This window comes from Streptomyces natalensis ATCC 27448 (assembly GCF_000935125.1).
Taxonomy (GTDB): domain Bacteria; phylum Actinomycetota; class Actinomycetes; order Streptomycetales; family Streptomycetaceae; genus Streptomyces; species Streptomyces natalensis.
This window is the reverse complement of sequence record NZ_JRKI01000061.1, coordinates 57,502-288,187: the sequence shown is the minus strand read 5'-3', so window position 1 is coordinate 288,187 and position 230,686 is coordinate 57,502. Positions and strand designations below refer to the sequence as shown.

The window sequence follows — 230,686 nt, the reverse complement described above, 5'->3', positions numbered from 1 at the left end:
TGCTGCGCGCCGAGGCGGACCGCACCCCGGTCCTGATGCTCACCGCCCGCGTGGAGACCGCCGACCGGATCGCCGGTCTGGACGCCGGCGCGGACGACTATGTCGTCAAGCCCTTCGAGGTCGAGGAGGTCTTCGCCCGGCTGCGGGCGCTGCTGCGCCGCACCGCCCCGGTGGCCGGCGACGGCGGTGCGGAGGGCGACCGGGACGGTGAGGGGCAGCAGGACGCGACCGCGGACGCCGGCGTCGTCGAAGCGGCGGACCTGCGGATCGACGGCCCCTCACGGCGGGCCTGGCGCGGCGACCGCGAGCTGGAGCTGACCCGTACCGAGTTCGAACTGCTGGAGCTCCTTGCCCGCAATGCCGGAATCGTGCTGGATCACTCCACGATCTACGACCGCATCTGGGGCTACGACTTCGGCCCCGGCTCCAAGAACCTCGCGGTCTACGTCGGCTATCTGCGCCGCAAGGTCGATGTGCCCGGCAGCCGCCCGCTGATCCACACCGTGCGGGGCGTCGGCTACGTCCTCAGGGAGGACTGAGATGCCCGGGTCCGGCGGCCGCCGGACCGCCGCCGGTGTGCGCCGCCTGGTGGCCCGGCTGCGCGCCTGGCTGCGCACCCGTAAACCGGCCAGTCTGCGCACCACCTTCGCGCTCGCCTTCGCAGCCGGGGCCGCCGCGGTGACCGTCCTGGTCGGCTTCCTGAGCTACGACGCCGCGGCCCGGCTGGTGCGGGTGGACGAGAAGTCGGTGTTCTCCGGGGTCGTGGGGGATCTGCGGACCCAGGTCCAGGAGCGGCCGTTCGGGCCCCGCGACTACCTGACCGCCGACCCCGACCACGACGGACCGCGCGACGAACTCACCCGTCCCACCCGCGTCGGCGTCCAGGTGCTGGGCGCCGACGGCCGCATCGTGGACCCGGGCCATCCGGTGCTGCCCGTCGGCTCCGCGGAGCGCACGATCGCCGGATACGGCGGGGCCGGACGGTACGCCGAGCGGGAGGCGACCGTGGGCGACGACGAGTACCACGTGGCGACCGTCGCGCTCGGCGGCGGGCGTGGCGCGGTGCAGGTCGCGCAGAAGTTCAGCGGGACCGAGGACCTGCTCGCCGAGCTCCAGCAGCGCACCGCCCTGCTTGCCGCCGTGGTGATCGCCTGCTCCGGGGCGGCCGGCTGGTGGCTGGCCCGCCGGATCACCGGCCGGCTGGTCCGGCTCACCTCCGTCGCCGAGAGCGTGGCCGAGGACGGGCGCCTGGACGTCCCGGTCCCGGTGGCGGGCCGCGACGAGGTCGCCCGGCTGGGGCGGGCCTTCGACGACATGCTCGGGCGGCTGGCCAGCTCCGTCGAGGACCAGCAGCGGCTCGTCCAGGACGCGGGCCACGAACTGCGCACCCCGCTGACCTCGCTGCGTACCAACATCTCACTGCTGCGGCGGTTCGAGGACCTGCCGCCCGAGGCCCGCGAGGAACTCCTGGCCGACCTGGCGGGCGAGGCCCGCGAACTGTCCGACCTGGTCAACGAGCTGGTCGGGCTCGCGGCCGGCCGCCGGGACGACGATCCGCTCGCCGATGTGCGCCTGGCCGACGTCGCCGAGAAGGCCGCCGCCTCCGCCCGCCGCCGAACCGGCCGCGACATCACCGTCCACACCGTCCGGCCCGCCGAGGTCGAGGGCCGCCCTGACGCCCTCCACCGCGCCCTGACCAACCTCCTGGAGAACGCCGCCAAATTCGACGCCGGCGGCACCGAACCCATCGAGGTCCATGTCACCGGCACCCGCATCGAGGTCCTGGACCGCGGCCCCGGCCTCGCCGCCTCCGACCTCACCCGGGTCTTCGACCGTTTCTACCGCGCCCCGGCGGCCCGCGGACTGCCGGGCTCGGGCCTGGGCCTGGCCATCGTCCGCGAAATCGCCGCCGCCCACGGGGGCCACGCCTTCGCCGCCCATCGGGCCGGGGGCGGTGCGGTGCTCGGCTTCACCGTGGGCCGCGGGCCGGGCCACGATCCGGCCGGGGCCCGCTGACCCCGCTCACCAGCGACCCCGCTCACCAGCGCTTCTGCGCCTGCGCGGCCTCCACCGACTGATGCAGATCGGCCGCGGCGTCCAGTGCGGCCGCCGCCGAGAACGCCACACAGCACAGCAGTGCCGCACCGACCAGGCGGCGGCCGGCCCGCCGCGGACGGGCCGGCGGCCGCCCGGGGGTGAGCAGCGCGGCGACCCGGCGGGGGACCGGTCCGGCGGTGGCGGCGAGGGCGACGCCGGGACGGTGGGCCCCGGGGCGGGAGGCCAGGGCCGCGCGTCCGATGGCGCGGGCCGTCAGGGCCCGGTCGCCCACCTCGGCGGCGGCACATTCGTCGGCCCAGCGCTCCAGCGCGTACGCCAGGGGCGCGCGCAGCCCGCGCAGCAGCGGGTGGCAGGCCGCGGCCAGCGTGGCGGTGAGCAGGAAGAGGTGGTGGCGCCCGGCCAGATGGGCCCGCTCGTGCGCGAAGAGCGCCTCGCGTTCGGCCGGGGCCAGGGCGCGCAGCATCCCCGCGGTCACCACGATCCGGCCCGGCCGGCCCGGCCGGCCCGGCAGCGCGAAGGCGTCGGGCCCGGCATCGGGCAGGACGCACAGATCACCGGCCGCGGCATGGGCCGCGACGGCGCGGCGGGCGGTGCGCAGATCGGCGCGGTGGGCCAGCGCGCGGCGGCCGGCCACGAGCGCGCACCCGGCCAGCAGGGCGCCCGCGGCGCAGCCCACCGGGACGGTCACGTCCGGATCGGTGCCGGGCAGCGGCAGCACCAGATGCCCGAGCGCGGCGACGGCGGGCAGCCGCAGCGCCCCGGCGGCGGCCAGCACCCCCAGCGCCGCGGTCGCACAGGCGGCCAGCGCGGCGGCACAGCCGGCCAGCAGCCAGGCGGCGGCGCGCGGCGGCAGCCAGGCCGCGAGCCGCCGGGCGGCCGGTACGGCGAGCAGCGGCATCAGCAGCGGGATCCAGACGGCGACCATCACGGGGCGGCCCCGTCCCCGCCGTCCGCGGCGGCCCCGTCCCCGCCGTCCGCGGCGGCCCCGTCCCCGCCGTCCGCGGCGGCCCCGGAGCCGCTCTCCCTCCCCCAGCTAACGCTGGGAGGTGCCCCCAGCCCGTCCACCTCGTCCAGCAAGGAGCGCAGCAGCCGCTCGTCCTCGCTGGTCAGCTGCGAGACGAAACGGGCCAGCGCGGTACCCCGGTCGTCCTGCTTGTCCAGTTCGCTGCGCATCCGGCGCGCGGTCAGCCCGGCCGAGTCCTGTATCGGCGAGTACGCATAGCCCCGCCCCGCCCGGGTGCGCGTCACTGCCCCCTTGCCGTGCAGCCGGGTGAGGATCGTCGTGACGGTCGTACGGGCCAGCCGCCCGCCCAGTGCGCCCTGCACCTCGGCGGGGCTCAGCGGACCCGCGGCCGCCCACAGCGCGGCCAGTACACCGGCCTCCAGCTCGCCGGCGGGGCGCCGGGGCGCGGGTGGTGACCCGGGGGCCTGTGGTGTGTGAGGTGTCTCCGGCATGGAACGCCCTTCACCCTGTCGTCGTCTACAGTTTCGTAGACCGATACCGTCTACGTGACTGTAGTCGCTCGGTCCGGCCGCATGAGCCGCTCCCGTGAATCCACCCGCACCCGGTCCCGTGACCGCTGCCCGGTGCGCGCCCGTTCCGCCCTCCGCCGCCAAGGAGAATCCCCATGCACGACCTCGCCCTGGGCGGAGCCTCGATAGACGGCGGGCTGTACACCTGGATCACCGGACTGGCCCAGCGAGCCCCGCACGCGTGGAACACCGTCATCTCCTACGGGACCGACTACGGCCTGGGCCTCTTCGCCGTGCTGATGCTGCTCGCCTGGTGGCACGCCCGCCGCGGCGAGGCCCGCCGGATGGCCCTGGTGCTGGCCACCCCGGTGGTGGTGGTCGCCGCCTACCTGGCCAACGACGTGATCAAGTCCCTTTTCGACGAACAGCGCCCCTGCCGGACGCTGCACACCGTCACCGTCGAAGCCTGCCCCGGCATCGGTGACTGGTCCTTCCCCAGCAACCACTCCGCCGTCGCCGCGGCCGCCGCCGTCGCCCTGATCCTGTGCGGCAGCCGGCTCGGCCGGATCGCGGTCCCCGCCGCCCTCCTGATGGCGGCCTCCCGCGTCTGGGTCGGCGCCCACTACCCGCACGACGTCGTCGCCGGTCTGCTGACCGGAGCGCTGGTCGCCTGGGCGCTGATGCGCCTCGCCCACCGGGCGGCACCGGCCGTCGAACGGGTCCGTGCCACCCGGCTGCGCCCCCTGGTGGCAGTCCGGTGACCCCCGCGGGGCCGCACCGTCCGGGCCGCCTGCTCGCGCTGGCCGCCCTCACCGCAGCCCTGTTCGCCGCCGCGGCCGTCATCGTCGCCCTGCGCCACGGCACGCCCCTCGCCCCCGAACTCGCCGCCCACCACTGGGCCAGGACGCACCAGGGTGAACCGCTGCGTTCCCTCGCCCGCGCCCTCACCGCGACCGGCACCGGCCCCGTCCCGTACCTCATGGCGGTGCTCGCCGGTCTGCTGGCCGGATCCGACGTCTCCGGCCGGCTGCGCGCGGTGGCCGCCGCGGTGGCCGTCCTGGCCGTGGGCCAGTCGCTGCGCTACGGCCTGATGGAACTCCTCGCGCGCCCCCGCCCGCCCGTCGTCGACTGGGCCGGACACGCCTCCGACTACGCCTTCCCCTCGGGCCACGCCACCACCTCCGCCCTCGCGGCCGGCCTCCTGGCCTGGGGCATCGCCCGCCGCGCCCGCCCGGCGACGGCCCGCACCTGGTACGTCGTGCTCGCGCTGTGGGCCCTCGGCGTCGGCACCACCCGCGTCCTGCTGGGCGTCCACTGGCCCGGCGACGTCCTCGGCGGCTGGCTGCTGGCCGCCACCGTGCTGACCCTCGCCCTCCTGGCGGAGCCCGCCCTCCTCGGGCCCCCGGCCCGCCGCACGCCTCGCGACATCCACCACTCGCATGCCACGCGTCACGCACCACGCCATGACTAGCTGACGATAGGGCCAGTTCTTCGCCAAGCCGGCATGGACCGTCCCCCCGCCGAGCAGCACTGTCCTGGGCGCCGTCAGGCACCCGGCACAGCGATCACGGCACCACCAGGGGGACGCCATGAACCGACGACTCGATCACGCCCCGAACGCCGCGGCGGCCGCGGCCCCCAGGCCGCCCGCCCCCCGCCCCCGCTGCGCGGCCGCCGCCGCCGAGGACCCCACCCCGTGCGGGGGCCCGCACGACGCCGCCACCCTCATCGACCGCCACGGCCGCGAAATCCCGGGTTGCCTCCACCACTGCGCCCGCCTCCTGGCCACCCTCGACGGCGCCCGTGTCCACCCCTTCGTCCCCACGGCCCACGCCCTGGAGATCTACTACCGGGCCCGCGAACTCCCGCCGTTCGCCTGGGAGATCGGCCGATAGCGAGGGTCCGCCACGGCGCTCCTGCGCAGGCGCCCGACGAAACTGCCTAGCCGGAGGCCGAGGCCGAGGCCGAGGCCGGGGTGGCCGGGGATGTCCGGAACGCCACGGTCGGCCCGTAGGAGCCGTCCTCCTCGTCGCTCACCTCGACGGTGATGTCCCGGCCGGGGTAGCGCGCGGACAGGACTCCCTGCCAGCACTCCCCCAGAGCCAGCGCGAGGTGGGGCAGTTCCTCCCCGAGCCGATCGTCGCCCGTCAAAGGGGTGTTGCTGAAAACGTCCCACAACTCGACGTGGTTGACGACGAGTTCGATACGGCGCCGATCGTCCTCCAGGTTCGTGAACCAGTCGTCGACAGTGCCCTGATGGAAGCGCTCCTTGAGGAACACGCAACCGCGGTACTCGACCGTCTCGGGGCAGAACAGCCACGCCGCGGCCAGGACGAAACGCAGACCGCCCTCGAAGTCCAGGTAGTGGTACGGGGAGAGCTCCTCGTCCTTCCAGTCGTTTCGCCATTGCCTGAAGAACGCCGGCAGCTCGCGCCGGGACCACGCCGGTTCACTGCTGCTCACGAGAGCTCCCAGGGGATTGCAGGGACAGGCCACCCCGTGGGCAGGAAAGGCCCTGACCGCGCCGAAAGAATCGAACGCGCTGGTCAGGGCCTACCACAGGCCTACGCTCTCAGCACTCGATGATGTTGACCGCGAGCCCGCCGCGCGCCGTCTCCTTGTACTTGACGCTCATGTCGGCGCCGGTCTCCTTCATGGTCTTGATGACCTTGTCGAGGGAGACGTGGTGGCGGCCGTCGCCGCGCAGGGCCATGCGGGCGGCGGTGACGGCCTTGGCGGAGGCCATGCCGTTGCGTTCGATGCAGGGGATCTGGACGAGGCCGCCGACCGGGTCGCAGGTCAGGCCCAGGTTGTGTTCCATGCCGATCTCGGCGGCGTTCTCGACCTGCTCGGGGGAGCCGCCGAGCACCTCGGCCAGGCCGCCGGCGGCCATGGAGCAGGCCGAGCCGACCTCGCCCTGGCAGCCGACCTCGGCGCCGGAGATGGAGGCGTTCTCCTTGAAGAGCATGCCGATGGCGCCGGCGGCCAGCAGGAAGCGGACGACACCGTCCTCGTCGGCCCCGGGCACGAAGTTGACGTAGTAGTGCAGGACGGCGGGGATGATGCCGGCCGCGCCGTTGGTGGGGGCGGTCACCACCCGGCCGCCGGCCGCGTTCTCCTCGTTGACGGCCATGGCGTAGAGGGTGACCCATTCCATGGCGTGGGCGGCCGGGTTGCCCTCGGAGCGCAGGGCGCGGGCGGCGTTGGCGGCCCGGCGGCGGACCTTGAGCCCGCCCGGCAGGATGCCCTCGCGCGCCATCCCGCGCTCCACGCACCCCTGCATGACCCGCCAGATCTCCAGCAGCCCGGCCCGGATCTCCTCCTCCGTGCGCCACGCCTTCTCGTTCTCCAGCATCAGCGCGGAGATCGACAGGCCCGTCTCGTGGGACATGCGCAGCAGCTCGTCGCCGGTGCGGAAGGGGTGCGTCAGGACGGTGTCGTCGAGCTTGATGCGGTCCTCGCCCACCGCGTCCTCGTCGACGACGAAGCCGCCGCCGACGGAGTAGTAGGTCTTCTCCAGGAGGGGCGCGCCGTCGGCGTCGTAGGCGAAGAGGGTCATGCCGTTGGCGTGGTACGGCAGGGAGCGGCGGCGGTGCAGGATCAGCTCGCGGCTCTCGTCGAAGGCGATCTCGTGGGTGGCGCCTATTTCGGCGCCCAGCAGCCGCAGCCGGCCGGTGGTGCGGATGCGCTCGACCTCGTCGTCGGCGGTCTCCACGTCGACGGTGCGGGGGGAGTGGCCCTCCAGGCCGAGCAGTACGGCCTTGGGGGTGCCGTGGCCGTGGCCGGTGGCGCCGAGGGAGCCGAAGAGCTCGGCGCGTACCGAGGTCGTCTGGGCGAGCAGACCGTCCTTCTTCAGCCGGCCGACGAACATCCGGGCGGCGCGCATCGGGCCGACGGTGTGGGAGCTGGAGGGGCCGATGCCGATGGAGAAGAGGTCGAAGACGGAGATGGCCATGGCGGCGGACTCCCTTGTCTGCTCGGGGTGGGTGGTGGAGCGGTGAAGCGGGGGACGGGGCGGGGCGGGGTGGGCCCCGGTCGGCGGCAGGCACGTTTCTGCGTTTCTGTGCCGATTGTCGAGCGTAACCCGGATGGGGGCATGCGCCCATGGACGAGAGGCGTCGGGTGGCCGTCGTCACGGACAACGACGACGGTGACGGGCCAGGACGGCAGTCAGGACCACGGGGAGGGCGCGGAGGGCGGCACGCCAGGCGGCATACGGGCCGGGGCCGGGCCCGAGGGGGCCGGGAGGCCGGGAAGTGAGGCCGTCCCCGGGGCGCGCGGCGAGTGCGGTGCGGGTATCCGGGGCGCGTACGCGTACGGCCGCGGATACCCGCATCACGTCACAGCGACGGGTACAGCGGGTGCTTCTCGGCCAGGGCCGTCACACGGGCCTTGAGGGCGTCCGTGTCGTACGACGGCTTGAGGGCCTCGGCGATGATGTCGGCGACCTCGCGGAAGTCCTCGGCGGTGAAGCCGCGGGTGGCCAGGGCCGGGGTGCCGATGCGCAGACCCGAGGTGACCATCGGGGGCCGCGGGTCGTTCGGGATGGCGTTGCGGTTGACCGTGATGCCGACCTCGTGGAGGCGGTCCTCGGCCTGCTGCCCGTCCAGCTCGCTGTTGCGCAGGTCGACCAGGACGAGGTGGACGTCCGTGCCGCCGGACAGGACGGAGACGCCGACCTCGGTGACGTCCGGCTGGATCAGCCGCTCGGCGAGGATCCGGGCGCCGTCCAGGGTGCGCTGCTGGCGCTCCTTGAACTCCTCGGTCGCCGCGACCTTGAAGGAGACCGCCTTGGCCGCGATGACATGCTCCAGCGGGCCGCCCTGCTGACCCGGGAAGACCGCCGAGTTGATCTTCTTGGCGAGCTCCTGGGTGGAGAGGATGACGCCGCCGCGCGGGCCGCCCAGGGTCTTGTGGGTGGTGGTGGTCACCACGTGGGCGTGCGGGACGGGGGAGGGGTGCAGGCCCGCGGCCACCAGGCCGGCGAAGTGGGCCATGTCCACCATCAGGTACGCACCGACCTCGTCGGCGATCCGGCGGAAGGCGGCGAAGTCCAGCTGGCGCGGGTAGGCGGACCAGCCGGCCACGATCAGCTTGGGGCGGTGCTCCTTGGCCAGGCGCTCGACCTCTTCCATGTCGACCAGGTTGGTCTTCTCGTCGACGTGGTAGGGGACGACGTTGTACAGCTTGCCGCTGAAGTTGATCTTCATACCGTGGGTCAGGTGCCCGCCGTGCGCGAGGTTGAGACCCAGGATGGTGTCGCCCGGCTTGATCAGCGCGAACATCGCGGCGGCGTTGGCCTGCGCACCGGAGTGCGGCTGGACGTTGGCGGCCTCGGCGCCGAAGAGCGCCTTGATGCGGTCGATGGCGATCTGCTCGACGACGTCGACGTGCTCACAGCCGCCGTAGTAGCGGCGGCCGGGGTAGCCCTCGGCGTACTTGTTGGTCAGGACGGAGCCCTGGGCCTCCATGACGGCGACGGGGGCGAAGTTCTCCGACGCGATCATTTCGAGGGTGGACTGCTGGCGGTGGAGCTCGGCGTCGACGGCGGCGGCGACGTCGGGGTCGAGCTCATGGAGGGAGCTGTTGAGAAGAGACATGGAGTCTTCCTGGGGAGAGAGGTGCGGGCTTCAGCTCTGGATGAAGGCGGCGTACTCGTCGGCCGTCAGCAGCTCGCCCGGCTCGCCGCTGATCTTCACCTTGAACAGCCAACCGCCCTCGAAGGGGGCGGAGTTCACCAGCGAGGGGTCGGCCACGACGTCCTCGTTGACCGCGGTGATCTCGCCGTTGACGGGGGCGTAGAGATCGCTGACCGACTTGGTCGACTCCAGCTCACCGCAGGTCTCGCCCGCCGTGATCTCCGTGCCGACCTCGGGAAGGTCCACGTAGACCACGTCACCGAGCGCATTTGCGGCGTGCTCGGTGATACCGACCGTCGAGACGCCGTCCTCGGCGGCCGACAGCCACTCGTGCTCCTTGCTGTAGCGCAGCTGCTGGGGGTTGCTCATGGGTCGATTCTCCTGTACGCGAAAGGGTGATCGTGAAGGGGCCCCTGGAAGCCAAGGGGAGGGTCTTACGCAGTGAGACGGCGAGGGCGTGCGCCGCCGCCGGTCCGCCGCGGACGAACCGTTACTTCTGGCGCTTGTAGAAGGGCAGCGCGACGACCTCGTACGGCTCATGGGTTCCACGGATGTCCACCGCGACACCCTCGGTGCCCGGCGTGGCGTACGCCGCGTCCACATACGCGATGGCGATCGGCTTGCCGAGGGTGGGGGAGGGGGCCCCGGAGGTGACCTCGCCGATGACCGTGCCGTCGGCGGCGACGACCGGGTAGCCGGCCCGGGGGATCCGGCGGCCCTGGGCGATCAGGCCGACCAGCTTGCGCGGCGGGGCGGTCTCGGCGCGGGCGGCGGCCGCCTCCAGCGCGGTCCGGCCCACGAAGTCACCGTCGTTCGTCGTCTTCTCGAACTTCACGACCCGGCCCAGGCCCGCGTCGAACGGCGTGGTGGCGCGGGTCAGCTCGTGCCCGTACAGCGGCATCCCCGCCTCCAGGCGCAGCGTGTCGCGGCAGGAGAGGCCGCACGGGACCAGCCCGGCGTCCTTGCCGGCCTCGGTCAGCGCCTCCCAGAGGGTGACGGCGTGCTCGGGCCGGACGAACAGCTCGAAGCCGTCCTCGCCGGTGTAGCCGGTACGGGCGATCAGCGCGTCCACCCCGGCGACGGTGCCGGGCAGGCCCGCGTAGTACTTCAGGCCGTCCAGGTCGGCGTCCGTAAGGCGCTTGAGGATGCCGGGGGACTCCGGGCCCTGGACCGCGAGCAGTGCATAGGCGTCGCGGTCGTCGCGGACCGCGGCGTCGAAGCCCGCGGCGCGCTCGGTCAGCGCGTCCAGCACCACCTGGGCGTTGGAGGCATTGGCGACGACCATGTACTCCTGGTCGGCCAGACGGTAGACGATCAGGTCGTCGAGGATGCCGCCCTCGGCGTCGCAGATCATGGTGTAGCGGGCGCGGCCGGTCTTCACCCCGCCGATGTTGCCCACCAGCGCATGGTCGAGGAGGTCGGCGGCCTGCGCGCCGGTGACGGTGATCTCGCCCATGTGGGAGAGGTCGAAGAGGCCGGCACGGGTGCGGACCGCGACGTGCTCGTCGCGCTCGCTGCCGTAGCGCAGCGGCATGTCCCAGCCGGCGAAGTCGGTCATGGTCGCGCCGAGCGCGCGATGCGTGGCATCGAGTGCGGTGCGGCGGGGGGCATCAGTCATGGTTCTGGGCTCCCAGGCAGGGTGACAAAACTTGTCTCCCCATCTGTCATCGGAACCTGAGAGGTTCACCGGGATCCCGCGAACGGACCCGGTTTGCACCTTGGGTGGAGCCGCCCCTTCGGGCAGCGGCTCGCTTTTCAGATCTGCCTCGCCCGCGCGGTATAGGGGCCTGAGAGATTCAAGGGAGGACTTGCTCCTTCGGCGCCCCGCCGTGGCGGCCGGGGACTCTCCCGCGCGGATTCAAGCGGCCGGTATGCAGTTGGCCCGTGCGAGGACTGTGCCCGAGGGAACACAGGTGCGCACGTGGCGCCGACATCATTGCACGGGAATGCCGGATCGAGGAGGGGCGGCCGTCACGTGGTGCACGACCCGGGCGGATCCCACGAGCACCTTGATGCGCATTACCGTTTCTTGACACTCTGCGCGGGGGAGGGTGCCGCACCGGCGCCGAACCGGACCGGGAGGGGGCGATCACGGTGCACCGCGAAGCCGCAGGCATGACGACGACGGAGGTCGCCTCCCGGGAAACGGGAGTGGCCTCCCGTGACACCGGGGCCGCCTCCAGGGGAACGGGAGCCGCCGCCCGGCGCGCCGTACCGCGGACTTACGTACGGCCCGGCCGCGGCACCGATGTCGTCGACCTCAGGGACGGCGCCCGCCCCGCGGCCGGACTGCGCTTCCCGGCCGGCGATCTGGTGGTCGTCTCGGGGCTGCCCGGCGGCGGCAAGAGCACCCTGATGCACCGCATCGTGCCGGCGCTGGACGCCGGCGGCGGCGCGGTGCACCGCATCGACTCGCAGGACGTCCGCGAACGCTGGGAGCGCGGCAGGCTGCGCCGCCTGCCGTACGCCGTCTACCGGCCGCTGGTCCGCGTGGCCCACTATCTGGCGCTGCGCCGCGCGCTGCGCTCCGGCAGCAGCGTGGTGGTGCACGACTGCGGCACGCTCTCCTGGGTGCGGCGCTGGCTGGCGCTCTCGGCCCGGCGCGGCGGCCGCGGGCTGCATCTGGTGCTGCTGGACGTGCCGGCCGCGGTGGCGCGCTCGGGGCAGGCGGCGCGGGGGCGCGGGGTGTCGGAATACGCCTTCGCCCGGCACCGGCGTGCGGTCGGGCGGCTGGTCGGAGCGGCGGAAGCGGGGCGGCCGCCCCGGGGATTCGGCTCGGTGGTGCTGCTGGACCGCCGGTCGTCGGCGGCGCTGGAGACCCTCCGCTTCGGCTGACCGCCCGCAGCATCACCATCACGCCTGCCCCCGTAAGAAGCCCCAACCCACGGAAGGCGCCGGGTCGTAGCGGCGAAGCAGTGGAGACCCGGTGCTGCTGCCGTACGGCCCCGCGCGGCGGACGACAGCGCCGTGGCCGGCAAGGCGGGAAAGCCGACCACGTAGGGTTGAGGCCGAGCGCAGCGCACGGCGGAACGGGTGGATGCAGATGACTTTTCCGGAGCAGGGGAGCTACCCGCAGGGGGACATTCCGGGGCACGGGACCTATCCGGGGCATGGGGGCATTCCGGGGCACGGGGACTTCCCCGGCCAGGGGATACCCCAGCTGTCCTGGCCCGCGAACGAGCTCGAAGAGGTGCTTTCGGCCGCGGTCGGGCATCCGGGCGCGGGCGGCCGGATCGTGGAGGTCCTGGGCCGCAGCCGGCTGTGGGTCCCGCTGCCCAACGGCGGCGGACCGGACTCGGCGGGGCCCGGCACCCGCGGACTGGACCTGCCCACCGTCGACATCGAGGGCCTCGCCTACGTCCCCGTCTTCAGCTCCGAGCAGGAGTTCCTCCGGGTCGTCGGCTCGCATATGCCCTTCACCGTCGCCCCCGCCCGGGAGTTCGCCCGCGGACTGCCGCCGAACATGGGCATCGCGGTCAATCCGGACGGCGCCGTCGGCGTCCCGCTGCCGCCGCCCGCGGTGGCCGAACTGTGCCGGGCCGGGCGCGGGGAGGACGATGCCGCCCTGCCCAGCGGCGGCCGGGTGCGGCTGTTCGAACCGGACTGGCAGGACGAGCCGGTGGACTTTCTCGCCGCCGCCGGACTGGAGTTCTCCGCCGCCGGAATTGTCCTGACTGCCCGGCGTGCCCTGGCAAGTGTCGAGGGCGACACGCCCGCACTGTTCGTCGGTGTTCAGGTCGGGGCCGCGCCCGCCGCGCTCCAGGACGGCAGCGCCAGAGACGCGGTGCTCAACGCCCTGGGACGGGCGCTCGGTACGGTGCCGGTGCCCTGGCCCGTCCAGTTGGTGATGCTCGATATCGCCCAGGGTGACCCGGTCGCCGACTGGATGCTTGAGCGCGTGCGGCCCTTCTACGCGCGGGACCACTCGTAAGCTGGTGGGGCGACGGCGCGGGCGGACCCCCACGCGCCCGGCCACTAGGAAGGGACGGACCACGTGAGCGCGGGTGCGCATCAGGGAGCGGCGGCGGCCGGCCAGGTCGAGCAGATGCTGGCGCAGGTCTCGCCCGGTCGCTACGACGCCTACGAGGCGCTGCTGCACGCCCTGGCGGCCGGCCAGGTGTGGATGCTGCTGTGGCAGGGCCGCGCCGGCCTGCCCGATGCGCAGTACGGCAACATGGAGGTCGACGGCCTGGGCTATGCGCCCTGTGTGACCTCCGCGGCCGAACTCGCCGCCTCCGGCTGGAACCGCGACCACGAACTCGTCACCGGACCCGAGATCGCCGCCTCGCTCTTCCCGGACCGCTGGGGCCTGTGGCTCAACCCGCACGCCCCCGGCGGCGGCGTCGGCATCCCCTGGCTCGACCTGCGCCGGATCGCCGGCGGCCTGGAGCGGCTGCCCGCCGGACCGCTGCGGATCAGCGAACCGGTCATCGACATCCCGCAGTTCTACGCCCTGCTCGCCCAGAACGCCCACCGCACCCCCGCCGTACGGTCGTTGCGCCGCGCCTGGGTGCAACCCGCCCTCGGCGCGCCCTATCTGGCGATCGGCCTGGATCTGTACGACACCGGACAGCAGGCGGTGGACTCGGTGCGGATGATGATCCAGCAGTCCATCGGCGCCGTTCCCGACGGTCTGCCGGTCTCGACGGTCGCGATGAACGACGAGTACGACCCCGTCGGCATGTGGATGCGCGCCAGCGCCCGGCCCTTCTTCGACCGCGACGGCTACGGCCAGGTGCCCGGGCAGATGCCGGGCCAGTTGCCCGGTCAGCCGCCCGCCCCGGCGCCCGTGCAGGGCTACGGCTACCCGCGCCCGTACTGACATCCCCCTCGGCGGCGGACGTCGCCGCCGCCCGGCGCTCTTGCGGCGAATTCGCCCGGTGCGCCCCACGGAGTTACCTCCCTTTTCCCGGTATTCGCTCCGCTCAGCCACTTCTGGCGTCCGTATAACGGAACGCCGCGGACCACATCACAGTTGCGCATCCTTTCCCCGCCAGGTCTGGTGAGTGATCGCGAATCGGATGAAGACTCCCGCCACGGAGAGCACCGGCTCTTTGTACGAGGACCATCCCGACCGACGTCACGTGAATTCCCCCTGGTATTCCCCCGGGTGACCTACGGCGACGTCCGCTCGGTCTGTCGCGGCCGCACCGTTGCGGCTGTTGCACCAGTGAGGTGAACCGCGCCGCGCCCGCGGCGGGCATGGGCCGTCCACCAACGGCCGAGAGGGGGCAAAAGCACCGTGACCGCACCGATCGAGACCACCGGGGCCGCTGCCGAGGCGCAGCCGGAAGCGGTGCTCAAGGGCGTCCCGGCGCAGCGCATCGAAGGGCGCTCGCTCGGCCGGATCGCGCTGCTGCGTTTCCGCCGCGACAAGGTTGCGGTGGCGGGCGCCATCGTTGTCATCCTGCTCGTCGTCCTGGCGGCGTTCTCGCGTCCCCTCCAGGCCCTGCTCGGACTGGACCCGGACAGCCCCCACCAGGACCTGATCGACGCCAACACCACCCTGCCCAAGGCCGGTTTCGGCGGCATGAGCGCCGCACACCCCCTGGGCGTGGACCCCAAGTTCGGCCGGGACCTGCTCGCCCGCATCATCGAGGGCTCCTGGGTCTCGCTGCTGGTGGCCTTCGGCGCGACGATGCTGTCGGTCGCCATCGGCACCGTCCTCGGTGTGGTCGCCGGTTTCTACCGCGGCCGGGTGGACGCGTTCATCAGCCGCATGATGGATGTGTTCCTGGCTTTTCCGCTGCTGCTGTTCGCGATTGCCATCTCCGCCTCGCTTCAGGGCGGTGCATTCGGCATGGAAGGGCTGCCGCTGCACATCTGCGTCCTGATTTTCGTGATCGGCTTCTTCAACTGGCCGTATATGGGGCGGATTGTGCGCGCGCAGACGCTGTCGCTGCGGGAGCGGGAATTCGTGGACGCCGCCCGCGGTATGGGCGCCCGCGGCCCGTTCATCCTCTTCCGTGAACTGCTGCCCAATCTGGTGGGCCCGATCATCGTCTACTCGACGCTGCTGATCCCCTCCAACATCCTCTTCGAGGCGGCGCTGAGCTTCCTGGGCGTCGGCATCCAGCCGCCGCAGGCGTCCTGGGGCGGCATGCTCAACCAGGCGGTCAAGTACTACGAGGTCGACCCCCAGTACATGATCGTCCCCGGCCTCGCGATCTTCGTCACCGTGCTCGCGTTCAACCTGCTCGGCGACGGTCTGAGGGACGCGCTGGATCCGCGCAGCCGCTGATCCCCGCCCCCCATCCGGCCCCCCTCCCGCCCCTCCCGCCCATCCGGCCCGTCCGGCCCAGAATCCTCATCCGCGCTTTCGACGTCCGACGTTGCTGACGTTTCGACCTATCCGACGAACGAAGGGGACACCGACCACCATGAGAAGGTCACATCCGGTCGCCGCGATAGCGGCCCTCACCAGCGCGGGCCTGCTGCTCGCCGGCTGCGGCGGCGGCGCCTCCGACAGCGGCGACAGCAAGGCCAACGCCGCCACCACGGGCGTCGTCAACGCCTCGGACGCGAAGGGCGGCACGGTCACCTACGCGATGGCCGACGCCCCCGAGTCGTTCGACCCGGGCAACACCTACTACGCCTTCATCTGGAACTTCAGCCGCCTTTACGCCCGCCCGCTCACCACCTTCCAGCCGGGCCCCGGCAAGAAGGGCAACAAGCTGGTCCCGGACCTGGCCGCGTCGATGGGCAAGTCGTCCGACGGCGGCAAGACCTGGACGTACACGATCCGCAAGGGTCTGAAGTACGAGGACGGCTCCCCGATCACCTCGCAGGACGTCAAGTACGGCGTCGAGCGCAGCAACTTCGCACGCGACGTCCTCTCACTGGGCCCGAACTACTTCCAGCAGTTCCTCCAGGACAACGACGGCGGCTACAAGGGCCCCTACAAGGACAAGTCCAAGGCCGGGCTGAAGTCCATCGAGACCCCCGACGACAACACGATCGTCTTCCACCTCAAGAAGCCGTTCGCCGAGTTCGACTACCTGGTCAGCTCCCCGCAGACCGCCCCGGTCCCGCAGGCCAAGGACAAGGGCGCGGACTACACCAAGTCCGTGGTCTCCTCCGGCTCGTACAAGTTCCAGAGCTACCAGGAGGGCAAGCAGCTCACCCTGGTCCGCAACCCGCAGTGGTCCGCCAAGACCGACCCGCTGCGCAAGCAGCTGCCCGCCAAGATCGTCCTGAACCTCAAGGTCGCCCAGTCGACCATCGACAAGGACCTCCAGGCCGGCAACACCCAGATCGACCTGAACGGCCGGGGAGTCGACGGCCAGACCCAGGCCCAGCTGCTGACGGACCCCAAGCAGAAGGCCAACACCGACAACGCGCTCGGCCAGCGGCTCATCTACACGGCGATCAACACCAAGGTGAAGCCGTTCGACAACGTCGAGTGCCGCAAGGCCGTCGAGTACGCGCTCGACAAGAAGGCCGTCCAGGGCGCGCTCGGCGGCCCGATCCGCGGCGGCCTGGCCACCACGATCCTGCCGACCGACCTCAACGGCTACCAGAAGTACGACCTGTACCCGCAGAAGTACAAGGGCGACAAGCTGGATCTGACCCAGGCCAAGCAGCACTGGGACAAGTGCGGTGCGGGCAAGGTCAGCACCACCATTCTGGCGCGCAGCGACCGCCAGGAAGAGGTGGACGGCGCGACCTCGGTCATCGAATCGCTCAAGAAGATCGGCATCAACGCCAAGATCCAGACCTACCCGTCGAGCAAGTACTTCTCGGACTACGCCGGTGTGCCGAAGTTCACCGAGAAGAACAACGTCGGTCTGATGATGATGCAGTGGGGCGCGGACTTCCCCACCGGCTACGGCTATCTCCAGCAGATCCTGCACGGCAAGGCGATCAGCCAGTCCGGTAACTCCAACCTTTCCCAGCTGGACGACCCGGGGATCAACAACCTGCTCGACACGGCCATCGCCAACCCCGACCAGGCCGCCCGCGAAAAGGCGTACGCCCAGATCGACCGGAAGACGATGGAGCAGGCCGTGATCGTCCCGCTCACCTACTTCAAGGTCCTGAACTACCGCTCTCCCAAGGCCACCAACGTGGTGTCGACCTCGGCCTACAGCGGCGAATACGACTACCTCAACATCGGCGTCAAGCAGTAGCAGCCCTGGAAGGCAGGTGAAGGCATTGGTGTCCGCGGGCCGTCTCCGACCGGCCCGCGGCACCGACGCCGCATCCCGTGTTCTCGTACCTCATCCGCAGGTTGATCAGCGCAGTGATCCTGCTGCTGATCGTCAGCGCGGTCACCTTCGGCATCTTCTTCCTGCTGCCGAAGATGGCCGGGCAGACCACCGACCAGCTTGCCCAGCAGTACATCGGAAAGGCCCCCACGGCCGCGGACATCGTCGCGGTGAAGCGGAATCTCGGCCTGGACAAGCCCGTGTACGAGCAGTACTGGGACTTCCTCAAGGGCATTTTCGTCGGCGTCGACTACAAATTCGGACCGGACGCGGCCACCTGCCATGTGCCGTGCTTCGGCTATTCCTTCAAAACCCATATCGAGGTCTGGCCCGAAATCCAGGACCGCCTTCCGGTGACGGTCTCGCTGGCCGCCGGCGCGGCCGTGCTGTGGGTCGTCTCCGGTGTCGCCACCGGCGTGCTCTCCGCGCTGCGGCCCGGCTCGCTCTTCGACCGGATGGCCATGGGCGTGGCCCTGGCCGGTGTCTCGCTGCCCATGTTCTTCACCGGCGCCCTGGCGCTGGCCCTGTTCACCTACCAGTGGCCGATATTCGAGGCCCATGAGTATGTGAATCTGACGGACGACCCGGCGGGCTGGGCGAGCAACCTGGTCCTGCCCTGGGTGACACTGGCATTCCTCTACTCCGCGCTCTACGCCCGCCTGACCAGGGCGGGCATGCTCGAAACGCTGGGCGAGGACTACATCCGTACCGCCCGCGCCAAGGGCCTGCGCGAACGCAAGGTCGTGCTGCGGCACGGTCTGCGGGCCGCGCTCACCCCGATCATCACCGTCTTCGGCATGGACCTGGGCCTGCTGCTCGGCGGGGCGCTCATCACCGAACAGGTCTTCTCGCTCAAGGGAGTCGGCGCCTTCGCGGTGGAGGCGATCAACGCCAACGACCTGCCGAACATCCTCGGCGTCACCCTGCTCGCCGCGTTCTTCATCGTTCTGTGCAATCTGGTGGTGGACATCCTGTACGCCGCCGTCGACCCGCGGGTGAGGCTCTCGTGACCGACTCCTCCGACGACAAGGCCGGCGCGGCCGAGGCCGCCAAGGCGCCGTCCGCCTTCCTCGAAGTGCGCGATCTCAAGGTGCACTTCCCCACCGACGACGGCCTGGTCAAGTCCGTCGACGGGCTCACCTTCAGCCTGGAGAAGGGCAAAACGCTCGGCATCGTCGGCGAGTCCGGCTCCGGCAAGTCGGTGACCTCGCTCGCCGTCATGGGCCTGCACCGCGCCGCGCGCCGGGAGCGCAACAAGGTGCGGATGTCCGGTGAGATCTGGCTGGACGGCAAGGAGCTGGTGGGCGCCGATCCGGACGAGGTGCGCCGGCTGCGCGGCCGCCGGATGGCGATGATCTTCCAGGATCCGCTGTCCGCGCTGCACCCCTTCTACACGGTCGGCAACCAGATCGTGGAGGCCTACCGCGTCCACCACGACGTCAGCAGGAAGACCGCGCGCAAGCGGGCGGTCGAGATGCTCGACCGGGTCGGCATCCCGCAGCCCGACAAACGCGTCGACGACCATCCGCACCAGTTCTCCGGCGGCATGCGCCAGCGCGCGATGATCGCGATGGCGCTGGTCAACAACCCCGAACTGCTCATCGCGGACGAGCCGACCACCGCCCTGGACGTCACCGTCCAGGCGCAGATCCTGGACCTGATCCGCGATCTTCAGAAGGAGTTCGGCTCGGCGGTCATCCTCATCACCCACGACCTGGGCGTGGTCGCCGAGCTCGCCGACGACCTGCTGGTGATGTACGGCGGCCGGTGCGTGGAGCGCGGCCCCTCCGAGAAGGTCTTCTCCCGCCCCCAGCACCCCTACACCTGGGGCCTGCTCGGCTCCATGCCACGGATCGACCGTGACCAGACCGACCGGCTGATCCCCGTCAAGGGCTCGCCGCCCAGCCTGATCAACGTGCCGTCCGGCTGTGCCTTCAACCCCCGTTGCCCCTACGCGGACGTCCCCGCGGACGACCTCACCCGTACGGTGCGCCCCGAACTGCGCGAGGCCGCGGACGGGCACTTCTCCGCCTGCCACATGGCACCGGAGGAGCGGGAGCGTATCTGGACCGAAGAGATTGCGCCGAAGCTGTGACCGAGACGACCGAGACGACCAAGACGGCCGAGACGTCCGAGACGACCAAGACGACCAAGACGGCCGAGACGTCCGAGACGACAGAGACGACCGGGACCGCCGACGACACGACGCAGGTAGAGCCGTTGCTGCGGGTGCGCGGTCTGGTCCGCCACTTCCCGATCACCAAGGGCCTGCTCAAGCGCAAGGTCGGGGCCGTCCAGGCGGTCGACGGCATCGACTTCGACGTACGGCCCGGCGAAACCCTCGGCGTCGTCGGCGAGTCCGGCTGCGGCAAGTCCACGACGGGCCGGCTGATCACCCGGCTCGACGAGCCGACCGGCGGATCGATCGAGTTCCAGGGCACGGACATCACGCACCTTTCCCAGGGAAAGCTGCGGCCGATGCGCCGCGACATCCAGATGATCTTCCAGGATCCCTACGGTTCGCTGAACCCGCGGCACACCATCGGCGCCATCGTCTCCACCCCCTTCCGCCTCCAGGGCGTCGAGCCCGAGGGCGGGGTCAAGAAGGAGGTGCAGCGGCTGCTGGAGCTGGTGGGCCTGAGCCCGGAGCACTACAACCGCTATCCGCACGAATTCTCCGGCGGACAGCGCCAGCGCATCGGCATCGCCCGCGCGCTGGCCCTCAAACCCAAGCTGGTGGTCGCCGACGAGCCGGTCTCCGCGCTGGACGTCTCGATCCAGGCCCAGGTCGTCAACCTCATGGACGACCTCCAGGAGGAACTGGGCCTGACCTACGTCATCATCGCCCACGACCTGTCGGTCATCCGGCACGTCTCGGACCGGATCGCGGTGATGTACCTCGGCAAGATCGTGGAGCTGGCCGACCGTGCGTCGCTGTACGAGACGCCGATGCATCCGTACACCACGGCGCTGCTGTCCGCCGTGCCGGTGCCCGACCCCAGGCGGCGTACCCAGCGCGAGAGGATTCTGCTCAAGGGCGATGTGCCCTCCCCGATCAACCCGCCCTCCGGCTGCCGGTTCCGTACCCGCTGCTGGAAGGCGACCGAGGAGTGCGCCACCACCGAACCGCCGCTGGTCGCCCTGCGCACCGGCCACCAGGTGGCCTGCCACCACCCGGAGAACGCCCCGCAGGAGCGGCCCGTCGACGCGACCTGACGGAGGGCCTGTCCGAGGGGCCGGGGCGCCAACGGCCGGTAACGGCTGAGGAATTGGCAAAGTCCCGGGCAAAGCGGGGCGCTAGGGTGCAGAGTCTGCACGGTTGTTCGATACCTGTCGTGTGTTCCCCACGGTCCGAAAGGACGGCTCATGGCACTCTCCCGCTCTGCTCGTCGCACCTCCCGCTGGCTGGCCCTGGCCACCGCGGTCGCCTCCGCGGCCACCATCGCCGCCGCCCCCGCGGCCTCGCCCGGAGCCCCCGGCGTCGGCGACCCGTATTTCCCCGATATGGGCAACGGCGGTTTCGACGCGCTCCATTACGACCTGGGCGTCAGCTACCACCCCGACTCCGGCCGCCTCGACGGCCGTACGACCCTGACCGCCCGGGCCACCCAGAACCTGTCCGCCTTCGACCTCGATCTCCAGAAGCTGACGGTCGATGCGGTCCGTGTGAACGGCCGGCGGGCGCACTTCACCAGGTCCGGCGACGAACTCACCGTGACCCCCGACTTCAGCCTGTCCAAGGGGCACCGGTTCACCGTCACCGTCGCCTATCACGGCGTGCCCAAGCCGCTGAACGGCCCGATCGTCTTCGGCTCCGACTACGGCTGGATGAAGACCAAGGACGGCGTCTTCGTCGCCTGCGAGCCCAACGCCGCCTCGACGTGGTTCCCCTCCAGCGACCACCCCTCCGACAAGGCCACCTACGACATCCGCATCGACGCCCCCAAGGGGCTGACCGGCGTCTCCAACGGGCGGCTGATCGCCTCCGGCGAGAAGCACAACCGCTCCTACGCCCACTGGCGCGAGTCCCGCCCGATGGCGACGTATCTGGCCACCGCCACCATCGGGAAGTTCGACGTCCGCACCGGCACCACCCCCGGTGGCACCCCGATCTACGTCGCCACCGACCCGACCCTGCCCACCGGCAAGGTCGACGTCTACGGCGTCACCGCTGCGGCCACCGACTACTGGTCCCAGATCTTCGGGCCGTACCCCTTCGAGGAGACCGGCGCGGTCGTCGACGACATGCCGCAGGCCGGGTTCTCGCTGGAGGTGCAGTCCAAGCCGGTCTATTCGGCCGGCCGCAGCGAGTCCACCATCGTCCACGAGCTGGCCCACCAGTGGTTCGGCGACTCGGTCTCGGTCCGGCAGTGGAAGGACATCTGGCTCAACGAGGGCTTCGCCAGCTACGCGCAGTGGCTGTGGGACGAGCACAAGGGCACCCGCACCGCCCATGACGCCTTCCGCAAGGAGTATGCGTCCGTCCCTGAAAGCGACAACTTCTGGAAGATCACGGTCGCCGACCCGCAGCGCGACACCATGTTCTCCGACGCGGTCTACATGCGGGGTGCGATGACCCTCCAGGCGCTGCGCGAGCGGATCGGCGACAAGGCGTTCTTCGAGCTGCTGCCGGCCTGGACCGCCGCGCACCGCTACGGCAACGCCTCGACGTCCCAGTTCATCGCGCTCGCCGAGAAGATATCCGGGAAGCGGCTGGCCGGTCTGTTCAACACCTGGCTCTACACGGACCACCGGCCCGCCCTGTCCGGGAAGTGAGGCGCTAGCCGGCGTCCGGTCCGCCGCGGTCGGCCAGTTGGTGCGGCCGCGGCAGATGCACCCCGAAGTACACCGCGCCCATCCGCAGGGCGAAGACCACCCCCGCCGAGACCGCGGCGGCGGGGGTGGCCCCCACGCCGAGGTGGGACAGGGCCAGAAGGCAGCAGGCGCCCGCCAGGGCCGCAAGGGCGTAGACGTCCTCGCGCAGCAGCAGCGGAGGGAACTCCCCGCACAGCACATCGCGGATGACCTCGCCGGTGACCCCGGTCAGCACGGCGAGAATGATCACGGCCAGCGGTGTGACGCCCGCCTGAATGGCGGTCCGCGCTCCGATGACGGTGACCACGGAGAGCCCCACCGCGTCCACGACCAGCAGTGATTTCTGCGGGAGCTGCCAGAACCGCAGATAGATGATGGTGCCGACGCCGACGCAGATGATCAGTGTGAGCAGGACCCAGTCATGGGGCCAGTGCGGCGCCCGGTTGAGGATGGTGTCGCGCAGCGTGCCGCCGGAGACCGAGGCGGCGAAGGCGAGGACCAGGCCGCCGAAGGGGTCCATATTGGCCCGGTAGGCGGCCAGCACGCCGCTCGCGGCGAAGGCGGCGACGCCGACCAGGTAGAGCACATACAGCATGGCGGCATCATCGCAGGCCCGGAATGCGAGCCTCCGCCCGAGGTCGTCAAATCTGGCACTACCGGTCGGTAACTTTTCCGTGTAGCGTGCCGCCATGGCAACGGCGACCATCGGTAACAGCGAATTCGACCGCGATACGGCGGTCGTCCGCCGCGCCCCCGGCGTCTACGACGCCCACCTCTCGGCCGGCTGGACGATCATCCAGGCGGTCAACGGCGGCTATCTGCTGGCCCTGATGGGCCGCGCCCTGGGCGACGCCCTCCCGCACCCCGACCCCTTCTCGGTCACCGCCCACTACCTGACCGCCTCCGTCCCGGGCCCCGCCGTCATCCGCACCGAGGTGGTGCGCACCGGCCGCACCATGTCCACCGGCACCGCCCGCCTGATCCAGTTCGCCGAGGACGGCACCGAGATCGAGCGGCTGCGGGTGCTCGCCGCGTACGGCGACCTCGGCGCCCTCCCCGACGACGTCCGCACCGCCGCCAAACCGCCCGCCATCCCCCCGTACGAACACTGCCTGGGCCCCGAGGCCGCACCCGGCGGGCGCCCGGCGATCTCCGGCAGCACGGCCATCACCGAACGCCTCGCCCTCCGCCTCGACCCGGCGACCGCCGGCTGGGCCGTCGGCGCGCCCTCCGGCAAGGGCGAGATGCGCGCCTGGTTCGGCCTCGCCGACGGCCGCGAGCCCGACCCGCTCTCCCTCCTGCTGACGGTCGACGCCCTGCCGCCCACCGCCTTCGACCTGGGCCTGTCCGGCTGGGTCCCCACCGTCGAACTCACCGCCCACATCCGCCACCGCCCGGCCCCCGGCCCGCTCCGCGTCGCCATCACCACCCGCAACCTGGCGGGCGGCTTCCTGGAGGAGGACGCCGAGGTCTGGGACTCCCAGGACCGACTGGTCGCCCAGTCACGGCAGTTGGCGCGCACCGTGCTGCACGGCTGACCCACCCGCCGCACCCGTGCTGCGCGGCTGCCCCTTTGTGCAGGTGGCCCCCGGTACGCGAGCGGAAAATGTGAGGCGAAAGAGCGCGCGGTGCCGGTGCGGCTCATGTCAGACTGAGGGCCATGGGGGACCTGGCGCTGAAGATGGAAGACGGAACCGTCGTATGGCTGCGGGCCGAGGCACCGCCCGCCGACGGGCAGACGGGCACGGTCCCCGGCCAGGCTCCCGCCCCCGACGGTGAGTTGGAGCTGCCCGACGGCTACGGCAGCGCCGCGCCCGTCAGCGTCCCGGGCCGCATGAGCCGCGCGCTGACCCACGGTGGCGAGGCCCTGGAGGAGGCCCTGCGCCCGCTCGGCGGCGTCCTCGGCCAGATCCACCGCTCGATCTCCAGTGGCAGCCACCGCCCCGACGAGGTCACCGTCGAGTTCGGCGTCACCCTCGGCTCCGATCTGCGTCTGGGTGTCTTCGCCGGCAAGGGCGACGCCAGCTTCAAGGTCTCCGCGAAGTGGAACCTCTCCGGCGGCGCCGCCGAACCGGGCGGGACCACACCGTGAACCCCGCCGCCGGCCCCGACGCCCCGCTCCAGTCGGCCTTCGCCTCCCTCCGGGACGGCGAACGGCCCGTCGGAGCGGGTGTGCTGGTTGCCGAGCGGCTGGTGCTGACCTGCGCCCATGTCGTCAACAGCGCACTGGGGCGCGGCCGGTTCGAACAGTCCACCCCCGCCGGCGGCGACACCGTCACCCTCCGGCTGCCCCATATCGCGCCCGCCCGCGACCTGACCGCCCGGGTCCTGCGCGAGCTGTGGGTGCCGCCCCGGGCCCACGCCGCCGGATGCGTGCCGGTGGAGCCGGGGCGGGTGCCCTACCACGGAGATCTGGCCGTACTGGAACTGACCGACGCCCCGCCCGAGGGAGCCGAGCCCGCGCCGTTCCTCCAGCACTCCCACGCGGGCGAGGTCATCGCCTTATGGGCCAGCGGCAATCCGCTGCCCACCGTGCGGGCCGTGCCCCGCGTCTCGGCACCGCCCTGGATCGCCCTGGACGTGCTCGGCGGCGCCCAGGTCACCGAGGGTTTCAGCGGGGGACCGCTGTGGGACCGCGAACGCCAGGCCGTCGTCGGCCTGGTGGCGGCCGTGCACCGCGCCCCCGAGACGGCGCCGCCCGGCGCACAGCCCACCACGATGTACGCCATCAGCGTCCCCGCGATCGAAGCCGAACTCCCCGCCCTGCCGCCCTCGGCGGTGCCGACCGCCCGGCGCGGCGTACAGCAGCTGCTGACCGCACTGGAGCGCGTCCTCAAGGGCCGCGAGGCCGTCCTGGCCTGCGAGCAGCGCCTCGCCGCCCGGCTCGGCAGACCCTCGGCGGGCCCGGCCGCCGACCTCGACCGGCTGGTCGGCCTCGCCGTCGGCGTCCGCCGCGGACTGCCCGAACTCCTCGACCTGGTACGGGACTACGAACCCACGGCGGCCGCCGCCCCGTACGACCACCCCGCCCACTACGGCGCCCGCGAGGACTGGGAACGGCTGCGCCGCGCCGCGCGGACGGTCCGCCCCGGCGAATACCTGACCACCCGTCAGCGTCGCGATCTGGCCGGACTGCTGGCCCACTGCACCCGCACCGACCCCGGCACCCTTCTGGAACGCGTCCTGCCGCACGCCCCCGAACTCCCCGCCGTCACCGGCCTCGCCGACGCCGTCGACGCCCTGGAGGGCTTCGGCCCCGCGACCGCCGCACCGGTCCCGCCGCTGCTGCAAGGCGTGGTGCGCATCGCCGTGGAGGAGCGGGCGGGCGGGCCTTATCCGGCCGAGGACCTGGACGCCTGGGCCGAGCGGGTGGCCGCCCGCTCGGGGGTGGACGAGGCGGCGGTCAGCCAGTTCCGCGCCGACATCGAGGCGGCCGCCGCCCCCGCCCCGCCGCCGGGCGCCGGACCCCGCGCGGCCACCGCCCCGCGCGTCCAGGTCGAGCTGCTGCCCACCCCCACCGGACGCCGCTTCACCTACCAGATCTGGACCTTCGCCGACGGCCACGCCCACCGCCTCGCGCTGGTCCATGACGCGGAGGCAGGCAGCGAGCAGGTCGTCGACGACATCCGCCGGGTGCTGCGCACCGAGGTACGCGAGGACCCGGAGACCGCGCTGGTGGAGTACTTCCTGCCGGCCGCCTGGCTCGGCCTGGACGTCGACGCCTGGGAGTCACCCGACAGCGACGAGGACGGCCCGTTCGCCCCCGGCCTCACCCGCCGCGTGGTCGTCCGCACCACCGAACGCTCCCGGGAGAGCTACGCCGGCTGGAAACAGCGCACCGCCGCCCTGCCGCACGCCAAACGCCTCGTCCTCGACCACCGGCACACCGACCGCAAGGTCGCCCGCGCCCAGCTGGAGATCCACCGCGACGCCGGGACGGTGATCGTCTGCTGCGCACCGCACCACCACGGCACCCTGCTGCGCCAGTGCGTCCAGGCGGGCGTGCACACCGTGCTGTGGCACCGCGCCGACCACGGAGAGCATCTCGCCCAGGACCTGCTGGCGCTGGTGGACGGCACGGACCACACCGAGGTCCCCGAGGCGGTCCGCCTGGAGCGGGCCAAGGCGATGGCCGAGCCCGAGAGCGCCGGCCATCCCGGCCGCAAACTGTCCCTGCTCTACGACGCGCCTGACCACCGCCCCCCGCAACTGGCCCCCGACGCCTGGGTCCTGACCCAGCCCTGACCGCTCCCGTGCGGGCAGGCACTGCCCGTGCAGCATCGACCCCCTGATCGACCCCCTGATCGACCCCCTGATCAACCCCCGTGTGCAGCAAGGAACGAGGAGAAGCAGCGGTGACCGGACAGAGCACCGGACCAAGCGCGGCGGACGCCCCCACCAGCGACCCGGCGGCACGGCCCGAGGACTGGTGGGTCTTCCGCGGCCCGTCGGACCTGCCCGCCCCGCCGCCCTGGCGGCGCCTCCCGGCCGCCCGTGCCGCGGGCCCCCGCGCCCCCTACCTCCTGGAGCGCAACGAGATCTCCGTCGTCAACGCCGCCCTGCATCTGCACCGCCCGCTGCTGGTCACCGGCCGCCCCGGCGCCGGGAAGAGCTCCCTGGCCCGCGCCGTGGCCGAGGAGCTGGGCCTGGGCGACGTCCTGCGCTGGTCGGTCAACAGCCGCTCCACCCTCCAGGACGCCCTCTACCGCTACGACGCCGTGGGCCGGCTGCGCGAGGCGTCGCTGCGCCGCGAACACGAGACGCCGCGCGGCTCCGCCCGCCGCCCCCGGGCCCGGCACACCGCCGCGGCCGGCGACATCGGCCAGTATCTGCGCCTGGGCCCGCTCGGCAGCGCCCTGGCCGACGACCGCCCCCGGGTGCTGCTCGTCGACGAACTCGACAAGGCCGACATCGATCTGCCCAACGACCTCCTGGTCGTCCTGGAGGAGGGCGAGTTCGAGATCCCCGAGCTCGCCCGGCTGCCCGAACACCAGCAGGAGGTCCAGGTCCTGCTCAGCGGCAGCCGCGAGCGGGTCACCGTCCGCCGCGGCGTGGTCCGCTGCACCCACTTCCCGATCGTGGTCATGACCAGCAACGGCGAACGGGACTTCCCGCCCGCCTTCATGCGCCGCTGCGTACGGCTCGACCTGCCCGAACCGACCGGCGACCGGCTGCGGAAGATCATCGAACACAACCTGGGCGAGGAGGCCGTCGCGGCCGCCGAGGACCTCATCGAGGTCTTCCACCAGCGGGCGAAGACCCAGACCCTGGCCACCGACCAGCTGCTGGCCGCCGTCCATCTGCGCATCAGCGGCGCCGACCTGAGCAAGGAAGAGCTGCTCGCCGCCGTTCTGCACCGCCTCGACGAGCCCCTGTCGCCATGATCGAGCGACTGCGACAGGCGATCTCGGCGGCCGGCCACGAGCTGGGGGCCGCCGAACTCCTCGATGTGCTGTGGCTGGCGCGGGTGATGGAGGGGGAGACAGAGAAACGGCCGTCCCGTGAGGCCGACGGGGGCGGTGATGCCGCCGACGGTGCAGGGGACGGCGGGGTGACGGAGGCGGCCGAGGCGGCGGGGGCCCGGGAGGCGGAACAGCCGTCCGCTGATTCCCGGGAGGGCCCGGAGGCCGACGGGAGCGACGGGAACGGACCGTATGCCGATCCCGCCCGCGCCATCGACGGCACCGCCCCCGGCGACCACGTGGGCGAGGCCCCGGGCGACCCCGGTGACCCCAACAGCCCCGCCGGCCCCGAGGATCCCGACGCCCCCGCCGGTCCGCCCCGCCGCGCCCTGTACGCCATGGGCAGCCAGGGCGGCGGCCCGGCCGCCGACCGCGCCCGCCCCGCCCGGGTCCCCGGTGGCCGCGCGCTGCCCGACGCCCAGCAACTGGGCCGCGCACTGCGGCCGTTGCGCCGCTCCCGCGACCATCCGCACCGCACCGCCATCGACATCGAGTCCACCGTCCGGCTCGCCGCCGAGACCGGCTTCCTCGACGCCGTCTGCCGCCCCGAACAGGAACGCCGCTGGTCGGCCGTGCTCCTGGTGGACCGCTCCCCGTCCATGCAGGTGTGGGGGCCGCTCGCCGCCGAGCTGCGCGCCCTGCTCGCCCGCAGTACGGTCTTCCGCTCCGTCGAGGTCCACCTCCTCGACCCCGAGGACCCGGCCGGGCCCCTGTACGGACGGCAGCCCGCCAAGGCGGCGCTGACCTTCCTGCTGACCGACGGCACGAGCCCCGGCTGGCGCAGCCCGCAGGCCGTACGGGCGCTCGCCGCCTGGGCCCGCGGCGGCCCGGTGGCCGCACTGAACCCGCTGCCCCGGCGGCTGTGGCGCGGTACGGCCCTGGACGCCCGCCCCCGGCTGCTGGCCGCACCGGGTGCGTTCGACCCCGTGGGCCGCCTGAGCGTCTGCGACGGACTGAGCGGGGAGCGCGACCCGGACGCGGACGGCCTGCTCGCGCTGCCCGTCCTGCACCCCACCGCCTCCGCCCTGGAGCAGTGGGCCGGACTGCTCACCCGCCCCGGCGTCCCGCATCTGATCGACACGGCACTGCTCGACGACGCACCGGTCCACACCCCGCCGCCCCGGCCGCACGGCACCGCCGAGGAACTCCTCACCCACTTCCGCGGCGCCTTCTCGCCCGAGTCCTACCGCCTCGCCGTCCGCCTCTCCGCCATCCGCCCGCTGACCACCCCGCTGATGCAGCTGGTGCGCGCCGCCACGATGCGGCAGGCCGGGCCCACCCATGTCGCCGAGATCCTCCTCGGCGGCCTCCTGGAACGCACCGACCACGCCCCCGACGCGGCCGCCGCCCAGACCCTGGGCCGCGCCCTGGGCCCGCCGCCACCGGGCCAACGGGCCGAGCCCGTCTACGACTTCCGCCCCGGCGTGCGCGAACTGCTCTTCAGCGGCCTCGGCGCCGAAGCGGCCATGGAGGTCGTCGAGGCGGTCGGCCGCTCCCTGGAGCCGTACATGGGGCGGCTGCCGGACTTCCCCGTCCTGATGGGGGACGCCGCGGGGGAGCTGCGGCTGCACGCCTCGGCGCGGGCCTTCGCCGTCCTGGCCAGCCCGGTGCTGGAACGGATGGGGGGCACGGTGACGGAGCGGCCGGGGGGCAGTGCCCCGGAGGGCACCGGCGGCACGCTGCCCGAGCAGCGCACCGGCACGCTGCCGCAGCAGCGCCGTCCCGCAGCCACGCCCCCGTCGCGGGACGGCGCCCCGGCCCTGCCCCCGACCCCGTCCGCAGCTCTGCCCCCGCCCCCCGAGCCCTTCTTCGGCCGTACGGACGAGATCTCCCACCTGGTGGCGGAACTGACGCGGACGGACGGCCCGCCGCCCTGCTGGGCCGTCACGGGACCGCCCGGCGCCGGGAAGACGGCGCTGGCGCTGCACGTCGCGCACGCGGTGGCGGACCACTTCCCGGACGGGCAGGTCTTCGTGGACCTGAGCGAACGGCTCCCACCCGGCCAAGCCGCCGCCCACCGCGCGCTGTTGGCGCGGCGCCGCGTCCTGGTGGTCCTGGACGGCCTGCCCGACGACGTCACCACGGGCCGGGAGACGCTGGCCGCCCTGCTCCCCGGGCCGGGCGACCGGACCGGCGCCGTCCTGCTCACCGCCCGGCGCCCCCCGCACCTCGACGGGCCGGCCGGCCACACCGCGCTGACCCGGCTGCCCGCGACCGAGGCGCACGCCGCGCTGCCCGAGCACCGGCTGCTCCAGTGGCTCGACGCCCAGCTCACCCCGCCCGCGCGGCGCGCCTTCTGCCTCCTGGCCGTTCCGGAGGGCGACGGGCTCTCGCTCCCGGCCGTCTCCGCGCTGCTGGCCACGCCGCCGGACCGGGCCCGTGCGCATCTGGACGAGCTGGTGACGACCGGCGCACTGGAGCGGACGGCCGACGGCCGCTACCGCTACGCCGGCGACCTCGGGTCCGTCGCCCGGGGCATCGCCGAGGCCGAACTGCCCCGCGAGCGCCGCGAGGCCGCGCTGTCCCGGCTGCTGGACTTCTCCCTCGCCGCCGGCCGCCGCCTGCACGACGCCCGGTATCCGGGGGAGTGGTGGCCCGGCCGCCTCACCCGCGTGTCCTCACCCGCCGTTCCCGAGGTGCCGGACGCCACGGCGGCCCTCGCCGACTGGGCCGACGAGACACCCGCGCTCCTCGCGCTCGTCCGCCGGACGGCGCTACGGGCACCGCGGCTGCTGCGTCCGGCCGCCGACCTCCTCCTGTTCGCGCAGGTCACAGCGGATTCCGCGGCGCTCTCCGCCGCCTTCGAGGCGGCCGCGCGGACCGTGGCGGTGCGGGCGGCCGAGGAGGGCGACGACCGGGCGGAGGGCCGGGCGCGCGCCGCGCTCGCCGAGACCTACGCCGCCCTGGGCACGTTCGCCGTGGCCGAACCCGAGGCGCGGCGCGCGGACCGACTGGCCGAACGCTCCGGCGATCCCGTCACGCGCCTCCGCGCCCCGTACACGCGCGGCATCATCGCCCTCCACCAGGGGCGGCACGATACGGCGGAACGGCATCTCACCCTGGCCTGGGAGCGCTGCCGCGACCACAAGGACGGGCCGGGCGAGGCCGCCGCGCTCGCCGCGCTGGCACGGCTGTGGGCGGCGACCGGCAACGGCGCCGAGGCCGTGCTGTTCGCCGAGCGGAGCGTGAGCCTCTTCCGCCGGGCGGCCGACGGCTCCCCGCGCCGCGCGCTCGGCCTGTACGCCCTGTCCGAGGCCCTGTCGTCGGCCGGTCGGCACAACGAAGCGCTCCGCGTGGCCTACGAGGCACTGCCCCTCTTCGAGGAGGACCGGCAGCGCCTGTGGGCGGGCCGCGTCCGCTCCCGTGCGGCCGAGGCGATGGTCGGCCTGATCCGGCCCAACGAGGCCGCCTTGGCCGCCCAGGACGCGGCGCAGCGGCTGCTGGTGCCGGGCGGCGAGCGGTGGCGCGCCGATGCACTGACCGCACTGGGGCACGCCGAGACCGCCCTGGGCCGCAAACAGGGCGCACAGGCCCACTGGCGCGAAGCGCTCGCCGTCTACGAGGAGTTCGGCGCCCCGAAGGCGGCGGGGCTGCGCGCACTGCTGGGCGACGAGCCGGGCCCGCCGACGGCCGGTACGCACCCGTCGGGCGTCTCGCGTACGGGTGCCACCGCGGCCACCGGCACGGTGCTGCGCGACCTGACGGCGGCCGTCGCCGCCCTCCGCGACCGCCTGCGCCTCACCTCCGCCCCCGGGGACGCCCCTCTCGCCTCCCTGGAAGCCGAACTCACCGCCCTGCTGGGCGACTTCCCGCCCTGCGGCGGCCCCTCGCGCCGCGACTTCTTCCGCCTGGCCACCGCCTTGGACGAGGCGGTCGCACCGTACACGGCAGGGCGGCCGCCGGGCGACGTACACGAGGCGGCCCGCATCCGCCACCTCACCCGCCGCCTGGCGCCGTAGGGGCGGCGGTCCGGGGGCGGACCGGCCCCCGCCCCCCGCCCCTCACCCGCCCCCGCCCCTCACCCCTCATCCGTCACCCGCCCCCACGAACCGCGCCAGCTCCGCCGTCAGCTCCGCCGGTGCGTCCTCCTGCACCAGATGCCCCGCCCCCTCGACGACCGCCAGCCGCGCGCCCGGAATCCGGGAGACCAGCTCGCGGCCCTTGCCGACCGGGATCCAGGTGTCCTGCGCACCCCAGCACACCAGCGTCGGCACCCGGATCTCCCCGTACCGCCCCGCCACCTCGTCCGTGAACCGCTGGTCGTTCTGCTCGATCTGCCGGTAAAAGGCCGCCTGCCCCTCCGGCGTGCACCAGGGCGCGACCAGGCGGTCGAGGATGTCCGGGTGGAGGACTGGGTGGGCCTGCGGCCGGTCAGGCTGCCCGCCCGATGTGGATGACGATGACCGTGACCGTTGAGTCGCTGATCTCGTAGAGCGCGCGGTATCTGCCGCAATGGATGCGGCGGACATCCGGTGAACCGTAGGGAATGGAGCCCGCAGGGCGTGGGGAGTCCGCCAAGAGGTCAATGGACGCAAAAAGTTGACGTAAGCCCTCGGGGTCGTCTTTGAGGAACCGAGCCGCCGTGTCCAGGGCCGCCTCGTCCCAGATGATGGTGTGGCTCATTCAGGCTCCAGGCCAAGTCGCTCGCGTGCCACGTCGTGCGGGATGCCGTGGAACGATCCCGCGGCTTGGCGTGCGCGGTGCTCGTAGAGCGCCAGGGCGTCCTCCAAGTCCGCCAACTCCTGGGGGTTTATCAAGACGGCCGCGGCCTGGCCATGGTCGGTGATGGTGATGCGCTCTCGTGCGAGTGCGGTCCTTCGGACCAGTGATCCGAAGCGCGTTCTGGCCTCTGTCATGGACACCGTGTCACTCATGCAAAGAAGTGTACACTTCGCGCGCCTTGTGTTGACAGGGCACGGCGCCCAGCGGATGCGCCACCGCGCCCGACATGCGCCCCCAACCCCTCCCGCGCCTGCTCGTAGAATCGTGCGCACCATGGTTTACCTCGACCACGCCGCCACCACCCCGATGCTTCCGGAGGCGGTGCAGGCGATGACCGCCCAGCTGACCGTCACCGGCAACGCGTCCTCCCTGCACGCCGCCGGCCGGCGGGCCCGGCGTACCGTCGAGGAGGCGCGGGAATCGCTCGCCGCCTCGCTCGGCGCGCGCCCCAGTGAAGTCGTCTTCACGGCGGGCGGCACCGAGGCCGACAACCTCGCGGTCAAGGGCCTGTACTGGGCCCGCCGGGCCGCCGACCCGGCCCGCACCCGGGTCCTGGCCAGCCCCGTCGAGCACCACGCCGTCCTGGACGCCGTCGAGTGGCTCGCCGAGCACGAGGGCGCCACCGTCGAGTGGCTGCCGGTCGACAGCTACGGCCGGGTGCACCCCGACGCCCTGCGCGAGGCCATTGCCCGCAACCCCGGCGATGTCGCGCTGGCCACCGTCATGTGGGCCAACAACGAGATCGGCACCATCCAGCCGGTCCACGAACTGTCCGCGGTGGCAACGGAGTTCGACGTCCCGTTGCACGCCGACGCGGTCCAGGCGTTCGGCCAGCTCGACGTCGACTTCGGTGCCTCCGGCCTCGCCGCGATGACCGTCTCCGCGCACAAGATCGGCGGGCCCTACGGCATCGGCGCCCTGCTCCTGGGCCGCGCGTACGCGCCCGTGCCGGTGCTGCACGGCGGCGGCCAGGAGCGCCACGTCCGCTCCGGCACCCTCGACACCCCCGCCATCGCCGCCTTCGCCGCGGCGGGCCGGTACGCCGTCGCCCACCGCGAGGAATTCGACCGCGACATCGGAGCCCTGCGCGACGACCTGATAAAGGCCGTCCGAGCCGCCGCCCCCGACGCCGTCCTCGGCGGCGACCCGGACCCCGCGGGCCGCCTCCCCGCCAACGCCCACTTCTCCTTCCCCGGCTGCGAGGGCGACTCCCTCCTGCTCCTCCTGGACGCCCAGGGCATCGAATGCTCCACGGGCTCCGCCTGCACCGCCGGCGTCGCCCAGCCCAGCCACGTCCTCCTCGCCACCGGTATGTCCCCCGCCCTCGCCCGGGGCACCCTGCGCTTCTCCCTCGGCCACACCTCCACCGCCCAGGACGTGTCGGCCGTCGCCGACGCCATCGGCCCGGTGGTCGAACGGGCCCGCAGCGCGGGGCTGAGCTAGGTCCTGCCCTGCCCTGCCCTGCCCTGCCCTGGCGGGGCGGGGCAGGGGGCCCCTATGGGCCGGCGGGGGCCGGGCCGGGCGCCCGCGGTTTTCCACAGCTTTCCGCCCCGGCGGGACTTCCGCTTACCCTGGACGGGCTATGACTGATGACGCCCCCCGGACCGATGACGCCCCCCGCCGCCTCCGCGTACTCGCCGCCATGTCCGGCGGTGTCGACTCCGCCGTCGCCGCCGCCCGCGCCGCCGAGGCGGGCCACGATGTGACCGGCGTGCATCTCGCGCTCTCCGAGAACCCCAAATCGTTCCGTACGGGCGCGCGCGGCTGCTGCACCATCGAGGACTCCCACGACGCGCGCCGCGCCGCCGACGTCATCGGCATCCCCTTCTACGTCTGGGACCTGGCCGAACGCTTCCGCGAGGACGTCGTCGACGACTTCATCGCCGAGTACGAGGCCGGGCGCACCCCCAACCCCTGCCTGCGCTGCAACGAGAAGATCAAGTTCGCCGCCCTCCTGGACAAGGCCCTCGCCCTCGGCTTCGACGCCGTGTGCACCGGCCATTACGCCACGGTCGTGACGAACCCGGACGGAAGCCGCGAACTCCACCGCGCCTCCGACATGGCCAAGGACCAGTCCTACGTCCTCGGCGTCCTGGACGACCGCCAGCTGGCGCACGCCATGTTCCCGCTGGGCGACACCCGCACCACCAAGGCCGAAATCCGCGAAGAGGCCGCCCGCCGCGGCCTGTTCGTCGCCAAGAAGCCCGACAGTCACGACATCTGCTTCATCGCCGACGGCGACACCCAGGGCTTCCTCGCCAAGCGCCTGGGCGCCGCCGAGGGCGACATCGTCGACGAGTCCGGCACGGTCGTCGGCAGCCACGAGGGCGCGTACGGCTTCACCATCGGCCAGCGCAAGGGTCTGCGCATCGGCCGCCCCGCCCCGGACGGCAAACCGCGCTACGTCCTGGACATCTCCCCGGTCACCAACACCGTGACCGTCGGCCCCGCCGCCTCCCTCGACGTCACCGCCCTCACCGCCATCCGCCCCCGCTGGTGCGGCCGCCCCCCGACATCCGGCCCGGCCGCCTACACCGCCCAGCTCCGCGCCCACGGCGACGAAACCGAGGTCACCGCCGAGCTCGTCGACGGCACCGAACTGCGGGTCTCCTTCACCACCCCCGCCCGCGGCGTCGCCCCCGGCCAGGCCATCGTCCTCTACGACGGCACCCGCGTGGTCGGCTCGGCCACCATCGCGACGACGGAGCGGCGGGTGGGGGCGGGGGCGTAGCGCGCCGGTTCCTCTGCGCCGTCGGCGGCGGGCAGCCCGGCGCAGATCGGCTCATGCGGCATGGTGCCCCCTCTCCGGCGCCCGGCAGCTCAGGCAGCACCCGGGGCGATCGGCGCGGAAGGCGCGATCGCAGCCGTCGCAGTTCTGTAGCGGGACGACGGGCGAGCGGCCGGTCCCCGGCGGCGGGCCCATGGGGGCGGGTGGCCGCAGTACGGCCAGACGATGCGCGAGGAGCCGGGCCGGCCGGCGGTTGATACGGGGAGGGAGACCGTCGGTCAGGGCGGCGGTGATCGCCTGCGGGGCGATGCCCCGGTCGAGCCACTCCGCGACGGCCGGGGCCAGCGCGGCGATCTCCCGCTCGGAGAGAAGGAGCCGACGATCGCGGTGGCGGAGGCGCACGAGCAGGTCGGCGGCCGGGGGCGCGGGCGCGCCGGCCGGCTCCGCTTCTGTCGCCGTCTCCGTTTCCCGGCTGCCTGCCGCCTCTTGGACGTAGGCCGCTTCCTGGACCCCGGCCGTCTCCTCCGTCTCCTCCGTTTTCTCCGGCACGGCCCCCGGCAGGTCGTAGGCGAAGGTCCGCGTCACGATCCGCCCGCCCGGCCCCCGCTCGACGCGGCGCTCCAGCCATCCCCCGTCCTCCAGCTCCCGCAACGCCGCCGAGATCACGACCTTGCCCTCGGCGAAGTGCGCACAGAGCGCCTGAATGGTGACCGGCGACCCATCGGGCAGCGACAGGATGTACGCGGCGACGCCGACCGTGACCGCGCTACCGGCGCGCTGCGCAAGGCGGTTGGCGAGGACGGTGAAGTGCGAGGTCTGGCGGGCACGGATGTGTGTGACGCCGCCGGCGGCGCGCGACGGCGCGCTAGAATGACGTGAAGTCATCGGGAAGGTCTCCTCTTCCTCGTGATCAGGCCCTCGGGTCGGGATGGCAGTCCCGCCGGGGGCCGTTTCTGTGTCCGGTTGTGGTGGTCAGCAGCGCTGACGCGCTGTCGGGGCGAGCGTAACCGCATTCCGGACGCTTTCCTGCCCAAGTCACCCGATAGGGTGAGGAGTTGGGGCGGCGGTAGGTGAGTCGGGTTCTCTGCCCGGGTTCTTTGGTTGGTCGGCCGACGCACCGCCGTCCGGCGGGCCGGAACCTGGTACCGCCCCACCGGCTTCCGGCCGGACGGCTCCCGGCGCCACCGCTGACAAATGTCACCGATGTCTCGGGACAGGCGTGACTGTTGCGAAGCGCAGCCGTGACCGAAGATTTAGACGTCAGAAGAACGAAGAAGCAGCAGCAACCGTCCATGGCCCAACTCGGGGGAGTCCACAGTGAGCCGCACCCAGCCCCAGCCCAAGTCTGATCCCCAGCCCAAGTCTGATCCTCAGCCCAAGTCTCATCCCCAACCCCAGACCGACACCCATAGCCAGGCCCCCGCCGCCCCCGAACCCCCCAATCCGCTGCTGAAGAGCCTGGTGCCGCTGATCGTGGATGCCGGCATCCCGATGGCCTCGTACTACCTCCTCAGCAACGGCTTCGGGCTGAGCACGGTGGCCGCGCTGGGCTGGAGCAGTGTCGTGCCTGCGCTGCGCACGGTATGGGGACTGATCAGCAGCCGGACCGTCAACGGCCTGGCACTGCTGATACTGATCGTCAACGCCGTCGGGCTGGTGATGAGTACGGTGGCCGGCGATCCGCGCCTGATGCTCGCCAAGGACAGCGCCGTGAGCAGCGTGGTCGGGATAGCGATCCTGCTCTCCGTGCGGATGAAGCGTCCGCTGATGACCGCGGGGCTCAAGCCGTGGGTGACGAAGGGCAGCGCGGCCGGCGACGCCGCGTGGGACCGGCTGATAGCGGGATCCGAGCGGTTCCGGCGGGCCGAGCGGAGGTTCTCGGCGATATGGGGGAGTGCGCTGCTGACCGAGTGCGTACTCAAGGTGATCGGCGCCTACACCGTGCCGGTGGACACGATGGTCTGGCTGGGCACGGTGCTGACCGTGGTGGCCATCCTGGTGGCGATGGTCGTCGCGGGGGCAGGCGCCGCCGAGCCGATGGAGAAGATGGTCAAGGCCGAGATCGAGCGCACCGCCGATGAGGGCACCGCTGACACAAGCCACGCCGACACAAGCCACGCCGACACGGCAGCAGTTGCTTCCGCGACCCAGCCGACCGCAACCGCAAGCTGACATCGATGCCGAACGGCCGGGCCGCCGCACCGCACGGCCGTCACGGCTGCCACGAGGCCGTTACGGGCCGCCCTTCCGGTGATCCTCCGGTCAGCACAGCCAGGGCGTGTCCCACGGGTCGGTTCCGTTCCGGCGGACACGCCCCAAGGACCTCGGCCGTTCAGGTGTGGGCCGGCGGAACCCGGGCAGGGGGTGGTGAAGAACGGATCACGAACAAACGGGGTGAACACCATGCACGGCGGCGGAGGATTCAGCGGGGGCGGCCACCACGGGGGTGGATTCAGCGGGCACCATCACAGCGGTGGGTTGGGCCACCACGGCCACCACGGCAACCACCACCATCACACCGGGGATTCGCAGGGCTTCGTCTGGATCCCCGGCCTCCGGCGTCGTGGTTCTTCAGGCCATTCCACGGGAGTGGATCCCAAGCGCGTGACACTGGCCTTCGGTGTGGTGCTGGCCGTGTGCATCGTTGTGGGGCTGCTGACGGCCCACTAGCTGAGCCCTGTCGCGGAGGTGGCCGTGCTAGGCGACCTTGGGGCCGCAGCGCATGCCGATGTAGACGCAGGCCGTGCCGTCCTCCAGTGTGGAGAAGACCACGGGCATATAGTCCTCGCTGAACGCCGCGCCCACCCCGGTACCCGCGAAGACCGTTTCCGTCACCGGGACCAGGTCTATTTCCAGGGGCTCGGAGAAGTCCTTCATGCCGTCGACGAACTCGTACACCGCGTGGCCCGCACCGTCCCGCTCGGTCACGGTGATGACCACGCCCTCGCGCCGGTACGTGCCGACGAACGGTGCGAAGTCGACCACGGGCGGCTGGGCCGGCGGGGCGAAGGGCTCCGGCATCGTCACCCCGGCCAACTCGGCGAGGAGTTCCCGGTAGAGCGCCGCGTACAGCTCGCGCGCACCGCCGCCGTTGGTGAGCAGTGCGACCGCGACACCCGCCGACGGCACCACACGCAGATAGCCGTACTGCCCGATCGAGGCGCCGTCGTGTCCGTATCCCCGGACACCGTTCCAGTCGTACAGCGTCCAACCGAGGCCCCAACCGTCCGCACTGACGGTCCACTTGTCGGGGGAGTCGACCACGCGCTGCTGCATCAGTGCGACCGTCTCCTCGGAGAGCACGCGCGTGCCGTCCTGCGCCACACCGCCGTTGAGGTGCATCTGCGCGAGCCGCGCGACGTCCCCGGCCGTGGCGATGACCCTGCCGTACGGGCCCGCCGAGCGCGGCATCAGGTCCCAGGACGGTGCGGGGTCCGGGTCCTGACCCGCCTCGCCGAGGTGCCCCATCGCCGCGCGGAACCGTAGCGCCTCCTCGGGAAGCGTCATCGTGTGGGTGAGGCCGAGCGGGGTGAGGAGCAGGTCCTTGAGGGCCTCGTCCCAGACCTGGCCCGTGACCACCTCGATGATCCGGCCGAGCACGTTGTACCCGATGCCGCTGTAGGAAATCGCGGTGCCGGGCGGGCAGTCGAGCGCCACGTCCTTGGCGGCCTCGACGTACTTGGCGAGGCAGTCGTCGCCGCGCCCGCTGTCGTAGGTGAAGTCGCAGGTGAGACCGCTTGTGTGGCTGAGCAGTTGGCGCGTGGTGATGGTCCTGGTCGCCTCGGGGTCGGCGACCGAGAACTCCGGCAGCACGTCCACGACCGGTGCGTCCAGGTCCAGTCGGCCTGAATCGACGAGCCGCATGATCAGGGTGGAGGTGTAGATCTTGGCGATCGAGCCCATCTGGTAGACCGAGTCGGTCGTCGCCGTGACGCCCGTGCCGCGGTGGAGCACGCCGCTGGCCAACTCGTGGACGGTCCCGTCCACCAGGATCGCGAGAGAAGCGGCCGGAACGTGGTGCTCGGCGCGCAGTGCGTCGAGACGGCTCTGCCAGTGGGCGAGGTCCAGCTTCTTGCCCGCCGAATTCCTGGCCCCCCAGCCGCCCTTGGCCTCCCAGTTGCCCTGCTCGTCCCAGCTCACGTTCTCGGACATGTCAGCTCCCCTTCGATGCGTACGACGTTCTCTCGATGTGAACACTGTACGCACGACGTAACGCTGTACGCAAGGTGCGTACAGCGTGCGCTAACGTGAGGGGTGATGGGCGTGGGACGACGCGGGACGAACAGGGACGAGGGCCGCATGCCGAACGACGAGAAGCCGACCACCTCGGTGTGGACCCGGCCGCGCCCCCGGCAGCGGGAACACCTGACCCGCGAGCAGATCGTCGCCGAAGCGATCCGTCTGCTGGACGCGGAGGGCGTCGAGGAGCTCAGCATGCGCAAGCTCGGCACCCGCTTGGGGACGGCTGCCACCTCCTTGTACCGGCACGTGGCCAACAAGGACGAGCTGATCGAGCTGGTCGTGGACGACGTCTACGGCGAACCGGACGTACCGACGGTCGTCGACGGGACCCGGTGGCGGGCGGCCGTCACCCACACCGCCACCGAGCTGCGGGCAATGACCCTGCGCCACCCGTGGATCGCCCCCGCACTGGGCCAGGTCGGCCTCGTCCACATCGGCCCGAACGCCATGCGGATGTCGTCGGCGCTGCTCGCGCAGTTCGAGGCGGCGGGCTTCCCCGCGGACGAGATGGACCAGGCCATGGCCACGCTCATGGCGTACGTCATCGGGATCGCGACCGCCGAGGCCGCGTACCTCTCGCTGATCGCCCGCAGCGGCCAGACCGAGCAGGAGTGGGTGGCGGGCCTGCGACCGGCCTTCGACGAGGCCACTCGGGAGCACCCCCGGCTGCGCGCGGGAAGCTCCGCCCAGCAGGACGTGCATCCGCAGCGGATCCGTGACGACAACTTCGCGTACGGGCTCGACCGGGTCCTCGATGGTCTGGCGGCGCGACTCACGCCCTAGTTGTTGCGGTTGCAGTAACCAGGACGTGTCCCATAGGCCGAGTCGGCGTCAAGGGCCGCCACCGTCACTACTTCGACGACAGGACGATGACGGACTCTCGGAACCTCAACCTCCGGGGTTCTTCACCATCAGGACGATGAACACGATCAAGAGCAACGCCACACGGCCCAGGCCCTTCAGAACGCGGTGAGCCTCTTGGCCCGGCGCCTTCCTCCGCGCTGCGGCGCGCCGCGCGTCGTTACGGGGTACCTGGCGCACTCCGGCAGACACGGCTCAAGCCGCGCCCACCCGCCGGCGCACGGACCACCACGCCACCGGCTGGGCCCGGAACGAGTCAGACATGGCGGGTCAGCCGCACGACTCGTCGGCCACGCCCCGGTCCGCACCGCGCCGTAGTCCCTGGGCCGCGCCGGCGACCGCGAGTGCCGTTGTGACCAGCAAGGCGCTGACCCCGAGGGGCGCGCGGTAGTCGAGGCCGACGGTGAGGGGGAGGCCGCCGAGCCAGGGCCCGAGCGCGCCGCCGACATTGAAGGCGGCGGTGGCAAAGCCGCCGGCCAGGGTGGGGGCGTCGGCCGCCGTGTAGAGGACCTGAGAGATCAGTGTGGAGCCGACGGCGAAGGAGAGGGTGCCCTGGACAAGGGTGAGCGCGGCCGTCGCCGCCGGGACGGTGGCCGTGAGAGCGAACACGGCCCAGCCGACGAGTAGGGCCGGCCCGCCGGTGACGAGCAGGGCAAGCGGCCGCGCGTCGGCGAATCGGCCGCCGAGCGTGACGCCGAGAAACGAGCCCAGACCGAAGAGCGCCAGCACGGCGGGCACCCAGGCCGGGGCGAGGCCGGTGACGGTGGTGACCAGCGGGGCGAGATAGGTGTAGGCGCAGAAGGTAGCGCCGTTGACCAGAGCGCCCAGGGCCAGGGTGACGAGGAGGCGCGGGTTACGCAACGAGCGCAGTTCCGCACGGGCACCCGCCGCCAAGGAAGAGGCGCAAGGGGAAGAAGACGGGGAACTGAGGGAGGGGACGGAGGAGGCGGTGGGGGTGGCGGTGCGGGGGGAGGGGAGGGAGCGGAGGAGGGCGATCAGGGGCGGCAGGGACACGAGGGCCACGGCCCAGAACGCCGAGCGCCAGCCCCACAGTTGACCGAGCCAGGCGCCGGCCGGGACGCCCACGATGCAGGCGAGGGTGACGCCGCCCAGCAGGACGGAGGTGGCGCGGCCCTTGGTGTCCGGCGTGGCCATACCGGCCGCGGTCGCCACCGCCACCGCCAGGAACCCGGCGTTGGCCAATGCCGCCCCTACCCGGGTGACCAGCAGAAGCGCGAAGCTGGTGGTGACCGCGCCGACGACGTGAACGATCAGGAAAGCGGCCAGGAAGGTCAGCAGCGCGCGACGGCGTGGCCAGCGCAGGCTCAGGACAGCCATCAGCGGGGCGCCGATGACCATTCCGATGGCGAATGCCGAGGTCAGGGCGCCCGCGGTGGGGATGGACACATGGAGGTCATGGGCGATGTCCCAGACCAGGCCGGACAGCATGAACTCGGAGGTGCCCTGGGCGAACACCGCCAGGGCGAGCACATGGACGGTGAAGGGCACAGCACGGACGAAAGACATGGCGAGACTCCAAGACTCCGCAGCCACGGGAGGGACCGGTGAAAAGCGATCGGCTGATGCGATCGGCACGGCGGTCGGTGATCCGGCGGCGGCAGGTGCGCGGGCGCGCAGACGCAGGCATGGGGGCACTGCGGCGCGACGGCGCAGGAAGGCAGGCCACCGGACAACCGGTGGCTAGCGTCTTGAGGCCTCGGGGGTGGACACGGACGCACGGTAATCAGCCGGGCGCCGCCACGTCCACGGATTTACGACCCGGTTCACGGCCCGGCGGCAGACCGCCGAGCGCCACCAGGCCGCACAGCGGCACCGGACCACCCGGCGCCACAAGACCACCCCGCGCTACCCACCCAGCGCCAACCACCTCCCGCGCAGCGGGATCCGCCTCGCGCTGAGCGGCGCGTGGGCAACCAAATCCGCCCGGCCGGGGTTCCACTGAGTGAACGAACCGAGGCACGGAACCACCCCGGGTCGTGCGGTCGATCGGCCATGGTCGGCAAGTAAGGTCCCGAAGCGACGGGACGTCTACGGCCGATGCGCCCGAGGGTTCGTCAGAACCCTTACCACGGACGGCTTTTCGTGCGGCCATGAAGGGAACGCAAGTCATGTCGAGTGTTCACACCGAGGTCAGGCCCGGCGTCCATACGGCCGGGCCGGCCTCCCTGCACGCGGGGCTGGTACGGCGGAATCCCGGGGAGCCGGAATTCCACCAGGCCACCCTGGAGGTGCTGGAGACGCTGGCCCCGGTGCTGGCGGCCCGTCCCGAGTTCGTCGAGGCGAGGGTGCTGGAGCGGCTCTGCGAGCCGGAGCGCCAGATCATCTTCCGGGTGCCCTGGCAGGACGATTCCGGAGCGATTCACATCAACCGCGGCTTCCGCGTGGAGTTCAACAGCGCGCTCGGCCCGTACAAGGGGGGTCTGCGCTTCCATGCGTCGGTGAATCTGGGGATCGTGAAGTTCCTCGGCTTCGAGCAGATCTTCAAGAATTCCCTCACCGGTCTGAACATCGGCGGCGGCAAGGGCGGCAGCGACTTCGATCCGCACGGCAAGTCGGACGCCGAGGTGATGCGGTTCTGCCAGTCGTTCATGACCGAGTTGCACCGCCATCTCGGCGAGCACACCGATGTCCCGGCGGGCGACATCGGCGTCGGGGGCCGGGAGATCGGCTATCTCTTCGGCCAGTACCGGCGGATCACCAACCGCTGGGAGGCCGGCGTCCTGACCGGCAAGGGCCTCCAGTGGGGCGGCTCCAGGGCCCGTACGGAAGCCACCGGTTACGGCAATGTGCTCTTCACCCAGGAGATGCTCAAGCGGCGCGGCGAGGAGCTCGACGGGCAGCAGGTCGTGGTCTCCGGTTCCGGCAATGTCGCGATCCATACGATCGAGAAGGCGCAGGCGCTCGGCGCGCAGGTGCTGACCTGTTCCGACTCGGGCGGCTATGTCGTCGACGAGAAGGGCATCGACCTGGCCCTGCTCAGGCAGATCAAGGAGGTCGAGCGCGGGCGGGTCGGCGAGTACGCCGAGCGGCGCGGGCTGTCGGCCACTTATGTGCCCGGCGGACGGGTCTGGGACGTCGCCTGCGATGTGGCCCTGCCGTCGGCGACCCAGAACGAGCTGGACGCCGACGCCGCCCGGATCCTGATCCGTCATGGCGTCAAGGCGGTCTCCGAGGGCGCGAACATGCCGACGGCCCCGGAGGCGGTGGCGCTGCTGAAGGAGGCGGGCGTGGCCTTCGGGCCGGGGAAGGCGGCCAACGCCGGCGGGGTGGCGACCAGCGCGCTGGAGATGCGGCAGAACTCCTCCCGTGAGGCGTGGACATTCGAGCGGACCGAGGCGGAGCTTGCGGCCATCATGCGGGGGATCCATGACACCTGTGCCGAGACGGCGGAGCGGTTCGGAAGGCCCGGCGACTATGTCGCGGGCGCGAACATCGCCGGATTCGAACGAGTCGCGGAGGCGATGCTGGACCAGGGCCTGATCTGATGCCCGACCAGGGCCTGACCTGATGCCCGACCGGGGCCGGACCCGATGCGGGACCGGGGCCTGACCGGGGCCTGGACCGTACCCGTCGGGGCGAGACCGTCGGACCCGACCCGACCCGCCCCGCCCACCCGCGCCCCGGTCCGTATCGTGGCTCCATGAACATCTGCGTCTTCTGCTCCGCCGCCGACCTGGACGACCGCTATGTCGTCCCGGCCCGCCGGTTCGCCGAGCTGATCGGCAAGGGCGGCCATGCGCTGGTCTGGGGCGGCTCGGACGCCGGGCTGATGAAGGTCATGGCCGACGGCGTGCGCGGGGCCGGCGGGAAGCTGATCGGGATCTCGGTGGAGTTCCTGGAGCACGCGGCGTACGAGGGCGCTGACGAGATGGTCGTCACCAAGGACCTCGCCGAGCGCAAGGCGCAGCTGCTGGCGCGCGCCGACGCGATCGTCATCATGGTCGGCGGTACGGGCACCCTGGACGAGGCCACCGAGATTCTGGAGCTGCGCAAGCACGGACTGCACACCAAACCGGTGGTGCTGCTGAACACCGCTGGTTTCTATGACGGGTTGAAGGAGCAGTTCCTGCGGATGGAGGCGGAGGGATTCCTGCCGCTGCCGCTCGCCGAGCTGGTCTTCTTCGCGGAGGACGGTGTGGGCGCGCTCGCGTACCTGGAGGAGCAGGCGGGCATTCAGGGCTGACCGCACCGGCCCCTCCCGTACCAGCCCTCCCGCACCGGCCCTCTGGGCCTTTCCGCACGGGCCCTGCCCGGCCCTCGTTAGGATCGCCCCATGGGTACGCATGTGATCACGGGCGCAGGGTCGGGCATCGGAGCGGCGGTCGCGAGGCGGCTCGCGGAGCGCGGGGAGGACCTGTGGCTGCTGGCGCGGGACGCCGTACGGGCCAAGGAGCTGGCCGGGCAGTTCCCCGGTGCCCGCACGTTCGTCGGTGACCTCGCCAACCCCGAGAAGCTCGCCTGGGCCTTCGGCCACCAGCCGCTGCCGGACCGTATCGACTCCCTCCAGCACATCGCGGGCGTCGTGGAGCTGGGCGCGGTCGGCGACCTGCCGGCCAAGGCGTGGCAGCGTCAGCTCGCCGTCAACCTGGTCGCACCGGCCGAGATCACCCGGCTGCTGCTGCCGATGGTGCGGATCGCCAAGGGGCATGTGGTCTTCGTCAACTCCGGTGCGGGCCTCAACGCGCATGCCCAGTGGGGCGGGTACGCCGCCAGCAAGCACGGCCTCAAGGCGCTGGCCGATTCGCTGCGGGCGGAGGAGCACGGCAACGGCGTGCGGGTGACGTCGGTCTACCCGGGGCGTACGGCGACGCCCATGCAGGGCAGCGTCCACCAGCAGGAGGGCAAGGAGTACGACCCGTCCCGGTGGATCGACCCGGAGTCGGTGGCGTCGACCATCCTCACCGCCATCGATCTGCCGCGGGACGCGGAGATCAACGACGTATCGGTGCGGCCGGGCCGCTGAATCCCTTGGCCAAACCGCCCCATCCCTTGGCCAAACCGCCCCGGCCCGCTTTCCCACCGCCCGGCGTACGCTGCACGGGTGACCAAAGATGCGAAGGCGACCGCGGCGGCGGGGTGCGGGTTCCGGGAGATCCGGGGGCTCGTCACGGAACTGGGCCGCCGGCTGGATGCCCATCAGCGCAGCCGGATCGCCGAGCTGGATCTGACGCCGACGCAGGCCAAGGCGCTGGAGGAGCTCGGCGAGCCGCGGACCGCGCGGGAGCTGGCCGGGATGCTGTGCTGTGAGCCGCCCAATGTCACCTATGTCATCTCCAAGCTGGAGAAGCAGGGCATGGTGGAGCGCCGGCCGCATCCGCAGGACCGGCGGGCCAAGCAGCTCGTACTGACCGAGGCGGGGCGGGAGTTGCGGCTGGATCTGCTGCGGCGGATGGGTACGGAATCGCCGCTGGATCACCTCTCGCATGAGGAGCGGTTCGCGTTGCGCGAGGGTCTGCTGAAGGCGCTGGGGCGGGACGGCGCGGCGTAGCCCCCGATGGTGGAAGTGGGAGCCCCGGGATGTCCCCGGGGCTCCTTTCGTATGCGTTCGGTAAAGTTATAGCTGTAATCATTGCGCTGCCAATAGGTACAGCTTTAACTAAATCCATGATCACTCAGACAGCGGTGCCGCACGTGACGTCGAGTGCGGCACGCCCCGCAACGCGCCCCCCGGCGCAGCCCCGCGGCGGGCTCCAACTCCTCGTCCTGGCACTCGGGTTCGTGATGGCGAGCCTGGACACCGGCATCATGAACGTCGCCGCGAACGACCTGCGGGCCCGGCTCGGCCTGACCATGTCGGGCCTGACCTGGGTCGTCGACGGCTATGTGCTGGCCTTCGCCGCGCTGCTGCTGCTCGCCGGGTCGCTGGCCAAGCGGTACGGGGCCCGCCGGATCTATCTGATCGGGCTCGCGGTGTTCACCGGCGCGTCCCTGCTGGGGGCCGCCGCGCCGGACGGCGGCGCCCTGGTGGCGGCCCGCTTCGCCCAAGGGGCGGGCGCGGCGCTGTTCATGCCCAGTTCGCTGTCCCTGCTGATGAACGCGTTCCCCGAGCCGGCCCGCCGGGCGAAGATCCTCGGTATCTGGTCGGCGATCGTCTCGACGTCCATCGGGCTGGCCCCGTCCCTCGGCGGCCTCCTGGTCGGCACCCTCGGCTGGCGCAGCATCTTCCTGGTCAACCTCCCCATCGGCCTCGTCGCGCTGCTGCTCACCCCGCGCGTCATCGCGGCCGTACCGGGGCGCGGCTCCGCGCTCGGCGCCGGCGGGCACGTCCTGGGGCTGCTGGCGCTCGGCTCGCTCAGCTACGGGCTCATCGAGGGGCCCGCCAAGGGCTGGACCTCGGCCGCGGTCCTGGCGGCGTTCGCGGTGACCGTGCCGGCCGCGGCCGGATTCGCCGTACGGGAACGCCGGGCGCGCACCGCGATCCTGCCCGTCGCACTCTTCGCGGACGGCCGCTTCGCCGCCGCCAACGCCATCGGCTTCCTCTTCAACTTCGCTTTCTACGGGGCGCTGTTCGTCCTGGGGCTCTTCCTCCAGACCGCGCGCGGCGCCGGTCCGGTCGCGGCGGGACTCCAGATGTTGCCGGCCGTCCTGATCATCCCGCTCGGCAACATGCTCTACGCGCGGTTCGGTCCGCGCCTGGGCAACCGGGCGGCCCTCGCCGGCTCCCTTGCGCTGGCCGCGGTGGGCTATGCCGTCCTCTTCCTGATCCTGTCCCCGGCCCTGCCGTACGGGGTGATCGCGGTGGTCCTCGCCGTCACCAACATCGGCAGCGGGATCGCCTCCCCGGCGATGACCGGCGTCCTGATGGCCGCCGCGGGCCGAGAGCACGCCGATATCGCCGGTGCGACCCTGAACGCCAACCGCCAGGTGGGCTCCCTCGTCGGCATCGCCGGGATGGGTGCGGTCCTCACCGCGGCGGGCGGCGGCCACCAGGGCGCGACCGTCGCGTTCGGCCTGACCGCCCTCGCCCTGGCGGCCGCGGCGGTCATCGGGTGGGTGGGGGTGCGCGGGCGGGCGTGAGCGCCCCCGGCGCCGCCGCATACCCTCTCCGGGTGAGTACGAACAGCACGCACAAGTGGGCCGCGGGCGTGGCGACCGGCATCGGGTCGATGCCGGGCGGCGATGCGCGGGAAGCGGCCAAGACCGTCACCGGGTCGCTGGAGTCCTTCCCGTATCTGCCGGAGCTGCCGGCCCGGGGGCCCGGCGCCGACATGATCGGCCGGACCATCGGGATGCTGGTCGAGGTCTGGGCCCATGTGGAGCCCAGCGGCTGGCGGATCAGCGACCGGCCGGGGCGCGACACCCGGCGCGCCCGCGCCTGGCTGGGCGAGGACCTCGACGCCCTGGAGGAGTTCACCCAGGGGTACCAGGGGCCGCTGAAGGTCTCGGCGGTCGGGCCCTGGACCCTGGCGGCCGCCCTGGAACTGCGGGGCGGCGAGGCCGCGCTGAGCGACGCCGGGGCCTGCCGGGACCTGGCGGCGTCGCTCGCCGAGGGGCTGCGCGGGCATCTGGCGGACGTACGGCGGCGGGTGCCCGGCGCCGAGGTGGTGCTCCAGCTGGACGAGCCGTCGCTGACCGCGGTGCTCCAGGGGCGGGTGAAGACCGCCAGCGGCTACCGCACCCACCGGGCCGTGGACCGGGCGGTGGTCGAGGGCGCGCTGCGCGATCTCGTCGCGGTGGCGGACGGCGGGCCCGTGGTCGTCCACTCGTGCGCGCCCCAGGTGCCGTTCGGGCTGCTGAGGCGGGCCGGGGTCGCGGGCGTCTCGTTCGATTTCTCGCTGCTCACCGAGCGTGAGGAGGAGGCGATCGGGGAGGCCGTCGAGGGCGGTACGGCGCTGTTCGCGGGCGTGGTGCCGGGCGTGGACGGTCCATTGTCAGACCCTGCCGGTAGCGTCATGGGTGTCAGGACGCTGTGGCGCAGGCTGGGGCTGACACCGGGGATTCTCGCCGAGTCCGTGGTCGTCACTCCCTCGTGCGGACTGGCGGGCGCTTCGCCCGCATATGCCCGTACGGCCCTCGCCCACTGTGTCCGGGCGGCGAGATCGCTCGCAGACAACCCTGAGTGACCGCACTCACGGACCACGGGAGGACAAGACGGTGGCTGGCGAACAGCACGCAGCGGTATCCGATGTGCCCGCAGCGGCGCGGGAGCAGCATGCGCAGCTCGCTGAGCAGATCGAGGAGCACCGCTTCCGGTATTACGTGAAGGACGCCCCGGTCATCAGCGACGCGGAGTTCGACAAGCTGCTGCGCTCCCTGGAGGCCCTGGAGGACGAGCATCCGGCGCTGCGCACCCCGGATTCCCCGACGCAGAAGGTGGCCGGCCCCTACGCCACGGAGTTCACCGAGGTCGCGCACCGTGAGCGGATGCTCTCCCTGGACAACGCCTTCGACAACGACGAGTTGGCGGCCTGGGCCGAGCGGATCGCGACCGAGCTGGGCGGCGATCCCAAGAGCGCCGGCTACCACTTCCTGTGCGAGCTGAAGGTCGACGGCCTCGCCGTCAATCTCACCTACGAGCACGGCCGCCTCACCCGCGCCGCCACCCGGGGCGACGGCCGCACCGGCGAGGACATCACCCCCAACGTCCGCACCATCGCCGAGATCCCGCACCGCCTGGCGGGCGGGCGGATCCCCGAGCTGGTCGAGGTCCGCGGCGAGGTCTACTTCCCGATGGAGAAGTTCCTAGAGCTCAACGAACGCCTGGTGGCCGACGGCAAACCGCCGTTCGCCAACCCCCGTAACGCCGCGGCCGGTTCGCTGCGCCAGAAGGACCCCAAGGTCACCGCGACCCGCCCGCTGCACATGGTCGTGCACGGCGTCGGCGCCCGCGAGGGCTTCGCCATCGACCGTCAGTCGCAGGCCTACGACCTGCTGCACGAATGGGGTCTGCCGACGGCGGCGCACGCCCAGGTGGTCGACTCCCTGGAGGCGGTGCGCGCGTTCATCGCCCACTACGGCGACCCCGTCACCCGCCGCACGGCCGTCGAGCACGAGATCGACGGCGTGGTCGTCAAGCTGGACGAGACCCGGCTCCAGGGCCGCCTCGGCTCCACGGCGCGCGCGCCGCGCTGGGCGATCGCCTGGAAGTATCCGCCGGAGGAGGTCAACACCAAGCTGGTCGACATCAAGGTGGGGGTCGGCCGCACCGGCCGCGTGACGCCGTACGCACAGGTGGAACCGATCACCGTCGCCGGCTCCGAGGTCGAGTTCGCCACGCTGCACAACCAGGAGGTCGTCAAGGCCAAGGGCGTGCTCATCGGGGACACCGTGGTGCTGCGCAAGGCCGGTGACGTGATCCCGGAGATCCTCGGCCCGGTCGTCGACCTGCGGGACGGCAGCGAGCGCGAGTTCGTGATGCCCGCCGAATGCCCCGAGTGCGGTACGCCGCTGCGGGCCATGAAGGAGGGCGATATCGACCTGCGCTGCCCGAACGCGCGTACCTGTCCTGCCCAGTTGAGGGAGCGGGTCTCCTATCTGGCCGGCCGGGAGTGCCTGGACATCGAGAACTTCGGCGAGGTCGCCGCCGCGGCGCTCACCGGACCGCTGGAGCCCGCCACCCCTCCGCTGGCCGACGAGGGCGACCTGTTCGACCTGACCATCGAGGACCTGCTGCCCATCAAGGCGTACGTCCTCGACAAGGACAGCGGACTGCCCAAGCGCGACCCCAAGACGGGCAACGAGAAGGTCGTCACGGTCTTCGCCAACCAGAAGGGCGAACCGAAGAAGAACGCCCTCGCGATGCTGGAGAACATCGCGAAGGCCAAGGACAGGCCCCTGGCCCGGATCATCAACGGCCTGTCGATCCGTCATGTCGGCCCGGTCGCCGCCCAGGCCCTCGCCCGTGAATTCCGTTCCCTGGAACGGATCGAGCAGGCCACCGAGGAGGAGCTGGCCAACACCGAGGGCGTCGGGCCGACGATCGCGGCCGCGCTCAAGGAATGGTTCGCCGAGGAATGGCACCAGCAGATCATCGAGAAGTGGCGGGCGTCCGGCGTCCGGATGGAGGAGGAGCAAACGGGTGAGGAAGGCCCGCGTCCGCTCGAAGGCGTCACCGTCGTGGTGACGGGCACACTTCAGTCACACACCAGAGATGGCGCGAAAGAATCCCTCCAGACTCTCGGAGCGAAGGTGACCGGTTCCGTTTCGAAGAAGACCGGTTTCGTAGTGGTGGGGGATAACCCGGGTTCGAAGTACGACAAGGCCATGCAGCTGAAGGTGCCTGTCCTGGACGAGGACGGCTTCGCGGTGCTGCTGGAAAGGGGTCCCGAGGCGGCACGGGCGGTAGCGGTCACTCCGCCTGAGGGGGAGTGAGAATTCACCCAGCTGGCGCATACCAGATTGGCCAGGGACGCCAGGTCGCATTCGGGCAACCGCTGCGGATAGCTGCCCGTTGTGGCCCTGGGCGGCCTACTGTTGATGGTGTGCGCCTGCCGTGGCGCGGGCTCAGCCGGCTGTGAGAGGGATCGGAATGAAACCGACCGACAGCGCCGCTCCGGCGTCGCGGCTCCAGCGGTTCGCCGTGCCCGCGCTGCCCGCGACCATTCTGGCCGCGGCGGGCCTGGCGCTCGCCGCGGGCGTCGTCCACACCCTCGGCGACGGCGATGCGCTCTTTCCGGGAGGACCCGTCGGCTGGTCGCTGGCGATCCTCACCGGCATCATCGTCGGCCATCTCGTCGCCCTGGGCCGCGACCGCTGGTGGGGCGGCACGGGCTCGGGCGCCGCCCTCGCCCTCGCCGTCCTGCTCCTGTACGGCTGGGTGCCCGCCACCCTGGTCAGCCTCGCCGTCGTCGTCCTGGTGGGCGCCGCCCGCAGACACCGCTGGCGCCAGGCCGTCCTGCACGGCGCCGTCGACGTCCTCGGCATCGGCGCCGCCGCCCTGGGCCTGGCGTTCTTCGGCATCGACGCCTCCGTCCACCACCCCTGGACCCCGCAGGACTGGGACCTGGCCGTCCTGCCCGAAGTCCTCACCGCCGCCGGGGTCTATCTCGTCGTCAGCCGCGCCCTGCTGTGGTTGACGCTGGCCCCGCGCACCGGCCAGCTGCGCACCGTCGCCCGTACGGCCGTGGCGCGCCAGGTCCTCGTCGGCATCGCGCTGCTGGGCATCTCCCCGCTGATCGCCGTCTGCGCCGTCCACGCGCCGCTGCTGCTGCCGCTGTTCGCCGTCCCGCTCATCGCGCTGGACTCCACCTTGTGGATCGCCCGCGCCCGCGCCGAGGAGCAGCTGCGCGATCCGCTCACCGGACTGCCCAACCGCCAGTGGCTGCTGGAGCGCACCTGGAGCGCGCTGGACGACGCCGAGCGGGTCGGCGCCCGTTCCGCCCTGGTCCTGATCGACCTCGACCGTTTCCGTTCCGTCAACGACACCCTCGGCCATCTCGCCGGCGACCGCCTGCTGCTCCAGATCGCCGACCGGCTGCGGCACGCCCTGCCGCGCGGCGCCGAGGCGGCCCGCCTCGGCGGCGACGAATTCGCCGTCCTCCTGCCCACCACCGACTCCCTCACCAGCTCCCAGCGGGTGGCGCGCAACCTCGTCGCCGCCCTGGGCTCCCCGCTCGATCTCGACGGTCTGACCCTCGTCCTGGAAGCCAGCGCGGGGGTCGCCGTCTTCCCCGACCACGCCCTGGACGCCGAAGGGCTGCTGCGCCGCGCCGATGTGGCGATGTACCAGGCCAAGCGCGACCGCAGCGGCGTCGAGCTCTACGAGGCCAAGCGCGACGGCAACACCCCCGACCGGCTCGGCCTGCTGGGCGATCTGCGCCGCGCCCTGGACGCCGGCGACGTCGAACTGCACTACCAGCCCAAGGTCGGCTTCGACGGGCATGTGGCCGGGCTGGAGGCGCTGGTCCGCTGGGTACACCCGGACCGCGGCAGAGTCCCGCCGGACGAGTTCATCGCCATCGCCGAGTCCTCCGGGCTGATGCCGCGGCTGACGGAATACGTCCTGGAGACGGCCCTGGCCCAGGTGGCGCGCTGGCGCGCGATGGGACTGGAGGTGCCGGTCGCGGTCAATGTCTCCCCACGCGATGTGCACTCGCCCGGCTTCGCCGGCGCCGTCGCCGCCCGCCTGGCCCGACATCGCGTCCCACCGGGCGCCCTGCAACTGGAGATAACCGAACACGTCCTCCTGGAGGATCCGCAGCGCGCCGCCGACACCCTCGCCGGGCTCACCGCCCACGGCGTGAAGATGTCCCTCGACGACTTCGGTACCGGCTACTCCTCCCTCGTCCATCTGCGCCGCCTCCCGGTCAGCGAGCTCAAGATCGACCGTTCCTTCGTGGCCCGGCTGGCGGTGGACAACGAGGACGCCGAGATCGTGCGCTGCACGCTCGACCTCGCCCACTCCCTGGGCCTGCTGGTCGTCGCCGAGGGCGTCGAGGACGACGAGACCTGGGAGCGGCTGCGCGACCTGGGCTGCGACGCCGTACAGGGCTGGCTGGTGGCCGCCGCGATGCCACCGGACGAGACCACGGCTTGGTTGCGGGCCCGCGGCGAGCGCGGCTGGCAGCGCGAATCGGAGACGGCCGCCCTGCCGGCGGCGGAGAAGGCAGCCCCAAGCCCTTCGGGACAGGTCCTGAACTGACGACCCGGCCATCGGCCGTCCCGTGTCCCCGCTCCGAGGAAACATCGCCCGACCGGTCACCGCAGCCCTCGTCCGACCAGCCACCGCAGACCCCCGAGGACGCCCCCGCGCCCCCGGACACCCCGCCCCAGGACCCGCCCGGCGGATCCGGCACGCCCGCATCCGGGGCGCCCGGCCCCGGCACCGCCCCCGGACCCACCGCCCCCGGCCCCGCCACCGCCCCAGAGGCCGAGGACCCGCAGCCCGACTAGCCCGCACCGCCCCGCACCGCCCGTACCGCCCCGCTCCGTCCCGCACCCTCCTGCACCGCTTCGCGGAATGCGTTTCGGCCCGGTGTTCCGCACGCCATAGGATTGGGCCGGAAAACGTTCACAGGAGGTACGGAACACGGGAGCACTCGCCCGCACACTCCGTCATGCTCCGCCGGGAACACCCGCCCAGAAAACTCCGCCCAGAACACCAGAGGATCGCTGCATGCCTGGCATCACGCGCGAGGAGGTCGCCCACCTCGCCCGGCTGGCACGTCTGGAGCTGCAGGACGAAGAGCTCGACCACTTCGCCACGCAGCTCGACGACATCATCGGCGCGGTCGCCCGCGTCTCCGAGGTCGCCGACCAAGACGTTCCGCCGACCTCCCACCCGCTGCCGCTGACCAACGTCATGCGCCCGGACGAGGTCCGTCCGTCGCTGACCCCCGAGCAGGCGCTCTCCGGCGCCCCGGCCCAGGAGCAGCAGCGTTTCAAGGTGCCGCAGATCCTGGGCGAGGAGTGACCGACATGGCAGACCTGATCAAGCTCACCGCCGCCGAGATCGCGGCGAAGATCGCCTCCGGCGAGCTCACCGCCGTCGAGGTGACCGAGGCCCACCTGGCCCGCATCGAGGCCGTCGACGAGAAGGTGCACGCCTTCCTCCACATCGACCGCGAGGGCGCGCTGGCCCAGGCCCGCGCCGTGGACGAGAAGAAGGCCCGCGGCGAGAAGCTCGGCCCGCTGGCCGGCGTCCCGCTCGCGCTCAAGGACATCTTCACCACCCAGGGCGTGCCGACCACCGTCGGCTCCAAGATCCTCGAAGGCTGGCTGCCGCCGTACGACGCGACGGTGACCAAGAGGCTCAAGGACGCCGACGTCGTCATCCTCGGCAAGACCAACATGGACGAGTTCGCCATGGGGTCCTCCACCGAGAACAGCGCCTACGGCCCGACCGGCAACCCCTGGGACCTGACCAAGATCCCCGGCGGTTCGGGCGGCGGATCGAGCGCCGCGCTGGCCTCCTTCCAGGCCCCGCTCGCCATCGGCACGGACACCGGCGGCTCCATCCGCCAGCCCGCCGCCGTCACCGGCACCGTCGGCGTCAAGCCCACCTACGGCGGCGTCTCCCGCTACGGCATGGTCGCCTTCTCGTCCTCCCTCGACCAGGGCGGCCCCTGCGCCCGTACGGTCCTGGACGCGGCGCTGCTCCACGAGGCCATCGCCGGGCACGACCCGCTGGACTCCACCTCCATCGACGCGCCCGTCCCGCAGGTCGTCGAGGCGGCCCGCAACGGCAGCGTCGAGGGCATGCGCGTCGGCGTCGTCAAGCAGTTCCGCGGCGAGGGCTACCAGGCCGGTGTCCTCCAGCGCTTCGACGAGTCGGTCGCGCTGATGAAGGAGCTGGGCGCCGAGATCGTCGAACTGGACTGCCCGTCCTTCGACCTGGCGCTCGCGGCGTACTACCTGATCGCGCCGTCCGAGTGCTCCTCCAACCTCGCCCGCTTCGACGCCATGCGCTACGGCCTGCGGGTCGGCGACGACGGCACGAAGTCCGCCGAGGACGTCACCGCCCTGACCCGCGAGGCCGGCTTCGGCCCCGAGGTCAAGCGCCGCATCATGCTCGGTACGTACGCGCTCAGCTCCGGCTACTACGACGCGTACTACGGCAGCGCGCAGAAGGTCCGCACGCTGATCACCCGCGACTTCGAGAAGGCCTTTGAGCAGGTCGACGTGATCGTCTCCCCGACGACGCCGACCACCGCCTTCCCGATCGGTGAGCGTGCCGACGACCCGATGGCGATGTACCTCGCCGATGTGTGCACGCTCCCGATCAACCTTGCGGGCAACGCCGCCATGTCGCTGCCGTGCGGTCTGGCACCCGAGGACGGCCTGCCGGTCGGCCTCCAGATCGTCGCCCCCGCCATGAAGGACGACCGGCTCTACAAGGTCGGTGCCGCGGTCGAGGCCGCGTTCGCCGCCAAGTGGGGTCACCCGCTGCTCGAGGAGGCACCAGCACTGTGAGTGGAAAGCTTGCGAAGGCCAAGGGCTTCAAGAAGTCCAGGCCCGGCACGTACCTGTCCATCGGCACCACGCTGTTCGGCGCGGTGAGCATCGTCAAGCAGGCGAAGAAGGCCAAGACGGAGCAGGACACGCTCCAGATGATCGACGCCGTCGTCTCCGCCGCCGCCATCGTCACCGGTGTCGCCCTGCTCGTCCGCGAACTGCGCCGTCTCAACGACGACGACGTCCTCGCGGGCTGACCGGCGCCGGACTGAGAGGTTAGTTTCACCGTGACTGTCACCGACCTGGTGTCGTACGAGGACGCGCTGGCCGCCTACGACCCCGTCATGGGGCTCGAGGTGCACGTCGAACTCGGCACCAAGACCAAGATGTTCTGCGGGTGCTCGACCGCCCTGGGCGCCGACGCCAACTCGCAGACCTGCCCCACCTGCCTGGGCCTGCCCGGCTCGCTGCCGGTCGTCAACGCGACCGGCGTCGAGTCCGCCATCAAGATCGGCCTGGCCCTGAACTGCTCCATCGCCGAATGGTGCCGCTTCGCCCGGAAGAACTACTTCTATCCGGACATGCCGAAGAACTTCCAGACCTCCCAGTACGACGAGCCGATCGCCTTCGACGGCTACCTCGACGTACAGCTGGAGGACGGCGAGGTCTTCCGCGTCGAGATCGAGCGCGCCCACATGGAGGAGGACACCGGCAAGTCGACGCACGTCGGCGGCGCCACCGGCCGCATCCACGGCGCCCGGCACTCCCTCCTGGACTACAACCGCGCCGGCATCCCGCTCATCGAGATCGTCACCAAGCCCATCGAGGGCGCGGGCGAGCGGGCCCCCGAGGTCGCCAAGGCGTACGTCGCCGAGCTGCGCGAGCTCATCAAGGCGCTCGACGTCTCCGAGGCCCGCATGGAGCAGGGCCAGATGCGCTGCGACGTGAACCTCTCGCTGCGCCCCAACGGCACCGAGAAGTTCGGCACCCGTTCGGAGACCAAGAACGTCAACTCGCTGCGCTCCGTTGAGCGCGCGGTCCGCTTCGAGGTCCAGCGGCACGCCGCGGTGCTCTCCTCCGGCGGCACGATCCTCCAGGAGACCCGCCACTTCCACGAGGAGGACGGCTCCACGACCTCCGGCCGGATCAAGGAAGAGGCCGAGGACTACCGCTACTTCCCCGAGCCGGACCTGGTGCCGGTGGCCCCCTCCCGCGAGTGGGTCGAGGAACTGCGGGCGACCCTGCCCGAGCTGCCGCGGGTCCGCCGCAACCGCCTCCGCGAGGAGTGGGGGATCAGCGAGCACGACATGCAGTCCATCCTCAACGCCGGCGCGGTCGACCTGATCGTCGCCACCGTCGAGGCCGGTGCGGATGCCGCCGCGGCCCGTAAGTGGTGGATGGGCGAGCTGGCCCGCCGCGCCAACGAGGACGGCGTGGACCTGGTTGCCCTGCCGATCACCCCCGCCCAGGTCGCCCGGGTCACCGCCCTGGTCGCCGACGGCTCGCTCAACGACAAGCTGGCCCGCCAGACCATCGAGGGCGTCCTGGCCGGCGAGGGCGACCCGGACACCGTCGTCGACAAGCGCGGCCTGAAGGTCGTCTCCGACGAGGGCGCCCTGGGCACCGCCGTCGACGAGGCCATCGCCGCCAACGCCGCCATCGCCGACAAGATCCGCGGCGGCAAGGTGGCCGCGGCCGGTGCGCTGGTCGGCGCGGTCATGAAGGCCACGCGCGGCCAGGCGGACGCGGCGCGCGTGCGCGAGCTGATCCTGGAGAAGCTGGGCGTCGAGGGCTGACCCTCTTCCCCGTTGCCTCTTGCGCTGAGCGGCCGTCCCTCCTCGGAGGGGCGGCCGCTTCGGCGTACGGGAATGCCGCGGCCGCGGCCGACGCTGTGCCAGTCGTACGGATCTTCATCCCTGGGACAGTGGAGGAACGGTGCAGCAGCACGCTCTCGCTTTGCAGATCGGCCGGGTCGGCGTCTGGCACGGCGCACTCGGCCGGGCCTCGGCCGCCACGGCACGCCAAGCCGCCGCCGAGATCGAGCAGTTGGGCTACGGGGCGCTGTGGTTCGGCGAGGCGCAGTCCACCAAGGAGGCGTTCAGCCACGCCGGTCTGCTCCTGGCGGCCACCGAGCGGATCACCGTCGCCACGGGGATCGCCAACATCTGGGTACGGGACGCCACGGCGATGAACGCCGCCGCGCACACCCTGGCCGAGGCGTACGACGGCCGCTTCCTGCTCGGCCTCGGGGCCAGCCACGCCCCGCAGGTGAACGGACGCGGCCATACGTACACCAAGCCGCTCGCCGCGATGCGGGACTATCTCGATGCGATGGACGCGGCCCCGTACGACGCCCCCGTGGGCGAGCGGCCGTTCGCCCGGGTCCTGGCGGCGCTCGGCCCCAAGATGCTGGAACTGGCCGCCGAACGGGCCGCGGGCGTGCACCCGTACTTCGTGACCCCGGAGCACACCGCCAAGGCCCGCGAGACCCTCGGCGAGGGTCCGCTGCTCGCCCCCGAACAGGCCGTCCTGCTGGAGCCCGACCCGGCGGCCGCCCGTGCGCTGGCCCGGGAACACCACCTCGGCTTCTACCTCGCCCTGCCCAACTACGTGAACAGCTTGCGCCGACTCGGCTTCGAGGACGACGACTTCACCGGCGGCGGCAGCGACCGGCTGGTCGACGCGATCGTGGCCTGGGGTGACGCGGACGCGATCCGGCGACGGGTCCAGGAACACCACGATGCGGGCGCCGACCACGTGGCTATCCAGCCGGTGGCAGCGGACCGCGGCCTGGGCCTTGACCAACTGCGGGAGCTTGCACCGGCGTTGCTAGAGGGGTGACGGGCGCCCTCAGCCGACCACATCCGCGACGAAGGCGGCCCAGGCGGCGGCGCTCACGTTGAGCGCCGGGCCGCCGGGGGTCTTGGAGTCGCGGACGTGGACGGTGGCGTGGGGGGAGGCGGCGACCTCGATGCAGTCGCCCCCCTCGCTACCGCTGTAGCTGGACTTGCGCCAGTCGTAGGCGACTTCGATGCAGTTGCCGCCCTCGTCACCGCTGTAGCTGGACTTGAACCAGGCCAGGTTGCCGATTGCTGGGCTGCTCATGCCTCTCCTGCCAGTTGGTCAAGCAGTCTGATGCTGTCCTCGGGGGTGAGGGCCTGCGAGCGCAGCATCCCATATTTGAGTTGGAGGAGACTCACCTCCTCGGGGTCATCCACGAGGAAGCTCACTAGCTGGCCTTCGATATAGGCCAGTTGACCGTGATCCGGAGTTTCCAGCAGCACCAGGGGTCCGTTTAGCCCTGCGTGGTTCGTGCGGGAAGTCGGCATGATCTGGAACCCGACAAAGGGCAACTCTGCGCACCGTCGCAGATGCCTGATCTGCTGCCGCAACACCTCCGGGCTGCCGATCGGCCGGTGCAGGATCACCTCCTCCACGACGAAGTGCAAGACAGGCTGCGGATCACGCTGCAACAGCTGCTGTCGATCGAGGCGACCGGAGAGCCGGTCGGTGGCCTCGTCCTTGCTGATGGGCGGGAACAGGCACGAGAACACGGCCCGTGCGTAGTCCTCGGTCTGCAAAAGACCTGGCATGACGTGGTTCTCGTACGACAGCAGCGACAGCGCCTCCGCTTCGTACTCGACGAAGTCCTGCACGAAGGCGGGAAAACGCTCCTTGTCCGGCACGTTCGACACCGCAACCGCCAACACCCCTTTCGTGTCGAGGAGTTCATCGAGCGTCTCGGCCAGATCGATCTTCAGAGGTCTACGCCCCTGCTCGATCGAGCCAATGGTGTCCTCGTGCAGGCCCACCGCCTCGGCCAGCGCCGGTTGTGTCAGCCGGGCCGCCCTCCGGAAGTGACTCATCTGGGCTCCGATCACATGCCAGGACGTGATCCGCTTCGGTTTGCTCACCGGGTGCATGCGCGTTGCCTTCCCCCCGTCGCGACTGCCTGATGCGGCGTGAGGTCGTACAACGAATCTGTACGACTTCACGCTGTGGCTCAGTCTAGTAACGCACTGTGACAGTGACGTCATGCAAAGGGAGATTCAGGCCGTCCGGGTCCGTACCGCCGCCTACCGGCGCGAGCGCCGGTCCGTGCGGCTGGCCAGGGAGTTCGCCCGCAGTGCGCTCGCCGAGTGGGGCGTGCGGCGACGGGGGGACGACGTCGTGCTCTGCGTGAGCGAACTGGCGACCAATGCCGTGCTGCATGGTGTGCCTCCGGGGCGTGGCTACCGGCTGTGGCTGGCGCTGGGGGCGGAGGACGGAGTGCTGCGCGTCGAGGTGCACGACAGCGGTGACGGGGAGCCGAGGGTGCCGGAGCGGGGCGGTGCGGCCGACGAGGAGTCCGGGCGGGGGCTGTGGCTGGTGTCCGTGCTCGCGGACAAGTGGGGGGTCGACGAGCGTCGGCCGGGGAAGATCGTGTGGTGCGAGTGGTGGCCGGAAAGTGGCGAAAAGTTCGTTACGGCATGAAATAAAGGCAGTTCGCACGCGCGGCCGCTTTGTGGGGAAGTCCACAAAGCGGCCTATGGATCTTTTCGGGCTGCCACCCTGCACCACGGCATGCCCGCCGGAACCTGGCGGTCCGCCCGTACCCGTATATCCGCGCGCTCGGCACCACCCGTCACCCGGGAGTTATCGACGCCCAACCCGGGAAGCAGACGACGAAGTCCGTGACCGCTCTGGCTCGGTGGTGCCTGAGGCACCGCATCGTGGTGATCGTCCTCTGGCTCGCCGCCTTCGCGGGGGTTGCCACCGCGGCAGGGTCGATGGGCTCGGCGTACTCGACCGACTACGAGGTCCCGGGGACCGAGTCCGGGCAGGCCGCGGCCCTGCTGACGAAGGCGTTCCCCGGGCAGTCCGGGGACAGCGACACCCTCGTGTGGCACACGGATACGGGGTCGGTGCGGGCCAAGGCCGTCAAGAAGCGGATGACGCATGCGCTGCGGGAGGTCGCCCGGCTGCCGGGCGTCTCCGAGGTGCACGGCCCCTACGGGCGCACGGCCGACGCGGCGCACCATGAGCGGCAGATCAGCGCGGACGGGCACACCGCCTACGCCTCCCTCGTCTTCGACCGGCCGACGGACGAGCTGCACGCGGGCCAGGTCAAGAAGGTGGTGGAGACGGCGCAGGCCGCCGCACGGGACGGGCTCCACGTGGAGCTGGGCGGCGCCGGGATCGCGCTGACCGAGGCGCCCCGTGCGCAGCTGCCGGAAGTCATCGGGCTGGGGGTGGCGGCCGTGGTGCTCTTCCTCGCCTTCGGCTCGTTCGCCGCGACCCTTCTTCCGATCGTCACCGCGCTGGTCGCCGTCGGCACCGCCTCGGCCGGGATCAGCCTGCTCGGCCATGCCATGACCGTCGCCGACTTCGCCCCCATGCTGGGCATGCTCATCGGCCTCGGCGTCGGCATCGACTATGCGCTGTTCATCGTCACCCGCCACCGGAGGGGCCTGCGGGCGGGACTGTCCGTCGAGGAGGCCGCCGAGCGTGCCGTCTCGGTGTCCGGGCGGGCGGTCGTCTTCGCCGGTGCCACGGTGTGTATCGCGCTGCTGGGCATGCTGGTCCTGCGGCTGGGCTTCCTCAACGGTGTCGCCCTCGCCGCCTCGCTCACCGTCGTCCTGACCGTCGCCGCCTCCGTCACCCTGCTGCCCGCGCTGCTCGGGCTGATCAAGATGCGGGCGCTCGGCCGCCGCGAGCGCCGTCGGCTGGCCGAGGAGGGGCCGCGGCCCGAAGAGCCCGCCGGCCTCGCCGTGCGCTGGTCCTCCTTCGTCGAACGGCACCCCAAACTGCTGGGCCTGATCGCGGCCGTCGTCATGGCCGTCCTCGCGCTGCCCACCCTGGGGCTGCATCTGGGCACCTCCGACCAGGGCAACAATCCGGCCACGTCGACGACCCGTAAGGCATACGACCTCCTGGCGCGCGGCGGGCCAGGGGACGGCCACGGCGGCGGCTTCGGGCCCGGTTTCAACGGCCCGCTCACCCTCGTCGGCAGCCTGGACGGCCCCGAGGACCGGATCGCCTTCGAGAAGCTGCCGCACCGGCTGCGCGAGACCCCCGGCGTCGCCCAGGCCGGCGCTCCCGAGTTCGACGGCAGCCGCAGCACCGGCGTGATCACCGTGGTACCGGACGGCTCCCCGCAGTCCCGGCAGACCTCCGACCTGGTGCAGCGGCTGCGCGGCAAGGTCCTGCCGCGCGCCGAGGCGGGCACGACGATGAGGGTGCACATCGGCGGCATCACCGCGAGCTACGACGACTTCGCCTCCGTCATCATCGGCAAACTGCCGCTGTTCGTCGGCACCGTCATCGCGCTCGGCTCGCTCCTCCTGTTGCTGGCCTTCCGCAGCATCGGCATCCCGCTCAAGGCCGCCCTGATGAACGTCGCGGCCGTCGCCTCGTCCTTCGGGATCGTCGTCGCGGTCTTCCAGTGGGGGTGGGGGAGCGAGCTGCTGGGGCTGGGCAGCGCCGGGCCGATCGAGCCGTTCCTGCCGGTGATCATGGTCTCGGTGCTCTTCGGGCTGTCCATGGACTACCAGGTCTTCCTGGTGTCCCGGATGTACGAGGAATGGCAGCTCACCGGTGACAACCGGCGGGCCGTACGGGTCGGCCTGGCCGAAACCAGCCGGGTGATCAACTCCGCGGCGGTCATCATGATCGCGGTGTTCGCGGCGTTCATCCTCAGCGGCGACCGGATCATCGCGATGTTCGGCATCGGGCTGGCCTCGGCCGTCGCCCTGGACGCCTTCGTACTCCGTACGCTGCTGGTCCCCGCCCTGATGCACATGCTCGGCGGCGCCAACTGGTGGCTGCCCTCCTGGCTGGAGCGCCGGCTGCCCCGGCTCAGTATCGAACCGCCTGTGGAGGAGCATCCGCCGGTCACCCTGCCCGGTCCGCGGGACGGGGAGAGTCCGCTGGTCAGGGCGTAGGGCGGGGACCGGCCCGCGCCCCGGGCCGCGGCTCCCGCCGGACGCTCTCAGCTGCGCTCATCCGACGCTCTCATCTGACTCTCAGACGCGGCACCTACGGTCGCGCCCATGGGAACGAGGACCACGGACACCACGGCCACGGACACGACGACCCCGGAGGCGGAGGCCCCGGACAAGACGACCCCGGAGGCGAAGGCTCCGGATGTGACGGCCCCGGACACGACGAGCAAGGACGCGACGGCCCCGGACGACGCGGCGGCCACGGACGATGCGGCTGCCACGGACCTCATGGAGGGCCTGCCCGAGGAGGACGCACCCGGGTCCGCCAACGGCGTCGCCACCGGTGCCGGGGCCGTGGTGGCCGCGGGGCTGGGCCTCGCCTCCGTCACCGGGACCTGGCTGGGCACCCTGATGGCCGAGCGGCAGACCCTGCTGGGCCAGATCAAGCTCCAGACGGGCAAGACGAGCGACCAGATCGCCGCCGTTTACGGCACCCCCTGGCACACCACCGCCCTGGTCAACGGCGTCTTCGCGGCGCTCGGCATGCTCGTGGCCGCGGTCACGCTGACCCGGGCGCGCGCCACCTGGGCACGGGCCCTGGCCTGGGGCGGACTGGCCCTCGGCGTGCTCGGCCTCCTCATCGCGGCGGGCATGTACCTCGACCTGTTCGCGGCCATGCCGAGCATGCCCAGCACGCCCCAGCCCGGCGGGCAGCCCCCGATGGGGCACTGAGGCGTACGGCGCCGGTTCCTGAGTTCCTTACGGACGGATCCGGCGGTTTCTAAGGCCCCTACGAGGCGTCCCGCGGGTTTCTAAGGCCCCCGCGGGACGCCCCGCGCATTTCTGAGGCCCGTAGGGGGGTGGAGATCAGGAACTCTCCCGATGTGGTGGACCCCCCTCGGGGACGAAGGTGGAGGACGTCAGCACATCGTTCCCCATCCTCATCAGGAGAGACGCCATGTACCACTCCGAGCTGGAGCTCCGGGTCCGTTACGAGGAACTGCGCCGCGAGGCCGACCGCGAGCGCCTGGTACGCCAGGCCGTCGAGGGCCGGCTCGGCGCGGGCCGGTCCGGGGAGCACGATCCCGAAGGGCGGGTGAGCACGCGGCGGGGCCGGTGGGCGCGCTTTCGGCGCGCCGCCGCCTGACCGGCCGTTCGTGCCCGGCCCGGTCCGGACCCCGAAGTGGAGATCCGCACTGCCGGACTGTCAGACCTCTGTGCGATGCTCGGCAGCGTGGAGACCAGGTCCGTCAGTCCCGTGTTCGTCGGCCGCGCGGCCGAGCTGGCCGCGCTGCGCGAGGCGCTCGCCCGTATCGAGAAGTCCGGTGAGCCGCAGGCGATCCTCATCGGCGGTGAGGCCGGGGTCGGCAAGACCCGGCTGATCGAGGAGTTCACCGAATCCGCCCGTGCCCAGGGGGCGTTGGTCGCGCTCGGCGGCTGCATCGAGATCGGCTCCGAGGGCCTGCCCTACGCCCCCTTCTCCGCGGTGCTGCACACCCTCAACGCGCGGCTGCCGGAGGATCTGGCGGCCGCCGTCGCCGGCCAGGAAGGGGAACTCGCCCGCATTCTGCCCGAATTGGGCGAGACCGCCGGCGAGAGCCATGACGAGGAGGTGGGCCGCGCCCGCCTCTTCGAGCTCACCGCCCGCCTCCTGGAGCGGATCGCCGCGCACCGCAGCCTCGTCCTGGTCATCGAGGACCTCCACTGGGCCGACCGCTCCACCCGAGAACTGCTCGCCTACCTCCTGCGGGCGCTGCACGACGCCAACGTCCTCCTGGTGGCCACCTACCGCTCCGACGACATCCACCGCCGCCATCCGCTGCGCCCGTTCCTGGCGGAGATCGACCGCACGCGGACGGTCCACAGGGTGGAACTGGCCCGCTTCACCCGCGCCGAGGTCCGCTCCCAGCTCGCCGGGATCACCGGCAGCGAGCCCGAAGAGACCACCGTCGACCGGGTCTTCAAGCGTTCCGAGGGCAATGCCTTCTTCGTCGAGGAGCTGGCCCGCAGCCTCGCCGACGGCTGTCTGCACGGCCTGAGCGACCCCCTGCGCGATCTGCTGCTGGTGCGCGTCGAGGCGCTGCCCGAGGACGCCCAGCGGGTGGTGCGCATCGCCTCCGAGGGCGGCTCCACGGTCGAGTACGAACTCCTCGCCGCCGTCAGCCAGATGCCCGAGGACACCCTCTTCGAGGCGCTGCGCGCGGCCGTCGGCAGCAACACCCTGGTGCCCACCATGGACGGCACGGGCTACCGCTTCCGCCACGCCCTGGTCCGCGAGGCCGTCGTCGACGATCTGCTGCCCGGTGAGCGCACCCGCCTCAACCGCCGCTACGCCCAGGCCCTGGAGGCCGACCGCTCCCTGGTCCCCGCCGACGCCTGCACCACCCGCCTGGCCAGCTACTGGTACAAGGCCCACGACGCCGCCAAGGCGCTGCCCGCGGTCCTCGCCGCCTCCGTCGAGGCCCGCCGCCGCCATGCCTACGCCGAGCAGCTGCGGCTGCTGGACCGCGCCCTGGAGCTGTGGGACGACGCGCCCGTGGAGGTGCGCCACGGGGTCCGCCCGGTGGACTACGCCGAGGCGTACCCGGCCTGCGGCTGCGACGACGAGGCGCTGCGCTTCCTCGATCTGCTCGCCGAGATCGCGGTGGCCGCCCGGCTCTCCGGCGACGCCGAGCGGGCCTTCACCATCACCAAGCGCGCCCTGCGGACCCTGCGCGACGGAAACGACCCTCCCCCAAGCTCTCAACACAGTTCGAGCAGCGGGGACCCCCACCGCGAGGCATGGTTCCTGCTCCAGCGCTCCAAGCTCGTCCAGCGCACCGGCCGCGGCGACGGATGGGCGGAGCTGGGCAGGGCGGAGGAGCTGATGCGCGGGCTGCCGCCGTCCTCGGTGCACGCCGCGGTGATGGCCGCCGTCGCCAGCTGGCAGATCCTGCACGAACCGGGTCCGGGCACCTTCGAGACGGCCGAACGGGCCGTGGAGATGGCCCGGTTGGTCGGCGACGAAGAGGCCGAGCTGAACTCCCGGCTGACGCTGGCCGGACTGCGGGTCGACGCGGGCGAGGTCGAGGGCGGCCTCGCCGACTTCCGCAGCGCCCTCGAACAGTCCGTGGACCGCAAGCACTTCTCCGTCATCGGCCGCGGCCACATCAACCTCTCCTCCACCCTGGAGGGCGTCGGCCGCTCCCGTGAGGCCGCCGAGGTCGCCGCCCGGGGCGTCGAACTGAACCTGCGCTACGGCCTGAAGGACACCGCCAGCTGGGTCTCGGGCAACCTCGCCGAAGCGCTGCACGCGCTGGGCCGCTGGGAGGAGGCCGCCGAGGCCGCCGAGAAGGCCGCCTGCCTGTCCCAGAGCCCGCGGCCCCGGGCGCTGGCCGTCCACCGCCGCGCCGACCTCGCCCTGGACCGCGGCGATCTCGACGTCGCCGCACGCGAACTGGCCCTCGCCCGGGAGAACTACGGCACCCACGACCCCCAGCCGCAGCACGCCATCCCGATGGCGCGGCAGGCCCTGCGCCTCGCCGCGGGCCGCGGCCGGGCCCTCGACGCCCGGAGCATCCTCGAAGGGGCCCTGGACGCCGGTTTCCCGCCCGGCACCGCCCGCTACGCCTGGCCGCTGCTGTGGTCGGCCACCGCCGTCGAGTCCGACGCCCGCGGGCTGCCCGCCGCCGAGCCCGGCCGTCCGGCGCTCCTCGCCCGTATCCGGGACGCCGCCAAGGCGCTGCCCCGGCTCTCCCCGGTCTGGGCCGCCCACGCCCTCGCCGTCGAGGCCGAACTACGCCGCGCCGAGGGCCGGGAGGCGCCCGACGCCTGGGCCGCGGCGGTCGATGCCTTCGCCCCTCTGGAGCGCCCGCACCAACTGGCCCGCGCCTGCTACCGCTGGGCCGAATCGCTGCTGCACGGCACGGCCGCCCGCGCCACCGCCGGCCTGGACGGCCGCACCCCGCGCGAGGCCGCCGCCGAGCTCCTCGCCCGCTCCCACATCGCCGCCGCCTCCATGGGCGCCCGCCCCCTCGCCGACGAGATCGCCCTCCTCGCCCAGCGCGCCCGCATCCCCCTGCACGGCCTGAACGGCACCGCCATGGCGGCACCGGAGCCCGCCCCGTCCGGCGCCGATGCCGCCCCCGTGGCGTCTCTGGGCCTCACCCCGCGTGAACGGGACGTCCTGCGGCTGGTGGCCGACGGCCGCAGCAACCGCCAGATAGCCGACGCCCTGTTCATCTCGCCGAAGACCGCCAGCGTCCATGTCTCCAACATCCTCGCCAAGCTGGGCGTCTCCGGCCGAGGCGAGGCGGGCGCCGTCGCCCACCGGCTCCGGCTCTTCGGCGAACCATCGGTCAGCTGACGCCCCCGGCCGACCGCCCCCGGCTGCGCACCCCGCCCCCGAGTCCAGGCAGGCCGTTCGAAAAGGGGATCAGTATTCCCGGACGGGAGCCAGATCGCGCTAGCTCACCTTCAGCCGGAGAATCCGGTCATCTCCCTTACGGGGCTTGCCCCGCCCGTCGGTGTTGCTCGTGACCAGCCACAACGACCCGTCCCCGGCTGCCACGACGGTGCGCAGCCGCCCGTAGGTGCCCTTGAGGAACGCCTGCGGGGCCGCCACCGGCTCGGTGCCGTTCAGGGCGATCCGCCACAGCCGTTCGCCGCGCAGCGACGCCATCCAGATCGAGCCCTTGGCGTAGGCGATCCCGCTGGGCGAGGCGTCCTTCGTCTTCCACTGCTCGACCGGATCGGTGTACCCGGAGCCGCTCTGCGCGCCCTTGGCCTTGCCCTCCACCTCGGGCCAGCCGTAGTTCTTGCCCGGCTCGACGAGGTTGAGCTCGTCCCAGGTGTTCTGCCCGAACTCCGAGGCCCACAGCCGTTTGCCGTCGTCCCAGGCCAGGCCCTGGACATTGCGGTGACCGTAGTCGTAGATCACCGAATCGGCCCGGGGGTTGCCGTGCACCGGCTCGCCGTCCGGCGTCATCCGCAGGATCTTGCCGCCCAGCGACTCCTTGTCCTGCGCGAGCCCGGTGTCGCCGGTCTCGCCCGTACCGGCGTAGAGCATCTTGTCCGGGCCGAAGGCGATCCGCCCGCCGTTGTGGATCTCCCCCTTGGGGATGCCCCGCAGAATCGTGTCGGGGGCGCCGAGCTGGTCGCCCGGGGCGCGCTTCTCGTCGTAGATCATGCGCGCGATGCGGTTGTCGGAGGCGGTGGTGAAGTACGCGTACACCTCGCGGTCGGCGCCGAACGTCGGGGACACCGCGAGCCCCAGCATCCCGCCCTCACCGCCCGGGTCCACGCCCGGCACCGACCCCACCTTCGTGGTCTTCCCGTTCTCCGCCGACACCCGCACGATCGTCCCGGTGTCGCGCGAGGCGACCAGCAGATCGCCGCCCGGCAGGACGGCCACGCCCCAGGGTGACTTCAGCCCGGTGGTCAGCGTGCCGACCACCTTGACCGAGCCCTTGGCGGGCGGTGCGGTGGCGGAGGGAGCGGCGCTCGGCGACGCCGTCGCGCCGGGGGCCGTGCCCTTCGGTGCGGCCGAGCCGCCCCCCGTGGCGGCCGGCCCGCCACCGGAGGAACAGCCGGCCGCCAGGAGCAGCGAGGCGGCGGCCAACACGGCGGTACGGGAACGGCGTTGCACGGCAGGGGTCCTCTCGTCGGCGGGGCGCCACAAGGAGACCACATTGAGGTGGCGGGACGGGGCGGCGGCGCGCCTGAGGTGCCGCGGCGCGGCCCACCGCGCGCCAGCGGGTCACGCCGTCAGTACCACGACTCCCGCGCCGGCGGCAGCGCCGCGATCTCCGCCAGGTCCTCCCGGTCCAGGACCAGGTCCGCCGCCTTCGCGTTCTGCGCCGCCCAGCGCTCCTTCTTCGTCCCCGGTACGGGAACCACATGGCGCCCCTGGGCCAGCACCCACGCCAGCGCCACCTGTCCGGGCGTCGCGCCGTGGCGGGCGCCGATCCGCCGCAGCCCCGCGACCACCGGCTGGTTGGCCGCCATCATCTCGGCGGTGAACCGCGGGTGACGGGCCCGCAGGTCCTCCGGTTCGAAGCCCTGGCCCGGGGTGAGGGTGCCGGTCAGATAGCCGTTGCCCAGCGGCATCGCCGCCAGGAAGCCCACGCCCCGGGACTCGCACCACGGCAGCAGCTCCTCCAGGGCCTGTCGCGACCACACCGACAGCTCGGCCTGCACACTGCTGACCGGGAACACCTGCTGGATGCGCTCCAGTTGGCGCAGTGTGCCGTCGTGCATCCGGGACCCGGGGCGGCGCCCGGTGCCCGTACGGCGCACGGAACGGGCCGCGCGGGGCGGCCGTACCGCCCGCGCCCCCACCGCGCACAGCCCCAGGGACCGCACCTTCCCCGCGGCCACCAGCTCCGCCATCGCGCCCCAGGTCTCCTCGATGGGCACCTCGGGGTCGGCGCGGTGCAACTGGTAGAGGTCGATGCGGTCGGTCCCCAGCCGGCGCAGCGAGGCGTCACAGGCGCGTTTGACATAGCCGGGGCGCCCGTTGGCGACGACATGCTGCTCGCCGACCAGCAGCCCGCATTTGGTCGACACGAACGCGTCCTCGCGCCGCTCCTTGAGCGCCCGGCCGACCAGGAGTTCATTGGTGAAGGGCCCGTACATATCGGCGGTGTCCAGCAGGCTGCACCCCCGGTCGAGCGCGGTGTGCACGGCCCGCAGCGAACCCTCCCCGCTGCGCTGCGAGGCGGTGTACCCCCAGCTCATCGGCATACAGCCCAGTCCGACGGCGCCCACTTCGAGGGCCGCCGCACCGATTGTCCTGCGCTCCACCTGGTCGTGCCTCCGTCCCCTCGCCCCCGATCAAGGGCCCTTAGGGCGCTTCTGATGGATCTCCGTGGCGTCGCGGCGCCTGGCACGCACGCTCGCGGCGTTGCCGAAAGATCCCCATAGCTCCGCTATGAAGACATCCCGGCGCCTTGCGATCGCACGCACCAGGCGCCGCTCCTTCCTCCACGGAGATCCGTCAGAAGCGCCCTGACCAAACTAACGTCTGTACCAAACGCCTTTTCGCATAGCCTGCGGCCATGGCATCAACGCACCACCGCGCCGGCACCGGGGACGTCTGGCTCCCCCTCGCGCCCGACCTGATCGAGGGCCTGCCCGAGGGTCCGCGCTACCTCCACTGGGATGCCGGCCCGGCCTACCCCGGCGATCCCGCCGACTGCGTCTTCTACGTCGTGCCCTACATGAAGGACGCCGCGGTCTGCCTGCGGCCGCTGCCGCTGATGCGCCGGGTCGAGGCCGTGCAGACCCTGACCGCCGGGGTCGACGCCGTGCTGCCGGGCCTGCCCTCGATGCCGCCCGGCGCCCGGCTGTGCAACGCCCGCGGGCTGCACGACGCCAGTACGGCCGAGCTGGCACTCACCCTGACGCTCGCCTCGCTGCGCGGAATTCCCGAGTTCGTACGGGGCCAGGACGCCGAGGAATGGCGGGCGGGCTTCCAGCCGGCGCTGGCCGACAAGTCCGTCCTCATTGTGGGCTATGGTTCGATCGGCAGTGCCATCGAAGACCGGCTCACGCCCTTTGAGTGCGCGCGGGTTTCGCGCATCGCGCGCACCGCACGTGAGACCGTGCGCGGCCCCGTGCATCCACTCTCCGCGCTGTCCGCCCTCGTGCCCTCCGCGGACGTCGTCATCCTCGCCACTCCGCTCACCGACGAGACCCGTGGCCTGGTCGGACGCGATGTCCTGGCACGGATGAAGGACGGCGCACTTCTGGTGAACGTCGCCCGCGGCCCGATCGTCGACACCGCCGCGCTGCTGCCCGAAGTGACGTCCGGACGGTTGCGCGCGGCACTCGATGTGACGGATCCGGAACCCCTGCCCGCCGGGCATCCGCTGTGGCACGCTCCCGGCGTGCTCATCACTCCACACGTCGGGGGCCCCAGCTCTGCCTTTCTGCCCCGTGCGAAGCGGCTTCTGCGCGAGCAGTTGACGCTTTTCGCGGCCGGGAAGCCGCTGCGCAATGTGGTCGCCACCGCCGGCGAGGACGCTTGCGCGTAGCACTACGAGGCCGTACGACTGCACAGTGTGTCGACCACCCCCGGGCCAGTCACACTCCGTAGATACCCTATGTCCCTGAGTGACGGATCTGGTGTATCGTCCGGATCGGGGACAGCGCCCAACTGAACGGCGCGAGCGAAGGATCCGGAACTCGAGGGGGGCGACGGGCGATGCACGGTCGATGGATGAATCGCGTCACGCGCGATCCACGAGCGCCCGAGGCGATACTGCACGATCTGCGGGCACCCCGGTCGCGGCGGCGCCGCGCACGGGCCGGCAGGAGGCCGCGGTGAGCGCCCCGGGGGCGGTGCTCTCCCGGCCGTCGGCCCCCGCCGGCGGCCCGCCGAGCGTGGTACCGCAAGTTGCCTTGGCCGTGGTCTGCGGCGGCTACGCGCTCGGCGCGGCCCTGGGCTGGGGGTCGCACGAAATCGCGCTGTTCATGGGCGACTTCGGCCTCAGCGCCGCCGCCCTGGTGGCCGCCGTCTCCTGCGGTCTGTACGCCCGCCGCCACCGCACCAGCCGCTTCCGCCCCGCCTGGATGCTCTTCGCCGCCTCCTCCGCGATGGCCGGCCTCGGCAACGGCGTATGGGGCTGGTACGAAGTCGTGCTGCGCGCCCAGGTGCCCAGCCCCTCCCTCGCCGACTTCTGCTTCCTGCTGTTCGCCCCGCCGGCCATCGTCGGCCTGCTGGTGCTCGCCAAGAGACCGGTCAGCCGCGCCGGCTGGGTCTGCCTGGGCCTGGACGCCTGGCTGATCGCCGGCTCCCTGGTCACCCTCTCCTGGAGCCTCGCCCTCGCCCACACCACCCGCTTCGAGGGCACCAGCGTCGCCCAGAGCGCGCTCTCGCTGGCCTATCCGCTGCTGGACATCGTGCTGGTGAGCATGGTGCTGGTGCTGCACTTCCGGCGCTCCTCGGTGCACCGCTCGGCCATCAACACCGCGGTGGCCGCCCTGGCGCTCACGGTGCTGTGCGACGCCCTGTTCAGCTCGCCGCTGCTGCGCGACCACTACCGCTCCGGCCAGATCCTGGACGCCGGCTGGTTCGCCGGGTCGATACTGCTCGCCTACGCGCCCTGGGTCGCCCGCCGTACGCCCGGGGAGCCGGCCGTCGACGACCTCCAGCGCACCGCCCGCCGCCCCCAGCCGCCCGGCAGCCGCCCCATCGCCGGCTCGCTCGCCGCCCTGACCCCGTATCTGGCCGCCGCCGTCTGCACGTTGGGCATCCTCACCAACGTCCTGGACGGGCGGCGGATCGACAAGGTGGTGCTCTTCACCGGCTGCACGGTCGTCCTGGCGCTCGTCGTGCGCCAGGGCATCATGCTGCTCGACAACATCACCCTCACCCAGGAACTGGCCCAGAAGGAGAACCACTTCCGCTCCCTGGTGCAGGGCTCCAGCGACGTCATCATGATCGCCGCCCCGACCGGCGTCCTGCGCTACGTCAGCCCCGCAGCGGCCGGGGTCTACGGCCGCGACGCCGAGGAGCTGGTCGGCTCCGAACTGGCCTCGCTGATCCACCCCGAGGACCTGGGGCGCGTGGTGCACGAGGTCCGCCGGTTCCTCGCCGCCCCGCCCGAGAAGGAGCCCACCACCCGTATCGAATGCCGCTTCCGGGCCGGGGACCGGCGGGTGGGCGGCGACGGCTGGCTGAACGTCGAGTCCACCGTCAACCGCCACCACGGCGGCCTGATCTTCAACTCCCGCGACGTCACCGAACGGGTCCGTCTCCAGGCCCAGCTCCAGCACAACGCCTCCCACGACGCCCTCACCGACCTGCCCAACCGCGCGCTGTTCACCGAACGGGTCAGCCAGGCCGTCACCGGCCGCCGCGCCAGCGATCACGACACCGCCGTGCTCTACATCGACCTCGACGGCTTCAAACAGGTCAACGACACCATCGGCCACCAGGCGGGCGACGAACTGCTGGTGCAGGCCGCCCGCAGGCTGGGCGAATCGGTGCGCTCGGGGGACATAGCGGCGCGGCTCGGCGGCGACGAGTTCGCCGCGCTGATCACCGGCGACGGCACCCGCGACCACACCGCCCGTGAACTGCGCGTCCACGAGATCGCCGACCGGCTGCGCATCAAACTCTCCGAGCCGTACCGCATCGACGGCCGCGACGTCCGCGTCGCCGCCAGCATCGGCGTCGCCTTCGCCGACCCGGGCGTCACCCCGTCCGCGCTGCTGCGCAACGCCGATATGGCGATGTACCGCGCCAAACAGGCCGGCAAGGGCCGGGTGGAGATGTACGCCCCGCAGATGCAGGCCGAGGTGGTGCAGCGCGCCGAGCTCGTCGGCAAACTGCGCACCGCCCTGCACGACGGCGAGTTCACGCTGCTGCACCAGCCGGTGGTCGAGCTCTCCAGCGGCAAGGTCACCGCCCTCGCCGCCCACGCCCGCTGGCGCTCCGCCGAGGGCATCCTGTTCACCCCCCACGAATTCCTGCGGGTCGGCGACCGCGGCCGGCGTACCGAGGACGGCGCCCGGGCCGCGGAGCTCAGCCGCTGGCAGCTGGAGGAGGCCCTGGAGCAGGCCGGGGCCCGGCACCGCGCCGGCCACCCGGTCCCCGTCGCCGTCCGCCTCTCCGCCCGCCGTCTGATGGACCGCGCGATGCCGCCCAGGACCGTCGAGACGCTGCTGGACCGGCACGGCCTGCCGCCCGGTTCGCTGGTGCTGGAACTGTCCGACAGCGACCCGCGCATCCCCCTGGACGAACTGGAGCGCCGCCTGGTCGCCCTGCGCCGGCTGGGCGTGCGGATCGCCCTGGACGGCTTCGGCAGCGGATACGCCGCGATGGCGCTGCGCCGCCTGCCCGTCGACGTCCTGCGCCTGGACCGCGGCATGATCGACGGCGTCGTGGAGTCCCCCCGGCTGCACAAGATCACCGCCGGCCTGTTGCGGATCGCCGCCGACCTGGGCATGCAGTCCGTCGCGGACGGCGTCGATCTGCCCGAACAGGTCCTGGCGCTGCACTCCATGGGCTGCACCCACGGCCAGGGCCTGGCGTTCTCCGGACCGCTGGACGAGCACCGGCTGCGGTGCGCGCTGGCCCGCGGCGCCTACCCGGTGCCCGACCTGGCCGGGGAGGGCCGCGCGGTGGTGCTCAGCGGCAGTGCGGTGCCCGCGCGGCGGGGGGCCGCCGCGGCCCCGGAATCGCTCGTGCATCCGCCATTGCGCTCAAATAGTGAGACCTCCGTCCCACCCACTTGACACTCGGTGCACGACAGGGGGAGGGTCAGTGCCATGCGCACCCGAATTCTCGTACTTGGACAGCGCGTCGGCTGAAGCCAGGGCCCGAAGATGCCCGGCGAACCGCTCCGACGCGCTCCCCTCGCTTGCCACTAGGCACGGGGGGTTTTTTGTTGCACCGCAACCGCACAAATCCCGCCAAATCCCGTCAAAACCCTCAGCTTCGAGAAGAGACGCAGATGACCGAGCAGGCCTCCGGGGCCCACCATCCGCAGCCGCGGGCCCGTAACGCCGGCGGACCGCAGCAGCCCGCCACCGTTGAGCACGTCACGGGCGCGCAGTCCCTCATCCGTTCGCTTGAGGAGGTCGGGGCCGACACCGTGTTCGGCATTCCCGGCGGTGCGATCCTGCCTGCGTACGACCCGATGATGGACTCCTCGAAGGTCCGGCACATCCTGGTCCGGCACGAGCAGGGCGCCGGACACGCCGCCACGGGATACGCCCAGGCCACCGGCAAGGTCGGCGTGTGCATGGCGACCTCGGGGCCGGGCGCGACCAACCTCGTCACCCCGATCGCCGACGCCCACATGGACTCCGTCCCGCTGGTCGCGATCACCGGTCAGGTCGCCTCCAAGGCGATCGGCACGGACGCCTTCCAGGAGGCGGACATCTGCGGCATCACCATGCCGATCACCAAGCACAACTTCCTGGTCACCGACCCCGCCGACATCCCCCGCACGATCGCCGAGGCGTTCCACATCGCCTCCACCGGCCGCCCCGGCCCGGTCCTGGTCGACATCGCCAAGGACGCCCTGCAGGCGCAGACCGTCTTCAGCTGGCCGCCGCACACCGAGCTGCCCGGCTACCGCCCGGTGACCAAGCCGCACGCCAAGCAGATCCGCGAGGCCGCCCGGCTGATCGCCGAGTCCAAGCGCCCGGTGCTCTACGTCGGCGGCGGCGTCCTCAAGGCCGGCGCCACCGCCGAACTGAAGGTCCTCGCCGAGCTGACCGGCGCGCCCGTCACCACCACCCTGATGGCGCTGGGCGCCTTCCCCGACAGCCACCCCCAGCACGTCGGCATGCCTGGTATGCACGGCGCGGTCACCGCCGTCACCGCCCTCCAGAAGTCCGACCTGCTGATCACCCTCGGCGCCCGCTTCGACGACCGCGTCACCGGCAAGCTGGACTCCTTCGCCCCGTACGCCAAGGTCGTCCACGCCGACATCGACCCGGCCGAGATCGGCAAGAACCGCGCCGCGGACGTGCCGATCGTGGGCGACGCCCGCGAGGTCATCGCCGATCTGATCGTCGCCGTCCAGGCCGAGCACGCGGCCGGGCACAAGGGCGACTACAGCGCCTGGTGGAAGGACCTCAACCGCTGGCGCGAGACCTACCCGCTCGGCTACGACCTGCCGGAGGACGGCACCCTCTCCCCGCAGCAGGTCATCGAGCGGATCGGCAGGCTCGCCCCCGCCGACACCATCTACGCCGCGGGCGTCGGCCAGCACCAGATGTGGGCCGCCCACTTCATCAACTACGAGCAGCCCGCCACCTGGCTGAACTCCGGCGGCGCCGGGACGATGGGCTACGCCGTCCCCGCCGCGATGGGCGCCAAGGCCGGACAGCCCGGCCGTACGGTCTGGGCGATCGACGGCGACGGCTGCTTCCAGATGACCAATCAGGAGCTGGTCACCTGCGCGCTGAACAACATCCCGATCAAGGTCGCGATCATCAACAACGGCGCGCTGGGCATGGTCCGTCAGTGGCAGACCCTCTTCTACAACCAGCGCTACTCCAACACCGTGCTGCACTCCGGCCCCGCTGAGTCGACCAGCGGCTCCGCCGCGGGGGCCGGCAAGCAGCCCTCGACGGGCACCCGTGTCCCGGACTTCGTCAAGCTGTCCGAGGCGATGGGCTGTGTCGCGATGCGCTGTGAGAGCGCGGACGAACTCGACGCGGTCATCGCCAAGGCCAATGCCATCAACGACCGCCCGGTCGTGATCGACTTCATCGTCCACGAGGACGCCCAGGTGTGGCCGATGGTCGCCGCAGGCACCTCCAACGACGAGGTCATGGCCGCCCGGGGCGTGCGTCCGGACTTCGGCGACAGCGAAGACGACTGAGCCCGCCGCGACACGGACGCACGGAAGAAGAGAGAAGACGAATGTCCAAGCACACGCTCTCCGTCCTGGTGGAGAACACCCCCGGCATCCTCGCCCGGATCGCCGCCCTGTTCTCCCGCCGCGGCTTCAACATCGACTCCCTCGCGGTCGGTGTCACCGAGCACCCCGACATCTCCCGCATCACCATCGTCGTCAGCGTCGAATCGCTGCCGCTGGAGCAGGTCACCAAGCAGCTCAACAAGCTCGTCAACGTCCTCAAGATCGTCGAGCTGGAGCCGGGCACCGCCGTCCAGCGCGAACTGGTCCTGGTCAAGGTCCGCGCCGACAACGAGACCCGCTCGCAGATCGTCGAGATCGTCCAGCTCTTCCGCGCCAAGACCGTGGACGTCTCCCCGGAGGCCGTCACCATCGAGGCCACCGGATCCAGCGACAAGCTGGAAGCGATGCTCAAGATGCTCGAACCGTTCGGCATCAAGGAACTGGTCCAGTCCGGCACCATCGCCATAGGCCGCGGCGCCCGCTCCATCACGGACCGTTCGCTGCGCGCCCTGGACCGTACGGCCTGACACCGCGGTCCGGCCGGTCCGTACACCGGACCGGACCGTATGGCGAGACCCCCGAACCTTCCCCACCCCGCCCGCGTACTGTGTGGGCAACCAGCTAGATCCAAGGAGATACCCGAAGTGGCCGAGCTGTTCTACGACGACGACGCCGACCTGTCCCTCATCCAGAACCGCAAGGTCGCGGTGATCGGATACGGAAGCCAGGGCCACGCCCATGCGCTGTCCCTGCGCGACTCGGGCGTCGACGTGCGCGTCGGTCTGCACGAGGGCTCCAAGTCCAAGGCCAAGGCCGAGGAGCAGGGCCTGCGCGTGGTCACGCCCGCCGAGGCGGCCGAAGAGGCCGACGTCATCATGATCCTGGTGCCGGACCCGATCCAGGCCAAGGTCTACGAGGAGTCCATCAAGGACCACCTCAAGGACGGCGACGCGCTGTTCTTCGGCCACGGTCTGAACATCCGTTACGGCTTCATCAAGGCCCCGGCCGGCGTCGACGTCTGCATGGTCGCCCCCAAGGGCCCGGGCCACCTGGTGCGCCGCCAGTACGAGGAGGGCCGCGGCGTGCCGTGCATCGCGGCCGTCGAGCAGGACGCCACCGGAGGCGCCTTCGACCTGGCGCTGTCGTACGCCAAGGGCATCGGCGGTACCCGCGCCGGCGTCATCAAGACCACCTTCACCGAGGAGACCGAGACCGACCTCTTCGGCGAGCAGGCCGTGCTCTGCGGCGGCACCGCCGCCCTGGTCAAGGCCGGCTTCGAGACCCTGGTCGAGGCGGGCTACCAGCCGGAGATCGCCTACTTCGAGTGCCTCCACGAGCTGAAGCTGATCGTGGACCTGATGTACGAGGGCGGCCTGGAGAAGATGCGCTGGTCGGTCTCCGAGACCGCCGAGTGGGGCGACTACATCACCGGCCCCCGCATCATCACCGACGTCACCAAGGCCGAGATGAAGAAGGTCCTCGCCGAGATCCAGGACGGCACCTTCGCCAACAACTGGATGGCGGAGTACGAGGCCGGTCTGCCGAAGTACAACGAGTACAAGAAGGCCGACGAGGACCACCTGCTGGAGACCACCGGCAAGAAGCTGCGCAAGCTGATGAGCTGGGTGGACGACCAGGCGTGAGCCCACCGGACAAGGGGTCGCGGCGAAGGCCGCGGCCCCTTCGTCCGTACCCGGCGCGGCGCCTGCGCAAGGACGGCGGCGCCGCATTGTCCACCGCGTAGAACCCCGCACGGGTGATCCTTACGCTTCGGCGCGAGCCGTATCCCCCCGCGCCACTACACTCAAACCCAATAAGCGCGTCAGGCTCACAACGTCGTGCGTCTTCCACGCGGCTTTCCCCCTTCACCGCCTTCGGCCGTCGGGACGGCCGTCCGCGAAGGACTAGTGAGGACTGAAGACCACGTGAGCACTGCCTCAGCCAGCAAACCCGTCGTACTCATCGCCGAAGAGCTGTCGCCCGCCACCGTCGACGCCCTCGGCCCGGACTTCGAGATCCGCCACTGCAACGGTGCGGACCGCGCCGAGCTGCTGCCCGCCATCGCCGATGTCGACGCCATCCTCGTGCGCAGCGCGACGAAGGTGGATGCCGAGGCGATCGCCGCCGCCCGGAAGCTGAAGGTCGTCGCCCGCGCCGGTGTGGGCCTGGACAACGTCGATGTCTCCGCCGCCACCAAGGCCGGCGTGATGGTCGTCAACGCGCCGACCTCCAACATCGTCACCGCCGCCGAGCTCGCCTGCGGTCTGCTGGTCGCCACGGCCCGCAACATCCCCCAGGCCAACACCGCCCTGAAGAACGGCGAGTGGAAGCGCAGCAAGTACACCGGCGTCGAGCTCAGCGAGAAGACGCTCGGTGTGGTCGGCCTCGGCCGGATCGGCGTGCTGGTGGCCCAGCGGATGTCGGCGTTCGGCATGAAGGTCGTCGCCTACGACCCCTACGTCCAGCCGGCCCGCGCCGCGCAGATGGGTGTGAAGCTGCTGACGCTGGACGAGCTGCTGGAGGTCTCCGACTTCATCACCGTCCACCTCCCCAAGACTCCCGAGACGGTCGGCCTGATCGGCGACGACGCGCTGCACAAGGTCAAGCCCTCCGTCCGGATCGTCAACGCCGCACGCGGCGGGATCGTCGACGAGGCGGCGCTGGCCAGCGCCCTCAAGGAGGGCCGGGTCGCGGGCGCCGGCCTGGACGTCTACGCCGTCGAGCCGTGCACCGACTCCCCGCTGTTCGAGTACGACCAGGTCGTCGCCACCCCGCACCTGGGCGCCTCCACGGGCGAGGCGCAGGAGAAGGCCGGTATCGCGGTCGCCAAGTCGGTGCGCCTGGCGCTCGCCGGTGAGCTGGTGCCGGACGCGGTCAACGTGCAGGGCGGCGTGATCGCCGAGGACGTCAAGCCGGGGCTGCCGCTGGCCGAGCGGCTGGGCCGGATCTTCACCGCGCTGGCCGGCGAGGTCGCGCTGCGGCTCGACGTCGAGGTGTACGGCGAGATCACCCAGCACGATGTCAAGGTGCTCGAACTCTCCGCGCTCAAGGGCGTGTTCGAGGACGTCGTGGACGAGACGGTCTCGTACGTCAACGCCCCGCTGTTCGCGCAGGAGCGCGGCGTGGAGGTGCGGCTGACGACCAGCAGCGAATCGCCCGAGCACCGCAATGTGGTCACCGTGCGCGGCACCCTCGCGGGCGGCGACGAGGTGTCCATCTCCGGCACCCTCTCCGGCCACAAGAACGTCCAGAAGGTCGTGGCGGTCGGTGAGCACGCCATAGACCTCACGCTCGCCGACCACATGGCGTTCCTGCGCTACACCGACCGCCCCGGCGTCGTCGGCACGGTCGGCAAGATCCTGGGCGAGGCGGGCATCAACATCGGCAACATGCAGGTCTCCCGCGAGACCGTCGGCGGCGAGGCGCTGGTCGCGCTGACCGTCGACGACACCATCCCCGCCTCCGTGCTCGCCGAGATCGGGCAGGAGATCGGCGCGACGTCCGTGCGCGCGGTCAACCTCGGCTGAGCCACCGGGCCACGCCGGGCGAGGGGCCGGGTTCCGCTGCGGCGGGCCCGGCCCCTTCGTATGCACCGATTCGTATGCACCGACCCCTTCGTTTTCACTCGAATGGCGCAGTGCGGCTCTCCTGACTCGCTGCCGGAGTCCTCGCGGCGCGCAATGGGAACTGCGCGTGCCCCCGGCGGCGCGTGCGGAAGGAGAGGAGGCGCCATGAACGCACCGCTGGGTGAGACCCCGCAGCATCTGACCGGTCTGACCGTGGTCGACAGCCAGGGCTCCAAGGTGGGCACCGTCCAGCAGGTCTACCGTGACGACGCCACCAACGCCCCCGAGTGGATCACCGTGCGCACCGGGCTGTTCGGCATGAAGGAGACCTTCGTCCCGCTGGCCGGGGCCCGGCGGACCGGCGGCGAACTGCACGTGCCGTACGCCAAGGACACCATCAAGCACGCCCCGCGGATCGACGCCAACGGCCATCTCGACCCCTCCGAGGAAGCGGTCCTCTACCGCCACTACGGCCTGGTCCGGCCCCCTGACCCGGCGCCGCCGGTCCCGCCTCCGCCCCCGGACCCGCCGGCCGCGTAGCCGGCGGGGGAGGGGTGACGGAGAGCGGCGGACCGGTAGGGATCACAGCCGCGCCGCCTTGAGCGCGATGTGCAGCAGCAGCCGGTCCTCGCCCTCGTCCAGGTCCAGGCCGGTCAGTTTCTCCACCCGGCCCAGGCGGTAGTAGAGGGTCTGCCGGTGGATGCCCAGGGCTTGGGCGGCGCGCCCGGCCTGGCCCGCGCAGTCCAGGAACACCTCGGCGGTACGGGCGAGTTCGGTGTGCGCGGGGGCCAGCAGCGCCGCGACGGCCGGGTCCGGGCCGGGGGCGGGCAGCGCGGTCAGCAGCCGGTAGGCGCCGATGGCGTCCCACTGGCCGACCGGGCCCAGCCGGGGTTCGGCGCGGGCGGCGCGGGCCGCGGCCAGGGCCTGCCGCCAGGCGGCCGGGAGTTCGGACAGCTCCTCGGTGCCGGTGGCGATACCGGCGGCGCGGGGGCGGGGCGCGCGCGTACGGCCCCCGGCGGCCCCGCCTGCTCCTCCGGCCCCGGCCGCCCCTCCGGCCCCGGCCGCCCCTCCGGCCCCGCCCGCCCCTCCGGCTCCGGCGCGCGGCGAGCGCAGCAGATGCTCGGCCACCGTACGGGCCGGGGTGAGCGCGCCCGGTGAGCGCAGCCGTACCAGGCCCGCCAGGGCGCCGTCCGCCGGGAGCGTGCACGCCGCCAGCAGCCCCGGCAGGCTCGGCAGCGGCGCCCCGTCGGCCTCCGTCGCCGCCCACGGCAGCACCGCCACCAGCGTCAGCGGCGACCCCGGCGGGAAGCGCAGGGTCTCGCGCAGCGCCTCGCGCAGCGCGGCCCCGGCGGCCCGCCGCTCATCGGCCGGGCAGGTCAGCAACTCCCGCAGCAGATCGCCCAGTTCGGCCCCGGCGCGGGCCTCGTCGGCCAGCAGGGCGCCGATCCGGGCGGCGGTCTCCATGGCCTGGGCGATCCGCGGATCCGGGGGATTGCCCCGGCCGCCCAGCTCCAGATCCGTCAGATGCCCGTCGTCCAGCAGCCAGACGTAGCCGTGCACGATCCCGCCATGGCGGACCGGCAGACAGATCCGGCCGCGGAAGACACCGGCCGCCGGGTCCGGCGGAATGCGCAGCGGCGTGGTGGCGCGGGTGATCCCGAACGCCTCGAACCAGGTCCGTACGGCCGCCGACGACCGCCGCTGGAGGATCGACCGGGTCCGCACCGGGTCCATGACCTCGTCGTCCTCGCCCTCGTGCGCGCCGAACGCGATCAGCCCGAAGTCCCGGTCCTCCAGTGTCGCCGGTGCGCCGAGCGCCGCCGAGATCTCGTCCACGAGCTGCTGGTAATCGCCCCGCATCCGCCGCCCGGCCCCTTTCACCGCATCCGCCGTCACTGCTGCCACTCACCCCCCATTCTCATACATCTGTCTGAGATCCCGGCCACGAAGGCGTGACAGCTGTCGATGGCCGGAAGATGGCGCGATCCTTAAGTTTCAGGTGGCTCATGTTGCTGCCGCGCGCTGCCGCCAAGGCGTCCGCCCCGGCATTTGTCATCCTGAACGTGGAGGTGCCCCATGCTGGGTCCCGTGCTTCTCGCCGCCTCGCGCAGCGACAGCATCCGCCGCCTCGTCGCGGCCGCTCCGGTCACCCGCCCTGTGGTGGACCGCTTCGTCGCAGGTGAGCGGCTGGCCGAGTCCATGACGGTGGTCCGGTCGCTGGCCGCCCGCGGCCTGGAGGTCACCCTGGACTTCCTCGGCGAGGACATCACCGACCCGGCCGAGGCGCTGCGCAACCGCGACGCCTACCTCCAGCTGGCCGAGGCCCTCAAGGAGCAGGGGCTCGGCACCAAGGCCGAGATGTCCGTCAAGCTGTCCGCCTTCGGCCAGGCCCTGCCCGGCGGCCACGAGCTGGCGCTGAAGAACATCACTCCGGTGGTCGAAGCCGCCGCCGAGGCAGGTACGACGGTGACCCTCGACATGGAGGACCACACCACCGTCGACTCCACCCTCGCCATCCTCGCCGAGCTGCGTGAGCGCTTCCCCCAGACGGGCGCCGTGGTGCAGTCCTATCTCTTCCGCACCGAGGACGACTGCCACGCCCTCGCCGGGGAAGGCTCCCGGGTGCGGCTGGTCAAGGGCGCGTACAAGGAGCCCGCGACCGTCGCCTACCAGGACAAACGCGAGGTCGACAAGGCGTATGTCCGCTGCCTGAAGATCCTGATGGCGGGCCAGGGCTACCCCATGATCGGCTCGCACGACCCGCGGATGGTCGCCATCGGCCAGGAGCTGGCGCTCCGCAACGGCCGCAAGCCCGGCGACTTCGAATTCCAGATGCTCTACGGCATCCGCGAGGCCGAGCAGCAGCGGCTGGTCGCCGAGGACCACCGCATGCGGGTCTACATCCCCTACGGCACCGACTGGTACGGCTACTTCATGCGCCGTCTGGCCGAGCGCCCCGCGAACCTGGCGTTCTTCTTGCGGTCCCTGGCGACCCGCGGCTGAACCGCCCCGAAACGTCCGGTCCGGGTGGATCCTGGAACCCCGGGCCGCACCACAGACCCCCCGTACGACGCCGTACGGAAACCGCCGATCGCTACAGCGAACGACCGCGAACTACAGCGAACGACTGCGAAGGAGACATGGCCGCCATGGACGCTGTGACCCAGGTCCCCGTGCCGGTGAACGAGCCGGTGCACACCTACGCCCCCGGCAGCCCCGAGCGGCAGCGGCTGGAGGCCAAGCTCAAGGAGCTGGCCGACAACCCGATCGAGCTGCCCATGACCATCGGCGGCGAGCGGCGGATGGGTGGCGGCGAGCGCTTCGACGTCGTCCAGCCGCACAACCACTCCGCCCGGCTCGGCACGTACGCCAACGCCACCGTCCAGGACGCCCAGGACGCGGTCGACGCCGCGCTGGCCGCCGCCCCCGCATGGCGTGCGCTGTCCTTCGACGACCGCGCCGCGATCATCCTGCGGGCCGCCGATCTGCTCTCCGGCCCCTGGCGCGAGACGATGGCCGCCGCCACCATGCTGGGTCAGTCCAAGACCGCCCAGCAGGCCGAGATCGACACCCCCTGCGAGCTGATCGACTTCTGGCGCTTCAATGTGCACTTCGCGCGCCAGATCCTCGCCGAGCAGCCGATGACCAACTCTCCCGGCGTGTGGAACCGCTCCGACCACCGCCCCCTGGAGGGCTTCGTCTACGCGATCACGCCCTTCAACTTCACTGCGATCGCCGGCAACCTCCCCACCGCCCCCGCCCTGATGGGCAACGTCGTGGTGTGGAAGCCCTCCCCGACCCAGACCTTCGCCGCGGTCCTGCTCATGCAGCTGCTGGAGGAGGCCGGGCTCCCCAAGGGCGTCATCAACCTCGTCACCGGTGACGGCAAGGACGTCTCCGAGGTGGCCCTGACCCACCCCGACCTGGCGGGCATCCACTTCACCGGTTCGACCAGGACCTTCCAGTACCTGTGGAAAACGGTCGGCACCCACATCGAGAACTACAAGACCTACCCGCGCCTCGTCGGCGAGACCGGCGGCAAGGACTTCATCGTCGCCCACCCGAGCGCCGACCGCGCCGTGCTCAAGACCGCCATGACCCGTGGCGCCTTCGAGTTCCAGGGCCAGAAGTGTTCCGCGGCCTCCCGCGCCTACGTCCCGGCCTCCCTGTGGAACGCGGGCTTCAAGGAGGAGTTCGCCGCCGAGGTCAACTCCCTGACCATGGGCGACGTCTCGGACCTGGCGAACTTCATGGGCGCCGTCATCGACGACCGCTCGTTCGCCAAGAACAAGGCGGCGATCGACCGGGCCCAGGCCGACCCGACCATCGAGGTCGTGGCCGGCGGCACCTACGACGACTCCGAGGGCTACTTCGTCCGCCCGACGGTCCTGGTCTCCACCGACCCGGAGAACGAGATCTTCAAGGACGAGTACTTCGGCCCGATCCTGGGCGTCTACGTCTACGACGACGCCGACTACGACGCCATGCTGGAGCAGATGGAGTCCGCCTCGGCCTACGGCCTGACCGGCTGCGTCATCGCCCAGGACCGCGCCGCGGCCGCCGCCACCTGCGAAAAGCTCCGCTTCGCGGCCGGCAACTTCTACATCAACGACAAGCCCACCGGCGCCGTCGTCGGCCAGCAGCCCTTCGGCGGCGGCCGCGCCTCCGGCACCAACGACAAGGCCGGCGCCAAGCAGAACCTGATGCGCTGGACGTCCACCCGCTCCATCAAGGAGACGCTGGTGCCGCCGACGGACTACCGCTACCCGCACATGGGCTGACGGCCCGTAGGCCCATGGCGGCCGGTGGCCCGGCACCTCACGGGGGTGCCGGGCCACCGGCTTTCGCGTCAGCGGGCGTGGCGGGGCAGGCCGGTGATGGACTCGCCGATGGTGAAGCCCTTGGCGGGGCCTTCGGGGATGGTGATGTCGGTGCCGTACGGCCGCCGCATCGAGTCGCCGTAGGTAGCTACTTCAGGCAAGGGGGAGGTGAGCACGGTGACGTGGCCATGGTCGTCGTAGTCGTCGATGATGACGTAGACGGGGATGCCGGCGCGGGCGTAGGCGCTGCGCTTGCGGACACGGTCGCGCAGCTTGTCGTCGTTACCGGGTGAGACGACCTCGACGATGAGCGGTACGGCGGATGCCTTGACTCCGATGCCGTCGTCGTTCATGTGCTCATCTGCACCTTCGAGCGTGATGAAAAGATCGGGGATCCAGATCTTGCGCTCGTGGACGACGTTCATGTCCTGGCGCGCGACGTACTCACTGTCGGCGAGGAACACCACCAGCCTGTCCCGCAGCAGGTTGGCGATCTGGCCGCGCGCATAGCGACCTGTGGGCGACACCTCGATGGACCCCTCGATGATCTCGGCGTGAAGGCCCTCGGGGAGTTCCATGGCTTTCCATGTCTCCCACAGATACTCGTCCCGGTCAGATTCAGGCATCGTGGCCTCCGGCGCCTCGTATGCGAGAGCGGTCATGGTGCAGCACCTCCTCCTTAAGTGTGGGCGGGCTCGGCCCCGTGGCACAAGCGACGCCGCCACGCTAGAGCCGGCATATGCCGCCAGCCTGCGAAAGCTCGACCGTTCACCCGTTCGTATGACGATTAGCTCCAGCTCGCAACGATCACTCCCAGCCCCACCGCGAACCCACCCCCCAACAGCGCCAGATACCCCGCGTACCACCGCCGCCACGGCCGCCCCACCGCTCCCAGTGCCGCGAACGCGAGGCCCACCGTCAGCGTCCGGCTGCCGCGGGCCTCGGCGGAGGCCAGGAACCAGTCGGGGGCGGGGACGTGGGCGCGGCCCGCCTCTGCCGCGTACACCTTGTACGGGATGCCGTCCCACGGCTGGTGGCTCACGGCCGAGGCGCCCTCGTGCGCGAGCTGACGGGTGACCTCGGCGCGCATCCGGTCCGTGGTGAGCGGGGCGGGCAAGTGGGTCCCGGTGGCGGCGAGTTGGAGGGCCAGGAGGCCGCCCGCGAGGCTGCCGGCCAGGGCTGTGAGGGTGAGGCGCAGCCCGGTGCGGGGTGCCGCCACGCAGGCGACGGCGAGGAAGAGTTCGGGCATCAGCGGCCAGCTGAGCGCCTCGGCGAAGGCCCAGGCGAAGGCGAGGGGGAGGCCGCATCGAGAGGCGACGACGGCGGCGGTGCGGCGGCGGAGACGGGAGTCGGGCAGCGGAGCGGCGGCCGCGCGGGAGGCCAGTAACCGGACGGCGTCGCGGGCGGCGGCCGGAGTGACCGGGCCGTACTGGGGCGCGCCGATGTGGACGCGCAGGTGGGTGCGGCGGAGCCTGCCGTGTTTGGGCAGGAGGCGGTCGGTGCCCGCCAGGCCCACCGGGACGACCGGGACGCCGGCCCGTTCGGCCAGCAGCAGGGCGCCCCGGCGGAAGTCGCCCACCGCGCCCTCGCGGCCGCGGGTGCCCTCGGGGAAGAGGACCACCGCGTGGCCCGCCCGCAGCGCGTCGGCCGTGCCCAGCAGGTCGTCGAACCCGCCGCCGGTACGCCGTACGGGAAAGCCCGCGGCCAGGCGGCGGCAGATGCGGCTGCGCCACGGGGTGGCGAACCAGTAGTCGGCGGCCGCGCCGATCAGCGGGGCGTGCCGGGCGTCGAGGGCGGCGAGCAGGGCCGCGGTGTCGCCGTGGGAGGAGTGGTTGGCGACGACCACGCAGCCGCCGCGGGGCAGTTGGCCGTGCCGGGTGACGCCGCCGGTGAGGGTGAGCGCGACGGTCCACAGGGCGCGGCGCAGCCAGGCGGCGGAGGTGGCGCGGCTTCCCGGGCCGCCCGGGTGCAGTCCTGCGCGGACGTCGGCGCGGACCGCGGCGCGGGCCCGGCGTCCCGTAGGCAGCGGGCGGCGACCGGTGAGCAGCGCGCGTCGCCCCGTGCGCACCTCACGGCGCCCGGCTCGCAGTCCGCGCCCGGCCCGCACCCCCTGGCGGCGGCCGCGGCCGAGCGGGCGCGTGGTGCGCCGCGCGCGCCGTCGGGACGTGCGGTGCGTCGGTCCGGTCATCAAAGCGTCACCACCATCGCCAGCGGCACCGCCACCAGCAGCGAGTCGATACGGTCCAGCAGCCCGCCGAAGCCGGGCAGCCAGCTGCCCGCGTCCTTCACCCCGGCCTCCCGCTTGACCATGGATTCGAGGAGATCGCCCAGGACGCAGCCGGCCAGCACGGCGCCCCACAGGGCGGGGGTGAACGCGCCGACGGCGGCCAGCGCACCGGCCGTTGCCGCCGCGGAGCCGAGCACCCCGGCCCAGGTCTTGTTCGGGGAGAGCGGCGAGAGCGGGCGGGCCAGGGCGCCGCGGCGGCCGAGCGCCGTACCGCCGCACCAGGCGCCCACATCGCCGAGCGCCACCGCGACGCCGACCGCGACGGCGGTGCCGCCGAGCAGGACGAGGCCGGTGAGGGCGAGCGGGATCCACAGCAGGCCGAAGGCGGCGCGGGCGGCACGGGCCGCGCCCGCGGTGTGGTCGCCGGAGAGCAGCGCGGGAAGCGCGGCGGCGAGCAGCAGCACCGGCATCAGCCGCAGATCCAGCGACTGCGGGCGCAGCCAGGCCAGCAGCGGGAGGGCGACGGCCGCGGCGGCGAGCACCCGGCGCTCGGCGCCCGCCGTGCCGCCGGGGGCCATCCGCCCGTACTCGGTCACGGCGACCAGCCCCAGCCCGGCCGCCAGCATCGCCGCGCCGGCCTCGCCGAAGAACAGCGGGCCCAGGAAGACGGGGGCGGCCAGCGCCCAGGTGCGCCAGCGGCGGCGCAGTTCGCGGCGCATCCGTACCCGGGCGGGCAGCGCGGCGACGGCCACCCCGCCCAGCCCCAGCACCCCGCCGACCACGGGCGCAACCCGGCCGACGGCCTCGCCGCCGGTCAGCAGGAGGCCGGGGGCCGGGCCGCCGAACGGGCCCAGGAGCGCGCTCATCGTCCGGCCCCGGCGGTGTCCCGGGCGCCCAACTCGCGCCACAGCCAGGCCAGTCGGAGGGCGGCCGTCAGGGCCGAACCGGCCGCGACGACGACCAGGACCGGGACCGCCCAGCCGGTCGCGGCGGCCACCGCCGCGAGCAGACAGCGTTCGGTCTTGCCCACCGGTCCGCCGTTACGGCGCGGCGCACCGGCCGCCGCGCCCGCCAGCGCCACCCAGGACGGCAGCGTCGCGGCGAGCGCGGCGAGCGCCACCAGCCACAGGGGGGCCAGGGGCAGAAAGCCGGCGAGGACCAGGAGGTCGGCGGCGCGGTCGCCGAGTTCGTTGAGGACCGTGCCGCGGCGGGTGCAGCGGCCGGTGTCGCGGGCCAGCGCGCCGTCGAGGTTCGCGAAGGCGAGCCGGGCCGCCAGCAGGGCGGTGACCGGGAGCGCGGCGAGCGGGGCCGGCAGCCAGGCGAGGGCCGCGGCGGCGCCGGCGGCGGCGAGGACACCGGCGGCCGTCAGCGCGTCGGGCGAGATCTCCCGGCGGGCCAGCGCGCCGCGGATGCCGCCGAGCCGGGCCGCGTACCAGGGCTTGAGTGCGTACAGGCCGTTCATGCCGCCACTTTGGCCGTGCAACCTCCGGCCGCGGGACGGTGTTCGTACTTATGTGCGGCACCTGGTGGTACTCAAACGGCGTAGACGGCGGCTGAGTATCCCTCAGCTCGTCCGCGCCGCCCCGTCGCCGCCCGCTCGCTGCGGGGCCGCGGCGTGGCGTCCGTCTCAGATAGTAGGAAGGCCAAGTAATTGTGCAGACATCACCGCCGAGCTGTCCTAGCTTTGTAGAAGCCGAACGTAGCGCTCCATCGAGCGCGGCGGATGCGGCCCGGTGCGTTCGTGCAGGTGACCCCTGCCGCGCCGCGGCCCCCGCCCCTTCCGGCCGTGTCTGCTTCGACGCACCCCTCAGGGCGCCGCGCGTGCCCATGGGGCCTTGGTATGGGAGACGTGAATCATGGCCGAGACCGCCGTCCGCAGGACCCGCCGCTCTGCCCGTACGACCAATGACGCCGACCGCCGCAACGCCGCGGCCGCCCTCCAGCGCGCCCTCGACCGCCGCGACAACGGCGGCGCCACCGGCCACTGAGCCCCCGGGCGCGCCTGGGCGCGCCCGGGGCCCGGCTCGCCGCTCAGGCCCGGCCGGCCGGGCGGGTGACCTCGAAGTGGTCGATGCGCTCGCCCGATTCGGCGAGCGCGCTGACCTTCATCCGGGGGCGGTGCCCCGGCTCCACCTCGACCGCGAGGAAGGAGAAGCCGGTGTAGCGCACCCGCGACCACTCCACCGTGTCCACGGCCTTGGTGCGGTCCTTGGTCCAGTGGTACGTCGTCACCTCGTCGAGGTCCTTGACGTGGCCCTCGTAGCTGTCCGGCGCGGGGAAGTCGTACAGCGCCTTGCCCGCGCCGCCGGCGGTGACGTAGACGATGCCGTCGCGCGAGGAGTCCACCCGCTCGCCGATGGGGACCTTCTTGGCCACCCGGCCGCCCTTGAGGGCGTCGGTGCGCTCATAGATGTGGTTGTGGCCGTTGATCACCAGGTCCACCTGGTGCTTGTCGAACAGCGGCAGCCAGGCGTCGCGCACCCCGCCGTCCGAGGCATGGGCGTTGGTGGTGGAGAAGGCGCAGTGGTGGAAGAAGACGACGAGGAAGTCGATGCCGTCCGTGGCGCGCAGTTCGCCCAGGCGGCGGTCCAGCCAGCGGGTCTGCCGGCCGCCGGTGTAGCCCTGGTTGGCCGGGATCTCGTAGGAGACGTCATTGGCGTCGAGGGCGATCACCGCGACATTGCCGTAGGTGAAGGAGTAGACCCCGGGGGCGTTCTCGGCGTCGGGGCCGTTGCCCGGCAGCGTCCAGCGGGCGTTCTGGCCGCCGTAGCCGTTGGGGGAGTACCACGCCTCCATGTCGTGGTTGCCGGTCGTCACCATCCACGGGACGGACTTGGCCACCGATTCGGTCTGCGCCAGGAACTGGTCCCAGACCCGGGCGTCATAGGTGTCGTGTTCGGTGCCCGAGCCGTCCGGGTCGGCGTAGCAGATGTCGCCCGCGTGCAGGTGGAAGGAGGGGTCCTGGCCGAGGATCAGCTGGTCGTTGGCGAGCGCGTGATAGCTGACGCCCTGATCGCCGAAGGCGGTGAAGACGAACGTCCCGGCGCGGGCCGGGGCCGTACGGAAGGTGCCGACGGTGCCGAAGTGGCGCGGGTCGGCCGGGTCGAAGCCGTCGTGGCCGACGCCGTAGTAGTACGTCGTCCCCGGGTTCAGCCCGTCGAGGGCGGCGTGCAGGTAGTACTGGTCGACGGCCGGCAGCTTCGCGGACAGCGCCGGGGTGTGCAGATCGCGCACCTCGGCCCCGATCTTGCGCCCCAGGTCCCAGGGCTTGAGGCCCACCCGCAGATACGGCCGCCGGACCGCGAACGGCACCTGCCAGGCCACCCGCATCTGGGTCCTGGGGTCGGCGCCGAAGGAGAGATGGCGGCCGAAGGGGGCGACCAGCGAGCCGTCGACGGCCGCGGTGGCCGGCGAGGAGAGCAGGGCGGGGGAGGCGGCCGCCGAACCGGCCGGCAGAGAGGCGCCCGCGATCGCGCCCGCGGTGGCGGCCGAGGTGCGCAGCAGACCGCGCCGGGTCAGCTTGGTCCGCAGATAGGCGTGCTGTTCGGGCATGCTCATCCGGGACGCGAGATGCTCCGGTATCCCCACGCGCGGCAGGTGCGAGGGCAGGGGGCCGGTGCCCTGGGAAGATCGGGAAGACGCTGTCATGGCGCCGACGGTCGCAGCGCCGGCCGTCCGGAACGGGTCGTACTGGTGAACGACAGCTGACCGGCTCCCCCTGCGGCTTCCCCGTTGTCCGCATGACGGACGTTACGTGTCAATCAATGGGACGGAGAGTAGGGTCCAGGCATGTCTCGCAGCATTCGCCTCGCAGTGATCCCCGGTGACGGTATCGGCCAGGAGGTCGTGGCCCAGGGCCTGAAGGTCCTGACCTCGGTACTCCCGCAGGACGTCAAGCTGGAAACCCAGGAGTACGACCTGGGGGCCAAGCGCTGGCACGCGACCGGCGAAACGCTTCCGGACGCGGAGCTGGAGTCGCTCAAGCAGCACGACGCGATCCTGCTCGGCGCGATCGGCGACCCGTCCGTCCCCTCCGGTGTGCTTGAGCGCGGTCTGCTGCTGAAGCTCCGCTTCGCCTTCGACCACTTCGTCAACCTGCGCCCCTCGAAGCTCTTCCCGAACACGAGCACCCCGCTCGCCGGCCGCCCCGACATCGACTTCGTCGTCGTCCGCGAGGGCACCGAGGGCCCCTACACCGGCAACGGCGGCTCGCTGCGCACCGGCACCCCCGCCGAGGTCGCCACCGAGGTCAGCCTGAACACCGCCTACGGTGTCGAGCGCGTGGTCCGCGACGCCTTCGAGCGCGCCAACGCCCGCCCCCGCAAGAAGCTGACGCTGGTCCACAAGAACAACGTGCTCGTGTACGCGGGCCACATGTGGAAGAACATCTTCGACCGGGTCGGCCGGGAGTACCCCGAGGTCACCACCGACTATCTGCACGTCGACGCCGCGACGATCTTCTTCGTCACCCAGCCCGAGCGCTTCGACGTGATCGTCACCGACAACCTCTTCGGCGACATCCTCACCGACCTCGCCGCGGCCGTCACCGGCGGCATCGGCCTGGCCGCCTCCGGGAACATCAACCCGACCGGCGAGTTCCCCTCGATGTTCGAGCCGGTGCACGGCTCCGCCCCGGACATCGCCGGCACCGGCAAGGCCGACCCGACGGCGACGATCCTGTCCGTGGCCCTGCTGCTGCGCCACCTCGGCTACGAGACCGAGGCCGCCCGTATCGAGCAGGCCGTGGCCGCCGACCTGGAGGCCCGGGACGGCAGCGCCCGCAGCACGGACGAGATCGGCGACGCCCTCGCCGCGCGAGTAGCGGGCTGAGGCCCGCGCACGCATCACGCAGCACCGACAGCGCCGGGCCCCGCAAGGGTCCGGCGCTGTCCGTTTTTCCCGGCCGCCCTCCCGCCCGGCCCGGTGCCCTGTGCTACCGCCGGGTTGGATGCGACCATCGGACCCATCGACCGCACACCCCTGGACGGCGGCGGACACCCCCGGGCGATAATCGGACGTGGGATCGCCGTCCGCGCGGAAACTCGGACGTCCCAGTAACGACCGGTACGTCAACATCACGCTCGTAAGCGGCCGGCCACCCACCGCACGGTGCGGAACACGCAGTGAAGGACACGCATTCATGACGACGCCCACGATCGAGCTCAAGCCCTCCGCCCATCCGCTCTCCGAAGCGGAGCGGCAGAAGATCCTCGCCGCCCCCGGCTTCGGCCGCCACTTCACCGACCACATGGTGACGATCAAGTGGACCGAGGGCCGCGGCTGGCACGACGGACAGCTCGTGCCGTACGGGCCGCTCTCCCTCGACCCGGCGACCAACGTCCTGCACTACGCGCAGGAGATCTTCGAGGGGCTCAAGGCCTACCGTCAGCCCGACGGCTCGGTCGCGATGTTCCGGCCGGACGCCAACGCCCGCCGCTTCCAGGCGTCCGCGCGCCGGCTGGCCATGCCGGAGCTGCCCGTCGAGACCTTCATCGAAGCCTGTGACGTGCTGGTTGAGCAGGACAAGGACTGGGTGCCGGCGCACGGCGGCGAGGAGTCGCTCTACCTGCGCCCGTTCATGATCGCGACCGAGGTGGGCCTGGGCGTGAAGCCCGCCAACGAGTACCTCTTCGTCGTCATCGCCTCGCCCGCCGGCGCCTACTTCGCCGGCGGCGTCCGGCCGGTCTCCATCTGGCTGTCCGAGAACCGCGTGCGCGCCGTCCCCGGCGGCATGGGCGACGCCAAGACCGGCGGCAACTACGCCGCCTCCCTGCTGGCCCAGGCCGAGGCCGCGGTGCACGGCTGCGACCAGGTCGCCTACCTCGACGCGGTGGAGCACAAGTGGGTCGAGGAACTCGGCGGGATGAACCTCTACTTCGTCTACGAGGACGCCGCGAACGGCACCACCAGGATCGTCACGCCCACCCTGACCGGCTCCCTGCTCGCCGGTGTCACCCGTGACTCGCTGCTCTCCGTCGCCCGCGACCTGGGCTACGCCTCGCAGGAGGCCCGCGTCTCCATCGACCAGTGGCGCGCCGACACCGGGAACGGCACCCTCACCGAGGTCTTCGCCTGCGGTACGGCCGCCGTGATCACCCCGGTCGGCACGGTCAAGAGCGCCGGCGGCGAGTGGACCCAGTCCGGCGGCGAGCCCGGCAAGGTCACGCTGCGGCTGCGCGAGGCGCTGCTGGACATCCAGCGGGGCATCGCCGAGGACACCCACGGCTGGATGCACCGCCTGGGCTGAGCCCCGGCGCCCCCGGACACGACGAAGGCCGCCCCCGACATCGCGTCGGGGGCGGCCTTCGGCCATGCCTGCGGCGGGTCAGCCGACCTCGGCCGGTGCCTCCGCGGGTGCGGCACCCGCGGTGGCGCGCAGCGCCGGGACCGGGCGCGGCTGCCGGGCGACGAGCGCCAGGTAGACGACGGCGGCCACGGCGGCGGCGAGCAGGAAGCTACAGTCGATACCGCCCGTGTAGGGCAGCAGCGGCCCGTTGTAGAAGGGCACGTCCACCGCCATCAGGCCGACCACGGAGCCGACCGCCCAGGCGACGGTGGCCTGGACGTTCCAGCCGGCCCGGAACCAGTACACGCCGCCGACCGTGCCGCGGTTGTAGACCTGGAGCGAGTCCGGGTCGTAGGTGCCGCGGCAGCGTACGAAGCCGATCACGGTGATGACCGCCCAGGGCGTGCCGATGGCGGTCATCAGCAGGACGAAGGACGTCATCGCGTCCTGCGCCTCCCACAGGAAGTGACCGGCGAAGACCAGCAGGGTCGAGAGCGCGGCGACGACATAGGTCGCCTGGGTGCGGGTGGCGCGCGGCAGGATCGCGTCCAGGTCCAGGCCCATGCTGTAGAGCATCAGACCGGAGTTGCCGACCGAGCCGGCCGAGGCGTTGACCAGCAGCAGCGCGAGGTACCAGAACGGCGCGCCGGCCACCAGCGGGCCCGCGTAGTCGGTGCCCGCGCCGACCGCGAGTGCGCTGAAGGTGCCGAAGAGCTGCGGCACCAGCAGGCCGAGCACCAGGCCGACATAGGTGGCGCCGAAGACCTTCTTCGAGCTGTGGCGGCGCGGCGAGATGTAGCGGCTGTAGTCGCCGAGCAGGGTGATGAAGGCGATCGGGCCGCTCAGGCCCGCGGAGACGGCGGACAGCAGCCAGGTCTGCCAGTAGCCGCCGAGCGCGTAGGGCACACCGTGCACGGCGGCGGCGCTGAAGTGGGGCAGGTAGGCGATCACACCGACCGCGAGCAGGATCGTCAGGCCGACGGTGAGCAGCTTGCTCAGCCGCAGCAGCACCTTGTAGCCGTAGACCGCGCCCACCGCGGTGGAGCCGGCCAGCACCGCGTAGACGACGGCGTACGAGGCGCCGCCGGTCGGCAGGCCGATGAGCCGGTGCAGTCCGCCGACCATCGCATCGCCGCCGACCCACAGGGTCAGCGCGGTGTAGCCGAGCGACAGCAGCAGGCCGATGACCGAGCCGATGAGCCGGCCGCGTACGCCGAAGAAGGCGCCGCTGCTGGTGGACAGGTTGGTCGCGCTGCGCAGCGAGACGAGCGCGAGCGGGGCCGTCAGCACGGCGCCGACGAGCGTGCCGGCGGCCAGGGAGGTGACCGAGCCCCAGAAGTCCAGACCGAAGGAGACGGGTAGCCAGCCGAAGATCACCACGCCGAGCGCGAGGTTCGAACCGAGCAGGATGGAGATGAGGTCGCGAGGTCCGCTGGTGCGTTCCTCGTCGGGAATCGTGTCGACTCCGCGTTGTTCGATCGGCATGAGGGCTCCCCTGAGAGGCCGGAACAGTGTGATTTCGGTGCTCGATGGCTGCGTGGTGCAGGGCTCCGTGAGCGGCGTACGCCCGGGGGTACGGGCGGTATCTGGTGATGTTCTGTGCGGCCATGTGGTGTGTACCGCTGCGGTGCTCTGGGCCGGGAGATCGGTGTAATGATCTTTGAGTGGCGTTCTATGTGACTCACCGAACGCCTCTGACTTAGAGCAGCGCTCAATGTGACTCATGAACGCGCCCCAGGTCAATGCTTTCCTCTTGAGTTTTTCGGAGTTAGAGTGGTGCTCTAATCAAGTCATCGAGCTGGAGGTGCGACGGGATGCGGCTGACCCCCACGGAACGCGACCGGCTGCTGCTCTTCAACGCGGCGCAGCTGGCGCGCTCGCGCCGCTCCCGCGGACTGAGGCTGAATGTGCCCGAGGCGACCGCGGTGATCGCGGACACAGTCTGCGAGGCGGCGCGGGACGGGCGCCGCCTCGCTCAGGCCATCGAGGCGGGCCGCAATGCGCTCGGCCCGGACGATGTGCTGCCCGGGGTGGCGGAGGTCATCGGCGATGTGATGGTCGAGGCCGTCTTCGACGACGGCTCCCGCCTCGCGGTGGTCAGCGACCCCATCGGCACGCTGACCGAGCCGGGCGACGCGGGGGGTGCGGGCCCCGCGCCCGGCGCCGTACTGCCCGGTCCGGCCGACCCCGAGCCGGTCCCCGCCGTCACCGTGACCGTGCACAACACCGCGAGCGTGCCGATCAGCGTCACGTCCCACTTCCACTTCTTCGAGGCCAACCCGCGCCTCGACTTCGACCGCGCCGCGGCCTACGGCATGCGGCTGTGCGTCCCGGCCGGCTCGTCCGAGCGCTTCGATGCGGGCGGCACCCACGAGGTCGGTCTGGTCCCCATCGGCGGCGCCCGGATCGCGATCGGCTTCGCCGGTCTGGTCGACGGCCCGCTCGATGCACCGGGGGCGAAAACCGAAGCGCTGCGGCGGGCCGCCGCATGCGGGTACCTGGGAGCGGAGGAGCAGGCATGACCGGCAGCATCGACCCGCACGAGTACGCCTCGGTGCACGGCCCGCGGGCCGGCGACCGGGTCGTCCTCGGGGACTCCGGCCTGGTTGTGCGGGTGGAGTCGGACTCCCAGAAGCACGGCGACGAATTCCTGGCCGGCTTCGGCAAGACGGCCCGCGACGGACTGCACCTCAAGGCCGCCTCGCTGCGCGAGACCTGCGACGTGGTGATCAGCAACGTCCTGGTCATCGACGCCGTCCAGGGCATCCGCAAAACGTCCATCGGCATCCGCGAGGGCCGCATCCACGCCATCGGCCGGGCCGGCAACCCCGACACTCTTGAGGGCGTCGAGGTCGTGGTCGGCACCGGCACGTCCATCGTCTCCGGCGAGGGCATGATCGCCACGGCGGGCGCCGTCGACACCCACGTCCATCTGCTCTCCCCGCGTGTGATGGAAGCGTCGCTGGCCTCCGGTGTGACCACCGTCATCGGCCAGGAATTCGGGCCCGTATGGGGCGTCGGCGTCAACAGCCCCTGGGCGCTCGGCCATGCCTTCGGCGCCTTCGACGCCTGGCCGGTCAACATCGGCTTCCTGGGCCGCGGCTCCTCCTCCGGCGAAGACCCCCTCGTCGAGGCGCTGGCCGAGGGCGGCGCCCTGGGCTTCAAGGTGCACGAGGACATGGGTGCGCACGCCCGCGCCCTGGACACCGCGCTGCGGGTCGCCGAGGAGCACGACGTCCAGGTCGCCCTGCACAGCGACGGCCTGAACGAATGCCTCTCCGTCGAGGACACCCTGCGCGTCCTGGACGGCCGCACCATCCACGCCTTCCACATCGAGGGCTGCGGCGGCGGACACGTACCGAACGTGCTGAAGATGGCGGGCGTGCCGAACGTCATCGGCTCGTCCACCAACCCCACCCTCCCCTTCGGGCGGGACGCGGTCGCCGAGCACTACGGCATGATCGTCTCGGTCCATGACCTCAAGACCGATCTGCCGGGCGACGCCGCCATGGCCCGCGACCGCATCCGGGCCGGCACGATGGGCGCCGAGGACGTCCTGCACGACCTCGGGGCGATCGGCATCACCTCCTCCGACGCCCAGGGCATGGGCCGCGCGGGCGAGACCGTACGCCGTACCTTCGCCATGGCCGGCAAGATGAAGGCCGAGCTCGGCCCGATGGACGGCGACGGCGCGCACGACGACAACGCCCGCGTCCTGCGCTATATCGCCAAGCTCACCATCAACCCCGCCATCGCCCACGGCCTCTCGCACGAGATCGGGTCGATCGAGGTCGGCAAGATGGCCGACATCGTGCTGTGGACGCCGCAGTACTTCGGCGCCAAACCGCAGCTGGTGCTCAAGTCCGGCTTCCCCGCCTACGGCGTCACCGGCGATCCGAACGCCGCCACCGACACCTGCGAACCGCTGGTGCTCGGCCCGCAGTTCGGCGCGTACGGCGCCACCCCCGCCGAGATCTCCGTCGCCTTCGTCGCGGGCGCCGCGGTGGCGCAGGGCAACGACGGCATGCCCACCCGCCGCCGCCGCGTCGCCGTCCGCGGCACCCGCGGCATCGGCCCCGGCGACCTCGTCCACAACTCCCGCGTCGGACAGGTGCAGGTGGACGGCAGCAGCGGACTGGTCACCCTCGACGGCGACCCGATGCGCTCCGACCCCGCCGACACGGTGTCCCTCTCGCGTCTGTACTTCCTGTGACCGCTGCACTTCCTGTGACCGCCGCCGGCCCGGCCGGCACCCCGCCTGACCCCCGCTCTCCCGAGGACCCCAGATGAACACTCCCGTCGCCGACGGCTTCTCCATGCCCCCCGAGTGGGCACCGCACGAGCGCACCTGGATGGCCTGGCCCGGCCCCAACTTCACCTTCGGCGAGGAAGGCGACGACACGCTGGCCGACGCCCGCCGGGCCTGGGCCGCCGTCGCCCGCGCGGTGCGCAGCTACGAGCCGGTCACCGTCGTCGCGGGCCCCGGCCAGCTGGAGGGCGCCCGCGCACTGCTCGGCGACGGCATCGAGCTGGTCGAGCGGGAGCTGAACGACGCCTGGATGCGCGACATCGGCCCCACCTTCCTCACCGACGGCAAGGGCAACCTCGCCGCCGCCGACTGGGTCTTCAACGGCTGGGGCGCCCAGGAGTGGGCCCGCTGGGAGCGCGACGAGAAGATGGCCGAGCAGGTCGCCGCCCTGGCCGGCGCCCGCCGCTACGCCACCGGCCTGGTCAACGAGGGCGGCGGCATCCATGTCGACGGCGAGGGCACCGTCCTGCTCACCGAGACCGTCCAGCTCGACCCAGGCCGGAACCCCGACCTCACGAAAGAGGAGGTCGAGGCGGAGATCCACGCCCACCTCGGCACCACCAAGGCCATCTGGCTGCCGCGCGGCCTCGCCGCCGACTACGGCCAGTTCGGCACCCGGGGCCATGTCGACATCGTCGCCGCCTTCGCCCGGCCCGGCGTCGTCATGGTCCACACCCAGCCCGACCCCGACCACCCCGACCACGCGATCTGCAACGAGATCGTCAAGCTGCTGCGCTCCGCCACCGACGCCAGGGGCCGTGAGCTGGAGGTCGTGGAGATCCCGGCCCCCACCGTCATCGAAGCGGACGGCGAGCTGGTCGACTACTCCTACATCAACCACCTGCAGTGCAACGACGGCATCGTGCTGTGCGCCTTCGACGACCCGCGTGACGAGGAAGCGGCCGCCATCTTCCGCCGGCTCTTCCCCGGCCGGACCGTGACCCTGGTGGACGCACGTACGATCTTCGCAGCGGGTGGCGGTATCCACTGCATCACCCAGCAGCAGCCGAAGGTCTGAGCCACACCAGATCCCGCCGTCCCCGGAGGTCCCCCTCGTGCCCGGTCCCGCGCCCGCGCGCCGTCCCCGGCGGCGGCTCAACCAGCCCCGCGAACAGGTGCTCGCCGCGGCGATGGCCACCATCGCCGCGGAGGGCCTGGACCGGCTGACCATGGCGGGCCTGGGCCGCGAGGTCGGGATGAGCAGCGGCCACATCCTGTACTACTTCGGCACCAAGGACGAGCTGCTCCTCCAGACCCTCCAGTGGAGCGAGGAGCAGCTCGGCACCGAACGCCGGGCCGCCCTCTCCCGCCGCGTCCCGGCCCGCGAACGCCTCGACGCCCTGGTCGACCTCTACCTTCCCCAGGGGCACCGCGACCCGCGCTGGACCCTGTGGCTGGAGGTCTGGAACCGCTCCCAGAACGCCGACGACGACGCCCGCGAACGCCAGCTGGACCTCGAACTGGCCTGGCACCGCGACCTCGTCGCCCTCCTGGTCGAGGGCGCCTCCAAGGGCGAGTTCAAGGCCGTCGACCCCGAACGCTTCGCCACCCGCACCCGCGCCCTCCTCGACGGCTTCGGCACCCACCTGGTGGTGGGCCTGCCGGGGACGAGCCGCGAGCTGGTGCGCCGCCATGTCGGCGAGTTCCTGGACGAGTCGCTCACTCCCTGAGCCGGACGGGGTTCCCCGATTTCCCTTGCCGAAGCCCCCCGCTTGCGCAACGGTGATCGACTATGGAACGAGAGCAGTGGAAGAAGATCTGGGTCGGCTCGGCCGGCAACATGGTGGAGTGGTTCGACTGGTTCGTCTACGCCAGCTTCGCCGTCTACTTCGCGGACTCCTTCTTCCCCAAGGGGAATGACACCGCGAACCTCATGAACACCATGGGGATCTTCGCCGTCGGCTTCTTCATGCGGCCGGTCGGCGGCTGGCTCCTGGGGCGGGTCGGGGACCGCCGGGGCCGCAAGGCCGCGCTCACCCTGACCGTGTCGCTGATGTCCGCCTCGGCGATCCTGATCGCCGTCGCCCCCACCTATGCCGTCGCGGGCTACGGGGGAGTGGCCGTCCTGCTGGTCGCGCGGATGCTCCAGGGGCTGTCGGTCGGCGGGGAGTACGCGGCCAGCGCGACCTATCTCACCGAGGCGTCCGCGTCCGGCCGGCGCGGCTTCGCCTCCAGCTTCCAGTACGTCTCGATGACCGCGGGACAGCTGCTGGGCCTGGGCCTGCTGATCGCGCTCCAGCGCACCATGTCGGAGGCGGCGCTGCACAGTTGGGCCTGGCGGATCCCGTTCGTCCTGGGCGCGCTCGGCGCCGGCATCATCTTCTATCTGCGGCGCAGCATGCTCGAAACCTCGGTCTACGCCGAGGACGAGAACGCCCACGCCGACCCGGAGCGCGGCACCCTCAAGGCCCTGCTGGCCCACAAGCGCGAGGCGTTCTTGGTGATGGCCCTGACCATGGGCGGCACGGTCGCGTACTACACGTACACCACCTACCTGACCAAGTACCTCTCGGGCAGCGCCGGGATGTCCAAGTCCACCGCCTCGCTGGTGAGCTTCTGCGCGCTGTTCGCGTTCATGTGTCTCCAGCCGCTGGCCGGCAAGCTCTCCGACCGGATCGGCCGCCGTCCGCTGCTGATCACCTTCGCGGTCGGCTCCACCTTCCTGACCGTGCCGATCATGCTGCTGCTGCGGCATGCGAGCGGCTTCTGGTCGGCCCTCGGCCTCTCCCTGCTCGCCCTGGTCGTCGTCACCGGCTACACCTCCATCAACGCCTGTGTGAAGGCCGAGCTGTTCCCGACCGGCATCCGTGCGCTGGGCGTCGCCCTGCCGTACGCCATCGCCAACGCCCTCTTCGGCGGCACCGCGGAATACGTGGCGCTGTGGTTCAAGAACGGCGGTATCGAGTCCGGCTATTACTGGTACGTGACCGGCTGCGCGGCGGTCTCGCTGATCGTCTACCTGACCATGCGCGAGACGCGGACCATCGACCTGGGCCGGGTCGGCAGGAAGAGCCCCGATCCGGACAAGGTGCTCGCATCCTGAGACGGGCGTCGCGGCGGGGGCGGTTTGTGCCAGACTGCCCCCGTGCTCTCGTTCGCCATGATTATTGGCAGCAGGCGCGCCGGTCCGCAGTGACCGCCCCGTACGAACCGAGTACGGCGCGGTCCTCGTCGTCCCAGACCCGCGCGCAGACCTCTCGCACCCGCGAGAGGTTTTTTCGTTTCCGGCCCACCACCCACCGGAGGCGGAGCGCGAGGGACCATGGAGGGACGGTGGAACTGGTTATTCCGGTAGACCGAGACCCGACAGGAGCCAGACCAGCATGACGGACGTACCCGAAGCCCCCGAGTCCGACGCGGTGCCCGACGCCGTGTCCGACGCCTTCCACGTGTTCGACACGACGCTGCGCGACGGGGCGCAGCGCGAGGGCATCAACCTGACCGTCGCCGACAAGCTGACCATCGCCCGGTACCTCGACGACTTCGGCGTGGGCTTCATCGAGGGCGGCTGGCCGGGGGCCAACCCCCGCGACACCGAGTTCTTCCAGCGCGCCCGCGCGGAGATCGACTTCCGGCACGCCCGGCTCGTCGCCTTCGGCGCCACCCGCAAGGCCGGCGTCCGCGTCGAGGACGACCCGCAGGTCGCCGCCCTCCTGGAGTCGCAGGCGCCGGTCGTCACGCTGGTCGCCAAGTCCCATGTCGGGCATGTGGAGCTGGCGCTGCGCACCACCCCCGAGGAGAACCTCGCGATGGTGCGCGACACCGTCGCGTATCTGCGCGACCAGGGCCGCCGGGTCTTCCTGGACTGTGAGCACTTCTTCGACGGCTATGCGCTGGACCCGGTCTACGCCAAGCAGGTCGTACGCACCGCGAGCGAGGCCGGTGCGGATGTGGTGGTGCTCTGCGACACCAACGGCGGGATGCTGCCGGCGCAGATCACCGCCGTCGTCCGGACCGTCCTCGCCGACACCGGTGCGCGGCTGGGCATCCACGCCCAGGACGACACCGGCTGCGCCGTCGCCAACACCCTGGCCGCCGTGGACGCCGGCGCCACCCACGTCCAGTGCACCGCCAACGGCTACGGCGAGCGGGTCGGCAACTCCAACCTCTTCCCGGTGGTCGCCGCGCTGGAGCTGAAGTACGGGCGCCGGGTGCTGCCCGAGGGCAAGCTCGCCGAGACCACCCGGATCTCGCACGCCATCGCCGAGGTCGTCAACCTCACCCCCTCCACCCACCAGCCCTACGTCGGCGTCTCGGCCTTCGCCCACAAGGCCGGACTGCACGCCTCCGCGATCAAGGTCGACCCGGACCTCTACCAGCACATCGACCCGGCGCTGGTCGGCAACACCATGCGGATGCTGGTCTCCGACATGGCCGGGCGGGCCTCCATCGAGCTCAAGGGCAAGGAACTCGGCATCGACCTGGGCGACGACCGCGCGCTGGTCGGCCGGGTCGTGGAGCGGGTCAAGGAACGGGAGCTGGCGGGCTACACCTACGAGGCCGCCGACGCCTCCTTCGAGCTGCTGCTGCGCGAGGAGGTGCGGGGCAGCGCGCTGCGCTACTTCACCGTCGAGTCCTGGCGCGCGATCGTCGAGGACCGCCCCGACGGGACGCACGCCAACGAGGCGACCGTGAAGCTGTGGGCGAAGGGCGAGCGGATCGTCGCCACCGCCGAGGGCAACGGCCCGGTCAACGCGCTGGACCGGGCGCTGCGGGTGGGCCTGGAGCGCATCTATCCGCAGCTCGCCCATCTGGAACTGGTGGACTACAAGGTCCGCATCCTGGAGGGCGCCCAGGGCACCGAGTCCATCACCCGCGTCCTGGTCTCCACCAGCGACGGCCAGGGGGAGTGGTCGACGGTCGGCGTCGCGGAGAACGTCATCGCCGCCTCGTGGCAGGCGCTGGACGATGCGTACGCCTACGGGCTGCTGCGGGCCGGGGTGGAGCCGCAGGAGTAGAACGGACCCACGGAGGACGGACATACGAGGGCCCCGGCGCGCACGGTCTGTGCGTGCCGGGGCCCCGTCCGTACCGAAGCAGGCAGTCGTACCGAAGGGCAGGCCGTCAGGCCGCCTTCACCGCGGAGATGTCGAAGGTCAGCTTCACCTTGTCGCTGACCATCACCCCGCCGGTCTCCAGCGCGGCGTTCCAGGTCAGGCCCCAGCGCGAGCGCAGAATTTCGGCGTGCCCCGTGAAACCGACCCGCTCGGCGCCGTAGACGTCGGTGGCCGAGCCGTTGAACTCCAGGTCCAGGGTGACCGGCGCGGTGACGTCCCTGATCGTCAGATCGCCGGTGAGGCGGTAGCCGTCGGCGGCGACCTGCTCGGCGGCGGTGCTGCGGAAGGTCATCAGCGGGAAGGTCTCGGCGTCGAAGAAGTCGGCGCTGCGCAGATGCCCGTCGCGGTCGGCGATACCGGTGTCGATGCTGGCGGTCCGGATGTCGAGGGCGGCAGTGGAGCGGGCCGGGTCGGTGCCGTCGAGGGCGAGGGTCCCCTCGTAGCTGCCGAAGGCGCCGCGGACGTTGGTGACCATGGCGTGCCGGACCGCGAAGCCGATGCCGCTGTGGGCCGGGTCGATGGTGTAGTCGCCGGTCAGCGCGGCGAGCGCGGGATCCGCTGCGGGGGCGGCGACGGGGGCGGCGGTGCGCTTGGTGCGGGTGAACAGAGCCATGGCTCCTCCTCGGGGACGGTCGCGGGGGCTGGGGCAGCGGTGCGCGAGAATTGTTTAATGTTCAACGAATTTCAGCGTAGCAGGTTTGGTTCAAAATTCAACAGTGTGCCGGGGTCATTGCCGCCCCTCGGGCCCGGTGCTACATCAGGCACGGCCCCAAGTGCCCCGCACCACACCCCGGTTGACACCGATGACGCCCTGGAGAGGACCCGCCGTGCCCTCGACCGAGCCGACCGTCCCCGCCCCCGCCGCCTGGTCCCGCCGGGGATTTCTCGCCGCCTCCGCCGCGGGCGCGCTGAGCCTCTCGCTCCCGCCGGGCCCCGCGGCCGCCGAGGACCCCTGCGCCGCCCTCCTGGCCCGCTGGCGCGACCTCACCCTCGGCACCGGCTTCGACCCCGAGGCCGCGCCGTACGCCGCCGCCCTCCGTGAGACCGGCACCCTCGCCGCCGCCTTCCGTACGGCCATGCGCCCCACCGGCACCTCCCTCTGGCCGGACTGCCCCTACGACCCGCCGTCCGGCATCACCCGCAGCTACGGACGGCTGAACACCATGGCCCAGGCCGTCGCCCAGCCCGGCACCGGACACACCGGCGACCCGGAACTCGCCGCCGACGTCCTCACCGGCCTCGACCACCTCGACGCCACCGTCTACAACACGTCCACCGACCGGTACGGCAACTGGTGGGAATGGCAGATCGGCGCCCCGAAACTGCTGCTGGACACCGTCGCGCTCGTCGACGCCCGGCTCACCGGCACCCGGCGCGAGCGCTACCTCGCCGCCGTCGACCACTTCGTCCCCGACGCCGTGCTCGGCGACTACACCGGCACCAGCACCGGCGCCAATCGCGTCGACCTGTGCCGCGTCGTCGCCCTGCGCGGCATCCTCGGCCGCGCCCCCGCAAAGATCGCCCTCGCCCGCGACGCCCTGAGCCCCGTCTTCCCGTACGTCACCCGGGGCGACGGCCTCTACGCCGACGGCTCCTTCCTCCAGCACACCTGGGTCCCCTACTCCGGCACCTACGGCGCCGTCCTGCTCGACGGCCTGGGCCGGCTCTTCACACTCCTGGACGGCTCGCCGTGGGCGGTCACCGACCCCGCCCGGCAGACCGTCTTCGACAGCGTGGAGCACGCCTATGCGCCGCTGCTCCTCAACGGACTGATGATGGACAGCGTCAACGGCCGCGCCGTCAGCCGCGGTTATCTGCGTGGCGACGAGCGACGGGTGATGCGCAGCGACCACTTCCACGGCCATGCGCTGATCGCCGCCGTCGCCCTGCTCGCCCCGGCCGCGAGCGCCGCGGAGCGCGAGCGCTGGCACGGCATGATCAAGGGCTGGATCGACCGGGACCGCACTCTGCCCGTCCTGACCGACCGGCAGTACACGGTCGCCGACCTCGCCCGCCTCGCCGCCGTCGCCCACAGCCCCGCGCCCGCCGCCCCGGAACCCGTCGGCCACCGCCTTTTTCCCGCCATGGACCGCGCGGTGCACCGCCGCCCCGGCTGGGCCGCGGGCCTGGCCATGGCCTCCGACCGGATCACCTACTACGAGAACGGCAACGGCGAGAACCCGCGCGGCTGGCACACCGGCGCCGGAATGCTCTACTGGTGGGGCGCCGACTTCGGCGGCGACCAGTACACCGATGCCTTCTGGCCCACCGTCGACCCCTATCGGCTGCCCGGCACCACCGTCTCCACCAAGCGCCTGGCCGACAACGAGGGCGGCGGCTGGGGCGAGCCCAAGCCCGCCGCACGCTGGGTGGGCGGCACCACCGACGGGGAATGGGCCGCCGTGGGACAGGACCTGCGCGGGCCGGCCTCCACGCTGGTCGCCAGGAAGTCCTGGTTCTTCCTGGGGGACTGCGTGGTCTGCCTGGGCGCGGGCATCACCGCCCGCGACGGCGTGCCCGCCGAGACCATCGTCGACAACCGGGCGCTGGGGGAGCACGGCACCGCCGCCCTCACCGTCGACGGCGTCCGCCGGCCCGGCACCCTGGGGTGCACCACCCGCCACCGGCGGGCCCGCTGGGCGCACCTGGCCGGCCACGGCGGCTATGTCTTCCCCGGCGGCGCCGACCTCACCGTCCGCCGCGAGGCCCGCACCGGCTCCTGGCACGACATCAACACCGGCTCCGACCCGACCCCGCTCACCCGCCGCTACCTCACCCTCTGGCACGACCACGGCACCGACCCCACCGACGCCCGCTACGCCTACCTCCTGATGCCCGGCGCCACCACCCGCACCCTCGCCGCCCGCGCCGCCGACCGGCACTGGCTGACCGTGCTCGCCCACGACACCACCCGTCATGCCGTAGCGGTGCACTCGCTCGGCGTAACGGCCGCCACTTTCTGGCGGGCGGGCAGCGCGGGGGAGCTCTCCAGTGGCGGGCCGGCCGCCGTCCTGGTACGGCGGCGCGGTGGCACCGCCCGGCTGTGCGCCGCGGCGCCCGACCGCACCGGCGCGCCCCTGGAGATCACCTGGTCCGCACCGGTGCGCGCGGTCCTTGGCCACGACCCGTCCGTCGAGGTCCTGGCGACCGCGCCCGCCCTGCGGCTGCGCCTGAATCCCGGCACCGCCTGCGCCACCCACACCTGTACGGTCGCCCTCGCCTGACCCCGTACGTCGCGCAATCCGTACAACCGCACCGGCGCGCCGTTTGTCGGCCCCTTACAGTTGCCGCGACCCCGCGTCACCCGTTCGGCCGCCCGGACGCGCAACGCATACAGCGCGATTCTGTGCTGCCTGCCCACCAAATCGGACCCGACGTTGTACGAAACCAACATCGGTGTCGTGAGGTCCGCACACGTACCGTCGATACATGACCACTGTCGAAGATGCGCCCGCCGGTGCCAACGACGCCCGCGGGCGCGTCGCCGAACTGCACGCCATCCGTGAGCAGGCTCGGCGAGGACCCAGCGAGCGTGCCACCGAAGCCCAGCGTGCAAAGGGCAAGCTGACCGCCCGCGAGCGGATCGACTTGCTGCTGGACGAGGGTTCGTTCAACGAGGTCGAGCCGCTGCGGCGGCACCGGGCGACGGGCTTCGGCCTGGAGGCCAAGAAGCCGTACACCGACGGTGTGGTGACCGGCTGGGGCACGGTCCACGGCCGCACCGTGTTCGTCTACGCACACGACTTCCGGATCTTCGGCGGCGCGCTCGGCGAGGCGCACGCCACCAAGATCCACAAGATCATGGACATGGCCATCCAGGCCGGTGCCCCGCTGGTCTCGCTCAACGACGGCGCCGGCGCCCGCATCCAGGAGGGCGTCTCCGCGCTCGCCGGCTACGGCGGCATCTTCCAGCGCAACACCAAGGCGAGCGGCGTCATCCCGCAGATAAGCGTCATGCTCGGCCCCTGCGCGGGCGGCGCGGCCTACAGCCCGGCCCTCACGGACTTCGTCTTCATGGTCCGCGAGACCTCGCAGATGTTCATCACCGGCCCCGACGTCGTGCGCGCCGTCACCGGTGAGGAGATCACCCAGAACGGCCTGGGCGGCGCCGACGTCCACGCCGAGACCTCCGGCGTGTGCCACTTCGCGTACGACGACGAGGCCACCTGCCTGGAGGAGGTCCGCTACCTCCTCTCCCTCCTGCCGTCCAACAACCGGGAGAACCCCCCGACCGTGGACTGCGAGGACCCGGCCGACCGCTCCGGCGACGTCCTGCTCGACCTCGTCCCGGCCGACGGCAACCGCCCCTACGACATGCACAAGGTCATCGAGGAGATCGTCGACGACGGCGAGTACCTCGAGGTCCACGAGCGCTGGGCGACCAACATCATCTGCGCGCTGAGCCGCCTCGACGGCCGGGTGGTCGGCATCATCGCCAACCAGCCGCAGTCGCTGGCCGGCGTGCTGGACATCGAAGCCTCCGAGAAGGCGGCCCGCTTCGTCCAGATGTGCGACGCCTTCAACATCCCGATCCTCACCCTCCTCGACGTCCCCGGCTTCCTGCCCGGCGTCGACCAGGAGCACGGCGGCATCATCCGCCACGGCGCCAAGCTGCTGTACGCGTACTGCAACGCCACCGTCCCCCGGATCTCCATCGTGCTGCGCAAGGCCTACGGCGGCGCCTACATCGTCATGGACTCGCAGTCCATCGGCGCCGACCTGACCTACGCCTGGCCCACCAACGAGATCGCGGTGATGGGCGCCGAGGGCGCCGCGGGCGTCATCTTCCGCCGGCAGATCGCCGACGCCGAGGACCCCGACGCGATGCGCGCCCGCATGGTCAAGGAATACAAGTCCGAGCTGATGCACCCGTACTACGCGGCCGAGCGCGGCCTGGTCGACGACGTCATCGACCCGGCCGACACCCGCAAGGTGCTGATCCGCTCCCTGGAGATGCTGCGCACCAAGCACGCGGACCTGCCGGCCCGCAAGCACGGCAACCCGCCCCAGTAGTCGCCGCTCCACCCGTTCACGCCACTCCTTCCGTTACGTCACAGAATCGAGAAGACCGCCGTGACAAGCCCCGTCGACCAGCCCATCCGCGTCGAGAAGGGTCAGGCCAGCGAGGAAGAACTCGCCGCCCTGACCGCCGTCCTCCTGGCCCGTGCGGCCCACCGCCCCACCGTTGAGCCCCGCCGCCCCCGCCACACGGCGGCGCCGTGGCGCCGCCTGGAGCGGCAGGGGGGCTTCCACGCCGCCACCAGCTGGCGCCGACCTTAAGGGGTTTCTCCCCACGTTGTCGGCCGTCCCGCCGCGGTGTCTTCTCGCCGTAGCGCCTGCGGCGGGCGTGGGTTGGTACGGGTGCGGTGCCACGCCTCCGGACTTCGTCCTGCGGCCCGACCCCTCCCCGTTGTGGGTGGAAGAAAGACAGTGGGGGTGCACGTAGACGGCTACGTGCACCCCCACCGGCCTCTTCCCTCCCACCCACGGGAGGGGCCGCGCCGCAGGACGAAGTCCGGAGGCGTGGCACCGCACCCGTACCAACCCACGCCCGCCGCAGGCGCAACGGTGAGAACACCCCACGGCGGGACGGCCGACAACGTGGGGAGACGGCCAAAACGTGGCGTAGGTTCGTACCGAGCCTGCGCCTGACGGCTGTTCAGGCGGAGATCCCCATGCTGGCATGCGCTCGTCATTCCACTCCTCGGTCCCGCTCCGCGGGTTCCAGGACGACCGGAAGGAAGTGCCCATGCTCAGCACCCTCGGTGCTGCTGCCGCCGCGGCATCCCTGCTCCTCGCCGGATCGGCATCCCCCACCCCGTTGGCCCGGCCCGGCGACGAACCGCCGGCCGGCAAGATCACCATAGACGTGGCCACGGTGAACGGTTCCGGGTGCAGACCCGGCAGCGCCGCGGTGGCCATCGCCCCCGACAACACGGCGTTCACCGTCACCTACAGCGAATACCTCGCGCAGGCCGGCGGCGACAGCAAACCCACCGACTCCCGCAAGAACTGCCAGATCGCGCTGAATGTCCATGTTCCGCAGGGCTTCACCTACGCGATCGCCAGGGCCGACTACCGCGGCTACGCCTCGCTGGCCGAGGGCGCCAAGGGAACGGAAGTGGCCGGCTACTACTTCCAGGGCCAGCAGCAGACGGTTCGTAAGAGCCATGTCTTCGGCGGCCCCTACGACACCGACTGGCAGTCGTCCGACGAGACCGACGTCGGTGCGCTGGTCTACGCCCCGTGCGGCGAAGAGCGCTACTTCAACATCAACACCGAACTGCGGGTGGACGCGGGCTCCCGCAAGGCCGCCGCCACCAGCTTCATGGCGATGGACTCCACCGACGGCAGCATCAACACCCTGTACCACTTCGCGTGGAAACAGTGCCCCGCGTCCCGTAAGTAGCCCCTGACGGACGCAGAAGGCCCCCGTACGCCTCGTCCAGAGGTGTACGGGGGCCCAGCGCCGCACAGGGGCGCACAGAGAGCTCGCAGGCCCAGCGCCGAGCGCTGTCGCAGGCTCCGGCGCCGACCGCTACCGCAGTCGCGCCATCAGCGCGTGCTCAACGAGCGTGATGAGCGCGCTCTTGGCCTCGCTGCGGTGCCGCGCGTCGGTGCTGATGATCGGAGCGTCCGGGCCGATCTGCAACGCCTCGCGTACCTCGTCCGGCGTGTAGGGCTGGTGTCCGTCGAAGCCGTTGAGGGCGATGACGAACGGCAGGCCGGAGTTCTCGAAGTAGTCGACCGCGGGGAAGCAGTCGGCCAGGCGGCGGGTGTCCACCAGGACGACGGCGCCGATCGCGCCGCGTACCAGGTCGTCCCACATGAACCAGAAACGGTCCTGACCGGGCGTACCGAACAGGTACAGGATCAGGTCCTGGTCCAGCGTGATCCGGCCGAAGTCCATCGCCACGGTCGTGGTCGTCTTGTCCGGCGCGTGCGTGAGGTCGTCGATCCCCGCCGAGGCGGAGGTCATCACGGCTTCGGTACGCAGCGGATTGATCTCTGAGACGGCCCCGACGAACGTGGTCTTGCCCACGCCGAAGCCGCCCGCCACCACGATCTTCGCGGAGGTGGTGGAGCGGGCTGCACCGCTAGAGCTTGCGAAGTCCACTGAGCACCCTTTCGAGCAGTGTCACATCTGGCTGTCCGCCGGCGGTCTCGTCCCCGCCGGGCTGGTGAATGGCGACGAGTCCGGCCTCCGCCAGGTCGGCGACGAGGATCCGGGCGACGCCGAGGGGGATGGAGAGCAGGGCCGAGATCTCGGCCACCGATTTGATCTCGCGGCAGAGGTGGCAGATGCGCTGGTGCTCCGGCAGCTGGCCCTGGAGTCGCGACGGGTCGGCGGTCGTGCTGACCAGCGCCTCGATGGCGAGCTGGTAGCGCGGCCGGGTCCGCCCTCCGGTCATCGCGTACGGGCGCACGAGCGGATTGTGCGTGCCCCCGGTGGGGGACGGCTCGGGTGCCCGCCGCTGCGGCTGCACCGGCTGGATGCGGGGCGCCTGCGGCTGTTCGTACGGCGACGGCTCGTACGGCTGGGAGTCGTACGGCCGCTGCGGCTGCTGGTGCTGCTGCGGCCGCGGCGGTTCGGACCGCTGCGGCCGGCGGCTCGGCGCAGACGGAAAGTTGAAGCGGTTGTTATGGGTCTCGCCACCAGGACCGGGCTCGGGCCCGGAACCGTACGGGTATCCGCTGGGGGGCGTTGCCACGTCTCCTCCTCCAACTTGCCAATCTGACGCCGGTCGCGCCACCGAACCATATGGCGCGGTGGCGGGAAACGCACTGCCTGTCTGTTAGTTGAGAAGGCTGCCCTGCAGTTCGGCACGCAGATCGGGCGTCAGAACATTGCCCGCGCGGTCGACCAGCAGGGCCATCTCGTAACCGACGAGGCCGATGTCGCACTCGGGGTGCGCGAGCACGGCCAGCGACGATCCGTCCGAGACGGACATGATGAAGAGGAAGCCGCGCTCCATCTCCACCACGGTCTGGTTCACGCTCCCGCCCTCGAAGATGCGGGAGGCGCCGGCCGTCAGCGACGTCAGCCCGGAGGCCACCGCCGCCAGCTGGTCGGCTCTGTCACGAGGGAATCCCTCGGACATGGCGAGGAGGAGTCCGTCCGCGGAGACCACGACCGTGTGGGACACCCCAGGGGTGTTGTCCACGAAGTTGGTGATCAACCAGTTCAGATTCTGCGCCGCCTGGCTCATCGGGCTCACACTAACGCTCCTGATCGTAGGTGCTGCCGGGGCCGAAGCCCTGTCGGTCATTCTGGGGTTCCGCGCCCGCGTTGCGTCCCTGCTGGATGCCACGGCGCAGATTGCTCAGCCGGCCGCGAACGTCCTCCGGGGCGCGGGAGACCTGGGGGCCGCCCTGCGGGGTCTGCTCCGCGGCGCCTTCGACCAGGTTGGCCTTGGGCACCCGCCGGGGAAGACCGGAGGACGTGACCCCACCGGCCGCCGGCCGGCGCAGTCGCTCCGCCCGCTGCCATCGCTCGTCGTTGGAGCTGCGCCAATCGGAGCTGCCCAGGCCGTTGACCGTCGCGCCCTGCTGCTGCGGGGGCGCCACCGGCTCCACGGGCTCCTCCTGCCACTGCTGCTCAGCCTGCTGCTGAGCCTGCGGTGACTGCTGACCAAGGCCTCCGCGGCGCGGAAGGCCGGCGTCGGTCAGCGTGGGGGAGTCGCTCGGGGACTGGCCCGGACGCTCGAATGGTACGCGCTCGGACGCATCAGCGGGAGCGGCAGTTGTATTCCGGTCAGATTCCGCTTCGGTCCCGAAGTAACCGTCGAACGCGGGGCGTTCGGCCCGGTCGGCCGGGGCGAAGGTCTGCTCGGGGGCGTAGGGGTGCTGGCCAGTGGTCTGCGCGGCGCCCGGATCACCGAACGCCGAGCTGCCGTGCGCACGGTCGTCGTAGAGCGGCCGGTCGCCTTCCGCATATGCCGCCTGGCCGGAATGCGACGCCTGTTCGCCTCGGTCCGAGAAGGCGTCCCCGAGGCCCGAGAAGGTATCCGCGGGGTCCGGGAAGCCACCCGAGGGCGCGGCGGCCTGCTGCCCGCCGGCCTGCGCCTCCAGCGCCGCCCTGCGCTCCTCGCGCAGAAGCGAACGGCCCACCGGGTCCAGCTCCGGGGCGGCGTCGGGGTGCCCGTAGCCGCCGTCGTCGAAGCCCAGCTCGGCGGCGGTGCGCTGACGGTCCTCGTAGACGGGGTGCTGCTGCGGCTGCTCGGGAACGATCCGGGAGACCGTGAAGTCGTCCTCGTACTCCTCGTACTCCTCGCCGCCACCGCCGTGGGTGATCGCCTCCGGCAGCATGACCAGCGAGGTGGTGCCGGCCTGCTCGCCCGAGGGGCGCAGCTGGACGCGGATGCCGTGCCGGTCGGCCAGCCGGCCGACCACGAACAGGCCCATCCGCTGGGAGACCGCCGCATCCACGCTCGGCGGGTTGGCCAGCTTGTGGTTGATGTCCGCGAAGTCCTCGGGGGTCAGCCCGATGCCCTTGTCGTGAATCTCGATCATGACCCGGCCGTCGGGCAGCCGGGTCGCGGCCACCCGCACCTTGGTCTGCGGCGAGGAGAACGTGGTGGCGTTCTCCAGCAGCTCGGAGAGCAGATGCACCAGGTCGGTGACCGCGGTGCCGTGGATCTCGCTCTCGGGGACGCCGGTCAGCTCTATTCGCTCGTACGACTCGACCTCGGAGGTCGCCGCCCGCAGCACGTCCACCAGCGGCACCGGCTGGTTCCACCGGGCCCCGGGGTCCTCACCGGCGAGGATCAGGAGGTTCTCGCCGTTACGGCGCATACGCGTGGCGAGGTGGTCGAGCCGGAAGAGGCTCTCCAGCTGGTCCGGGTCCGCCTCGTTGTTCTCCAGGTCCGTGATCAGCGTCAGCTGGCGCTCGATCAGGCCCTGGTTGCGCTGGGAGAGGTTGGTGAAGATCGCGTTGACGTTGCCCCGCAGCAGCGCCTGCTCGGCGGCCAGCCGCACGGCCTCGCGGTGCACCTGGTCGAAGGCGCGGGCGACCTCGCCGATCTCGTCCGTGGTGGAGATCGGGATCGGCTGGACACGGGTGTCGACCCGGCCCGGGTCCGTCCGCGAGAGCTGGTCGACCAGCATCGGCAGCCGCTGCTCGGCGACGCTGAAGGCGGCGGTGCGCAGCTGGCGCATGTTGCGGCTCATCCGGCGGGCCATCAGCCCGGCCACGACGAACGCGATGATCAGGGCGGCCAGCACGATGCCGGAGTCGACGAAGGTGGACCGCCGGGCGTCGTCGGCGATCGACGCGGCCTCGTTCACCGCCTTGTCCGCCAGGTCCTTCTCGATGGACCGGTACATGGTGAACTTGCCGGTCGCGGCCGCGAACCAGCTGTCGGACGTGATGCCCTTGGCGGCGAGCGCCTCGGGCGCCGCACCGGAGGCGATGAAGTCGGACATGGAGTCGATGGGCGGCGGCGTACGGAACGGCCGGCCGACCGCCTTCGCCTGCGCCTTGGCCTGCGCCAGCTGCTGCTGCGCCGTGGCCTTGAGCGCTGCGGCGTCCTTGGTGAGCCGCTCGACGTCCTCGGGCGTGCCGCCGGAGGTGTACTCCTGGATGGCGATGCCCTCCAGGTAGCGGTACGAGGCGAACGAGGTCAGCTGGAGCTTGTGCTCCCGGCCGCCCTGCGGGCCGGCCGGGTCGATCAGCAGGTGGGTGCCGATGGAGCGCTCGAGGGATGCGGCGGCCTTCGCCAGTGCGACGGCGTAGACGGTGCGCCCGTAGGAGGTGATGTTGCCGGTGCCCAGGCCGAGTTCGTTGGCGAACTCCATCAGCGGGTGCTGGATGCCGACGTAGTTCTCCTCGGTCTTCACACCGTGCAGCCGGGAGGTGTAGGCGACCTTGCGCAGCCCGTCCAGCTTGGGCTCGACCTTCTCGAACGAGGCGAGGCGGCGCTGGAGACCGGGCTTGTCCGGCATGGCCTTGGCGGCCTGGTGGAAGGCGTCGGCGGCATCGTCGGTGGCGGTGCGCGCCTCCTCGACGACCGGGTCGTCCTTCTGGCCCTTGAGCAGCGGGGCGGCGGTGCGGTCCCGCTCGTCGAGCAGGGCGTTGCTGTAGGAAAGCGCGGCGCGAACGAGTTTCGCGGTGTTCTCCGCGTCCTGGGCTTCCTGCCAGGTGGCGAACGAACTGTTGACCCGCAGCCCGCCGAAGACCAGGGCGAGCAGCACGGGGATCAGCAGAATGGCGTTCAGCCGGGTGGCCACCCGCCAGTTGCGCGGGGAGTACTTACCGCCACTGACCGGAGGCTTCGCGACCGTGTTCTCGGACGCATCGGAAGCCGGTACGCCACCGCGCGGCGGCGGGGTGAAGTTGCCCCGCCGCGGTTCCGGCGGCTCGGGGCTCGCCTTGCTTCGCCTCACTCGACCAACAACCTCTCGGCGCCGGCACGTGCTTGCTGTGCCGTTTCTTCTGGGCCTTACTACTCCGTAGTTCAGCGAATTTCAGCACGTCAGGCCGGTGCCTTCCAAACACTGCGCAAAGAGCGAGAGGGCCCGTGAAAGCCGGAGATAAAAGGGGCGTTAAGGGCGAGCCCCGCCAAATGGCGGGGCAGTTGTGCGCATAGCGAAGCCGCACAAATGCGAGGGGTGTCGAACGCCCCGCGATTCACTGTCGAAACGTTATGAAGCACAATCGCCGGCGTGTCGAAGGACACAGATCCATTCGCGCACGCCGGGAACCGGGCCGTCCCGCCGAAAGCGGAGGCCGCCCGGGACACCCATGCCGCCCGGCTACTGGAGCCGGGCCATCAGAGCGTGCTCGACCAGCGTGATGAGCGCGCTCTTGGCCTCGCTGCGGTGCCGGGCGTCGGTGGTGACGATCGGCGTCCTGGGACCGATCTGCAACGCCTCGCGCACCTCGTCCGGCGTATAGGGCTGGTGCCCCTCGAAGCCGTTGAGGGCGACGACGAACGGCAGGCCGGAGTTCTCGAAGTAGTCGACCGCGGGGAAGCAGTCGGCCAGGCGGCGGGTGTCCACCAGGACGACGGCGCCGATCGCGCCGCGTACCAGGTCGTCCCACATGAACCAGAAACGGTCCTGACCGGGCGTACCGAACAGGTACAGGATCAGGTCCTGGTCCAGCGTGATCCGGCCGAAGTCCATCGCCACGGTCGTCGTGGTCTTGTCCTGGACGTGGGACAGATCGTCGATGCCCGCCGACGCGGAGGTCATCACGGCCTCCGTACGCAGCGGATTGATCTCCGAGACGGCCCCGACGAACGTGGTCTTGCCCACGCCGAAGCCGCCCGCCACCACGATCTTCGCCGAGGTCGTGGCGCGGGCGCCGCTCTGCGCGAAGCCCTGCTCAGAGCTTGCGAAGTCCACTGAGCACCCTCTCCAGCAGGGTCACGTCCGGCGTGCCACCCGCTTCACCACTGCCGCCGGGCTGATGGATCGCCACCATCCCCGCTTCCGCCAGGTCCGCCACCAGGATCCGCGCCACACCCAGCGGGATGTGCAGCAGCGCCGAAACCTCCGCCACCGACTTCACCTCGCGGCACAGCGTGCAGATGCGCTGGTGCTCGGGCAGCAGACCGGGCAGCTGGGCGGGGTCGGCGGTGGTGCTCACCAGCGCCTCTATGGCGAGCTGGTAACGCGGCCGGGTCCGGCCTCCGGTCATCGCGTAAGGGCGCACCAGCGGCTGGTCACCTTCGCTCCCGTACGGTGCTTGGCTGTAAGCGCCGTACGGGCCGGAAGAGGCGGGTGGCGGGGTCATGGGTCCTCCGAGGCGGACAACAACTGACATGTCGTCGGGTCTGGCCGGTGGGGGGTGCGGCACTGGCGGATGGGTCGCGCACTCCCGGACGCTGCGGACGCCCGGGTGCGGCGAGTACTAGTTCAGCAGGCTGCCTTGCAACTCGGCACGCAGATCGGGGGTGAGCACCGTTCCGGCGCGGTCGACCAGCAGGGCCATCTCGTAGCCGACCAAGCCGATGTCGCACTCGGGGTGCGCCAGTACGGCCAGGCACGAGCCGTCCGAGACGGACATGATGAAGAGGAAGCCGCGCTCCATCTCCACCACGGTCTGGTTGACCGTGCCGCCCTCGAAGATCCGGGACGCCCCGGAGGTCAGCGAGGTCAGGCCGGAGGCCACCGCCGCCAGCTGGTCGGCACGGTCGCGAGGGAAGCCCTCGGACATGGCGAGGAGCAGCCCGTCCGCGGAGACCACCACCGTGTGGGACACCCCGGGGGTGTTGTCCACGAAGTTGGTGATCAACCAGTTCAGGTTCTGCGCCGCCTGGCTCATCGGACTCAACTAACGCTCCTGCTGGTGAGTGGGGTCAACAATGCCGTGGTTGCCGGTGGAGGAGGTCCCTCCGGCCTGCCGGCCCTGCTGGATACCCCGGCGGAGATTGGTCAGCCGCCCGCGCACGTCACTGGGCGCACGCGAAACCTGCGGACCGGTCTGCGGGGCGGACTGCTGCTGGGCGGTGCCCGCGACGAGATTGGCGCGCGGGACCCGGCGCGGCAGTCCGGAGGTGGTCAGCCCGCCGGCGGCCGGCTGGCGGATCTGCTCCGCCTGGCGCCAGGTGTCGTCGTTGGGCGTGCTGCGCCACTGACCGGTCTCCTCCGGCGCGGCCTCACGGCGCGGCGCCGGCGCGTTCTGCGGTTCGGCCGCACCGCCGGACCGCGGCGGCACTCCGGCCGCGGCGGACGCCGGGTGGCTGAACCAGTTCGACTCGATCGTGTCGAAGATCGGCGTACGGCCGTCACCGGGACCCGCGTCGCCCTCGCCGAGCGCATCGCGGTCCTGCGGCTGCTGCACCGGGTGCCGGCCGGTCCGGTACGGATCCGCGTCGGCATCCGTACGGGCCGGCTCGCGACGGCCCGCACCGGTCTCGGCACGGCCGTCGGGCCGCGGGAACTGGCCGGTCGTCTCGAACTGCCCGGTCTCGTACTGGCCGGTCGTCTCGAACTGCCCGGTCTCGTACTGGCCCGTCGTCTCGTACTGGCCCGTGGTCTCGTACTGCGCCGCCTCGAACGGGTCCGTACCGCGCTCGCCGGGACCGCCGGCCGCACCGGCACCCGCCGGCTCCCGCTCGCCGCCCGGCAGCGCGAAGCCGCCGGTGTCGCGCGGTTCGGGCCGGGTGAACGCCGTGGTGTCGGCCGGGCCGCGGCCGCTTTGACCGCCGTCCGCGCCGGGCGGCGGACCGTTGAAGTCCGGGCGGGGGAAGGCCGCGGTGTCACCGGGTCCGGCGGTGGGCGCGGGCCGCTCGAAGCTGCCGGTGGTCTCCGGCTCCTCGTGGCCGCGCGGCCGGTCCTGGGCCTCGCGGGGAGCCAGCGGCCAGTCGTCGTCGGCGCCGCGCTCACGGCGCGCGCCCCAGCTCGTACCGCCGCTCTGCGGGCCGCCCTGACCGCCCTGACCGCCGGAGCCACCGGGCAGTTCGGCCGCCGGGCCGCGCGGCGGCAGCTGCGGCCGCTCCTCGCGCCGCGGCGCACCGGTCGGCGGCGCCACGGTCGGCATCTGGCTCTCGTCCGCGCCACGGGTGGGCAGCGAGGGCCGCGCGCCACCGGGACGGCCGGTCTCGCCCGGCGCGGGCGCACCGGGACCCGTACGGCGGGCCGCGGCCGCGCCGCCGAAGGCGCCCGCCGCACCGCCGCCGCCGGCCCCGCCGCGACCGGGCAGCGCGGGGCGCCCGGCAGCGGGGCCCGCACCGACCTGGCCGCGCGGCTGGAGCCCGGCGAGCCTGCTGGCGGGCGCGCCGCCGCCCTCGCCGCCGCCGCTCTTGGCGTTGCTCGGCGCCGGCTTCTTGCCGCCCTGCGCCACATCGACGGGGAGCATGACCAGGGCCGTGGTGCCGCCGGAGTCGGAGGGCCGCAGCTGGATACGGATGCCGTGGCGCAGCGACAGGCGGCCGACCACGAACAGACCCATCCGCCGGGACACCGAGACGTCCACGGTCGGCGGGCTGGCCAGCCGCTCGTTGATCGCCGAGAGGTCCTCGGGCGACAGGCCGATACCGGTGTCGTGGATCTCGACCAGCACCCGGCCGTCGGGCAGCGCATGGCCGGTGACCTTCACCTTGGTCTGCGGCGAGGAGAACGAGGTGGCGTTCTCCAGCAGCTCGGCGAGCAGGTGGACGAGGTCGTTGACGACCCGGCCGGCGACCTCGGTCTGCGGGACGGCGTTGAGCTCGATCCGCTCGTACTGCTCCACCTCGGACGCGGCGGCGCGCAGGACGTCGACCAGCGGCACCGGCCGCGTCCACCGGCGCCCCGGCTCCTCACCGGCGAGGACCAGGAGGTTTTCGCCGTTACGGCGCATACGGGTGGCGAGGTGGTCGAGCTTGAAGAGCGAGGAGAGCTGGTCGGGGTCGGCCTCGCGGGACTCCAGTTCGGAGATCAGCGAGAGCTGACGCTGAATCAGACCCTGCGAGCGGCGCGAGAGGTTGGTGAACATCGCGTTGACGTTGCCCCGCAGCAGCGCCTGCTCGGAGGCGAGGCGGACCGCCTCGCGGTGGACGTCGTCGAACGCCGCGGCCACCTGGCCGATCTCGTCCCGGCTGTGCACACCGACCGACTCGACGGAGGTGTCCACGTCCTGCGGGTCGGCCTCGGACAGCTGCTTGACCAGCTCGGGCAGCCGGTCCTGGGCGACCCGCTGCGCGGTGTCCTGGAGGCGGTGCAGCGAGCGGACCATGGACCGGGCCACGACGAACGCGCCGATCAGCGAGACACCGAGGACCAGCAGGATCAGCGCACCGCTGAGGATCGCTTCCTGGGTGGCCTCGTCCCGCAGCTCGCGGGCCTTCTGGTCCATCTCCGACAGCAGCGTGGTCTCGATCCGCGACATTTCGGCGATCTTGACCGAGTCGGTGTCGTACCAGTCGAGGTACTTGAACTCCTGGCTGCGGATGCCGTCGCCGCTGGCGAAGGCGCGGTGCGCGAAGTTGCCCGCGGCCTTGATCTGGTCGTTGTTGCCGTCCAGACCGCGGGTGAGGGCCTCGGCGTTGTTGGGGTAGATCTGCGTGAAGCGGTCGCGTGCCGCGCTCTCGTCCAGCTCGGCGGTGTGGCCGGCCAGCCGGTCGTTGGCCGAGAGCTGGGCGCCGCCCGGGTGCGCGAGGCCCGCACTGATCAGGGCGCGCTGCATCGAGGCGAATTCCTTGGCGGACGAGAAGGCCGCCAGGGCACGGGTGGAACGGATCATCTCCGGGTTGCTGGTCGCCTGCGCCATGTCCTGGGAGAGCGACAGCAGGGAATCGATCAGCTGGTTGTACCGCGAGACCGTACGCGCCGCGTTGTTGTCGTCCTTGTACGCGTTGGCGCGGATCTCGTTGAGGTCGGTCAGCTGGCGCCCGATCTCCAGAACGGTCGCCCGCACACCGGTCATCGTGGCGTCGTCGGCCTTGATGTCACCGGTGGCCTGGCTGAAGGACAGCTTGGCGCGGTCGGTGGCCTCGCGCGGCGCGACGACGTTGGCGTCGTCCTTGACGTTGCCGCTGCCGGCCAGCGGACCGGCCGACTTGTCGCGCTCCACCTGGAGGGCGTCGGCGAGCTCGGTGGCCTGCCGCGTCATCTCCGTGAGCAGCTGCATCTTGTCGAGCTGGTCGATGTTCTCCATCGACGTGTCGATGCGCATCGCGCCCAGCGTGGTCGCGGCGACCACCGGAAGCGCCAGCAGGGAGACCAGACGGGTACTGATGCGCCAGTTGCGCAGCGATATTCGGCTGCCGGGACCCGTCGGGCCCTTCTTCTTCGACGCAGCCTGCTTGCCGCCGTCGCCGTCACCGGCCGTCCGGCCGCTGCGGTCGGACAACGCACCGTTGCTCTGGGCAGGCTGGGGCGACGAGGCGCGGTCGGTCCCGTCGCGCAGCTCCGGCTCCGCCGCAGCTTCCCCTTGCCCCTGACGGGTCTGGGGAGACCCCATGCCATCCCTCTTGAAACGTCCCTGCACTAGCGTCGCAACCTCTGGACCAGGCGTCCCTCCGCGTCAACGGTGGGACGGTGTCGAGTCGTAGGGGCCCGCAAGTCCCCCATGGCGGTCGTGAGTGACCGGCGGGCTGCCCCCTCTGGCCGAGAGAGCGGCACCACCGCGCGGCGCTACGTTGCGCCCTAGCGCGCCGGCTGAAACGTGCGGCGGTCCGTGGAATTCCAGCACAGTGCCGGATCTCCAACAAGAGCGGAGCCGGTGGCTGCGGAATGGGTGACACACCGTACGGCACGCGTGACGGCACGTGGAGAATTCCGTCCGCAATAACGGACTTTTGCCAGCGAATCACCCGGCCCGGCACCCTGTCCCAGGTGCGGTGATCGGGAGCGGAACATGCGCTTCAATCCGCCAATGTCCGATTCGCCCCGAGATAGTGATCATGAGAATTGCGGCATTTGTCCCACACCTCGTGAGCAAACTCACAGGAAGATCGTTGACTTCTCCACCACTTCGCAGGGAATGGCGCGCATAGCCTGACGCTTTACACGGGTGCCCCAGGCGACAAGCGCGTCCGGGGCACCTTCAAGGCAGCAACGGCAAGGCGGGCGGGGGCAACCCCTTTTCCTTGTCCTCCACACAATGATCACAACACCGACGATCACCGACGCGAGGCGTGAAGCAGTGAAGGCAGCACAGTCGACGATGATGTTCCGCAACATAGCCAACCCGCGGCGCACCACCCTGGCGCACCTCGAGGACGCCGAGGAACTTGCCCCCGCCGACGCCCCGGAGCACACCGTCGACCTGCCCACGCAGACGGCCAACCCCCGCCGCACGATCCTCATGGACGCCCCGGCGGCGCACGCTCCGCAGGACACCGAGGACGTACCCGTCTAATACGCTCGCGGGCCCGCCGCCGCCCCGCGATAGCCTGGAGTGTCAACTCCGGCCAGTGATCAATTGAGGGGCAGCGGCAACCCGTGCGCATCGCCAGATTCTCCATCGACGGCACCGTCGGCTTCGGCGTGGTCGAGGGCGACGAACTCGACGTCATCAAGGGACACCCCTTCGCCGCTTTCGAGCGCTCGGGCCAGAAGGTTCCCCTGGACAAGATCCGGCTCCTGCCGCCGACCCTGCCCAACAAGGTCGTCGCGATCGGCCGCAACTACGCCGAACACGCCGCCGAGCTGGGCAACGAGGTCCCCGAGGCCCCGGTGACGTTCTTCAAGCCGTCCACCTCCGTGATCGGCCCCGGCGACCCCATCGCCTACCCCTCCTTCTCCCAGGAGGTGCACCACGAGGCGGAGCTCGCCGTCGTCATCGGCCGGATGTGCCGCGAGGTGCCCCGCGAACGGGTCAAGGACGTCATCCTCGGCTACACCTGCGCCAACGACATCACCGCGCGGGACGTCCAGCAGCGCGAGAAGCAGTGGGCCCGGGCCAAGGGCTTCGACGGCTCCTGCCCCCTCGGCCCCTGGATCGAGACCGAACTCGACCCCGGCGATCTGACCATCCAGTGCACCGTCAACGGCGAGCAGCGCCAGCTCGGCCGCACCAGCCAGATGGTCCGGCCCATCGAGGACCTGATCGTGCACATCACCGAGGCCATGACGCTGCTGCCCGGCGACGTCGTCCTCACGGGCACCCCGGCCGGGGTCGGCCCCCTCAACGTCGGCGACGAGGTCGCCGTCACCATCTCAGGCATCGGCACTCTCACCAACAAGGTGATCAAGCGTGGCTAACGCGACCCCCGTCCGCGTCCGTTTCTGTCCCTCCCCGACCGGCAACCCCCATGTGGGCCTGGTCCGCACCGCCCTGTTCAACTGGGCCTACGCCCGGCACACCGGCGGCAGCCTGGTCTTCCGGATCGAGGACACCGACGCGGCCCGTGACTCCGAGGAGTCCTACCAGCAGCTGCTGGACTCCTTCCACTGGCTCGGCTTCGACTGGGACGAGGGCCCCGAGGTCGGCGGTCCGCACGCCCCCTACCGCCAGTCCCAGCGGATGGACCGCTACCAGGACATCGCCGCCAAGCTGCTGGCCGGCGGGTACGCGTACCCCTGCTACTGCACCACCGAAGAGCTCGACGAGCGCCGCGAGGCCGCCCGCAAGGCCGGCCGGCCCTCCGGCTACGACGGCACCTGCCGCGAGCTGACCGGCGAGCAGAAGGCCGCCTACGAGGCCGAGGGCCGCGCCTCGATCGTCCGCTTCCGCATGCCGGATGAGCCGATCACCTTCACCGACCTCGTCCGCGGCGAGCTGACCTTCACCCCCGACAACGTCCCGGACTACGGCATCGTCCGCGCCAACGGCGCCCCGCTGTACACCCTGGTCAACCCCGTCGACGACGCCCTGATGGGGATCACCCACGTCCTGCGCGGCGAGGACCTGCTCTCCTCCACCCCCCGCCAGATCGCGCTCTACAAGGCCCTGATCGACCTCGGCATCGCCTCTGCGATCCCGGCCTTCGGCCACCTGCCCTACGTCATGGGCGAGGGCAACAAGAAGCTCTCCAAGCGCGACCCGCAGGCCAGCCTCAACCTCTACCGCGAGCGCGGCTTCCTCCCCGAGGGCCTGCTCAACTACCTCTCCCTGCTCGGCTGGTCCTTCTCCCCGGACGAGGACATCTTCACCATCCCCGAGCTGATCGAGAAGTTCGACATCGCCGACGTCAACGCCAACCCGGCCCGCTTCGACCTGAAGAAGGCCGAGGCGATCAACGCCGAGCACATCCGGCGGCTGGACGTCAAGGACTTCATCACCGCGTGCGAGCCCTGGCTGGCGGCCCCGTTCGCCAACTGGGAGCCCGGGGACTTCGACCAGGCCGCCTGGGAGGCGATCGCCCCGCACGCCCAGACCCGTCTCACCGTCCTCTCCGACATCACCGCCAACGTCGACTTCCTGTTCCTCCAGGAGCCCGTCGAGGACGAGCCCTCCTGGACCAAGGCCATGAAGGGCGACCCGGCCGCCCTCCTGACCACCGCCCGCGCCAACCTCCTCGCCGCCGACTGGACCGGCGGCCCCGAGCCCCTCAAGGCCGCCGTCCTGGCCGCCGGTGAGGAACACGGCCTCAAGCTCGGCAAGGCCCAGGCCCCCGTCCGCGTAGCCGTCACCGGCCGCACCGTCGGCCTCCCCCTCTTCGAGTCCCTGGAAATCCTCGGCAAGGACCGCACCATCGCCCGCATCGACGCGGCACTGGCCAAGCTGGCCGGCTGATCCCGTACGCGTGCCTCGGGCCCGGAAGCCGCGGTGGCTTCCGGGCCCGAGGCGTGTCCGGGACAGACCGCCACGGCCGTGCCCGTCGACCCGTACACCCCATCGCCCACCCCGCACGGGGCCGCCTCGTTAGATTGGCCCCATGCCCCTCCGCGCCGTCCTCTGGGACCTCGACGACACCCTCTTCGACTACACGGGATCGGACCGCGCCGGCGTCCTGCGGCACCTCGAAGCGGAAGGGCTGACGGCTGCCTACGGCGGCGAGGAGGCCGCGCTGGCGCGGTGGCAGGCGGCCATGGAGCGTGCGTTCGCCCGGTTCCTCGCCGGTGAGCTGGAATTCCTGGAGCACCGCCGGGAGCGCGCCCGGACGTTTCTCGGTATCGGGCTCTCCGACGACGAGGCGGACGCCTGGTTCGGGCGGTACGTGGCGCACTACGAAGCGTCCTGGGTGCTCTTCCCGGACTCCGCGCCCGCCTTGGAGGCGCTGGCGCCGCTGGTGCGGCAGGCGGTGCTGTCCAACTCCGGGACCGCCAGTCAGGAGCGAAAGCTGCGCGCCCTGGGAATCCGCGGGTACTTCGAGGCGGTGCTGTGCTCCGATGAGCTGGGGCACGCCAAACCCGAGCCGGAGGCGTTCGCGGCCGCCTGTGACACGCTCGGCCTGCCGCCCGAAGAAGTGGTCTACGTCGGCGACCGGCTCGACATCGACGCGCTGGGTGCCCGGGACGCCGGCCTGGCCGCCGTCTGGCTGGACCGCAGCGGCAACGGGGAGGAGCCGCCGCCCGGAGTGCGACGGATCGCGGGCCTCGGCGAGCTGCCCGAGCTGTTGCGCGGAGTTATCGGTTTTGGTGCGCCGTCCGCGATCAGGTAATGTTCTTCCTGCGCCGCCCGAGAGGGCCGAAAGGTCCGGCCGGGAAGCGCGAGTCAAATACGGCCCCCATCACCGGGGGTTGCATTTTGATGGCCTATGGTGTAATTGGCAGCACGACTGATTCTGGTTCAGTTAGTCTAGGTTCGAGTCCTGGTAGGCCAGCTCGCAGAGCTCATCTGCAAAGCCCCCGTTGTGTAGCGGCCTAGCACGCCGCCCTCTCAAGGCGGTAGCGCCGGTTCGAATCCGGTCGGGGGTACAGATCCTTTCACTCCGTCTCCTCCGGGTCGCTCCCGGATGCGACGATGTTGAGGATCGCTAGGGCCCCCGTTGTGTAGCGGCCTAGCACGCCGCCCTCTCAAGGCGGTAGCGCCGGTTCGAATCCGGTCGGGGGTACAGATCCTTTCACTCCGTCTCCTCCGGGTCGCTCCCGGATGCGACGATGTTGAGGATCGCTAGGGCCCCCGTTGTGTAGCGGCCTAGCACGCCGCCCTCTCAAGGCGGTAGCGCCGGTTCGAATCCGGTCGGGGGTACTGGTCTAAACCACCATGGGCTATGGTGTAATTGGCAGCACGAGTGATTCTGGTTCATTTAGTCTAGGTTCGAGTCCTGGTAGCCCAGCGCAGCATGTCCTTCGCGACAGGCTCAACTGCAGACGAGAATCTCAACTGCAGCAAGACTTGCCCCCGTTGTGTAGCGGCCTAGCACGCCGCCCTCTCAAGGCGGTAGCGCCGGTTCGAATCCGGTCGGGGGTACAGAGAAGAAGGCCCCCCGCATCATGCGGGGGGCCTTCTCGCGTTCAACTGCCGCCGCCGAAGCGCTTGTTGGGGCGCGGTCGGGGCGGTGCGGCGCGGCGATGGCGCCGACGGGCACGCCGAAGGGGCGGGTGGCAGTCGCGACTTCGAGATGGCGGCGCCAGGCCGCGCCGACCCGGGCCGTGTGCGTACGCCCCCGACGCTCTGCTGGATGTTTCCCGGCCGTTCCCTTGCGTGCCAGGCTTGGAGAGTGTCACTATCTAAGAGTGGATAGCGACGGTATCCAATAGCCACCGGGCGCGCCGAGGAGTGCCCGGTGGTCTCGCGCCACGACGAAGCGGCATGACGAAGGGGGCTGTCATGAGTGGCAAGCCGATTGAGGGGCGGATGACGGCGGACGGCGACGGGGAGGCGGTGGTCTTCCTCGTCGGTATGCGGATCAACAGCTGGTGGGCGGTGCGCAGTTGGCTGCCCGTGGTGCTGGCGATGCCGCGGATGATCAAGGAGCAGGCGCGGGACCGGAAGCGGGGGATGCTCGGGTACCGGTTCCTGCCGGGGCTGCGGAACTTCGCGGTGCTCCAGTACTGGGAATCGAAGGACAAGCTGCTGGCCTACGCCGTCGACCGGGGCGGCGAGCACCGGCCGGCCTGGACGGCGTACAACCGGCGGGCGCGGGCGGGCCGGGCCAAGGTCGGCTTCTGGCACGAGACCTATGCCGTCCCGGCGGGCTCGTACGAGAGCATCTACGCCAATATGCCGCCCCACGGGCTGGGGGCGGTCCGGGGCGTGGTGCCGGTCGGGCGCCGCGGGGAGCGGGCCGCCGACCGGCTGGGGGCCTGAGCGCCGGAGGGGGCCCCGTACGGATCATGCCGTACGGGGCCGCCACAGCGACCGACAACGGCTCCTGCCCCGGCCCACCCCGATGTGGCGTGCCGCGTCAGCCACGCCGCAGGCCCTCGGAGAGGCGGGCGGCGGCGTCGATGACCGCCTGGGCGTGCATCCGGCCCGGGTGGCGGGTCAGGCGCTCGATGGGTCCGGAGACCGAGACGGCGGCGACCACGCGGTTGGAGGGGCCGCGTACCGGCGCGGAGACGGAGGCCACGCCGGGCTCGCGCTCGCCGATCGACTGGGCCCAGCCGCGGCGCCGCACGCCCGAGAGCGCAGTGGCCGTGAAGCGGGCGCCCTGGAGGCCGCGGTGCAGCCGCTCGGGCTCCTCCCAGGCCATCAGGATCTGGGCCGAGGAGCCGGCCTTCATGGTCAGCGTGGAGCCGACCGGGACGGTGTCCCGCAGTCCGGACAGCCGTTCCGCCGCCGCCACGCAGATACGCATATCGCCCTGCCGACGGTAGAGCTGGGCGCTCTCGCCCGTCACATCGCGCAGGTGGGTGAGCACCGGGCCGGCGGTGGCCAGCAGACGGTCCTCGCCGGCCGCCGCGGCCAGCTCCGACAGCCGCGGGCCCAGGATGAACCGGCCCTGCATGTCCCTCGCCACCATCCGGTGGTGTTCCAGTGCCACGGCCAGCCGGTGGGCCGTGGGTCGTGCAAGCCCTGTCGCCGCGACCAGCCCGGCGAGGGTGGCCGGACCGGACTCCAGAGCGCTCAGTACGAGAGCCGCCTTGTCGAGAACGCCGACGCCGCTAGAGTTGTCCATGCAACGATACTTGCGTCTCACACTGTGAAACGCAAGTTCAATTTTCCAGGGAAGTCGTCAGTCTGTAGATGTGGCCCTCGACCAGGGCCCGGCGTCAGGCCCGCCAAGGGGATTTCCGCGGGCATCGCGCATGGACGAGCAAGGCCGGCAAAGCGGCCGGCCGGAGGGAAAGCGATGGGACGGACACTCGCGGAGAAGGTCTGGGACGACCATGTCGTCCGGCGCGCGGAAGGCGAGCCCGACCTCCTCTTCATCGATCTGCACCTGCTGCACGAGGTCACCAGCCCGCAGGCGTTCGACGGCCTCCGCAAGGCCGGCCGCCAGGTGCGCCGCACGGACCTGACCATCGCCACCGAGGACCACAACACCCCCACCCTCGACATCGACAAGCCGATCGCCGACCCGGTCTCGCGCACCCAGCTGGAGACGCTGCGCAAGAACTGCGCCGAGTTCGGCGTCCGGCTGCACCCGCTGGGCGATGTCGAGCAGGGCGTTGTCCACGTGGTGGGACCGCAGTTGGGACTGACCCAGCCCGGCACCACCGTGGTCTGCGGTGACAGCCACACCTCCACCCACGGAGCCTTCGGCGCCCTGGCCTTCGGTATCGGCACCAGCCAGGTCGAGCACGTCCTGGCCACCCAGACGCTGCCGATGGCCCCGTTCAAGACCATGGCGATCACCGTCGACGGCGAACTGCCCGAGGGCGTGACCGCCAAGGACCTCATCCTGGCGATCATCGCCAGGATCGGCACCGGCGGCGGCCAGGGCTACGTCCTGGAATACCGCGGCCCGGCCATCGAGAAACTGTCGATGGAAGCCCGGATGACCATCTGCAACATGTCGATCGAGGCCGGTGCGCGGGCGGGCATGATCGCCCCCGACCGGACCACCTTCGACTACCTCCAGGGCCGCGACCACGCCCCCCGGGGCGAGGACTGGGACGCCGCGGTCGCGTACTGGAAGACGCTGCGCACCGACGACGACGCGGTATTCGACGCCGAGGTGCACATCGACGCCTCCGCGCTGTCGCCGTTCGTCACCTGGGGCACCAACCCCGGCCAGGGTGCGCCGCTTTCGGCCAGCGTCCCCGACCCGGCTTCGTACGAGGACGCCTCGGAGCGGATGGCCGCCGAAAAGGCCCTGGAATACATGGGGTTGAGCGCCGGTCAGCCGCTGCGCGAGATCACCGTGGACACCGTCTTCGTAGGTTCGTGCACCAACGGCCGCATCGAGGACCTGCGCTCCGCGGCGGCCGTCCTGGAGGGCCGCCAGGTCGCCGACGGCGTACGGATGCTGATCGTGCCCGGTTCGGTCCGGGTCTCGCTGGAGGCCGTCGCCGAGGGCCTGGACAAGGTTTTCACCGCGGCGGGGGCCGAATGGCGGCACGCGGGTTGCTCGATGTGCCTGGGTATGAACCCCGACCAGCTGGCGCCCGGTGAGCGCTCCGCGTCCACCTCCAACCGCAACTTCGAGGGCCGCCAGGGCAAGGGCGGCCGCACCCACCTGGTCTCGCCGCAGGTGGCCGCTGCAACGGCGGTTCTCGGCCATCTGGCCTCACCGGCCGATCTCTCTGACGTCGCCGTCGCCACGCCCGCGGGAGTCTGAACCATGGAAGCTTTCACCACCCACACCGGCCGGGCCGTCCCGCTGCGCCGCAGCAACGTCGACACCGACCAGATCATCCCGGCCCACTGGCTGAAGAAGGTCACCCGCGACGGCTTCGAGGACGGGCTGTTCGAGGCCTGGCGCAAGGACCCGGCGTTCGTCCTCAACCAGGAGGCGTACAACGGCGCCACCGTCCTGGTGGCGGGCCCCGACTTCGGCACCGGCTCCTCGCGCGAGCACGCCGTCTGGGCGCTCCAGAACTACGGCTTCAAGGCCGTCATCTCCTCGCGCTTCGCAGACATCTTCCGCGGCAACTCCCTCAAGAACGGCCTGCTGACGGTGGTCCTGCCGCAGGAGACCGTCGAGGCGCTGCAAAAGCTGGCGGAGGCCGACCCCACCGCCGAGGTCACCGTCGACCTGGTCGCCCGCCAGGTGCGCGCCGAGGGCATCACCGCGGACTTCGAGCTGGACGAGAACGCGCGTTGGCGGCTGCTGGAGGGGCTGGACGACATCAGCCTCACTCTCCGGGAGGAGTCGTCCATCGTGACGTACGAGGCGAATCGCCCGTCCTTCAAGCCGCGAACCCTCGAGGTCTGACCTCGGCTTTTGGCTCAAAGAGTTATTGCGTACGATGCGCCCCCTGTGCAGTTGGCAGGGGGCGCATCGGCTTGTCCAGGCGGCTGTTGAGGCCCCGTGAAGCGACAACTCGCCGCAGATGGCACAATTAGCGCATGGAACGCGACGGCCAACTCGAGCTCTACGGCTTCGTCGCCGACCGACTCAAGGACGCACACGCAAGGGTGCGGACACTGCAAGTCCCGGAGGGCGTACGGATGGCGCTGACCCGGAAGCTGCTCGTCATCACGGCCGCGGCAAAACACGATCTTGCGGACGCGGCAAGGCGTCTGGAGTGGTTCATGCAAGACCTCGATGAAGGTCGTTATCCCGAAGACGTGCACCGCGACGGAAGTCCGTGAAGGTCGAGTTTGTTGCGGCACAAGGGTGATTAGCCCGTTTCGTGTTTGATTTGCGGTATGTATCTGCCTAACGTGCGAAAAAGCTTGGAAACTTTCGTTCCAGCAATGTCTCCGAAGGGGAAGACGTGAACAAGGCGCAGCTCGTAGAAGCCATTGCCGACAAGCTCGGCGGCCGCCAGAACGCCGCGGACGCGGTGGACGCGGTACTGGACGCAATCGTCCGTGCAGTTGTCAGCGGCGACCGCGTTTCGGTCACCGGATTCGGCTCGTTCGAGAAGGTCGACCGGCCGGCCCGCTATGCCCGTAACCCGCAGACGGGGGAGCGCGTACGGGTCAAGAAGACCTCGGTGCCGCGATTCCGCGCCGGCCAGGGCTTCAAGGACCTCGTAAGCGGCTCGAAGAAGCTCCCCAAGGGCGGCGAGGTCTCCGTCAAGAAGGCCCCCAAGGGCAGCCTCACCGGCGGCACCGCCATCAAGAAGGCGGCCGCGAAGAAGGCCACCGCCAAGAAGGCCGCCGCCAAGAAGACAACGGCGAAGAAGGCCGCGGCGAAGAAGACCACGGCCGCGAAGAAGGTCACCGCCAAGAAGACAACGGCGAAGAAGGCCCCCGCGAAGGCCGCGGCGAAGAAGACCACGGCCGCGAAGAAGGCGACGGCGAAGAAGGCCACCGCCAAGAAGACCGCCCCCGCCAAGAAGGCGACGGCGAAGAAGGCGCCGGCGAAGAAGACCACGGCGCGCAAGACCACCGCCAAGAAGACCACCGCCCGCAAGCGGTAAACGGCCAAGACGCCGGGCGCCGGGCCGGTCTCCCTCCGGGGAGCCCGGCCCGCGGTGCATGCGCGCACACCGCCCTGAACTAGGCTTTCCGTCATGCAGGCCACCGCATACACCTACGACGACGCCACCCGCTCCGGCAGCGTGCTGCTCGACGACGGCACCCCGCTGCCCTTCGACGCGGCGGCCTTCGACGCCGGCGGGCTGCGGCTGCTGCGGCCCGGTCAGCGCGTCCGCATCGAGTTCGAAGGTGAGCCCGGCGCGGGCGACGGCGTCGCAGAGGGCGGCGCCGAAGGCCGCAGGATCGTGCTCATCACCCTCCAGACGCTCTGACTCCGGGCGACAGCGGCCCCTGAGGCTCCACGGGCCCCCGGGGCCCCACCGGCCCCTCAGGCCCGCCTGCGGCCGCCTGAGCGCCGATCACCGCCCCCCGCACCTGCACGGCCGTATGCGGGCCCACGCCCAGCGCCAGCGCCGCCCGCAGATCCTCACCGGTGTCCACGTCCCGCCGCACCGACGGCACCCCGAGCGCGGTGATCTCCCGCGCCCCGGACGCCAGGTGACGCAGCCGCGAAGCACCGCCGAATGCCGGTGCCAATTCCACTCCGCACCGCGCAGTGAGAAGTGTTGTCCCGATATCCGCCGCATCCGCGAGAAATGCACGGGGAAATAGCGCGGCGGAATGGAGCACCAGTTCCAGCTCGGCCGGACGCAACGCCGGAAGATCCGCGTTCAGGGCCGCCACCGCGGCACCGGGCCGACGCGCCCGTACCGCCCGGGCGCCGTGCGCCAGCGCGGCGTTGAGACCGCCTCCCGGTGTGTCGGGCACGATCCGTGCCCCCAGGGCCGCCAGGCGCTCCCCGGCCACATGATCGTCCGTGACAACCGCCACATCGCGCACATCGGTGCAGGCCAGCGCCGCGGCCACGGTGTCCAGGGCGAACGCCAGGGCCAATCGGGGCCGTACGTCCTCCCCGGCCGCCTGCGAGAGCCTGCTCTTGGCCCGCACCAGCGGTTTCAGCGGCACCACCAGGCTCCAGCCCGTAACCGCTCCGTCTCCTGTCATCGCCCTCATTCTCCCCCGCACCCGCCGACGCCCGCCGGCGGCGGGGTTACGGTGTTCTCGACATAGCGGGTACCTGGAGCGACACTTGTGCGGCTGCCGGCCCGGCGCAGCTTCACAGGTCCCACAAGGAGGGTGTCCAAGTGTCCCGCCGCAGAATCGGCTTCTGGTACCGCTTGGCCGCGGTCATCTGCAAACCGCCGCTCGTGGTTCTGTTCAAGCGGGACTGGCGAGGAATGGAGCACATTCCCGCCGAGGGTGGATTTATCACCGCGGTGAACCACAACTCGTATCTCGACCCGCTCTCCTACGCGCACTATCAGTACAACACCGGGCGGGTCCCGCGATTCCTCGCCAAGTCCGGTCTCTTCAAGAGCGGCTTTGTCGGCCTGATGATGCGCGGCACCGGACAGATCCCCGTCTACCGCGAAACCACCGACGCGGCCAACGCCTTCCGTGCCGCCGTCACCGCCATCGAGAAGGGCGAATGCGTCGCCTTCTACCCCGAGGGCACCCTCACCCGCGACCCCGACATGTGGCCCATGCAGGGCAAGACCGGCGCCGCCCGCGTGGCATTGCTGACCAAGGCCCCGGTCATTCCCGTCGCCCAGTGGGGCGCCAATGACGCGATGCCGCCGTACGCCAAGGAGAAGAAGCTCCGGCTCTTCCCCCGCAAAACACTCAAGGTCCAGGCGGGACCGCCGGTCGACCTGAGCGCGTTCCACGGCAAGGAGCCCACCGCCGAGGTGCTGCGCGCCGTCACCGAGACCATCATGGCCGCCATCACCGAGCAGCTGGCCCTGCTGCGCGACGAGCCCGCGCCCGCCGAACCGTACGACTACCGCAAGGCCATCGCCCGCGAGCGCCGCGCCGCCCGCGAGGCCGCCAAGGCCGCCGCCAACGCCCTCATCGAGCCCGCCGGCAGCGACGCGGTGGCCCTCACGCAGCAGGCCCCCGCCGCCCACCAGACCCAAAGCACCCAGCAGGCACAGGAGGATGACAGCAAGTGACGCGCTGCGCCGTCTTCGGCACGGGGTCCTGGGGCACCGCCTTCGCGATGGTGCTCGCCGACGCGGGATGCGAGGTGACCCTCTGGGGCCGCCGCGCCGCCGTCGTCGAGGCCATCAACACCGGCCGCACCAACCCCGACTACCTGCCCGGGGTCACCCTGCCTGCCGCCGTACGGGCCACCACCGACCCCGCGGAAGCCGCCCGCGGCGCCGACTTCACCATCCTTGCCGTCCCCTCGCAGACGCTGCGCGCCAACCTCACCGAATGGGCGCCCCTGCTCGCCGACGACACGGTCCTGGTCTCCCTGATGAAGGGCGTCGAACTGGGCACCGCCAAGCGCATGAGCGAGGTCATCGAGGAGGTCGCCAAGGTGCCCGCGGAGCGCGTCGCGGTCCTCACCGGCCCCAACCTCGCCAAGGAAATCGCCGCCCGCCAGCCCGCGGCCGCCGTCGTGGCGTGTGTCGACGAGAACGTCGCCAGGCGCCTCCAGACCGCCTGCCACACCCCGTACTTCCGCCCGTACACCAACACCGACGTGGTCGGCTGCGAACTGGGCGGCGCCGTCAAGAACGTCATCGCGCTGGCCGTCGGCATCGCCACCGGCATGGGCCTGGGCGACAACGCCAAAGCCTCCCTGATCACCCGCGGTCTGGCCGAGACCACCCGGCTGGGCCTGGCCATGGGCGCCGACGCACACACCTTCGCGGGCCTGGCCGGCATGGGCGACCTCGTCGCCACCTGCTCCTCGCCGCTGTCGCGCAACAACACCTTCGGCACCAACCTCGGCCGCGGCATGTCGCTTGAGGAGACCATCGCGGTCACCAAGCAGACCGCCGAGGGCGTCAAGTCGTGCGAGTCCGTACGGGATCTGGCCCGCCGGCACGGCGTCGACATGCCGCTGACCGAGACCGTCGTGGAGATCGTCCACGAGGGCAAACCGCCGATGGTCGCCCTCAAGGACCTGATGGCGCGCACCGCCAAGCCGGAGCGGCACTGAAGCAGCCGGGGCCCGTCCGGCGGACGACGCGGTGCCAAGCACCGACGTATGCCCCGCGGCGGGGCGGGCCGGGGCGGGGCCGTTGTGGGTTGCGCCGGTACGACCCGGCCCCGCAGCACTGACTCCAGGCTTGCCAGCAGGTACTCTCAACGCGTTATGAGCAGCCAGACCTCCTCCCACAAGCCCCGCGTCGCCGTCGTCTTCGGCGGCCGCAGCTCCGAGCACGCCATCTCCGTACTCACCGCCGGAGCCGTGCTGCGCGCCATCGACCGCGACAAGTACGAGGTGCTGCCCATCGGCATCACCACGGACGGCCGCTGGGCGCTGACCGCCGACGATCCCGAGCGGATGGCCATCGCCGGGCGGCAGCTGCCCAGCGTGGCCGCGCTCGCCGAGTCCGCCGAGGGCGGCGTGGTGCTGCCGGTCGACCCGACCAGCCGCGAGGTCGTCTACACCGAGCCCGGTTCGGTGCCCAAGGCGCTCGGCGAGGTCGACGTCGTCTTCCCCGTCCTGCACGGCCCCTACGGCGAGGACGGCACCCTCCAGGGCCTGCTGGAGCTCTCCGGCATCCCCTACGTCGGCTCGGGCGTCCTCGCCTCCGCCGTGGGCCAGGACAAGGACTACATGAAGCGGGTCTTCACCTCCTTCGGGCTGCCCGTCGGCCCGTACGAGGTCATCCGGCCCCGCGAGTGGGAAAAGGATCCTGCGGCCGCCCGCAAGAAGATCGTGGACTTCGCCGGCGAACACGGCTGGCCGCTGTTCGTCAAGCCCGCACGGGCCGGCTCGTCCATCGGCATCACCAAGGTCGACGACCTCGCGGGCCTGGACGAGGCCGTCGAGGAGGCCCGCCGCCACGACCCCAAGGTCATCGTCGAGGCGCTGCTGCGCGGCCGCGAGATCGAGTGCGGGGTGCTGGAGTTCGAGGACGGCCCGCGCGCCAGCGTCCCGGCCGAGATCCCGCCGGTCACCGCGCACGACTTCTACGACTTCGAGGCCAAGTACATCGACTCGGCGGACGGCATCGTGCCCGCCCCGCTGACCGCCGAGCAGACCGCCAAGGTCCAGGAACTGGCCGTCGAAGCCTTCGAGGCGGCGTCCTGCGAGGGCCTGGTACGCGCCGACTTCTTCCTCCAGGACAACGGCGAGTTCGTGATCAACGAGATCAACACCCTGCCCGGCTTCACGCCCATCTCGATGTACCCGCGGATGTGGCAGGAGAGCGGTGTGAGCTACCCGGAGCTGATCGACCGGCTGCTCCAGGCGGCGCTGAACCGCTCCACCGGGCTGCGCTGACGCCGGTCTGTCCGCAGGGCGCGGCTACACGCCAGCCGGGATGGTCTTCTTGACGGCGCCCGCGAGGTCGGTGAGCACATTGACCTCGGGGGCGTACTTCCCCGGCACGGTCACCTCGACATAGACCTTGCGCAGCACGGTCGTGAAGCGGTAACCGTCGTCCCGCTTCTCGAACAGCCACTGCACACCGTCGACCGCCGCCGCGTCGGCCGTGGGGTTGTAATGTTCACTCCCGTACGTCAGGACGTCGGGCTTGCTCACCCCGCAGCGCAGCGTCACGGCAGGATCGCCCCATATGGCAGTGAAGTCGGAGACGGGCTCGGCGGTGCCCCGCTCGATCCCGTCCACGGTCTTCGGCAACTGCCGGTGGAGCGCCCGGCAGTGGTGCGCCGCCTCACCCACCGGGGAGGGCACATCGACATCCGACGAAGCACAGCCCACCGCCGCGAACAGCACGGTGAGCACAGGCAGGGCCAGGTACCGGCGGCGCGCAGTCATCACCCGGCCGAGCATACGGGGAGCTACAGATGAACCACCGGACAGGTGAGGGTCCGCGTGATCCCCTCCACCTGCTGGACCTTGGCGACCACCATGCGGCCGAGCTCGTCCACCGTGTCGGCCTGTGCCCGCACAATCACGTCATAGGGTCCGGTCACGTCCTCGGCCTGGAGCACGCCGGGGATCTGCGCGATCACCTCCGCCACCGCGGAGGCCTTGCCGACCTCGGTCTGGATCAGGATGTACGCCTGTACCACGGGACCTCCAGGGCGGCTACCGGGATCATGTGGGAAGAAGGGACGCCACGGTACCGCGTCACCGTGCGGAGCGGGGAGACCCGCGCGGTGAAAGCGGCACATGCGGCGCACTCGTCAGACCAGTACGGACGGTCCGTACGCAGGGGAAGGGCAACAGCATGAAGGGCACCGTGGGCGAGCTGGGGGAATTCGGGCTGATCAGGGAGCTCACTGCCCGGCTCACCTCCACCCCGGCCGTACGCATCGGTCCGGGGGACGACGCCGCGGTGGTCACCGCGCCCGACCGGAGGGTGGTGGCCAGCACCGACGTCCTCCTGGAGGGCCGGCACTTCCGTCGCGACTGGTCGACCGCCTACGACGTGGGCCGCAAGGCCGCCGCACAGAATCTGGCCGATATCGCGGCCATGGGCGCGGTGCCCACCGCGATCCTGCTCGGCCTGGTCGTCCCCGCGGAACTCCCCGCCACCTGGGCCACCGAGCTGATGGACGGGCTGCGCGACGAATGCCAGGTGGCCGGCGCCGCGGTCGTCGGCGGCGATGTCGTACGCGGCGAGACCATCACCGTCGCCATCACCGCCCTCGGTGATCTGCGCAACGCCGAACCGGTCACCCGGGGCGGCGCCCAGCCCGGCGACGTGGTCGCGGTGACCGGCTGGCTGGGCTGGTCCGCCGCCGGGCACGCCGTCCTGACCCGCGGATTCCGCTCACCGCGCGCCTTCGTCGAGGCACACCGCCGGCCGGAGCCGCCCTACCACGCGGGCCCCGCCGCCGCCGGACTGGGCGCCACCGCCATGACCGACGTCAGCGACGGCCTGGTCGCCGACCTCGGGCACATCGCCGACGCCAGCAAGGTCCGTATCGATCTGCGCTCCGCCGCCATCGACATCCCCTCCCAGATGTCCGACATCGGCACCGCGGTCGGCGTGGACCCCATGCAGTGGGTGCTCAACGGCGGCGAGGACCACGCGATCGTGGCCACCTTCCCGCCCGACGTGAAGCTGCCCGCCCGCTGGAAGGTCATCGGCGAGGTCCTCAACCCCTCCGCGCTGCCGCAGGTCACCGTCGACGGCGCCCCCTGGGCGAAGGCCGGCTGGGACCACTTCGGGGACAACGAGTAGAGGCGGCGGCGCGTAGCGGCGTCTTCTGGGGGCGGAGGTCGGGTGACGGGAGGGCGAGTAGATTCGGCGGTATGCCCACACCTCCCCGCGCGCTCACCGTCGCCGGATCCGACTCCGGCGGCGGCGCCGGCATCCAGGCCGACCTCAAGACGATGCTGGCGCTCGGCACCCACGGCATGAGCGTGCTCACCGCCGTCACCGCCCAGAACTCGCTCGGCGTGCAGGGCGCGTGGGAACTGCCCGCCGAGGCCGTACGGGCCCAGTTCCGCAGCGTCGTCGACGACATCGGCGTCCAGGCCGTCAAGACCGGCATGCTCTCCTCGGCCGCACTCGTCGAAACCGTCGCCGCGCTCCTCGCCGACCTCGACGTCCCCGTCGTCATCGACCCCGTCGGCGTCTCCAAGCACGGAGACCCGCTGCTGGCCGAGAGCGCCCTGGACGCGGTCCGCACCAAACTCCTGCCGACCGCCACCGTCGCCACCCCCAACCTGGACGAGGTCGCCCAGCTCACCGGCGTACACGTCCGCGAAGAGGCCGATCTGCGGCGGGCGGCCGCCGCGGTCCTCGACCACGGGCCGCGCTGGGCGCTCGTCAAGGGCGGCCACCTGACGGCGGACACCGCCGCCGGGGAGGCCGTCGATCTGCTCACCGACGGCCGCGAGGAACACTGGCTGCGCGCCCCGCGCCACGACAACCGGCACACCCACGGCACCGGCTGCACCCTCGCCAGCGCGATCGCCGCACAGCTCGCCAAGGGCGACACCGTCCCGCAGGCCGCCGCCGCGGCCAAGGAGTACGTCACCGGCGCCATCGCGGCCGGATTCCGGCTCGGCGCGGGCATCGGCCCGGTCGACCACGGCTGGCGCCTGCGCGGCTGAACTCACCCCCGGGAACGGCAAAAGCCGGCCCACCCGACGGGTGGACCGGCTTCACAAGCAACCGGCTGGGCTGCGCTAAGGCGAACGCGTCAGCGCGAGACCTTGCCGGCCTTGATGCACGAGGTGCAGGCGTTCAGCTTCTTCGGCGTGCGCCCGATCACTGCACGAACCGTCTGGATGTTGGGGTTCCAACGACGGTTGGTACGGCGATGCGAGTGCGAGACACTCTTGCCGAAGCCCGGCCCCTTGCCGCAGACGTCGCAGTTGGCAGCCACGGGTCACTCCAAAGACTTCAGATGCACTTACGGTGAAATCCCGACGGGCCGAGTGCATGGCCTTTACCGGCGTCGTCAGGAGAGGAATGGCCCGACTTTCATCGGGCAACCGGAGCAGCATACAACGGCCGCTCCCGTAGAACGAAACTATCACGCAGCCCCCGGCACCCGCCCCGCCCCCGGTTGTGGAGCGCGGCTACTGTGCGGTGCATCCCGCGATCCAGGAGGACGATGTGCCCTACCCGCTCGACGCCGCCGCGGTACGCGCCTGGTGCGGGCTGGCCCTGGAAGCGCTCGGCCGGCAGCGCGAGCGGATCGACGCGATCAACGTCTACCCGGTGGCCGACGGCGACACCGGCACCAACCTCTACCTGACCCTCGAATCCGCCACCCGCGCCGTCGAGGCCGCCTTCGACGGCCACGCCTCCACCGGAACCGCACCCTGCCTGGCCGACGCCATCGGCGCCATGGCCCACGGCGCCCTCATCGGCGCCCGCGGCAACTCCGGCACCATCGTCGCCCAGCTGCTGCGCGGGATGACCGAGGTCCTGGCGGCGGGCGGCGGGGCCGACGGCGGGCCCGAGGCGCTGCGCAGCGCCCTGCGCAGGGCCGCCGCCTCCACCTACGAGGCCGTCGCCCACCCCGTGGAGGGCACCGTCCTGACCGTCGCCACCGCCGCCGCCACCGCCGCCGAAGCCGCCGCCGGGGACGCCGCCGCCGTCGCACGGGCCGCCCACGACGGCGCCCGCACCGCCCTGAAGGCCACCCCCGCCCAGCTCGCGGTCCTCGGCCGGGCCGGCGTCGTGGACGCCGGCGGCTGCGGCCTGGTCGCCCTGCTCGGCGCCCTCGCCGACGCCCTGTCCGGCGAGGCGACGGCGGCACCCGTCGCCCTGCGGGCCGACGCCCCGCTCCCGGAGGCCGGCGGCCGCGAGGCGACCCGGCACGAGGTGGACGGCTGCGCGGACGCCGACGAGGACGGCCCCGCCTTCGAGGTGATCTACCTCCTGGAGGCCGACGACGCCGCCGTGGCCCGGCTGCGCACCCGCCTCGACGCCCTGGGCGACTCCCTGGTCGTCGTCGGCGGCGACGGCCTGTGGAACGTCCACGTCCACACCGACGACGCGGGCGCCGCCGTCGAGGCCGGCATCGAGGCCGGCCGCCCCTACCGCATCGCCATCACCCACTTCGGCGGCGCCGCCCGCACCAGGGAACCCGAGCTGGCCGCCCGGGCCGTCGTCGCCGTCGTCCCCGGTGCCGGGCTCGCCGGACTGTGCGCCGAGGCGGGCGCCACCACCGTCTCCGTACGCCCCGGCGAACCGCCCGCCAGCGGCGAACTGGTCCAGGCCATCCGCCAGGCACACGCCCGCGAGGTGATGCTGCTGCCCAACGACCCCGACCTGCGGCACACCGCCGCGGCCGCCGCCGAACAGGCCCGCACCGAAGGCGTCCGCGTCGCCCTGATCCCCACCCGCTCCGCGGTCCAGGGCATCGCCGCCCTCGCCGTCCACGAACCCGACCGCAGCTTCGACGAGGACGTCGTCGCCATGACCGCGGCCGCCGGCGCCACCCGCTACGCCGAGCTGGCCGTCGCCGAACGCCAGTCGTGGACGATGGCCGGCGTCTGCCAGGCCGGCGACGTCCTCGGCCTGATCGACGGCGATGTCGCGGTGATCGGCGCCGAGCTGGCCGCCACCGCCATGACGGTGCTCGACCGGATGCTCTCCGCGGGCGGCGAAATGGTCACCCTCGTCCTGGGCGACGGCGTTCCCGCAGCCCTGGCCGAACGGCTGGAACAGCACGTCCGCGAGCGCTATCTCGCCGTCGACACCGTCGTCTACGAAGGCGGCCAGCATGCGGCGCCGCTGCTCATCGGCGTCGAGTAGGACCGCCAACCGCGGGCAAACCACCGGCGACAGCGTCGGCACGCCCCGGATGTCAGAGCCGTGGTGTGCAATAAGGGTGTGGCAGCGCTCGACGAACCCCTGAAGAAGATCCTCGGCGGCAGCACCGCGAAAGTGCTGGCCGAGCACCTCGGCCTGGAAACGGTCGGCGATCTGTTGCACCACTACCCCCGGCGCTACGCCGAGCGCGGCGAGCTCACCCGCCTCGCCGAGCTGCCGATGGACGAACACGTCACCGTCGTCGCCCAGGTCGCCGACGCCCGCGTCCACACCTTCAACGGCGGCCGCGGCAAACGCCTGGAGGTCACCCTCACCGACGGCAGCGGCCGGCTGCGGCTGGTGTTCTTCGGCAAGGGCGTCCACAAACCCCACAAGGAACTGCTGCCCGGCCGCCGCGCGATGTTCGCCGGCAAGGTCTCCGTCTTCAACCGCAGACTCCAGCTTGCCCATCCGGAATACCAGCTCCTGGACAAGGACGGCGACGACTCCGGGGCCGACGCGGTCAGCGCCTTCGCCAACCAGCTCATGCCGATCTACCCGGCCTGTCAGCAGATGGCCTCCTGGAAGATCGCCAAGGCCGTGGACGCGGTACTGCCCAGCGCCAAGGACGCCGTCGACCCGCTGCCCGACGCGCTGCGCGAAGGCCGCGATCTGCTCCCGCTCCCCGATGCGCTGCACACGATCCACCGGCCGCGCACCAAGGCCGATATCGCCGACGCCCGCGCCCGCCTCAAGTGGGACGAGGCATTCGTCCTCCAGGTCGCGCTGGCCCGCCGGCGCCTGGCCGAAACCCAACTCCCCGCCGTCCCGAGGGCGTTGAAGGCCGACGGACTGCTCGACGCCTTCGACGCCAAACTGCCGTTCACCCTCACCGACGGCCAGCAGCGCGTCAGCCGCGAGATCTTCGACGACCTGGCCACCAGCCACCCCATGCACCGCCTCCTCCAGGGCGAAGTGGGCTCCGGCAAGGCCCAGCCGCTGGACGCCCTGGTGCTGACGCCGCAGGGCTTCCGGCCGATGGGGGAGATGACCGTCGGCACCGAGGTGGTGGTCCCCAGCGGCGAGCGCGCCTTCGTCGACGGCGTCTTCCCCCAGGGCGAACGGGACGTGTGGCGGCTGGAGCTGTCGGACGGCAGCGCCGTGGAGTGCGATGACGAGCACCTGTGGATCGTCGCCTCCCGCCATACGGACGAGCGGGTGCTGACCACCCGCGCACTGCGCGCCGATCTGCTGCACCCCGACGGCCGCCCCAAGTGGTCCATCGCGCCCGCCACCCCGGTGGACCTCGACGGCGGCGACGACCGGCCGCTCGACCCGTACGTCCTCGGCACGGAGCTGGCCGGGCGGCGCGCCGACGGCCCGGCCGGCCGCGTACCGGACGCCTACCGCAACGCCCCGCTCAAGGACCGCCTCGCCCTGGTGCGCGGCCTGATGGACACCGGAGGACGGCCCGCCGGCGCCAACGCCGTATTCCGCGCCGCGCCCGGCCCGCTGGCCGACGACCTCGCCTGGCTGGTGCGTTCCGTCGGCGGCCATGCCCGGCAGATCCCCGTACGCGACGGCGCCCACGACGTGTTCGTGGCGCTGCCCGACGCCGCGTCCCCCGACGGCAGCGGCCCGGGCCCCGTCGGCTTCCGCCGCCACGTCCGGGCCATCGAGCACGTCGGCCGCAAACCCGTCCAGTGCATCAGCGTCGCCCACCCCGACCACGCCTATGTGACCGACCACTTCACCGTCACCCACAACACCATGGTCGCGCTGCGCGCCATGCTCGGGGTCGTCGACAGCGGCGGCCAGGCCGCGATGCTCGCACCGACCGAAGTACTGGCCCAGCAGCACCACCGTTCGATCACCGAGATGATGGGCGAGCTGGCCGAGGGAGGACTGCTGGGCGGCGCCGAACACGGCACGAAGGTGGTGCTGCTGACCGGCTCCATGGGCGCCGCGGCCCGCCGCCAGGCGCTGCTCGACCTGGTCACCGGCGAGGCCGGCATCGTCGTCGGCACCCACGCCCTGATCGAGGACAAAGTGCAGTTCCACGACCTGGGCCTGGTCGTGGTCGACGAACAGCACCGCTTCGGCGTCGAGCAGCGCGACGCCCTGCGCGGCAAGGGCACCCAGCCCCCGCATCTGCTGGTGATGACCGCCACGCCCATTCCCCGCACGGTCGCCATGACCGTCTTCGGCGATCTGGAGACCTCCGTACTGGACCAACTCCCCGCCGGACGCTCGCCGATCGCCAGCCATGTGGTCCCCGCCAAGGACAAGCCGCACTTCCTGGAGCGCACCTGGGAACGGGTCCGCGAAGAGGTGGCCGCCGGCCACCAGGCCTATGTCGTCTGCCCGCGCATCGGCGACGAGGAGGACGCCCCGAAAGCGGGCACCAAGAGCGCCAAGGGGGCCGCGCAGGAGGCCGGTTCACCGGAGGACGCGGAGGAGAAGCGGCCGCCGCTGGCCGTCCTGGACATCGCCGACCGGCTCGCCAAGGGCCCCCTGTCCGGCCTGAAGGTGGCGGTGCTGCACGGCCGGATGGCGCCCGACGACAAGGACGCGGTCATGCAGAAGTTCGCGGCCGGCGCGCTCGACGTGCTGGTCGCCACCACCGTCATCGAGGTCGGGGTCAACGTCCCCAACGCCACCGCCATGGTGATCATGGACGCGGACCGCTTCGGCGTCTCCCAGCTGCACCAGCTGCGCGGCCGGGTCGGCCGCGGCTCCGCCCCCGGCCTGTGCCTGCTGGTCAGCGAGATGCCCGAGGCCAGCCCGGCGCGCGCCCGGCTCGCCGCCGTCGCCGCCACCCTCGACGGCTTCGAACTCTCCCGTATCGACCTCGAACAGCGCCGCGAGGGCGACGTCCTGGGGCAGGCACAGTCCGGCGTCCGCTCCTCGCTGCGGATGCTCGCGGTCATCGACGACGAGGAGGTCATCGCGGCCGCCAGGGACGAGGCCACCGCCCTCGTCACCGCCGATCCCGACCTCACCGGCTACCCCGAACTGCGCACCGCGCTCTCGGCCCTGCTGGACGACGAACGGGAGCAGTATCTGGACAAGGGATGAGGAAGCGAGGCGCAGGAGGTCGGGCAAACGAGGCGACGGACCGGGCGGCCGGCCCGGAAAGCCCGCGCGCAAGCGGCGTGAGAACGATCACCCCGCCCCCGCGGCGCCGGGAGCGCGAGCCGGGCACCCACCGCGCGGGGACGGAATATCGTGGGAGCCGAGCCCGACCGGCTCCCCGCACCACCTCCACCCCACGCACCACGTAAGGACGGGCCCATGACCCGCGTGATCGCCGGTACGGCCGGCGGCCGCCGCCTGGCCGTACCACCGGGAAACGGCACCCGCCCCACCTCCGACCGGGCCCGCGAGGCCCTGTTCTCCACCTGGGAGGCGCTCGACGGCCCGCTCACCGGCGCCCGGGTCCTGGACCTGTACGGCGGCTCCGGCGCCGTCGGCCTGGAGGCGCTCTCCCGCGGCGCCGCCCACGTCCTGCTCGTCGAGGCCGACCCCCGCGCCGCCCGCACCATCCGCGACAACATCCGCGCCATCGGCCTGCCCGGCGCCGAACTGCGCACCGGCAAGGCCGAGCAGACCGCCGCAGGCCCGCCCCCCGGCGCCCCGTACGACATCGCCTTCCTGGACCCGCCCTACGCCGCCACCGAAGCCGATCTCCGCGAGATCCTGCTCACACTCCGTGGTCAGGGGTGGCTTGCGGACGACGCACTCGTCACCGTGGAACGCAGCACCAGAAGCGGCACCTTCCCCTGGCCGGACGGATTCGAAGCGCTCAAGGCCCGCCGTTACGGCGAGGCAACGCTTTGGTACGGTCGCGCCGCTTCGACGTCCGCCGACCCGACGTCGGAACACGCATCATGACCGGACCGCACAGCATGACCGGACCGCAGAGCGAGGAGACGAAGTTGCGCCGCGCCGTCTGTCCGGGGTCGTTCGACCCCGTCACCAACGGGCACCTGGACATCATCGCCCGTGCCTCAAAGCTGTACGACGTCGTCCACGTCGCCGTGATGATCAACCAGTCGAAGCAGGGCCTGTTCACCGTCGAAGAGCGCATCGACCTGATCCGCCGGGCCACCGCCGAATACGGCAACGTCGAGGTCGAAGCCTTCCACGGCCTGCTCGTCGACTTCTGCAAGCAGCGCGACATTCCGGCCATCGTCAAGGGCCTGCGAGCCGTCAGCGATTTCGACTACGAGCTCCAGATGGCCCAGATGAACAACGGCCTCTCCGGCGTGGAGACTCTCTTCGTCCCCACCAACCCCACCTACAGCTTCCTGTCCTCCAGCCTGGTCAAGGAGGTTGCCACCTGGGGCGGCGACGTCTCCCACCTGGTCCCGCCGGTCGTCCTCGAGGCCCTGACCGAGCGGCTGCGCGAAAAGCGTTCCTGACGGGCCCTCGGGTGGTGAGCCGGAAGGTGTCGGGCCGGCGCCCCGTGGCCGTACAGTCGTCCCGTTCCCTCGTTCCATCCCTTCAGAGAGTGGCGAGTCCAAGGTGGACGTGCAGAAGAAGCTCGACGACATCGTCTCGACCGTCAGCAGCGCCCGGTCCATGCCCATGTCGGCCTCGTGCGTGGTCAACCGCGCCGACCTGCTCGCCCTGCTCGAGGAGCTACGGGCGGCCCTGCCCGGCTCCCTCGCCCAGGCACAGGAGCTGCTCGGCGGACGGGAGCAGATGGTCGAGGAGGCACGGGCCGAGGCGGAGCGGATCATCGAGTCCGCACACGCCCAGCGCGGCTCCCTGATCTCCGACACCGAGGTGGCCCGCCAGTCCCAGGACGAGGCCGACCGGATCCTGGCCGAGGCCCGCCGCGAGGCCGAGGAGATCCGCGCCGAGGCCGACGACTACGTCGACTCCAAACTCGCCAACTTCGAGGTCGTCCTCACCAAGACCATCGGCTCCGTGGACCGCGGCCGCGAAAAACTGCTCGGCCGCGGCCCGGGGCTGGACGAACAGGGCTACGAGGACACCGAGGCCCCCGAGCGCAGCGCCGACCCCGAGACCCTCACACGGCGCGCCGACGCCTATGTGGACGCCAAGTTCGGCGCCTTCCAGGCCGTCCTGACCAAGACGCTGGAAGCGGTCGGCCGGGGCCGCGACAAGCTCCAGGGCGCCCGCGCCATCGATGAGCTCGGGGTGCACATGGCGACGGCGGGCGACCCGCAGACCGCTCAGCCGCAGGCGGACGCCGAATACCTCGCCGAACTGGCGGGCATCGGCGCCGGCACCGCCCAGGACCCGCAGCAGCCCCAGGCGGCGCCCCAGCCCACCCTCCAGGCCCCGCAGCAGCCGCAGGACCCCCAGCAGCTCCAAGACCTCCAGCAGCTCCAGGACCCCCAGCAACTCCAGGATCCCCAGCAGCTCCAGCAGCTCCAGGACCCCCAGCAACTCCAGGATCCCCAGCAGCTCCAGCAGGACCCGCTCCACCAGGGCTACTACGACCCGGCGGCCTACCAGCAGCAGGACGCCTACGCCTACCAGCAGCCCCAGCAGGACCTCTACGCACAGCACCCCCAGGACCCCTACGGCTACGACTGGCAGCAGCAGGCCCAGCAGCAGGGCTACGACCCGAACGCCTACCTCCCGCAGCAGATGCCCCCGCAGCCCCCGCAGCCCCCGCACGCCCCCCAGGACCCGCATGCGCAGGCCGGGGCGCTGGACGAGACCAGCCTCTTCGACACCAGCATGATCAATATCGACCAGATCCGGCAGTACGAGGAGCAGTACGAACAGCGGCGTCAGTAGCCGCCACGGCCGGCCCGCCGACCGGCGCCCGCACAACGGCCGGAAGCGGATTGGGCCTATCGGGGCACGTCCAGTATCCTGGCTGTTCGGTCGCCTCTACATTCGCGATCAGTGCTGCCCGCATATCCAGCCGGACCCCTCCAGCCGGTATCGGGCGGCTCGTAGCGCAGTAAAGAAAGCAGGAAGCCATCAACGCCCGCCTCGACCACCGTGCCCCGCTCGTGTTCGACACACGCGAGCTGGGTCGTCGTCCCGGCACGCTCAAGCGGCTCTCCCGCACCGTCGAGGCACCCCGTGACCTCGGCAATGAGGTCATCGGAGTGCCCGAGCGCGCCCCGATCGAGCTCGACCTCCGCCTGGAAGCGGTCATGGACGGGGTACTTGTCACAGGTACCGCCCGTGCGGCCGTCAAGGGGGAGTGCGTAAGGTGTCTGGAGCCGCTGGAGCGAGAGCTCGACGCGGACTTCCAGGAGATGTTCTCCTACCCCGACGCCGACGACCGGACCCGCACCGCGGAATCCGGCGACGACGCCGAGGACGAGGAAGACACCTTCTTGATCGAGGACGACCTGTTCGACCTCGAACCCGTGCTGCGGGATGCGGTGGTGCTCACACTGCCGCTGCAGCCGGTGTGCCAGGACGACTGCCCCGGCCTGTGCTCCGATTGCGGAGCGCGGCTGGCGGACGACCCGGACCACCACCACGACGCCGTCGACAGCCGTTGGGCGGCACTGCAGGGACTCGTCGGGTCCGACCAGGACGACGAGAAGGACAACCGTTCACCCCGCGACAGCGGGGACGAACCTCTGACACAGGAGAAGTAGCCGTGGCCGTTCCGAAGCGGAAGATGTCGCGCAGCAACACGCGTCACCGCCGGTCGCAGTGGAAGGCTGCGGTCCCCACCCTGGTGGCGTGCGAGCGCTGCCACGAGCCGAAGCAGCAGCACATCGCGTGCCCCAGCTGCGGCACCTACAACAAGCGCCAGGTCCTCGAGGTCTGAGCGGCTGGTGACGGGCTTCATGTCAGACGCCAATCAGTCCCCCCGCAACCGCGGGGACGAACCTCCGGCGGACACGGCCTCGTCCCACACGCTTCTGGAAGGGCGGCTCGGGTACACGCTCGAGTCCGCCCTTCTGGTGCGTGCGCTGACGCACCGCTCGTACGCATACGAGAACGGCGGTCTGCCCACCAATGAACGGCTCGAGTTCCTCGGGGACTCGGTGCTGGGCCTGGTGGTCACCGACACGCTGTACCGCATCCACCCCGACCTGCCCGAAGGCCAGCTGGCCAAACTGCGGGCCGCGGTGGTCAACTCGCGTGCGCTCGCCGAGGTGGGCCGCGGCCTCGACCTCGGTGCCTTCATCCGCCTCGGCCGGGGCGAAGAGGGCACGGGCGGCCGGGACAAGGCATCCATCCTCGCCGACACCCTCGAAGCGGTGATCGGCGCCGTCTACCTCGACCAGGGCCTGGAAGCGGCCGGGGAGCTGGTGCACCGGCTCTTCGACCCACTGATCGAGAAGTCCTCCAGCCTGGGCGCCGGCCTGGACTGGAAGACCAGCCTCCAGGAACTGACCGCCACCGAAGGACTCGGGGTCCCCGAATATCTCGTCACCGAGACCGGACCGGACCACGAGAAAACGTTCACTGCTGCCGCCCGCGTCGGTGGTGTCTCGTACGGCACCGGCACCGGCCGCAGCAAGAAGGAAGCCGAACAGCAGGCGGCCGAGTCCGCGTGGCGTGCCATCCGCGCCGCCGCGGACGAAGCGGCCGAGGCGGCTTCCGGTGACGGCGCGACCGCCAAGGACGGGGCCCCGGCTCCGGCCTCCGGCGACCGGCCGTCGTCGGCACACTGAACCACCCCTTCTGACCCCGTCCGGGACGGCCGCGCGCCGCCCCGGACGGGGTCAGAGGTCTTTCCCGGGAAGCCGTCCCGGACTCTTCCCGGGACCTCTTCCCGGGACCGACCATGAGACCGATCATGAGGAGCCCCCGTGCCCGAGCTGCCCGAGGTCGAGGTCGTCCGCCGTGGCCTTACGCGCTGGGTCGCCGGCCGCACCGTCGACTCCGTCGAGGTCCGTCATCCGCGTGCCATCCGCCGCCACACCGCCGGCCCCGCCGACTTCGCCGACCGCCTCACCGGCCTGCGGCTGGGCACCGCCCGCCGCCGCGGCAAATACCTCTGGCTCCCGGTGACCGGCGGCGGCCCGGCCGCCCAGACCGCCGCCGAGGGCATCGCCCCCCTCGTCACCCCCTCCGTCACCCACGGCCTGGCGATCCTCGCCCACCTCGGCATGAGCGGCCAGCTGCTGGTCCAGCCCCAGGACGCCCCCGACGAGAAGCATCTGCGCATCCGCATCCGCTTCGCCGATGACCTGGACACCGAGCTGCGCTTCGTCGACCAGCGCACCTTCGGCGGCCTCTCCCTGCACGACACCGTCCCCGGCGACCCCGACCACCTGCCCGACGTCATCGCCCACATCGCCCGCGACCCCCTCGACGCGGCCTTCGACGACGACGCCTTCCACACCGCGCTGCGCCGCCGCCGCACCACCATCAAACGGGCGCTGCTCGACCAGTCCCTGATCAGCGGCGTCGGCAACATCTACGCCGACGAGGCCCTGTGGCGCAGCAAGCTCCACTACGACCGCCCCACCGCCACCTTCACCCGCCCGCGCACCGCCGAGCTGCTCGGCCACGTACGGGACGTGATGAACGCCGCGCTGGCCGTCGGCGGCACCAGCTTCGACAGCCTCTACGTCAACGTCAACGGCGAATCCGGCTACTTCGAACGCTCCCTGGACGCCTACGGACGCGAGGACGAACCCTGCCGCCGCTGCGGCACCCCCATCCGCCGCCGCCCCTGGATGAACCGCTCCAGCTACTTCTGCCCCCGCTGCCAGCGCCCGCCCCGGCCGGCACGCGGCGCCTGATCGACACGGCCCCTGGGAACGAGCGGCACGCTGCCGACCGGATGAGGGCCCGGCCCGCCCCCGTACGCCCCGGAACCCCTACGCCCCGGAACCCCTACGCCCCGGAACCCCTACGCCTCGGGACCCCTACGCCCCGGGACCCCTGCGCCTCAGAACCCGAAGTCCTGCGTCCACCACGGCCCACCCGGCCCGAAGTGCACGCCCACCCCGAGCGTCTTGTACTCGCAGTTCAGGATGTTCTCGCGATGGCCCGTACTGGTCATCCAGGTGTCCATCACCGACTGGGCATTGGCCTGGCCGCGGGCTATGTTCTCGCCGCCCAGCTCCGTGATGTCCGCATCGCGGGCCCGGTCCCAGGGCGTGTGGCCGTCCGGGTCGGTGTGGTCGAAGAAGCCGCGCTCGGCCATATCGTCGCTGAAGGCCTGTGCCAGCCCCGCCAGTTGCCGGTCGGCGGTCAGCGGTGAGCAGCCCGCCCGTGCACGCTCCTGATTGACCAGCGAGAGCACCTGGTCCGCTGCGGACGGCTCCGGATCCGGGCTCTGCGACGCCGACGGGGACGTCCTGGGCGTCGGCGAGGCCGTCGCCGTCGGCTCCGCACTCTTCGACGGGCTGGGCGAACTCGTGCCCGCGGCCGGGGATTTGGTGCCGCGGTGCGGGACGGGCGAGGCCGAAGGGGACGGCGCGGACGACGGCCGCCGGGTGTGCGGGACCGCGGTACGCCCGGTACCACGGCTCGCCGGATCGGTGGCGCGGTCCGTCGGCACCACGGAATTCCCGCCCTGCGGCCCGGCCTGCGGCAGCACATCGGCGCGCACCCGCTCCCCGCGCTCACCGCCGCCCACCACGAACTGCCCGCCGCCCGGGATCAGTCCGGAAGCCACCGCCACCGCTCCCATGGCCACCGCGGCCGACGCGCCGAGCAGCCCGGTGCGCACCGGCGCCGTACCGCGGCGGGGCCCCGCGCGATGACCGGCGTGCCGTGCACTGCCGGCCCGCGCCGAACGCGGCGCTGGGGCGTCAACAGGCCGGCCACCTACGGGTTCGGGCGCACGGTCGGGCGCAGGGGGAGCAGAACGTCGATGGCGGCCCATCCGCTGCCTTCCTTCCGTCCTCACCGTCAAATACAACTCACCCAAAAGGGTGAGTCCTGATGTCGGGGGACTGTACGCCATGACGTCCCGGCCCGAAGTGCCTCAACGGCAATTGGCCGGTTAACGTGCACACATGAACGAAGACGTCCGGGTGACCGCGTGGGTGCGCGGCCGCGTCCAAGGAGTCGGATTCCGCTGGTTCACCCGCGCCAACGCCCTGCGCATCGGCGAACTCGCCGGATTCGCGAGCAATCTCGGCGACGGCCGCGTCCAGGTCGTCGCCGAGGGCCCGAAGGAACGGTGCGAAGAGCTGCTGGAGTGGCTGCGGACCGGAGACACGCCCGGACGCGTCGACGGTGTCACTGAGATATGGGACACGCCCCGCGGCGGCTACGACGGCTTCGAAATCCGCTGACCGGCCGCCGGAACGCACCGTACGGCCGTCAAAAAATGATCTTCGGCCCAGGGCTTTGCCGGCCGCTCACCACAGATAACGCCTGGTGGTTGCCAACTCGGCCGACCCGTGCAAGGCTGCCGCTGTACGGATGATCTCCACACCCCGCGGGGCCTTTCTGGAGAGCGAGCGCAGTGCCATGACGGCCGCGCACTCTCGGGCGCCCGACGATACGGGGTGTGATCGTGTTGACCCTCAAACCTTTTGGTGAGACTCTGGAATCCCCGCGCACCTTAGCTGTTTGGCATTGAAGACAACAGTAATGACAAGCACCGCGGGTGCGAATCCCTCACGACCCACACCGCTTCGGTCGGTCACTCAGTGTGGAGGACCATCCATCATGGCAAAGGCGCTTCTCGGTTACGTCGGCGGCTCCGACCCCCGAGTCCTCTCCGAGATGCGACGGCTTCAGCAGCGCGTCCAAGACCTTGAATCCGAACTCATCCGGATGCAGGCCGAAAACGACATGCTGTCGGCTGCCGCACGTCGCGACGACTCGATGCTGGACATCGACGTACCCCAGGCGGAGCCCGCGCTCACCTGACCCCAACCCCAGGGCCGGACGGGCTGCTCGCCAGCCGCTTGAGGCACCGCCGCTCTTCAAGATCTGCAAGGGACGCTTCGGCGTCCCTTCGTCGTTCGTCGTCCTTCGTGTCGTCGTTTCCTGAGGAATCCAGGTCCGGATCTTGCGGAGCCTCCGGAACCTCCCCGCTTCGTCTCCCGTGCATTCTGGAAAGTTCCAGTATATTCCGCGCGGTAGGATTTCCCGGGATTTGCGATTCCTGTTCTTTGGTGCCGCTGATTCGCTCCGGCGGTTTGCTCTGCTCGTTCGCGTCGGCTTCCGCTGGTTTCGGCGACGCCCCCGCTCCGGTGAATTCTCCGCCCGGACCTTCCGGCCCTTTGCCCCTCCCCGGCCTCCGGCCGTATCCCGGCCTTCCGGTCCGGTTCCGTGATCCGTCTGCCCGCCCCGTCCCTTTGGCCTCTGCGACCTCTTCGGCCCCGCCGAGCCTCCCTCACCGCACGGCTTACCGCTTGATGTGCCCTGCACCTTCCCCGGCGAAACCGAAAAAGAACACCACCTGGAGCCCCGGGGCGCGTCCGGCCGCCATACCCGGGGGCCGTACCCCGGCTCGGGCGCGGCCCGTACCCCGGCGGCGGAATGTTGGGGCCGCCCCCCGACAAGCGGCCGGTAGAGTCCAACGGCGTGCACCTGAAGAGTCTGACCCTGCGAGGCTTCAAGTCCTTCGCCTCCGCCACGACGCTGCGCTTCGAACCCGGCATCACCTGCGTCGTGGGCCCCAACGGTTCCGGCAAGTCGAATGTCGTGGACGCGTTGTCCTGGGTCATGGGCGAACAGGGCGCCAAATCCCTGCGCGGCGGAAAGATGGAAGACGTCATCTTCGCCGGCACCACCGGCCGGCCCCCGCTGGGCCGGGCCGAGGTCTCGCTCACCATCGACAATTCCGACGGCGCACTGCCCATCGAATACGCCGAAGTCACCATTACCCGGATCATGTTCCGTAACGGCGGCAGCGAGTACCAGATCAACGGCGACACCTGCCGCCTGCTCGACATCCAGGAACTGCTTTCCGACTCCGGAATCGGCCGCGAGATGCATGTCATCGTCGGCCAGGGCCAGCTCGACTCCGTCCTGCACGCCGACCCCATGGGCCGGAGAGGATTCATCGAAGAGGCCGCCGGCGTCCTCAAACACCGCAAGCGCAAGGAGAAGGCGCTGCGGAAACTCGACGCGATGAAGGCCAACCTCGCCCGCGTCCAGGACCTGACCGACGAACTGCGCCGCCAGCTCAAACCCCTCGGACGCCAGGCCGCCGTCGCCCGGCGCGCCGCCGTCATCCAGGCCGATCTGCGCGACGCCCGGCTGCGCCTGCTCGCCGACGACCTCGTCACCCTGCGCCGGGCCCTGCGCGCCGAGATCGAGGACGAGGCCGCCCTCAAGGAACGCAAGGAGGCCGCCGAGACCCGGCTGCGCACCGCCCTCCAGCGGGAGGCGGCACTGGAGGCGGAGGTACGCGCCCTCACGCCACGGGTCCAGCGCGCCCAGCAGACCTGGTACGAGCTGTCGCAGCTGGCGGAGCGGGTGCGCGGCACGGTGTCGCTGGCCGAGGCGCGGGTCAAGAGCGCCTCCCAGATCCCGCAGGACGAACGCCAGGGACGCGACCCCGACGACATGGAACGCGAGGCCGCCCGGATCCGCGAACAGGAAGCGGAGTTGACCGCCGCCCTGGAGGCGGCGAGCCGGGCCCTGGAGGACACCGTCGAGCACCGCGCCGAACTGGAGCGGCAGTTGGCGGACGAGGAACGCCGGCTGCGGGACGTCGCCCGCGCCATCGCCGACCGCCGCGAGGGCCTCGCCCGGCTCAGCGGACAGGTCACCGCCGCCCGCGGCCGCGCGGCCTCGGCACACGCCGAGATCGGCCGCCTCGCCGAGTCCCGCGACGCCGCCCAGGAGCGGGCCGCCGCCGCCCAGGAGGCGTACGAGCGGCGCAAGGCCGAGGTCGACGGGCTGGACGCGGACGACGCGGAGCTGGGCGAACGGCATGCGGCGGCCCGCCGCGAACTGGCGGCGGCCGAGAGCGCGCTGACCGCCGCCCGCGAGGCGCACACCGCGGCCGAACGGGCGCGCGCCGCCACCTCGGCCCGCCACGACGCGCTCGCCCTCGGCCTCCGTCGCAAGGACGGCACCGGCGCACTGCTGGCCGCCGCCGACCGCCTGACCGGGCTCCTCGGCCCGGCGGCGGAACTGCTCACCGTCACCCCCGGCTTCGAGGTCCCGGTCGCCGCCGCGCTCGGCGCCGCCGCAGACGCCGTCGCCGTCACCGACCCGGCCACCGCCGCCGAGGCCATCCGCCTGCTCCGCCGCCAGGACGCGGGGCGGGCGGCGATGGTGCTGGGCCGGGTCGAGGGGACCGGGGGAGCGGGGCGGGGGGTCGGGGGTGCTGGGGCCGATGTGGGTGGTGCGGGTGAGCTCGTGACTGGTGGAGATGGTGCTGCTGGCGTGGCCGGTGCGGCTGGCGCGGCCGGTATGACTGGTACGGCCGGTACGGCTGATAGGGCCTCGGCCGATGCGGACGGTATGGCCGGTGTGGTCAGGGCGACCAGTGTGATCGATGCAGCCGACATCGCCGACGTGACCTGTGTGGACGATGTGACGGATGTTGCGGATGCGACCAGTGTGGCTGGCCGAGCCACTGGGAGTGCTGCGACCGCGGAGGCGGCGGGTGGCGGGGGCGGCGTGCCCGCGCAGGGCGGCGGCCCGGCGGCCGGCGCCGCTCCCGCGTCGGGCGTCGGCGAGTCCGCCTCGTCGGCAGGCGACGTCACCGCTGCCGTCCCGGCTCCCGCTCCCGCGCCGGCTTCTGCTCCGCCGCCGACCTCTGCTCCTGCCTTCGGCCCCTCTGGTGCTTCCAGCCCCTATGGCCCTTCCGGACCCTCTGGCCCCTCCGTGCCGTCCCAGGTGGCCGGCCCGGGTCCCGGCCGCGGCGCCGATACCCGTTCCGCGCCCGTACCCGCGTGGGCGAGTCAACTGGTCGGCGGACCCCGGGAGTTGACGGCTGCCGTGGCGCGGCTGCTGCGGGATGTGGTGGTGGTCGGGACACTGGAGGACGCCGAGGAGCTGGTGGCCGCGCGGCCCGATCTGATGGCGGTGACCGGGGAGGGTGATCTGCTGGGGGCGCACTTCGCGCAGGGCGGGTCGGCCGGGGCGCCGAGTCTGCTGGAGGTGCAGGCGTCGGTCGACGAGGCCGCGGCCGAGCTGGAGCGTCTGGAGGCGCGCTGCGCAGAGCTGGCCGCGGCCGAGCGGGCGGCGAAGGAGCGGCGGGGCGAGTGCGCCGCGCTGGCCGAGGAGCTGGACGAGCGGCGGCGCGCGGCCGACCGGGAGAAGTCCCAGGTCGCGGGGGACCTGGGGCGGCTCGGCGGCCAGGCGCGGGCGGCCGCGGGGGAGGCGGAACGGTCCGCCGCGGCCGCCGCCAAGGCGGAGGAGGCACTGGAGCGGGCCACCGAGCAGGCCGAGGAACTCGCCGCACGGCTGGCCGCGGCCGAGGAGGACGCGGGCCCGGGCGACGAGGAACCCGACACCTCCGTACGGGACCGGCTCGCCGCCGACGGCGCCAACGCCCGCCAGACGGAGATGGAGGCCCGGCTCCAGGCCCGTACCCACGAGGAGCGGGTGAAGGCGCTGGCCGGGCGGGCCGATGCGCTGGACCGGGGGGCGCGCGCCGAGCGCGAGGCGCGGGCGCGGGCCGAGCAGCGCCGGGCCCGGCTGCGCCACGAGGCCGCGGTGGCCTCGGCGGTCGCCTCCGGCGCACGGCAGCTGCTGGCACATGTCGAGGTGTCGGTCGTACGGGCCGAGGAGGAACGCGCCGCCGCCGAGCGCGCCAAGGCCGAACGCGAAGCGGCCCTGGTGGCCGAGCGCGAACAGGGCCGGGAGCTGAAGTCCGAGCTGGACAAGCTGACCGACTCGGTCCACCGCGGCGAGGTGCTCGGCGCGGAGAAGCGGCTGCGGATCGAACAGCTGGAGACCCGGGCGCTGGAGGAGCTGGGGGTCGAACCGGCCGTGCTGATCTCGGAGTACGGGCCAGGGCAGCCCGTGCCGCCCTCGCCCCCGGCCCAGGGCGAGGAGCTGCCCGAGGACCCGGATCACCCGCGCAACCAGCCGGTGCCCTATGTACGCGCCGAGCAGGAGAAGCGGCTCAAGGCCGCCGAGCGGGCGTACCAGCAGCTCGGGAAGGTGAACCCGCTGGCCCTGGAGGAGTTCGCGGCGCTGGAGGAACGCCACCAGTTCCTCAGCGAACAGCTTGAAGACTTGAAGAAGACCCGGGCCGACCTGCTGCGGGTGGTCAAGGAGGTCGACGAGCGGGTCGAGCAGGTCTTCACCGAAGCCTTCCACGACACGGCGCGGGAGTTCGAGGGCGTCTTCGCGCGGCTGTTCCCCGGCGGCGAGGGCCGGCTGGTGCTGACCGACCCGGACGACATGCTGGCGACCGGCGTGGACGTCGAGGCCCGGCCGCCGGGCAAGAAGGTCAAGCGGCTGTCGCTGCTGTCGGGCGGCGAGCGTTCGCTGACGGCGGTGGCGCTGCTGGTGTCGATCTTCAAGGCGCGTCCCAGCCCGTTCTATGTGATGGACGAGGTCGAGGCCGCGCTGGACGACACCAATCTGCAGCGGCTGATCCGGATCATGGAAGAGCTCCAGGAGAGCTCTCAGCTGATCGTGATCACCCACCAGAAGCGGACGATGGAGGTCGCGGACGCGCTGTACGGCGTCTCGATGCAGGGCGACGGCGTCTCCAAGGTCATCAGCCAGCGGCTGCGCTGACCGATTCGTTCTCCCGACCCCGATTCGCTCCGTCGACTGTTATCGCTGGACTGCTGTCGACCCATCTCGGCTGCTGCGCCCGTCAGCTCCCTGGTTCTGCTGGTCCGGTCCTGCTGGTCCGGTCCTGGCCCGTTGGCCGCAGGCTGTTTGCTGGCTGGCCCATGGGCTCTGTGCGCTGGCCTCGCGGGTGCTGCGCTAGCTGCCTTCTCCTCTTGGCTTGCCTCCCTTGCCTCTTTGCCGCCTCCTCATACTCCGGCAACAATTACGGAGCGTGATTCGTTCCCGCGGAGAGTTATCGGGAGGGTGAATCTGTGGGGTGGGGTTGCGGCCTTGTTCCCGTGACCCGTCCCTCTGTTTGTGTCCTCGTTGTCGCGCGCTCTGCCCCTCGCTTTGTCCCGTGCTTTGTTGCATCGAAGTATCTCTTCAGGAGTTGAATGACGAGGTCGGAAGGCGACGGTTAAGGCGGTGGGAAACGAAAGTGTCACGGGCTATTGACTTCGAAACTTGAAGGCATAGTCTCTGCAACGTTGCTTTTACCTTCAAGTGGTGGGTGTCCCCAACCTATGCGCCACTGGAAGGGCCAGTCCCCGATGCCCGGCAGCGCAGCCGGGCCACTGGAGTTCACGTTGACCAGCACCGCGCAGCCGACGGTTCCGGAAGGCCGTAAGGCCCACCCGGACCATCTCGGCCATGTCATCTTCATCACCGCGGCTGCCGCGATGGGCGGCTTCCTCTTCGGATACGACAGTTCCGTCATCAACGGTGCCGTTGAGGCGATCCGCAGCCGTTACGACGTCGGGTCCGCCGTCCTTGCTCAGGTGATCGCCATCGCGCTGATCGGCTGCGCCATCGGCGCCGCGACCGCGGGCCGGATCGCCGACCGGATAGGCCGCATCCGGGTCATGCAGATCGCGGCGGTGCTCTTCACCGTCAGCGCCGTCGGCTCGGCCCTGCCGTTCGCCCTGTGGGACCTGGCCTTCTGGCGCGTCATCGGCGGTTTCGCGATCGGTATGGCCTCGGTCATCGGCCCGGCCTATATCGCCGAGGTCTCGCCGTCCGCCTACCGCGGTCGGCTCGGCTCCTTCCAGCAGGCCGCGATCGTCGTCGGCATCGCCGTCTCGCAGCTCGTCAACTGGGGCATCCTCAACCTCGCCGACGGCAAGCAGCGCGGCACCATCGCCGGCATGGAAGCCTGGCAGTGGATGCTCGGCGTGATGGTCGTCCCGGCCGTGCTCTACGGTCTGCTCTCCTTCGCGATCCCCGAGTCGCCCCGTTACCTGATCTCGGTCGGCAAGATCTCGCGCGCCAAGGAGGTGCTGTCCGAGGTCGAGGGTCACTCCGTCAACCTCGACACCCGCGTCGTGGAGATCCAGGACGCGATGCGCAGCGAGCACAAGTCGACCTTCAAGGACCTGCTCGGCAAGGCGGGCTTCCTGCCGATCGTCTGGGTCGGTATCGGGCTCTCCGTCTTCCAGCAGCTGGTCGGCATCAACGTCGCCTTCTACTACTCGTCGACGCTGTGGCAGTCCGTGGGCATCGACCCGAGCAGCTCGTTCTTCTACAGCTTCACCACCTCCATCATCAACATCATCGGCACCGTGATCGCGATGATCTTCGTCGACCGGATCGGCCGCCGCCCGCTGGCGCTGATCGGTTCGGCCGGTATGGCCGTCGCGCTCGGCCTGGAGGCTTGGGCGTTCTCCGCCAAGACCGCGGCCGGCACCCTGCCGACCACCGAGGGCACCATCGCCCTGATCGCCGCGCATGTCTTCGTGCTCTTCTTCGCGCTCTCCTGGGGCGTCGTGGTCTGGGTCTTCCTCGGCGAGATGTTCCCGAACAAGATCCGCGCCGCCGCGCTGGGCGTCGCCGCCTCCGCGCAGTGGATCGCCAACTGGGCCATCACCGCCAGCTTCCCGAGCCTGTCCGACTGGAACCTCTCGGGCACGTATGTGATCTACATGATCTTCGCTTTGCTCTCCATTCCCTTCGTGCTCCGGTACGTCAAGGAGACCAAGGGCAAGGCGTTGGAGGAGATGGGCTAACCCCCCCCGCCAGTCTGTCTCCTCAGTTGTGGCTGCTGCCCCGGCTCACCCGAGCCGGGGCAGCACCGTTTTCGGTGCCCGGGCCCGCGCCTACTCCAGGAGCGGGCTGCTCTCGGGTATCTCCACCCAGCGGCGCGGCGGGCCGTCCACCGCGGCCACGTCCGTGATGCGCAGCCCCGCCATGGCGGAGGCGTAAGCAAGGACATCGGCGTGCCACTCGCCCTCCGGCACGTCCCGGTCCCAGAAGCGGTAGAGCCAGTGCCCCTCGGGGGAACCGCCGTGGTGGCCGGGCTTGCCGATCTCCTCGCCAAGTGCCCTACGGCCGTCTTGGGAGAACGTGCCGAAGGTGGCGGTCGCAGGGCGCCCGTTCCTCGTCCTCGGCAGGCCCGTAGGCACCCAGCACCAGGGATGGGGAGGGCTGTTCGCGAGTCGTACCGGACGTGATCGGTCCTTCGAAGAAATTCATGTGACCCAGCGTGACACCCGCCACTGACAATGCCCCCGGCACGGCCATCGTCGCAGGTCAAGCAGTTGTGCCGACCGTCGCACCCGCTTCCAGCCGCGGCAGCACCCGCTCCGCGAACAGATGCAGCGAACGCCAGCCCTCGTCGACGGGCATCCCGCCGCACAGCGGATGCAGGATCAACGAGCCCTGCGCGCCCGCCTCGTGCGCCATCTGTACGCATTCCTCCGGCGTGACGATCCGGTAGACGCCCTCCGCGCGCAGCGCCGCGGTGTCCGTCGCGGCGGAGCGCACCGCGGAGCGGGTGCCGGCGGACTGCCAGGAGGCGTAGGTCTGCGCCTCGTGCAGCAGATGCGCCCCGTGAACGGCCCAGGTGCGGTCCGGGTCCTCGGCGATGTGGAGCAGGCGGGTGTGTGCGGGCGGCTGAAGGACCCAGCCCTCGGTGCCGTACTCGGCCCGCCGGGCGTCGTAATAGGCGGCGAGCTCCGGGAGGCGGGCGCTGGGGAAGAACGGCAGTCCCAGGCGGGCGGCGCGCCGGGCCGCGGCGTGGGAGCTGCCGCCGACCAGCAGCAGGGGATGGGGCCGGGTGAAGGGGCGCGGGGTGACCTGGACGGTGCGGCCCTGGTAGGTGAACGGCTCACCCGTCCAGGCGGCCAGCAGCGTCCGGAGCACCTCGTCCTGGAGGGCGCCGCGGGCGGTGAAGTCCTTGCCGTGGGCCGCGTATTCCGCTTCCCGGTAGCCGAGCCCGGCGACGGTCATCAGCCGGCCGCCGCTGAGCAGGTCCAGGGTGGCGAGGTCCTCGGCCAGCCGCAACGGGTCGTGCAGCGGGGTGATCAGGGCGGAAACGGTGACGCCGATCCGGCGGGTGGCGCCGAAGACGGCGCCGGCGAAGGGGAGCGGCGAGGGCATCCAGCCGTTGGTTGTGGCGTGGTGCTCCTCGGTCTGGATCATGGTCAGGCCGCGGTCGTCGGCGAAGGCGGCCATCTCGACGGCGGCGCGGTAACGGGCGGAGTGTGCCCGGGGGCTGGACGGGGACGGGTCGACGAGGTTGAAGCGCACGACGGTGCTGGGCATGGCAGACATGACGACGTCCCCTTCGCCGGCGGTGGGCGAAGGGGACGTTAGCTGACGCTGAGTCAGTTCACCAGGGTGCGGGTCCCGGTGGTCAGCCGACCTCGGCCGGCACCGGTGCCTCGTCGGCCGCGCGCCCGGCCGCGGCCGCCGGGACGTTCTCCCGGGCGGCGGGCAGTACGGCGAAGACCGCCGCGGCGATCACGATCGTGGCCGCCCAGCCCAGGCCGTTCTGCCCGATCCAGGTGGTGGCCAGCGGGCCGGTGAACCACTGGACCTTGGTGAAGCACAGGCCCGCGGCCAGCGCGACGCCCCAGGCGGTCATGGCCTGCCAGCAGAAGCCGCCGGCGTACCAGTAGCGGCTGGTGCGGGTGGTGTCCATCAGGCCCTCGGCGTCGTAGCGCACGGCCAGCTTGCGGCGCCGGGCCATGTCGATGCCGTACACGCCGATCCACGCCGAGAAGGACACCGCGAGCAGCGTCAGGAAGGCGATGAACTGCCCGATGAAGTCCTTGGCCACCAGCATCATGAACAGGCCGCCCACCAGGCTGATGACGGCGTTGATGCTCACCGCCAGGGCACGCGGCAGCTTGACGCCCATGGTCTGGGCGGTGAAGCCGGCGGAGTACATCGACAGGCTGTTGATCAGGACCATGCCGACCAGCGCGGTGATCAGGTAGGGGATCGCCAGCCAGGTCGGCAGGATGCCGCCGAGGAAGGACATCGGGTCGGTGTTCTGGCCGGCCAGCTTGGGGCTGGAGACGGCCATCACGCCGCCCATCAGGACCATCGGCACCATCACCAGGGCGGCGCCGGAGACGGTCACGGAGGCGATCTTCTTGCCGGAGGCGGAGTGCGGGAGGTAGCGGGCGAAGTCGGGGCCGGTGGGGACCCAGCTGATGCCACCGGCGGCGATGGTACCGATGCCCGCGATCACCATGGCGGTGGTGCCGGCCTTCTTGGCGAAGATCGCGTGCCAGTCCATCGTGGCGATCAGATAGGCCAGGACCATGATGCTGAACAGGCCGAACAGATACGTCGAGTACTTGTTGCAGACGTTCAGCGCCTTACGGCCCAGGCCGCTGACCAGGTAGGTGACGGCCACGAAGGCGAGCAGGGTGACGACTATGAGGACGTTGTTGCTCTTGATGCCGAAGAGCAGGTTCAGCACCGTCAGGACCGCGTAGGCACCGGTGACGGCGTTGATCGTCTCCCAGCCGAAGCGGGCCACCCACAGGATCGCGCCGGGGAAGTAGTTGCCGCGCACGCCGAATGCAGCCCGGGAGAGCAGCGCCCCGGGGGCGCCGCCCCACTTACCGGAGACCGACAGCACGCCGACCATGCCGAAGGCGACGAGGGCGGCGATCCCGGCGACGAGCAGGACCTGCCAGAAGTTCAGCCCGTTGTTGACCGCCAGGGAGGCACCCATGGTGAGCAACAACACGCTGATGTTGGCGGCGACCCAGGTGGGGAACAGTTCGCGGACGCGGCCGTGGCGCTCGCTGTCGGGGACGGGCTCGATGCCCCGTGTCTCGACGGCGCCTTCGGTTTCGGGGGTGGAGGCGGACGTGGTGCTGGTGCCCATGAGTGCGATGTCTCCGTGCGGGGGTCTGGGGGCACCCCCGGGGGAGGAGGTGCAGGCAGCGGCTGTGGTACCTGGCCGAAATTGGCTGCCAGGACTCTACGCGCGTTGCGCGGCCGTCCACCATCGTACTTTGAACCGACTTCTACTCGTACATACCTTTGGACCCTCTGACAAGGGCGGGCGTCACACGCCCTCGTCGAAGCATCCATCGCGCGCCGCTGATCAGGAGGAAAGCGGGACAGGCCGGACGGGGAGGGGCGGGCGGCCTCCGGCGACGTGACGACCGGCCCGGCGCAGCGGCTCGTCGGGGCATCCGGCAGGCGGCGGGACCCGTCTCTCGTCGAGGGCCCGCTCCGGCTCCTTCGCGACGCCCTCCGGGCCCCGGCGCAGCGTGCCGCCGGACCCGGGGGCCGGGTGTCCGGGTTCGGCGCGTGCGGTCCCCGCCGGTGGGGCGTGGCTGATACTGGAGGGGTTATGGAAACCGTCATCCTTGCTGTAGTCATCGCCGTGGTCGTGCTCGGCGCGATCGGCGGGCTCGTCGTCAGCGGCCGCAAGAAGAAGCAGCTGCCGCCGTCCCCGCCGGCCGCCCCTTCGGCGCCCGCCACCCCCTCCGTCACCGCACCTCCCGCCGAACCGCACATCGGCGAGGAGGCCGAAACCCCCCACGACGAAGAACGCCGCACCATCGAAGAGGTCGGACTGCCCGAGGCCGCCGAGGCCGAGGTGCCGACCGTCACGCCCGAGGTGCCGGCCGTCGAGGTCCCCGAGCCGACGGCCGGCCGTCTGGTCCGGCTGCGCGCCCGGCTCTCCCGTTCCCAGAACACCCTGGGCAAGGGCCTGCTCACCCTGCTCTCCCGGGAACACCTCGACGACGAGACCTGGGAGGAGATCGAGGACACCCTGCTGACCGCCGACGTCGGCGTCACCCCCACCCAGGAGCTCGTCGAGCGCCTGCGCGAGCGGGTCAAGGTCCTGGGCACCCGCACCCCCGAGGACCTGCGCGCCCTGCTGCGCGAGGAGCTGCTCAGCCTCATCGGCACCGACGCCGACCGCTCCGTCCACACCCACAACGGCATCGGCACCAACGGTGACGAGATCCCCGGCGTCGTGATGGTCGTCGGCGTCAACGGCACCGGCAAGACCACCACCACCGGCAAGCTCGCCCGCGTCCTGGTGGCCGACGGCAAGTCCGTCGTCCTCGGCGCTGCGGACACCTTCCGCGCGGCCGCCACCGACCAGCTCCAGACCTGGGGCGAGCGGGTCGGCGCCCGGACCGTCCGCGGCCCCGAGAACGGCGACCCCGCCTCGGTCGCCTACGACGCGGTGAAGGAAGGTATCGCCGAGGGTGCGGACGTCGTCCTGATCGACACCGCCGGCCGGCTGCACACCAAGACCGGCCTGATGGACGAGCTCGGCAAGGTCAAGCGGGTCGTCGAGAAGCACGGCCCGGTCGGCGAGGTGCTCCTGGTCCTGGACGCCACCACCGGGCAGAACGGTCTCGTCCAGGCCCGGGTGTTCGCCGAGGTCGTCGACATCACCGGCGTGGTCCTCACCAAGCTCGACGGCACCGCCAAGGGCGGCATCATCGTCGCCGTCCAGCGTGAACTGGGCGTTCCGGTCAAGCTGGTCGGCCTGGGCGAGGGCGCGGACGATCTCGCGCCGTTCGAGCCCGAGGCCTTCGTCGACGCGCTGATCGGCTGACCCGGGCCCCGGGGCACCGCGCCCCCGGCAGTCCTCGGCCCCCGGCCCCCGTACGCGGCGGGCACCGGGGGCCGACGCCTGTCCGGGGACGGTATACGGCAACCGGTCCGGCCACGGCGGAGTGTCAGGCGCACACCCGGGCGCAGAGATAGGCCAGGGTGCCCACCACCAGGCGGGCCTGCGGGGGGTTGCCCGCGGAGTCCAGGGTGGGCGGGCGCAGCCAGCGCATGGGGCCCCGGCCGGCGTGGTCGGAAGGGGGTGCGGTGATGTGGTCGCCGTCACCGAGGGGGCGCAGGTCCAGGTCGGCGTCGTCCCAGCCCGTGCGGTAGAGCAGCCCCGGCAGATCGGCGGCCGCCCCGGGGGCGACGAAGAAGAGCGCGCGGTGGTCGGGGGTGGCGGCCACCGGGCCGAGCGGCAGGCCCATCCGCTCCAGACGGGCCAGCGCGCCGCGGCCCGCCGCCTCGGGGACGTCGAGGATGTCGAACCGCCGGCCCACCGGCAGGAGCACCGCCGCCCCCGGTGTCCGCGCCCAGGCCGCCGCGGCCTCCTCCAGCGTCGCCCCGGCCGTCAGCTCCTTGGCGAAGTCCAGCGGATGCGCGCCGGGAGCGGGGCAGCCGGCGGCGCCGCACGAACAGTCCGCGCGGCCGCCGGCGGAGCGGACCGCGCGGGCGCCGGGGACCACGTCCCAGCCCCACAGCCCGGTGTACTCCGCCACCGCCGTGACCTCTGATGAGCGGGCGCGGCGCCGTGAGCCGGTCCTGATCTCCCGGATGCCGCCGATCGTGAAGCCCATGCTCCCTCCAACGGGTGCTGCCTGCCTGTGGTTACGAGCCGGGGTCCGCCCGACGGACCCTCAACTGCCGCACCGGGCAGCACCGTCGGCGGCCGGCGGTGCCGGTGGTGCGGCGCGGTGCAGCGCGGTGCGCCGGGTGGTGCGGTGCGGACCGCACACCCTCGTGCGCTCCGTTCCGCCCGGTCCGTTCCGACCTGTGTCAAGTCAATCGTGAGAGGCTGCCGGGCAGTTCATTCGAAGGGGTGGCGAATGGTGGCGTTTCCGCAATCGGCCTCGCGAGGGGCGTGATCGTAGGATTACTTTCGGTGCGCGAACTCCCGAGAGGCATCGGTCGCACGGGTATGCCGGTGGCAATGCACGGCTCCGGCACGGGCCGGAAGGTGTGGCCGCCGGACGTGATCGGGTAGATGTACGCGGACAGGCGTCGCAACGGGCGGCGTCCTGTGCAGGGTTCGCACCAGGCACCGAGGACCTCATCGCTGCACCGAGGACCTCTCGGGATCGAGCACCTACCGGGATGGGGGCTTCCACGTGGCCGGCAACGGCGTCACCGGCGGCACCGACGCCGTCAAACGACCCAACGCACAACTGGGTTCGTGGTTCATGCGCAGCGGCTGGTCCAAGGGCGAGCTGGCGCGACAGGTCAACCGCAGGGCGCGTCAGATGGGCGCCCACCACATCAGCACCGACACCTCGCGGGTGCGCCGCTGGCTCGACGGCGAGCAGCCGCGCGAACCGATCCCCCGGATCCTGTCGGAGCTGTTCTCCGAACGGTTCGGCTGTGTCGTCGGCATCGAGGAACTGGGCCTGCGCACCGCCCACCAGTCGCCCTCCACCTCCGGCGTCGACCTGCCCTGGGCCGGTCCCCAGACCGTCAGCCTGATCAGCGAGTTCTCCCGCAGCGATCTGATGCTGGCGCGCCGCGGGTTCCTGGGCACCTCCCTGGCGCTGGCCGCCGGGCCCACCCTGATCGAGCCGATGCAGCGCTGGCTGGTGCCGGTGCCCGCGGGCCAGGGCGGCGCACCGGCCGGACAGGACCGCGCCCCGCGGATCGTCCGCCTGTCCCGCCCCGAGCTCGAACTCCTCGAATCGACCACCGCGATGTTCCGCCAGTGGGACGCCCAGTGCGGCGGCGGGCTGCGCCGCAAGGCGGTCGTCGGGCAGCTCCACGAGGTCACCGACCTCCTCCAGGAGCCGCACCCCGAGGAGATCTCCCGCCGGCTGTTCAAGGTCGCCGCCGAGCTCGCCGAACTGGCCGGCTGGATGAGCTACGACATCGGGCTCCAGCCCACCGCGCAGAAGTACTTCGTGCTGGCGCTGCACGCCGCCAAGGAGGCCGGTGACCGCCCCCTGGGCTCGTACATCCTCTCCAGTATGAGCCGGCAGATGATCCACCTGGGCCGTTCCGAGGACGCCCTCGAACTGATCCACCTCGCCCAGTACGGCAGCCGGGAGACCGCCACCCCCCGCACCCAGGCGATGTTGTATGCGATGGAGGCCCGCGCCTACGCCGGTATGGGCCAGCCCAGCAAGGTCAAACGGGCCGTGCGGATGGCCGAGGACACCTTCGATGATGTCCTGCCCGGCGAACCCGAGCCGGACTGGATCCGCTTCTTCTCCGAGGCCGAGCTGAACGCGGAGAACGCCCACTCCTACCGCGATCTGGCCTATGTCGCCGGCCGCAGCCCCACCTACGCCTCGCTCGCCGAGCCCGTCATGCAGCGCGCGGTGGAGCTGTTCGGCAAGGACCCCGAGCACCAGCGGTCGTATGCGCTCAACCTCATCGGGATGGCCACCGTCCATCTGCTCCAGAAGGAACCGGAGGCCTGCGCGGAGATGGCGCAGCGGGCGATCCCGTTCGCCAAACAGGTCCGCTCCGAGCGGGTCAACACCCGGCTGCGCAAAACGGTGGACACCGCGGCCCGTGAGTACTCCGGCGTCGCCGAGGTGCGCCGGCTGAGCGAGGAGCTCGCCCGCCAGCTGCCCGACCATGCGGCGGAGGCCGTCTGACCCGGCGCCCTCGCCCCCAGGCCCCCGGCCGCGGCCGCCGCCCCGTACAGCCCGACTCGGCTTCCCCACGCCAGGTCACGTGGGCGGCAGCCGCGGCCGGGCTGTTTTTGCGCCTGAACCGGCGCCGCTTTCGCGGAGGTGGTTGTTCGCCGTGGGGGTTGCTCAATTGATGGTTGCGGTGGGTTGAACGGGGGAGTGGGGGCCGTTGAACGGGCGCATGGAGGGCGCGGCCGCGGTTCACCTCGGCGTAACACACACGGTGCCTTCGTCACTGCCGTGAAACACTCGCAAGGTTTGGCCGAAACCCCCCTGCGACAACCTCATCGCGAAGTCGGCCCACCAGAACCCCTCCGCGCACGGGCCGCATCGACGACGAGGAGACGCCGATGCCCCCAGGCATCCTGACGCTTGCCGCAGACAAGGTGACACTGAGCCCGGCCAACACCGGGTTCATGCTGATCGCCTCCGCGCTGGTCATGGTCATGACCCCTGCTCTCGCCTTCTTCTACGGAGGCATGGTCCGGGTCAAGAGTGTGCTCAACATGCTGATGATGAGCTTCATCAGCTTGGGCATCGTCACCATCTTGTGGGTCCTGTACGGCTTCGGACTCGCTTTCGGCACCGACAAAGGCAGCATCATCGGCTGGGACAGCCACTTCGTGGGTCTCAGCGGGATCGGGCTGACCCAGCTGTGGGGCGTCAGCAACATCCCCATCTATGTCTTCGCCGTCTTCCAGCTGATGTTCGCGATCATCACGCCCGCGCTGATCAGCGGTGCGCTCGCGGACCGGGTGAAGTTCACCGCCTGGGCGCTGTTCATCGCCCTGTGGGTCACCGTCGTCTACTTCCCCGTCGCCCACTGGGTGTGGGGTGACGGCGGCTGGCTCTTCAAGCTGGGCGTCATCGACTTCGCCGGCGGTACGGCCGTCCACATCAACGCCGGTGCCGCCGCGCTCGGCGTGATCCTCGTCGTCGGCAAGCGCATCGGCTTCAAGAAGGACCCGATGCGGCCGCACAGCCTGCCCCTGGTGATGCTCGGCGCCGGTCTGCTGTGGTTCGGCTGGTTCGGCTTCAACGCCGGCTCCTGGCTCAACAACGACGACGGCGTCGCCGCGGTCGCCTTCGTCAACACCCAGGTCGCCACCGCCGCCGCGATGCTCGGCTGGCTCGCCTACGAGAAGCTGCGGCACGGCTCGTTCACCACGCTGGGCGCGGCGTCGGGCGCGGTCGCCGGACTCGTCGCCATCACCCCGGCCTGCGGCGCCGTCAGCCCGCTCGGCGCCATCGCGGTCGGCGTGATCGCCGGTGTGCTGTGCGCCATGGCCGTCGGCCTGAAGTACAAGTTCGGCTACGACGACTCCCTGGACGTCATCGGTGTCCACCTGGTCGGCGGCGTCACCGGCTCGCTGCTGATCGGACTGTTCGCCACCGGCGGCGTCCAGAGCAAGGCCAAGGGCCTGTTCTACGGCGGCGGCTGGGACCAGATGGGCAAGCAGGCCATCGGAGTGGCCAGCGTCCTGCTGTACTCCCTGGTCGTCTCCTTCATCCTTGCCAAGGCCATCGACCTGGTGATGGGCTTCCGGATCGAGGCGGACGAGGAGATCGCCGGCATCGACCAGGCCGCACACGCCGAGACGGCATACGACTTCACCGGGGCCGGCGGCGGCGCGATGGCCCGCAAGGGCCCGGCACTCGGCGAGACCCTGACGAAGAAGGTGGACGCGTGAAGCTCATCACGGCAGTAATCAAGCCGCACCGGCTGGACGAGGTCAAGGACGCCCTTCAGGCGTTCGGCGTGCACGGTCTGACCGTCACCGAGGCCAGCGGCTACGGTCGGCAGCGCGGCCACACCGAGGTCTACCGCGGCGCCGAGTACACCGTCGACCTGGTACCCAAGATCCGTATCGAGGTGCTGGCGGAGGACGCCGACGCGCACGAACTGCTCGACGTCATCGTCAAGGCCGCCCGCACCGGGAAGATCGGCGACGGCAAGGTGTGGAGCGTCCCGGTCGACGACGCGGTCCGGGTACGGACCGGGGAGCGCGGCCCCGACGCGCTCTAGTGCGCCTGAACCGGCGCCGCTTTCGCGGAGGTGGTTGCTCTCCGTGGGGGTTGCTCAATTGATGGGTGCGGTGGGTCGGTCGGATCGGGCCGGCCCACCGCGAACGACGCGGCCTTGGAGCATCTCGTGACCGACAGTGCCGACGACACCGGCGGCTACCCCGCCGCCCGCCTCCGCCTCCTCCAGGACGGCGCCGCCGGCGGGCCGGGCCGACGGGCCGCCCTGGCCCGCCTGACCGACGACTGGCTCGCCGCGCTCCTGGCCCGCGCCGCCACCGAGGCGGGCGTCACCGGCGTCGCCCTGGCCGCGGTCGGCGGCTACGGACGCGGCGAACTCTCCCCGCGCAGCGACCTCGACCTGCTCCTGCTGCACGACGGCCGGGACGGCCCCGGTGCCGTCGCCAAACTCGCCGACCACCTCTGGTACCCGGTGTGGGACCTCGGCCTCGAACTCGACCACTCCGTGCGCACCCCCGCCGAGGCCCGTACCGCCGCCCGCGACGACCTCAAGGTGCAGCTGGGCCTGCTGGACGCCCGCCACCTGGCCGGCGACCCGGAACTGACGGCCTCCGTGCGCACCGCCGCCTACGCCGACTGGCGCGAGAGCGCCCCCAAACGGCTGCCGGAACTCCACGACCTGTGCCAGGAACGCGCCGCCCGCCAGGGCGAGCTGCAATTCCTCCTCGAACCCGACCTCAAAGAAGCCCGCGGCGGACTGCGGGACGCCACCGCGCTGCGGGCCGTCGCCGCCTCCTGGCTCGCCGACGCCCCCCGCGGCGGCCTGGAGGCCGCCCGCACCCGCCTCCTGGACACCCGCGATGCGCTGCACCTGGTGACCGGCCGCGCCACCGACCGGCTCTCCCTCCAGGACCAGCCCCAGGTCGCCGACGCGCTCGGCGCCGCGGACGCCGACACCCTGCTGCGCGAGACCTACGAAGCCGCCCGCACCATCTCCTACGCCGCCGACGTCACCTGGCGCGAGGTCGGCCGCATCCTGCGCTCCCGCTCCGTGCGGCCCACCCTGCGCGGACTGCTCCCGGGCCGTGCGGCGAACCGCGTCGAACGCTCACCGCTCGCCGAGGGCGTCGTCGAACTCGACGGGGAGGCCGTGCTGGCCCGCGCCGCCCGGCCAGAGCGCGACCCCGTCCTGGTGCTGCGCGCCGCGGCCGCCGCCGCCCAGGCCGGGCTGCCGCTGGCCACCCACGCCATCCGCCGCTGCGCCGCCGCCGCGGACGGCCGCCCGCTGCCCGAACCCTGGCCGGCCGAGGCCCGCGACGAGCTGGTGACCCTGCTGGGGGCGGGCGCCCCCACCGTGCCCGTATGGGAGTCGCTGGAGGTCGAGGGCATGCTGCCGCGGCTGCTGCCCGAATGGGAACGGGTCCGCTGCCACCCCCAGCACAACCCCGTCCACACCTGGACCGTCGACCGCCACCTGGTCGAGACCGCGGTCCGCGCCGCCGCGCTGACCCGCCGGGTGCACCGCCCCGACCTGCTGCTGATCGCCGCGCTGCTGCACGACATCGGCAAGGGGCTGCCCGGCGACCATTCCGTCGCCGGCGCCGACCTCGCCCGCACGATCGCCGCCCGGCTCGGCTTCGAGACACGCGACACCGACGTGATCGCCGCGCTCGTCCGCCACCACCTGCTGCTCATCGAGACCGCCACCCGCCGCGACCTGGACGACCCGGCCACCGTCGGCGCGGTCGCCGACGCCGTCGGCGACACCGGCACCCTGGAGCTGCTGCACGCCCTGACCGAGGCCGACGCGCTGGCCACCGGCCCCGCCGCCTGGAGCACCTGGCGCGCCGGACTCGTCGCCGACCTCGTCGGGCGGGTCGCCGCACGGCTCGCCGGAGAGGCCGAACCGGACACCAACGGCGCCGATGAACCCACCGCGGAGCAGGAGCGGCTGGCCGTGGAGGCCGGGCGCACCCGCGGCCCGGTCCTGGCCCTGCACACCCGCACCGAGGCGCCCGCCGAGGACGGCGCGGCCCCGCCCGTCGGCGTGGAACTGCTGATCGCCGTCCCCGACCAGCCCGGTGTGCTGCCCGCCGCGGCCGGCGTCCTGGCCCTGCACCGCCTGACCGTCCGCGCCGCCGATCTGCGCACCCTGGACCCGATAGGGGACGGCCGCGTCCTCCTCCTCAGCTGGCGGGTGGCCGCCGAATACGGCTCCCTGCCGGACGCCGACCGGCTGCGCGCCGACCTGGTCCGCGCCCTGGACGGCTCCCTGGACATCCCCGCCCGCCTCGCCGAACGCGAACGCGCCTACGCCCGCCGCACCCGCCCCGCCCTCGCCCCGCCCCCCAGCGTCACCGTCGCCCCCGGCACCTCCCGTACGGCGACCGTCATCGAGGTACGGGCCCAGGACGCGCACGGTCTGCTGCACCGGATCGGGCGGGCGCTGGAGGGGGCCGGGGTCTGCGTCCGCAGCGCCCACATCAGCACGCTCGGCGCCAACGCCGTCGATGCGTTCTATGTGACCGGCACCGACGGGCGCCCCCTGGCAGAGGAGGCGGCACGAGAGCTGGCCGAGGCGGTGCAGAACGCGCTGGTCTAGCCCGCCCCCGTACGGGCCCGGCCCGGTCCGCTTGCCGGTGCGGATACCCTAGAAGCCGACCGACCCGCCCCCGACCCCGAGGATCGACGACCGCCGTGTTCGATACGCTTTCCGACCGCTTGGCGAGTACTTTCAAAAACCTCCGGGGCAAGGGCCGCCTGAGCGAGGCGGACATCGACGCCACGGCGCGCGAGATCCGTATCGCCCTGCTCGAGGCCGACGTCGCCCTCCCGGTGGTCCGGGCCTTCGTCAAGCAGGTCAAGGAGCGGGCCACCGGCGCCGAGGTCTCCCAGGCGCTGAACCCCGCCCAGCAGGTCATCAAGATCGTCAACGAGGAGCTCATCGGCATCCTCGGCGGCGAGACCCGGCGGCTGCGCCTGGCCAAGCAGCCCCCGACCGTCATCATGCTGGCCGGTCTCCAGGGCGCGGGTAAGACCACGCTGGCCGGAAAGCTCGGCCGCTGGCTCAAGGGCCAGGGCCACAGCCCCCTGCTGGTCGCCTGTGACCTCCAGCGCCCCAACGCCGTGGGCCAGCTCCAGGTCGTCTCCGAGCGCGCCGGCGTGGCCTTCTACGGACCCCAGCCGGGCAACGGCGTCGGCGACCCGGTGCAGGTCGCCAAGGACTCCGTCGAGCACGCGCGGACCAAGCAGTACGACGTCGTCATCGTCGACACCGCCGGCCGCCTGGGTATCGACCAGGAGATGATGCAGCAGGCCGCGGACATCCGCGACGCGATCGGCCCCGACGAGGTCCTCTTCGTCGTCGACGCCATGATCGGTCAGGATGCGGTCAACACCGCCGAGGCGTTCCGCGACGGCGTCGGGTTCGACGGCGTGGTCCTGTCCAAGCTGGACGGCGACGCCCGCGGCGGTGCCGCGCTCTCCATCGCGCACGTCACCGGCAAGCAGATCATGTTCGCCTCCAACGGCGAGAAGCTGGACGACTTCGACGCGTTCCACCCGGACCGCATGGCGTCGCGCATCCTGGGCATGGGCGACATGCTCAGCCTCATCGAGAAGGCCGAGCAGACCTTCAGCCAGGCCGAGGCCGAGAAGATGGCGGCCAAGCTGGCGAAGGGCCCCAAGGAGTTCACCCTCGACGACTTCCTGGCCCAGATGGAGCAGGTCAGGAAGATGGGCTCCATCTCCAAGCTGCTCGGCATGCTGCCCGGTATGGGGCAGATGAAGGAGCAGATCAACAACCTCGACGAGCGCGAGGTGGACCGCACCGCCGCGATCATCAAGTCCATGACGCCGGCCGAGCGCCAGGACCCGACGATCATCAACGGCTCGCGGCGCGCCCGTATCGCCAAGGGTTCCGGCGTCGACGTCTCCATGGTCAAGAGCCTCGTCGAGCGGTTCTTCGACGCCCGCAAGATGATGTCGCGGATGGCCCAGGGCGGCGGCATGCCGGGCATGCCCGGGATGCCCGGCATGGGCGGCGGGGCCGGCCGTAAGAAGAAGCAGGTCAAGCAGGCCAAGGGCAAGCGCAAGAGCGGCAACCCGATGAAGCGCAAGGCCGACGAGGAGGCCGCGGCCGCCCGCCGCGAGGCCGGCCCGTCCGGCAGCCCCTTCGGTCTGCCGCAGGGCGGTCAGCAGCCGCAGGACTTCGAACTCCCGGAGGAGTTCAAGAAGTTCATGGGCTGAGCCCGACGGACACGAGCCCCCGGTCGTGCGACCGGGGGCTCATCTGTGCCCGCCGCCCCCTACCGGGTCCGCGCGATCACGTACCGGAACACGTTCGGCATCCAGACCGTGCCGTCCGCCCGCTGATACGGGTGCAGCGCCTCGCCGAGCTCCTTTTCCACCTGCCGCCGCTCGGTCGCCTCCAGCGCCGCATCGAAGACGCCGGTCGACAGCAGCCCGCGCACCGCGCTCGCCGCATCCGCGTACCCGAACGGGCAGGCCACCCGCCCCGAACCGTCCGGTCGCAGCCCCGCCCGCTCCGCCAGGTCCTCCAGATCGTCGCGCCCGCTGGGCCGCCGGCCGGCGGCCGTGGGCGGGGGATCGGCCAGCCGCCGCGCCACCATCCGCAGCACCCCGGCCGTGGTGCACCGCTCCACCGGGCCCCAGCCGCCCAGCACCACGGCGCTGCCCCGTTCCGCCAGGGCGGCCGCCGCGGTCAGCGACGCCGTCGGTTCCTGGTCGGCGTTCCCGCAGCCCGGCGGATGGAAGGCGGTTATCACGTTGGACCGCGCCCGCGGGGACGAGCCTGACGGGAACAGACCCTCCGGGGACGCGGCCGCCGCGGGCCCGCCGCACACCAGCCGGGCCGCCTGTGGCCCGCCGTCCGGTGCCAGCCGCTCCCGCGCCAGCGCGAGCCGGAATGCGTCCGTATCCACCCCGCTGACCTGCGCACCACGCGCCGCCGCCAGCAGCAGCGCCAGCCCCGACCCGCAGCCGAGCCCCAGCAGCCGGGTGCCCGTACCGATGCCCAGCCGGTCGTACGCGGCGTCGTACAGCGGCACCAGCATCCGCTCCTGGATCTCGGCCCAGTCCCGGGCCCGCGCCCGGGCACCGGCCGGATCGGAAAGTCCCTGACCGCGCAGGGAGGCGGAGGAGTCCGCGGGCTGGTGCCGCACGAGCGTGGGTGACATCGAAAGCGCCCCTATTCGCCGAGAACCGTGGTTCCGTGCCGATTCAGTGCCGATCGCCCCCGCCCCCGTGCCGCGCGTTGTGCGCCCCCGTAATCCAGACAACTGCGCATCCGTCCGGCCGTCCAGAGGGTGCGCCGGGGTTGTCTCCCGCGCGCCCCCGTGTGCGCCGGGCCGACGGCCGTGAGCGCCGTTCCAGCCTGCCCCGGCCCACGCCGATCCGCTACGCCGACAGGCGCCGGCGCCGCCCGCCCGGTTCGCCGGGAGCCGCCCGGCGGCCCTACGGTGGGACCCGTGCCGTGTGCCGCGGCCCGGCCGCCGTGAACGCCGTCCGGAGGGCGCGCGGAGTGCTCCGTGCGGCGTACGCCCGGCTTGCGCGCCCCTGGGTGCCTTCGGGGGAGACCGCCAAAAACTGACTGGTACGTGCAATTTATTTGGGATGCCCCGGAATCGGAACACTGGGCGACCCCGGCTCGTTGTCACGACGTGAGCACGACACCGCCTGTTCTCGCCGCCGAGCTGGCGCTCGCCTGGGCCGATATTCAACGGCACCACCCCGAGCTGCCGGATCTGGCCGCGCCCGAGTCCCTGATCGGAGAGTCCTCGTCCGCCTGCGGCGCCGAGCTCTCCTTCGAACGGCTGCTCCACGAGGCAGTCCACGGCATCGCCGCCGCACGCGGCATCCGCGACACCTCCCGGGCAGGCCGCTACCACAACCGCCGGTTCCTGGCGATCGCCGAGGAGCTGGGTCTGGACCATGTCGACGAACCGCATCCCAGCAGCGGCTTCTCCCTGGTCACGCTCAGCCCCGAGGCCCGGCGGCGCTATCGCCCCACCATCGAGCGGCTGGCCAGAGCCCTCAAGGCCCATACCGCCGCCACCGCCACCGACACCGCCCGCAGCTTCCGCGGCCCGGCCGCCCGGCACGGCTCCTCCGGGGGCGGCGTCCGCGTCAAGGCCGTCTGCGACTGCGGGCGCAACGTCCGGGTCGTCCCGTCCGTGCTGGCGCAGGCGCCGATCGTCTGCGGCGGCTGCGGCAAGCCCTTCCGCATCCCCGAGGTGGCCGCGGTCGGCTGACCGCACCGCGTGTGGCACAATGGCCAGCTGTACTCGACAGTCGCACAGGACCCCTCTCTCCTCCGGCTGACGCGTCCATCGGGCACCCGAGTACCGCAACCCCACGTGGCATCCCGTTGTGCCCAACCACGTCAAGACCAGGAGACACCACTCCCGTGGCAGTCAAGATCAAGCTGAAGCGTCTGGGCAAGATCCGTGCGCCTCACTACCGCATCGTCGTCGCCGACTCCCGTACCCGCCGTGACGGCCGGGCCATCGAGGAGATCGGCCTGTACCACCCGGTGCAGAACCCCTCGCGCATCGAGGTCGACTCCGAGCGTGCGCAGTACTGGCTGGGCGTCGGCGCCCAGCCGACCGAGCCGGTTCTCGCCATCCTGAAGAAGACCGGCGACTGGCAGAAGTTCAAGGGCGAGCCCGCCCCGGCGCCGCTGCTGGTCGCCGAGCCGAAGGCCGACAAGCGCGCCCTCTTCGAGGCCGCCGCCAAGGCCACCGGCGACGAGCCCAAGGGTGAGGCCATCACCCCGAAGGCGAAGAAGGCCGACAAGAAGACGGACGAGGCCGAGGCCGCGTCCTCCTCCGAGTCGACCGAGGCCTGAGCATGCTCGAGGAAGCCCTCGAGCACCTCGTCAAGGGCATCGTCGACAACCCCGACGACGTGCAGGTGGCATCGCGCACCCTGCGCCGCGGGCGCGTACTCGAGGTCCGGGTGCACCCCGACGACCTCGGCAAGGTGATCGGCCGCAACGGCCGTACCGCCCGCGCGCTGCGGACCGTCGTGGGCGCCATCGGCGGCCGGGGCATCCGCGTCGACCTGGTCGACGTGGACGACGTCCGCTGACACGTTGAACACCGGCTCGGGCCGGGGAGGGCCTTCGGGGCCGTCCCCGGCCCGTTGCCGTGGACCCCACAGAAGGAATTCCCCGTGCAACTGGTAGTGGCCCGCATCGGCCGCGCCCACGGCATCAAGGGCGAGGTCACCGTAGAGGTACGCACCGACGAGCCCGAACTGCGGCTCGCCCCCGGGGCCGTCCTCGCCACCGATCCGTCCTCGGCCGGACCGCTGACCATCGCGACCGGCCGCGTCCACAGCGGCCGGCTGCTGCTGCGCTTCGAGGGCGTCGCCGACCGCACCGCCGCCGAGGCGCTGCGCAACACCCTGCTGATCGCGGAGATCGACCCCGACGAGGTCCCCGAGGACCCCGAGGAGTTCTACGACCACCAGCTGATCGACCTCGATGTCGTCACCCGCGACGGAACCACCGTCGGCCGGATCGCCGAGGTCTCCCATCTGCCCTACCAGGACCTGCTGATCGTCAAGCGGCCCGACGGCGCGGAGGTCATGATCCCGTTCGTCTCCGAGATCGTCCCGGAGATCGACCTGGAGGAGCAGCGCGCGGTCATCGACCCGCCGCCCGGCCTGCTCGATCCCGCACAGGCCGAGATCGCCTCGAGCCGCGAGGAGACCTGATGCGGCTCGACGTCATCACGATCTTCCCCGAATACCTCGAGCCGCTGAACGTCTCCCTCGTCGGTAAGGCCCGCGCCCGCGGACAGCTCGACGTGCGCCTCCACGACCTGCGGGAGTGGACCCACGACAAGCACCACACCGTCGACGACACCCCCTACGGCGGCGGCCCCGGCATGGTCATGAAGCCCGATCCCTGGGGCGAGGCGCTCGATACGGTGCTGGCCTCCGGCGAGGGCGAACCCGTCCTCGTCGTGCCCACCCCCAGCGGCGTGCCCTTCACCCAGCAACTCGCCGTCGAACTCTCCGCCAAGCCCTGGCTGGTCTTCACCCCGGCCCGCTACGAAGGCATCGACCGCCGCGTCATCGAGGAGTACGGCGACCGCCTCGACGTCCGCGAGGTGTCCATCGGCGACTACGTCCTGGCCGGCGGCGAGGCGCCCGTCCTCGTCATGGTCGAGGCCATCGCCCGGCTGCTGCCCGGCGTCCTCGGCAACGCCGCCTCCCACCAGGACGACTCCTTCGCCCCCGGGGCGATGGCCGACCTCCTGGAAGGCCCCGTCTACACCAAGCCCCCCGAGTGGCGTGGCCGGACGATTCCCGACGTGCTGCTCAGCGGCCACCACGGCAAGATCGCCCGCTGGCGGCGCGACGAGGCGTTCCGCCGTACCGACCGCAACCGTCCCGATCTGATCGAGCGCGCCGACCCCGCCGCCTTCGACAAGAAGGACCGCGACATCCTCGCCGCGCTGGGCTGGGCGCAGGGAACGGACGGCCGATTTGGGCGCACCGGCGAGGCCGTGGAAGAATAGGCCGCTGCTGTGTGCGTCCGGCGCGCGCCCCTGCCACAGGGGGAACGACGCCCGCCCGACGGAACGGCAACACGATCATCTCTTCACTATCCCGTTGATGACCTGTGGCATCAGCGAAGAAAGCAGTAGGTCATGCACCTTCTCGACACCGTCGACTCCGCATCGCTGCGCAGCGACATCCCGGCCTTCCGCCCGGGTGACACCATCAACGTCCACGTCCGCGTCATCGAGGGCAACCGCTCCCGTGTGCAGCAGTTCAAGGGCGTCGTCATCCGCCGTCAGGGCTCGGGCGTGCGCGAGACCTTCACGGTCCGCAAGGTCAGCTTCTCCGTCGGCGTCGAGCGCACCTTCCCGGTGCACACCCCGATCGTCGAGAAGATCGAGGTCGTCACCCGCGGTGACGTCCGCCGCGCCAAGCTGTACTACCTGCGTGAGCTCCGCGGCAAGGCCGCGAAGATCAAGGAGAAGCGCGACAACTGAGCGCCGACGCTCCGGAGTGCGATTTTTTGCGCCGGAGCAACGCAAGACCACGCTCACGTACGGCGTCCGGAACCGGCCGGATAGGCTCAGGCCCCGATGGACACCGACGCACAGCTCCCGGAGCGCGACCTCTCTCCCACCCCCGACCAGGGGTCGGAGCAGCGGTCGCGCTCCGCGCGTTTCCTGGCCGGCTCGGGCCGCCGGCCGGTCGCGCTCCTGGTGTGCTGCCTCGTCTTTCTGTTCCTGCTGAGCAGCTTTGTCATCCAGCCCTTTCTGATCCCCAGCTCCTCCATGGAGAACACCCTGCACATCGGGGACCGGGTGCTGGTCAACAAGCTGGCGTACCGTTTCGGCGGCACCCCCCGGCGGGGCGATGTCGTGGTGTTCGACGGCACCGGGTCCTTCGTTCACAGCAACACGGGGGACAATCCCGTCACGGCCCTGGTGCGCGGGGCCGGCGCGGCGCTGGGCCTGGCCCGGCCCGCGGACACCGACTACGTCAAGCGAGTGATCGGGGTCGGCGGCGACCACGTGACCTGCTGTGACAAACGGGGGCGGATCAAGGTGAACGGCAAGGCCGTCAGCGAGGGCTATCTCCACCCGGGGGACGCACCGTCCTCGGTGGACTTCGACATCGTGGTGCCGGAAGGAAAGCTGTGGGTGATGGGCGACCACCGTGCCAGATCCAGCGATTCCCGCGACCACCTCGGTGACCCCGGCGGCGGCACCGTACCCGTGGACGAGGTGATCGGCCGGGCCGACTGGATCAGCTGGCCGTTCGACCGCTGGACCAGCCTGCACACCCCGGACGCCTTCGACGCCATACCCGCCCCGGCAGGCCCCCATGGGTAACCGCGGCAAGCCCCGCCACGGGCGGCAGGCCACCACCACGACCAGCTCCCGGGCACGGGGCACCGGGACGGAGCCGGCGCCGCCCCGCCCCGCGCCCGGCTTCGACGGGCCCGCGCAGGACGCGCCCCGGACCGGCGGCCGGGCCGAGCGGCGCCGCCAGGCCAAGCGCATCAAACGCCGCAGACAGCGCTCCTACATCAAGGAAATCCCCATCCTCATCGGGGTGGCGCTGGCCATCGCCCTGGTACTGAAGACCTTCCTGGTCCAGGCGTTCGTGATCCCGTCGGGCTCGATGGAGAACACGATCAAGATCGGCGACCGGGTGCTGGTCGACAAGCTGACCCCCTGGTTCGGGTCCAAGCCCCAGCGCGGCGATGTCGTCGTCTTCAAGGACCCCGGACACTGGCTTCCCGCGAACGAGAAGAGCCGCATCGGCGGCGAACCGCCGGTGGGCGTCAAGCAGTTCAAGGACTTCATGACCTTCATCGGACTGCTGCCCTCCGCCGACGAGAAGGACCTGATCAAGCGGGTGGTCGGGGTCGGCGGGGACACCGTGAAGTGCTGCGACAAACAGGGCCGGGTCACCGTCAACGGCACCCCGCTCAGCGAACCGTACGTCCACCCCGGAAACCCGCCCTCCGAGCTGAAATTCACCGTCACCGTCCCCACCGGACGGATCTTCGTGATGGGTGACCACCGCTCCGATTCCGCCGATTCGCGCTTCCACCTGGCCGAGCCGTACCGTGGCACGGTCTCGGAGGACAACGTCGTGGGCCGGGCCGGCTGGATCGCCTGGCCGTTCAGCCACTGGCGCCGCCTGGAAGAACCCGACACCTTCAGCACGGTGCACGACGCGCCGGGCGCCAGAGCCGCGCCCGCACAGGTGACGCATAGGCTGTACCCCGAGAGTTTGGCTGTACTCCCGACCCCTGCGGAACTCCCGCTCGTTATGGGAGTGGTGGGCCTGCACCGGCTCAGGTGCAGGCGAGTGCGTGGAGTGAGGAGCAGATGTGGGGGACTTGGCGGTCGGCGCGCGGTCCGGAACCGAAGAGCCCGAAGAGCCGGCGGGGCAGGATGAGCCCTCGCACCAGGCGGCGAGTTCCGTGCATCAGCCACAGTCGCAGTCACAGTGGACGGCGGTGGACAAGGAAGAGGACGTCGGCGTGAAGAAGGCAAAGAAGCCACGCGCCTTCTGGAAGGAGCTGCCGATCCTCATCGGCATCGCGCTCCTGCTCGCCCTCCTGATCAAAACGTTTCTTGTGCAGGCGTTCTCGATCCCCTCCGACTCCATGCAGGACACCCTCCAGCGCGGGGACCGGGTGCTGGTCGACAAGCTCACCCCGTGGTTCGGATCCAAGCCGCAGCGCGGCGAGGTCGTCGTCTTCCACGACCCGGGCGGCTGGCTTAACGAAACCCCCACCCCCGAGCCCAACCCGGTCCAAAAGGTCCTCAGCTTCATCGGCCTGATGCCCTCGGCCGAGGAGAAGGACCTGATCAAGCGGGTCATCGCGGTCGGCGGCGACACCGTGGAGTGCCATGGCACCGGCCCGGTGAAGGTCAACGGCAAGGCGCTCCAGGAGAGCTCCTACATCTACCCGGGTGCCACACCCTGCGGCGACCGCGCCTTCGGCCCGATCAAGATCCCCAAGGACCGCATCTGGGTCATGGGCGACCACCGTGACGACTCCCTCGACTCGCGCTACCACCAAAACCTCCGCGGCGGCGGCACGGTCTCGGTCGACGAGGTCGTCGGCCGTGCCTTCACCATCGCCTGGCCCCTCGACCGCTGGGCGACGCTGCCGGTGCCCGACACCTTCGACCAGCCCGGCATCAACAAGGCCATGGCCGCGGCCCCGGCCGCCATGGGTCTGGCCGGTGCGGTGCCGATCGTGCTGTGGCGCCGCCGGCGGCTCACCGGGGACAGTCCCTCCGAGGGCCGTCCCCAAGCGCTGACCAAGGAGCGGTCCGGGTGCTGACCCGGGAGCGTTACCCCAGGTAGGGTGCCGTCCCAGATCTTCGAACGCGGGCATCGTCCGCAGGGTGGGAGCGCTGGGATGAGCAGCAGTACGCAACGCAGGACCGACGGCCGCGGCCGGACCATGGGCAGTACGCTCTCGGGTCTGGCCGTGGCCGTCGGCTGTGTGCTGTTCCTGGGCGGTTTCGTGTGGGCGGCGGTGCTCTACCGCCCCTACACGGTGCCGACCGACTCGATGTCGCCGACCATCGCCGTCGGGGCCCGGGTCCTGGCCGAAAAGGCCGACGGCTCCGAGATACGCCGCGGCGACATCGTCGTCTTCAAGGACACGACCTGGGGTGATCTGCCGATGGTCAAGCGCGTCGTCGGGGTCGGCGGCGACCACATCGCCTGTTGCACCAAGCAGGGCCGGCTCACCATCAACGGCAAGCCCGTGGAGGAACCGTATCTGCACGGCCACGGCCCCGCCTCGCCCGTCGGCTTCAAGGCCACCGTCCCCACCGGCCAGCTCTTCCTCCTCGGCGACCACCGCAGCGACTCGCTCGACTCCCGCGTCCACCTCACCGACGGCGACCAGGGCTCCGTTCCGCGCAGCGCCGTCCAGGCCCGCGTCGACGCTCGCGCCTGGCCGCTGGGAAGCATCGGCGTGATGCAGCGCCCGCCCGCCTTCGCCGCACTCCCCGGCGGCATCTCGCAGCCCGGCCCCGTACAGCCCATCGCCCTCACCGTCGTCGCCGGCGCGGCCCTCATCCTCGGCGGCGCCGCCTACGGGCCGGTCGCCCGACGCCGGGCCCGCAAGGCCGGCGCCGATGGCTGACCGGCCCGGTCACACGACCGGTCGCGGCGAAGCGGCCGACGGGCCCGCGGCCGGTGACGGCGAAGCGGCCGACCGGCCCGGATCCACGATCAGGGGCGACGAAACCGCCGACCGGCCCGCCGCGATCCGCCAGGTCTCCCGCGTCGTCCTGCTCGACCCCGACGACCGGATCCTGCTCCTGCACGGCTTCGAACCGGACGACCCCTCCGACACCTGGTGGTTCACCCCGGGAGGCGGCGTGGAGGGCACCGAGACCCGGGAAGCGGCCGCCCGCCGCGAACTCGCCGAGGAAACCGGCATCACCGACGCCGTCCTCGGCCCCGTCCTGTGGAAACGCCGCTGCTCGTTTCCGTTCGACGGGCGGCGCTGGGACCAGGACGAGTGGTATTACCTGGGACGTACGGACCGTACCGCCACCGATATGGCAGGACACACGGAACTGGAGCGACGCAGCGTCTCGGGACTGAGGTGGTGGACCGCGGAGGAACTGTCCGCGGCACATGAGACGGTGTATCCGACCAGACTCGCCGAGCTGCTGCGCACACTGCTCGACGAAGGACCCCCGAGTGCGCCGGTGCTCCTGGAGACCGAGCGAGCCTGACGCACAATGGGGGGACGCACGGCTGAAGGGGATCTGCCATGAGCGCCGAGGACCTCGAGAAGTACGAGACCGAGATGGAGCTGAAGCTCTACCGGGAGTACCGCGACGTCGTCGGGCTGTTCAAATATGTGATCGAGACCGAGCGTCGCTTCTACCTCACCAATGACTACGAAATGCAGGTGCACTCGGTGCAAGGCGAGGTCTTCTTCGAGGTCTCGATGGCCGACGCCTGGGTCTGGGACATGTACCGCCCGGCCCGTTTCGTCAAGCAGGTGCGCGTCCTGACATTCAAGGACGTGAACATCGAGGAGCTCAACAAGAGCGATCTCGATCTGCCCGGGAGCTGAGGCGCGGGGCCGGTGTAGGGCCGGCGCGGGGTCGACGCGGGGCCCGGCTCGGGTGTCTGTGGGCGGCTTCCGTCGTGCCGGCGGCGCCGCCCGTGCCCCCTGCGGGTGACGGAGTTATCCACAACCGGCCGGTTATCCACCAAGATCCACAGTGATTGCGCGGAGGCGTCACAGTCGGTGCCGGAGGTGGTACCGAATGAACACCACGCAGACCGGCCACGGAGCCGGTGACACCGCACGCACCGCGCACGGCAAGCCGAAGCGCAGGACGAGGGACAAGCCGGAGGGCAGTCCGGAGGCCGCCGGGGCCGCAGGGCGGCGGCGAGCGCTTGGGCGCTACGGCGAGGACCTGGCGGCCCGGCGGCTCATCGACGCCGGGATGCGCATCCTGGACCGCAACTGGCGCTGCCGCGACGGCGAGATCGACATCGTGGCCGCCGACGGCGACGCACTGGTCATCTGCGAGGTGAAAACCCGCCGCGCGGCGTTATACGAACACCCCATGGCGGCCGTACGCGCCGAAAAAACCGAGCGGCTGCGCCGCCTGGCCGAGCGCTGGCTCGAACGCCACGGCGGCCCACCGCCCGGCGGCGTCCGCATCGATGTCATCGGCGTCCTGCTCCCGGCCCGCGGCGCCCCCGTGGTCGAGCACGTACGGGGGGTGGCGTGATGGGATTCGCCCGCACCTGCTCCGTCGCCCTCGTCGGCGTCGAAGGCGTCGTGGTCGAGGTCCAGGCCGACCTGGAACCGGGCGTCGCCGCCTTCACCCTGGTCGGACTCCCCGACAAAAGCCTGGTCGAATCCAAGGACCGGGTACGCGCGGCCGTGGTGAACTCCGGCGCCGAATGGCCGCAGAAGAAACTCACCGTCGGCCTGAGCCCGGCCTCCGTCCCCAAGAGCGGCAGCGGCTTCGACCTGGCCGTGGCCTGCGCCGTCCTCGGGGCCGCCGAACGCCTCGACCCCCGCGAACTCACCGACCTGATGATGATCGGCGAACTGGGCCTGGACGGCAGGGTCCGGCCCGTACGCGGCGTCCTGCCCGCCGTCCTCGCCGCCGCCGACGCCGGATACCGCCAGGTCGTCGTGCCCGAACGCACGGTGGCCGAGGCCTCGCTCGTCCCCGGCATCTCCGTCCTGGGCGTTCGCAGCCTGCGCCAGCTCATCGCCGTCCTCACCGACGAACCCGTACCCGACGAAGCCGAGGACACCCTTGGCGACGGCCGCCCCGACCCCCTCCTCTCCGGCCTGGCAATCCCCGGCACCGGCGCCTGCGCCGGCCTGCCGTCGGGGGACCACCCACTCGACCTGGCCGACGTCGCGGGCCAGCACAACGCCCGGCGCGCCCTGGAAGTCGCCGCCGCCGGACGCCACCACATCTTCTTCAAGGGCCCGCCCGGAGCAGGCAAAACCATGCTTGCCGAACGCCTCCCCGGGCTGCTGCCGCCGCTGTCCCCCAAAGAATCGCTGGAAGTCACCGCCGTCCACTCGGTGGCCGGCACCCTCCCACCAGGTCAGCCCCTCGTCGACCGCCCGCCCTACTGCGCCCCGCACCACTCCGCGACCATGGCCTCCCTCGTCGGTGGCGGCAACGGACTGCCCCGCCCCGGGGCCGTGTCCCTGGCCCATCACGGAGTGCTGTTCGTGGACGAGGCCGCCGAGTGCGACGCCCGCGTGCTGGACGCCCTGCGCCAGCCCCTGGAATCGGGCCATGTCGTCGTCGCCCGGGCAGCCGGGATGATGCGGATGCCCGCCCGCTTCCTTCTCGCGCTTGCGGCAAACCCCTGCCCGTGCGGACGGCACGGCACCACCGGGGGCGGCTGCGAATGCCGCCCCTCCTCGATCCGCCGCTACCGGGCGCGGCTGTCCGGCCCGCTGATGGACCGGGTGGATCTGCGGATCGCCGTGGAACCGGTCGCCCGCTCCGAACTGGCCGCACTCGGCAGCGGCGCCGAATCCACCGCCTCGGTCGCCGCCCGCGTACGCTCCGCCCGCGAACGCGCCGCCGCCCGCCTCGCCGGCACCCCCTGGAACACCAACAGCGAAGTCCCCGGGCACGAACTGAGAACGCGCTGGCAGGTGGACCCCGGAGCCCTCGCCCAGGCCGAACGCGACCTGGAATGCGGCCTCCTGACGGCCCGTGGCCTGGACCGCGTCCTGCGCGTCGCCTGGACCTCCGCCGACCTCGCAGGCCGCGACCGCCCCACAAGAAGGGACGTCGACTGGGCCCTGGAACTGCGCACGGGCGTCCGCCGGGGCGGGCCTGCGGGGGTGCCGGGGGTTGGGCCGGGTGCCGGGGCGGGTGTGCCGGGGACCGGATCGGGCGCCGGGACGGGTGCGTTGAGGGCCGGTCCGGGCGCCGGTGAAGGTGTGCCGCGCGGTGTGCCGGGTGTGGGGTCGGTGGTGCCCTGAACCCGGGTGGTGTGGGGAGGCGGGGGTGGGGTGGGGTGGGGTGGGGGTGGGGCCCCCGGGGGGACGGGGAAGCCGCCACTGCCCCAGCCCCCGTCCCCCCGCAGTCGCCCGTGCCCGTCGCCCCGAGTCTCACCGAGACACCTCAAGCCGCCACCACCAGCCGCCTCGCCACGCGGCCGCGGCCTCCCGATGAACAGGAGACGAACCCGATGAACACCACTGATGCTTGGGGCTTCGCCACGCACGAGCCCGCCGACACCACACGGAACGGGGCCGCCCACCGGCCTCCGGCCCACGACCGGCCGTACGAGCCACAGCGCACGGCCCGCGCGGCGCTCACCCGCATCCTGGAGCCCGGCGACGAAACCGCCGGCCGCTGGCTGCGCGACATGGGCCCCCAGGCCCTGTGGCGCGCCCTGTCCGATGACGCCGACCCGCCCCCAGGCGCGAGGCCGGACAAGATCGCGGGATTGCGGCTGCGCGCCACCCACGTCGATCCCGCCGCGGACCTGGCTGCCGTCGCCGCCCTCGGCGGCCGCTTCCTCATCCCCGGGGACGAGGAATGGCCGGGCCAGCTCGACGACCTCGGCGACGCCCGCCCCATCGGCCTGTGGGTGCGTGGCACGGCCAACCTCCGGTACTGGGCGCTGCGCTCGGTCGCCGTCGTCGGCGCGCGGGCCTGCACCGAATACGGCGCCCACCTGGCCACCACCCTCGCCGCCGGCCTCGCCGAACGCGGCTGGACCGTGGCCTCCGGTGCGGCCTACGGAGTCGACGGCGCGGCCCACCGTGGCGCACTGGCCGCCGATGGCGCGACCTTCGCTGTACTGGCCTGCGGCGTCGACTACGCCTACCCCCGCGGACACACCGAACTACTCGGCCGCATCGCCAAACAGGGCCTGCTGGTCGCCGAGTTACCGCCCGGCGAACACCCCACCCGCAGCCGTTTCATCCAGCGCAACCGTGTCCTCGCCGCTCTCACCAGAGGTACCGTCGTCGTCGAAGCCGAACTCCGCAGCGGCTCCCTGGTCACCGCCCGCCGGGCGCTTGCGCTCGGCCGCTTCACGATGGGCATGCCCGGCCCTGTGACCAGCGGTCTGTCCGCGGGCGTCCATCAACTCCTGCGCGGCGAGGCGGAGCTGGTCACCGACGCCGACGAGGTCATCGAACTCGTCGGCAGCATCGGCGACCTCGGCCCCCAGCACAACGGCCCGACCTTCGCCCGCGACCTCCTCGACCCTGTCGCCTCCCGCGTACTGGAGGCCCTGCCCGCCCGCGGAGGTGCGGACACCGGCCACCTCGCCAGGGAGTCGGGCACGCCCCGCGACCTCGCGCAGAACAAGCTCGTGGAGCTCCAGTCCCTCGGATTCGTGCAGAAGTGCGGCACCCGCTGGGAGCTGGCCCGACGCACCGAGCCCACCGGAGGTTCCCGGCGAGGCGGTACTTGACCTGGGGCGAACGGGTGAAAGGGTGAGGGGAATGACGGCAGAATCCAGGTTTGCCTTGCTTCGACGCATGGCGTCGACCCCTGGGGAGACGGTGACCCGGCGCGACGCACACACGGCACCGCGCCCGGCACGCCACTGCGGCCGGCACCCCGGCCCCTCGGGAATCCGCGCCCGGCAACGGGTCCCCGTGCCGCCGCGCCGCACGAAGTAACCCTGAGGTGCGGGCAGCGGAACGTATCTGCGCACACCCCACCTCCTCCTCCTCGCACACCGCGACGCCGCGGTCACGCTACGCTCACATCCACTTCACCCTCCGCTTCACCCCAACACCCGTCCCTTCGTCCACCCATCCACCGTCCATCCAGCGTCTCGGCAGAACGGCTCAAGGCGACGAATGCCCCAGCACACCTCCGGGTCTGACCGCGCAGCTGTACCACCCGCTGCGCGCGCCAGCGTGCGCCCCGCCGCGCCCACCTCGCTCGACGAGCTGTGGCGCTCGTACAAGGCGTCGGGCGACGGGCGGTTGCGGGAGCAGCTGATCCTGCACTACTCGCCGCTGGTCAAGTACGTCGCCGGCCGTGTCAGCGTCGGCCTGCCCCCCAATGTCGAGCAGGCCGACTTCGTCTCCTCCGGAGTCTTCGGCCTGATCGATGCCATCGAGAAGTTCGAACCGGAACGCTCCATCAAGTTCGAGACCTACGCCATCACCCGCATCCGCGGCGCCATGATCGACGAGCTGCGTGCGCTGGACTGGATCCCCCGGTCCGTACGGCAGAAGGCCCGCGCCGTGGAACGGGCGTACGCCACCCTCGAAGCGCAGCTGCGCCGCACCCCGTCCGAGGCGGAGGTCGCGGACGAGATGGGCATCGCGCTGGAGGAACTCCACGGGGTGTTCAGCCAGCTGTCCCTGGCCAACGTCGTGGCACTGGAGGAACTGCTGCACGTCGGGGGCGAGGGCGGCGAACGGCTCAGCCTCATGGACACCTTGGAGGACACGGCCGCCGAGAACCCTGTCGAGATCGCGGAGGACCGCGAGCTGCGACGGCTGCTCGCACGCGCCATCAACACCCTTCCCGAGCGGGAGAAGACCGTGGTCACCCTCTACTACTACGAGGGCCTCACGCTCGCCGAGATCGGCAATGTCCTCGGCGTCACCGAAAGCCGGGTGAGCCAGATCCACACCAAGTCCGTACTGCAGCTGCGCGCGAAGCTCGCCGACGTCGGCCGCTGAAACTTCCTGTGCCGGGTCGGCAGGCGGAGTGCCGTGACGCGGGCGCCATCCGTACAGTGGGGATGTGCCAAGGATTCGAGCGGCCTCGGTGGCCGAGCACCGGACGATGCAGCGTGGCGCCCTCCTGGACGCCGCCCGCACCCTGCTGTCCGAAGGCGGGACGGAAGCGCTGACCTTCCCCGCCCTCGCCGAGCGCACGGGACTCGCGCGCTCCTCCGTGTACGAGTACTTCCGCTCCCGCGCGGCCGTCGTCGAGGAGCTGTGCGCCGTCGACTTCCCGGTATGGGCGTCGGAGGTCGAGGCGGCGATGGAGCGCGCCGGTGCGCCGGAGGAGAAGATCGAGGCGTATGTGCGCAGGCAGCTGGCCCTGGTGGACGACCGGCGCCACCGTGCGGTGGTCGCCATTTCGGCCGGCGAACTGGACGCGGGGGCGCGCGAGAAGATCCGCGCGGCGCACGGCGGACTCATCGCCATGATTGTCGAGGCACTCGCAGCGCTCGGCCATGAGCAGCCCCGTCTCGCCGCCATGCTCCTCCAGGGCGTCGTCGACGCCGCGGTCCGCCGTATCGAGCTCGGCGCCGCCGAGAACCCGGAGGAGATCACTGAGGCGGCGGTGGGCATGGTCCTCCGTGGCGTACGCGGCTGACCCCTGGGGGACTCCTCCCGCCCCACCCACCTCCACCACCACCCGTTCGCGGCACCTGGCCGGCATGCCGTCCTCCCCTCACCCGCTCCGACGACAGGCGCCCCAGTGCCCAGACCGCGGCAGCGGCAAGGGCGACGGCCCCCGTGAGCGCCGCTCCCGCCGGTGTCGTAGCCGCCTCGCGCGCCGGTGCGAGATCCGGCCGCGCGGCCCCCATGAGGTCCGGCCCGTGCGGATCCGGCCCCCGGGGAACGGGAACGCCGATGACCGGAAGCAGGCGCGACGGGCCCGTACGAAGCATGGGTGCAGGCAGGAGCGTCAGCGGGTCCAGATAGGTCTTTCCGCGGCGCAGGCCCCAGTGGAGGCATGGCCCGCGGCAGTGGAACGGGCCTCGTTGCAGTACGGCGACAGGCCGGCCCGCCCCGACGCGTGCGCCCTTGCGGACCGTGGCGTGCACCGGTTCGTACGTGGTGCGTAACGGGGGACGGCCCGAACGGGAGAGTTCGATGGTGAGGACGCCGCGCCCGGCAACGGTGCCGGCGAAGGTCACCCGGCCGGATACTGCCGCACGCACCGTTGCACGGGCCGCGGCTGCCAGGTCCACGCCGCGGTGTCCGGCGGCCCAGGGCGTGGGCGGCGGCTCCCAGCCCCGTAACACCGCAGGCCATATGCCCGCCGCGCCCGCCACCGGCCAGGCGCGATCCGCCGGTGCCGTGGCCGGGCCCGGGGCGGGCGCCCGGGCGTGGCGGCCCGGTGGCCCGTCCCCGTCCTCGGACCATGCCGCATCGCCTGCCGCCGCCCGCGCCGCATCGCCTGCCACCGTCTGAGCCGCCGCAAGCCTCGGCGCCGGGATCGCGGCCGTGCCGGGCCCGAAGCGCAGCCCCGGATACGCCGCCAGCAGCGTCGTCACGCCGATGACCGCAGCCGTCACAGCGATCAGGAACCCCGTCACCACCTTCGCCGGAAAGAAGCAGTGCCGCCCCCGCACAGCGGCCGTCTTCCGCCGCCATGGGCCCCATGCCCACCGGCCGCGCACGGGCCGGTCGCCTTCGCGGGAACGCGTATCCGAGCTGGAATGTCGTTTCATGTCCCGACCGTGACGCAGTCCGGCGCCGAGTGGGGATCTTGGTCGGGATCTGTGGACAACCGGCCAGATGTGGACAACTGCGTCACCCGCACGGGGCACGAAAAGGTGCGTGTCGCCCAGTACATCGGCCGTCCCGTACACTTCTTGTGGCGATCCGGGTCACCGGGTCGACTTCGCACGCCCCGCCATCAGTGCAGCAGTCCCCTTCGGGCAGCACGATGGCCGCGCTCCTCGGTCCTCGGAAGGTTCCGCAAGGTTCATTCCCCGGCAGGCGCGTCGGGGCGTCAGGCACCGCGGCCGACCGGCCGCAGTGAAACCGAGAAACAACAAGGAGTACGGCCATGGCCGTCGTCACGATGCGGGAGCTGCTGGAAAGCGGCGTCCACTTCGGTCACCAGACCCGTCGCTGGAACCCGAAGATGAAGCGTTTCATCTTCACCGAGCGCAACGGCATCTACATCATCGACCTGCTCCAGTCGCTGTCGTACATCGACCGCGCCTACGAGTTCGTCAAGGAGACCGTCGCCCACGGCGGCTCGGTGATGTTCGTCGGCACCAAGAAGCAGGCCCAGGAGGCCATTGCCGAGCAGGCCACCCGCGTGGGCATGCCCTACGTGAACCAGCGCTGGCTCGGCGGCATGCTGACCAACTTCTCGACCGTCTACAAGCGCCTGCAGCGCCTGAAGGAGCTCGAGCAGATCGACTTCGAGGATGTGGCCGCCTCCGGCCTCACCAAGAAGGAGCTCCTCGTCCTCTCCCGCGAGAAGGCCAAGCTGGAGAAGACCCTCGGCGGTATCCGCGAGATGCAGAAGGTGCCCAGCGCCGTCTGGATCGTGGACACCAAGAAGGAGCACATCGCCGTCGGTGAGGCGCGCAAGCTCAACATCCCGGTCGTCGCGATCCTCGACACCAACTGCGACCCGGACGAGGTCGACTACAAGATCCCGGGCAACGACGACGCCATCCGCTCCGTCACCCTGCTCACCCGCGTGATCGCCGACGCCGTCGCCGAGGGCCTCATCGCCCGCTCCGGCGCTGCCACCGGCGACCAGAAGCCGGGCGAGAAGGCCGCCGAGCCGCTCGCCGAGTGGGAGCGCGACCTGCTCGAGGGCGAGAAGAAGTCCGACGAGGCCGAGAAGCCCGCCGAGGCCCCGGCCGACGAGGCCGAGAAGCCGGCCGAGGCCCCGGCCGCCGAGGCTGAGCAGCCGGCCGCGGACGCCGAGCAGGCCTGACCCGCAGCATCCGGTTGGTGACGGCGGGGGCGGGCGCCACAAGCGCCGCCCCCGCCGTCCACCCGTAGATCTTTCGACTTCGAGATTTCGAGAAGAGATTCACAGACCATGGCGAACTACACCGCCGCTGACGTCAAGAAGCTCCGCGAGCTCACCGGCGCCGGCATGATGGACTGCAAGAAGGCCCTGGACGAGGCCGAGGGCAACGTCGACAAGGCCGTCGAGGCGCTGCGTATCAAGGGCCAGAAGGGCGTCGCCAAGCGCGAGGGCCGCTCCGCCGAGAACGGCGCCGTGGTCTCGCTGATCGCCGACGACAACACCTCCGGTGTCATCGTCGAGCTGAAGTGCGAGACGGACTTCGTCGCCAAGGGTGAGAAGTTCCAGGCCGTCGCCAACGAGATCGCCGCGCACGTCGCGAAGACCTCCCCGGCCGACGTCGAGGCCCTGCTCGCCTCCGAGATCGAGCCCGGCAAGACCGTCCAGGCGTTCGTCGACGAGGCCAACGCCAACCTGGGCGAGAAGATCGTCCTGGACCGCTTCGCGCAGTTCTCCGGCGGCTTCGTGACGGCGTACATGCACCGCACCATGCCCGACCTGCCGCCGCAGATCGGTGTCCTCGTCGAGCTCGACAAGGAGAACGCCGAGGTCGCCAAGGGCGTCGCCCAGCACATCGCCGCCTTCGCGCCGAAGTACCTCGCCCGCGAGGACGTCCCGGCCGAGGTCGTCGAGGCCGAGCGCCGCGTCGCCGAGGAGACCACCCGCGCGGAGGGCAAGCCCGAGGCTGCCCTGCCGAAGATCGTCGAGGGTCGCCTCAACGGCTTCTTCAAGGACGCGACGCTGCTCGGCCAGCCGTACGCGCTCGACAACAAGAAGTCCGTCGAGAAGGTCCTCCAGGAGGCCGGTGTCACCCTGAAGCGCTTCTCGCGCATCAAGGTCGGCATCTGAGCCTGCCGCGAAGGCAGCGAATGACCTGCGACCCCGCTAGGGTCGTACGCAGTCGGCCGCTCAACGGCCGGCCGCAGATGTGACGAGGAGGCCATTGCCGCACAGGGATCTGGACCAGACCCACGGCAATGGCCTTCTTCGTATGTGCACGAGGAGAGCTCAATGAATCACGGTGCCGACGGCGCGGACACGGACAAGGCCGGTCACGGCGGCAGGCGACGGTTTTTGCTGAAGCTGTCGGGCGAGGCATTCGCCGGTGGCGGCGGGCTCGGCGTCGACCCCGACGTGGTGCACGCCATCGCCCGCGAGATCGGCGCCGTGGTGCGCGAGGGATACGAGATCGCTGTGGTGATCGGCGGCGGAAACTTCTTCCGCGGCGCCGAACTCCAGCAGCGCGGCATGGACCGGGCCCGCTCCGACTACATGGGCATGCTCGGCACGGTCATGAACTGCCTGGCCCTCCAGGACTTCCTGGAGAAGGAGGGCATCGGCTGCCGAGTCCAGACCGCCATCACCATGGGCCAGGTCGCGGAGCCGTACATTCCGCTGCGTGCGGTACGCCACCTGGAGAAGGGCCGGGTCGTCATCTTCGGCGCCGGCATGGGCATGCCGTACTTCTCCACGGACACCACCGCCGCCCAGCGCGCCCTGGAGATCGATGCCGAGGCCATGCTCATGGGCAAGAACGGCGTCGACGGGGTCTACGACTCCGACCCCAAGAAGAACCCGGACGCCGTCAAGTTCGACGCCCTCGAATACGGCGAGGTCATCACGCGCGAGCTGAAGGTCGCCGATGCCACCGCCATCACCCTGTGCCGTGACAACAAGCTCCCGATCCTCGTCTTCGAGCTGCTCGCCGAGGGCAATATCGCGCGTGCGGTGAAGGGTGAGAAGATCGGCACGCTCGTGAGCGACCAGGGCACCCGGGCCTGACGGCCCCAACTGCCGAGACACCGTGCGGGCTTCGGCCTGCGGGGCGGCAACTCCCGGCCGTGGGAAGACCCCGGTACGGGGATGGACAACCGCCTGCCGGTCGGACACCGTGCAGGAGAAGACGCGCGCAGGGGCGAGGCTCTGCTTCTTACCGATAAGACCAGGAGCAAGTGGTGATCGAAGAGATCCTCCTCGAGGCCGAGGAGAAGATGGAGAAGGCCGTTGTGGTCGCCAAGGAGGACTTCGCCGCGATCCGCACCGGGCGTGCGCACCCGGCGATGTTCAACAAGATCGTGGCGGACTACTACGGCGCGCTGACGCCGATCAACCAGCTGGCGTCGTTCTCGGTGCCCGAGCCGCGGATGGCCGTGGTGACCCCGTTCGACAAGAGCGCACTGCGCAACATCGAGCAGGCGATCCGCGACTCGGACCTCGGCGTCAACCCGAGCAACGACGGCAGCATCATCCGGGTGACCTTCCCCGAGCTGACCGAGGAACGCCGCAAGGAGTTCATCAAGGTCGCCAAGAACAAGGCCGAGGACTCGAAGATCTCGATCCGCAGCGTGCGGCGCAAGGCCAAGGAAGCGCTGGACAAGCTCGTCAAGGACAAGGAGTCCGGCGAGGACGAGGTGCGCCGCGCCGAGAAGGAGCTCGACGACACCACCGCGAAGTACGTCGCGCAGGTGGACGAGCTGCTCAAGCACAAGGAATCCGAGCTCCTCGAGGTCTGATGAACGAGTCATCCTGGGGGACCCCGCCCGGCGCCGCGCACTGGGGGCCACCCGACCAGGGAACGGTCCCCGCGCTCCGCGGGGGCGCTCCCCCCGTCTCGGCGGGTCCCGTGCACGACGGGGGCGATGCGGCGCAGACTCGGCCCATGCCCATCGTGCCGGAGCCAGGCGGACACCAGGACGACCACCGGGATCTCCGGGACGACCGGGGGGCTGCTCGACTGAGCGGCCCCCTGTTCCGCGACGAAGAGCCGCAGGAGCCCATGCCCACTGCTTTCCCCGGTGCCCCCGAGCCGGACGCTCCGCGGGGTCCCGAGAAGCCCAAGAAGAAGAGCGCGGGGCGCAATCTGCGTGCCGCGATAGGGGTCGGTGTCGGCCTCGGCGCGGTCATCCTCGCGTCGCTCTTCGTCTACAAGCCCGTTTTCGTCGGCGTCATCGCGATCGCCGTCGTCGTGGGCCTGTGGGAGCTGACCTCGCGGCTCGCGGAGCGCAAGGACATCAGGGTGCCGCTGGTGCCCCTCGCGGTCGGCGGCACCGCCATGGTCGTCGCCGGGTACGTACGGGGAGCCGAAGGCGCATGGGTGGCGATGGCGCTCACCGCGCTGGCCGTGCTGGTCTGGCGGATGACCGACGCCCCGGAGAACTATCTGCGGGACGTCACCGCCGGCGTCTTCGCGGCGTTCTACGTGCCGTTCCTGGCGACCTTCGTGGCCCTGATGCTCGCGGCCGAGGACGACGGGCCGCAGCGGGTGCTGACGTTCCTGCTGCTGACGGTCGTCAGCGACACCGGGGCGTACGCGGTCGGCTGGCGCTTCGGCACGCACAAGCTGGCACCGCGCATCAGCCCGGGAAAGACCCGCGAGGGACTTGTGGGCGCGCTGCTCTTCGCGATGGTCGCCGGCGCCCTGTGCATGCAGTTCCTGATCAAGGACGGCGCCTGGTGGCAGGGTCTGCTGCTCGGCCTTGCGGTCGCGGCCAGCGCCACCCTCGGTGACCTGGGCGAGTCCATGATCAAGCGTGATCTCGGGATCAAGGACATGGGCACGTTGCTGCCCGGCCACGGCGGGATCATGGACCGTCTCGACTCCCTGCTGCCGACCGCGCCGGTGGTCTGGCTGCTGTTCGTGATCTTCGTGGGAGCGGGCTGATTCAGCCCAGGTACTCTGGAAGGGCTCGTTGCCTCCGGCAGCGGGCCCTTTCCGGCCCCTTCCGGCCCCGCGACCGCGGGGATGGCCCCCTGAGGTCTCCGGGTACCGGCATCGTCCTGCCGTTGGCTCCGCCGCAGCGGAGATCGTCCGGCCCGTCGCAATGAGGAGTTTCCGTCCATGGCACCGCCCGAGCCCGGTGTGCTGACTTTCGTCGCCCCCCGCGGAGCCAAGAAGCCCCCGCGGCACCTCGCCGATCTCAGCCCCGTAGAGCGCCGCGAAGCGGTGGCAGCGATCGGCGAGAAGCCGTTTCGCGCCAAGCAGCTGTCGCAGCACTACTTCGCCCGCTACGCGCATGATCCGGCCCAGTGGACCGACATCCCGGCGGCGGCCCGCGAAAAGCTGGCGGCCGAGCTGCTGCCGGACCTGATGAACGTCGTCCGGCACATCTCGTGCGACAACGACACCACCCGCAAGACCCTGTGGAAGCTGCACGACGGCACGCTCGTCGAGTCCGTGCTGATGCGCTATCCGGACCGGGTCACCATGTGCATCTCCTCGCAGGCCGGCTGCGGTATGAACTGCCCGTTCTGCGCCACCGGGCAGGCGGGCCTGGACCGCAACCTCTCCACCGCCGAGATCGTCCACCAGATCGTCGACGGGATGCGCGCACTGCGCGACGGCGAGGTGCCCGGCGGCCCGGCGCGGCTGTCCAACATCGTCTTCATGGGCATGGGCGAGCCGCTGGCCAACTACAAGCGGGTGGTCGGCGCCATCAGGCGGCTGACCGACCCCGAGCCCGACGGCCTCGGCCTTTCCCAGCGCGGCATCACCGTCTCCACGGTCGGTCTCGTCCCCGCGATGCTGCGGTTCGCGGACGAGGGCTTCAAATGCCGGCTCGCGGTGTCGCTGCATGCGCCGGACGACGAGCTGCGTGACACGCTCGTGCCCGTCAACACCCGCTGGAAGGTCCGCGAGGTCCTGGACGCGGCATGGGAGTACGCCGAGAAGTCCGGCCGCCGGATCTCCATCGAGTACGCCCTGATCCGCGACATCAACGACCAGGCATGGCGGGGTGACCTGCTGGGACGGCTGCTGAAGGGCAAGCGCGTCCATGTGAACCTCATTCCGTTGAATCCGACACCCGGGTCGAAGTGGACTGCTTCCCGGCCCGAGGACGAGCTGGCGTTCGTACGGGCCATCGAGGCGCACGGCGTCCCGGTGACCGTCCGGGACACCCGCGGCCAGGAGATCGACGGCGCCTGCGGACAGCTCGCGGCCTCGGAACGCTGACCGCCCGCTGGTACTGTGTGATCGAACAAATGCACATTCCGACAGGGGAGCGCCACAGCGCTGAGAGTGCGGAGACGTCGTAGAGCCATGGCGCCCGCAGACCCTTGAACCTCGCCCGGGTCATTCCGGGTAGGAAGTTCGGTCACCACTCATGCTGTTGCGCCCTGCCCGGTTCCGCGCCGTACGTCCTCCGACGTCGCACGCCGCGGACCCCGGGTGGGGCCGCGTCTCTTCCTGGCCAGCCAGGAGGAAATCAGTGAGCACCACCAGCAGGATCACCGCGACAGCGCTCGCCGCCGCGGTCGGCATGACCGCCCTTGCCGCATGCGGCGGCCCGGGTGACGAGAGCGCGGACGCCAAGACCGTCACGCTGGTCAGCCATGACTCGTTCAGTGCCTCCAAATCGGTACTCGCCGCTTTCGAGAAGGAGAGCGGCTACAAGGTCAAGCTCCTGCCCGGAGGCGATGCCGGAAAGGCCGTCAACCAGGCGATCCTTTCCAAGGACAATCCCCAGGGCGATGTGTTCTTCGGTATCGACAACACCCTGCTCTCCCGCGGTCTGAAGGAAGGCATCTTCAGCCCGTACAAGGCCAAGGGGCTCAGCGGCGTACCTGCCGGTCTGCAGCTCGACAAGGGCGAGCACCGCGTCACCCCGCTCGACTACGGGGACATCTGTGTCAACTACGACCGCGCCTACTTCGAGCAGCACAAGCTCGCGCCGCCGAAGACCTTCGACGATCTGGTCAAGCCCGCGTACAAGGGCCTGCTCGTCACGGAGAATTCCGCGACCTCCTCTCCGGGACTCGCCTTCCAGCTCGGCACCATCGCCGCTTACGGCAACGGCGGCTGGCAGACGTACTGGAAGAAGCTCAAGGCCAACGGCGTCGAGGTCGTCGATGGCTGGGAGCAGGCCTACTACGAGCGGTTCTCGGGCTCCGCATCCGGCCATGCCAAGGGCGACAAGCCGCTGGTGGTCTCCTACGCCTCCAGCCCGCCCGCCGAGGTCAAGGACATGAAGACGAAGCCCCGCCAGGCACCGACCGGTGTCGCGACCGGTACCTGCTTCCGTCAGATCGAATTCGGTGGTCTGCTCAAGGGCGCGAAGAACGAGAAGGGCGGTAAGGCGCTGCTGGACTTCCTGCTGAGCAAGAAGTTCCAGGAGGACATGCCGCTCCAGATGTTCGTCAACCCGGCTCTCAAGGACGCCAAGGAACCGGCGCTGTTCACCAAGTACGGCGTGACGATCGACAAGCCGGCGACGATGGCTCCGGCGACGATCACCAAGAACCGTGAACAGTGGATCAAGCAGTGGTCCTCGCTCGTTCTGAAGTAACCCGCGCTCTGCGCCGGGGGCCCTCGCGAAGGACGGCGGTGCGGCTCGGTCTGATGGCCGTGCCGCTCGCCTTCTTCGCGTTGCTGTTCGCGTATCCGGTGACCGCGATCGTCGGGCGGGGACTGAAGGAGGGCGGGCACTGGCAGCTCGGCCGGTTCACCGCGGTGCTCGCCGATCCCGATGTGCTCCACGTCCTGTGGTTCACCGTCTGGCAGGCGGCGGCCTCCACCGCGCTGACGCTGCTGATCGCCCTGCCCGGCGCGTATGTCTTCGCACGCTTCGACTTCCCTGGCAAACGACTGCTGCGGGCCGTCGTGACCGTGCCGTTCGTCCTGCCGACCGTCGTTGTCGGTTCGGCCTTCCTCGCGCTGGTCGGACGGGGCGGCCCGCTCGACGCGCTGTGGGGAGTCCGCCTGGACACCTCCGTCTGGGCGATCTTGATGGCCCATGTCTTTTTCAACTACGCGGTGGTCGTGCGGACCGTCGGCGGCCTCTGGGGACAGCTCGATCCACGCCAGGAAGAGGCGGCGCGGGTCCTGGGCGCCGGACGGTTCGCCGCCTGGCGGAAGGTGACACTCCCCGCGCTCGGCCCGGCCGTCGCCGCGGCGGCGCTGATGGTCTTCCTGTTCACCTTCACCTCCTTCGGCATCGTGCAGATCCTGGGCGGGCCCACCTTCTCGACCCTGGAGGTCGAGATCTACCGGCAGACCGCGGACTACCTCGACCTGCCGACGGCCGCCGTCCTCACGCTGCTCCAATTCCTCGCGGTGCTCGTGCTGCTGGCGCTGCACGCCTGGACCGTGCGCCGACGGGAGGCGGCCCTGCGGCTCGTGGACGCCTCGTCGACCGCGCGGCGGCCCTGCGGCCCCGGGCAGTGGGCGCTGCTGTGGGGGACGCTGGCCGTCATCGCCGTCCTGCTCGTCGCCCCTCTTCTGGTGCTCGCCGAACGCTCCTTCGCGGGGCCGGACGGCTACGGGGCACTCTTCTACACCTCGCTGAGCTCCGCCGCGTCCGCCGACAGCACCTTCGCCGTCGCCCCCCTCGACGCCCTGTGGAACTCTCTCTCCTACGCTGCCGCGGCGACGGCGATCGCGCTGGTGGTGGGCGGGCTGGCGGCCGCTGCCCTGACTCTGCCGTACTCCCGGCATCGCTCGGGCGAGAGCCTCCGTGCGGGCCGGCTCGTCCGCGGATTCGACGCTCTGCTGATGCTGCCGCTCGGGGTGTCGGCGGTGACCGTCGGCTTCGGATTTCTCATCACGCTCGACAAGCCGCCGCTGGATCTGCGCTCCTCGTGGTGGCTGGTACCGCTCGCCCAGGCCCTGGTCGGCGTGCCGTTCGTGGTCCGGACGATGCTGCCCGTGCTGCGGGCGGTGGACGGACGACTGCGCGAAGCGGCCGCGGTGCTCGGCGCCTCGCCGTGGCGGGTGTGGCGCGAGGTGGATCTGCCGATGGTGCGGCGCGCACTGCTGATCGCGGCGGGATTCGCTTTCGCGGTATCCCTGGGGGAATTCGGTGCGACGGTTTTCATCGCCCGGCCGGACCGCCCGACCCTTCCGGTGGCCGTGGCACGGCTGCTGGGGCGCGCCGGAGAACTCAACTACGGGCAGGCGATGGCCATGTCGACCATCTTGATGGTGGTGTGCGCCGGGGCGCTCCTGGCGCTGGAGCGCATCCGCACCGACCAGTCCGGGGAGTTCTGAATGACGGCACCGACCACGACCACGGCGCAACAGCTGCTGCAGTTGGACGGGGTGACCGTCCGCTTCGGGAAGCCCGGCGCACGCCCCGCGCTCCACGCGGTGGATCTGGCGGTTGCCGCGCGGGAAATCGTGTGTGTGCTGGGGCCGAGCGGCAGTGGCAAATCCACGCTGCTGCGGGTCGTCGCCGGGCTTCAACAGGCCGATGCGGGCCAGGTGTTGCTGGAGGGCCGGGACCAGTCGGCGGTGCCGACGCACCGGCGCGGCGTGGGGCTGATGTTCCAGGACCATCAGCTTTTCCCCCAGCGCGATGTCGCCGGAAATGTGGCCTTCGGGCTGCGGATGCTCGGCACCTCGCGCGGCGACCAGGAGCGCACGGTCACCGAACTGCTGGACCTCGTCGGGCTGCCGGGCGCACAGCGGCGCGCGGTCGCTTCGTTGTCGGGTGGTGAGCAGCAGCGGGTCGCGCTGGCCCGCGCGCTCGCTCCGCGGCCCCGGCTGCTGATGCTGGACGAGCCTCTCGGCCAGCTCGACCGCGGGCTGCGCGAACGCCTGGTCGTGGAACTGGGGCGGGTCTTCCGTGAGTTGGGTACGACGGTGCTTGCCGTCACCCACGACCAGGGGGAGGCGTTCGCCCTGGCCGACCGGGTCGTGGTGATGCAGGACGGACGGATCGCGCAGACCGGCACTCCCTTGGAGGTCTGGCAGCGGCCGGCCACCGAATTCGTCGCCCGGTTCCTCGGCTTCGACAATGTGGTCGAGGCGACGGTTCAGGGCGAGGCCGCCCTCACTCCGTGGGGCAAGGTGCCGGTCCCGGGCGGCACCGTGGACGGACCGTGCCGGCTGCTCGTACGGCCCGCCGGGGTGCGCCTGACCTCTGCCCGGGAAGGACTGCCCTGCACGGTCGCGGCCCGGACCTTCCGCGGTACCCATGTCGCGCTGTTGCTCCGGCCGAAGAGCGGACCACAGATAGAGGCGGCCTGCGCGCTGCAGAATGCGCCGGAGACCGGAGAAACGGTGGGTATTGCCTTCGCGGCGCAGGACGTTGTGGTCCTGGACACTGCGGCGGGATAACCACGCGGGATATCGCTGCCATGCCATGTGGTGCTCCTTGGATTCCGTGAGTGCGGGGTTGCTCCTTATACGCGGGAGAGCGGATCGGGTCGTTTGCCTTGCGGGACGACCAGGCCGAGTTCATAGGCGAGGATCACCGCCTGAGCACGGTCACGGAGGCCCATCTTCGCGAAGACCCGGTTGATATGCGTTTTAACGGTGTGGTCGGTAATCGTCAGCCGGGAGGCGATCTCCGCGTTCGACAGCCCCTGGGCGATCTGGACGAGCACCTCCACCTCGCGGCCCGTCAGCTCCTCGACCGTACGCACCGGCAGCGGCACCGAGCGCTGCTTGACGAAGGCCGCCACCAGCCGCTTGGTCAGCTCGGGCGCGAGCAGGGCGTTGCCTTCGGCGACGACCCGTACCGCGTGGAGGAGTTCGGGAAAGGTCGCATCCTTGAGGAGGAAGCCGCTGGCACCGGCCGACAGGGCGTCATAGACGTACTCGTCCAGGCCGAAGGTCGTCAGCATGAGCGCTTTGGTCGCACCGTTGGATGCTCCGGTGATTTCCCGGGCGGCCTCGATGCCGTTCTTATGGGGCATCCGGATGTCGAGTAATGCCAGGTCCGGGCGTCGTTCCGCGGCGATGCGGACCGCCTGGACCCCGTCTTCTGCCTCACCTACCACTTCGATGTCGTCCTGGGTGCCCAGGAGGCTGGCGAATGCGGTGCGGACGACCGGCTGGTCGTCGGCGACGATTGCTCTGATCACCAAGGGAATTCCGCTTCTACGAGAAAGCCGCCGTCGGGCCCTGGGCCGGCGGTGAGTTTCCCGCCGAGCAACGCCGCCCGTTCCTGCATTCCGGCCAGGCCGTGGCCGGTGTGAGCCGTGCCTGTCGGGCCCGGTCCGTCGTCCGCGATCCGCACCGCCAGCCGGTCGGACAGGTAGCCGATCTCCACCACCGTATGAGCGCCCGGGGCATACCGGCGTACGTTGGTCAGCCCCTCCTGCACGATGCGGTATGCGGACAGCTCCCAGGAGGTCGGCAACGCCATGCGGTCACCGCAGAGGCGCAGTTCGACCTCACCGCCCACCGAGCGGTGCTGTGTTATGAGAGCGTCCAGCGCCTCGAGAGTGGGTTGCGGGGCCGTCCCGGCCTTTTCCTGGGCGCTGCTCCGCAGTACACCCAGGAGCCGGCGCAGCTCCGCCGTCGACGAGCGGGCAGAGGCGGCGATCTGCTGAAACCTCTCGCGGGCCTGCGGCGAAAGATCCGGTGTGGTGTAGACGGCGCTCTCCGCCTGCACCGCGATCACGGTCACGGAGTGCGCGACCACGTCATGCAATTCCCTTGCAAGGATGGACCGTTCGGCCTCGGTCGCCTGCCGCCGCTCCATTGCGATCAGCCGCGCCTGGGCCTCCGCCTTCTCCCGGCGCTTTTCCTCGCGGGCGTGTACGGCGTCCCCCATCGACACGGCAGCGACGATCGCAGCGGTCGACGCGAACCACTCGGTGAGCAGACCGGGGGAGGGGGAGTGTGTGCCCCCTGTCGAGATGTGCCACAGATTCACGAGGAGGGAGAGGGCGGAGGCGCAGCCGGCCAGCGCGACAGGATGCAGGACGCGGTGGCGCCCGAGCGTGTAGCAGCCGACGAATCCGCTCACGGCCGCCGCAACACAAAGGACGGTTCCGACCGCGGAACCCGCGGGCGCCGCCATGGCCGAGAGCACTGCTGCCAAGGCGGTCAGCGCTCCGCCGGAGGTACAGGGATATGCGGGTGTGGTGCCCCATCCGCGCAGCCGTTGCTGAAGTGCTTTGCTCATGCCTTCATTTTTCGGCTCTGCGGCGGCTACCGCGTCGCCGCACGGGTTGATCCACCGGACGGGTGTCATGCCACGGGTTGACGCCAAGGATCGGTTCCTCGTTTGACGCCGTGCGATCCCGTCGCGCATAGCCTCGTGATCAAAGCGAGGAAAGGGATCTCATGAGCAATCAAAACCCTCTGTGCGAGCGGAAGTTGAGGAGCATGACCGACGCCCTGTGCCGACGCCGTAGGCCACCGTGTGGATCAGGAGCCGACGCGCATGCGGGTAGGGGAGCAAGCGGGCTGCTCGGCGGTCTCGATGGTGCCTCCCGATGTTGGTGCCGGTGCCTCGTGTGTCGTCGTGGATGCGGTGTGGGCGTCCGATTCTCCGAACCAGGCGACCGCGACGGCCCCGGCAACGGCCACCACGAAGCCGAGGATCGCCACCCAGGCAAAGCCGGGCCGGGAGGAGTCGCCCAGCCACAGCACGCCGAGGATGCCCGGTACCACGGTCTCGCCCACGACCAGGGCCGCCGTGGCGCCGTTCACCGAGCCGATCTGCAGGGCGACGGTGTGCAGGTACATCCCGCCGATGCCCGCGATGAGGATCGCGTACAGAGCGGGGTCGCCGAGAAGGGACGGGAGATGGAGGGGATCGATGCCGTTCAGTATTCGTACGCCCACGCCGAGGGCGCCGAAGCCCAGGCCGGAGAGGAGCCCGGCGAAGATCGCGGCCCGTTCGCCCAGCAGACGCACTATCAGGGTGCCGCCGCCGATGACCGCGACGGACGCGGCCAGAAGCCACCAGTGGCCCGCGATCGGCGTGTGACCGCCACCTTCCGGGCCTGCGGCCGTGGCGAGGAGCACCAGAGCAGAGCACACGACGGCGATGGATGCCCATTCCGGCCGGGTGAGACGAATGCCGAGGAGCTTGACGCTCAGCACGGCGGTGATCACGAGGTTGGCGCTGATCACGGTCTGGGAGAGAAACAGCGGCAGCAGACGAGCGGCCAGCGCGCCGAGTCCGAAACCTATGAAGTCCAGCACCGTACCGACCATGAACTCCCAGGTCACAGCCGCCTTGGCGGTGGAGGACAGGCTGGGGCCGCCGTGCTGGGTGACGCCGGTGGTCGAGTCGGAGGCCGCCTCTCGACGAGCGGATTTGCGTGAACCCACCGCCTGCAGGACCGAACCCGTGCCGTAGCAGGCGGATGCCGCCACGGCCGTCAGAAGGCCGATGATCACCAGGAGCTCCGTTCACGCACCATCTGCATTACCTGTTCATTACCTGGCATGGCAGACGTGCATTTCGGGACGGCAGTTGCCTCACCGGGCAAAGAGATCTCGGGGCGTGGGTGAGCTGTCAGGAGGAGAGCGCGCCGAAGCGGGCTGCCGGGAGCGGCGGCCGCCCGGTCAGGAAGCCGTCTCGCTCGCCAGGCGGGCCAGGGCGTCGGGGACCTCGTCCACCGAATCGACCAGGGCGATCCGGCCGGCCATTGCACGGTCCGTGGCGAGCGCCTGGAGCAGCGGCCAGGCAGGCAGCATCTCGGTCCAGTGCTCGCGGTTCACCAGCACCATCGGCGTCGGCCCGCCACGCGATGCGTAGTAGTTCGGTGTCGCGTGGTCGAAGATTTCCTGCACCGTCCCCGCGGCACCCGGGAGGTAGACCACGCCCGCATGGCAGCGCGCCAGCAGCCCGTCCTCGCGCACCGCGTTGACGAAGTACTTTGCGATATGGGAGGCGAAGGCGTTGGGCGGCTCATGCCCGTAGAACCAGGTGGGGATGCCCACGGAGGAATGGCCGCCGGGCCAGCACCGGCGGACCTCGAAGGCGACCTGCGCCCAGTCAGTGAGGGACGGGGTGAAGTGCGGCGCCTTGGCGAGGAGCTCCAGCGCCGCATCGAGCATGGTGTCCTCGAAGGGCGCGGCGTACGCTCCGAGGTTTGCGGCCTCCATCGCGCCGGGGCCGCCACCGGTCGCGACGGTCAGGCCGTCGCGGGTGAGCAGGCGGCCGAGCCGGGCGGTGCCCGCATAGGCCGCGGAGCCACGCTCCACGGCGTGTCCGCCCATGAGGCCCACCACCCGTGCGCCGGCGAGATGTTCGTCCAGGGCGTCGGAGACGGCGTCGTCGTGGATGCTGCGCAGCATGGAGGCGAAGACGTCGCCGTCCGTCCTGGTCTGCTGGTACCAGTGGTAGGTGCGGGCGTCCGGGGTCGCTTCGTATCCGGCGCGGGAGAGCCCCTCGAAGAGCTCGTCCGGCCCGTAGAGGCTGCCGCGGTAGGGGTCGAAGGGCAGGTCGGGGAGGGGCGGGAAGACCAGCGCGCCACCGGCCCGGACCTTGGCGGCGGCAGCCGGCTCCATGGCGCAGCCGAGGAAGACGGATTCGGCGGTGTCGGTGCTGAGCAGTGCGAAGGTGCGGTCCGTCAGGTCGAGCGACTGGATGCGGCGTCCGGCGAGGCTGCCCGAGGCGGCGGCCCGGTCGAACTCCGCGAGCGACTCGATCTCGTGGTCGGCGTCGTGCGTATGACGGGGCTCCGGCTGCTCTGAATTCGGCTGCACATCCGCCATGTTAGGACCGCAGCATGTCCACCAGTGGTGCGAGGTGACCGTCCTCGGCCGCCGTGTCGAGTGCCGTGTGCAGGGCGCCGTCGTATGTCGGTCGTGCCTTCTCCTGCATGTCACGTCCCTCATCGGTGATCACGCTGTAGACGCCGCGCCGGTCGTTGGGGCACAGGTCCCGGCGGGTGAGTCCGGACGCTTCCAGGCGGGAGGCCAGGCGGCTGACGGAGCTCTGGTTGAGGCCGATGAGATCGGCGAGCTCCTGCATGCGCAGCTCACCGTCCTCCGCCTCGGCGAGGCGGGCCAGCGCGCGGTACTCCGACAGGCCGATGCGGTGGTGCTGTTGCAGGGCCTTGGCCAGCTCCTGTTCCACACGCGTGTGGAGTGCGCCGAACCGGTCCCAGTGTTCCGCGTCCATGGCCTTCTGCCTTCTTCCGCCTGTTCCCGCCAGGGTCTTGACACCAGCTTACATGCAGCGGAAACTTATGTATGCACAAGCAAGAAATGCAGGTGCATGGAACTACGGGGGTGCTGTGTCGATGAATGCGGTGGCAACGACGGGTGGTGCGCGGGGGATCGAGCGGATCGCGACCACGCCGGACTGGTACGAGCCCTACAAGATCTCGCAGGCGATCAGGGCGGGCGGTCTGCTCCATGTCTCGGGGCAGGCGGGCATCGACGAGCGGGGGCGGACCGTATCGGACGACTTCCTCACGCAGGGGCGGCAGGCGTTCGCCAACGTCGGGAGGGTCCTCGCCGCGGCCGGAGCTTCCTTCGCCGATGTGGTGAAGGTGGGGATTTTTGTCACGGACATGGCCGCCGACCTCGAGCATGTCCTCACTCTGCGAGGCGAGTTCCTCTCCGAGCCCTATCCGGCCGACACCCTGCTGGAAGTGTCGTCGCTGGCCCAGCCCGACTGGCGAATAGAGGTGGAGGTCACCGCCCTGGCCCGCTGAGGGACCGATGAGCTGCTGCCCTTCTCTCCGTCCGTTCGCGTACCGGTGTGGTGTCGGAGATCGCGGCTTCGGCTCCGGCCTCGGCCCTGGCCGCGATGGGTCCCCGTGCCCCCCCGGCTCTCAGTGCGCCAACGGAATGGGTACGCCAACGGAATCGTGCGCCAAAGGAATTGGCGCTCCAGCTCCAGAGGAAGCAGTGGCCCAGAGGATTCAGTGGACCAGAGGAAGCGTGGCCATTTCCGCGACGGCCCAGGTCAGTGGGCCCAGCACCAGGGCAACGGCCAGGGCGCGCAGTGCCGCGGTGCGGCGCAGGGCGGAGGAGGTCGCGCCGAGGCGGCGCAGGGCGGCCGTGGTGTGGGCGCGGGCCGAGCGGGATTCGAGTGCGGCGGTCAGTGCGCAGGCGGTGACGGAGGCCAGGACGACGGCGGCGCCGATGGCGGTGAGCGGGCCGTACGGACGGACGGGAGCGGTCTCGTACACCGTGACCGCCGCATAGGTGGCGGAGGCGACCGCGCACAGGACGCCGAGAGGGCGTCCGAGGCGGCGTGACTCCTGCTGGAGCACGCGCCCGGACAACAGTCGCAGCGCGCCGGGGCGCCCTGTGCACAGGAGGCGGCCGCACAGGTGCACCAGGCCGGGGCCGGCCAGGACGAGGCCGAGGGCGGACAGGGTCCAGCCGCCCAGGACGCCAGGGGGGCTGCCCACCAGCCGGCCGGGCAGCGGCAGCAGTCCGGCGGAGGTGACGGTGCCGCGGCTGGCGTACGCCTCGACGGCCAGGCCCGCGGCCGTCAGGGCCATGCCCCAGGGGAGGCCGGAGGGGTTGGCCGCCTCGGCGGGGGCCTCGGGGGCGGGGGCGGTGTCGGCGCTGCGCGGGCGCAGGGCCACGGCGGTCGTGGCGGCGGCGGTCAGCGGGACGGCCGACAGCAGCATCAGGGCGCCGACGAGGGGAAGGGGATGGCCGGTGCCCAGCAGGTCGGCGTCGATGCCGGCCTTCCCGGCGGCCGGGGACGGGGAGCCGCCGAGGTCACCGCGCAGGCGGAGGAAGACGAACAGGGAGAGGAGGACGCCGAACAGACCGGACAGCGCGGTGGAGGTCCCGGCGAGCAAGGCCAGCCGGAGGGGGCCCAGGCCGGCGGCGGCCATGCCGCGGTGGAGACGGGCGGCGGGGTCCGTACGGGCGACGGAGGCCGCGAGCTGGGCGGTGGCGGCGAGCGGGGCGGCACACCACAGCAGCCGGACCAGTGAATCGCCCTCCGAGCCTGGATGGGCGGCGGCATGGCCGACGGTGGAGAGCAGGAGAAAGCCGGTGCCGGCGGCCGCCGCGGTGACGAAGAGGCGGCGCAGCAGAACGAGGGGGTGAGAGCCGCGGGCTAGACGGAGAGCGAGCACGCTGCCCTGCTTTCCGCGTCGGAGGAACCGTCGGGGCCGGTCACGGCGCCCGTGCGGCGGCCGTCGAGCAGGGCGATGCTGCGGTCGGCGAGAGCGGCCACCTCGGGGGCGAGGGTGGCCAGGAGCACGGTGATCTGGTGTGAGCGGGCTGCGGCCGTCAGGGTGCGCAGGACCTGGATGCCGTCGGCGCTGTGCAGCGGGGCGGTCGGCTCGTCGGCGAAGAGGACCCGGGGTTCGGCGGCGAGGGCGCGGGCGACGGCGATGCGCTGGCGCTGGGACTGGTCGAGCCGGGCGGGGCGGCGGCGGGCGCACGCGCCGACGTCAAGGCGGTCGAGCCACTCCATGGCGGTGTGCTTGGCGCTGCGGTGGCCGGCGCCGCGCAGCAGGAGCGGGAGGGCGGCGTTCTCCCAGGCGGTGAGTTCGGGAACGAGATGCGGTTCGGGGTCGATCCAGCCGAACCGGTCCAGACGCAGCCGTTCGCGGCTGGGGGAGGAGAGGGTGTGGACGGGTGAGCTGTTGAACCAGACCTCGCCCTCGGTCGGTGCGAGCTGACCGGAGAGGCATTTGAGGAGGGTGGTCTTGCCGCTGCCGCGCGGACCGGTGACGGCGAGGATCTCGCCTTCGCGGACGCCGAGCGAGACAGCGGTGAGGGCCGGGGTGCTGCCGTGCATGTGGTGCAGGCCGCGGGCCCAGAGCACGTCGTTGTCAGGCGGGGCCACCATCTGCGCACCTCTTGCTAGTTCGCGTCCATTCGTTCCCCCAACCGGGTGAACGAACATGGAGGGTATCGGTCACTGGCACGGTAAGTACTGGTGACCCCCGGTATTCGGCGCTCGGCACGGAGAACGGCTCAGATTCACTCCTATAGCTGAAAATGAGTGAATCTGAGCCGTTGGATTTTCAGTTGTGCGGACTCGCTTGCGTGCGGTGCCGTACCAGACGACGCGGCGCTCGGTGAAGGACCGCAAGCGGCACCTCACGTGACGCGGTGACCGGAACCCAGTGGTCACAGCACGGTGATCACAGCCCCAGTGATCAGAGGCCAGTGATCAGAGCCGAGTGATCAGAGCTTGGACCACGCCTCGGTGAGGACGCCGCGCAGGATCTGCTCGATCTCGTCGAAGACCGGCTGGTCGGCGATCAGCGGCGGGGCGAGCTGGATGACCGGGTCGCCACGGTCGTCGGCGCGGCAGTAGAGGCCGGCGTCGTACAGCGCCTTCGACAGGAAGCCGTACAGGACGCGCTCGGTCTCCTCGTCGTTGAAGGACTCCTTGGTGGCCTTGTCCTTGACGAGCTCGATGCCGTAGAAGAAGCCGTTGCCGCGGACGTCGCCGACGATCGGCAGGTCGTGCAGCTTCTGGAGGGTGCTCAGGAAGTTGCCCTCGTTGTCGAGGACGTGCTGGTTGAGGCCCTCACGCTCGAAGATGTCGAGGTTGGCGACACCGACGGCCGCGGAGACCGGGTGGCCACCGAAGGTGTAGCCGTGCAGGAAGGTGTTGTCGCCCTTGTAGAACGGCTCGGCCAGGCGGTCGGAGACGATGCAGGCACCGATCGGGGAGTAGCCCGAGGTCATGCCCTTGGCGCAGGTGATCATGTCCGGCACGTAGCCGAACTTGTCACAGGCGAAGGTCGTGCCCAGACGGCCGAAGGCGCAGATGACCTCGTCGGAGACGAGCAGCACGTCGTACTGGTCACAGATCTCGCGGACCCGCTGGAAGTAGCCGGGCGGCGGCGGGAAGCAGCCACCGGCGTTCTGCACCGGCTCGAGGAAGACCGCGGCGACGGTCTCGGGGCCCTCGAAGAGGATCTGCTGCTCGATCTGGTCGGCGGCCCAGCGGCCGAAGGCCTCGGGGTCGTCGCCGTGGATCGGCGCACGGTAGATGTTGGTGTTCGGCACCTTGTGCGCGCCGGGGACCAGCGGCTCGAAGGGGGCCTTCAGGGCGGGCAGACCGGTGATCGACAGGGCGCCCTGCGGGGTGCCGTGGTAGGCCACCGCGCGGGATATCACCTTGTGCTTCATCGGCTTGCCGGTGAGCTTGAAGTACTGCTTGGCCAGCTTCCAGGCGGTCTCGACGGCCTCGCCGCCACCGGTGGTGAAGAAGACCTTGTTGAGGTCGCCCGGGGCCTCGTTGGCCAGGCGCTCGGCGAGCTCCACGGCCTTGGGGTGGGCGTAGGACCACACGGGGAAGAAGGCGAGCTCCTGCGCCTGCTTGTAGGCGGTCTCGGCGAGCTCGACCCGGCCGTGGCCGGCGTTGACCACAAAGAGGCCGGCGAGGCCGTCGATGTAGCGCTTGCCCTTGTCGTCGTAGATGTTGGTGCCCTCACCGCGCACGATCGTGGGCACGGGGGCGTTCTCGTACGACGACATGCGGGTGAAGTGCATCCACAGGTGGTCGTATGCCGTCTTGGAGAGGTCGCGGCTCATAGCTATCTCGTTCCCCAGGTGTAGGTCTGCTTCCGGAGCTTGAGGTACACGAAGCTCTCGGTGGATCGAACGCCGGGAAGCGTGCGGATCCGCTTGTTGATCATTTCCAGGAGGTGGTCGTCGTCCTCGCAGACGATCTCGATGAGGAGATCGAAGGAGCCTGCCGTCATGACGACGTACTCGACTTCTTCCATGGTCGTCAGGGCGTCGGCCACGGGATCGAGGTCACCCTCGACGTTGATGCCGACCATTGCCTGCCGACGGAAACCGACCGTGAGGGGGTCGGTGACCGCGACGATCTGCATCACGCCTTGGTCGAGCAGTTTCTGTACGCGCTGGCGTACGGCCGCCTCCGACAGGCCCACGGCCTTGCCGATCGCGGCGTACGGACGGCGCCCGTCCTCCTGGAGCTGCTCGATGATCGCCAGGGAGACGGAGTCGATCGACGAAGTGCCGTTTCTGTCACGAGTGGCCACGTCCCTCACTGTGCACCCTCCTCGTCCGTCGCGCAACCCCGAATCGATGAAATCAGTCGTGTAGTGATCTAAATTTCACTGATTTCGTTGTTTCCGAGTGGCGGGTGTGTTGAAAACGTCGGTGCCGCGGCTAGGGTGGTCCCACACCACCGGACAGGTGGAGCCAACTACCGGACATCTGACTGAAGGGGGCGCACAGTGACCACCGCACTGCGTCGTCTGCGCAACTACATCGACGGGGAGTTCCGGGACGCCGCCGACGGGCGGACCACGGATGTGGTCAACCCGGCGACGGGTGAGGCATACGCCACTGCCCCTCTCTCGGCCGCCGCCGACGTCGACGCGGCCATGGCCGCCGCCGAGGCCGCCTTCCCCGTCTGGCGTGACCTCATCCCGGCCGAGCGCCAGAAGGTACTGCTCAAGATCGCCGACCGTTTCGAGGAGCGGGCGGAGGAACTGATCGCCGCCGAGTCCGAGAACTGCGGCAAGCCGATCGCGCTCGTACGCTCCGAGGAAATCCCGCCGATGGTGGACCAGATCCGCTTCTTCGCGGGTGCCGCGCGGATGCTGGAGGGCCGCTCGGCCGGCGAGTACATGGACGGCTTCACCTCCATCATCCGCCGCGAGCCGGTCGGCGTCTGCGCCCAGGTGGCGCCGTGGAACTACCCGATGATGATGGCCGTGTGGAAGTTCGCCCCGGCGATGGCGGCGGGCAACACCGTCGTCATCAAGCCCTCCGACACCACCCCCGCCTCGACGGTGCTGATCGGCGACATCATCGGCAGCGTGCTGGACGAGCTCGGCCACCCGCGCGGCGTCTTCAACGTCATCTGCGGTGACCGTGAGACCGGCCGTCTGATGGTCGAGCACGACGTCCCGGCGATGGCCTCCATCACCGGCTCGGTGCGCGCCGGTATGCAGGTCGCCGAGTCCGCGTCCAAGGACCTCAAGCGCGTCCACCTGGAGCTGGGCGGCAAGGCCCCGGTCGTCGTCTTCGAGGACACCGACATCGCCAAGGCCGTCGAGGACATCGCGGTCGCCGGTTACTTCAACGCCGGCCAGGACTGTACGGCCGCGACCCGGGTGCTCGTCCAGGACTCCATCCACGACGAGTTCGTCGCCGCGCTGGCCAAGGCCGCCTCGGAGACCAAGACCGGTGCGGTCGACGACGAGGACGTGCTCTACGGCCCGCTGAACAACGCCAACCAGCTCAAGCAGGTCAAGGGCTTCATCGAGCGGCTGCCCGCCCACGCCAAGATCGAGGCGGGTGGCGAACAGGTCGGCGAGAAGGGCTACTTCTTCGCCCCGACCGTCGTCTCCGGCCTCAAGCAGGACGACGAGATCGTCCAGCAGGAGGTCTTCGGGCCGGTCATCACCGTCCAGTCCTTCACCGACGAGAAGCAGGCCGTGCAGTGGGCCAACGGCGTCGAGTACGCGCTCGCGTCCTCGGTGTGGACCAAGGACCACGCCCGCGCCATGCGGATGTCCAAGAGCCTCGACTTCGGCTGCGTGTGGATCAACACCCACATCCCGCTGGTCGCCGAGATGCCGCACGGCGGATTCAAGAAGTCCGGCTACGGCAAGGACCTTTCGGCCTACGGCTTCGACGACTACACCCGCATCAAGCACGTGATGACCTCGCTGGACTGACACCGCACGACCTCACCGGCCGGTGCGACCTGACCGGCCGACCCGGGGGATCCCCACGTCGAGGGCACGGAACGCTCGACACACCGTCGCGGGCGGAGGCCCGGCAATGGACGCTCTGTCCCTTGCCGCCTCCGCCCGCGGCGCGTGAGAGTGCCTGCCATGGCTGATCTTGCGCGGCGCGCGCTGCTACGGGGTGTGGGCGGAATCGGAGCGGCCGGGGCGCTGGCCGCCCTCACCGGATGCGGGGTGCCGCCCGCCTACGTCACGGCCGCGGACCGCACCGGACCCGACCGCTCGGCCCGGGACCGCTCGGTCGTCTTCTCCAACTGGCCGCTGTACATCGACGTCGACGACCACGACAAGCAACGCCGGCCCACCCTCGACGCCTTCCGGCGCCGCACCGGGATCTCCGTCACCTACAACGAGGAGATCAACGACAACGACGAATTCTTCGGGAAGATCAGCCCCGCGCTGATGAACCACCAGCGCACCGGCCGCGACCTGATCGTCATCAGCGACTGGATGTGCGCACGCTTCGTCCGGCTGGGCTGGGTCCAGGAGATGGACCGCGCCGCCCAGCCGCAGGTCGCCAAGAACCTCGATCCGCTGCTGCGCACCCCACACTTCGACCCGGGCCGCAAACACTCGGTGCCCTGGCAGTCCGGGATCACCGGCATCGCCTACAACCGCAGAAAGCTGGGCCGCGAGATACGGCACACCTCCGATCTGTGGAAGGACGATCTGCGCGGCCGGGTCACGCTGCTGGCCGGTCTGGACGAGGCGTTCGCACTGCTGATGCAGGGTGACGGCGTCGATATCACCCGCTGGACCGCCGACGACTTCCACCGGATGACCGACCGGGTCCGCGCCCAGGTCCACAAGGGCCAGATCCGGCGCTTCACCGGCAACGACTACATCAAGGACCTCGACTCCGGGGACGTGCTCGCCGCCCAGGCCTATTCCGGCGACGTCATCCAGCTCCAGGCGGACAACCCCGACATCGAGTTCGTCGTCCCCGAGGAGGGCGCCGAGCTGTGGGCGGAGAGCATGATGATCCCCAACCTCGCGGACCACACGCGCAACGCCGAGCGGCTGATCGACTACTACTACGAGCCGGAGGTCGCCGCGGACCTCGCCGCCTGGGTCAACTACGTCTGCCCCGTCCCGGCCGCGCGGGACGTCCTGGCCTCCTCCAAGGACAAGGACCGCGCCGCGCTTGCCGAGGACCCGCTGGTCTTCCCCGACGACGCGATGCGCCGGCGGCTGGCGATCGCGCGGGACATCTCTCCCCGGGAACGGATCGCCTACGCGAAGGAGTGGGACGCGATCGTGGGGCTGTGAGGGTCCTGAGGCTCCTGCGGGGCTGTGTGGGGCCGTGAGGGCCTCCCGGGGTGGGTGCGCGCCCCCGGTGATCTTCCGTCAACTCGGCTTGCCGGACCTTCCGTTCATGATGACCTTTGTGAACCGCCTGCGCTCGGCCCGCTCGGCCCGCCCGCCGCCGCGCCTTCCGCCGGGTCCGCTTCCTCTGTTCCGTACGGTGCCCCGGCCCCGTACGGTGTCCCCGGCCTTCACCCTCGGGCTGTTCGCCGCCTGGGCGCTGCACGATGCGGAGGAGGTGGCGTCCGGACCGAGCTGCATACGGGAGAACGTGCCGGTGCTGCGCGAGCGGTTTCCTCAACTCCCGGAATACATATGGGAGTTCATGGCGGCCTTCGACGACCGGGAATTCCGGGCCGCGCTGGCCGTGATGGCACTCATCGTGGGCGCCGTGGCGGTGAGCGGGTACCGCAGCGGCGGCCACTCGGCGTTCTTCCAGAGCACGTTGGACGGCTTCGGGCCGCACGGCCTCCCGCACCTCGCCCAGGCGGCGGCCGTCCGCGGCTGTACGCCCGGCTCCGCCACCTCGGCCGGGGTCGGCGGGCGGCGCGGGGGAGCGTACGGGGCTGCGCGGCGCGGCCGATTTGCGCCGGTGGGTGTCATGGTCCCGGTCGATGGGCCCGCCGCGGCGACCGTATGCTCCCGCACATGAGTCGCATGGCGGGTGCCGGATGAGGGCCGTGGTCAGCCGCTGGGAGGCGGGGATCTGCCGGTCGCGGATGCTTCAGGAGCCGGACGGGGCGCGGTTGGAGGCGGCGCTGGGCGAGCTGGACGGCGCCGTCTGCACGGAGCTGTCGGTGGAGCGCTGGGAGGAGGACGGGGGCGTGCTGACGGTCAGCGGCGGGCCCGGGGTCTTTCTGGTCGCCGGGGAGAGCGGGGACGGCTCGCTCTTCCAGCTGTGCCGGGCCCGGACGGCGGGCGGCGACGGCGGGCCGGGGCGGCGGATGCGGCCCAAGGAGCTCGGGGCGCGGTGTCTGGACGGCGGTTCCCACGGCGCGGCCGAGGAGGTGTGGCTGGTGTGCGGCGGGCAGGGGGCGTACTTCGCGGCGGAGGAGCTGGTCGACGGGGCGACGGCGCGGTGGGCCGTGCGGGAGTTCGTCGCGGGCTTCCCCGGTGGGCTGGGGGCGCCGTGGCGGGTGGAATGAGCCACCTGCGAGGGACGCGCTCCGGCGGCCGGTCCGGGCCGGCCACCGGAGGGTTGCGTCCCCGCCGCTGCGTGCGTCAGCCGCGGTAGGCCGCCGTATAGGCGTCGATCTCCGCCGCCAGCCGGGCCTTGCCGGCGGCGTCCATGAACGACGCGGCGACGGCGTTCTTGGCGAGGGCGGCCAGGCCCGGCGCGTCCAGGCCCAACAGGCGGGCGGCGACGCCGTATTCGGTGTTGAGGTCGGTGCCGAACATCGGCGGGTCGTCGCTGTTGATGGTGACCAGCACGCCCGCGTCGACCATCTCCTTGAGCGGGTGCTCGTCCAGGGTCCGCACCGCGCGGGTGGCGATGTTGGAGGTCGGGCAGACCTCCAGCGCGATGCGGTGTTCGGCGAGATGGGCCAGCAGCTTCGGGTCCTGGGTGGCGCTGGTGCCGTGGCCGATCCGCTCGGCGCGCAGATCGGTCAGGGCGTCCCAGATCGTGCCGGGACCCGTGGTCTCTCCGGCGTGCGGTACGGAGTGCAGTCCGGCGGCGATGGCGCGGTCGAAGTACGGCTTGAACTGCGGGCGCGGGACGCCGATTTCAGGGCCGCCGAGCCCGAACGAGACCAGGCCCTCGGGCTGGAGTTCGCACGCGATCCGGGCGGTCTCCTCCGCGGCCTCCAGGCCCGCCTCCCCGGGGATGTCGAAGCACCAGCGCAGCACGACACCCAGCTCGGACTCCGCCGACTTGCGGGCGTCCTCGATGGCCTCGACGAAGGCGGCGTCGGGGATGCCGCGGCGGGTCGAGCTGAAGGGGGTGACGGTCAGCTCGGCATAGCGGATGTTCTGCCGGGCCATGTCACGGGCGACCTCGTACGTCAGCAGCCGGACGTCCTCGGCATCGCGGATCAGGTCCACGACGGAGAGGTAGACCTCGATGAAGTGGGCGAAGTCGCGGAAGGTGAAGAAGTCGGCGAGCGCCTCGGGGTCGGTGGGGACGGCGGAGTCGGGGTGCCGGGCGGCCAGTTCGGAGACGATCCGCGGTGAGGCCGACCCGACGTGGTGGACATGCAGCTCGGCCTTGGGCAGGCCCGCGATGAAGGCATCGAGATCGGACAACGGATCCTCCTGATCGGTGAATGGGGGGGACGGACTGACCGGGTGAAGGGGGACGGACGGCGGGGCGGAGCGGCCTGGTCACGGCGCGGTCACGGACTCGTCATGGTAGGCGGGGCCGTTGGCGGCCGGTCGGGCCGCCCCGCATCACGCTCCCGCAGCGCCGGGCCGGGCTGCCCCGCTCACCCTTCCGCAGCGCCGACCGTGCCGCCCCGCATCACGCTCCCGCTTACCGCCCGGCCGCCCCCTCCCGCAGCCTCTGCCGTACCTCCATCAACGCAAACCCCAGCAGATTCAGCCCCCGCCACTGGAGCGGCTTCTCCGCCCGCTCGTCGTCGGCGGCCAGTCCTGTGCCCCAGATCCGGTCGACCGGACTGGCCTCCACCAGCACCCGGGAATTCGTGCCGAGCAGAAAGTCGCGCAGCCCGGCATCCTGGCCGAATTTGTGCAGATTGCCCTCGACGACCAGGTCGAAGCGGTGGTCCCGCCAGACGGTCTCGTCGAAGCCGCGGACCCGGCGGCCGGCGTCCTTGGCCTGTTTGGGGTGCCCCGCGGCTATCGCGCTCCGCTCCGCGTCGGCGTCGGCGAACAGCCGGGCCTTGCCCGCCATCATCCAGTGTTCCGCGGTGGCGTAGGTGACGCCGTCGACCGTGAAGGGGGAGGGCCACCACTGGCTGAAGCAGCCGGCGCCCAGAGTGCCGTCGCGGCGCGGCGTATGCCCCCAGAAGTGCAGGTATTTGACGCGTTTCCCGGCGGCGGTCAGCGCGCGGAGTTCCTCGACCGAGCGCGGGCCGTCCGCGGCCCCCCGGTCCGTGTGCGATCCGCTGCCGTGCGTGTCGGTCCCCGTGATGTTGTGCATCATGCCGGGATTCTGTCAGCGGGCACCGACAACGTGTCGGGGCCCCCTGCCACGTAAAGCGCAGAATTCGTCGCGTAACCAAAAGGCAACAACGGAATCACTTGTTGAGTGCCTATTCCTCTGTCAAGATCGGCCATCGATTCCGGAAATAGCTACGCCTTGCGCGGCCGCTGAGCGGCCTTGGCGTACGGCGGAGGAGACACCATGGAGCACCGTTTCGACGTCAGCGAGCGATTCGCCGAGGGCGCCCAATTCATCGCCGGCAGACTGCGCAGCGGCACCTCGGGCCGCACCCAGGCGGTGGTGGACCCGGCGACGGGCCGGCCGGTGTACTCCTACGAACTCGCAGGTGCGGCCGAGGTGGACGCCGCGGTCGAGGCGGCACGGACGGCGTTTCCGGTATGGGGCGGGGCGACCCCGGGGGAGCGTTCCGATGCGCTGCACCGGTTCGCCGCCGCGCTCGCCGAGGACGCCGCCGATCTCGCCTTCGCGGAATCGCTGAACTGCGGAAAGCCCATCAAGCTCAGCAACGAGTTCGATGTGCCGGGGTCGATCGACAATGCCGCGTTCTTCGCCGGTGCCGCGCGCCATCTGGAGGGCAAGGCGGCCGGGGAATACAGCGCCGATCACACCTCCGTGATCCGCCGCGAACCCATCGGTGTCGTCGGCTCCATCGCGCCCTGGAACTATCCGCTCCAGATGGCCGCCTGGAAGGTCCTGCCGGCCGTCGCCGCGGGCAACACCATCGTTCTCAAGCCCGCCGAGATCACCCCGCTGACCTCGCTGCTGTTCGCACAGGCCGCGCAGCGGGCCGGGCTGCCCGACGGTGTGATCAACATCGTCTCCGGTGCGGGCCGGGACGCCGGCGAGCGCCTGGTGGGCCACCCCGCCGTCGCCATGACCTCCTTCACCGGGTCGACCGGCGTCGGCAAGCGCGTCGCCGAGATCGCCACCGGGACGGTCAAGCGCCTCCACCTCGAACTGGGCGGCAAGGCCCCGTTCGTGGTCTTCGACGACGCGGACCTGGAGGCCGCCGTCCACGGCGCCGTGGCCGGTGCGCTGATCAACACCGGACAGGACTGCACCGCCGCCACCCGCGCCTACGTCCAGCGGCCCCTCTACGACGCCTTCGTCAGCGGCGTCGCCGACCTGATGGCCACCGTACGGCTGGGCGACCCCTTCGACCCGGCCACCGACCTCGGCCCGCTGATCTCGCACGCCCAGCGCGAGAGGGTCGCCGGATTCGTCGACCGGGCCCGCGGCTACGCCACCGTCGTCACCGGCGGCGAGGCGCCCCAGGGCGAGCTGGCCAAGGGCGCCTACTACCGGCCCACCCTGATCGCCGGAGCCGCCCAGGACAGCGAGATCGTGCAGTCCGAGATCTTCGGCCCGGTACTGGTCGTGCTGCCCTTCGACAGCGATGACGAGGGCATCGCGCTGGCCAACGACACCCCCTACGGACTGGCCGCCTCCGCCTGGAGCCGGGACGTCTACCGCACCGGCCGCGCCACCCGCGAGATCAACGCCGGCTGCGTCTGGGTCAACGACCACATCCCGATCATCAGCGAGATGCCGCACGGCGGCGCCAAGGCGTCCGGCTTCGGCAAGGACATGTCGGCGTACTCCTTCGAGGAGTACACGCAGGTCAAGCACGTCATGTACGACAACACGGCGGTGGCCAGGAAGGACTGGCACCGCACCGTCTTCGGGGACCGCGGCTGACGGCCCCCTGCCCGGGGCCCGCCGACGGCCCCGGGCATCCCGGCGGCCGGTGACCCCCGCCCCCTTATCCCCATCCCTTCGGGTCTGTCCCCACCAGGCCCCATGAGCATCGCCCCCGCACCCCCTTACCACCGGCGCCGAGCGCCGGGCACCTCCCCGAAAGGGCATCGCGCATGGAGCACACCGAACAGCCCGAGCCTCTCTGCGCGGCCGAACTGGCCGCCATGCGCCGCAGCATGACCGACGGCCGCCTCGCCATGACCCGCCGCTCCCTGCTGCGCGCAAGCGGCGCCCTCGCGGCGGTGGCGGGCGGAATGGGCGCCCTGTCGGCCTGCGGCATCCCGCCCGCCGGCCGCACCGACGCCGGCAGCTCCGACGACCACTCCAGGACCGAGAAGCGCCTGAACTTCTCCAACTGGACCGAGTACATGGACGTCACCGCCGACGGCAAGCACCGGCCGACGCTGGAGAAGTTCACCAAGCGCACCGGCATAGCCGTCAACTACACCGAGGACATCAACGACAACGACGAGTTCTTCGGCAAGATCCAGGCGCAGCTGGCCAACGGCCAGGACACCGGCCGCGATCTGATCGTGCTCACCGACTGGATGTGCGCACGGATGATCTCCCTGGGCTGGATCGACGAGCTGGACCCGGCCAACCTGCCGCACGCCTACGCCAACCTCTCGGCGCAGTTCCGCAGCCCCGCCTGGGACCCGGGCCGGGCGCACTCCTACCCGTGGACGGGCGTCCCCGCGATCATCGCGTACAACAAGAAGGCCACCGGCGGCCGCACGGTCGACTCGGTCACCCAGCTGCTGGAGGACCCCAAGCTCAAGGGCCGGGTCGGCTTCCTCACCGAGATGCGCGACAGCATCGGCCTGACCCTGCTGGACATGGGCAAGAAGCCCGAGAGCTTCACCGCCGACGACTTCGACGCGGCGATCGCCCGGCTCCAGAAGGGCGTGGACTCCAAGCAGATCCGCCGCTTCACCGGCAACGACTACACCACCGACCTGGACAAGGGCGACCTCGCCGCCTGTGTGGCCTGGGCCGGCGACGTCGTCCAGCTCCAGAGCGACAACCCGGACATCGCCTACGCCATCCCCAAGGCCGGCTACACGACGTCCACCGACAACCTGATGGTGCCGAACAAGGCACGCCACAAGCAGAACGCCGAACGGCTCATCGACTACTTCTACGAGCCGAAGGTGGCGGCGCGGATCGCGGCGTACATCAACTACGTCTGCCCCGTGGACGGCGTACGCGAGGAACTCGCCAAGATCGACAAGAAGCTGGCGGACAACCCGCTGATCATCCCCGACGAGAAGATGGCTGCCCGGTCCCACTCCTTCCGTGCCCTGAACGCCAAGGAGAGCAAGCAGTTCGCGCAGAAGTTCTCCACGCTCACCGGGGCCTAGGGGCTCCTTCTTCCGCGGAGATCCGTCAGGAGCCCCCTGACCCCGCCCGCCACCCGATCCACCCCGCGCGCCGCCAGGCCCGTACGAGCCGTTTCGCCCTCCGACCCACGGGACGCCCGATATGACCATGACGCACACCCCCCAGAGCAGCGGCGGTGACGTCCGCCTCAGCCAGATCAGCAAAACCTACGGCTCCTTCACCGCCGTCCACCCGCTCGATCTCACCGTCCCCGCGGGCTCCTTCTTCGCGCTGCTGGGCGCCTCCGGCTGCGGAAAGACCACCACCCTGCGGATGATCGCCGGACTGGAGGACCCCACCACCGGGACCGTCGAGCTCTCCGGCGAGGACGTCACCGCCCTGCCGCCCTACAAGCGCCAGGTCAACACCGTCTTCCAGAACTACGCGCTCTTCCCGCACCTGGACATCTACGAGAACGTCGCCTTCGGTCTGCGCCGCCGCGGCGTCAAGTCCGTCAAGAAGCAGGTCGAGGAGATGCTCGACCTCGTCCAGCTCGGCCCGATGGCCCGCCGCAAGCCGCAGCAGCTCTCCGGCGGCCAGCAGCAGCGCGTCGCGGTCGCCCGCGCGCTGATCAACCACCCCCAGGTGCTGCTCCTCGACGAGCCGCTGGGCGCCCTCGACCTCAAGCTGCGCCGCCAGATGCAGCTGGAACTCAAGCGCATCCAGACCGAGGTCGGCATCACCTTCGTGCACGTCACCCACGACCAGGAGGAGGCCATGACGATGGCCGACACCGTGGCCGTGATGAACGGCGGCCGGGTCGAACAGCTCGGCGCCCCCGCCGACCTCTACGAGAACCCCGCCACCACCTTCGTCGCCAACTTCCTGGGCACCTCCAACCTCATCGAGGCCGAGGTCGTCGAGGCCGGCGGCGAGGATCTGCTGCTGCGCGCCGCCGGCACCAAGCTGCGGCTGCCCGCCGCCCGGTGCAGCGCGAGCGCGGCCGCCGGCGACAAGGTCCTGGCGGGCGTCCGCCCCGAGAAGATGGCCCTGGCGCACGCCGACGACGCCGCCTCCGTCACCGACGGCCACAACCGGCTGCCCGGCCGCATCAAGGACGCCAGCTTCATCGGCGTCTCCACCCAGTACGTCATCGAGGCGCCGGGCGCGGGCGAGATCTCCGTCTACGAGCAGAACATCACCCGCGACGGCCGGCTCATACCGGGCGCCGAGGTCGTCGTCCACTGGAACCCGGCGCACACCTTCGGGCTCGACGCCGCCCAGTCCCTGCTTGCCGGGAAGACGGGCGCGGCCGGCGCGGACCTCGACGAGGAGGCGGCATGACCGCGACCGAGGCCCCCGCGCCCCCGGAGAGCGACGCCACCGAGCCCCCCGCACTCCGCAGGACGCCCACCCGCAAACGGCTGGTGCCCTACTGGCTGCTGCTGCCCGGCATCCTGTGGCTGCTGGTCTTCTTCGCCGCCCCGCTCGTCTACCAGGCGTCGACCTCCCTCCAGACCGGCTCCCTCGAAGAGGGCTTCAAGGTCACCTGGCACCTCGCCACCTACTGGGACGCGCTGGGCGAGTACTGGCCGCAGTTCGTCCGCTCCATGGGCTACGCCGGCATCGCCACCGCGCTGTGCCTGCTGCTCGGCTACCCGCTGGCCTATCTGATCGCGTTCAAGGCCGGACGCTGGCGCAATGTCGTGATGATGCTGGTCATCGCGCCGTTCTTCACCAGCTTCCTGATCCGCACGCTGGCCTGGAAGACGATCCTGGCCGACGGCGGACCGGTCGTCGGCGCCCTCAACTCGCTGCACATCCTGGACGTCACCAGCGCCCTGGGCATCACCGAGGGGCACCGGGTGCTGGCCACCCCGCTCGCGGTGGTCTGCGGTCTGACGTACAACTTCCTGCCGTTCATGATCCTGCCGCTCTACACCTCGCTGGAGCGCATCGACCCCCGGCTCCACGAGGCCGCCGGCGACCTCTACGCCCGCCCGGTCACCACCTTCCGCCGGGTGACCTTCCCGCTGTCCATGCCGGGCGTCGTCGCGGGCACCCTGCTCACCTTCATCCCGGCCGCCGGCGACTACATCAACGCCGAACTGCTGGGCTCCACCGACCAGAAGATGATCGGCAACGTCATCCAGTCGCAGTTCCTGAGGGTTCTGGACTACCCGACCGCCGCCGCCCTGTCCTTCATCCTCATGGCGGCCATCCTCGCCATGGTCACCATCTACATCCGCAAGTCGGGGACGGAGGACCTGGTCTGATGGCCGCAACCGAGACCACCGGGAAGACCACCGGGAAGACCGCGGGGACGACCCCCCGCGCCACCGCTGCCCCGCTGCGCTGGCTGCGCCGCAACGTCGTCATCCTCGCGGGACTGGCCACCCTGGCCTATCTGATCCTGCCCAACGTCGTGGTGATGGTCTTCTCCTTCAACAAGCCCCACGGCCGCTTCAACTACCAGTGGCAGCAGTTCTCCACGGACGCCTGGACCGACCCCTGCGGCGTCGCCGACCTGTGCGGTTCGCTCGGGCTCAGCCTCCAGATCGCCGTCTGGGCCACCGTCGGCGCCACCGTCCTCGGCACGATGATCGCCTTCGCGCTGGCGCGCTACCGCTTCCGGGCCCGCGCCGGTGTCAACACCCTGATCTTCCTGCCGATGGCCATGCCCGAGGTCGTCATGGCCGCCTCGCTGGCCACCCTCTTCCTCAACATGGGCATCCAGTTCGGCTTCTGGACGATCCTGATCGCCCACATCATGTTCTGCCTGAGCTTCGTGGTCACCGCGGTCAAGGCGCGGGTGATGAGCATGGACCCGCGCCTGGAGCAGGCCGCCCAGGACCTCTACGCCTCGCCGGTGCAGACGTTCCTGCGGGTCACCCTGCCGATCGCCGCCCCCGGTATCGCGTCCGGTGCGCTGCTCTCCTTCGCCCTGTCCTTCGACGACTTCATCATCACGAACTTCAACGCCGGCTCCACCGTGACCTTTCCCATGTTCGTCTGGGGATCGGCGCAGCGGGGCACGCCCGTTCAGATCAATGTCATCGGTACGGCGATGTTCCTGGTCGCCGTCCTGTGCGTCCTCGCCGGCCAGATGGCCGGAACCCGTCGTAAGCGGAGCAAGAAGTAAGAGGAGCTGAGAACCATGGCACGAGCTGCCATGCCGTACGGGTCGGTGGACCCCGTCCATGCGCTCGCCGACGCCGAACCGACCCCGTTCTGGCTGGCCGACCCCGGCCGGCCGGCCGCCGAACCCGCCCTGGTCGGCGACGAGACCTGCGATCTGCTGGTCGTCGGCGGCGGCTACTCGGGACTGTGGACGGCGCTGATCGCCAAGGAACGCGACCCTCAGCGCGATGTCGTCCTGATCGAGGGCGCCGAGGTCGGCTGGGCCGCCTCCGGGCGCAACGGCGGCTTCTGCGCCGCCTCCCTGACCCACGGCCTCGGCAACGGCCTGGCCCGCTGGCCCGGCGAACTCGCCACGCTCGAAGCACTCGGCATCAAGAACCTCGACGCCATCGAGCACGCCGTCGCCCGCTACCACATCGACTGCGCCTTCGAGCGCACCGGCGAGATCGACATCGCCACCGAACCCCACCAGATCGCCGAGCTCAAGGAGGCCGCCGAGGAGGCCGCCGAACTGGGCCTGACCCGCCACCGCTTCCTCGACCAGGACGAACTGCGCGCCGAGGTCGACTCGCCCACCTTCCGCGCCGGCCTGTGGGACCGCGACGGCGTCGCCATGCTCAACCCGGCCAAGCTCGCCTGGGGCCTCAAGCAGGCGTGCCTGGGCTACGGCGTCCGCATCTACGAGCGCACCCGCGCCACCGCCCTGTCCTCCGACGGCCTGGGCATGGCCGTCCGCACCCCCTACGGCCGGATCTTCGCCCGCCACGTCGCCCTGGGCACCAACGCCTTCCCGTCCCTGGTCAAGCGGGTCCGCCCGTACATCGTCCCGGTCTACGACCACGCCCTGATGACCGAGCCGCTCAACGAGGAGCAACTCGCCGCCATCGGCTGGAAGAACCGCCAGGGCCTCTCGGACTCCAACAACCACTTCCACTACTTCCGCATCACCGCCGACAACCGCATCCTGTGGGGCGGTTACGACATCGTCTACCGCTACGGCGGCGGCGTACGGGCCGAGTACGACCACCACCCCGCCACCTACGAAAAGCTCGCCCGGCATTTCTTCCGCTGCTTCCCGCAGCTGGAGGGCCTGCGCTTCACCCACACCTGGGGCGGCGCCATCGACACCTGCGCCCGCTTCTCCGCCTTCTTCGGCACCGCACACGCGGGCCGGGTCGCCTATGCCGCGGGCTATACGGGACTGGGCGTCGGCGCCACCCGCTTCGGCGCGGAGGTGATGCTCGATCTGCTCGCCGGCGAGCGCACCGAGCGCACCGAGCTGGAGATGGTCCGCTCCAAGCCCCTGCCCTTCCCGCCCGAGCCGCTGCGCTGGGCCGGTATCGGCATCACCCAGTGGTCGATGACCCGCGCCGATACGCACGGCGGGCGCCGCAACCTGTGGCTGAAGGCCATGGACAAGCTGGGCCTCGGCTTCGACAGCTGACCGACGGCGGTGCAACGGGGGGCGGGCAACCGGGAGTTGCCCGCCCCTCTCGTGCCGCGAACGTCACCGGGGCAGGGCGTGTCTACGGAGTCCGTGGCGCGTCGCCCCCCGATGGCGCGTCGTCCCCCGCCCACCGTGCGCACACCGCCCACCACACCGCCAGCAGCACCCCGGCCAGACACCAACTGCCCAGCACATCCAGCGGCCAGTGGTACCCGCGGCGCACCAGCCCGAGCCCGACACCCGCGTTGAGCAGGACCGCCGCCGCCACCAGCAGGCCCCGGCCCCGTCGCCGTCCCGCCCCCGCCCGGATCACCAGCAGCGCGGCCAGCCCGTAGGCGACCGCTGCCGTGGCGCCGTGCCCCGACGGATAGAAGCCCTCGTGCGCATCCGCGCCCATCTGCGGCGGCCCCGGCCGGGCGAACCACAGCTTGAGCGGGACGACCAGCGCGGGCAGCGCGGCCAGGGTCAGCGCGGCGGCGAGCGGCGGCAGCCACCACCGCACCGGACCGCCGGCTTCCGCATCCCGCGACGGCCGCCGGCGCCCGCGCCCCACCCGCCAGGCCGCCCACCCCGCCACCACCAGCACCACCGGCAGCGCGACGGCCGTATTGCCGAGATCGGCGAAGAATTCCGCGAGCCCCCGGGGAATCGCGCTGCCCGCGAGGGCACTTCCCACCCGCTCGTCGGCCGCACGCAGCGGCCCCGCACCGGCCACCTGCCCGCTGATCACGGCGAACGCGAGCGCGCAGAGGGTCCCTACCAGGAACGGCGTGCAGAAAGGGGAAGGCCGCCTCGGAACAGGGGGGGTGGTTCCGAGGCGGCCGGGTCGACCGGTGTCCCGCGCGCCCCGGGGGGTGTGGGACGGGCGGGCATCCGATCGGTGAGGATTCCCGGAGCCCCCTGCGCCAGTGCCAGGGGTTCCGGTGGTGTGCGCGAGGGCACGGCCTGATCGGAGCCGGGGAAGCGCCGACCGGGCGTCGCCCGCAGTCCCCTGCGAGCGGGGTGTTTCTCTCATCTGCAGAAACCGTACGGCAACGGCAGCACACCCGACAGCCGCATCACGGGGCCGCCATTCGCCCCCCACATCTTCTTCACGCGGCGGCGTACGCGGGGTACGCATCCGCACGTACCCCAAAACGGGCGCGGCCCGGGACACGGCATCTGCACCGCATCCCGGGCCACCCCGGACTCATCCGCCGCTGACGGCTCAGAGCTGGGTGAACGCCGCCTCGATGAGGTCCAGGCCCTCGTTCAGCAGGTCCTCGCCGATCACCAGCGGCGGCAGGAAGCGCAGCACGTTGCCGTACGTACCGGTCGTCAGGACGAGCAGGCCCTCCTGGTGGCAGGCCTTGGCGAGCGCGCCGGTGGCCTCCGGGTTGGGCTCCTTGGAACCGGACTTGACCAGCTCGATCGCGATCATCGCGCCGCGGCCGCGGACCTCGCCGATGATGTCGAACTTCTCCTGCATCGCGGTCAGACGGGCCTTCATGACCTCCTCGATGCGCTTGGCCTTGCCGTTGAGGTCCAGCTCCCGCGCGGTCTCGATGGCGCCGAGCGCGGCGGCGCAGGCCACCGGGTTACCGCCGTAGGTGCCGCCCAGGCCGCCCGCGTGCGCGGCGTCCATGATCTCCGCGCGGCCGGTGACCGCGGCCAGCGGCAGACCGCCCGCAATACCCTTCGCCGTCGTGATGAGATCGGGAACGATCCCCTCGTCCTCACACGCGAACCACTGGCCCGTACGGCAGAAGCCCGACTGGATCTCGTCGGCGACGAAGACGATCCCGTTCTCCTTGGCGAAGTTCGCGATCGCCGGGAGGAAGCCCTTGGCCGGCTCGATGAAACCGCCCTCGCCGAGCAGCGGCTCGATGATGATCGCCGCGACGTTCTCCGCGCCGACCTGCTTGGTGATCTGCGAGATGGCCTGGTCGGCGGCCTCCTGCGCGCAGTTCTCCGGGCCGGTCAGCCAGCGGTAGGGGTAGGCCAGCGGTACCCGGTACACCTCGGGCGCGAACGGGCCGAAGCCGTGCTTGTACGGCATGTTCTTCGACGTCAGCGCCATCGTCAGGTTCGTCCGGCCGTGGTACCCGTGGTCGAAGACCACAACGGCCTGTCGCTTGGTGTACGCCCGCGCGATCTTGACCGCGTTCTCGACGGCCTCCGCACCGGAGTTGAACAGCGCCGACTTCTTCTTGTGGTCGCCCGGGGTCAGCTCGGCCAGCGCCTCACAGACCTCGATGTACGGCTCGTACGGCGTGACCATCGCACAGGTGTGGGTGAAGTCGGCCAGCTGCGCGGCGGCGCGGCGCACCACGGCCTCGGCGCTGTTGCCGACCGAGGTCACCGCGATACCGGAACCGAAGTCGATCAGCGAGTTGCCGTCCACGTCCTCCAGGACACCGCCGCCGGCGCGCTTGACGAACACGGGCAGCACCGCACCGACACCACTGGCCACGGTCTCCTGCTTACGGGCCCACAGCTCCTGCGACTTCGGGCCGGGGATCGCGGTGACGACGCGACGCTCCTGGGGGAGGGCCGGGCCTCCGGACAGTTCGGTCATGGCAGTCTCCTGGGGTCGAACGGGGACGTACAGAGGTGTTGTACAGAGGTCTTGTTCTCGCAGGTTAGGGCCGGTGGACCGGTGCGGGCATGTTCCGTTCGGGAGAAGTGCGCGTGTTGCGTTGTCCGCACCGGACATAGCGGAGGGGGCGGGGACAGTAGATTGAACGGCGGCAGCAGGGTCTTGGCGCGAGGGGGACAAGGGCACCGGATGGACACCGAGGGCACGCAGGACGCACAAAACACCCGCTCCGCACACATCCCGCGGCCGGCCACGCCGCCGGGGGCACCGCCCCGGCCGAGCGCGCCGCCCGCCCCGCCCGCGGCAGTGCCCGGCGCCGCCGAGCCGCCCCTGCTGGGCTGGCTGCGGACCCCCCGGCCGGCGGCGGCGCCGGGCGTCTGGACGTACGGACACCGCCCCCGTCCTGCCGAGGAGCCCGAGCGGATCCCCTTGCGGCAGCTGATCAGCGGCGCGCTGATCTCGTTCCTGTGCGGGTGGCTGCTGTGGTCGCTGCTGTGGAACGGGTATCTCGGAAGCTACTGGATGTGGCCGCTGGTGCTCCTGACGCCCGACTCCTGGCGCGACGGCACCGACCCGATGGCCTATGTCTGGGCCAGCTACCTCTACTACGGCCTGTTCCTCGCCCTCCTGGTCATGGTTTTCGGCCGCCTCGGCCGCTGGCCCGAACTCGCGCGCCGCTTCCTGACCCCGCTCGTCCGGCACCTGCGCCCCCGCGCCCCGGCCCCCAAGCCCCAACCGGCGGCCGACCCCGCCCAATGGCCCGAGCTGCGGACCCACGGCGCCGCCGACGCCGCCGACAAGCTCGCCGAGGAGGCCCGCGCCGGGCGGATGACCGATGTGGACGTGGCCCGGATCGGCCACGCCTGGCGCGCGGTACGGTCCGGCGGCACGCCCCTCGCTTCCTTCACCGACACCGTGCTCCGGCAGGGCGCCGCGGCCTGCGCGCACCCCTCGGGGCGGCGCGATCTGGCCCGCCGGAGCGCCGAGCACGATCTGCTCGCCGGGCAGGTGCGGATCGGTACCGCCGCCGACCACGAACGCAACCCGTATCGGCACCGGGGCGTCGGCTGCGCGTTGGAACCGGGGGTGCTCGGCACCTCCCTGCTGGCCGTCGGCCCCGCGGGCAGCGGCAAGAGCACCCGGGTGGTGCGGCCCGTCGTGGAGGCGATGTGCCTCCAGGCGCTGGCGGGACAGAGCGCGGTGATCGCTGTCGGGCCGGCCGGTTCGGACCTCGGTCCGGACGACGCGTTCGACGTGGTGGTCAGGATCGGCCGCCCCGGCCCCGAATGCGACCTCGACCTCTACGGCGGTACCACCGACCCCGACGAGGCGGCCGGGATTCTTGCCGAGGCGTTGGTGGGGGATCTGGCGGGGCAGTTGCCGGGTGGGGACAGTCGGCGGGCCGCGACGGCGCTGGGGCAGTTGCTCGGGCCGTTCCGGGCGGCGTACGGACGGTTTCCCACCGTTGCCGAGCTGCGGGAGCTGCTGGACGGGGCGCCGGAGGCGATGGGGGCGCTGCGGGCCGCGCTGGAGGAGCGGCGGGAGCAGGCGCTGCTGCGTGAACTGGACGCGCGGGCCCGGCAGTTGGAGCGGGCCGGTGATGTGGGGGTGCTGCTCGCCGACCGTATCGCGCTGCTCGACCGGCCCGCCTTCGCCGACTTCTTCGACCCCACGGGGAGTACCCGGCAGGTGTCGCTGCGCGCCCTCGACCACCCTCTGCGGGTGCGGATCGAGCTGCCCGAGCGGGGCCATGCGGAAGCCTCGCGGATCCTGGCGCGGCTGGTGCTGGCGCAGTTCACGGAATGTGCGGTGGCCCGCAGCGACCGTTCGCTGTTCGCCTGTCTGGTGCTCGACGAGGCGGCGCACACCATCACCGCCGAAGCGCTGCGCGGCCTCCAGCGGCTGCGCTCGGCCCATGCCGGCGTGGTGCTCACGCTGCGCTCGCTGGACGACGTCCCCGAGGGGCTGCGCAGCGCGCTGCTCGGTGCGGTCGGCTGCCGGATGGCGTTCGCGGGGGTGACGACCTGGGACGGCGCGCGGTTCGCCGAGGTGTGGGGCAAGGAGTGGGTGGAGACCCGCGATGTGACGGACCGTCAGATCATCGCGGTGAGCGCCGCGGGCAAGGCGTTCCACATCTTCCGGCAGCTGGTCACGGGCAAGGCGGCCACCGCCAAGGCCGTCACCGTACGTACGGTGGAGCGGGAGCGCTGGTCCGCCTCCGACCTGGCCAACTCCGTACCGGCGGGGCATGCGGTGCTGTCGGTGACGTCGGTCAAGGGGGAGCATGCGCCGCCGGTACTGGTGGATCTGCGGGGGTGAGGGGCGGGGGTGAGGGGCGGCGCGGGCTGCTCGCCCGCCGCCGGGCCGTTCGGCCGGGAGCCCGCGGGGCGCCCGGGTCCTCGTCGGCCCGCCCGCCCGGCAATCCCCGCCCGGCAATCCCCCCGCAATCCGCCCGCACGGTGCCCCCGGATTCCTCCGCTGAGGCAGAATCGAAAGCGGCCGTTCGTACGGGACGGCGCAAAAGTTCCCGCCGAACACCCCCGCCGCCCCGGCCGGGTCCCCGTCGTCATCGAAGGTCCTATGCCCCACACCCTGGCTTCCCTGGTCAACCACACCGCGCTCAAGCTGACCGTGCTCGCGGGGCAGGACGGGCTGGACGTGCCGGTGCGCTGGGCGCATGCCAGTGAGCTGATCGATCCGGTGCCCTACATGGAGGGCGGGGAGCTGCTGCTGATCACCGCGCTCAAACTGGACGCGCAGGACCCGGAGGCCACCCGGCGGTATGTGCGCAGGGTGGCGCAGGCGGGGGTGATCGGGCTCGGCTTCGCCGTCGGGGTGAACTACGAGGAGGTGCCCGAGGCGCTGGTGCAGGCGGCGCGGCAGGAGGGGCTGCCGTTGCTGGGGGTGCCGCGCCGGACGCCGTTCATCGCCATCAGCAAGGCGGTCTCGGCCGCGGTCGCCGCCGACCAGTACCGGGCGGTGACCGCCGGATTCGAGGCGCAGCGGGAGCTGACCCGGGCGGCGCTCAGCGCCGAGGGCCCGGCCGAGCTGCTGGCGCGGCTGGCCGCTCACCTGGACGGATGGGCGGCGCTGTACGACGCGTCGGGAGCCGTGGTGGCCGCCGCACCGGACTGGGCGGCCCGCCGCGCGGCCCGGCTGGCCGAGGACGTGGCGCGGCTGCGCGAGCGTCCCGCACCCGCCAGTTCCGTGGTGAGCGACACGGACGGCGACGACCGGGTGGAGCTCCAGTCGCTCGGTACGGGCCGGCGGGCGCGCGGGGTGCTGGCGGTGGGCACCGCGGCGCCGCTGGGCACCGCCGAGCGCTACGCCGTGCACTCCGCCGTGGCGCTGCTCACCCTCACCACCGAACGCTCCCGTGCCCTCCAGGACGCCGAGCAGCGCCTGGGCGCCGCGGTGCTCAAGATGCTGCTCGCCGGGGAGCCGGACCATGCCCGGGCGGTGGCCGGCCGGCTCTACGGCGGGCTGCTGGACGCCCCGTTCCGGGTGGTGGTGGCCGAGCCGGTCCCGGCCGACGATCAGGCGGCCGCCCCGCAGGGGCAGGGCGGCACACCGGCCGTCCTGGAGGCGCTCGCCGATGCGATGGACTCGGCCGCCGCCCGCACCGGCGAGGCGGTGCTCGCCGTACCGGACGGCAGCCGGCTGATCGTGCTGGTCGCGGACGGCGGCGCCGCCGCGGACGCCTGCGCCGCCTTCGCCGCCGCGGCCCAGGCCCGCGCCGGAACGCAGCCCCGCAACGGCGCCCGCCCGGTCCGCGGCGCGACGGGCCGCACCGAGCAGCTGGCCGTGGGACTGTCCGCCCCGGCCGGCCCGACGGCCGCGGCCACCGCCTACCGCCAGGCCGAAGCGGCCCTCCACGTCGCCCGGCGCCGCGGCCGCACCCTGGTCGAGCACGAGGACGTGGCGGCGGGGTCGGTGCTGCCGCTGCTGGCCGACGACGCCGTACGGGCCTTCGCCGACGGGCTGCTGCGGGCGCTGCGGGAGCACGATGCGACCGGGCGCGGCGATCTGGTGGCGTCGCTGCGGGCCTGGCTCGCCCGGCACGGCCAGTGGGACGCGGCCGCCGCCGACCTGGGCGTCCACCGCCATACGCTGCGCTACCGGATGCGGCGGGTGGAGGAGATCCTGGGCCGCTCGCTGGACGATGCGGATGTGCGGATGGAGCTGTGGCTGGCGCTCAAGGCGACCTCGGCGCCGCCCGAGGAGTGAGCCGCTTGGGGACGAGCTGTCCGGGGAACGAGCCGCCCGACCTCGGCGCCGCCCGGGGTGCGAAAGGGGCCCGCCGCCCCACCGCCCCCTCCATCCCGGAGGGACACGCCCACCGATTGCTACGGTTCGGACAAACGCCACCCGGCCGCCCCGCCCCTACCGTGGAGGCACGGAGCGCTCACCGAGCCGCTCACGGAACTCCATGCACCACTCCACCACTTCGGAAGGGCCGGGATTACTGTGCCGAACTCTGCAGCCCCCACCGCCTTCTGGCTCGCCGGCCGCAAGACCACCGGCGACGCCACCTTCGACGTCACCTCCCCCTGGGACGGACGTCTCGTCGGCACGGTGAGCATCCCCACCGAGGCCCAGGTCGAGGAGGCCATCGCGGCCTCCGTCGCCGTCCAGGACGAGCTCGCCGCGACCCCCGCCCATGTGCGGGCCGCCGCCCTCGACCACGTCGGCCGGCAGCTGGTGGAGCGCACCGAGGAGATCGCGCAGCTGATCTCCGCGGAGAACGGCAAGCCGATGAAGTGGGCGCGCGGCGAGGTCGGCCGGGCCGTCTCCGTCTTCCGCTTCGCGGCCGAGGAGGCCCGCCGCTTCAACGGCGGCGAGGCCCAGCGCCTGGACACCGACGCGGGCGGCGCCGGCCGCCTCGCCCTGACCCGCCGCTTCCCGCGCGGCACGGTCCTGGGCATCGCCCCGTTCAACTTCCCGCTGAACCTGTGTGCGCACAAGATCGCCCCGGCCATCGCGGCCGGCGTCCCGATCATCCTCAAGCCCGCCCCGGCCACCCCGCTCTCCGGCCTGATCATCGGCGAGCTGCTGGACGGCACCGACCTGCCGGCCGGCTCCTGGTCGATCCTCCCGGTGGGCAACGAGGCGATGCCGGCCCTGGTCAAGGACGAGCGGCTGCCCGTCATCTCCTTCACCGGCTCCGAGAAGGTCGGCTACGACATCCTCGACTCGGTGCCGCGCAAGCACTGCACCCTGGAGCTCGGCGGCAACGGCGCGGCCGTCGTCCTGCCCGACTGGTCCTCCGAGGCGGACCTGGACTGGGCGGCGCAGCGGATCGCCACCTTCTCCAACTACCAGGGCGGCCAGTCCTGCATCTCGGTGCAGCGCGTCATCGCCGACGCCTCCGTCTACGACCGCCTGGTCCCCAAGATCGTCGCGGCGGTCAACGCCCAGGTCACCGGTGACCCCTCCGACGACGCCACCGAGGTCGGCCCGCTGGTCAACGAGGCCGCGGCCAAGCGCGTGGAGTCCTGGGTGGACGAGGCCGTCGAGCGCGGCGCCAAGCTGCTCGCCGGCGGCAAGCGCGACGGTGCCTCCTACGCGCCGACCGTCCTGGCCGACGTGCCCGCCGACACCACCCTGGCCTGTGAAGAGGTCTTCGGCCCGGTGCTGACCATCAAGAAGGTCGACGGCGAGGCCGAGGCGTTCGCCGCGGTCAACGACTCCAAGTACGGCCTCCAGGCCGGTGTCTTCACCCACGACACGCAGACCGCCTTCCGCGCCCACCGCGCCCTGGAGGTCGGCGGCGTGATCATCGGCGATGTGCCGTCCTACCGCGCCGACCAGATGCCGTACGGCGGCGCCAAGCAGTCCGGTGTGGGCCGCGAGGGCGTGCGCTACGCGATGGACGACTACACCTATGAGCGCGTACTGGTCCTGACCGGACTGGCCCTCTAGACGGGTCTCGGCGGCGGGCCTGCTCCCCGCCGCACCGGACCGGCCCGGACCGGTGGACAGCGACGGCCATCCCTTGGGCCGTACTGCCGTCCGGGCTCCGGCCGGCGCACCCCCCGGCGCCGGCCCGGCCGCGGCGCGCTCCGGACACCCCCGTTCCGGAGCGCGCCGCGTCCCTCCCCCGCCCGGCCCCCCGAATGGCCGATACGGCCCGCCCCCGGGTGGCCGAGGCCGTACCCCGGACGGCCCATGGCGCATACGCATCCGCCCGCTCGCCGCTTCCCCGCGGCACCACTGGTGCAACCCCCTCGGATCGGGTAACCCTCACAAGTAGCACCGTCCGACGGCCGCCCCCGGCCCTCGGTGCAGCACTCCCGACCGCGGCGAGGTGAGCTCCTGATGACGGCTCCGTCCATCCGCAAGGTTTCCGAGCGCGAAGCGCGGCAGGTCGCCGAGGCGGCCCGTGAGCAGGACTGGCGCAAGCCCAGCTTCGCCAAGGAACTGTTCCTGGGGCGCTTCAGGCTCGACCTCATCCATCCGCACCCCACCCCGGCGGTGGACGACGTCCGGCGCGGCGAGAAGTTTCTGGCCACCCTGCGCGCCTTCTGCGAAACGAAGGTCGACAGCGCCCGCATCGAACGCGAGGCCAAGATCCCCGACGAGACCCTCCAGGGCCTCAAGGAGATCGGCGCGCTCGGCATGAAGATCGACACCAAGTACGGCGGCCTCGGCCTGACCCAGGTCTACTACAACCGCGCCCTGGCCCTGGCCGGATCCGCCAGCCCCGCCATCGGCGCCCTGCTCTCCGCCCACCAGTCCATCGGCGTCCCGCAGCCGCTCAAACTCTTCGGCACCCAGGAGCAGAAGGACGCCTTCCTGCCGCGCTGCGCCCGCAGCGCCATCTCCGCGTTCCTGCTCACCGAACCGGACGTCGGCTCCGACCCGGCCCGCCTGGCCACCGCCGCCGTACCCGACGGCGAGAACTACGTTCTGGACGGCGTGAAGCTGTGGACCACCAACGGTGTGGTCGCCGACCTGCTGGTCGTCATGGCGCGGGTGCCCGCCTCCGAGGGGCACCAGGGCGGTATCACCGCCTTCGTCGTCGAGGCCGACTCACCCGGCATCACCGTCGAGAACCGCAACGCCTTCATGGGCCTGCGCGGCCTGGAGAACGGCGTCACCCGCTTCCACCAGGTCCGCGTCCCCGCCGCGAACCGCATCGGCCCCGAGGGCGCCGGTCTCAAGATCGCCCTGACCACCCTCAACACCGGCCGTCTCTCGCTGCCCGCGATGTGCGCCGGCGTCGGCAAGTGGTGTCTGAAAATCGCCCGCGAATGGTCCACGGCACGCGAGCAGTGGGGCAAGTCCATCGCGAAACACGAGGCCGTCGGCGGCAAGGTGGCCTTCATCGCCGCCACCACCTTCGCCCTGGAGGCCGTCGTCGACCTCGCCTCCCAGATGGCCGACGAGAGCCGCAACGACATCCGTATCGAGGCCGCCCTGGCCAAGCTCTACGGCTCCGAGATGGGCTGGCGGATGGCCGACGAACTCGTCCAGATCCGCGGCGGCCGCGGCTTCGAGACCGCCGCATCGCTCGCCGCCCGCGGCGAACGCGCCGTCCCCACCGAGCAGGTGCTGCGCGATATGCGCATCAACCGGATCTTCGAGGGCTCCACGGAGATCATGCATCTGCTGATCGCCCGCGAGGCCGTCGACGCCCATCTCTCCGTCGCCGGCGCGCTCATCGACCCCGACACCTCGCTGGCCGACAAGGGCCGGGCCGCGGCCAGGGCCGGCGGCTTCTACGCCCGCTGGCTGCCCCAGCTCGTCACCGGACGGGGCCAACTGCCGCGCACCTACCAGGAGTTCGGCGAACTCGCCGGGCATCTGCGCTATGCAGAACGGGCCTCGCGCAAGCTAGCCCGCTGCACCTTCTACGCGATGTCCCGCTGGCAGGGCCGGATGGAGACCAAACAGGGCTTCCTCGGCCGGATCGTCGACATCGGCGCCGAGCTGTTCGCGATGAGCGCGGCCTGTGTCCGCGCCGAGCATCTGAGGATGTCCGGCGAGCACGGCCGCGAGGCACATCAGCTCGCCGACGCCTTCTGCCGCCAGTCGCGTCTGCGCATCGAGGAGCTGTTCGGCCGGCTGTGGACCAACACCGACGACCTCGACCGCAAGATCGTCTCCCGGGTCCTTGACGGCAGCTACACCTGGCTGGAGGAGGGCGTCATCGACCCCAGCGGCGACGGCCTCTGGATCGCGGACGCCACCCCCGGCCCCAGCACCAAGGACTCAGTCCGCCGCCCCGTCCCGTGAGGTAAGGCGCCCCGGCCTCGTACGGGCGGCCTCCGGGTCCCCCGTACGAGGAGCCGCGCCGACCGGCAACAATGGACGGCATGACGGACTCCCTCGCACATCCGCACCTGCGGTACGAACCGGCCGCCACCGAGCCGGCGGGCCCGCGCGACATCGTGATCCTCGGCTCGACCGGTTCGATCGGCACGCAGGCGATCGACATCGTCCTGCGCAACCCCGGCCGCTTCAGGGTCACCGCGCTCTCCGCGGCCGGCGGCCGGGTGGACCTGCTCGCCGACCAGGCGCACCAGCTGCGGGTCGCGGCCGTCGCGGTTGCCCGGGAGGACGTCGTCCCCGCGCTGCGCGAGGCGCTGGCCGCCCGCTACGGAGCGGGGGAGCCGCTGCCCGAGATCCTGGCGGGCCCCGACGCCGCCACGGATCTGGCCGCCTCGCCCTGCCACACCGTCCTCAACGGCATCACCGGCTCCATCGGCCTGGCCCCCACCCTCGCCGCCCTCAAGGCCGGGCGGGTGCTGGCGCTGGCCAACAAAGAGTCGCTGATCGTCGGCGGCCCGCTGGTCAAGGCCGTCGCCGAACCGGGCCAGATCGTCCCCGTCGACTCCGAGCACTCCGCGCTCTTCCAGGCGCTGGCCGGCGGCGAGCGCAGCGAGGTCCGCAAGCTCGTCGTCACCGCCTCCGGGGGCCCGTTCCGCGGCCGTACGCAGCGCGAGCTGGCCGAGGTGACCCCCGCACAGGCCCTCGCCCACCCCACCTGGTCCAT

196 protein-coding genes, 6 tRNA genes, 2 pseudogenes and 2 riboswitches (2 of these 206 running past the window's edge) are annotated in these 230,686 nt (G+C 71.4%); of the genes and pseudogenes, 145 read left to right on the top strand and 59 right to left on the bottom strand.

Going from position 1 to position 230,686, the window contains the following annotated elements; all coding sequences use genetic code 11:
- Together SNA_RS32005 and SNA_RS32000 are read left to right on the top strand one after the other, a co-directional pair.
- Window positions 1–539: the 3' portion of a response regulator transcription factor gene (locus SNA_RS32005; protein WP_030072200.1), read on the top strand. 199 nt of this gene lie to the left of the window's left edge; 539 of the gene's 738 nt are visible here — the last part of the coding sequence; its start codon lies beyond the left edge, outside the window; the stop codon is at window positions 537–539.
- Between the two features lies 1 nt (window position 540).
- Entirely contained in the window at window positions 541–2,016 is a 1,476-nt protein-coding gene (locus SNA_RS32000; RefSeq protein WP_030072202.1) for a HAMP domain-containing sensor histidine kinase, read from the top strand.
- Window positions 2,017–2,038: 22 nt separating this feature from the next.
- Here SNA_RS32000 and SNA_RS31995 read toward each other — a convergent pair whose 3' ends face one another.
- Window positions 2,039–2,986, bottom strand: a complete 948-nt coding sequence (locus tag SNA_RS31995) for a M56 family metallopeptidase (RefSeq protein WP_198535169.1) — start codon at window positions 2,984–2,986, stop codon at window positions 2,039–2,041.
- On the bottom strand, window positions 2,983–3,513 hold the full coding sequence (locus SNA_RS31990) for a BlaI/MecI/CopY family transcriptional regulator (protein WP_078970346.1): 531 nt from the start codon (window positions 3,511–3,513) through the stop codon (window positions 2,983–2,985). Before SNA_RS31990 ends, SNA_RS31995 begins: the two co-directional genes overlap by 4 nt.
- A gap of 173 nt (window positions 3,514–3,686) precedes the next feature.
- Between SNA_RS31990 and SNA_RS31985 the strand changes: the two genes are divergently transcribed.
- The 3 genes from SNA_RS31985 (at window position 3,687) to SNA_RS31975 (ending at window position 5,426) form a co-directional block, all read left to right on the top strand.
- Window positions 3,687–4,292: a phosphatase PAP2 family protein gene (locus SNA_RS31985; protein ID WP_030072207.1), complete on the top strand. Its 606-nt coding sequence runs from the start codon at window positions 3,687–3,689 to the stop codon at window positions 4,290–4,292.
- A complete protein-coding gene (locus SNA_RS44875; protein WP_044367927.1) occupies window positions 4,289–5,002 on the top strand; it encodes a phosphatase PAP2 family protein in 714 nt (237 codons plus the stop codon). The genes SNA_RS31985 and SNA_RS44875 overlap by 4 nt, the downstream gene beginning before the upstream one ends.
- A gap of 118 nt (window positions 5,003–5,120) precedes the next feature.
- Window positions 5,121–5,426 carry a hypothetical protein gene (locus tag SNA_RS31975; protein WP_044367925.1) on the top strand — a complete coding sequence of 102 codons (306 nt, stop codon included), beginning with the start codon at window positions 5,121–5,123 and terminating at the stop codon, window positions 5,424–5,426.
- Window positions 5,427–5,472: 46 nt separating this feature from the next.
- Here SNA_RS31975 and SNA_RS31970 read toward each other — a convergent pair whose 3' ends face one another.
- The 5 genes from SNA_RS31970 to gcvT all read right to left on the bottom strand — a co-directional run bounded on the left by SNA_RS31970 (window position 5,473) and on the right by gcvT (window position 10,788).
- A complete protein-coding gene (locus tag SNA_RS31970; RefSeq protein ID WP_030072212.1) occupies window positions 5,473–5,994 on the bottom strand; it encodes a hypothetical protein in 522 nt (173 codons plus the stop codon).
- Window positions 5,995–6,103: 109 nt separating this feature from the next.
- On the bottom strand, window positions 6,104–7,486 hold the full coding sequence (locus SNA_RS31965) for an L-serine ammonia-lyase (protein WP_030072214.1): 1,383 nt from the start codon (window positions 7,484–7,486) through the stop codon (window positions 6,104–6,106).
- Window positions 7,487–7,871: 385 nt separating this feature from the next.
- On the bottom strand, window positions 7,872–9,131 hold the full coding sequence (glyA, locus tag SNA_RS31960) for a serine hydroxymethyltransferase (RefSeq protein WP_044367924.1): 1,260 nt from the start codon (window positions 9,129–9,131) through the stop codon (window positions 7,872–7,874).
- Window positions 9,132–9,161: 30 nt separating this feature from the next.
- Window positions 9,162–9,539, bottom strand: a complete 378-nt coding sequence (gcvH, locus tag SNA_RS31955) for a glycine cleavage system protein GcvH (protein WP_030072216.1) — start codon at window positions 9,537–9,539, stop codon at window positions 9,162–9,164.
- 121 nt (window positions 9,540–9,660) lie between these two features.
- Window positions 9,661–10,788 carry a glycine cleavage system aminomethyltransferase GcvT gene (gcvT, locus tag SNA_RS31950; RefSeq protein WP_030072219.1) on the bottom strand — a complete coding sequence of 376 codons (1,128 nt, stop codon included), beginning with the start codon at window positions 10,786–10,788 and terminating at the stop codon, window positions 9,661–9,663.
- A 33-nt stretch (window positions 10,789–10,821) separates the two neighbouring features.
- Window positions 10,822–10,935: riboswitch (glycine riboswitch) on the bottom strand.
- A riboswitch (glycine riboswitch) is annotated at window positions 10,936–11,031 on the bottom strand.
- Between the two features lie 254 nt (window positions 11,032–11,285).
- Here gcvT and SNA_RS31945 point away from each other — a divergent pair.
- From SNA_RS31945 to SNA_RS31905, 9 genes are all read left to right on the top strand, one after another.
- On the top strand, window positions 11,286–12,005 hold the full coding sequence (locus tag SNA_RS31945; RefSeq protein ID WP_044367923.1) for an AAA family ATPase: 720 nt from the start codon (window positions 11,286–11,288) through the stop codon (window positions 12,003–12,005).
- A 208-nt stretch (window positions 12,006–12,213) separates the two neighbouring features.
- Window positions 12,214–13,101: an enhanced serine sensitivity protein SseB gene (locus SNA_RS31940; protein ID WP_420823539.1), complete on the top strand. Its 888-nt coding sequence runs from the start codon at window positions 12,214–12,216 to the stop codon at window positions 13,099–13,101.
- A 63-nt stretch (window positions 13,102–13,164) separates the two neighbouring features.
- Window positions 13,165–13,992 (top strand): enhanced serine sensitivity protein SseB C-terminal domain-containing protein, encoded by an 828-nt coding sequence (locus SNA_RS31935; protein ID WP_030072224.1) that lies wholly within the window; start codon window positions 13,165–13,167, stop codon window positions 13,990–13,992.
- Window positions 13,993–14,412: 420 nt separating this feature from the next.
- On the top strand, window positions 14,413–15,411 hold the full coding sequence (locus SNA_RS31930; protein ID WP_030072226.1) for an ABC transporter permease: 999 nt from the start codon (window positions 14,413–14,415) through the stop codon (window positions 15,409–15,411).
- Between the two features lie 139 nt (window positions 15,412–15,550).
- A complete protein-coding gene (locus tag SNA_RS31925) occupies window positions 15,551–17,299 on the top strand; it encodes an ABC transporter substrate-binding protein (RefSeq protein WP_030071617.1) in 1,749 nt (582 codons plus the stop codon).
- 77 nt (window positions 17,300–17,376) lie between these two features.
- On the top strand, window positions 17,377–18,387 hold the full coding sequence (locus SNA_RS31920; protein ID WP_030071619.1) for an ABC transporter permease: 1,011 nt from the start codon (window positions 17,377–17,379) through the stop codon (window positions 18,385–18,387).
- Window positions 18,384–19,472 (top strand): ABC transporter ATP-binding protein, encoded by a 1,089-nt coding sequence (locus tag SNA_RS31915; protein WP_030071621.1) that lies wholly within the window; start codon window positions 18,384–18,386, stop codon window positions 19,470–19,472. The genes SNA_RS31920 and SNA_RS31915 overlap by 4 nt, the downstream gene beginning before the upstream one ends.
- The gene (locus tag SNA_RS31910) at window positions 19,469–20,593 is read left to right on the top strand and encodes an ABC transporter ATP-binding protein (RefSeq protein ID WP_044367922.1); all 1,125 of its coding nucleotides are present in this window, start codon (window positions 19,469–19,471) and stop codon (window positions 20,591–20,593) included. The genes SNA_RS31915 and SNA_RS31910 overlap by 4 nt, the downstream gene beginning before the upstream one ends.
- A gap of 150 nt (window positions 20,594–20,743) precedes the next feature.
- On the top strand, window positions 20,744–22,153 hold the full coding sequence (locus SNA_RS31905; protein ID WP_030071625.1) for a M1 family metallopeptidase: 1,410 nt from the start codon (window positions 20,744–20,746) through the stop codon (window positions 22,151–22,153).
- 4 nt (window positions 22,154–22,157) lie between these two features.
- Here SNA_RS31905 and SNA_RS31900 read toward each other — a convergent pair whose 3' ends face one another.
- Window positions 22,158–22,787: a trimeric intracellular cation channel family protein gene (locus SNA_RS31900; RefSeq protein ID WP_030071627.1), complete on the bottom strand. Its 630-nt coding sequence runs from the start codon at window positions 22,785–22,787 to the stop codon at window positions 22,158–22,160.
- 94 nt (window positions 22,788–22,881) lie between these two features.
- Between SNA_RS31900 and SNA_RS31895 the strand changes: the two genes are divergently transcribed.
- From SNA_RS31895 to SNA_RS31875, 5 genes are all read left to right on the top strand, one after another.
- Window positions 22,882–23,730 carry a thioesterase family protein gene (locus tag SNA_RS31895; protein ID WP_044367921.1) on the top strand — a complete coding sequence of 283 codons (849 nt, stop codon included), beginning with the start codon at window positions 22,882–22,884 and terminating at the stop codon, window positions 23,728–23,730.
- A gap of 122 nt (window positions 23,731–23,852) precedes the next feature.
- Window positions 23,853–24,284, top strand: a complete 432-nt coding sequence (locus tag SNA_RS31890) for a CU044_2847 family protein (RefSeq protein WP_030071630.1) — start codon at window positions 23,853–23,855, stop codon at window positions 24,282–24,284.
- Window positions 24,281–26,437, top strand: a complete 2,157-nt coding sequence (locus SNA_RS31885) for a VMAP-C domain-containing protein (RefSeq protein WP_044368315.1) — start codon at window positions 24,281–24,283, stop codon at window positions 26,435–26,437. Before SNA_RS31890 ends, SNA_RS31885 begins: the two co-directional genes overlap by 4 nt.
- A 110-nt stretch (window positions 26,438–26,547) precedes the next feature.
- Complete coding sequence (locus tag SNA_RS31880) at window positions 26,548–27,576, top strand: AAA family ATPase (protein WP_044367920.1); 1,029 nt, start codon at window positions 26,548–26,550, stop codon at window positions 27,574–27,576.
- On the top strand, window positions 27,573–31,613 hold the full coding sequence (locus SNA_RS31875; protein WP_044367918.1) for a tetratricopeptide repeat protein: 4,041 nt from the start codon (window positions 27,573–27,575) through the stop codon (window positions 31,611–31,613). Before SNA_RS31880 ends, SNA_RS31875 begins: the two co-directional genes overlap by 4 nt.
- Before the next feature lie 66 nt (window positions 31,614–31,679).
- On the opposite strand, the pseudogene SNA_RS31870 reads toward SNA_RS31875, so the two are convergent.
- From SNA_RS31870 to SNA_RS31860, 3 genes and pseudogenes are all read right to left on the bottom strand, one after another.
- A pseudogene (locus SNA_RS31870) lies at window positions 31,680–32,015 on the bottom strand (alpha/beta fold hydrolase); the annotation flags it as partial.
- 10 nt (window positions 32,016–32,025) lie between these two features.
- Entirely contained in the window at window positions 32,026–32,277 is a 252-nt protein-coding gene (locus SNA_RS31865; RefSeq protein ID WP_030072809.1) for a type II toxin-antitoxin system RelE family toxin, read from the bottom strand.
- Entirely contained in the window at window positions 32,274–32,528 is a 255-nt protein-coding gene (locus tag SNA_RS31860; protein ID WP_030072811.1) for a type II toxin-antitoxin system Phd/YefM family antitoxin, read from the bottom strand. The genes SNA_RS31865 and SNA_RS31860 overlap by 4 nt, the downstream gene beginning before the upstream one ends.
- Before the next feature lie 121 nt (window positions 32,529–32,649).
- Between SNA_RS31860 and SNA_RS31855 the strand changes: the two genes are divergently transcribed.
- Both SNA_RS31855 and mnmA read left to right on the top strand, forming a co-directional pair.
- Window positions 32,650–33,819: a cysteine desulfurase family protein gene (locus SNA_RS31855; protein ID WP_030072813.1), complete on the top strand. Its 1,170-nt coding sequence runs from the start codon at window positions 32,650–32,652 to the stop codon at window positions 33,817–33,819.
- 139 nt (window positions 33,820–33,958) lie between these two features.
- Complete coding sequence (mnmA, locus tag SNA_RS31850) at window positions 33,959–35,107, top strand: tRNA 2-thiouridine(34) synthase MnmA (RefSeq protein ID WP_030072815.1); 1,149 nt, start codon at window positions 33,959–33,961, stop codon at window positions 35,105–35,107.
- A gap of 51 nt (window positions 35,108–35,158) precedes the next feature.
- Here mnmA and SNA_RS31845 read toward each other — a convergent pair whose 3' ends face one another.
- Window positions 35,159–35,989, bottom strand: a complete 831-nt coding sequence (locus tag SNA_RS31845; RefSeq protein WP_030072817.1) for a hypothetical protein — start codon at window positions 35,987–35,989, stop codon at window positions 35,159–35,161.
- Window positions 35,990–36,553: 564 nt separating this feature from the next.
- Here SNA_RS31845 and SNA_RS31840 point away from each other — a divergent pair.
- Complete coding sequence (locus SNA_RS31840; RefSeq protein ID WP_037794249.1) at window positions 36,554–37,276, top strand: VC0807 family protein; 723 nt, start codon at window positions 36,554–36,556, stop codon at window positions 37,274–37,276.
- Window positions 37,277–37,801: 525 nt separating this feature from the next.
- On the opposite strand, the gene SNA_RS31835 is transcribed toward SNA_RS31840, so the two are convergent.
- Complete coding sequence (locus SNA_RS31835; RefSeq protein ID WP_030072821.1) at window positions 37,802–39,256, bottom strand: serine hydrolase domain-containing protein; 1,455 nt, start codon at window positions 39,254–39,256, stop codon at window positions 37,802–37,804.
- Between the two features lie 147 nt (window positions 39,257–39,403).
- Between SNA_RS31835 and SNA_RS31830 the strand changes: the two genes are divergently transcribed.
- A complete protein-coding gene (locus SNA_RS31830) occupies window positions 39,404–40,129 on the top strand; it encodes a TetR/AcrR family transcriptional regulator (RefSeq protein ID WP_044367917.1) in 726 nt (241 codons plus the stop codon).
- 348 nt (window positions 40,130–40,477) lie between these two features.
- Here the strand turns inward: SNA_RS31830 and SNA_RS31825 are convergent, their stop codons facing one another.
- Window positions 40,478–41,716, bottom strand: a complete 1,239-nt coding sequence (locus SNA_RS31825; RefSeq protein ID WP_030063992.1) for a Cmx/CmrA family chloramphenicol efflux MFS transporter — start codon at window positions 41,714–41,716, stop codon at window positions 40,478–40,480.
- Between the two features lie 620 nt (window positions 41,717–42,336).
- Between SNA_RS31825 and gdhA the strand changes: the two genes are divergently transcribed.
- From gdhA to SNA_RS31760, 13 genes are all read left to right on the top strand, one after another.
- Window positions 42,337–43,713 (top strand): NADP-specific glutamate dehydrogenase, encoded by a 1,377-nt coding sequence (gene gdhA, locus SNA_RS31820; protein ID WP_030063993.1) that lies wholly within the window; start codon window positions 42,337–42,339, stop codon window positions 43,711–43,713.
- A 155-nt stretch (window positions 43,714–43,868) separates the two neighbouring features.
- Complete coding sequence (locus SNA_RS31815; protein ID WP_030063994.1) at window positions 43,869–44,411, top strand: LOG family protein; 543 nt, start codon at window positions 43,869–43,871, stop codon at window positions 44,409–44,411.
- A gap of 90 nt (window positions 44,412–44,501) precedes the next feature.
- Window positions 44,502–45,191: an SDR family oxidoreductase gene (locus SNA_RS31810; RefSeq protein WP_030063995.1), complete on the top strand. Its 690-nt coding sequence runs from the start codon at window positions 44,502–44,504 to the stop codon at window positions 45,189–45,191.
- A gap of 78 nt (window positions 45,192–45,269) precedes the next feature.
- Window positions 45,270–45,716 carry a MarR family winged helix-turn-helix transcriptional regulator gene (locus SNA_RS31805; RefSeq protein ID WP_030063996.1) on the top strand — a complete coding sequence of 149 codons (447 nt, stop codon included), beginning with the start codon at window positions 45,270–45,272 and terminating at the stop codon, window positions 45,714–45,716.
- Window positions 45,717–45,832: 116 nt separating this feature from the next.
- Window positions 45,833–47,245 carry an MFS transporter gene (locus SNA_RS31800; protein WP_030063997.1) on the top strand — a complete coding sequence of 471 codons (1,413 nt, stop codon included), beginning with the start codon at window positions 45,833–45,835 and terminating at the stop codon, window positions 47,243–47,245.
- A 32-nt stretch (window positions 47,246–47,277) separates the two neighbouring features.
- Window positions 47,278–48,291 (top strand): methionine synthase, encoded by a 1,014-nt coding sequence (locus SNA_RS31795; protein ID WP_044368302.1) that lies wholly within the window; start codon window positions 47,278–47,280, stop codon window positions 48,289–48,291.
- Window positions 48,292–48,322: 31 nt separating this feature from the next.
- Window positions 48,323–50,539 carry an NAD-dependent DNA ligase LigA gene (ligA, locus tag SNA_RS31790; RefSeq protein WP_030063998.1) on the top strand — a complete coding sequence of 739 codons (2,217 nt, stop codon included), beginning with the start codon at window positions 48,323–48,325 and terminating at the stop codon, window positions 50,537–50,539.
- 157 nt (window positions 50,540–50,696) lie between these two features.
- Window positions 50,697–52,808 (top strand): putative bifunctional diguanylate cyclase/phosphodiesterase, encoded by a 2,112-nt coding sequence (locus SNA_RS31785; protein WP_044367915.1) that lies wholly within the window; start codon window positions 50,697–50,699, stop codon window positions 52,806–52,808.
- Between the two features lie 474 nt (window positions 52,809–53,282).
- The gene (gatC, locus tag SNA_RS31780; RefSeq protein ID WP_030063999.1) at window positions 53,283–53,579 is read left to right on the top strand and encodes an Asp-tRNA(Asn)/Glu-tRNA(Gln) amidotransferase subunit GatC; all 297 of its coding nucleotides are present in this window, start codon (window positions 53,283–53,285) and stop codon (window positions 53,577–53,579) included.
- A 5-nt stretch (window positions 53,580–53,584) separates the two neighbouring features.
- Window positions 53,585–55,078: an Asp-tRNA(Asn)/Glu-tRNA(Gln) amidotransferase subunit GatA gene (gatA, locus tag SNA_RS31775; RefSeq protein WP_044367914.1), complete on the top strand. Its 1,494-nt coding sequence runs from the start codon at window positions 53,585–53,587 to the stop codon at window positions 55,076–55,078.
- Entirely contained in the window at window positions 55,075–55,317 is a 243-nt protein-coding gene (locus tag SNA_RS31770; protein ID WP_030064002.1) for a hypothetical protein, read from the top strand. The genes gatA and SNA_RS31770 overlap by 4 nt, the downstream gene beginning before the upstream one ends.
- A gap of 30 nt (window positions 55,318–55,347) precedes the next feature.
- On the top strand, window positions 55,348–56,856 hold the full coding sequence (gatB, locus tag SNA_RS31765) for an Asp-tRNA(Asn)/Glu-tRNA(Gln) amidotransferase subunit GatB (RefSeq protein WP_030064003.1): 1,509 nt from the start codon (window positions 55,348–55,350) through the stop codon (window positions 56,854–56,856).
- Between the two features lie 139 nt (window positions 56,857–56,995).
- Window positions 56,996–57,901 (top strand): LLM class F420-dependent oxidoreductase, encoded by a 906-nt coding sequence (locus SNA_RS31760; RefSeq protein ID WP_030064004.1) that lies wholly within the window; start codon window positions 56,996–56,998, stop codon window positions 57,899–57,901.
- Window positions 57,902–57,910: 9 nt separating this feature from the next.
- On the opposite strand, the gene SNA_RS31755 is transcribed toward SNA_RS31760, so the two are convergent.
- Entirely contained in the window at window positions 57,911–58,165 is a 255-nt protein-coding gene (locus SNA_RS31755) for a DUF397 domain-containing protein (protein ID WP_030064005.1), read from the bottom strand.
- Window positions 58,162–58,983 (bottom strand): helix-turn-helix domain-containing protein, encoded by an 822-nt coding sequence (locus tag SNA_RS31750; protein WP_044367912.1) that lies wholly within the window; start codon window positions 58,981–58,983, stop codon window positions 58,162–58,164. The genes SNA_RS31755 and SNA_RS31750 overlap by 4 nt, the downstream gene beginning before the upstream one ends.
- Before the next feature lie 112 nt (window positions 58,984–59,095).
- Between SNA_RS31750 and SNA_RS31745 the strand changes: the two genes are divergently transcribed.
- The 5 genes from SNA_RS31745 to SNA_RS31725 all read left to right on the top strand — a co-directional run bounded on the left by SNA_RS31745 (window position 59,096) and on the right by SNA_RS31725 (window position 66,328).
- Entirely contained in the window at window positions 59,096–59,533 is a 438-nt protein-coding gene (locus tag SNA_RS31745) for an ATP-binding protein (RefSeq protein ID WP_030064007.1), read from the top strand.
- A gap of 200 nt (window positions 59,534–59,733) precedes the next feature.
- Window positions 59,734–61,983, top strand: coding sequence for an MMPL family transporter (locus SNA_RS31740; RefSeq protein WP_044367911.1), 2,250 nt, complete (start codon window positions 59,734–59,736; stop codon window positions 61,981–61,983).
- 108 nt (window positions 61,984–62,091) lie between these two features.
- On the top strand, window positions 62,092–62,715 hold the full coding sequence (locus tag SNA_RS31735; RefSeq protein WP_037788757.1) for a hypothetical protein: 624 nt from the start codon (window positions 62,092–62,094) through the stop codon (window positions 62,713–62,715).
- A gap of 226 nt (window positions 62,716–62,941) precedes the next feature.
- On the top strand, window positions 62,942–63,130 hold the full coding sequence (locus SNA_RS31730) for a hypothetical protein (RefSeq protein ID WP_030064011.1): 189 nt from the start codon (window positions 62,942–62,944) through the stop codon (window positions 63,128–63,130).
- A 75-nt stretch (window positions 63,131–63,205) separates the two neighbouring features.
- On the top strand, window positions 63,206–66,328 hold the full coding sequence (locus SNA_RS31725; protein ID WP_044367910.1) for a helix-turn-helix transcriptional regulator: 3,123 nt from the start codon (window positions 63,206–63,208) through the stop codon (window positions 66,326–66,328).
- Between the two features lie 99 nt (window positions 66,329–66,427).
- Here SNA_RS31725 and SNA_RS31720 read toward each other — a convergent pair whose 3' ends face one another.
- A complete protein-coding gene (locus tag SNA_RS31720) occupies window positions 66,428–67,609 on the bottom strand; it encodes a PQQ-dependent sugar dehydrogenase (RefSeq protein ID WP_078970343.1) in 1,182 nt (393 codons plus the stop codon).
- A gap of 119 nt (window positions 67,610–67,728) precedes the next feature.
- Window positions 67,729–68,766: an aldo/keto reductase gene (locus SNA_RS31715; protein ID WP_198535167.1), complete on the bottom strand. Its 1,038-nt coding sequence runs from the start codon at window positions 68,764–68,766 to the stop codon at window positions 67,729–67,731.
- 254 nt (window positions 68,767–69,020) lie between these two features.
- On the opposite strand from SNA_RS31715, the gene SNA_RS31710 reads away from it, so the two are divergent.
- The 7 genes from SNA_RS31710 to SNA_RS31680 all read left to right on the top strand — a co-directional run bounded on the left by SNA_RS31710 (window position 69,021) and on the right by SNA_RS31680 (window position 79,453).
- Window positions 69,021–69,998, top strand: a complete 978-nt coding sequence (locus tag SNA_RS31710) for a 2-hydroxyacid dehydrogenase (protein ID WP_030064016.1) — start codon at window positions 69,021–69,023, stop codon at window positions 69,996–69,998.
- Between the two features lie 289 nt (window positions 69,999–70,287).
- Window positions 70,288–73,206, top strand: coding sequence for a putative bifunctional diguanylate cyclase/phosphodiesterase (locus SNA_RS31705; protein WP_044367907.1), 2,919 nt, complete (start codon window positions 70,288–70,290; stop codon window positions 73,204–73,206).
- Window positions 73,207–73,424: 218 nt separating this feature from the next.
- Window positions 73,425–75,308: an acetolactate synthase large subunit gene (locus SNA_RS31700; protein WP_030064019.1), complete on the top strand. Its 1,884-nt coding sequence runs from the start codon at window positions 73,425–73,427 to the stop codon at window positions 75,306–75,308.
- Window positions 75,309–75,349: 41 nt separating this feature from the next.
- Window positions 75,350–75,874: an acetolactate synthase small subunit gene (gene ilvN / locus SNA_RS31695; RefSeq protein WP_030064020.1), complete on the top strand. Its 525-nt coding sequence runs from the start codon at window positions 75,350–75,352 to the stop codon at window positions 75,872–75,874.
- A 117-nt stretch (window positions 75,875–75,991) separates the two neighbouring features.
- Window positions 75,992–76,990, top strand: a complete 999-nt coding sequence (gene ilvC / locus SNA_RS31690) for a ketol-acid reductoisomerase (protein WP_030064021.1) — start codon at window positions 75,992–75,994, stop codon at window positions 76,988–76,990.
- 282 nt (window positions 76,991–77,272) lie between these two features.
- A complete protein-coding gene (serA, locus tag SNA_RS31685) occupies window positions 77,273–78,874 on the top strand; it encodes a phosphoglycerate dehydrogenase (RefSeq protein WP_030064022.1) in 1,602 nt (533 codons plus the stop codon).
- A 204-nt stretch (window positions 78,875–79,078) separates the two neighbouring features.
- Window positions 79,079–79,453 (top strand): PRC-barrel domain-containing protein, encoded by a 375-nt coding sequence (locus SNA_RS31680; RefSeq protein WP_030064023.1) that lies wholly within the window; start codon window positions 79,079–79,081, stop codon window positions 79,451–79,453.
- 42 nt (window positions 79,454–79,495) lie between these two features.
- Here the strand turns inward: SNA_RS31680 and SNA_RS31675 are convergent, their stop codons facing one another.
- Entirely contained in the window at window positions 79,496–80,773 is a 1,278-nt protein-coding gene (locus SNA_RS31675; RefSeq protein WP_044367905.1) for a PucR family transcriptional regulator, read from the bottom strand.
- 216 nt (window positions 80,774–80,989) lie between these two features.
- On the opposite strand from SNA_RS31675, the gene SNA_RS31670 reads away from it, so the two are divergent.
- Together SNA_RS31670 and pruA are read left to right on the top strand one after the other, a co-directional pair.
- Window positions 80,990–81,916, top strand: a complete 927-nt coding sequence (locus tag SNA_RS31670) for a proline dehydrogenase family protein (RefSeq protein ID WP_030064027.1) — start codon at window positions 80,990–80,992, stop codon at window positions 81,914–81,916.
- 146 nt (window positions 81,917–82,062) lie between these two features.
- Window positions 82,063–83,694, top strand: a complete 1,632-nt coding sequence (gene pruA / locus SNA_RS31665) for an L-glutamate gamma-semialdehyde dehydrogenase (RefSeq protein ID WP_030064028.1) — start codon at window positions 82,063–82,065, stop codon at window positions 83,692–83,694.
- A gap of 68 nt (window positions 83,695–83,762) precedes the next feature.
- On the opposite strand, the gene SNA_RS31660 is transcribed toward pruA, so the two are convergent.
- From SNA_RS31660 to SNA_RS31645, 4 genes are all read right to left on the bottom strand, one after another.
- Entirely contained in the window at window positions 83,763–84,395 is a 633-nt protein-coding gene (locus SNA_RS31660; protein WP_030064029.1) for a Uma2 family endonuclease, read from the bottom strand.
- A 125-nt stretch (window positions 84,396–84,520) separates the two neighbouring features.
- Entirely contained in the window at window positions 84,521–85,921 is a 1,401-nt protein-coding gene (locus SNA_RS44870) for a lysophospholipid acyltransferase family protein (protein WP_078970341.1), read from the bottom strand.
- Window positions 85,921–86,826 carry a phosphatidate cytidylyltransferase gene (locus tag SNA_RS31650; protein ID WP_044367903.1) on the bottom strand — a complete coding sequence of 302 codons (906 nt, stop codon included), beginning with the start codon at window positions 86,824–86,826 and terminating at the stop codon, window positions 85,921–85,923. The genes SNA_RS44870 and SNA_RS31650 overlap by 1 nt, the downstream gene beginning before the upstream one ends.
- On the bottom strand, window positions 86,823–87,422 hold the full coding sequence (locus SNA_RS31645; protein ID WP_030064031.1) for a CDP-alcohol phosphatidyltransferase family protein: 600 nt from the start codon (window positions 87,420–87,422) through the stop codon (window positions 86,823–86,825). The genes SNA_RS31650 and SNA_RS31645 overlap by 4 nt, the downstream gene beginning before the upstream one ends.
- Window positions 87,423–87,816: 394 nt before the next feature.
- Between SNA_RS31645 and SNA_RS44865 the strand changes: the two genes are divergently transcribed.
- Window positions 87,817–87,948: a hypothetical protein gene (locus SNA_RS44865; RefSeq protein ID WP_104532118.1), complete on the top strand. Its 132-nt coding sequence runs from the start codon at window positions 87,817–87,819 to the stop codon at window positions 87,946–87,948.
- 43 nt (window positions 87,949–87,991) lie between these two features.
- Here SNA_RS44865 and SNA_RS31640 read toward each other — a convergent pair whose 3' ends face one another.
- Complete coding sequence (locus tag SNA_RS31640) at window positions 87,992–89,608, bottom strand: purple acid phosphatase family protein (protein ID WP_044367901.1); 1,617 nt, start codon at window positions 89,606–89,608, stop codon at window positions 87,992–87,994.
- A 141-nt stretch (window positions 89,609–89,749) separates the two neighbouring features.
- Here SNA_RS31640 and SNA_RS31635 point away from each other — a divergent pair, with 141 nt between their 5' ends.
- Together SNA_RS31635 and SNA_RS31630 are read left to right on the top strand one after the other, a co-directional pair.
- Entirely contained in the window at window positions 89,750–90,790 is a 1,041-nt protein-coding gene (locus SNA_RS31635) for a 3-isopropylmalate dehydrogenase (RefSeq protein ID WP_030064033.1), read from the top strand.
- Window positions 90,791–91,100: 310 nt separating this feature from the next.
- A complete protein-coding gene (locus tag SNA_RS31630; RefSeq protein ID WP_030064034.1) occupies window positions 91,101–92,207 on the top strand; it encodes a branched-chain amino acid aminotransferase in 1,107 nt (368 codons plus the stop codon).
- A 78-nt stretch (window positions 92,208–92,285) separates the two neighbouring features.
- Here SNA_RS31630 and SNA_RS31625 read toward each other — a convergent pair whose 3' ends face one another.
- Complete coding sequence (locus SNA_RS31625) at window positions 92,286–93,731, bottom strand: cytosine permease (RefSeq protein ID WP_030064035.1); 1,446 nt, start codon at window positions 93,729–93,731, stop codon at window positions 92,286–92,288.
- A gap of 329 nt (window positions 93,732–94,060) precedes the next feature.
- Here SNA_RS31625 and ureA point away from each other — a divergent pair, with 329 nt between their 5' ends.
- From ureA to cimA, 6 genes are all read left to right on the top strand, one after another.
- Entirely contained in the window at window positions 94,061–94,768 is a 708-nt protein-coding gene (gene ureA, locus SNA_RS31620; protein WP_044367899.1) for an urease subunit gamma, read from the top strand.
- On the top strand, window positions 94,765–96,459 hold the full coding sequence (locus tag SNA_RS31615; RefSeq protein ID WP_030064036.1) for an urease subunit alpha: 1,695 nt from the start codon (window positions 94,765–94,767) through the stop codon (window positions 96,457–96,459). Before ureA ends, SNA_RS31615 begins: the two co-directional genes overlap by 4 nt.
- A gap of 73 nt (window positions 96,460–96,532) precedes the next feature.
- Complete coding sequence (locus tag SNA_RS31610) at window positions 96,533–97,573, top strand: agmatine deiminase family protein (protein WP_030064037.1); 1,041 nt, start codon at window positions 96,533–96,535, stop codon at window positions 97,571–97,573.
- Between the two features lie 37 nt (window positions 97,574–97,610).
- A complete protein-coding gene (locus SNA_RS31605; RefSeq protein ID WP_030064038.1) occupies window positions 97,611–98,225 on the top strand; it encodes a TetR/AcrR family transcriptional regulator in 615 nt (204 codons plus the stop codon).
- A 62-nt stretch (window positions 98,226–98,287) separates the two neighbouring features.
- Window positions 98,288–99,598 (top strand): MFS transporter, encoded by a 1,311-nt coding sequence (locus tag SNA_RS31600; protein ID WP_030064039.1) that lies wholly within the window; start codon window positions 98,288–98,290, stop codon window positions 99,596–99,598.
- Between the two features lie 280 nt (window positions 99,599–99,878).
- The gene (gene cimA / locus SNA_RS31595; RefSeq protein ID WP_030064040.1) at window positions 99,879–101,513 is read left to right on the top strand and encodes a citramalate synthase; all 1,635 of its coding nucleotides are present in this window, start codon (window positions 99,879–99,881) and stop codon (window positions 101,511–101,513) included.
- Window positions 101,514–101,619: 106 nt separating this feature from the next.
- On the opposite strand, the gene SNA_RS31590 is transcribed toward cimA, so the two are convergent.
- Window positions 101,620–102,225: a YceI family protein gene (locus SNA_RS31590; protein ID WP_030064041.1), complete on the bottom strand. Its 606-nt coding sequence runs from the start codon at window positions 102,223–102,225 to the stop codon at window positions 101,620–101,622.
- Between the two features lie 214 nt (window positions 102,226–102,439).
- Between SNA_RS31590 and SNA_RS31585 the strand changes: the two genes are divergently transcribed.
- From SNA_RS31585 to SNA_RS31570, 4 genes are all read left to right on the top strand, one after another.
- Window positions 102,440–104,836 (top strand): polysaccharide lyase 8 family protein, encoded by a 2,397-nt coding sequence (locus SNA_RS31585; protein ID WP_241779926.1) that lies wholly within the window; start codon window positions 102,440–102,442, stop codon window positions 104,834–104,836.
- A gap of 205 nt (window positions 104,837–105,041) precedes the next feature.
- Window positions 105,042–106,625 carry an acyl-CoA carboxylase subunit beta gene (locus tag SNA_RS31580; RefSeq protein ID WP_030064044.1) on the top strand — a complete coding sequence of 528 codons (1,584 nt, stop codon included), beginning with the start codon at window positions 105,042–105,044 and terminating at the stop codon, window positions 106,623–106,625.
- A gap of 60 nt (window positions 106,626–106,685) precedes the next feature.
- Window positions 106,686–106,892, top strand: a complete 207-nt coding sequence (locus SNA_RS40730) for an acyl-CoA carboxylase epsilon subunit (RefSeq protein WP_078970340.1) — start codon at window positions 106,686–106,688, stop codon at window positions 106,890–106,892.
- Window positions 106,893–107,361: 469 nt separating this feature from the next.
- The gene (locus SNA_RS31570; RefSeq protein ID WP_030062804.1) at window positions 107,362–108,021 is read left to right on the top strand and encodes a DUF4360 domain-containing protein; all 660 of its coding nucleotides are present in this window, start codon (window positions 107,362–107,364) and stop codon (window positions 108,019–108,021) included.
- A gap of 129 nt (window positions 108,022–108,150) precedes the next feature.
- Here SNA_RS31570 and SNA_RS31565 read toward each other — a convergent pair whose 3' ends face one another.
- From SNA_RS31565 to SNA_RS31530, 8 genes are all read right to left on the bottom strand, one after another.
- Entirely contained in the window at window positions 108,151–108,729 is a 579-nt protein-coding gene (locus tag SNA_RS31565) for a GTP-binding protein (protein ID WP_078970339.1), read from the bottom strand.
- Window positions 108,710–109,324 (bottom strand): DUF742 domain-containing protein, encoded by a 615-nt coding sequence (locus SNA_RS31560; RefSeq protein ID WP_044367893.1) that lies wholly within the window; start codon window positions 109,322–109,324, stop codon window positions 108,710–108,712. The genes SNA_RS31565 and SNA_RS31560 overlap by 20 nt, the downstream gene beginning before the upstream one ends.
- An 84-nt stretch (window positions 109,325–109,408) precedes the next feature.
- On the bottom strand, window positions 109,409–109,822 hold the full coding sequence (locus SNA_RS31555) for a roadblock/LC7 domain-containing protein (protein WP_044368295.1): 414 nt from the start codon (window positions 109,820–109,822) through the stop codon (window positions 109,409–109,411).
- Window positions 109,823–109,832: 10 nt separating this feature from the next.
- Complete coding sequence (locus SNA_RS31550; RefSeq protein ID WP_044367891.1) at window positions 109,833–112,997, bottom strand: sensor histidine kinase; 3,165 nt, start codon at window positions 112,995–112,997, stop codon at window positions 109,833–109,835.
- A gap of 369 nt (window positions 112,998–113,366) precedes the next feature.
- Complete coding sequence (locus SNA_RS31545) at window positions 113,367–113,960, bottom strand: GTP-binding protein (protein ID WP_044367889.1); 594 nt, start codon at window positions 113,958–113,960, stop codon at window positions 113,367–113,369.
- Window positions 113,941–114,351 (bottom strand): DUF742 domain-containing protein, encoded by a 411-nt coding sequence (locus tag SNA_RS31540; protein ID WP_030071799.1) that lies wholly within the window; start codon window positions 114,349–114,351, stop codon window positions 113,941–113,943. The genes SNA_RS31545 and SNA_RS31540 overlap by 20 nt, the downstream gene beginning before the upstream one ends.
- Before the next feature lie 117 nt (window positions 114,352–114,468).
- The gene (locus SNA_RS31535) at window positions 114,469–114,882 is read right to left on the bottom strand and encodes a roadblock/LC7 domain-containing protein (protein WP_044367888.1); all 414 of its coding nucleotides are present in this window, start codon (window positions 114,880–114,882) and stop codon (window positions 114,469–114,471) included.
- A 9-nt stretch (window positions 114,883–114,891) separates the two neighbouring features.
- Complete coding sequence (locus SNA_RS31530; RefSeq protein ID WP_044367887.1) at window positions 114,892–118,530, bottom strand: sensor histidine kinase; 3,639 nt, start codon at window positions 118,528–118,530, stop codon at window positions 114,892–114,894.
- Window positions 118,531–119,211: 681 nt separating this feature from the next.
- Between SNA_RS31530 and SNA_RS31525 the strand changes: the two genes are divergently transcribed.
- The 11 genes from SNA_RS31525 to SNA_RS31475 all read left to right on the top strand — a co-directional run bounded on the left by SNA_RS31525 (window position 119,212) and on the right by SNA_RS31475 (window position 124,182).
- Window positions 119,212–119,403: a hypothetical protein gene (locus tag SNA_RS31525; protein WP_078970407.1), complete on the top strand. Its 192-nt coding sequence runs from the start codon at window positions 119,212–119,214 to the stop codon at window positions 119,401–119,403.
- A gap of 83 nt (window positions 119,404–119,486) precedes the next feature.
- Entirely contained in the window at window positions 119,487–120,248 is a 762-nt protein-coding gene (locus tag SNA_RS31520; protein WP_030071787.1) for a fumarylacetoacetate hydrolase family protein, read from the top strand.
- Entirely contained in the window at window positions 120,241–121,722 is a 1,482-nt protein-coding gene (gene gltX, locus SNA_RS31515; RefSeq protein ID WP_044367886.1) for a glutamate--tRNA ligase, read from the top strand. Before SNA_RS31520 ends, gltX begins: the two co-directional genes overlap by 8 nt.
- A 142-nt stretch (window positions 121,723–121,864) precedes the next feature.
- The gene (locus tag SNA_RS31510; RefSeq protein WP_030071778.1) at window positions 121,865–122,590 is read left to right on the top strand and encodes an HAD family hydrolase; all 726 of its coding nucleotides are present in this window, start codon (window positions 121,865–121,867) and stop codon (window positions 122,588–122,590) included.
- A 90-nt stretch (window positions 122,591–122,680) separates the two neighbouring features.
- Window positions 122,681–122,752 (top strand) — tRNA-Gln (locus tag SNA_RS31505).
- A 21-nt stretch (window positions 122,753–122,773) separates the two neighbouring features.
- A tRNA-Glu gene (locus tag SNA_RS31500) sits at window positions 122,774–122,846 on the top strand.
- Window positions 122,847–122,910: 64 nt separating this feature from the next.
- Window positions 122,911–122,983 (top strand) — tRNA-Glu (locus SNA_RS31495).
- A 64-nt stretch (window positions 122,984–123,047) separates the two neighbouring features.
- A tRNA-Glu gene (locus tag SNA_RS31490) sits at window positions 123,048–123,120 on the top strand.
- A 16-nt stretch (window positions 123,121–123,136) separates the two neighbouring features.
- Window positions 123,137–123,208 (top strand) — tRNA-Gln (locus SNA_RS31485).
- Between the two features lie 61 nt (window positions 123,209–123,269).
- Window positions 123,270–123,342, top strand: a tRNA-Glu gene (locus SNA_RS31480).
- 360 nt (window positions 123,343–123,702) lie between these two features.
- Window positions 123,703–124,182 (top strand): DUF4188 domain-containing protein, encoded by a 480-nt coding sequence (locus SNA_RS31475; RefSeq protein ID WP_030071777.1) that lies wholly within the window; start codon window positions 123,703–123,705, stop codon window positions 124,180–124,182.
- Window positions 124,183–124,279: 97 nt separating this feature from the next.
- On the opposite strand, the gene ndgR is transcribed toward SNA_RS31475, so the two are convergent.
- A complete protein-coding gene (gene ndgR, locus SNA_RS31470; RefSeq protein ID WP_030071776.1) occupies window positions 124,280–124,993 on the bottom strand; it encodes an IclR family transcriptional regulator NdgR in 714 nt (237 codons plus the stop codon).
- A 174-nt stretch (window positions 124,994–125,167) separates the two neighbouring features.
- Here ndgR and leuC point away from each other — a divergent pair, with 174 nt between their 5' ends.
- The 5 genes from leuC to SNA_RS31445 all read left to right on the top strand — a co-directional run bounded on the left by leuC (window position 125,168) and on the right by SNA_RS31445 (window position 128,681).
- On the top strand, window positions 125,168–126,598 hold the full coding sequence (leuC, locus tag SNA_RS31465) for a 3-isopropylmalate dehydratase large subunit (RefSeq protein WP_030071774.1): 1,431 nt from the start codon (window positions 125,168–125,170) through the stop codon (window positions 126,596–126,598).
- 3 nt (window positions 126,599–126,601) lie between these two features.
- On the top strand, window positions 126,602–127,195 hold the full coding sequence (gene leuD / locus SNA_RS31460) for a 3-isopropylmalate dehydratase small subunit (RefSeq protein WP_030071772.1): 594 nt from the start codon (window positions 126,602–126,604) through the stop codon (window positions 127,193–127,195).
- A gap of 134 nt (window positions 127,196–127,329) precedes the next feature.
- Window positions 127,330–127,575: an SCO5555 family protein gene (locus SNA_RS31455; RefSeq protein ID WP_030071770.1), complete on the top strand. Its 246-nt coding sequence runs from the start codon at window positions 127,330–127,332 to the stop codon at window positions 127,573–127,575.
- 125 nt (window positions 127,576–127,700) lie between these two features.
- Window positions 127,701–128,351: an HU family DNA-binding protein gene (locus tag SNA_RS31450; RefSeq protein ID WP_030071768.1), complete on the top strand. Its 651-nt coding sequence runs from the start codon at window positions 127,701–127,703 to the stop codon at window positions 128,349–128,351.
- A gap of 93 nt (window positions 128,352–128,444) precedes the next feature.
- Window positions 128,445–128,681 carry a hypothetical protein gene (locus tag SNA_RS31445; RefSeq protein ID WP_044367885.1) on the top strand — a complete coding sequence of 79 codons (237 nt, stop codon included), beginning with the start codon at window positions 128,445–128,447 and terminating at the stop codon, window positions 128,679–128,681.
- Here the strand turns inward: SNA_RS31445 and cofC are convergent.
- Window positions 128,662–129,414: a 2-phospho-L-lactate guanylyltransferase gene (gene cofC / locus SNA_RS31440; protein ID WP_078970338.1), complete on the bottom strand. Its 753-nt coding sequence runs from the start codon at window positions 129,412–129,414 to the stop codon at window positions 128,662–128,664. The two genes, SNA_RS31445 and cofC, sit on opposite strands and share 20 nt — an antisense overlap.
- 140 nt (window positions 129,415–129,554) lie before the next feature.
- Between cofC and SNA_RS31435 the strand changes: the two genes are divergently transcribed.
- From SNA_RS31435 to SNA_RS31425, 3 genes are all read left to right on the top strand, one after another.
- Complete coding sequence (locus SNA_RS31435) at window positions 129,555–130,421, top strand: lysophospholipid acyltransferase family protein (protein ID WP_030071762.1); 867 nt, start codon at window positions 129,555–129,557, stop codon at window positions 130,419–130,421.
- The gene (locus tag SNA_RS31430; protein ID WP_030071760.1) at window positions 130,418–131,419 is read left to right on the top strand and encodes an NAD(P)H-dependent glycerol-3-phosphate dehydrogenase; all 1,002 of its coding nucleotides are present in this window, start codon (window positions 130,418–130,420) and stop codon (window positions 131,417–131,419) included. Before SNA_RS31435 ends, SNA_RS31430 begins: the two co-directional genes overlap by 4 nt.
- 156 nt (window positions 131,420–131,575) lie before the next feature.
- Window positions 131,576–132,712 carry a D-alanine--D-alanine ligase family protein gene (locus SNA_RS31425; protein WP_030071758.1) on the top strand — a complete coding sequence of 379 codons (1,137 nt, stop codon included), beginning with the start codon at window positions 131,576–131,578 and terminating at the stop codon, window positions 132,710–132,712.
- Between the two features lie 24 nt (window positions 132,713–132,736).
- Here the strand turns inward: SNA_RS31425 and SNA_RS31420 are convergent, their stop codons facing one another.
- Both SNA_RS31420 and SNA_RS31415 read right to left on the bottom strand, forming a co-directional pair.
- Window positions 132,737–133,210: a DUF3515 domain-containing protein gene (locus SNA_RS31420; RefSeq protein ID WP_241779925.1), complete on the bottom strand. Its 474-nt coding sequence runs from the start codon at window positions 133,208–133,210 to the stop codon at window positions 132,737–132,739.
- A gap of 23 nt (window positions 133,211–133,233) precedes the next feature.
- Complete coding sequence (locus tag SNA_RS31415; RefSeq protein WP_030071754.1) at window positions 133,234–133,467, bottom strand: Lrp/AsnC family transcriptional regulator; 234 nt, start codon at window positions 133,465–133,467, stop codon at window positions 133,234–133,236.
- A 158-nt stretch (window positions 133,468–133,625) separates the two neighbouring features.
- Here SNA_RS31415 and SNA_RS31410 point away from each other — a divergent pair, with 158 nt between their 5' ends.
- Together SNA_RS31410 and thiD are read left to right on the top strand one after the other, a co-directional pair.
- Window positions 133,626–134,585: a thiamine-phosphate kinase gene (locus tag SNA_RS31410; protein WP_030071753.1), complete on the top strand. Its 960-nt coding sequence runs from the start codon at window positions 133,626–133,628 to the stop codon at window positions 134,583–134,585.
- Window positions 134,586–134,656: 71 nt separating this feature from the next.
- Complete coding sequence (gene thiD / locus SNA_RS31405) at window positions 134,657–135,463, top strand: bifunctional hydroxymethylpyrimidine kinase/phosphomethylpyrimidine kinase (protein ID WP_044367884.1); 807 nt, start codon at window positions 134,657–134,659, stop codon at window positions 135,461–135,463.
- An 89-nt stretch (window positions 135,464–135,552) separates the two neighbouring features.
- Here the strand turns inward: thiD and rpmB are convergent, their stop codons facing one another.
- The gene (rpmB, locus tag SNA_RS31400; protein ID WP_006602870.1) at window positions 135,553–135,738 is read right to left on the bottom strand and encodes a 50S ribosomal protein L28; all 186 of its coding nucleotides are present in this window, start codon (window positions 135,736–135,738) and stop codon (window positions 135,553–135,555) included.
- Between the two features lie 206 nt (window positions 135,739–135,944).
- Here rpmB and SNA_RS31395 point away from each other — a divergent pair, with 206 nt between their 5' ends.
- From SNA_RS31395 to mutM, 9 genes are all read left to right on the top strand, one after another.
- Entirely contained in the window at window positions 135,945–137,621 is a 1,677-nt protein-coding gene (locus SNA_RS31395) for a DAK2 domain-containing protein (protein ID WP_420823530.1), read from the top strand.
- A 78-nt stretch (window positions 137,622–137,699) separates the two neighbouring features.
- Window positions 137,700–140,696: a helicase-related protein gene (locus tag SNA_RS31390; protein WP_044367883.1), complete on the top strand. Its 2,997-nt coding sequence runs from the start codon at window positions 137,700–137,702 to the stop codon at window positions 140,694–140,696.
- A 216-nt stretch (window positions 140,697–140,912) separates the two neighbouring features.
- Window positions 140,913–141,512 (top strand): 16S rRNA (guanine(966)-N(2))-methyltransferase RsmD, encoded by a 600-nt coding sequence (gene rsmD / locus SNA_RS31385; RefSeq protein ID WP_044367882.1) that lies wholly within the window; start codon window positions 140,913–140,915, stop codon window positions 141,510–141,512.
- A 44-nt stretch (window positions 141,513–141,556) separates the two neighbouring features.
- Complete coding sequence (coaD, locus tag SNA_RS31380; RefSeq protein WP_198535176.1) at window positions 141,557–142,042, top strand: pantetheine-phosphate adenylyltransferase; 486 nt, start codon at window positions 141,557–141,559, stop codon at window positions 142,040–142,042.
- Window positions 142,043–142,145: 103 nt separating this feature from the next.
- Window positions 142,146–143,396, top strand: coding sequence for an ATP synthase F0 subunit B (locus SNA_RS31375; protein WP_044367881.1), 1,251 nt, complete (start codon window positions 142,146–142,148; stop codon window positions 143,394–143,396).
- Window positions 143,397–143,617: 221 nt separating this feature from the next.
- A complete protein-coding gene (locus SNA_RS31370; protein ID WP_241779924.1) occupies window positions 143,618–144,220 on the top strand; it encodes a YceD family protein in 603 nt (200 codons plus the stop codon).
- Between the two features lie 2 nt (window positions 144,221–144,222).
- The gene (gene rpmF / locus SNA_RS31365) at window positions 144,223–144,396 is read left to right on the top strand and encodes a 50S ribosomal protein L32 (RefSeq protein ID WP_003951102.1); all 174 of its coding nucleotides are present in this window, start codon (window positions 144,223–144,225) and stop codon (window positions 144,394–144,396) included.
- A gap of 19 nt (window positions 144,397–144,415) precedes the next feature.
- Complete coding sequence (gene rnc, locus SNA_RS31360; protein WP_030071742.1) at window positions 144,416–145,249, top strand: ribonuclease III; 834 nt, start codon at window positions 144,416–144,418, stop codon at window positions 145,247–145,249.
- A gap of 138 nt (window positions 145,250–145,387) precedes the next feature.
- Window positions 145,388–146,326 (top strand): bifunctional DNA-formamidopyrimidine glycosylase/DNA-(apurinic or apyrimidinic site) lyase, encoded by a 939-nt coding sequence (mutM, locus tag SNA_RS31355; protein ID WP_044367877.1) that lies wholly within the window; start codon window positions 145,388–145,390, stop codon window positions 146,324–146,326.
- A 149-nt stretch (window positions 146,327–146,475) separates the two neighbouring features.
- On the opposite strand, the gene SNA_RS31350 is transcribed toward mutM, so the two are convergent.
- On the bottom strand, window positions 146,476–147,417 hold the full coding sequence (locus SNA_RS31350) for a CAP domain-containing protein (protein WP_078970337.1): 942 nt from the start codon (window positions 147,415–147,417) through the stop codon (window positions 146,476–146,478).
- A 133-nt stretch (window positions 147,418–147,550) separates the two neighbouring features.
- On the opposite strand from SNA_RS31350, the gene SNA_RS31345 reads away from it, so the two are divergent.
- The 4 genes from SNA_RS31345 to SNA_RS31330 all read left to right on the top strand — a co-directional run bounded on the left by SNA_RS31345 (window position 147,551) and on the right by SNA_RS31330 (window position 155,245).
- Window positions 147,551–147,832 (top strand): acylphosphatase, encoded by a 282-nt coding sequence (locus SNA_RS31345; RefSeq protein ID WP_030071739.1) that lies wholly within the window; start codon window positions 147,551–147,553, stop codon window positions 147,830–147,832.
- A 379-nt stretch (window positions 147,833–148,211) separates the two neighbouring features.
- The gene (locus tag SNA_RS31340) at window positions 148,212–148,415 is read left to right on the top strand and encodes a hypothetical protein (RefSeq protein ID WP_006602857.1); all 204 of its coding nucleotides are present in this window, start codon (window positions 148,212–148,214) and stop codon (window positions 148,413–148,415) included.
- Window positions 148,416–149,075: 660 nt separating this feature from the next.
- Window positions 149,076–153,203, top strand: coding sequence for an AAA family ATPase (locus tag SNA_RS31335; RefSeq protein WP_044368292.1), 4,128 nt, complete (start codon window positions 149,076–149,078; stop codon window positions 153,201–153,203).
- 626 nt (window positions 153,204–153,829) lie between these two features.
- Window positions 153,830–155,245, top strand: coding sequence for a sugar porter family MFS transporter (locus tag SNA_RS31330; protein ID WP_030071735.1), 1,416 nt, complete (start codon window positions 153,830–153,832; stop codon window positions 155,243–155,245).
- Between the two features lie 90 nt (window positions 155,246–155,335).
- On the opposite strand, the gene SNA_RS31325 is transcribed toward SNA_RS31330, so the two are convergent.
- From SNA_RS31325 to SNA_RS31315, 3 genes are all read right to left on the bottom strand, one after another.
- On the bottom strand, window positions 155,336–155,641 hold the full coding sequence (locus SNA_RS31325) for a hypothetical protein (protein ID WP_030071734.1): 306 nt from the start codon (window positions 155,639–155,641) through the stop codon (window positions 155,336–155,338).
- Between the two features lie 127 nt (window positions 155,642–155,768).
- Window positions 155,769–156,782, bottom strand: a complete 1,014-nt coding sequence (locus SNA_RS31320) for an LLM class flavin-dependent oxidoreductase (protein ID WP_030071732.1) — start codon at window positions 156,780–156,782, stop codon at window positions 155,769–155,771.
- Between the two features lie 91 nt (window positions 156,783–156,873).
- The gene (locus SNA_RS31315) at window positions 156,874–158,364 is read right to left on the bottom strand and encodes a purine-cytosine permease family protein (RefSeq protein ID WP_030071730.1); all 1,491 of its coding nucleotides are present in this window, start codon (window positions 158,362–158,364) and stop codon (window positions 156,874–156,876) included.
- 474 nt (window positions 158,365–158,838) lie between these two features.
- Between SNA_RS31315 and ftsY the strand changes: the two genes are divergently transcribed.
- The gene (gene ftsY, locus SNA_RS31310; protein WP_030071729.1) at window positions 158,839–160,065 is read left to right on the top strand and encodes a signal recognition particle-docking protein FtsY; all 1,227 of its coding nucleotides are present in this window, start codon (window positions 158,839–158,841) and stop codon (window positions 160,063–160,065) included.
- 124 nt (window positions 160,066–160,189) lie between these two features.
- On the opposite strand, the gene SNA_RS31305 is transcribed toward ftsY, so the two are convergent.
- Complete coding sequence (locus SNA_RS31305) at window positions 160,190–160,858, bottom strand: bifunctional DNA primase/polymerase (protein ID WP_044367876.1); 669 nt, start codon at window positions 160,856–160,858, stop codon at window positions 160,190–160,192.
- 531 nt (window positions 160,859–161,389) lie between these two features.
- Between SNA_RS31305 and nsdA the strand changes: the two genes are divergently transcribed.
- The 5 genes from nsdA to ffh all read left to right on the top strand — a co-directional run bounded on the left by nsdA (window position 161,390) and on the right by ffh (window position 169,135).
- Complete coding sequence (gene nsdA, locus SNA_RS31300; RefSeq protein ID WP_044367875.1) at window positions 161,390–162,868, top strand: transcriptional repressor NsdA; 1,479 nt, start codon at window positions 161,390–161,392, stop codon at window positions 162,866–162,868.
- Window positions 162,869–163,254: 386 nt separating this feature from the next.
- Window positions 163,255–164,595: an ammonium transporter gene (locus SNA_RS31295; RefSeq protein ID WP_044367874.1), complete on the top strand. Its 1,341-nt coding sequence runs from the start codon at window positions 163,255–163,257 to the stop codon at window positions 164,593–164,595.
- Window positions 164,592–164,930: a P-II family nitrogen regulator gene (locus SNA_RS31290; RefSeq protein WP_030071717.1), complete on the top strand. Its 339-nt coding sequence runs from the start codon at window positions 164,592–164,594 to the stop codon at window positions 164,928–164,930. Before SNA_RS31295 ends, SNA_RS31290 begins: the two co-directional genes overlap by 4 nt.
- Before the next feature lie 126 nt (window positions 164,931–165,056).
- Window positions 165,057–167,489 carry a [protein-PII] uridylyltransferase gene (locus tag SNA_RS31285; protein ID WP_044368291.1) on the top strand — a complete coding sequence of 811 codons (2,433 nt, stop codon included), beginning with the start codon at window positions 165,057–165,059 and terminating at the stop codon, window positions 167,487–167,489.
- 95 nt (window positions 167,490–167,584) lie between these two features.
- Window positions 167,585–169,135, top strand: a complete 1,551-nt coding sequence (gene ffh / locus SNA_RS31280) for a signal recognition particle protein (RefSeq protein ID WP_030071715.1) — start codon at window positions 167,585–167,587, stop codon at window positions 169,133–169,135.
- A gap of 59 nt (window positions 169,136–169,194) precedes the next feature.
- Here the strand turns inward: ffh and SNA_RS31275 are convergent, their stop codons facing one another.
- On the bottom strand, window positions 169,195–170,085 hold the full coding sequence (locus SNA_RS31275; protein ID WP_044367873.1) for a methyltransferase type 11: 891 nt from the start codon (window positions 170,083–170,085) through the stop codon (window positions 169,195–169,197).
- 483 nt (window positions 170,086–170,568) lie between these two features.
- Between SNA_RS31275 and SNA_RS31270 the strand changes: the two genes are divergently transcribed.
- From SNA_RS31270 to SNA_RS31190, 17 genes and pseudogenes are all read left to right on the top strand, one after another.
- Window positions 170,569–171,159 carry a hypothetical protein gene (locus SNA_RS31270; RefSeq protein ID WP_044367872.1) on the top strand — a complete coding sequence of 197 codons (591 nt, stop codon included), beginning with the start codon at window positions 170,569–170,571 and terminating at the stop codon, window positions 171,157–171,159.
- Window positions 171,160–171,314: 155 nt separating this feature from the next.
- Entirely contained in the window at window positions 171,315–171,755 is a 441-nt protein-coding gene (gene rpsP / locus SNA_RS31265) for a 30S ribosomal protein S16 (protein ID WP_030071710.1), read from the top strand.
- A 2-nt stretch (window positions 171,756–171,757) separates the two neighbouring features.
- A complete protein-coding gene (locus SNA_RS31260; RefSeq protein ID WP_030071708.1) occupies window positions 171,758–171,997 on the top strand; it encodes an RNA-binding protein in 240 nt (79 codons plus the stop codon).
- Window positions 171,998–172,081: 84 nt separating this feature from the next.
- Window positions 172,082–172,627 (top strand): ribosome maturation factor RimM, encoded by a 546-nt coding sequence (rimM, locus tag SNA_RS31255; RefSeq protein ID WP_030071706.1) that lies wholly within the window; start codon window positions 172,082–172,084, stop codon window positions 172,625–172,627.
- Entirely contained in the window at window positions 172,627–173,436 is an 810-nt protein-coding gene (trmD, locus tag SNA_RS31250; protein WP_030071704.1) for a tRNA (guanosine(37)-N1)-methyltransferase TrmD, read from the top strand. The genes rimM and trmD overlap by 1 nt, the downstream gene beginning before the upstream one ends.
- A gap of 132 nt (window positions 173,437–173,568) precedes the next feature.
- Window positions 173,569–173,916, top strand: a complete 348-nt coding sequence (gene rplS, locus SNA_RS31245; RefSeq protein WP_030071703.1) for a 50S ribosomal protein L19 — start codon at window positions 173,569–173,571, stop codon at window positions 173,914–173,916.
- 96 nt (window positions 173,917–174,012) lie between these two features.
- Window positions 174,013–174,768: a signal peptidase I gene (lepB, locus tag SNA_RS31240; protein ID WP_044367871.1), complete on the top strand. Its 756-nt coding sequence runs from the start codon at window positions 174,013–174,015 to the stop codon at window positions 174,766–174,768.
- The gene (lepB, locus tag SNA_RS31235) at window positions 174,761–175,846 is read left to right on the top strand and encodes a signal peptidase I (protein WP_044367870.1); all 1,086 of its coding nucleotides are present in this window, start codon (window positions 174,761–174,763) and stop codon (window positions 175,844–175,846) included. The genes lepB (SNA_RS31240) and lepB (SNA_RS31235) overlap by 8 nt, the downstream gene beginning before the upstream one ends.
- 85 nt (window positions 175,847–175,931) lie before the next feature.
- Window positions 175,932–176,744, top strand: a complete 813-nt coding sequence (gene lepB / locus SNA_RS31230; RefSeq protein WP_420823538.1) for a signal peptidase I — start codon at window positions 175,932–175,934, stop codon at window positions 176,742–176,744.
- A gap of 78 nt (window positions 176,745–176,822) precedes the next feature.
- On the top strand, window positions 176,823–177,560 hold the full coding sequence (gene lepB / locus SNA_RS31225) for a signal peptidase I (protein WP_030071693.1): 738 nt from the start codon (window positions 176,823–176,825) through the stop codon (window positions 177,558–177,560).
- Window positions 177,553–178,161 carry an NUDIX hydrolase gene (locus SNA_RS31220; protein WP_078970336.1) on the top strand — a complete coding sequence of 203 codons (609 nt, stop codon included), beginning with the start codon at window positions 177,553–177,555 and terminating at the stop codon, window positions 178,159–178,161. The genes lepB (SNA_RS31225) and SNA_RS31220 overlap by 8 nt, the downstream gene beginning before the upstream one ends.
- Before the next feature lie 38 nt (window positions 178,162–178,199).
- A complete protein-coding gene (locus SNA_RS31215; protein ID WP_003980220.1) occupies window positions 178,200–178,508 on the top strand; it encodes a DUF2469 domain-containing protein in 309 nt (102 codons plus the stop codon).
- 292 nt (window positions 178,509–178,800) lie between these two features.
- Window positions 178,801–179,178: pseudogene (locus SNA_RS31210) on the top strand (YraN family protein); the annotation flags it as partial.
- Window positions 179,178–180,917, top strand: a complete 1,740-nt coding sequence (locus tag SNA_RS31205; RefSeq protein WP_241779923.1) for a YifB family Mg chelatase-like AAA ATPase — start codon at window positions 179,178–179,180, stop codon at window positions 180,915–180,917. The pseudogene SNA_RS31210 and the gene SNA_RS31205, both read left to right, overlap by 1 nt.
- A 209-nt stretch (window positions 180,918–181,126) precedes the next feature.
- Complete coding sequence (dprA, locus tag SNA_RS31200) at window positions 181,127–182,365, top strand: DNA-processing protein DprA (RefSeq protein WP_078970334.1); 1,239 nt, start codon at window positions 181,127–181,129, stop codon at window positions 182,363–182,365.
- A gap of 394 nt (window positions 182,366–182,759) precedes the next feature.
- A complete protein-coding gene (gene whiG, locus SNA_RS31195; RefSeq protein WP_030063949.1) occupies window positions 182,760–183,596 on the top strand; it encodes an RNA polymerase sigma factor WhiG in 837 nt (278 codons plus the stop codon).
- A 106-nt stretch (window positions 183,597–183,702) separates the two neighbouring features.
- On the top strand, window positions 183,703–184,242 hold the full coding sequence (locus tag SNA_RS31190) for a TetR/AcrR family transcriptional regulator (RefSeq protein WP_037788743.1): 540 nt from the start codon (window positions 183,703–183,705) through the stop codon (window positions 184,240–184,242).
- On the opposite strand, the gene SNA_RS40725 is transcribed toward SNA_RS31190, so the two are convergent.
- On the bottom strand, window positions 184,196–185,326 hold the full coding sequence (locus SNA_RS40725) for a peptidoglycan DD-metalloendopeptidase family protein (protein WP_078970333.1): 1,131 nt from the start codon (window positions 185,324–185,326) through the stop codon (window positions 184,196–184,198). The genes SNA_RS31190 and SNA_RS40725 overlap by 47 nt on opposite strands.
- A 341-nt stretch (window positions 185,327–185,667) precedes the next feature.
- Between SNA_RS40725 and rpsB the strand changes: the two genes are divergently transcribed.
- The 9 genes from rpsB to SNA_RS31145 all read left to right on the top strand — a co-directional run bounded on the left by rpsB (window position 185,668) and on the right by SNA_RS31145 (window position 195,709).
- On the top strand, window positions 185,668–186,558 hold the full coding sequence (gene rpsB, locus SNA_RS31185; protein WP_030063951.1) for a 30S ribosomal protein S2: 891 nt from the start codon (window positions 185,668–185,670) through the stop codon (window positions 186,556–186,558).
- Between the two features lie 108 nt (window positions 186,559–186,666).
- Window positions 186,667–187,503 (top strand): translation elongation factor Ts, encoded by an 837-nt coding sequence (gene tsf, locus SNA_RS31180; RefSeq protein ID WP_030063952.1) that lies wholly within the window; start codon window positions 186,667–186,669, stop codon window positions 187,501–187,503.
- A gap of 162 nt (window positions 187,504–187,665) precedes the next feature.
- Complete coding sequence (gene pyrH, locus SNA_RS31175) at window positions 187,666–188,436, top strand: UMP kinase (RefSeq protein WP_030063953.1); 771 nt, start codon at window positions 187,666–187,668, stop codon at window positions 188,434–188,436.
- A gap of 173 nt (window positions 188,437–188,609) precedes the next feature.
- On the top strand, window positions 188,610–189,167 hold the full coding sequence (frr, locus tag SNA_RS31170; RefSeq protein WP_030063954.1) for a ribosome recycling factor: 558 nt from the start codon (window positions 188,610–188,612) through the stop codon (window positions 189,165–189,167).
- Window positions 189,167–190,315 (top strand): phosphatidate cytidylyltransferase, encoded by a 1,149-nt coding sequence (locus SNA_RS31165; RefSeq protein WP_078970332.1) that lies wholly within the window; start codon window positions 189,167–189,169, stop codon window positions 190,313–190,315. The genes frr and SNA_RS31165 overlap by 1 nt, the downstream gene beginning before the upstream one ends.
- Window positions 190,316–190,492: 177 nt before the next feature.
- Window positions 190,493–191,605 carry a dual-specificity RNA methyltransferase RlmN gene (gene rlmN / locus SNA_RS31160; protein ID WP_030063956.1) on the top strand — a complete coding sequence of 371 codons (1,113 nt, stop codon included), beginning with the start codon at window positions 190,493–190,495 and terminating at the stop codon, window positions 191,603–191,605.
- Between the two features lie 256 nt (window positions 191,606–191,861).
- A complete protein-coding gene (locus SNA_RS31155) occupies window positions 191,862–192,938 on the top strand; it encodes a thiamine ABC transporter substrate-binding protein (RefSeq protein ID WP_030063957.1) in 1,077 nt (358 codons plus the stop codon).
- A gap of 38 nt (window positions 192,939–192,976) precedes the next feature.
- The gene (locus tag SNA_RS31150) at window positions 192,977–194,638 is read left to right on the top strand and encodes an ABC transporter permease (protein ID WP_078970330.1); all 1,662 of its coding nucleotides are present in this window, start codon (window positions 192,977–192,979) and stop codon (window positions 194,636–194,638) included.
- Window positions 194,639–195,709: an ABC transporter ATP-binding protein gene (locus SNA_RS31145; RefSeq protein ID WP_030063960.1), complete on the top strand. Its 1,071-nt coding sequence runs from the start codon at window positions 194,639–194,641 to the stop codon at window positions 195,707–195,709.
- Between the two features lie 65 nt (window positions 195,710–195,774).
- Here SNA_RS31145 and SNA_RS31140 read toward each other — a convergent pair whose 3' ends face one another.
- The 5 genes from SNA_RS31140 to SNA_RS31120 form a co-directional block, all read right to left on the bottom strand.
- The gene (locus tag SNA_RS31140) at window positions 195,775–196,461 is read right to left on the bottom strand and encodes a response regulator (protein ID WP_030063961.1); all 687 of its coding nucleotides are present in this window, start codon (window positions 196,459–196,461) and stop codon (window positions 195,775–195,777) included.
- Entirely contained in the window at window positions 196,455–197,507 is a 1,053-nt protein-coding gene (locus tag SNA_RS31135) for a sensor histidine kinase (protein ID WP_030063962.1), read from the bottom strand. The genes SNA_RS31140 and SNA_RS31135 overlap by 7 nt, the downstream gene beginning before the upstream one ends.
- Window positions 197,508–197,752: 245 nt before the next feature.
- Window positions 197,753–198,733, bottom strand: a complete 981-nt coding sequence (locus tag SNA_RS31130; RefSeq protein ID WP_241779922.1) for a DMT family protein — start codon at window positions 198,731–198,733, stop codon at window positions 197,753–197,755.
- 168 nt (window positions 198,734–198,901) lie between these two features.
- Window positions 198,902–200,047: an LOG family protein gene (locus tag SNA_RS31125; RefSeq protein ID WP_420823529.1), complete on the bottom strand. Its 1,146-nt coding sequence runs from the start codon at window positions 200,045–200,047 to the stop codon at window positions 198,902–198,904.
- A gap of 10 nt (window positions 200,048–200,057) precedes the next feature.
- The gene (locus tag SNA_RS31120; protein WP_030063965.1) at window positions 200,058–200,465 is read right to left on the bottom strand and encodes a MarR family winged helix-turn-helix transcriptional regulator; all 408 of its coding nucleotides are present in this window, start codon (window positions 200,463–200,465) and stop codon (window positions 200,058–200,060) included.
- 121 nt (window positions 200,466–200,586) lie between these two features.
- Here SNA_RS31120 and SNA_RS31115 point away from each other — a divergent pair, with 121 nt between their 5' ends.
- A complete protein-coding gene (locus tag SNA_RS31115) occupies window positions 200,587–201,003 on the top strand; it encodes a RidA family protein (RefSeq protein ID WP_030063966.1) in 417 nt (138 codons plus the stop codon).
- 210 nt (window positions 201,004–201,213) lie between these two features.
- Here SNA_RS31115 and SNA_RS31110 read toward each other — a convergent pair whose 3' ends face one another.
- The 4 genes from SNA_RS31110 to SNA_RS31095 form a co-directional block, all read right to left on the bottom strand.
- Window positions 201,214–202,392, bottom strand: a complete 1,179-nt coding sequence (locus tag SNA_RS31110; protein WP_030063967.1) for a hypothetical protein — start codon at window positions 202,390–202,392, stop codon at window positions 201,214–201,216.
- On the bottom strand, window positions 202,374–203,114 hold the full coding sequence (locus tag SNA_RS31105) for an ABC transporter ATP-binding protein (RefSeq protein WP_030063968.1): 741 nt from the start codon (window positions 203,112–203,114) through the stop codon (window positions 202,374–202,376). Before SNA_RS31105 ends, SNA_RS31110 begins: the two co-directional genes overlap by 19 nt.
- A gap of 341 nt (window positions 203,115–203,455) precedes the next feature.
- Window positions 203,456–204,817 (bottom strand): aspartate aminotransferase family protein, encoded by a 1,362-nt coding sequence (locus tag SNA_RS31100; RefSeq protein WP_030063969.1) that lies wholly within the window; start codon window positions 204,815–204,817, stop codon window positions 203,456–203,458.
- Window positions 204,818–204,819: 2 nt separating this feature from the next.
- The gene (locus SNA_RS31095; protein WP_037788748.1) at window positions 204,820–205,293 is read right to left on the bottom strand and encodes an Lrp/AsnC family transcriptional regulator; all 474 of its coding nucleotides are present in this window, start codon (window positions 205,291–205,293) and stop codon (window positions 204,820–204,822) included.
- Window positions 205,294–205,491: 198 nt separating this feature from the next.
- On the opposite strand from SNA_RS31095, the gene SNA_RS31090 reads away from it, so the two are divergent.
- The 4 genes from SNA_RS31090 (at window position 205,492) to SNA_RS31075 (ending at window position 209,465) form a co-directional block, all read left to right on the top strand.
- Window positions 205,492–206,943: a gamma-aminobutyraldehyde dehydrogenase gene (locus SNA_RS31090; protein ID WP_030063971.1), complete on the top strand. Its 1,452-nt coding sequence runs from the start codon at window positions 205,492–205,494 to the stop codon at window positions 206,941–206,943.
- Window positions 206,944–207,102: 159 nt separating this feature from the next.
- Window positions 207,103–208,284: an ABC transporter substrate-binding protein gene (locus SNA_RS31085; RefSeq protein ID WP_030063972.1), complete on the top strand. Its 1,182-nt coding sequence runs from the start codon at window positions 207,103–207,105 to the stop codon at window positions 208,282–208,284.
- 106 nt (window positions 208,285–208,390) lie between these two features.
- Complete coding sequence (locus tag SNA_RS31080) at window positions 208,391–208,972, top strand: HXXEE domain-containing protein (RefSeq protein ID WP_241779921.1); 582 nt, start codon at window positions 208,391–208,393, stop codon at window positions 208,970–208,972.
- 19 nt (window positions 208,973–208,991) lie between these two features.
- Window positions 208,992–209,465 carry a hypothetical protein gene (locus tag SNA_RS31075; RefSeq protein ID WP_030063974.1) on the top strand — a complete coding sequence of 158 codons (474 nt, stop codon included), beginning with the start codon at window positions 208,992–208,994 and terminating at the stop codon, window positions 209,463–209,465.
- 76 nt (window positions 209,466–209,541) lie between these two features.
- Here the strand turns inward: SNA_RS31075 and SNA_RS31070 are convergent, their stop codons facing one another.
- Complete coding sequence (locus SNA_RS31070; protein ID WP_030063975.1) at window positions 209,542–210,564, bottom strand: adenosine deaminase; 1,023 nt, start codon at window positions 210,562–210,564, stop codon at window positions 209,542–209,544.
- Between the two features lie 226 nt (window positions 210,565–210,790).
- The gene (locus tag SNA_RS31065) at window positions 210,791–211,423 is read right to left on the bottom strand and encodes an NADAR family protein (RefSeq protein ID WP_044367865.1); all 633 of its coding nucleotides are present in this window, start codon (window positions 211,421–211,423) and stop codon (window positions 210,791–210,793) included.
- Window positions 211,424–211,624: 201 nt separating this feature from the next.
- Here SNA_RS31065 and SNA_RS31060 point away from each other — a divergent pair, with 201 nt between their 5' ends.
- The 6 genes from SNA_RS31060 to SNA_RS31035 all read left to right on the top strand — a co-directional run bounded on the left by SNA_RS31060 (window position 211,625) and on the right by SNA_RS31035 (window position 219,107).
- Window positions 211,625–213,142, top strand: a complete 1,518-nt coding sequence (locus tag SNA_RS31060) for a gamma-aminobutyraldehyde dehydrogenase (RefSeq protein WP_030063976.1) — start codon at window positions 211,625–211,627, stop codon at window positions 213,140–213,142.
- Window positions 213,143–213,315: 173 nt separating this feature from the next.
- Window positions 213,316–214,563 carry an ABC transporter substrate-binding protein gene (locus tag SNA_RS31055; RefSeq protein WP_044367863.1) on the top strand — a complete coding sequence of 416 codons (1,248 nt, stop codon included), beginning with the start codon at window positions 213,316–213,318 and terminating at the stop codon, window positions 214,561–214,563.
- A 121-nt stretch (window positions 214,564–214,684) separates the two neighbouring features.
- Window positions 214,685–215,866: an ABC transporter ATP-binding protein gene (locus SNA_RS31050; protein ID WP_044367861.1), complete on the top strand. Its 1,182-nt coding sequence runs from the start codon at window positions 214,685–214,687 to the stop codon at window positions 215,864–215,866.
- Entirely contained in the window at window positions 215,863–216,798 is a 936-nt protein-coding gene (locus SNA_RS31045; RefSeq protein WP_030063979.1) for an ABC transporter permease, read from the top strand. Before SNA_RS31050 ends, SNA_RS31045 begins: the two co-directional genes overlap by 4 nt.
- Window positions 216,798–217,664, top strand: coding sequence for an ABC transporter permease (locus SNA_RS31040; protein ID WP_030063980.1), 867 nt, complete (start codon window positions 216,798–216,800; stop codon window positions 217,662–217,664). The genes SNA_RS31045 and SNA_RS31040 overlap by 1 nt, the downstream gene beginning before the upstream one ends.
- A 15-nt stretch (window positions 217,665–217,679) precedes the next feature.
- On the top strand, window positions 217,680–219,107 hold the full coding sequence (locus SNA_RS31035; protein ID WP_044367859.1) for an NAD(P)/FAD-dependent oxidoreductase: 1,428 nt from the start codon (window positions 217,680–217,682) through the stop codon (window positions 219,105–219,107).
- 82 nt (window positions 219,108–219,189) lie between these two features.
- Here the strand turns inward: SNA_RS31035 and SNA_RS31030 are convergent, their stop codons facing one another.
- Window positions 219,190–219,840 (bottom strand): phosphatase PAP2 family protein, encoded by a 651-nt coding sequence (locus SNA_RS31030; protein ID WP_338059837.1) that lies wholly within the window; start codon window positions 219,838–219,840, stop codon window positions 219,190–219,192.
- 477 nt (window positions 219,841–220,317) lie between these two features.
- Window positions 220,318–221,667 carry a 4-aminobutyrate--2-oxoglutarate transaminase gene (gabT, locus tag SNA_RS31025; RefSeq protein ID WP_030063986.1) on the bottom strand — a complete coding sequence of 450 codons (1,350 nt, stop codon included), beginning with the start codon at window positions 221,665–221,667 and terminating at the stop codon, window positions 220,318–220,320.
- 210 nt (window positions 221,668–221,877) lie between these two features.
- On the opposite strand from gabT, the gene SNA_RS31020 reads away from it, so the two are divergent.
- From SNA_RS31020 to dxr, 5 genes are all read left to right on the top strand, one after another.
- A complete protein-coding gene (locus SNA_RS31020) occupies window positions 221,878–224,007 on the top strand; it encodes a type IV secretory system conjugative DNA transfer family protein (RefSeq protein ID WP_030063987.1) in 2,130 nt (709 codons plus the stop codon).
- Window positions 224,008–224,268: 261 nt separating this feature from the next.
- Window positions 224,269–225,915 (top strand): PucR family transcriptional regulator, encoded by a 1,647-nt coding sequence (locus tag SNA_RS31015; RefSeq protein WP_044367857.1) that lies wholly within the window; start codon window positions 224,269–224,271, stop codon window positions 225,913–225,915.
- A 240-nt stretch (window positions 225,916–226,155) separates the two neighbouring features.
- Entirely contained in the window at window positions 226,156–227,610 is a 1,455-nt protein-coding gene (locus tag SNA_RS31010; RefSeq protein WP_198535165.1) for an aldehyde dehydrogenase family protein, read from the top strand.
- Window positions 227,611–228,006: 396 nt separating this feature from the next.
- Window positions 228,007–229,926, top strand: coding sequence for an acyl-CoA dehydrogenase family protein (locus SNA_RS31005; RefSeq protein WP_044367854.1), 1,920 nt, complete (start codon window positions 228,007–228,009; stop codon window positions 229,924–229,926).
- An 80-nt stretch (window positions 229,927–230,006) separates the two neighbouring features.
- Window positions 230,007–230,686, top strand: partial view of a 1-deoxy-D-xylulose-5-phosphate reductoisomerase gene (dxr, locus tag SNA_RS31000; protein ID WP_044368270.1) — the 5' portion only. It continues 586 nt past the right edge of the window; 680 of the gene's 1,266 nt are visible here — the first part of the coding sequence; the start codon lies at window positions 230,007–230,009; its stop codon lies beyond the right edge, outside the window.

What these genes read in the sequence shown, in the direction of transcription:
- SNA_RS31315 (WP_030071730.1), bottom strand. Translation starts at nt 158,364, where the DNA reads ATGGGCACCAGCACCACGTCCGCCTCCACCCCCGAAACCGAAGGCGCC.
- SNA_RS31260 (WP_030071708.1), top strand. Translation starts at nt 171,758, where the DNA reads ATGCTCGAGGAAGCCCTCGAGCACCTCGTCAAGGGCATCGTCGACAAC.
- SNA_RS31305 (WP_044367876.1), bottom strand. Translation starts at nt 160,858, where the DNA reads ATGGGCTTCACGATCGGCGGCATCCGGGAGATCAGGACCGGCTCACGG.
- SNA_RS31215 (WP_003980220.1), top strand. Translation starts at nt 178,200, where the DNA reads ATGAGCGCCGAGGACCTCGAGAAGTACGAGACCGAGATGGAGCTGAAG.
- glyA (WP_044367924.1), bottom strand. Translation starts at nt 9,131, where the DNA reads ATGTCTCTTCTCAACAGCTCCCTCCATGAGCTCGACCCCGACGTCGCC.
- SNA_RS31320 (WP_030071732.1), bottom strand. Translation starts at nt 156,782, where the DNA reads ATGCCCAGCACCGTCGTGCGCTTCAACCTCGTCGACCCGTCCCCGTCC.
- SNA_RS31060 (WP_030063976.1), top strand. Translation starts at nt 211,625, where the DNA reads ATGGAGCACCGTTTCGACGTCAGCGAGCGATTCGCCGAGGGCGCCCAA.
- ndgR (WP_030071776.1), bottom strand. Translation starts at nt 124,993, where the DNA reads ATGGACAACTCTAGCGGCGTCGGCGTTCTCGACAAGGCGGCTCTCGTA.
- SNA_RS31895 (WP_044367921.1), top strand. Translation starts at nt 22,882, where the DNA reads ATGGCAACGGCGACCATCGGTAACAGCGAATTCGACCGCGATACGGCG.
- SNA_RS31340 (WP_006602857.1), top strand. Translation starts at nt 148,212, where the DNA reads ATGGCAAAGGCGCTTCTCGGTTACGTCGGCGGCTCCGACCCCCGAGTC.
- SNA_RS31190 (WP_037788743.1), top strand. Translation starts at nt 183,703, where the DNA reads ATGCAGCGTGGCGCCCTCCTGGACGCCGCCCGCACCCTGCTGTCCGAA.
- SNA_RS31100 (WP_030063969.1), bottom strand. Translation starts at nt 204,817, where the DNA reads ATGAGCCGCGACCTCTCCAAGACGGCATACGACCACCTGTGGATGCAC.
- SNA_RS31945 (WP_044367923.1), top strand. Translation starts at nt 11,286, where the DNA reads ATGACGACGACGGAGGTCGCCTCCCGGGAAACGGGAGTGGCCTCCCGT.
- SNA_RS31865 (WP_030072809.1), bottom strand. Translation starts at nt 32,277, where the DNA reads ATGAGCCACACCATCATCTGGGACGAGGCGGCCCTGGACACGGCGGCT.
- SNA_RS31295 (WP_044367874.1), top strand. Translation starts at nt 163,255, where the DNA reads ATGCCCCCAGGCATCCTGACGCTTGCCGCAGACAAGGTGACACTGAGC.
- SNA_RS31080 (WP_241779921.1), top strand. Translation starts at nt 208,391, where the DNA reads ATGATGACCTTTGTGAACCGCCTGCGCTCGGCCCGCTCGGCCCGCCCG.
- SNA_RS31730 (WP_030064011.1), top strand. Translation starts at nt 62,942, where the DNA reads ATGTACCACTCCGAGCTGGAGCTCCGGGTCCGTTACGAGGAACTGCGC.
- SNA_RS31275 (WP_044367873.1), bottom strand. Translation starts at nt 170,085, where the DNA reads ATGTCACCCACGCTCGTGCGGCACCAGCCCGCGGACTCCTCCGCCTCC.
- SNA_RS31625 (WP_030064035.1), bottom strand. Translation starts at nt 93,731, where the DNA reads ATGCCGATCGAACAACGCGGAGTCGACACGATTCCCGACGAGGAACGC.
- thiD (WP_044367884.1), top strand. Translation starts at nt 134,657, where the DNA reads ATGCCCACACCTCCCCGCGCGCTCACCGTCGCCGGATCCGACTCCGGC.
- SNA_RS31875 (WP_044367918.1), top strand. Translation starts at nt 27,573, where the DNA reads ATGATCGAGCGACTGCGACAGGCGATCTCGGCGGCCGGCCACGAGCTG.
- SNA_RS31600 (WP_030064039.1), top strand. Translation starts at nt 98,288, where the DNA reads ATGGAACGAGAGCAGTGGAAGAAGATCTGGGTCGGCTCGGCCGGCAAC.
- SNA_RS31940 (WP_420823539.1), top strand. Translation starts at nt 12,214, where the DNA reads ATGACTTTTCCGGAGCAGGGGAGCTACCCGCAGGGGGACATTCCGGGG.
- rplS (WP_030071703.1), top strand. Translation starts at nt 173,569, where the DNA reads ATGCACCTTCTCGACACCGTCGACTCCGCATCGCTGCGCAGCGACATC.
- lepB (WP_030071693.1), top strand. Translation starts at nt 176,823, where the DNA reads ATGAGCAGCAGTACGCAACGCAGGACCGACGGCCGCGGCCGGACCATG.
- SNA_RS31445 (WP_044367885.1), top strand. Translation starts at nt 128,445, where the DNA reads ATGCAGGCCACCGCATACACCTACGACGACGCCACCCGCTCCGGCAGC.
- whiG (WP_030063949.1), top strand. Translation starts at nt 182,760, where the DNA reads ATGCCCCAGCACACCTCCGGGTCTGACCGCGCAGCTGTACCACCCGCT.
- SNA_RS31610 (WP_030064037.1), top strand. Translation starts at nt 96,533, where the DNA reads ATGAACACTCCCGTCGCCGACGGCTTCTCCATGCCCCCCGAGTGGGCA.
- SNA_RS31055 (WP_044367863.1), top strand. Translation starts at nt 213,316, where the DNA reads ATGGAGCACACCGAACAGCCCGAGCCTCTCTGCGCGGCCGAACTGGCC.
- SNA_RS31590 (WP_030064041.1), bottom strand. Translation starts at nt 102,225, where the DNA reads ATGGCTCTGTTCACCCGCACCAAGCGCACCGCCGCCCCCGTCGCCGCC.
- SNA_RS31650 (WP_044367903.1), bottom strand. Translation starts at nt 86,826, where the DNA reads ATGAGCGCGCTCCTGGGCCCGTTCGGCGGCCCGGCCCCCGGCCTCCTG.
- gabT (WP_030063986.1), bottom strand. Translation starts at nt 221,667, where the DNA reads ATGACCGAACTGTCCGGAGGCCCGGCCCTCCCCCAGGAGCGTCGCGTC.
- rlmN (WP_030063956.1), top strand. Translation starts at nt 190,493, where the DNA reads ATGGCACCGCCCGAGCCCGGTGTGCTGACTTTCGTCGCCCCCCGCGGA.
- SNA_RS31570 (WP_030062804.1), top strand. Translation starts at nt 107,362, where the DNA reads ATGCTCAGCACCCTCGGTGCTGCTGCCGCCGCGGCATCCCTGCTCCTC.
- SNA_RS31750 (WP_044367912.1), bottom strand. Translation starts at nt 58,983, where the DNA reads ATGCACCCGGTGAGCAAACCGAAGCGGATCACGTCCTGGCATGTGATC.
- SNA_RS31845 (WP_030072817.1), bottom strand. Translation starts at nt 35,989, where the DNA reads ATGACTTCACGTCATTCTAGCGCGCCGTCGCGCGCCGCCGGCGGCGTC.
- SNA_RS31860 (WP_030072811.1), bottom strand. Translation starts at nt 32,528, where the DNA reads ATGAGTGACACGGTGTCCATGACAGAGGCCAGAACGCGCTTCGGATCA.
- SNA_RS31900 (WP_030071627.1), bottom strand. Translation starts at nt 22,787, where the DNA reads ATGCTGTATGTGCTCTACCTGGTCGGCGTCGCCGCCTTCGCCGCGAGC.
- gcvT (WP_030072219.1), bottom strand. Translation starts at nt 10,788, where the DNA reads ATGACTGATGCCCCCCGCCGCACCGCACTCGATGCCACGCATCGCGCG.
- SNA_RS31660 (WP_030064029.1), bottom strand. Translation starts at nt 84,395, where the DNA reads ATGACCGCTCTCGCATACGAGGCGCCGGAGGCCACGATGCCTGAATCT.
- SNA_RS44870 (WP_078970341.1), bottom strand. Translation starts at nt 85,921, where the DNA reads ATGACCGGACCGACGCACCGCACGTCCCGACGGCGCGCGCGGCGCACC.
- cimA (WP_030064040.1), top strand. Translation starts at nt 99,879, where the DNA reads ATGACGGACGTACCCGAAGCCCCCGAGTCCGACGCGGTGCCCGACGCC.
- SNA_RS31045 (WP_030063979.1), top strand. Translation starts at nt 215,863, where the DNA reads ATGACCGCGACCGAGGCCCCCGCGCCCCCGGAGAGCGACGCCACCGAG.
- gatA (WP_044367914.1), top strand. Translation starts at nt 53,585, where the DNA reads ATGGCAGACCTGATCAAGCTCACCGCCGCCGAGATCGCGGCGAAGATC.
- SNA_RS31975 (WP_044367925.1), top strand. Translation starts at nt 5,121, where the DNA reads ATGAACCGACGACTCGATCACGCCCCGAACGCCGCGGCGGCCGCGGCC.
- SNA_RS31085 (WP_030063972.1), top strand. Translation starts at nt 207,103, where the DNA reads ATGGCTGATCTTGCGCGGCGCGCGCTGCTACGGGGTGTGGGCGGAATC.
- gdhA (WP_030063993.1), top strand. Translation starts at nt 42,337, where the DNA reads ATGTCGAGTGTTCACACCGAGGTCAGGCCCGGCGTCCATACGGCCGGG.
- SNA_RS31410 (WP_030071753.1), top strand. Translation starts at nt 133,626, where the DNA reads ATGAAGGGCACCGTGGGCGAGCTGGGGGAATTCGGGCTGATCAGGGAG.
- SNA_RS31220 (WP_078970336.1), top strand. Translation starts at nt 177,553, where the DNA reads ATGGCTGACCGGCCCGGTCACACGACCGGTCGCGGCGAAGCGGCCGAC.
- pyrH (WP_030063953.1), top strand. Translation starts at nt 187,666, where the DNA reads ATGAATCACGGTGCCGACGGCGCGGACACGGACAAGGCCGGTCACGGC.
- SNA_RS31810 (WP_030063995.1), top strand. Translation starts at nt 44,502, where the DNA reads ATGGGTACGCATGTGATCACGGGCGCAGGGTCGGGCATCGGAGCGGCG.
- SNA_RS31050 (WP_044367861.1), top strand. Translation starts at nt 214,685, where the DNA reads ATGACCATGACGCACACCCCCCAGAGCAGCGGCGGTGACGTCCGCCTC.
- SNA_RS31115 (WP_030063966.1), top strand. Translation starts at nt 200,587, where the DNA reads ATGAATGCGGTGGCAACGACGGGTGGTGCGCGGGGGATCGAGCGGATC.
- leuD (WP_030071772.1), top strand. Translation starts at nt 126,602, where the DNA reads ATGGAAGCTTTCACCACCCACACCGGCCGGGCCGTCCCGCTGCGCCGC.
- SNA_RS31645 (WP_030064031.1), bottom strand. Translation starts at nt 87,422, where the DNA reads ATGAACGGCCTGTACGCACTCAAGCCCTGGTACGCGGCCCGGCTCGGC.
- rnc (WP_030071742.1), top strand. Translation starts at nt 144,416, where the DNA reads ATGTCAGACGCCAATCAGTCCCCCCGCAACCGCGGGGACGAACCTCCG.
- SNA_RS31555 (WP_044368295.1), bottom strand. Translation starts at nt 109,822, where the DNA reads ATGAGCCAGGCGGCGCAGAATCTGAACTGGTTGATCACCAACTTCGTG.
- SNA_RS31735 (WP_037788757.1), top strand. Translation starts at nt 62,092, where the DNA reads ATGGGAACGAGGACCACGGACACCACGGCCACGGACACGACGACCCCG.
- mnmA (WP_030072815.1), top strand. Translation starts at nt 33,959, where the DNA reads ATGACTGATGACGCCCCCCGGACCGATGACGCCCCCCGCCGCCTCCGC.
- SNA_RS31725 (WP_044367910.1), top strand. Translation starts at nt 63,206, where the DNA reads ATGCTCGGCAGCGTGGAGACCAGGTCCGTCAGTCCCGTGTTCGTCGGC.
- SNA_RS31680 (WP_030064023.1), top strand. Translation starts at nt 79,079, where the DNA reads ATGAACGCACCGCTGGGTGAGACCCCGCAGCATCTGACCGGTCTGACC.
- SNA_RS31040 (WP_030063980.1), top strand. Translation starts at nt 216,798, where the DNA reads ATGGCCGCAACCGAGACCACCGGGAAGACCACCGGGAAGACCGCGGGG.
- SNA_RS31020 (WP_030063987.1), top strand. Translation starts at nt 221,878, where the DNA reads ATGGACACCGAGGGCACGCAGGACGCACAAAACACCCGCTCCGCACAC.
- SNA_RS31965 (WP_030072214.1), bottom strand. Translation starts at nt 7,486, where the DNA reads ATGGCCATCTCCGTCTTCGACCTCTTCTCCATCGGCATCGGCCCCTCC.
- lepB (WP_044367870.1), top strand. Translation starts at nt 174,761, where the DNA reads ATGGGTAACCGCGGCAAGCCCCGCCACGGGCGGCAGGCCACCACCACG.
- SNA_RS31455 (WP_030071770.1), top strand. Translation starts at nt 127,330, where the DNA reads ATGGAACGCGACGGCCAACTCGAGCTCTACGGCTTCGTCGCCGACCGA.
- SNA_RS31890 (WP_030071630.1), top strand. Translation starts at nt 23,853, where the DNA reads ATGGGGGACCTGGCGCTGAAGATGGAAGACGGAACCGTCGTATGGCTG.
- SNA_RS32000 (WP_030072202.1), top strand. Translation starts at nt 541, where the DNA reads ATGCCCGGGTCCGGCGGCCGCCGGACCGCCGCCGGTGTGCGCCGCCTG.
- leuC (WP_030071774.1), top strand. Translation starts at nt 125,168, where the DNA reads ATGGGACGGACACTCGCGGAGAAGGTCTGGGACGACCATGTCGTCCGG.
- SNA_RS31785 (WP_044367915.1), top strand. Translation starts at nt 50,697, where the DNA reads ATGAAACCGACCGACAGCGCCGCTCCGGCGTCGCGGCTCCAGCGGTTC.
- SNA_RS31525 (WP_078970407.1), top strand. Translation starts at nt 119,212, where the DNA reads ATGTTCCGCAACATAGCCAACCCGCGGCGCACCACCCTGGCGCACCTC.
- SNA_RS31135 (WP_030063962.1), bottom strand. Translation starts at nt 197,507, where the DNA reads ATGAGCAAAGCACTTCAGCAACGGCTGCGCGGATGGGGCACCACACCC.
- SNA_RS31350 (WP_078970337.1), bottom strand. Translation starts at nt 147,417, where the DNA reads ATGGGCCGCCATCGACGTTCTGCTCCCCCTGCGCCCGACCGTGCGCCC.
- SNA_RS31015 (WP_044367857.1), top strand. Translation starts at nt 224,269, where the DNA reads ATGCCCCACACCCTGGCTTCCCTGGTCAACCACACCGCGCTCAAGCTG.
- SNA_RS31635 (WP_030064033.1), top strand. Translation starts at nt 89,750, where the DNA reads ATGTCTCGCAGCATTCGCCTCGCAGTGATCCCCGGTGACGGTATCGGC.
- SNA_RS31745 (WP_030064007.1), top strand. Translation starts at nt 59,096, where the DNA reads ATGCAAAGGGAGATTCAGGCCGTCCGGGTCCGTACCGCCGCCTACCGG.
- SNA_RS31510 (WP_030071778.1), top strand. Translation starts at nt 121,865, where the DNA reads ATGCCCCTCCGCGCCGTCCTCTGGGACCTCGACGACACCCTCTTCGAC.
- tsf (WP_030063952.1), top strand. Translation starts at nt 186,667, where the DNA reads ATGGCGAACTACACCGCCGCTGACGTCAAGAAGCTCCGCGAGCTCACC.
- SNA_RS31905 (WP_030071625.1), top strand. Translation starts at nt 20,744, where the DNA reads ATGGCACTCTCCCGCTCTGCTCGTCGCACCTCCCGCTGGCTGGCCCTG.
- ureA (WP_044367899.1), top strand. Translation starts at nt 94,061, where the DNA reads ATGCGGCTGACCCCCACGGAACGCGACCGGCTGCTGCTCTTCAACGCG.
- SNA_RS31035 (WP_044367859.1), top strand. Translation starts at nt 217,680, where the DNA reads ATGGCACGAGCTGCCATGCCGTACGGGTCGGTGGACCCCGTCCATGCG.
- SNA_RS31630 (WP_030064034.1), top strand. Translation starts at nt 91,101, where the DNA reads ATGACGACGCCCACGATCGAGCTCAAGCCCTCCGCCCATCCGCTCTCC.
- SNA_RS31420 (WP_241779925.1), bottom strand. Translation starts at nt 133,210, where the DNA reads ATGACTGCGCGCCGCCGGTACCTGGCCCTGCCTGTGCTCACCGTGCTG.
- SNA_RS31075 (WP_030063974.1), top strand. Translation starts at nt 208,992, where the DNA reads ATGAGGGCCGTGGTCAGCCGCTGGGAGGCGGGGATCTGCCGGTCGCGG.
- SNA_RS31710 (WP_030064016.1), top strand. Translation starts at nt 69,021, where the DNA reads ATGGCATCAACGCACCACCGCGCCGGCACCGGGGACGTCTGGCTCCCC.
- SNA_RS31990 (WP_078970346.1), bottom strand. Translation starts at nt 3,513, where the DNA reads ATGCCGGAGACACCTCACACACCACAGGCCCCCGGGTCACCACCCGCG.
- ilvN (WP_030064020.1), top strand. Translation starts at nt 75,350, where the DNA reads ATGTCCAAGCACACGCTCTCCGTCCTGGTGGAGAACACCCCCGGCATC.
- SNA_RS31475 (WP_030071777.1), top strand. Translation starts at nt 123,703, where the DNA reads ATGAGTGGCAAGCCGATTGAGGGGCGGATGACGGCGGACGGCGACGGG.
- SNA_RS31670 (WP_030064027.1), top strand. Translation starts at nt 80,990, where the DNA reads ATGCTGGGTCCCGTGCTTCTCGCCGCCTCGCGCAGCGACAGCATCCGC.
- SNA_RS31205 (WP_241779923.1), top strand. Translation starts at nt 179,178, where the DNA reads ATGGGATTCGCCCGCACCTGCTCCGTCGCCCTCGTCGGCGTCGAAGGC.
- SNA_RS31425 (WP_030071758.1), top strand. Translation starts at nt 131,576, where the DNA reads ATGAGCAGCCAGACCTCCTCCCACAAGCCCCGCGTCGCCGTCGTCTTC.
- rpsB (WP_030063951.1), top strand. Translation starts at nt 185,668, where the DNA reads ATGGCCGTCGTCACGATGCGGGAGCTGCTGGAAAGCGGCGTCCACTTC.
- ftsY (WP_030071729.1), top strand. Translation starts at nt 158,839, where the DNA reads ATGGAAACCGTCATCCTTGCTGTAGTCATCGCCGTGGTCGTGCTCGGC.
- SNA_RS31855 (WP_030072813.1), top strand. Translation starts at nt 32,650, where the DNA reads ATGGTTTACCTCGACCACGCCGCCACCACCCCGATGCTTCCGGAGGCG.
- SNA_RS31065 (WP_044367865.1), bottom strand. Translation starts at nt 211,423, where the DNA reads ATGATGCACAACATCACGGGGACCGACACGCACGGCAGCGGATCGCAC.
- SNA_RS31830 (WP_044367917.1), top strand. Translation starts at nt 39,404, where the DNA reads ATGCCGAACGACGAGAAGCCGACCACCTCGGTGTGGACCCGGCCGCGC.
- SNA_RS40725 (WP_078970333.1), bottom strand. Translation starts at nt 185,326, where the DNA reads ATGAAACGACATTCCAGCTCGGATACGCGTTCCCGCGAAGGCGACCGG.
- SNA_RS31800 (WP_030063997.1), top strand. Translation starts at nt 45,833, where the DNA reads ATGATCACTCAGACAGCGGTGCCGCACGTGACGTCGAGTGCGGCACGC.
- SNA_RS31120 (WP_030063965.1), bottom strand. Translation starts at nt 200,465, where the DNA reads ATGGACGCGGAACACTGGGACCGGTTCGGCGCACTCCACACGCGTGTG.
- SNA_RS31755 (WP_030064005.1), bottom strand. Translation starts at nt 58,165, where the DNA reads ATGAGCAGCCCAGCAATCGGCAACCTGGCCTGGTTCAAGTCCAGCTAC.
- SNA_RS31835 (WP_030072821.1), bottom strand. Translation starts at nt 39,256, where the DNA reads ATGTCCGAGAACGTGAGCTGGGACGAGCAGGGCAACTGGGAGGCCAAG.
- dprA (WP_078970334.1), top strand. Translation starts at nt 181,127, where the DNA reads ATGAACACCACTGATGCTTGGGGCTTCGCCACGCACGAGCCCGCCGAC.
- trmD (WP_030071704.1), top strand. Translation starts at nt 172,627, where the DNA reads ATGCGGCTCGACGTCATCACGATCTTCCCCGAATACCTCGAGCCGCTG.
- SNA_RS31925 (WP_030071617.1), top strand. Translation starts at nt 15,551, where the DNA reads ATGAGAAGGTCACATCCGGTCGCCGCGATAGCGGCCCTCACCAGCGCG.
- cofC (WP_078970338.1), bottom strand. Translation starts at nt 129,414, where the DNA reads ATGACAGGAGACGGAGCGGTTACGGGCTGGAGCCTGGTGGTGCCGCTG.
- SNA_RS31615 (WP_030064036.1), top strand. Translation starts at nt 94,765, where the DNA reads ATGACCGGCAGCATCGACCCGCACGAGTACGCCTCGGTGCACGGCCCG.
- SNA_RS31535 (WP_044367888.1), bottom strand. Translation starts at nt 114,882, where the DNA reads ATGAGCCAGGCGGCGCAGAACCTGAACTGGTTGATCACCAACTTCGTG.
- SNA_RS44865 (WP_104532118.1), top strand. Translation starts at nt 87,817, where the DNA reads ATGGCCGAGACCGCCGTCCGCAGGACCCGCCGCTCTGCCCGTACGACC.
- gcvH (WP_030072216.1), bottom strand. Translation starts at nt 9,539, where the DNA reads ATGAGCAACCCCCAGCAGCTGCGCTACAGCAAGGAGCACGAGTGGCTG.
- SNA_RS31580 (WP_030064044.1), top strand. Translation starts at nt 105,042, where the DNA reads ATGACCACTGTCGAAGATGCGCCCGCCGGTGCCAACGACGCCCGCGGG.
- gatC (WP_030063999.1), top strand. Translation starts at nt 53,283, where the DNA reads ATGCCTGGCATCACGCGCGAGGAGGTCGCCCACCTCGCCCGGCTGGCA.
- lepB (WP_044367871.1), top strand. Translation starts at nt 174,013, where the DNA reads ATGGACACCGACGCACAGCTCCCGGAGCGCGACCTCTCTCCCACCCCC.
- SNA_RS31165 (WP_078970332.1), top strand. Translation starts at nt 189,167, where the DNA reads ATGAACGAGTCATCCTGGGGGACCCCGCCCGGCGCCGCGCACTGGGGG.
- pruA (WP_030064028.1), top strand. Translation starts at nt 82,063, where the DNA reads ATGGACGCTGTGACCCAGGTCCCCGTGCCGGTGAACGAGCCGGTGCAC.
- SNA_RS31105 (WP_030063968.1), bottom strand. Translation starts at nt 203,114, where the DNA reads ATGGTGGCCCCGCCTGACAACGACGTGCTCTGGGCCCGCGGCCTGCAC.
- SNA_RS31700 (WP_030064019.1), top strand. Translation starts at nt 73,425, where the DNA reads ATGACCGAGCAGGCCTCCGGGGCCCACCATCCGCAGCCGCGGGCCCGT.
- SNA_RS31815 (WP_030063994.1), top strand. Translation starts at nt 43,869, where the DNA reads ATGAACATCTGCGTCTTCTGCTCCGCCGCCGACCTGGACGACCGCTAT.
- SNA_RS31675 (WP_044367905.1), bottom strand. Translation starts at nt 80,773, where the DNA reads ATGCGGGGCGATTACCAGCAGCTCGTGGACGAGATCTCGGCGGCGCTC.
- rsmD (WP_044367882.1), top strand. Translation starts at nt 140,913, where the DNA reads ATGACCCGCGTGATCGCCGGTACGGCCGGCGGCCGCCGCCTGGCCGTA.
- SNA_RS31145 (WP_030063960.1), top strand. Translation starts at nt 194,639, where the DNA reads ATGACGGCACCGACCACGACCACGGCGCAACAGCTGCTGCAGTTGGAC.
- SNA_RS31640 (WP_044367901.1), bottom strand. Translation starts at nt 89,608, where the DNA reads ATGACAGCGTCTTCCCGATCTTCCCAGGGCACCGGCCCCCTGCCCTCG.
- SNA_RS31345 (WP_030071739.1), top strand. Translation starts at nt 147,551, where the DNA reads ATGAACGAAGACGTCCGGGTGACCGCGTGGGTGCGCGGCCGCGTCCAA.
- SNA_RS31005 (WP_044367854.1), top strand. Translation starts at nt 228,007, where the DNA reads ATGACGGCTCCGTCCATCCGCAAGGTTTCCGAGCGCGAAGCGCGGCAG.
- SNA_RS31540 (WP_030071799.1), bottom strand. Translation starts at nt 114,351, where the DNA reads ATGACCCCGCCACCCGCCTCTTCCGGCCCGTACGGCGCTTACAGCCAA.
- SNA_RS31985 (WP_030072207.1), top strand. Translation starts at nt 3,687, where the DNA reads ATGCACGACCTCGCCCTGGGCGGAGCCTCGATAGACGGCGGGCTGTAC.